Annotated in this window: 217 protein-coding genes and 1 tRNA gene (2 of these 218 cut by a window edge); 102 read left to right on the top strand and 116 right to left on the bottom strand. The window is 65.1% G+C overall.

Features of this window, described 5'->3' with window-relative positions; translation table 11 throughout:
- From IEI94_RS12910 to IEI94_RS12895, 4 genes are all read left to right on the top strand, one after another.
- Positions 1–406, top strand: the end of a protein-coding gene (locus IEI94_RS12910) for a D-amino acid dehydrogenase (protein WP_191167716.1). 830 nt of this gene lie to the left of the window's left edge; the window shows 406 of its 1236 coding nt (coding positions 831–1236); its start codon lies beyond the left edge, outside the window; it ends in the stop codon at positions 404–406.
- Positions 407–621: 215 nt separating this feature from the next.
- Positions 622–834 (top strand): hypothetical protein, encoded by a 213-nt coding sequence (locus IEI94_RS12905; RefSeq protein WP_191167715.1) that lies wholly within the window; start codon positions 622–624, stop codon positions 832–834.
- Entirely contained in the window at positions 827–2275 is a 1449-nt protein-coding gene (locus tag IEI94_RS12900; protein ID WP_191167714.1) for a sodium:solute symporter family protein, read from the top strand. The genes IEI94_RS12905 and IEI94_RS12900 overlap by 8 nt, the downstream gene beginning before the upstream one ends.
- A gap of 18 nt (positions 2276–2293) precedes the next feature.
- The gene (locus IEI94_RS12895) at positions 2294–3595 is read left to right on the top strand and encodes an amidohydrolase (protein ID WP_191167713.1); all 1302 of its coding nucleotides are present in this window, start codon (positions 2294–2296) and stop codon (positions 3593–3595) included.
- Between the two features lie 70 nt (positions 3596–3665).
- On the opposite strand, the gene gfa is transcribed toward IEI94_RS12895, so the two are convergent.
- The 8 genes from gfa to pqqA all read right to left on the bottom strand — a co-directional run bounded on the left by gfa (position 3666) and on the right by pqqA (position 11665).
- On the bottom strand, positions 3666–4397 hold the full coding sequence (gene gfa / locus IEI94_RS12890; protein WP_224750123.1) for an S-(hydroxymethyl)glutathione synthase: 732 nt from the start codon (positions 4395–4397) through the stop codon (positions 3666–3668).
- A 48-nt stretch (positions 4398–4445) separates the two neighbouring features.
- Positions 4446–5555, bottom strand: coding sequence for an S-(hydroxymethyl)glutathione dehydrogenase/class III alcohol dehydrogenase (locus IEI94_RS12885; RefSeq protein WP_191167712.1), 1110 nt, complete (start codon positions 5553–5555; stop codon positions 4446–4448).
- Between the two features lie 221 nt (positions 5556–5776).
- Positions 5777–8224: an insulinase family protein gene (locus IEI94_RS12880; protein ID WP_191167711.1), complete on the bottom strand. Its 2448-nt coding sequence runs from the start codon at positions 8222–8224 to the stop codon at positions 5777–5779.
- A 13-nt stretch (positions 8225–8237) separates the two neighbouring features.
- The gene (gene pqqE, locus IEI94_RS12875; protein ID WP_191167710.1) at positions 8238–9389 is read right to left on the bottom strand and encodes a pyrroloquinoline quinone biosynthesis protein PqqE; all 1152 of its coding nucleotides are present in this window, start codon (positions 9387–9389) and stop codon (positions 8238–8240) included.
- Positions 9382–9669, bottom strand: coding sequence for a pyrroloquinoline quinone biosynthesis peptide chaperone PqqD (gene pqqD, locus IEI94_RS12870; protein ID WP_191167709.1), 288 nt, complete (start codon positions 9667–9669; stop codon positions 9382–9384). The genes pqqE and pqqD overlap by 8 nt, the downstream gene beginning before the upstream one ends.
- Positions 9666–10448: a pyrroloquinoline-quinone synthase PqqC gene (gene pqqC, locus IEI94_RS12865; protein ID WP_191167708.1), complete on the bottom strand. Its 783-nt coding sequence runs from the start codon at positions 10446–10448 to the stop codon at positions 9666–9668. The genes pqqD and pqqC overlap by 4 nt, the downstream gene beginning before the upstream one ends.
- 62 nt (positions 10449–10510) lie before the next feature.
- On the bottom strand, positions 10511–11440 hold the full coding sequence (gene pqqB / locus IEI94_RS12860) for a pyrroloquinoline quinone biosynthesis protein PqqB (RefSeq protein ID WP_191167707.1): 930 nt from the start codon (positions 11438–11440) through the stop codon (positions 10511–10513).
- 153 nt (positions 11441–11593) lie between these two features.
- Positions 11594–11665 (bottom strand): pyrroloquinoline quinone precursor peptide PqqA, encoded by a 72-nt coding sequence (gene pqqA, locus IEI94_RS12855; RefSeq protein WP_076750166.1) that lies wholly within the window; start codon positions 11663–11665, stop codon positions 11594–11596.
- 387 nt (positions 11666–12052) lie between these two features.
- On the opposite strand from pqqA, the gene IEI94_RS12850 reads away from it, so the two are divergent.
- The 8 genes from IEI94_RS12850 to IEI94_RS12815 all read left to right on the top strand — a co-directional run bounded on the left by IEI94_RS12850 (position 12053) and on the right by IEI94_RS12815 (position 19987).
- Positions 12053–13885 carry a methanol/ethanol family PQQ-dependent dehydrogenase gene (locus IEI94_RS12850; RefSeq protein WP_318153395.1) on the top strand — a complete coding sequence of 611 codons (1833 nt, stop codon included), beginning with the start codon at positions 12053–12055 and terminating at the stop codon, positions 13883–13885.
- A gap of 154 nt (positions 13886–14039) precedes the next feature.
- Positions 14040–14582: a c-type cytochrome gene (locus IEI94_RS12845; RefSeq protein WP_191167706.1), complete on the top strand. Its 543-nt coding sequence runs from the start codon at positions 14040–14042 to the stop codon at positions 14580–14582.
- 64 nt (positions 14583–14646) lie between these two features.
- Positions 14647–15498 (top strand): quinoprotein dehydrogenase-associated putative ABC transporter substrate-binding protein, encoded by an 852-nt coding sequence (locus IEI94_RS12840; RefSeq protein WP_191167705.1) that lies wholly within the window; start codon positions 14647–14649, stop codon positions 15496–15498.
- Positions 15495–16145: a hypothetical protein gene (locus tag IEI94_RS12835; RefSeq protein WP_191167704.1), complete on the top strand. Its 651-nt coding sequence runs from the start codon at positions 15495–15497 to the stop codon at positions 16143–16145. The genes IEI94_RS12840 and IEI94_RS12835 overlap by 4 nt, the downstream gene beginning before the upstream one ends.
- 59 nt (positions 16146–16204) lie before the next feature.
- A complete protein-coding gene (locus IEI94_RS12830; RefSeq protein ID WP_191167703.1) occupies positions 16205–17434 on the top strand; it encodes an ABC transporter substrate-binding protein in 1230 nt (409 codons plus the stop codon).
- Complete coding sequence (locus IEI94_RS12825; RefSeq protein WP_191167702.1) at positions 17422–18426, top strand: PQQ-dependent catabolism-associated beta-propeller protein; 1005 nt, start codon at positions 17422–17424, stop codon at positions 18424–18426. The genes IEI94_RS12830 and IEI94_RS12825 overlap by 13 nt, the downstream gene beginning before the upstream one ends.
- The gene (locus IEI94_RS12820; RefSeq protein ID WP_191167701.1) at positions 18423–19187 is read left to right on the top strand and encodes an ABC transporter ATP-binding protein; all 765 of its coding nucleotides are present in this window, start codon (positions 18423–18425) and stop codon (positions 19185–19187) included. The genes IEI94_RS12825 and IEI94_RS12820 overlap by 4 nt, the downstream gene beginning before the upstream one ends.
- Positions 19184–19987, top strand: coding sequence for an ABC transporter permease (locus IEI94_RS12815; protein WP_191167700.1), 804 nt, complete (start codon positions 19184–19186; stop codon positions 19985–19987). Before IEI94_RS12820 ends, IEI94_RS12815 begins: the two co-directional genes overlap by 4 nt.
- Positions 19988–19998: 11 nt before the next feature.
- Here the strand turns inward: IEI94_RS12815 and IEI94_RS12810 are convergent, their stop codons facing one another.
- From IEI94_RS12810 to IEI94_RS12785, 6 genes are all read right to left on the bottom strand, one after another.
- On the bottom strand, positions 19999–20385 hold the full coding sequence (locus IEI94_RS12810; RefSeq protein ID WP_191167699.1) for a c-type cytochrome: 387 nt from the start codon (positions 20383–20385) through the stop codon (positions 19999–20001).
- Positions 20386–20413: 28 nt separating this feature from the next.
- On the bottom strand, positions 20414–20782 hold the full coding sequence (locus tag IEI94_RS12805) for a hypothetical protein (protein ID WP_224750122.1): 369 nt from the start codon (positions 20780–20782) through the stop codon (positions 20414–20416).
- Between the two features lie 102 nt (positions 20783–20884).
- Positions 20885–21229 carry a hypothetical protein gene (locus IEI94_RS12800; protein ID WP_191167698.1) on the bottom strand — a complete coding sequence of 115 codons (345 nt, stop codon included), beginning with the start codon at positions 21227–21229 and terminating at the stop codon, positions 20885–20887.
- A gap of 73 nt (positions 21230–21302) precedes the next feature.
- Positions 21303–21611 carry an AzlD family protein gene (locus tag IEI94_RS12795; RefSeq protein WP_191167697.1) on the bottom strand — a complete coding sequence of 103 codons (309 nt, stop codon included), beginning with the start codon at positions 21609–21611 and terminating at the stop codon, positions 21303–21305.
- Positions 21608–22318: an AzlC family ABC transporter permease gene (locus IEI94_RS12790; protein ID WP_191167696.1), complete on the bottom strand. Its 711-nt coding sequence runs from the start codon at positions 22316–22318 to the stop codon at positions 21608–21610. Before IEI94_RS12790 ends, IEI94_RS12795 begins: the two co-directional genes overlap by 4 nt.
- Positions 22315–23310, bottom strand: coding sequence for an LLM class flavin-dependent oxidoreductase (locus IEI94_RS12785; protein WP_191167695.1), 996 nt, complete (start codon positions 23308–23310; stop codon positions 22315–22317). Before IEI94_RS12785 ends, IEI94_RS12790 begins: the two co-directional genes overlap by 4 nt.
- A 219-nt stretch (positions 23311–23529) precedes the next feature.
- Between IEI94_RS12785 and IEI94_RS12780 the strand changes: the two genes are divergently transcribed.
- Complete coding sequence (locus tag IEI94_RS12780; protein ID WP_191167694.1) at positions 23530–25161, top strand: BCCT family transporter; 1632 nt, start codon at positions 23530–23532, stop codon at positions 25159–25161.
- 108 nt (positions 25162–25269) lie between these two features.
- Positions 25270–25449, top strand: a complete 180-nt coding sequence (locus IEI94_RS12775; protein ID WP_191167693.1) for a hypothetical protein — start codon at positions 25270–25272, stop codon at positions 25447–25449.
- 10 nt (positions 25450–25459) lie between these two features.
- Here the strand turns inward: IEI94_RS12775 and IEI94_RS12770 are convergent, their stop codons facing one another.
- Positions 25460–27433: an aconitate hydratase gene (locus IEI94_RS12770; protein ID WP_191167692.1), complete on the bottom strand. Its 1974-nt coding sequence runs from the start codon at positions 27431–27433 to the stop codon at positions 25460–25462.
- Between the two features lie 10 nt (positions 27434–27443).
- Entirely contained in the window at positions 27444–28115 is a 672-nt protein-coding gene (locus IEI94_RS12765) for a GntR family transcriptional regulator (RefSeq protein WP_191167691.1), read from the bottom strand.
- Between the two features lie 275 nt (positions 28116–28390).
- Between IEI94_RS12765 and IEI94_RS12760 the strand changes: the two genes are divergently transcribed.
- The 8 genes from IEI94_RS12760 (at position 28391) to IEI94_RS12725 (ending at position 36520) form a co-directional block, all read left to right on the top strand.
- Positions 28391–29122, top strand: coding sequence for a haloacid dehalogenase type II (locus IEI94_RS12760; RefSeq protein WP_191167690.1), 732 nt, complete (start codon positions 28391–28393; stop codon positions 29120–29122).
- 14 nt (positions 29123–29136) lie between these two features.
- Positions 29137–30057, top strand: a complete 921-nt coding sequence (locus IEI94_RS12755) for a LysR family transcriptional regulator (RefSeq protein WP_191167689.1) — start codon at positions 29137–29139, stop codon at positions 30055–30057.
- A 222-nt stretch (positions 30058–30279) separates the two neighbouring features.
- Positions 30280–31272 carry a TAXI family TRAP transporter solute-binding subunit gene (locus tag IEI94_RS12750; protein ID WP_191167688.1) on the top strand — a complete coding sequence of 331 codons (993 nt, stop codon included), beginning with the start codon at positions 30280–30282 and terminating at the stop codon, positions 31270–31272.
- Between the two features lie 103 nt (positions 31273–31375).
- Positions 31376–33334: a TRAP transporter permease gene (locus tag IEI94_RS12745; protein ID WP_191167687.1), complete on the top strand. Its 1959-nt coding sequence runs from the start codon at positions 31376–31378 to the stop codon at positions 33332–33334.
- Positions 33331–34254 (top strand): D-2-hydroxyacid dehydrogenase family protein, encoded by a 924-nt coding sequence (locus IEI94_RS12740; RefSeq protein ID WP_191167686.1) that lies wholly within the window; start codon positions 33331–33333, stop codon positions 34252–34254. Before IEI94_RS12745 ends, IEI94_RS12740 begins: the two co-directional genes overlap by 4 nt.
- Positions 34255–34265: 11 nt before the next feature.
- Complete coding sequence (locus IEI94_RS12735; protein WP_191167685.1) at positions 34266–34670, top strand: carboxymuconolactone decarboxylase family protein; 405 nt, start codon at positions 34266–34268, stop codon at positions 34668–34670.
- Between the two features lie 48 nt (positions 34671–34718).
- On the top strand, positions 34719–35699 hold the full coding sequence (locus tag IEI94_RS12730) for a TAXI family TRAP transporter solute-binding subunit (RefSeq protein ID WP_191167684.1): 981 nt from the start codon (positions 34719–34721) through the stop codon (positions 35697–35699).
- A 122-nt stretch (positions 35700–35821) separates the two neighbouring features.
- Positions 35822–36520, top strand: a complete 699-nt coding sequence (locus IEI94_RS12725; RefSeq protein WP_191167683.1) for an extensin family protein — start codon at positions 35822–35824, stop codon at positions 36518–36520.
- A gap of 3 nt (positions 36521–36523) precedes the next feature.
- Here IEI94_RS12725 and IEI94_RS12720 read toward each other — a convergent pair whose 3' ends face one another.
- The 7 genes from IEI94_RS12720 to IEI94_RS12690 form a co-directional block, all read right to left on the bottom strand.
- Positions 36524–36790 (bottom strand): hypothetical protein, encoded by a 267-nt coding sequence (locus IEI94_RS12720; RefSeq protein ID WP_191167682.1) that lies wholly within the window; start codon positions 36788–36790, stop codon positions 36524–36526.
- Between the two features lie 68 nt (positions 36791–36858).
- The gene (locus IEI94_RS12715) at positions 36859–37656 is read right to left on the bottom strand and encodes a helix-turn-helix transcriptional regulator (RefSeq protein WP_191167681.1); all 798 of its coding nucleotides are present in this window, start codon (positions 37654–37656) and stop codon (positions 36859–36861) included.
- Positions 37657–37688: 32 nt separating this feature from the next.
- Positions 37689–38792, bottom strand: a complete 1104-nt coding sequence (locus IEI94_RS12710) for a class II histone deacetylase (protein WP_191167680.1) — start codon at positions 38790–38792, stop codon at positions 37689–37691.
- Between the two features lie 10 nt (positions 38793–38802).
- Positions 38803–40260, bottom strand: a complete 1458-nt coding sequence (locus IEI94_RS12705; protein WP_191167679.1) for a Na+/H+ antiporter NhaC family protein — start codon at positions 40258–40260, stop codon at positions 38803–38805.
- 87 nt (positions 40261–40347) lie between these two features.
- Entirely contained in the window at positions 40348–41460 is a 1113-nt protein-coding gene (aguA, locus tag IEI94_RS12700; protein WP_191167678.1) for an agmatine deiminase, read from the bottom strand.
- A gap of 8 nt (positions 41461–41468) precedes the next feature.
- Entirely contained in the window at positions 41469–42818 is a 1350-nt protein-coding gene (locus tag IEI94_RS12695; protein ID WP_191167677.1) for a Na+/H+ antiporter NhaC family protein, read from the bottom strand.
- A gap of 207 nt (positions 42819–43025) precedes the next feature.
- Positions 43026–44456, bottom strand: a complete 1431-nt coding sequence (locus IEI94_RS12690; RefSeq protein WP_191169565.1) for an aminotransferase — start codon at positions 44454–44456, stop codon at positions 43026–43028.
- A gap of 155 nt (positions 44457–44611) precedes the next feature.
- On the opposite strand from IEI94_RS12690, the gene IEI94_RS12685 reads away from it, so the two are divergent.
- Entirely contained in the window at positions 44612–45844 is a 1233-nt protein-coding gene (locus tag IEI94_RS12685; protein ID WP_191167676.1) for a M20 family metallo-hydrolase, read from the top strand.
- Positions 45845–45848: 4 nt separating this feature from the next.
- Here the strand turns inward: IEI94_RS12685 and IEI94_RS12680 are convergent, their stop codons facing one another.
- A complete protein-coding gene (locus tag IEI94_RS12680) occupies positions 45849–46673 on the bottom strand; it encodes a helix-turn-helix transcriptional regulator (protein ID WP_191167675.1) in 825 nt (274 codons plus the stop codon).
- Between the two features lie 126 nt (positions 46674–46799).
- On the opposite strand from IEI94_RS12680, the gene IEI94_RS12675 reads away from it, so the two are divergent.
- Positions 46800–47741 carry a cobyrinic acid a,c-diamide synthase gene (locus tag IEI94_RS12675; protein WP_191167674.1) on the top strand — a complete coding sequence of 314 codons (942 nt, stop codon included), beginning with the start codon at positions 46800–46802 and terminating at the stop codon, positions 47739–47741.
- Here the strand turns inward: IEI94_RS12675 and IEI94_RS12670 are convergent.
- Positions 47720–48838, bottom strand: coding sequence for a hypothetical protein (locus IEI94_RS12670; protein WP_191167673.1), 1119 nt, complete (start codon positions 48836–48838; stop codon positions 47720–47722). The two genes, IEI94_RS12675 and IEI94_RS12670, sit on opposite strands and share 22 nt — an antisense overlap.
- Before the next feature lie 175 nt (positions 48839–49013).
- On the opposite strand from IEI94_RS12670, the gene IEI94_RS12665 reads away from it, so the two are divergent.
- On the top strand, positions 49014–50225 hold the full coding sequence (locus tag IEI94_RS12665) for a toxic anion resistance protein (protein ID WP_191167672.1): 1212 nt from the start codon (positions 49014–49016) through the stop codon (positions 50223–50225).
- Positions 50226–50228: 3 nt separating this feature from the next.
- Here IEI94_RS12665 and IEI94_RS12660 read toward each other — a convergent pair whose 3' ends face one another.
- The 3 genes from IEI94_RS12660 to IEI94_RS22630 form a co-directional block, all read right to left on the bottom strand.
- Positions 50229–50522 carry a hypothetical protein gene (locus tag IEI94_RS12660; RefSeq protein ID WP_191167671.1) on the bottom strand — a complete coding sequence of 98 codons (294 nt, stop codon included), beginning with the start codon at positions 50520–50522 and terminating at the stop codon, positions 50229–50231.
- Between the two features lie 73 nt (positions 50523–50595).
- Complete coding sequence (locus tag IEI94_RS12655; RefSeq protein ID WP_191167670.1) at positions 50596–51834, bottom strand: sensor domain-containing diguanylate cyclase; 1239 nt, start codon at positions 51832–51834, stop codon at positions 50596–50598.
- On the bottom strand, positions 51831–53234 hold the full coding sequence (locus IEI94_RS22630) for a substrate-binding periplasmic protein (RefSeq protein WP_224750121.1): 1404 nt from the start codon (positions 53232–53234) through the stop codon (positions 51831–51833). Before IEI94_RS22630 ends, IEI94_RS12655 begins: the two co-directional genes overlap by 4 nt.
- A gap of 235 nt (positions 53235–53469) precedes the next feature.
- Here IEI94_RS22630 and IEI94_RS12645 point away from each other — a divergent pair, with 235 nt between their 5' ends.
- Together IEI94_RS12645 and IEI94_RS12640 are read left to right on the top strand one after the other, a co-directional pair.
- On the top strand, positions 53470–54822 hold the full coding sequence (locus IEI94_RS12645; RefSeq protein ID WP_224750120.1) for an MFS transporter: 1353 nt from the start codon (positions 53470–53472) through the stop codon (positions 54820–54822).
- A 235-nt stretch (positions 54823–55057) separates the two neighbouring features.
- Positions 55058–56863, top strand: a complete 1806-nt coding sequence (locus IEI94_RS12640) for a putative bifunctional diguanylate cyclase/phosphodiesterase (protein WP_191167669.1) — start codon at positions 55058–55060, stop codon at positions 56861–56863.
- Here IEI94_RS12640 and IEI94_RS12635 read toward each other — a convergent pair.
- A complete protein-coding gene (locus IEI94_RS12635) occupies positions 56847–57461 on the bottom strand; it encodes a flavin reductase family protein (RefSeq protein ID WP_191167668.1) in 615 nt (204 codons plus the stop codon). The two genes, IEI94_RS12640 and IEI94_RS12635, sit on opposite strands and share 17 nt — an antisense overlap.
- A gap of 169 nt (positions 57462–57630) precedes the next feature.
- Here IEI94_RS12635 and IEI94_RS12630 point away from each other — a divergent pair, with 169 nt between their 5' ends.
- From IEI94_RS12630 to IEI94_RS12615, 4 genes are read left to right on the top strand one after another with little or no spacing between them, the layout of a single operon-like run.
- Positions 57631–58152, top strand: coding sequence for a TIGR02281 family clan AA aspartic protease (locus IEI94_RS12630; RefSeq protein WP_191167667.1), 522 nt, complete (start codon positions 57631–57633; stop codon positions 58150–58152).
- A 21-nt stretch (positions 58153–58173) separates the two neighbouring features.
- The gene (locus tag IEI94_RS12625; protein WP_318153394.1) at positions 58174–59151 is read left to right on the top strand and encodes a YihY/virulence factor BrkB family protein; all 978 of its coding nucleotides are present in this window, start codon (positions 58174–58176) and stop codon (positions 59149–59151) included.
- A gap of 56 nt (positions 59152–59207) precedes the next feature.
- Positions 59208–60905 (top strand): VRR-NUC domain-containing protein, encoded by a 1698-nt coding sequence (locus IEI94_RS12620; protein WP_191167666.1) that lies wholly within the window; start codon positions 59208–59210, stop codon positions 60903–60905.
- Entirely contained in the window at positions 60902–63295 is a 2394-nt protein-coding gene (locus tag IEI94_RS12615) for an ATP-dependent DNA helicase (RefSeq protein WP_191167665.1), read from the top strand. The genes IEI94_RS12620 and IEI94_RS12615 overlap by 4 nt, the downstream gene beginning before the upstream one ends.
- Here IEI94_RS12615 and IEI94_RS12610 read toward each other — a convergent pair.
- Both IEI94_RS12610 and IEI94_RS12605 read right to left on the bottom strand, forming a co-directional pair.
- Positions 63292–64623, bottom strand: a complete 1332-nt coding sequence (locus IEI94_RS12610; RefSeq protein WP_191167664.1) for a hypothetical protein — start codon at positions 64621–64623, stop codon at positions 63292–63294. The two genes, IEI94_RS12615 and IEI94_RS12610, sit on opposite strands and share 4 nt — an antisense overlap.
- Positions 64624–64722: 99 nt before the next feature.
- Positions 64723–66546 (bottom strand): monovalent cation:proton antiporter-2 (CPA2) family protein, encoded by a 1824-nt coding sequence (locus tag IEI94_RS12605; protein ID WP_191167663.1) that lies wholly within the window; start codon positions 66544–66546, stop codon positions 64723–64725.
- Between the two features lie 142 nt (positions 66547–66688).
- Here IEI94_RS12605 and IEI94_RS12600 point away from each other — a divergent pair, with 142 nt between their 5' ends.
- Positions 66689–66868 (top strand): PLDc N-terminal domain-containing protein, encoded by a 180-nt coding sequence (locus IEI94_RS12600; RefSeq protein ID WP_191167662.1) that lies wholly within the window; start codon positions 66689–66691, stop codon positions 66866–66868.
- Between the two features lies 1 nt (position 66869).
- On the opposite strand, the gene IEI94_RS12595 is transcribed toward IEI94_RS12600, so the two are convergent.
- Positions 66870–68327: a sensor domain-containing diguanylate cyclase gene (locus IEI94_RS12595; RefSeq protein ID WP_191167661.1), complete on the bottom strand. Its 1458-nt coding sequence runs from the start codon at positions 68325–68327 to the stop codon at positions 66870–66872.
- 111 nt (positions 68328–68438) lie between these two features.
- Between IEI94_RS12595 and IEI94_RS12590 the strand changes: the two genes are divergently transcribed.
- Complete coding sequence (locus tag IEI94_RS12590) at positions 68439–68912, top strand: transcriptional regulator (RefSeq protein WP_318153393.1); 474 nt, start codon at positions 68439–68441, stop codon at positions 68910–68912.
- A 222-nt stretch (positions 68913–69134) separates the two neighbouring features.
- Here the strand turns inward: IEI94_RS12590 and IEI94_RS12585 are convergent, their stop codons facing one another.
- The 4 genes from IEI94_RS12585 to IEI94_RS12570 form a co-directional block, all read right to left on the bottom strand.
- The gene (locus IEI94_RS12585) at positions 69135–69608 is read right to left on the bottom strand and encodes an NUDIX hydrolase (RefSeq protein ID WP_191167660.1); all 474 of its coding nucleotides are present in this window, start codon (positions 69606–69608) and stop codon (positions 69135–69137) included.
- A 20-nt stretch (positions 69609–69628) separates the two neighbouring features.
- Complete coding sequence (locus tag IEI94_RS12580) at positions 69629–69925, bottom strand: hypothetical protein (RefSeq protein WP_224750119.1); 297 nt, start codon at positions 69923–69925, stop codon at positions 69629–69631.
- Positions 69926–70009: 84 nt separating this feature from the next.
- Positions 70010–71269: a ribonucleotide-diphosphate reductase subunit beta gene (locus tag IEI94_RS12575; RefSeq protein WP_191167659.1), complete on the bottom strand. Its 1260-nt coding sequence runs from the start codon at positions 71267–71269 to the stop codon at positions 70010–70012.
- Between the two features lie 46 nt (positions 71270–71315).
- A complete protein-coding gene (locus IEI94_RS12570; protein ID WP_191167658.1) occupies positions 71316–74216 on the bottom strand; it encodes a ribonucleoside-diphosphate reductase subunit alpha in 2901 nt (966 codons plus the stop codon).
- Between the two features lie 485 nt (positions 74217–74701).
- Between IEI94_RS12570 and IEI94_RS12565 the strand changes: the two genes are divergently transcribed.
- Entirely contained in the window at positions 74702–75415 is a 714-nt protein-coding gene (locus IEI94_RS12565) for a winged helix-turn-helix domain-containing protein (RefSeq protein ID WP_191167657.1), read from the top strand.
- Positions 75415–77019, top strand: a complete 1605-nt coding sequence (locus IEI94_RS12560) for an ATP-binding protein (protein WP_191167656.1) — start codon at positions 75415–75417, stop codon at positions 77017–77019. Before IEI94_RS12565 ends, IEI94_RS12560 begins: the two co-directional genes overlap by 1 nt.
- A gap of 3 nt (positions 77020–77022) precedes the next feature.
- On the opposite strand, the gene IEI94_RS12555 is transcribed toward IEI94_RS12560, so the two are convergent.
- Positions 77023–77937 (bottom strand): LysR family transcriptional regulator, encoded by a 915-nt coding sequence (locus tag IEI94_RS12555; RefSeq protein WP_191167655.1) that lies wholly within the window; start codon positions 77935–77937, stop codon positions 77023–77025.
- Positions 77938–78066: 129 nt separating this feature from the next.
- On the opposite strand from IEI94_RS12555, the gene metE reads away from it, so the two are divergent.
- Complete coding sequence (metE, locus tag IEI94_RS12550; protein WP_191167654.1) at positions 78067–80367, top strand: 5-methyltetrahydropteroyltriglutamate--homocysteine S-methyltransferase; 2301 nt, start codon at positions 78067–78069, stop codon at positions 80365–80367.
- Positions 80368–80470: 103 nt separating this feature from the next.
- Positions 80471–81250 (top strand): MliC family protein, encoded by a 780-nt coding sequence (locus IEI94_RS12545; RefSeq protein WP_191167653.1) that lies wholly within the window; start codon positions 80471–80473, stop codon positions 81248–81250.
- Between the two features lie 6 nt (positions 81251–81256).
- Here the strand turns inward: IEI94_RS12545 and IEI94_RS12540 are convergent, their stop codons facing one another.
- Positions 81257–82321, bottom strand: a complete 1065-nt coding sequence (locus tag IEI94_RS12540; RefSeq protein WP_191167652.1) for a metal-dependent hydrolase — start codon at positions 82319–82321, stop codon at positions 81257–81259.
- A gap of 46 nt (positions 82322–82367) precedes the next feature.
- On the bottom strand, positions 82368–82931 hold the full coding sequence (locus tag IEI94_RS12535; RefSeq protein WP_191167651.1) for a DNA-3-methyladenine glycosylase I: 564 nt from the start codon (positions 82929–82931) through the stop codon (positions 82368–82370).
- A 53-nt stretch (positions 82932–82984) separates the two neighbouring features.
- Between IEI94_RS12535 and IEI94_RS12530 the strand changes: the two genes are divergently transcribed.
- A complete protein-coding gene (locus IEI94_RS12530; RefSeq protein WP_191167650.1) occupies positions 82985–83446 on the top strand; it encodes a DUF411 domain-containing protein in 462 nt (153 codons plus the stop codon).
- Positions 83447–83456: 10 nt separating this feature from the next.
- Positions 83457–83897 carry a VOC family protein gene (locus IEI94_RS12525; protein WP_191167649.1) on the top strand — a complete coding sequence of 147 codons (441 nt, stop codon included), beginning with the start codon at positions 83457–83459 and terminating at the stop codon, positions 83895–83897.
- 42 nt (positions 83898–83939) lie between these two features.
- Here the strand turns inward: IEI94_RS12525 and IEI94_RS12520 are convergent, their stop codons facing one another.
- On the bottom strand, positions 83940–85898 hold the full coding sequence (locus IEI94_RS12520) for a bifunctional 2',3'-cyclic-nucleotide 2'-phosphodiesterase/3'-nucleotidase (RefSeq protein ID WP_224750118.1): 1959 nt from the start codon (positions 85896–85898) through the stop codon (positions 83940–83942).
- Positions 85899–85989: 91 nt separating this feature from the next.
- Positions 85990–86394, bottom strand: coding sequence for a DoxX family protein (locus tag IEI94_RS12515; RefSeq protein WP_191167647.1), 405 nt, complete (start codon positions 86392–86394; stop codon positions 85990–85992).
- Between the two features lie 109 nt (positions 86395–86503).
- Between IEI94_RS12515 and IEI94_RS12510 the strand changes: the two genes are divergently transcribed.
- Positions 86504–86959: an META domain-containing protein gene (locus IEI94_RS12510; RefSeq protein ID WP_191167646.1), complete on the top strand. Its 456-nt coding sequence runs from the start codon at positions 86504–86506 to the stop codon at positions 86957–86959.
- Positions 86960–87222: 263 nt separating this feature from the next.
- On the opposite strand, the gene IEI94_RS12505 is transcribed toward IEI94_RS12510, so the two are convergent.
- From IEI94_RS12505 to IEI94_RS12455, 11 genes are all read right to left on the bottom strand, one after another.
- Positions 87223–87972: a phosphatase PAP2 family protein gene (locus IEI94_RS12505; RefSeq protein WP_224750117.1), complete on the bottom strand. Its 750-nt coding sequence runs from the start codon at positions 87970–87972 to the stop codon at positions 87223–87225.
- A 109-nt stretch (positions 87973–88081) separates the two neighbouring features.
- Positions 88082–90061 carry an acetoacetate--CoA ligase gene (locus tag IEI94_RS12500; RefSeq protein ID WP_191167644.1) on the bottom strand — a complete coding sequence of 660 codons (1980 nt, stop codon included), beginning with the start codon at positions 90059–90061 and terminating at the stop codon, positions 88082–88084.
- Positions 90062–90081: 20 nt separating this feature from the next.
- Positions 90082–90864 (bottom strand): 3-hydroxybutyrate dehydrogenase, encoded by a 783-nt coding sequence (locus IEI94_RS12495; protein WP_191167643.1) that lies wholly within the window; start codon positions 90862–90864, stop codon positions 90082–90084.
- Positions 90865–90892: 28 nt separating this feature from the next.
- On the bottom strand, positions 90893–92263 hold the full coding sequence (locus IEI94_RS12490) for a TRAP transporter large permease (RefSeq protein ID WP_191167642.1): 1371 nt from the start codon (positions 92261–92263) through the stop codon (positions 90893–90895).
- 15 nt (positions 92264–92278) lie between these two features.
- A complete protein-coding gene (locus IEI94_RS12485; protein WP_191167641.1) occupies positions 92279–92881 on the bottom strand; it encodes a TRAP transporter small permease subunit in 603 nt (200 codons plus the stop codon).
- A gap of 76 nt (positions 92882–92957) precedes the next feature.
- The gene (locus tag IEI94_RS12480; RefSeq protein WP_191167640.1) at positions 92958–94067 is read right to left on the bottom strand and encodes a TRAP transporter substrate-binding protein; all 1110 of its coding nucleotides are present in this window, start codon (positions 94065–94067) and stop codon (positions 92958–92960) included.
- 206 nt (positions 94068–94273) lie between these two features.
- Positions 94274–95740 (bottom strand): sigma-54 interaction domain-containing protein, encoded by a 1467-nt coding sequence (locus IEI94_RS12475; protein ID WP_191167639.1) that lies wholly within the window; start codon positions 95738–95740, stop codon positions 94274–94276.
- A 1-nt stretch (position 95741) separates the two neighbouring features.
- On the bottom strand, positions 95742–98591 hold the full coding sequence (locus IEI94_RS12470) for a valine--tRNA ligase (RefSeq protein WP_191167638.1): 2850 nt from the start codon (positions 98589–98591) through the stop codon (positions 95742–95744).
- A gap of 376 nt (positions 98592–98967) precedes the next feature.
- Complete coding sequence (locus IEI94_RS12465; protein WP_191167637.1) at positions 98968–99423, bottom strand: DNA polymerase III subunit chi; 456 nt, start codon at positions 99421–99423, stop codon at positions 98968–98970.
- Positions 99424–99579: 156 nt separating this feature from the next.
- On the bottom strand, positions 99580–100677 hold the full coding sequence (locus tag IEI94_RS12460) for a branched-chain amino acid aminotransferase (protein WP_191167636.1): 1098 nt from the start codon (positions 100675–100677) through the stop codon (positions 99580–99582).
- Positions 100678–100830: 153 nt separating this feature from the next.
- Complete coding sequence (locus tag IEI94_RS12455) at positions 100831–102351, bottom strand: leucyl aminopeptidase (protein WP_191167635.1); 1521 nt, start codon at positions 102349–102351, stop codon at positions 100831–100833.
- 147 nt (positions 102352–102498) lie between these two features.
- Here IEI94_RS12455 and lptF point away from each other — a divergent pair, with 147 nt between their 5' ends.
- The 8 genes from lptF to IEI94_RS12415 all read left to right on the top strand — a co-directional run bounded on the left by lptF (position 102499) and on the right by IEI94_RS12415 (position 108972).
- Entirely contained in the window at positions 102499–103578 is a 1080-nt protein-coding gene (gene lptF / locus IEI94_RS12450) for an LPS export ABC transporter permease LptF (protein ID WP_191167634.1), read from the top strand.
- Positions 103578–104642, top strand: a complete 1065-nt coding sequence (gene lptG / locus IEI94_RS12445) for an LPS export ABC transporter permease LptG (protein ID WP_191167633.1) — start codon at positions 103578–103580, stop codon at positions 104640–104642. The genes lptF and lptG overlap by 1 nt, the downstream gene beginning before the upstream one ends.
- A 12-nt stretch (positions 104643–104654) precedes the next feature.
- Positions 104655–105113, top strand: a complete 459-nt coding sequence (locus IEI94_RS12440; RefSeq protein ID WP_191167632.1) for an RDD family protein — start codon at positions 104655–104657, stop codon at positions 105111–105113.
- A gap of 74 nt (positions 105114–105187) precedes the next feature.
- Positions 105188–105394, top strand: coding sequence for a (2Fe-2S)-binding protein (locus IEI94_RS12435; RefSeq protein WP_191167631.1), 207 nt, complete (start codon positions 105188–105190; stop codon positions 105392–105394).
- A gap of 182 nt (positions 105395–105576) precedes the next feature.
- Positions 105577–106059: a bacterioferritin gene (bfr, locus tag IEI94_RS12430; protein WP_191167630.1), complete on the top strand. Its 483-nt coding sequence runs from the start codon at positions 105577–105579 to the stop codon at positions 106057–106059.
- A 273-nt stretch (positions 106060–106332) separates the two neighbouring features.
- Positions 106333–107364 (top strand): ABC transporter substrate-binding protein, encoded by a 1032-nt coding sequence (locus IEI94_RS12425; RefSeq protein WP_191167629.1) that lies wholly within the window; start codon positions 106333–106335, stop codon positions 107362–107364.
- Positions 107365–107377: 13 nt separating this feature from the next.
- Positions 107378–108211 (top strand): ABC transporter ATP-binding protein, encoded by an 834-nt coding sequence (locus IEI94_RS12420; RefSeq protein WP_191167628.1) that lies wholly within the window; start codon positions 107378–107380, stop codon positions 108209–108211.
- Positions 108208–108972 (top strand): ABC transporter permease, encoded by a 765-nt coding sequence (locus tag IEI94_RS12415; protein WP_191167627.1) that lies wholly within the window; start codon positions 108208–108210, stop codon positions 108970–108972. The genes IEI94_RS12420 and IEI94_RS12415 overlap by 4 nt, the downstream gene beginning before the upstream one ends.
- 5 nt (positions 108973–108977) lie before the next feature.
- On the opposite strand, the gene IEI94_RS12410 is transcribed toward IEI94_RS12415, so the two are convergent.
- The 3 genes from IEI94_RS12410 to IEI94_RS12400 are packed head-to-tail and all read right to left on the bottom strand — an operon-like array spanning position 108978 to position 110846.
- The gene (locus IEI94_RS12410; RefSeq protein WP_191167626.1) at positions 108978–109208 is read right to left on the bottom strand and encodes a DUF1653 domain-containing protein; all 231 of its coding nucleotides are present in this window, start codon (positions 109206–109208) and stop codon (positions 108978–108980) included.
- Complete coding sequence (tcdA, locus tag IEI94_RS12405; RefSeq protein ID WP_191167625.1) at positions 109201–110043, bottom strand: tRNA cyclic N6-threonylcarbamoyladenosine(37) synthase TcdA; 843 nt, start codon at positions 110041–110043, stop codon at positions 109201–109203. Before tcdA ends, IEI94_RS12410 begins: the two co-directional genes overlap by 8 nt.
- Before the next feature lie 8 nt (positions 110044–110051).
- On the bottom strand, positions 110052–110846 hold the full coding sequence (locus IEI94_RS12400) for a pseudouridine synthase (RefSeq protein WP_191167624.1): 795 nt from the start codon (positions 110844–110846) through the stop codon (positions 110052–110054).
- A gap of 124 nt (positions 110847–110970) precedes the next feature.
- Between IEI94_RS12400 and IEI94_RS12395 the strand changes: the two genes are divergently transcribed.
- The 3 genes from IEI94_RS12395 to IEI94_RS12385 all read left to right on the top strand — a co-directional run bounded on the left by IEI94_RS12395 (position 110971) and on the right by IEI94_RS12385 (position 113577).
- Positions 110971–111708 (top strand): SIR2 family NAD-dependent protein deacylase, encoded by a 738-nt coding sequence (locus IEI94_RS12395; protein WP_191167623.1) that lies wholly within the window; start codon positions 110971–110973, stop codon positions 111706–111708.
- 101 nt (positions 111709–111809) lie between these two features.
- Positions 111810–112754, top strand: coding sequence for a bile acid:sodium symporter family protein (locus IEI94_RS12390; protein WP_224750116.1), 945 nt, complete (start codon positions 111810–111812; stop codon positions 112752–112754).
- A 58-nt stretch (positions 112755–112812) separates the two neighbouring features.
- On the top strand, positions 112813–113577 hold the full coding sequence (locus IEI94_RS12385) for a tRNA-uridine aminocarboxypropyltransferase (protein WP_191167622.1): 765 nt from the start codon (positions 112813–112815) through the stop codon (positions 113575–113577).
- On the opposite strand, the gene IEI94_RS12380 is transcribed toward IEI94_RS12385, so the two are convergent.
- The 6 genes from IEI94_RS12380 to def form a co-directional block, all read right to left on the bottom strand.
- Entirely contained in the window at positions 113563–114804 is a 1242-nt protein-coding gene (locus IEI94_RS12380) for a TraB/GumN family protein (RefSeq protein WP_191167621.1), read from the bottom strand. The genes IEI94_RS12385 and IEI94_RS12380 overlap by 15 nt on opposite strands.
- Before the next feature lie 207 nt (positions 114805–115011).
- Complete coding sequence (locus IEI94_RS12375) at positions 115012–116460, bottom strand: TrkH family potassium uptake protein (RefSeq protein ID WP_191167620.1); 1449 nt, start codon at positions 116458–116460, stop codon at positions 115012–115014.
- Positions 116461–116503: 43 nt separating this feature from the next.
- Positions 116504–117877 carry a Trk system potassium transporter TrkA gene (gene trkA, locus IEI94_RS12370; protein ID WP_191167619.1) on the bottom strand — a complete coding sequence of 458 codons (1374 nt, stop codon included), beginning with the start codon at positions 117875–117877 and terminating at the stop codon, positions 116504–116506.
- 81 nt (positions 117878–117958) lie between these two features.
- A complete protein-coding gene (gene rsmB, locus IEI94_RS12365; protein WP_191167618.1) occupies positions 117959–119290 on the bottom strand; it encodes a 16S rRNA (cytosine(967)-C(5))-methyltransferase RsmB in 1332 nt (443 codons plus the stop codon).
- Positions 119287–120273 carry a methionyl-tRNA formyltransferase gene (fmt, locus tag IEI94_RS12360; RefSeq protein WP_191167617.1) on the bottom strand — a complete coding sequence of 329 codons (987 nt, stop codon included), beginning with the start codon at positions 120271–120273 and terminating at the stop codon, positions 119287–119289. Before fmt ends, rsmB begins: the two co-directional genes overlap by 4 nt.
- Positions 120274–120408: 135 nt before the next feature.
- The gene (gene def, locus IEI94_RS12355) at positions 120409–120921 is read right to left on the bottom strand and encodes a peptide deformylase (RefSeq protein ID WP_191167616.1); all 513 of its coding nucleotides are present in this window, start codon (positions 120919–120921) and stop codon (positions 120409–120411) included.
- A 149-nt stretch (positions 120922–121070) separates the two neighbouring features.
- On the opposite strand from def, the gene IEI94_RS12350 reads away from it, so the two are divergent.
- The 9 genes from IEI94_RS12350 to IEI94_RS12310 all read left to right on the top strand — a co-directional run bounded on the left by IEI94_RS12350 (position 121071) and on the right by IEI94_RS12310 (position 132670).
- Positions 121071–122165, top strand: coding sequence for a LysM peptidoglycan-binding domain-containing protein (locus IEI94_RS12350; protein WP_191167615.1), 1095 nt, complete (start codon positions 121071–121073; stop codon positions 122163–122165).
- A gap of 78 nt (positions 122166–122243) precedes the next feature.
- On the top strand, positions 122244–123320 hold the full coding sequence (gene dprA / locus IEI94_RS12345) for a DNA-processing protein DprA (protein WP_191167614.1): 1077 nt from the start codon (positions 122244–122246) through the stop codon (positions 123318–123320).
- Between the two features lie 66 nt (positions 123321–123386).
- Entirely contained in the window at positions 123387–123956 is a 570-nt protein-coding gene (locus IEI94_RS12340; RefSeq protein WP_191167613.1) for an L-threonylcarbamoyladenylate synthase, read from the top strand.
- 51 nt (positions 123957–124007) lie between these two features.
- A complete protein-coding gene (hemF, locus tag IEI94_RS12335) occupies positions 124008–124931 on the top strand; it encodes an oxygen-dependent coproporphyrinogen oxidase (protein WP_191167612.1) in 924 nt (307 codons plus the stop codon).
- Positions 124928–125740 carry a shikimate dehydrogenase gene (gene aroE, locus IEI94_RS12330; RefSeq protein ID WP_191167611.1) on the top strand — a complete coding sequence of 271 codons (813 nt, stop codon included), beginning with the start codon at positions 124928–124930 and terminating at the stop codon, positions 125738–125740. The genes hemF and aroE overlap by 4 nt, the downstream gene beginning before the upstream one ends.
- A 235-nt stretch (positions 125741–125975) precedes the next feature.
- Positions 125976–127544 (top strand): ABC transporter substrate-binding protein, encoded by a 1569-nt coding sequence (locus IEI94_RS12325; RefSeq protein ID WP_224750115.1) that lies wholly within the window; start codon positions 125976–125978, stop codon positions 127542–127544.
- Positions 127545–127641: 97 nt separating this feature from the next.
- Positions 127642–128622, top strand: a complete 981-nt coding sequence (locus IEI94_RS12320) for an ABC transporter permease (RefSeq protein ID WP_191167610.1) — start codon at positions 127642–127644, stop codon at positions 128620–128622.
- Positions 128619–130355 carry an ABC transporter permease subunit gene (locus tag IEI94_RS12315; RefSeq protein ID WP_191167609.1) on the top strand — a complete coding sequence of 579 codons (1737 nt, stop codon included), beginning with the start codon at positions 128619–128621 and terminating at the stop codon, positions 130353–130355. The genes IEI94_RS12320 and IEI94_RS12315 overlap by 4 nt, the downstream gene beginning before the upstream one ends.
- On the top strand, positions 130352–132670 hold the full coding sequence (locus IEI94_RS12310) for an ABC transporter ATP-binding protein (RefSeq protein ID WP_191167608.1): 2319 nt from the start codon (positions 130352–130354) through the stop codon (positions 132668–132670). Before IEI94_RS12315 ends, IEI94_RS12310 begins: the two co-directional genes overlap by 4 nt.
- Before the next feature lie 34 nt (positions 132671–132704).
- Here the strand turns inward: IEI94_RS12310 and IEI94_RS12305 are convergent, their stop codons facing one another.
- Together IEI94_RS12305 and IEI94_RS12300 are read right to left on the bottom strand one after the other, a co-directional pair.
- Positions 132705–132962, bottom strand: a complete 258-nt coding sequence (locus tag IEI94_RS12305) for a hypothetical protein (protein WP_076749196.1) — start codon at positions 132960–132962, stop codon at positions 132705–132707.
- A 15-nt stretch (positions 132963–132977) separates the two neighbouring features.
- Positions 132978–133781 (bottom strand): M48 family metallopeptidase, encoded by an 804-nt coding sequence (locus IEI94_RS12300; protein ID WP_191167607.1) that lies wholly within the window; start codon positions 133779–133781, stop codon positions 132978–132980.
- A gap of 105 nt (positions 133782–133886) precedes the next feature.
- On the opposite strand from IEI94_RS12300, the gene IEI94_RS12295 reads away from it, so the two are divergent.
- Positions 133887–134750 carry an ATP-binding protein gene (locus IEI94_RS12295; RefSeq protein WP_191167606.1) on the top strand — a complete coding sequence of 288 codons (864 nt, stop codon included), beginning with the start codon at positions 133887–133889 and terminating at the stop codon, positions 134748–134750.
- 8 nt (positions 134751–134758) lie between these two features.
- On the opposite strand, the gene IEI94_RS12290 is transcribed toward IEI94_RS12295, so the two are convergent.
- A complete protein-coding gene (locus IEI94_RS12290; protein WP_191167605.1) occupies positions 134759–135382 on the bottom strand; it encodes a hypothetical protein in 624 nt (207 codons plus the stop codon).
- 146 nt (positions 135383–135528) lie between these two features.
- Between IEI94_RS12290 and IEI94_RS12285 the strand changes: the two genes are divergently transcribed.
- Entirely contained in the window at positions 135529–135972 is a 444-nt protein-coding gene (locus IEI94_RS12285; protein ID WP_191167604.1) for a hypothetical protein, read from the top strand.
- Complete coding sequence (locus IEI94_RS12280) at positions 135969–137066, top strand: PQQ-dependent sugar dehydrogenase (RefSeq protein WP_191167603.1); 1098 nt, start codon at positions 135969–135971, stop codon at positions 137064–137066. The genes IEI94_RS12285 and IEI94_RS12280 overlap by 4 nt, the downstream gene beginning before the upstream one ends.
- Before the next feature lie 60 nt (positions 137067–137126).
- Here IEI94_RS12280 and der read toward each other — a convergent pair whose 3' ends face one another.
- The 14 genes from der to trmJ all read right to left on the bottom strand — a co-directional run bounded on the left by der (position 137127) and on the right by trmJ (position 150511).
- Positions 137127–138530, bottom strand: a complete 1404-nt coding sequence (gene der / locus IEI94_RS12275) for a ribosome biogenesis GTPase Der (RefSeq protein WP_191167602.1) — start codon at positions 138528–138530, stop codon at positions 137127–137129.
- Positions 138527–139678 (bottom strand): outer membrane protein assembly factor BamB, encoded by a 1152-nt coding sequence (gene bamB / locus IEI94_RS12270; RefSeq protein ID WP_191167601.1) that lies wholly within the window; start codon positions 139676–139678, stop codon positions 138527–138529. The genes der and bamB overlap by 4 nt, the downstream gene beginning before the upstream one ends.
- The gene (locus IEI94_RS12265; RefSeq protein WP_191167600.1) at positions 139675–140334 is read right to left on the bottom strand and encodes a YfgM family protein; all 660 of its coding nucleotides are present in this window, start codon (positions 140332–140334) and stop codon (positions 139675–139677) included. Before IEI94_RS12265 ends, bamB begins: the two co-directional genes overlap by 4 nt.
- A 55-nt stretch (positions 140335–140389) precedes the next feature.
- Positions 140390–141679 carry a histidine--tRNA ligase gene (gene hisS / locus IEI94_RS12260; RefSeq protein WP_191167599.1) on the bottom strand — a complete coding sequence of 430 codons (1290 nt, stop codon included), beginning with the start codon at positions 141677–141679 and terminating at the stop codon, positions 140390–140392.
- A 28-nt stretch (positions 141680–141707) separates the two neighbouring features.
- Positions 141708–142823, bottom strand: coding sequence for a flavodoxin-dependent (E)-4-hydroxy-3-methylbut-2-enyl-diphosphate synthase (gene ispG / locus IEI94_RS12255; protein WP_191167598.1), 1116 nt, complete (start codon positions 142821–142823; stop codon positions 141708–141710).
- Between the two features lie 10 nt (positions 142824–142833).
- Positions 142834–143883, bottom strand: a complete 1050-nt coding sequence (locus IEI94_RS12250) for a RodZ domain-containing protein (RefSeq protein ID WP_191167597.1) — start codon at positions 143881–143883, stop codon at positions 142834–142836.
- A 30-nt stretch (positions 143884–143913) separates the two neighbouring features.
- Complete coding sequence (gene pilW, locus IEI94_RS12245) at positions 143914–144660, bottom strand: type IV pilus biogenesis/stability protein PilW (RefSeq protein WP_191167596.1); 747 nt, start codon at positions 144658–144660, stop codon at positions 143914–143916.
- Between the two features lie 130 nt (positions 144661–144790).
- Positions 144791–145918, bottom strand: a complete 1128-nt coding sequence (rlmN, locus tag IEI94_RS12240; protein ID WP_191167595.1) for a 23S rRNA (adenine(2503)-C(2))-methyltransferase RlmN — start codon at positions 145916–145918, stop codon at positions 144791–144793.
- A gap of 68 nt (positions 145919–145986) precedes the next feature.
- Positions 145987–146412, bottom strand: a complete 426-nt coding sequence (gene ndk, locus IEI94_RS12235) for a nucleoside-diphosphate kinase (RefSeq protein WP_191167594.1) — start codon at positions 146410–146412, stop codon at positions 145987–145989.
- A 223-nt stretch (positions 146413–146635) separates the two neighbouring features.
- Positions 146636–146962 carry a HesB/IscA family protein gene (locus IEI94_RS12230; RefSeq protein WP_191167593.1) on the bottom strand — a complete coding sequence of 109 codons (327 nt, stop codon included), beginning with the start codon at positions 146960–146962 and terminating at the stop codon, positions 146636–146638.
- 71 nt (positions 146963–147033) lie between these two features.
- Complete coding sequence (locus IEI94_RS12225) at positions 147034–148182, bottom strand: aminotransferase class V-fold PLP-dependent enzyme (RefSeq protein ID WP_191167592.1); 1149 nt, start codon at positions 148180–148182, stop codon at positions 147034–147036.
- A 49-nt stretch (positions 148183–148231) separates the two neighbouring features.
- Positions 148232–148702, bottom strand: coding sequence for a Fe-S cluster assembly transcriptional regulator IscR (gene iscR / locus IEI94_RS12220; protein WP_191167591.1), 471 nt, complete (start codon positions 148700–148702; stop codon positions 148232–148234).
- A gap of 89 nt (positions 148703–148791) precedes the next feature.
- Complete coding sequence (gene cysE, locus IEI94_RS12215; RefSeq protein WP_191167590.1) at positions 148792–149631, bottom strand: serine O-acetyltransferase; 840 nt, start codon at positions 149629–149631, stop codon at positions 148792–148794.
- 103 nt (positions 149632–149734) lie between these two features.
- Positions 149735–150511, bottom strand: a complete 777-nt coding sequence (trmJ, locus tag IEI94_RS12210; RefSeq protein WP_191167589.1) for a tRNA (cytosine(32)/uridine(32)-2'-O)-methyltransferase TrmJ — start codon at positions 150509–150511, stop codon at positions 149735–149737.
- A gap of 186 nt (positions 150512–150697) precedes the next feature.
- On the opposite strand from trmJ, the gene IEI94_RS12205 reads away from it, so the two are divergent.
- On the top strand, positions 150698–151492 hold the full coding sequence (locus IEI94_RS12205) for an inositol monophosphatase family protein (protein WP_191167588.1): 795 nt from the start codon (positions 150698–150700) through the stop codon (positions 151490–151492).
- Between the two features lie 214 nt (positions 151493–151706).
- On the opposite strand, the gene IEI94_RS12200 is transcribed toward IEI94_RS12205, so the two are convergent.
- The 7 genes from IEI94_RS12200 to IEI94_RS12170 all read right to left on the bottom strand — a co-directional run bounded on the left by IEI94_RS12200 (position 151707) and on the right by IEI94_RS12170 (position 158414).
- On the bottom strand, positions 151707–152480 hold the full coding sequence (locus tag IEI94_RS12200) for a class II aldolase/adducin family protein (protein WP_191167587.1): 774 nt from the start codon (positions 152478–152480) through the stop codon (positions 151707–151709).
- 28 nt (positions 152481–152508) lie between these two features.
- Complete coding sequence (locus IEI94_RS12195) at positions 152509–153324, bottom strand: ABC transporter permease (RefSeq protein WP_191167586.1); 816 nt, start codon at positions 153322–153324, stop codon at positions 152509–152511.
- Positions 153325–153339: 15 nt separating this feature from the next.
- Entirely contained in the window at positions 153340–154173 is an 834-nt protein-coding gene (locus IEI94_RS12190; RefSeq protein WP_191167585.1) for an ABC transporter permease, read from the bottom strand.
- A 22-nt stretch (positions 154174–154195) separates the two neighbouring features.
- Positions 154196–155305 (bottom strand): ABC transporter substrate-binding protein, encoded by a 1110-nt coding sequence (locus tag IEI94_RS12185; protein ID WP_191167584.1) that lies wholly within the window; start codon positions 155303–155305, stop codon positions 154196–154198.
- 72 nt (positions 155306–155377) lie between these two features.
- Positions 155378–156514, bottom strand: coding sequence for an ABC transporter ATP-binding protein (locus tag IEI94_RS12180; RefSeq protein ID WP_191167583.1), 1137 nt, complete (start codon positions 156512–156514; stop codon positions 155378–155380).
- A gap of 32 nt (positions 156515–156546) precedes the next feature.
- Complete coding sequence (locus IEI94_RS12175) at positions 156547–157374, bottom strand: hypothetical protein (RefSeq protein ID WP_191167582.1); 828 nt, start codon at positions 157372–157374, stop codon at positions 156547–156549.
- Positions 157371–158414: an isopenicillin N synthase family dioxygenase gene (locus IEI94_RS12170; protein ID WP_191167581.1), complete on the bottom strand. Its 1044-nt coding sequence runs from the start codon at positions 158412–158414 to the stop codon at positions 157371–157373. The genes IEI94_RS12175 and IEI94_RS12170 overlap by 4 nt, the downstream gene beginning before the upstream one ends.
- Positions 158415–158526: 112 nt before the next feature.
- On the opposite strand from IEI94_RS12170, the gene IEI94_RS12165 reads away from it, so the two are divergent.
- Complete coding sequence (locus IEI94_RS12165; protein ID WP_191167580.1) at positions 158527–159432, top strand: LysR substrate-binding domain-containing protein; 906 nt, start codon at positions 158527–158529, stop codon at positions 159430–159432.
- Positions 159433–159492: 60 nt separating this feature from the next.
- Here the strand turns inward: IEI94_RS12165 and secF are convergent, their stop codons facing one another.
- The 5 genes from secF to queA form a co-directional block, all read right to left on the bottom strand.
- Positions 159493–160410: a protein translocase subunit SecF gene (gene secF / locus IEI94_RS12160; protein ID WP_224750114.1), complete on the bottom strand. Its 918-nt coding sequence runs from the start codon at positions 160408–160410 to the stop codon at positions 159493–159495.
- A gap of 11 nt (positions 160411–160421) precedes the next feature.
- The gene (gene secD, locus IEI94_RS12155; RefSeq protein ID WP_191167579.1) at positions 160422–162275 is read right to left on the bottom strand and encodes a protein translocase subunit SecD; all 1854 of its coding nucleotides are present in this window, start codon (positions 162273–162275) and stop codon (positions 160422–160424) included.
- 135 nt (positions 162276–162410) lie between these two features.
- Positions 162411–162743 (bottom strand): preprotein translocase subunit YajC, encoded by a 333-nt coding sequence (yajC, locus tag IEI94_RS12150; RefSeq protein ID WP_095622251.1) that lies wholly within the window; start codon positions 162741–162743, stop codon positions 162411–162413.
- Positions 162744–162796: 53 nt separating this feature from the next.
- Positions 162797–163936, bottom strand: a complete 1140-nt coding sequence (gene tgt / locus IEI94_RS12145; RefSeq protein WP_412030910.1) for a tRNA guanosine(34) transglycosylase Tgt — start codon at positions 163934–163936, stop codon at positions 162797–162799.
- Between the two features lie 26 nt (positions 163937–163962).
- The gene (queA, locus tag IEI94_RS12140; protein ID WP_191169547.1) at positions 163963–165003 is read right to left on the bottom strand and encodes a tRNA preQ1(34) S-adenosylmethionine ribosyltransferase-isomerase QueA; all 1041 of its coding nucleotides are present in this window, start codon (positions 165001–165003) and stop codon (positions 163963–163965) included.
- 156 nt (positions 165004–165159) lie between these two features.
- Between queA and IEI94_RS12135 the strand changes: the two genes are divergently transcribed.
- Positions 165160–165246, top strand: a tRNA-Leu gene (locus tag IEI94_RS12135).
- Between the two features lie 62 nt (positions 165247–165308).
- Here IEI94_RS12135 and IEI94_RS12130 read toward each other — a convergent pair.
- From IEI94_RS12130 to IEI94_RS12085, 10 genes are all read right to left on the bottom strand, one after another.
- The gene (locus IEI94_RS12130) at positions 165309–166313 is read right to left on the bottom strand and encodes a tyrosine-type recombinase/integrase (protein ID WP_191167578.1); all 1005 of its coding nucleotides are present in this window, start codon (positions 166311–166313) and stop codon (positions 165309–165311) included.
- The gene (locus IEI94_RS12125; protein ID WP_191167577.1) at positions 166313–167608 is read right to left on the bottom strand and encodes a hypothetical protein; all 1296 of its coding nucleotides are present in this window, start codon (positions 167606–167608) and stop codon (positions 166313–166315) included. Before IEI94_RS12125 ends, IEI94_RS12130 begins: the two co-directional genes overlap by 1 nt.
- Positions 167609–167779: 171 nt before the next feature.
- The gene (locus IEI94_RS12120; RefSeq protein WP_191167576.1) at positions 167780–168622 is read right to left on the bottom strand and encodes a zonular occludens toxin domain-containing protein; all 843 of its coding nucleotides are present in this window, start codon (positions 168620–168622) and stop codon (positions 167780–167782) included.
- A gap of 5 nt (positions 168623–168627) precedes the next feature.
- On the bottom strand, positions 168628–168915 hold the full coding sequence (locus IEI94_RS12115) for a DUF2523 domain-containing protein (RefSeq protein WP_191167575.1): 288 nt from the start codon (positions 168913–168915) through the stop codon (positions 168628–168630).
- A gap of 10 nt (positions 168916–168925) precedes the next feature.
- Positions 168926–170149, bottom strand: coding sequence for a virulence factor TspB C-terminal domain-related protein (locus IEI94_RS12110; RefSeq protein ID WP_191167574.1), 1224 nt, complete (start codon positions 170147–170149; stop codon positions 168926–168928).
- An 84-nt stretch (positions 170150–170233) separates the two neighbouring features.
- Positions 170234–170446, bottom strand: coding sequence for a major capsid protein (locus IEI94_RS12105; RefSeq protein ID WP_191167573.1), 213 nt, complete (start codon positions 170444–170446; stop codon positions 170234–170236).
- A 222-nt stretch (positions 170447–170668) separates the two neighbouring features.
- On the bottom strand, positions 170669–171022 hold the full coding sequence (locus tag IEI94_RS12100) for a hypothetical protein (protein ID WP_191167572.1): 354 nt from the start codon (positions 171020–171022) through the stop codon (positions 170669–170671).
- Between the two features lie 401 nt (positions 171023–171423).
- Complete coding sequence (locus IEI94_RS12095) at positions 171424–171669, bottom strand: hypothetical protein (RefSeq protein ID WP_191167571.1); 246 nt, start codon at positions 171667–171669, stop codon at positions 171424–171426.
- Positions 171666–172418: a hypothetical protein gene (locus IEI94_RS12090; protein WP_191167570.1), complete on the bottom strand. Its 753-nt coding sequence runs from the start codon at positions 172416–172418 to the stop codon at positions 171666–171668. The genes IEI94_RS12095 and IEI94_RS12090 overlap by 4 nt, the downstream gene beginning before the upstream one ends.
- A gap of 142 nt (positions 172419–172560) precedes the next feature.
- A complete protein-coding gene (locus IEI94_RS12085) occupies positions 172561–172767 on the bottom strand; it encodes a DNA-binding protein (protein ID WP_191167569.1) in 207 nt (68 codons plus the stop codon).
- A gap of 130 nt (positions 172768–172897) precedes the next feature.
- Between IEI94_RS12085 and IEI94_RS12080 the strand changes: the two genes are divergently transcribed.
- The 3 genes from IEI94_RS12080 to IEI94_RS12070 all read left to right on the top strand — a co-directional run bounded on the left by IEI94_RS12080 (position 172898) and on the right by IEI94_RS12070 (position 174875).
- Entirely contained in the window at positions 172898–173182 is a 285-nt protein-coding gene (locus tag IEI94_RS12080) for a transcriptional regulator (RefSeq protein ID WP_191167568.1), read from the top strand.
- 103 nt (positions 173183–173285) lie between these two features.
- Positions 173286–173645 carry a hypothetical protein gene (locus tag IEI94_RS12075; RefSeq protein WP_191167567.1) on the top strand — a complete coding sequence of 120 codons (360 nt, stop codon included), beginning with the start codon at positions 173286–173288 and terminating at the stop codon, positions 173643–173645.
- A gap of 18 nt (positions 173646–173663) precedes the next feature.
- Positions 173664–174875 carry a PIN-like domain-containing protein gene (locus tag IEI94_RS12070; protein ID WP_191167566.1) on the top strand — a complete coding sequence of 404 codons (1212 nt, stop codon included), beginning with the start codon at positions 173664–173666 and terminating at the stop codon, positions 174873–174875.
- 807 nt (positions 174876–175682) lie between these two features.
- Here IEI94_RS12070 and IEI94_RS12065 read toward each other — a convergent pair.
- Positions 175683–175925: a hypothetical protein gene (locus IEI94_RS12065; RefSeq protein ID WP_191167565.1), complete on the bottom strand. Its 243-nt coding sequence runs from the start codon at positions 175923–175925 to the stop codon at positions 175683–175685.
- A 182-nt stretch (positions 175926–176107) separates the two neighbouring features.
- On the bottom strand, positions 176108–176596 hold the full coding sequence (locus IEI94_RS22970; protein WP_191167564.1) for a DUF4124 domain-containing protein: 489 nt from the start codon (positions 176594–176596) through the stop codon (positions 176108–176110).
- A gap of 387 nt (positions 176597–176983) precedes the next feature.
- Between IEI94_RS22970 and IEI94_RS12055 the strand changes: the two genes are divergently transcribed.
- From IEI94_RS12055 to IEI94_RS12040, 4 genes are all read left to right on the top strand, one after another.
- The gene (locus tag IEI94_RS12055; protein ID WP_191167563.1) at positions 176984–177529 is read left to right on the top strand and encodes a cytochrome b; all 546 of its coding nucleotides are present in this window, start codon (positions 176984–176986) and stop codon (positions 177527–177529) included.
- A gap of 81 nt (positions 177530–177610) precedes the next feature.
- Positions 177611–178108 (top strand): hypothetical protein, encoded by a 498-nt coding sequence (locus tag IEI94_RS12050; protein WP_191167562.1) that lies wholly within the window; start codon positions 177611–177613, stop codon positions 178106–178108.
- Between the two features lie 191 nt (positions 178109–178299).
- On the top strand, positions 178300–178713 hold the full coding sequence (gene rnk / locus IEI94_RS12045; RefSeq protein ID WP_191167561.1) for a nucleoside diphosphate kinase regulator: 414 nt from the start codon (positions 178300–178302) through the stop codon (positions 178711–178713).
- A 46-nt stretch (positions 178714–178759) separates the two neighbouring features.
- Positions 178760–179368 carry a LysE family translocator gene (locus IEI94_RS12040; RefSeq protein WP_191167560.1) on the top strand — a complete coding sequence of 203 codons (609 nt, stop codon included), beginning with the start codon at positions 178760–178762 and terminating at the stop codon, positions 179366–179368.
- Between the two features lie 3 nt (positions 179369–179371).
- On the opposite strand, the gene IEI94_RS12035 is transcribed toward IEI94_RS12040, so the two are convergent.
- The gene (locus IEI94_RS12035; protein WP_191167559.1) at positions 179372–179881 is read right to left on the bottom strand and encodes a copper chaperone PCu(A)C; all 510 of its coding nucleotides are present in this window, start codon (positions 179879–179881) and stop codon (positions 179372–179374) included.
- 105 nt (positions 179882–179986) lie between these two features.
- Positions 179987–181636, bottom strand: a complete 1650-nt coding sequence (locus IEI94_RS12030) for an isovaleryl-CoA dehydrogenase (RefSeq protein WP_191167558.1) — start codon at positions 181634–181636, stop codon at positions 179987–179989.
- 133 nt (positions 181637–181769) lie between these two features.
- On the opposite strand from IEI94_RS12030, the gene IEI94_RS12025 reads away from it, so the two are divergent.
- The 5 genes from IEI94_RS12025 to IEI94_RS12005 all read left to right on the top strand — a co-directional run bounded on the left by IEI94_RS12025 (position 181770) and on the right by IEI94_RS12005 (position 186862).
- Positions 181770–182318: an NUDIX hydrolase gene (locus IEI94_RS12025; protein ID WP_191167557.1), complete on the top strand. Its 549-nt coding sequence runs from the start codon at positions 181770–181772 to the stop codon at positions 182316–182318.
- On the top strand, positions 182315–183247 hold the full coding sequence (locus IEI94_RS12020; RefSeq protein WP_191167556.1) for an AAA family ATPase: 933 nt from the start codon (positions 182315–182317) through the stop codon (positions 183245–183247). The genes IEI94_RS12025 and IEI94_RS12020 overlap by 4 nt, the downstream gene beginning before the upstream one ends.
- Positions 183248–183250: 3 nt before the next feature.
- Entirely contained in the window at positions 183251–184201 is a 951-nt protein-coding gene (locus IEI94_RS12015; RefSeq protein ID WP_191167555.1) for a DUF58 domain-containing protein, read from the top strand.
- Positions 184198–186261 (top strand): transglutaminaseTgpA domain-containing protein, encoded by a 2064-nt coding sequence (locus IEI94_RS12010; RefSeq protein WP_191167554.1) that lies wholly within the window; start codon positions 184198–184200, stop codon positions 186259–186261. The genes IEI94_RS12015 and IEI94_RS12010 overlap by 4 nt, the downstream gene beginning before the upstream one ends.
- 106 nt (positions 186262–186367) lie before the next feature.
- Positions 186368–186862 (top strand): glutathione peroxidase, encoded by a 495-nt coding sequence (locus IEI94_RS12005; protein ID WP_224750113.1) that lies wholly within the window; start codon positions 186368–186370, stop codon positions 186860–186862.
- Here the strand turns inward: IEI94_RS12005 and IEI94_RS12000 are convergent.
- Positions 186859–187245: a hypothetical protein gene (locus IEI94_RS12000; protein ID WP_191167552.1), complete on the bottom strand. Its 387-nt coding sequence runs from the start codon at positions 187243–187245 to the stop codon at positions 186859–186861. The two genes, IEI94_RS12005 and IEI94_RS12000, sit on opposite strands and share 4 nt — an antisense overlap.
- A 134-nt stretch (positions 187246–187379) precedes the next feature.
- On the opposite strand from IEI94_RS12000, the gene fabV reads away from it, so the two are divergent.
- The 4 genes from fabV to IEI94_RS11980 all read left to right on the top strand — a co-directional run bounded on the left by fabV (position 187380) and on the right by IEI94_RS11980 (position 190937).
- A complete protein-coding gene (fabV, locus tag IEI94_RS11995) occupies positions 187380–188588 on the top strand; it encodes an enoyl-ACP reductase FabV (protein ID WP_191167551.1) in 1209 nt (402 codons plus the stop codon).
- Positions 188589–188676: 88 nt separating this feature from the next.
- Complete coding sequence (locus IEI94_RS11990) at positions 188677–188877, top strand: hypothetical protein (protein WP_191167550.1); 201 nt, start codon at positions 188677–188679, stop codon at positions 188875–188877.
- A 157-nt stretch (positions 188878–189034) separates the two neighbouring features.
- Positions 189035–190012 carry a GlxA family transcriptional regulator gene (locus IEI94_RS11985; protein WP_191167549.1) on the top strand — a complete coding sequence of 326 codons (978 nt, stop codon included), beginning with the start codon at positions 189035–189037 and terminating at the stop codon, positions 190010–190012.
- 37 nt (positions 190013–190049) lie between these two features.
- Positions 190050–190937 carry a DMT family transporter gene (locus IEI94_RS11980; protein WP_318153438.1) on the top strand — a complete coding sequence of 296 codons (888 nt, stop codon included), beginning with the start codon at positions 190050–190052 and terminating at the stop codon, positions 190935–190937.
- 23 nt (positions 190938–190960) lie between these two features.
- On the opposite strand, the gene IEI94_RS11975 is transcribed toward IEI94_RS11980, so the two are convergent.
- A complete protein-coding gene (locus IEI94_RS11975) occupies positions 190961–191578 on the bottom strand; it encodes a class I SAM-dependent methyltransferase (protein WP_191169545.1) in 618 nt (205 codons plus the stop codon).
- 139 nt (positions 191579–191717) lie between these two features.
- Here IEI94_RS11975 and IEI94_RS11970 point away from each other — a divergent pair, with 139 nt between their 5' ends.
- From IEI94_RS11970 to astB, 5 genes are read left to right on the top strand one after another with little or no spacing between them, the layout of a single operon-like run.
- Positions 191718–192932 carry an aspartate aminotransferase family protein gene (locus IEI94_RS11970; protein ID WP_191167547.1) on the top strand — a complete coding sequence of 405 codons (1215 nt, stop codon included), beginning with the start codon at positions 191718–191720 and terminating at the stop codon, positions 192930–192932.
- Between the two features lie 50 nt (positions 192933–192982).
- On the top strand, positions 192983–194047 hold the full coding sequence (locus IEI94_RS11965) for an arginine N-succinyltransferase (protein WP_191167546.1): 1065 nt from the start codon (positions 192983–192985) through the stop codon (positions 194045–194047).
- On the top strand, positions 194047–195063 hold the full coding sequence (gene astA / locus IEI94_RS11960; RefSeq protein ID WP_191167545.1) for an arginine N-succinyltransferase: 1017 nt from the start codon (positions 194047–194049) through the stop codon (positions 195061–195063). Before IEI94_RS11965 ends, astA begins: the two co-directional genes overlap by 1 nt.
- 9 nt (positions 195064–195072) lie before the next feature.
- On the top strand, positions 195073–196542 hold the full coding sequence (astD, locus tag IEI94_RS11955; protein ID WP_191167544.1) for a succinylglutamate-semialdehyde dehydrogenase: 1470 nt from the start codon (positions 195073–195075) through the stop codon (positions 196540–196542).
- Complete coding sequence (gene astB / locus IEI94_RS11950; protein ID WP_191167543.1) at positions 196539–197900, top strand: N-succinylarginine dihydrolase; 1362 nt, start codon at positions 196539–196541, stop codon at positions 197898–197900. The genes astD and astB overlap by 4 nt, the downstream gene beginning before the upstream one ends.
- Before the next feature lie 45 nt (positions 197901–197945).
- Here the strand turns inward: astB and IEI94_RS11945 are convergent, their stop codons facing one another.
- Together IEI94_RS11945 and IEI94_RS11940 are read right to left on the bottom strand one after the other, a co-directional pair.
- On the bottom strand, positions 197946–198542 hold the full coding sequence (locus IEI94_RS11945) for a putative adenosine monophosphate-protein transferase Fic (RefSeq protein WP_224750112.1): 597 nt from the start codon (positions 198540–198542) through the stop codon (positions 197946–197948).
- Positions 198542–198703, bottom strand: a complete 162-nt coding sequence (locus IEI94_RS11940; protein ID WP_191167542.1) for a YhfG family protein — start codon at positions 198701–198703, stop codon at positions 198542–198544. Before IEI94_RS11940 ends, IEI94_RS11945 begins: the two co-directional genes overlap by 1 nt.
- A gap of 155 nt (positions 198704–198858) precedes the next feature.
- Between IEI94_RS11940 and IEI94_RS11935 the strand changes: the two genes are divergently transcribed.
- The 3 genes from IEI94_RS11935 (at position 198859) to IEI94_RS11925 (ending at position 201757) form a co-directional block, all read left to right on the top strand.
- Entirely contained in the window at positions 198859–199344 is a 486-nt protein-coding gene (locus IEI94_RS11935; RefSeq protein WP_191167541.1) for a GNAT family N-acetyltransferase, read from the top strand.
- Positions 199345–199353: 9 nt separating this feature from the next.
- Entirely contained in the window at positions 199354–200265 is a 912-nt protein-coding gene (locus IEI94_RS11930) for a LysR family transcriptional regulator (protein ID WP_224750111.1), read from the top strand.
- 103 nt (positions 200266–200368) lie between these two features.
- Positions 200369–201757, top strand: coding sequence for an amidase (locus IEI94_RS11925; RefSeq protein WP_191167540.1), 1389 nt, complete (start codon positions 200369–200371; stop codon positions 201755–201757).
- Positions 201758–201866: 109 nt separating this feature from the next.
- Here IEI94_RS11925 and IEI94_RS11920 read toward each other — a convergent pair whose 3' ends face one another.
- Positions 201867–202916 carry an SPFH domain-containing protein gene (locus IEI94_RS11920; RefSeq protein WP_191167539.1) on the bottom strand — a complete coding sequence of 350 codons (1050 nt, stop codon included), beginning with the start codon at positions 202914–202916 and terminating at the stop codon, positions 201867–201869.
- Between the two features lie 2 nt (positions 202917–202918).
- A complete protein-coding gene (locus IEI94_RS11915) occupies positions 202919–203377 on the bottom strand; it encodes a nodulation efficiency, NfeD-like protein (RefSeq protein WP_191167538.1) in 459 nt (152 codons plus the stop codon).
- Between the two features lie 118 nt (positions 203378–203495).
- On the opposite strand from IEI94_RS11915, the gene zapE reads away from it, so the two are divergent.
- On the top strand, positions 203496–204620 hold the full coding sequence (zapE, locus tag IEI94_RS11910; RefSeq protein ID WP_191167537.1) for a cell division protein ZapE: 1125 nt from the start codon (positions 203496–203498) through the stop codon (positions 204618–204620).
- On the opposite strand, the gene IEI94_RS11905 is transcribed toward zapE, so the two are convergent.
- Positions 204617–204832, bottom strand: a complete 216-nt coding sequence (locus IEI94_RS11905; RefSeq protein WP_191167536.1) for a hypothetical protein — start codon at positions 204830–204832, stop codon at positions 204617–204619. The two genes, zapE and IEI94_RS11905, sit on opposite strands and share 4 nt — an antisense overlap.
- A 186-nt stretch (positions 204833–205018) precedes the next feature.
- On the opposite strand from IEI94_RS11905, the gene IEI94_RS11900 reads away from it, so the two are divergent.
- From IEI94_RS11900 to IEI94_RS11890, 3 genes are all read left to right on the top strand, one after another.
- Positions 205019–205486: a DUF305 domain-containing protein gene (locus IEI94_RS11900; RefSeq protein WP_224750110.1), complete on the top strand. Its 468-nt coding sequence runs from the start codon at positions 205019–205021 to the stop codon at positions 205484–205486.
- Positions 205487–205606: 120 nt separating this feature from the next.
- Positions 205607–206353 (top strand): trimeric intracellular cation channel family protein, encoded by a 747-nt coding sequence (locus IEI94_RS11895; RefSeq protein WP_191167535.1) that lies wholly within the window; start codon positions 205607–205609, stop codon positions 206351–206353.
- Between the two features lie 66 nt (positions 206354–206419).
- Positions 206420–207478 (top strand): DUF3541 domain-containing protein, encoded by a 1059-nt coding sequence (locus IEI94_RS11890; protein ID WP_224750109.1) that lies wholly within the window; start codon positions 206420–206422, stop codon positions 207476–207478.
- A 13-nt stretch (positions 207479–207491) separates the two neighbouring features.
- Here the strand turns inward: IEI94_RS11890 and IEI94_RS11885 are convergent, their stop codons facing one another.
- Positions 207492–208337 carry an alpha/beta fold hydrolase gene (locus IEI94_RS11885; RefSeq protein WP_191167533.1) on the bottom strand — a complete coding sequence of 282 codons (846 nt, stop codon included), beginning with the start codon at positions 208335–208337 and terminating at the stop codon, positions 207492–207494.
- Positions 208338–208714: 377 nt separating this feature from the next.
- On the bottom strand, positions 208715–212140 hold the full coding sequence (locus IEI94_RS11880; RefSeq protein ID WP_191167532.1) for a hypothetical protein: 3426 nt from the start codon (positions 212138–212140) through the stop codon (positions 208715–208717).
- A gap of 167 nt (positions 212141–212307) precedes the next feature.
- Here IEI94_RS11880 and IEI94_RS11875 point away from each other — a divergent pair, with 167 nt between their 5' ends.
- Positions 212308–213024: a DUF3581 family protein gene (locus tag IEI94_RS11875; protein ID WP_191167531.1), complete on the top strand. Its 717-nt coding sequence runs from the start codon at positions 212308–212310 to the stop codon at positions 213022–213024.
- 4 nt (positions 213025–213028) lie between these two features.
- Here the strand turns inward: IEI94_RS11875 and IEI94_RS11870 are convergent, their stop codons facing one another.
- Positions 213029–213940: a universal stress protein gene (locus IEI94_RS11870; RefSeq protein ID WP_191167530.1), complete on the bottom strand. Its 912-nt coding sequence runs from the start codon at positions 213938–213940 to the stop codon at positions 213029–213031.
- Positions 213941–214014: 74 nt separating this feature from the next.
- Complete coding sequence (locus tag IEI94_RS11865) at positions 214015–215028, bottom strand: acyltransferase family protein (protein WP_191167529.1); 1014 nt, start codon at positions 215026–215028, stop codon at positions 214015–214017.
- A 146-nt stretch (positions 215029–215174) separates the two neighbouring features.
- Here IEI94_RS11865 and IEI94_RS11860 point away from each other — a divergent pair, with 146 nt between their 5' ends.
- The 5 genes from IEI94_RS11860 (at position 215175) to IEI94_RS11840 (ending at position 222142) form a co-directional block, all read left to right on the top strand.
- Positions 215175–216047: an alpha/beta hydrolase gene (locus IEI94_RS11860; protein ID WP_191167528.1), complete on the top strand. Its 873-nt coding sequence runs from the start codon at positions 215175–215177 to the stop codon at positions 216045–216047.
- Between the two features lie 167 nt (positions 216048–216214).
- A complete protein-coding gene (locus IEI94_RS11855) occupies positions 216215–217372 on the top strand; it encodes an ABC transporter substrate-binding protein (RefSeq protein WP_191167527.1) in 1158 nt (385 codons plus the stop codon).
- A gap of 47 nt (positions 217373–217419) precedes the next feature.
- Positions 217420–219540 (top strand): methyl-accepting chemotaxis protein, encoded by a 2121-nt coding sequence (locus IEI94_RS11850; protein WP_191167526.1) that lies wholly within the window; start codon positions 217420–217422, stop codon positions 219538–219540.
- A 73-nt stretch (positions 219541–219613) separates the two neighbouring features.
- Positions 219614–221011 (top strand): diguanylate cyclase domain-containing protein, encoded by a 1398-nt coding sequence (locus IEI94_RS11845; protein ID WP_191167525.1) that lies wholly within the window; start codon positions 219614–219616, stop codon positions 221009–221011.
- A gap of 159 nt (positions 221012–221170) precedes the next feature.
- Positions 221171–222142, top strand: a complete 972-nt coding sequence (locus IEI94_RS11840; protein WP_191167524.1) for a sensor domain-containing diguanylate cyclase — start codon at positions 221171–221173, stop codon at positions 222140–222142.
- Here IEI94_RS11840 and IEI94_RS11835 read toward each other — a convergent pair.
- Positions 222139–223314 carry an MFS transporter gene (locus IEI94_RS11835; RefSeq protein ID WP_191167523.1) on the bottom strand — a complete coding sequence of 392 codons (1176 nt, stop codon included), beginning with the start codon at positions 223312–223314 and terminating at the stop codon, positions 222139–222141. The genes IEI94_RS11840 and IEI94_RS11835 overlap by 4 nt on opposite strands.
- A gap of 167 nt (positions 223315–223481) precedes the next feature.
- On the opposite strand from IEI94_RS11835, the gene IEI94_RS11830 reads away from it, so the two are divergent.
- Both IEI94_RS11830 and IEI94_RS11825 read left to right on the top strand, forming a co-directional pair.
- Complete coding sequence (locus IEI94_RS11830) at positions 223482–224060, top strand: NnrU family protein (protein WP_191167522.1); 579 nt, start codon at positions 223482–223484, stop codon at positions 224058–224060.
- 10 nt (positions 224061–224070) lie between these two features.
- Positions 224071–224402, top strand: partial view of an SDR family oxidoreductase gene (locus IEI94_RS11825; protein ID WP_191167521.1) — the 5' portion only. 415 nt of this gene lie beyond the right edge of the window; 332 of the gene's 747 nt are visible here — the first part of the coding sequence; it begins with the start codon at positions 224071–224073; its stop codon lies off the right edge, out of view.

Here is a 224402-nt window from a genome sequence, read left to right as displayed (position 1 = left end):
CGACGAGGCCGCCTCCCAGCAAGCGGCGCCGATGATCAGCCTGCTCGACGACGAGGCCAAGCTGGTCACTAGTCGACTGGGCAAGGATCGCTTCCGCATCGCCGGCACCGCCGAGTTCAACGGCAACAATCGCGATATCCGCGACGACCGCATCCGTCCGCTCATCGACTGGGTCGAGCAGTGCTTCCCCGGCGTCAGCACCCGGCGGGTGGTGCCGTGGGCGGGGCTGCGTCCGATGCTGCCCAACATGCTGCCGCGGGTGGGAAGAGGGCGACTGTCCAGCGTCTTCTACAATACCGGTCACGGCCACCTGGGCTGGACCCTGTCGGCGATCACCGCCGAGATGGTGGCCGACTCGGTAACGGTGGCGCGCCCCGCTGGCGCTCGGCTCAGCGCGGCCCGCTAGGCGCGCTCCTCTCTTCACCCTCCACTTCCCTTTGCGGGCTCTTCCCTTCCCATCGGCTCCCGGCGTACGCGTCGGGAGCCTTTTCCATGGGGCATGCCCATGCCAGAAAAGTATGGATGATATCTAAAAGCCATATTTTTGCTATTGAAAGGCGTGCGCCATAGTCAAGGCACAACCCATAACAAGACTCGCCCTCGGCGAGCTGGACGACTGCCATGACCAAGACCTACCACCTGCTGACGGGGCTGCACTTCGCGCTGTGCACCCTGGCCATGATCTGGCCGGGGGCCCTGATCGCCAATCGCATCGAGCCCACCGTCATGGGCCTGCCGTTTCTGTTCTTCTGGTACATCCTGTGGATGCTGGTGCTGTTTCTCGGCATGTGGCTGGCCTACGTGATCCGTCACGGAGGTGGCCGCCATGAATGATTCGCTGATCGTCGTCGGCATCACCCTGACCTACCTCGCCCTGGTGCTGTGGGTGGGGCTGCGCGCCCGGGGGCAGGAGAACTCCAGCCTGGAGGGCTATGTCGCCGGTGGGCGGCACGTCGGCGTGGTGATCCTGTTCTTTATCCTCGGCGCCGAGATCTTCTCCGCCTTCGCCTTCCTGGGGGCACCGGGCTGGAGCTACCAGCACGGCGCGCCGGCCTTCTACATCCTCGCCTACCTGTCGCTGGTGCCGATCACCATCTGGGCCATGGGCCCGAGGGTGGCGGAACTGGGGCGCGAGAAGGGCTACCTGACCCAGGGCGACATGATCGCCGACCACTACCAGAGCAGGCCGCTGGGCATCCTCGCCGGGGTGATCGGCGTGCTGGCCCTGGTGCCCTACCTGACCATCCAGATCGCCGGCGCCGGGCTGCTGTTCCAGGCCGCCACCGATGGCCTGATTCCCTTCTGGCTCGGCGCGCTGCTGGCCTTTATCGTGGTCGCCGCCTACGTGTTCTGCAGCGGCCTGAACGGCATCGGCTGGACCAACCTGGTGCAGGGCATCATGATGATCGCCATCGCCTGGTTCCTCGGCCTGTCGATCTCCGAGCGCCTCTACGGCGGGGTCGGCGAGATGTTCAGCCAGATCCAGCTGACCATGCCCGAGTATCTGACCATGCCCGGGGCCAGCGGCATGAACTGGGGCTACTTCAGCACCGCGGTGCTGGTCAGCGCCTTCGGCGGCGCCATGTGGCCGCACCTGTTCATGAAGTTCTACTCCGCCGACAGCGGCAGGACCCTGCGCAAGGTCAGCGTCTTCTATCCGCTCTACGCCTACCTGCTGGTACCGCTGCTGTTTATCGGCTTCGCCGGCATCTTGATGTTCGCCGACGACCCGCTGGCGCGCGCCGATACCGTGCTGCTGCGCATGGTCATGGACGTCGCCAACTTCTCGCCCTGGGTGATCGGCCTGATGCTCTCCGGGGCGCTGGCGGCGGCCATGTCCACCGGTGCCAACCTGGCGCATACCGCGGCCATCGTGCTGGTCCGCGACGTGGTCGGCCCCACCGTGATGAAAGGCGCCAGCGAGAAGGCCGTGGTGCGCGCGACGCGCTGGAGCGTGCTCGGCCTGTCGCTGATCGCCTACCTGTTCGCCCTGGCCAACCCCGCCTCGCTGGTACTGCTGCTGTTAGGCGCCTACGGCCTGATCGTGCAGCTCTTCCCGATGGTGCTCGGCGCGCTGTTCCTGCCGCGGCTGCGTCGTGGCAGCGTCATGGCCGGCGCCCTGGTCGGCAGCCTAGCCTATCTGCTGATGGAGTTTGCCTTCAGCTCGCCGCTGGGCTGGCATGCCGGCGTCTGGGCGATGCTCCTCAACGTCGCTGTCGTGGCGGTCTGGCAGGGGTCCGCCCGCCGCGATGGCCACCCGGTTCCCAGCCACTAAGTTGCCATGGAGGCCAAGATGACCAATCCATCGACCACGCTGGATCTCAAGGACGCCGTCGGCGCCCAGGTGGAGGCGACCTTTGCCGAGGTTCAGGCGCTCTACCGCCAGCTACATCAGACCCCCGAGCTGCCCTTCCGGGAGCACAAGACCGGCGCACGACTCGCCGAGGCCCTGGAGGGGCTCGGCTATGAGGTGACCCGCGGCGTGGGCGGCACCGGCGTCGTGGCGCTGCTGCGCAACGGCGAGGGGCCCACGGTGATGCTGCGCGGCGACATGGATGCGCTGCCGATCAAGGAGCAGACCGGGCTCGACTTCGCCAGCCGCGAGACCGGCGTCGCCGAGGACGGCAACGAGGTGCCGCTGATGCACGCCTGCGGCCATGACCTGCACAGCAGCTGCGTGGTGGGCGCCGCCGGCGTGATGGCCGCATTGCGCGAGCAGTGGCGCGGCACCCTGATGCTGATCTGTCAGCCCGCCGAGGAGATCTTCGGCGGCGCCAGGGCGATGCTCGATGACGGCCTCTACGCGCGCTTCGGGCGGCCGGACGTGATCCTCGGTCAGCACAATATGCCGGCCCTGGCGGGCAGCCTGGGCCACCGCCCCGGCGGCACCATGGCCGCCTGCACCAACCTGGCGGTGACCATCCACGGCGCCGGCGGGCACGGCTCCATGCCCGCGCAGACGGTGGACCCGGTTGTGATCGCCGCCCACGCGGTGACCCGCCTGCAGACCATCGTCTCCCGCGAGGTGCCGCCGGAGGAGAGCGTGGTGGTCACCGTCGGCAAGCTGCATGCCGGTACCCAGGCCAACATTATTCCGCATTCGGCCGAGCTGGAGATCAATATCCGCAGCTTCGACGACGCCCTGCACCGCCAGGTGGTGGCGTCCATCGAGCGCATCGTGCGCGCCGAGTGCGAGGCGGGTCGCTCGCCGACGCCGCCGGAAATCCGCGTGCTCAACCAGACCATCGCCCTGCACAACGACCCCACTGCGGTGGAGCATGTGCGCCGCGCCCATGCCGAGCACTTCGGCACGGCGAGCCTCTATGCGATGCCGCGGCTCAACGGCAGCGAGGACTTCCCGCTGTTCGGCAACGCCGAGGCCGGCGGCTTCGGCGGTGAGGATATCCCCTGCGTCTACTGGTTTATCGGCGCCACCCCCGCGGAGCGCTGGGCGGACACGCCGGGAACCAGCGTCGCCGAGAAGATGCGCCATCTGGAGATGCCGCATTCGCCCTACTACTTCCCCGGCAATGACGTGACCCTGCGCACCGGCATCGAGGCGATGGCGGTGGGAGCGCTGGCCTACCTGGGCTGAACGTGACAGTTCCCGACAACGCAAACGGGCCACCCAGGAGGTGGCCCGTTGGCGTTGGTGCCAGGCAGGGTCAGAGCACGCCCTTGGCCTTGGCGGTGTGGGTGGCGATGGCGTCCATCAGCGGCGGCGACAGGCAGTCGTAGGGCTCCAGGCCGAGCTGCTTGAGGCGGCTGCGCACGTCGCCCATTGTGTCGGGGTGGGTGCCCCCCTCGATGATCGAGGAGACGAAGGCGGCGAATTCCGGGCCGGCCCAGCCGCTGTCGTGGGAGAGCTCGGTGTGGATGAAGTCCAGGCCGTGGAAGGGGTGGTCGGTGTTCTCGATACGCCCGTACATGTGCACGCCGCAGCCCTTGCAGGCGTGGCGCTGGATCGCCGCTGTGGCATCCACTACCTCGAGCTTGTCTTCGTTGGCGGCGACGCTGAGGCTGTCGCGGGGCACGACTGCGACCATGGAGAAGGTGGCGCCGCTGGGTTTCCAGCACTTGGTGCAGCCGCATACGTGGTTGTGGGCGCACTGCGCCTTGACGGTCACCTCGACCTTGTTGCTGTCGCAGTGGCAGTGCAGGGTGCCGCCGCTAAAGGCGTCGCTGCCGGCCTTCACGCCGCTGTCCACCGCGGGGTGAATCTTGGTATTGCTGGCGGGTGGTGCCTGGGTGGCGGCGGCAGCGCTGGGTGCGGCCTTGGCCTCATGGCGATGGCTGCTGGCGGCGGGGGTGGCGCTCTGGCCGCCGAACCAGCGTTTCAGGGTGTCCATCAGGCTCATGGGCTTGCGCTCCGGGTTTAGGCTCATTCGTGTCAGCATGGCAGTTAACCTCTCTTGGTCTTGTTGTTGTTACCTCGTGGTCCTCTCTTAAAAGTGCAGCACGGTCCGAATGCTCTTGCCGGCATGCAACAGCTCGAAGGCCTCGTTGATCTGTTCGAACGGCATGTCGTGGGTAACGAACTCGTCGATCTTCAGCTCGCCGTTCATGTAGCGCTCCACGTAGCCGGGCAGCTCCGAGCGCCCCTTGACCCCGCCGAACGCCGAGCCTTTCCAGACCCGCCCGGTGACCAGCTGGAACGGCCGTGTGGAGATCTCCTCGCCGGCCCCCGCCACGCCGATGATGATCGATTCGCCCCAGCCCTTGTGGCAGCACTCCAGCGCCGAGCGCATCACGTTGACGTTGCCGATGCACTCGAAGGAGTAGTCGACGCCGCCGTCGGTGAGATCGACGATCACTTCCTGAATCGGCGCGCTGTGGTCCTTGGGGTTGACGAACTCGGTGGCGCCGAACTGCTCGGCCAGCGTGAACTTGTCGGGGTTGACGTCGATGGCGATGATGCGGCTGGCCTTGGCCATCTGCGCGCCCTGGATCACCGCCAGGCCGATGGCGCCGAGGCCGAACACCGCCACCGTGGAGCCCGGCTCGACCTTGGCGGTGTTGAGTACCGCGCCGATGCCGGTGGTCACGCCGCAGCCGAGCAGGCAGATCTTGTCCAGCGGCGCCTGCTTGGAGACCTTGGCCAGCGACACCTCGGGCAGCACGGTGTACTCCGAGAAGGTCGAACAGCCCATGTAGTGGTGCAGCATCTTGCCGTCCAGCGAGAAACGGCTGGTGCCGTCGGGCATCAGGCCCTTGCCCTGGGTGGCGCGGACGCTGCCGCACAGGTTGGTCTTGCCGGAGAGGCAGAACTTGCACTTGCCGCACTCGGCGGTATACAGCGGAATGACGTGGTCGCCCACCGCCAGCGAGGTCACGCCCTCGCCGATCTCCTCGACGATCCCCGCGCCCTCGTGGCCGAGCACCGCCGGGAAGTTGCCCTCGGGGTCGGCGCCGGACAGGGTGTAGGCGTCGGTATGGCAGACGCTGGTGGCCTTGATGCGAACCAGTACCTCGCCGGCCTTGGGCCCCTCGACGTCGACCTCGGTGACCTCAAGCGGCTTGCCGGCTTGCAGTGCAACTGCGGCGCGTGACTTCATTGGCGGCCTCCCCTCAGTTGTTATGTCGGTGTTGTTATGTCAGTGCTGTTATGTCGGGTGCTGTTTACGACCCGCAAGGACCGGTCGTGGACCGGTAAGCGCTGATGACAGTCTAGGTGAGCTTCGGAAGGGGGATTATGCGGCAGTGGCATAACAGCGTTGCCCAGAGACAATATTGCCTGGCGGCAACAGTACCGCGGCGTCAGCCTTGCCACTCGGGATTAGTGGCCGGCCGGGCGGTGATACCACCAGCGCTGCGGCAGCACCTGCGCGGCCAGGGCGCGGGCGCTGTCTTGCAGGTCCTGGGGGGTCAGGTGCGCGAGCTTTTCCGCATCCTCCTGCCAGGGGCATAGCCAGCGCTCGGGCAAGGCCGACGGTAGGGTCGAGGGCGGTGCCTGGCGGAGTCGCTGCCACACCCGCTTGAGCGCATCGGGGTAGGTCTCCGGCGGCGCATGGCGTGCCAGCAGCCCGCGGCGCTGGGTGGCCAGCGCCGCGGAAGAGAGGTGCGATAGCGTCCTGGTCTCGGCGGCGATAAAGGCCTCGATGGCGCCGCGCAGGGCGTCGATGTCGGCATGTGGCGACTGCACCACATAGCCGAGCCGCGGCCAGCCCGCCGCCTCGCGGTAGCGCACCGCGGCGGCGTAGCCGAGCCCCTGGCGCTGGCGTAGCGCCTGCTGAAAGGCGGCGTCGTGGCACTGGCCGAGCAAGCGCAGCAGCCAGCGGCTGCGCGGGCTGGCGTCGGCGCCCATCACCTCGAGCATCACGGCATGGTCCGCGGCCTGGGGGGCGAGCCATAGCGTCGCTGACGGAGGCGTCGCCGCCTGGGCCGCGGCCGATGGCACCGGGCAGCGGCCCAGCAGCGGCGCCAGTTCGGCGTCGCCGAGGCGATCGCTTGACCAGCACAGGGCGGCTTGCGCCTTCGCCGCAGGGGGGTCGGAGGGCGGCGGCGCGGTTTCCAGCAGGTCGAGCAGGCGCTGGGCCACCAGTCCATTGGTGGCCGGGGCCTGGGCGGCAGCGGGGGTCGCCGGCCAGGCCATCAGGGCCTGCTCGGTCAGGGCAAGTACCTGGTCCGGCGTGCCGATAGCGAGCAGCCAGTCGCCGAGGCGATCGCCGCCGAGCTGCAGGGCGGCGCCCTCTGCTGTGGCCGTCTGGCCAAGGGCCAGGCAGCGCTGGCGCCAGCGTCCGAGGCGCGCCTTGTCGTGGACGGCCGGCCAGCCCAGGGCGCAGTGGCTGATAGCCTCGGACCCCGGCCAGGCGGGGTGCCCACGCACCCGCTGGGCGCCGGCAGAGGCCGCAAGCTCGCCCTCCATTGGCCCGGGTTGACGGGGCGGCAGCGTGAATGAGGCGCGCGGTTGCGGCAGCGCTACCCGCTTTACGGGGGTGCCGGTCTCCGCCAGGCGGCGCCAGTCGTGGCAGCTTGATGCCGCGCTGGGCTGCTGCCATAGCAGCCGGCACTGGTCGGGTGCCAGCCAGGCGGCCAGTGCCTCCTGGCCGTCGCCCAGCGCCGGCGCCGTCCCGCCGGGGGGCTGTCCGGCGAGGCGCCTGGCGTGATGCCTTGGCCAGCGGTCGAGGGTTTCCCGTTCAGCGCTGGCGAGGCCGGCCGGTGCCGCCAGGGGCCGGCGTCGGGCCTCGTTCAGGGCCGGGACGAGAATCGCCAGCAGATCGGAGAGCGGCGGCGGTGTAGCCGTCGTCGCGAGCCGCAGCGAGAGTGCCGGGCCGGCACCGGCAGGCCAAGGCGTGACCTGCATATCGGTGAGTGGCATCACCCGGCTGAGTGCCTCGGCCAGGGCGCCATCGGCGAGGCGTGCCGCCACGCCGTCGAGATAGGGCCGATAGGCGTTGGCCAGGGGAGTGGGCAGCGGCCACAGCAGCTCCACGCAGTGGTTCGAGTCCTGTGCTGCGTCGGGCAGTTGCCAGACGACGCCGCCGGGCTCGGCCCAGCGCCAGGTCCGCGACGCTGCAGGCTCAGCCGACACGCTGACGGGTGCCAGCAGGGCGGCATGGTGCGCCAGCAGGTCGAGCTGCTGCTCCAGTGGCTGCGGGCCGAGCATGGCCAGCGCCATGCGCGCGGGCCGGTAGTGGCGATGCAGCGCGCGCAGCTCGGCGGCCAGTGCGTCACCGCTGCCGGCCAGGCTGGTGGCATGGCCGGCGTGGCACTGCTGAGCGGGGTGCCCCGGGCGACACAGCTGGCCGAGGGCGGCGAGTCGGTGCAGTTCGGGGTCGGCGAGCCGGGCACGGAACTCGGCGTCAAGTACCCCGACTTCGTGCTCGATCAGTGCCGGGTCAAAGCAGGGACTGGCCAGCAGGTCGCAGAGCCGTTCGAGACCCGCCTCGGCGGCAGCGGGCGGTAGCTGCAGATGAACGTCAGTGGCGGTGTCGCCGGTGTAGGCGTTGTAGCGTCCGCCCTGCTCGCCGACCCAGCGGCTCAGGGCATCGACCTCAGGCCAGCGGCGGCTGCCGAGAAACAGGGCGTGCTCGAGGAGATGGGTGAGCCCCGGGCGCACGGCGGGCTCATCCAGATAGCCGAGATCGATGGCACCGGCCAGGCGCGTCAGGTGGGCGTCGGGCACTTCTGCGGCGACCAGCCACAACCCATTGGCGAGCCGCCGCGAGCGACAGCGGCCGCCCGGCGGCAGGCCCTGGCTCAGGTCGCTGTGGTTCGCGCGCATGCTGCGTCCTCGCCTAGGTGCGACAGAAGACCTGCGACTCCCGGGCGTTGCGTAGCGTCAGCGCCTGCGCCGAGCGGCTGTCGTCGGCGGCCTCGCGGCGTGCCGCCTCGATCAGGTGGTGATCCGGCGACAGGTCGCAGACCGGGTCGGTGGCCGCCGGGTCGCCGGTGAGCATATAGGCCTGGCAGCGGCAGCCGCCGACATCCTTGTGGCGCTCGTCGCAGCTGCGGCAGGGCTCCTGCATCCAGTCATCGCCGCGATAGCGGTTGAAGGCAGCGCTGTCGTACCAGATCTCCTGCAGCGGTCGCTCGCGGGCGTTGGGAAAGTCCATCGGCAGCATGCGGGCGCTGTGACAGGGCAGCACCGCGCCGTCGGGAGCCACGGTCATGAAGATCGAGCCCCAGCCGCCCATGCAGGCCTTGGGGCGGTCGGCATAGTAGTCGGGCACCACGAACAGCAGGCGCATGTCGCGGCCGCGCTCGGCCAGGCGCTGACGCCAGCGGTTGGTGGTGGCCTCGGCGGCCTCGAGCTGGGCCTGGCTCGGCAGCAGTCCGGCGCGATTCAGGTGGGCCCAGCCGTAGAGCTGGCAGTTGGCGAGCTCCACGGCGTCGGCGCCGAGGTCATCGCATAGCGCGATGATGGTATCCAACTGGTCGATATTGTGACGATGCAGCACCACGTTGAGCACCATCGGATAGCCGGCATCCTTGACCGCCCGGGCCATGGCCAGCTTCTTGGCGTGGGCCTTGGTTGATCCGGCCACCGCGGCGGCAACGTCGGGGTCGGAGGCCTGCAGGCTGATCTGGATATGGTCGAGGCCGGCGTCGCGCAGGGCGTGAATGCGCGCTTCATCGAGGCCCAGCGCCGAGGTGATCAGGTTGGTATAGAAGCCCAGCCGACGGGCTTCGGCGACCAGCGTTTCGAGGTCCTTGCGCACCAGCGGCTCGCCGCCGGAGAAGCCCAGTTGCACCGCGCCCATGGCGCGGGCCTGGGTCAGCACGTCGATCCACTCCGCGGTCGTCAGCTCCTGCTTGACCGCGGCGAAGTCGAGGGGATTCGAGCAGTAGGAGCACTGCAGCGGGCAGCGGTAGGTGAGCTCGGCGAGCAGCCACAGCGGCGCGCCGGTTTCACCGTTGGCGGTGGCGGTATCGGTGTGATCAGTCATGCTGGATCCAGCCCTGTTGTTGGGCGTCGACGAGAAAGGCGTGGACATCCTCGGCGATGGCCCCGTCGGGGGCCTCGGGAAACTTGGCCTGAAGCCGTTCGATCAGCGTAACGACATCGCGCTGGCCGTCGAGCTCGCCAAGAATCGCGCCGGCGCTCTCGTTGAGTTTGACCATGCCCTCGGGATACAGCAGCACGTGGCGCTGCTGTGCCTCCTCCCACTGTAGTCGCCAGCCGGGACGCAGGCGGTAAACGCGAGTGCCGATGACCTCCTGGTTCATGCTAGCCCCCGGTGGTAGACGCGCTGGTCGGTGACGGTGTGATAGGGCGGCCGGCCGAGCTGGTAGGCCAGGGTCATGGCGTCGAGCATGCTCCACAGTACGTCGAGCTTGAACTGCAGGATCTCCAGCGCGCGCTCCTGGGCGGCGCGGGTGGTGCACACGGCGAGGGCCACCTCGAGACCGTGGTCGACGTCGCGGCGCGCCTCCTTGAGGCGCTTGCGAAAGTAGCCATAGCCGGCCTCATCGATCCACGGATAGTGGGTTGGCCAGGTGTCCAGGCGGCTCTTGTGGGCCTCCGGCGCAAACAGTTCGGTGAGCGACGAGATCGCCGCCTCGCGCCAGTCGGCGCGGCGCACGAAGTTGACATAGGCGTCCACCGCGAAGCGCACCCCGGGCAGCACGTGCTCCTGGGACCACAGCTCGTCACGGGAGAGGCCGACCGCCTCACCGAGGGTCAGCCAGGCCTCGATACCGCCGCCGTCGTCATCGTGGCCGTCGTGATCGAGCAGCCGCTGTATCCAGCGCCGCCGGGTGGCGGCATCCGGGCAGTTGGCCAGCAGTGCGGCGTCCTTCTGGGGGATATTGATCTGGTAGTAGAAGCGGTTGGCGACCCAGCCGCGCAGCTGTTCGGGGGTGGCGCGCCCAGCGGCCATGTCGACCTGATAGGGGTGGTGGATATGGTAGTAGTCCCCCTTGGCCAGCAGCGCCCGACGAAAGGCGTCCGGGCTCATGGCCTCTCCCGAGGTGTCGCTTAGCGGTGATGCGATGGCTGCGGTCATGTAAGGCTCCCTGGCAAGCGCTTGAGGCGTTGTTATGTGTGACGCGGTTGGCGAGCGTGGGTTCACACCTCCAGGCGCATGCCGTCGAAGGCCACCTCGATTCCCCGCTCGGTGAGCGTGGCGCGCTGCTCGGAGCGCTCGTCGAGGATCGGGTTGGTGTTGTTGATATGGATCAGCACGCGCCGCGTGGTTTCGGGCAGGGCGTCGAGTTCGCTGAGCAGGCCATGCTCGCCGGACAGCGCCAGATGGCCCATATCGCGACCGGTGGCCCGGCCGACCCCGGCCTGCACCAGCTCGTCGTCCCGCCACAGGGTGCCGTCGACCATGATGCAGTCGGCCTGCTGCAGGTAGCCGCGGGTGCGGTCGTCGAGTTCGCCCAGCCCCGGGGCATAGAAGAGTCGCGCGCCACGGCTGGTGTCCTCGACCATCAGGCCAATATTGTCGCCGGGTGTCGGGGCCCCGCGGCGCGGCGAGTAGGGCGGGGCGTTGCTGGTCAAGGCCACCGCGGTAAAGGTCAACCCGGGGCAGGCCGGCACCTTGAACTCGGCCTCCCAGTGGCCGTCGTCGATGCCGATACGCTGCCAGTTCAGGCCGCCTTGCCAGTGCTCGAGCATGCGAAACAGCGGAAAGCCGGTACTCAGGTCCTGGTGCACGTTGGGCGTGCACCACACCTCGAACGGGCAGCCTTCACGCAGCGACAGCAGGCCGGTGGCGTGATCGATCTGGGCGTCCATCAGCACCACGCCGGAAATACCGCTATCGCGGGGGATACGCTTGGGGTGTAGCTCGGGATTGGCGGCTAGCTGGGCGCGAATATCGGGGGAAGCGTTACACAGCAGCCAGCTTTCGCCGTCGCTGCTGATGGCGATCGACGACTGGGTACGTGGCGTGGCCTGGACGCTGCCATCGCGCACGCCACGGCACATTCGGCAGTTGCAGTTCCACTGAGGGAAACCGCCGCCCGCCGCCGCCCCGAGTACCAGTATCTGCATGCCACCTCCTGGCGTATCACCGCATCCTTCACCGTGTTGCGAAGGGGGCGCTGTTGTATGAGTCTTTATAAGATAATCATCAAACGCCGGCGTTTAATACCCACCAAAAGCAAGACGCCCCGAAATTCGGAGCGTCTTACCAGTAGGCCATGATCAGCGATTGGCGATGTAGAGCGTGACTTCGAAGCCGAGACGCAGATCCTGATAGGTCGGTTTGGTCCACATAGGAACACTCCTGTCGACGGTGGGTTGGCACTTACAGTGACCAGTAAAGCACGTCGTGGGTTCCTCGCCTTGCTACCTAAGTCGCATCCAGTGTCAGAAGCCCCGCGCTGCTCGCTCAACAGATGTTGTGCTATCCCGGTACTGCTTATAAAGCATGGCCTTACGACGATTTTTCGGTGAGACGGGATACTTCGTGCCGATTATGCCGCCACAGCAAAAGTCTTTTGACCATTTCGTTAGTCGAAAACCCACTGCTTAAGACCGGTGCATGGCGGATTCTTGTGCTAGACCTTCAGTGTGCTGTTAGGAAAACCATAACAATGAAAGATGCATCCGTGGCCCAGTCCCGGGCGAGGGGATGCACCTTCAGTGCTAGGAGACAACGCCATGCATCTCAAGATGAGCTGCGCACTCGCAGCCGCGGGACTTCTGGCTGTCACAGCGGCGACTACCCACGCCAATGACAGCCTGATGGAATTACTCGAAAACGACGACCTATGGGCCACCCAGCTCGGTAACTACCAAGGTCACCGCTACAGCAAACTCAGCGATATCAACCGCGACAACGTCAATAACCTGCGACCCGCTTGGCAGTTCTCTACCGGCGTGCTGCGCGGCCATGAGGGCGGTCCGCTGTATGTCGGCGATGGGCGGCTCTACATTCACACTCCTTTCCCCAACAAGGTATTCGCCCTCGATCTGGAAGAAGATGGACGGGTGATCTGGTCCTATGAGCCGGATCAGGACTCCCGTGTCATCCCGGTGATGTGCTGCGATACCGTCAACCGCGGCGTGGCCTACGCCGACGGCAAGATCTTCCTCAACCAGGCCGACAACACCGTGGTGGCGCTCAACGCCGAGGATGGCGAGGTGCTATGGGAGGTCAGCAACGGTGACCACACCCAAGGCGAAACCATGACCATGTCGCCGCTGGTGGTGCATGACAAGGTCATCGTCGGCGTCAGCGGTGGCGAGTACGGCATCCGCGGCCACCTCACCGCCTACGACATCGAGACCGGCGAGATGGCCTGGCGCGGCTACTCCCAGGGGCCTGACTCCGAGGTGCTGATCGATCCCGAGACCACCCTGATGATGGGCGAACCCATCGGCGAGGCCGATCTCGGCGTGACCACCTGGCCCGACGGCGAGTGGGAGCGTGGCGGCGGGGCGCCCTGGGGCTGGGTAACCTACGACCCCGAACTCGACCTGATCTACTACGGCACCGGTAACCCGGGCACCTGGAACCCCGACCAGCGCGCCATCGACGGCGAGCCGGCGGATAACAAGTGGGGCATCACGGTATTCGCCCGCGACCCCAACACCGGTGAGACCAAGTGGGTCTACCAGAAGGTGCCGTTCGACGAGTGGGATTACGACGGCGTCAACGAGAACGTGCTGATCGACGTCGAGGTCGACGGTGAAAACCGCAAAGGCCTGGCGATCATCGACCGTACCGGTTTCGGTTTCCTGATGGATCGTGAGAACGGTGAACTGATCACCGTCGAGAAATTCGCTCCGGAAACCAACTGGGCCACTCACTACGATATGGAGACCGGACGTCCGGTACTCGACGAAGACTACAGCCCCTTCACCCAGGGCGTGGACGTCAATACCACCGATATCTGCCCCACTGCGATGGGCGCCAAGAACATGCAGCCGAGTTCGTTCTCGCCGGAAACCGGGCTGATGTATGCCGGTATCAACCGCATCTGCATGAACTATGAGCCCTTCGAGACCGACTACGTGGCGGGCCAGCCCTATGTGGGCGCGACCCTGACCATGATGCCGGCACCGGTGGAGAACGGCGGCATGGAAGGTCGCATGGGCAGCTTTATCGCCTGGGACCCGGTTGCCGGGGAAGTGGTGTGGGAAGTCGACGAGCGCTTCGCGGTCTGGAGTGGCGCGCTGACCACCGCCGGTGATCTGGCCTTCTACGGCACCCTCGAGGGCTACGTGAAGGCGGTCGACATCGAGAACGGCGAGGAGCTGTGGCGCTTCAAGACCCCGTCCGGAATCATCGGCAACGTCAACACCTTCCGCCATGAGGGCAAGCAGTATATCGCCGTGCTCTCCGGGGTCGGTGGCTGGGCCGGCATCGGTCTTGCGGCGGGGCTCGAGGATCCCGAGGAGGGTCTCGGTGCGGTAGGCGTGTTCTCTGCCCTGTCGGACTATACCGAACTGGGCGGCGTGCTGACCGTGTTCGAACTGCCCGACTCCTGAGTCGGACAGGCGCCATGACGCTGCGGCGTCATGGCGCCTTATGAGCGCAAATTCCTGACGGCAACATCATGACAATCAGCGCCGGGCGCTGCCCGGCGAGATAACGAGCGCCGCCACGAGGCTCGCATCAGCGCTCGAATATAAGGGCACGCACATGATTAGACGCTTCACGTCACGCCAGACGTCCCGTTTTGCCACACCCTCGCTGGTCGCCGTCCTGATGGCTGCCGGCTTGAGCATGTCCGCACTGGCCGTGGCCAGCAGCAACAGTGATAAGGACGACGACGCGGTCGATACCAGCGCCGCCGGCGAGTATCTGGTCGAGGATGGCAAGGTCGACCCCGACACCTACGAAGGCTATATCGCCTACACCCGCTCCTGTCAGGCCTGCCACGGCCCCGATGGGCTGGGCTCTTCGTTTGCCCCCAATCTGGTACGCGCCTCGGAGCGGCGTGATTTCGCCGAGTTCGCCCGGACCATTGCCGGCGGGCGAGAAGTGCAGCCGGGCCAGGTGATGCCAGCGTTTGCCGACGACCCCTATGTGCTCGGCAACCTGGAGAATATCTACAGTTACATGCGCGGCCGCGCGGCCGGCGATATCGGCCGGGGGCGGCCGCGGATCATCGAACATCTCGAAGAGGAGATCAGCGACGAGACACTGGAGGCCGAAGAGAAACTGGAAGACGAGGCGTCATGACGCAGCGGGCGCTGAGCCCGCCATCCATAGGTATCCCCCTCCCCCTTGGCAAGCGGAGAGCGTCATGAGGTTATGCGGTTCCCTGACATGTCTTACGGCGGCCGTCTGGCTGCTGACCCAGGGCATCGGCTCGGCCCACGCCGACCTGCCCGAGCTGTATGAGCGCGACCAGCTGCGGGTCTGCGCCGACGGCAACAACCTGCCTTTTACCAATAGCGCTGGCGAGGGCTTCGAGAACCGCATCGCCGAGCTGATGGCCGACGATCTGGACGTGCCGCTGCGCTATGTGTGGGCACCCCAGGTCATGGGCTTCGTGCGCAATACCCTGGAGCTGCGCGTCTGCGACGTGATGATCGGCGTGGTGGCGGGCTACGAGCACCTGCAGAACACCAACGAGTACTACCGCTCGGTCTATTCGCTGGTGGTGCCGGCGGACTTCGAGGCTGAGATCACCCGCCTCGACGATCCGGCGCTAGAGGGGCTCGATATCGGCGTGATTGCCGAGACGCCACCCATCGTGCCGCTGCGGCGCAGCGGCGCCACGGTGCGCAACTACCTGCTGCAGGTCGACACCCGAGAGCGTGCCCCGGTGCGCGACGCGGTGGATGACGTGGCCAACGGCACCCTGGATGGCGCGGTGATCTGGGGGCCGATGGCCGGTTACTTCGCCGCGCGTCACGATCCCCCCCTCAAGGTGCTGCCGCTGCATGAAAACGGCGGCGATGTGCGCCTGGACTTCCGCATCACCATGGGGATCCGCCGCGGCGAGCCGCAGTGGAAGGACTGGATCAACGACTTCATCGACCGCCATCAGGACCAGATCAACGCCATCCTGGTCGAGTACCAGGTGCCGCTGCTCGATCGCCGCGGCGTGCTGCTCGATCCGGCAACGTTCAATGGGGAGGCGTCCTCATGAAAACCTTCCGCACCCCCGCCCTGCTGTGGGGCCTGCCGCTGGGCCTGCTGCTGGCGCTGTCGTCACCTCCCCACGCCGAGGCCCAGCGTGCCGCCACTGGCCCCCCCGACTGGCCCTGCGTGCAGCGGCTGGTGCCGGAGCTGGCATGGGGCGCTATCTGGACCGGCCCGCCGCTGGATGAGGTCGAGGAGGCGTGGTGGGACGACCAGGAAGTGGGGCGCGTAGTGCGCTATGCGATGTCGCGGGAGACCCGCAGCGACGACGCCATGCAGCGGGTACGCGAGTTCGTCGAGAGTCTCGCCGACGACGACCCCGCCGAACGCGAGGAGCGCCTGACGCTGCTCTTCTCGGGCCTCTTCGAGCTCACTCAGCGCGAGCGTAGCCGCACCATCGAACGTATCCGGGGCGCCTCGCGGGCCCAGGTCGCGCGGCTCGAGAAGGTCGCCGAGATGGTCGACGAACTCGAGGCGCTGCGCGCCGAGGATGACATCGACCCACACCAGGAGGAGGAGCTCTCCAAGGCGCTGTTCTGGGAGCAGCGCACTTTCCAGACGCGCCAGCAGTCCCTGCCGGCGCTGTGCGAGCAGCCCTATCTGCTCGAGGAACGGCTCGGCCAGATGGTACGCATCATCGACGCCGGGATGTAGGCCGCCAAGAGGCGCTAACAACGACAATAGGCGCGGGTGATCCCCGCTAGGGAGTGCATATGTGGGCTGGTAACGTGGGTGTCCGTCCGCTGACGGGCTGGCTGGTGGCGGGCACGCTGGCCACTGCGGTGGCGCTGGCGAGTCCCGCGCTGGCGCAGGACGACGAGGTCGCCACCATTACCCTGGGCTACCTGGGCATGGAGCGACCCGACGATCTCGAGCCGCTCTCGGTGCTCGATCCGGTGATCGACGACGATGGCGTGCAGGGGGCGCGTCTGGCGGTCAACGACAACAACGCCACCGGCCAGTTTCTTGGCCAGGAGTTCGTGCTCGTCGAGGCCATGGTCGAGCCCGGCGGTGACGTGTCCGCCGGCCTCGAGCAGCTGATCGAGCAGGGCGCCGACTGGATCATCAGTGGGCTGAATGCCGATGACCTGAGTACGCTGCTCGAGCATCAGGCGCTTGGCGAGCGGGTGGTGTTCAACGCCGCGGCCCGCGACGACCATCTGCGCAGCGAGTCGTGCCACGCCCAGCTGTTCCACAGCGTCCCCAGCCGACGCATGTTGGCCGATGCCCTGTCGCAGTTCCTCGGCTACAAGCAGTGGGACCGCTGGGGGCTGGTCTACGGCAATACCGATCAGGATCGGCTGTTCGCCGAGGCCCTGCGCGAGTCCGCCGAGCGCTTTGGCCATGAGGTGGTCAGCGAAGAGATGTGGCCCTACGAGGCCATGGCGCGCCGCTCCGAGGGGGGCTTCCACGATATCCAGCGCGAGATCCCGGTGTTCCTCCAGGAGTTCGCCGAGCACGACGTGCTGGTGATCTCCGACGAGACCGACTACTTCGGCGAGTTCTTCCCCAATCAGACCTGGCTGCCGCGGCCGGTGGCCGGCACCCAGGGGCTGATGGCCACCGCCTGGCATCGCTCCCATGAATCCTGGGGGGCGGTGCAGCTGCAGCGGCGCTTCGAGCGGATCGCCGACCGCTGGATGACGCCCCAGGACTTCGGCGCCTGGCTGGCGGTGCGCTCGCTGGGCGAGGCCGCCGCGCGTACCGGCTCGGTGGAGCGCGACGACGTGGTCGAGTATATGCTCAGCGACGAGTTCGAACTGGCCGGCTATCTGGGCTTCCCGGTCAGCTACCGCACCTGGAACCATCAGCTGCGCCAGCCGATCCTGATCAGCGGGCCGCGCATGGTGGCCTCGGTCTCGCCCCAGGAGGGCTATCTGCATCCGCGTACGCCACTGGATGCCATGGGTGTCGACGAGGGGGAATCACAATGCCAATTCTAAGCCGCGAGACTGCCGCCATGTTCAAGCCGACGCTGCTCGGGCTGGCGCTGGGCGCCCTGGCCCTGACCCCGCTGGCCGCCAGCGCCGAACGCATTTTCGTCTCCAATGAGAAGGACAACACCATCTCGGTGATCGACGGCGCGAGCCTGGAGGTGGTCGAGACCATCGACGTCGGCCGTCGGCCACGCTCGATGGCCTTCAGCAGCGACGGCAGCGAGCTGTTCGTCGCCGTGGGCGACGACGAGGCGATCGACATGATCGACCTGGAGACGCTGCAGGTAGTGCGCAGCCAGGCCTCTGGCGAGGATCCCGAGGTGATTCGCGTCGACCCCAATCGACCCTATATCTACGTCTCCAACGAGGACGACAATATCGTCTCGGTGCTCGACTACGAACGGCGCACCCTGGTCACCGAAATCCCGGTAGGGGTCGAGCCGGAGGGGCTGGGTATCAGTCCCGACGGCCGTTGGCTGGTCTCTACCACCGAGACCTCCAATATGGCGCATATCATCGACACCGAGCTGATGGAGACCGTGTACCACCGGCTGGTGGGGGCGCGCCCGCGCCATGCCGAGTTCACCCACGACGGCCGCGAGGCGTGGGTCTCGGCGGAGATCGCCGCCACCGTCTCGATACTGGATATGGTCGACAGCTTCGACGTCGAGCACACCATTCGCTTCGATGTGCCCGGGGTGCCGCGGGAAACCGTGCAGGCGGTAGGCATCCAGCTCACCTCCGACGGCCGCTACGGCTTCGTGGCGCTGGGGCCCTCCAACCGCGTGGCGGTAGTCGACCAGCAGACCTACGAGGTGCTCGACTATATCTTGGTCGGCCAGCGGGTCTGGCATCTGGCGCTCAACGAGGACGAGACGCGGCTCTATACCACCAATGGCGTCAGCGGCGACGTCACGGTGATCGACGTCGAGAATCTCACCGCGCTGCAGTCGATCCCGGTAGGGCGCTTCCCGTGGGGGGTAATCGTCCAGCCATGACGTTGGGCGAGAACACAGAGGTCCCCGCGCTCGAGGTGGAAGGGCTGAGCTTCAGCTACAGCGGCAAGCCGGTGCTGCAGGAGGTCGGCTTGCGCCTCGAGGCGGGGCAGTTCACGGTCTTGCTGGGTCCCAACGGGGCCGGCAAGACCACCCTGTTTTCGCTGATCACGCGGCTCTATGACCGCCGCGTGGGCAGCATTCACGTCGGCGGCTATGAGCTGCGCCGGGATGCCGTGGCGGCCCACGCGCGGATGGGCGTGGTCTTCCAGCAGCCGACCCTGGATCTCGATCTCACGGTACGCCAGAACCTCACCTATCACGCCGCCCTGCATGGCATGGGCCCACGTGAGGCGCGTCGGCGTGCCGAGGAGCAGCTGCAGCGGGTCGGGCTGGGCGAGTCGCTAAAGACCCGGGTGCGCCAGCTCTCCGGCGGCCAGCGGCGGCGGGTGGAGATCGCCCGCGGCCTGCTGCATCGGCCGCGGCTGCTGCTGCTCGACGAGCCCACCGTGGGGCTGGATATTGCCGCGCGCCGCGACCTGGTCGAGCGGGTCCATCGGCTGTGCGTGGAGGAGGGCGTGGCGGTGCTTTGGGCCACCCACCTGATCGACGAGGTCTACCCCGAGGATCGCGTGGTGGTGCTCGATGCCGGGCGGGTGCGCGCCAGCGGCAGCGTCAGCGAGGTGCTCGCCGCCAGCGGCGCCACCTCCATCGGTGAGGCCTTCGACACCCTGACCCTGGGTCCCGCCGAGGTGACCATATGAACCGCTACCTGCACTGCCTGCGCGGCGTGGTAGGTCGCGAGCTGCTGCGCTTCCTGCACCAGCGCACGCGCTTCGTGGCGGCGCTGGTACGGCCGCTGATCTGGCTGTTCGTGTTCGCCGCCGGCTTTCGCATGGCGCTGGGCGTGGCGATGACCGACCCCTACAAGACCTACATCCTGTATGAGGTCTATATCATCCCCGGCCTGGTGGGGATGATTCAGCTGTTCAATGGCATGCAGAGTTCGCTGTCGATGGTCTATGACCGCGAGATGGGCAGCATGCGGGTGCTGCTGGTCAGCCCCTTCCCGCGCTGGTATCTGCTGATCTGCAAGCTGCTGGCGGGGACCATGGTGTCGATCGTGCAGGTCTACGTCTTCCTGACCATCGCCTGGTTCTACGGCATCCAGGCACCGGTGATGGGCTACCTGTGGATCCTGCCGGCGCTGATCGTCACCGGCTTTATGGTTGGCGCCCTGGGCATGCTGCTGTCGACCTTCGTCAAGCAGCTGGAGAACTTCGCCGGGGTGATGAACTTCGTGATCTTCCCGATGTTCTTTCTCTCTTCGGCGCTCTACCCGCTGTGGCGAATCCGCGAGGGCAGCTATCTGGTCTATCAGATCGCCGCGCTCAACCCCTTCACCTACGCCGTGGAGATGATCCGCTTCGCGCTCTATGAGCAGCTCAACCTTGAGGCGGTGATGATCGTGGTGGCCACCACCCTGGTGCTACTGGCGCTGGCGATCCTCGGCTACAATCCGGCGCGGGGCATGATGGCGCGCAAGGGCGGGGGCGGCGACTGAGGCCAAGAGCATCAATCGCTGGATTGCGCTTCTAGATAGTGGATCAGCGCCCGGCGCGGGGTGTCGTCCAGCCCCCACAGCACCATGCGGTTGCCCGGCAGCAGCGCCTCGGGGTCGGCCAGAAACGCATCCAGCGTCTCGGCATCCCAGCGGAAGTCCGCCGCGTCCAGCACCGTGGAGTAGTCGAAATCGTCCAGGCCGCCGACCGGGCGGCCGATCACCTCGAACAGACTGGGACCGGCGCGATGCACGCCTTCCTGTAGCGCATGGCAGCCGTAGCAGTGGTTGCGAAAGACCCGTTCGCCTTCGCGAACATCATCGGCCAGCGCCGGCAGTACTGCGCCAGCCAGTAGCACAGCGACCGGCAGCCTGGGGCCCGGCCAGCGGGAAAGGGGCATCGCGTCAGCGCTCCTGGAGACCGGCGATTCAGAAGCAGCGCAGATCGGCTTCGGCCTGGGCGCTGCGGAACTGGCGTACCTGATCCTGCAGGCCGCGCTCGGTGCGGAACAGCACCCCGAGTTCGCCGCGCTGGTCGTTCATGCGCATCACCGTCTCGACGGATTCGTACTCGTCATAGGGAATCAGATCGGCAATCACATCGATGCTGCAGGAACACTGCTGCAGCACCAGATGGTTCTGGCCGTTGGCGGCCATGCAGCCGAGCACATAGTCGACGCGGGTCGAAGTGGGGTAGTCATTGGCCATTGCCAGGGGCGCTGCGAACAGCAATCCGACCGCCAGGGAGGCTAGGACGGAGCGCGGGACGGCGTAGCGCATCTTATTATTATGGCGCATGTAGTACCTCAGTTGAGTCGGCGTGGTGACCCTTTAACGTTATGCCAGGCGCCGCACTTTCGCCAGTCTCTATCAGTCGCAGTCGGCGCCGCGGCAAATCCGCTAGTCCGGGCGCCGCGTATCAGGCTCATCCTTGACCACGTAGTCGCCCTCCAGCACCTGCTGACTATGATGCCGAGGGCCTTGGCCGCCGCCAATATCCTCAGCCTGCTCGGCGCGCATGCGCTCCATGCGCTTCTTCATACGGTGACGCATAAATGGCAGCATGGCCCAGCCGATCAGCAGGAAGAACAGCCCGATGACGGTGCCGACGATCATCAGGGTGCCGAACAGCAGCCAGGTGAAGAACAGGCGCAGGCCGCTGGGCCGCCCCTGACGAGTGCGCTCCCGCCACTGCTGTGCGGCCTGCCAGGCGGGATTGTCGCGTGGGTCTCGAGAATTGGGCATTAGGGGCTCCGAAAAAGCATTAAGTCGAGCATGTGGCCATTGGAAGCCACCCGCCGCGGATCGTTCCGTATGGCTATATTAGTCGCCAGCCGGCGGCGGTCGCGATACCGGCGGCAATCGCCAGCAGCGGCTTGCGGCTGGCGAGCATCACGCCAAAGGTGGCGACCAGCGCCAGGCGCGCGCCCCAGTCGCCGTAGACCGCCATCGGGGTAATCACCGCCACCAGCACCGAGCCGGCCATGGCGTTGATAAAGCGCTCGACCCGCGGGCCGATGGGCACTCGCGACATCACCAGCACGCCGCCGCTACGGGTCAGGTAGGTGACCAGCGCCATGATCAGGATAGCCAGTAGCGCGCCCAGGGGCGTCAGTGGCAAGCTCATGACGACCTCCCCTTGGGCGTGTTGCGCGGTGGCATCAGCAGGCCGGCGATGCCGCCGGCCAGGGCGCCGACGATCACATGGGAGTTCTCCGGCAGCCAGGCCAGGGCAGCGAGGGCGGCCAGCGCCGCGGCGGCCCAGGGCACCAGCACGCCGAAGTCGAGCTTGCCGCCGACCAGCATTGCCAGCAGAAAGCAGCCCATGATCACGTCGAGGCCAAAGCGTTCGGGCTCGCTGATACCGCTGCCAAACACCACTCCGAGCAGGGTGCCGAGCATCCACGATAGCCACAGCGCGATACCACCGCCTACCAGCATGCCGACGTTGGTCTCACCGCGGCGGTAGTCGGCGGCGGCCATGGCCCAGTTGGAGTCGCTCATTAGCGCCAGGCTGGCGTAGCGCTGGCGCACCGGTAGATGGCGCAGCCAGGGGTAGAGCGCGGCGCCCATCAGCAGGTGGCGGGCATTGATGGCGAAGGTCGAGGCGATCAGCGCAATCAGCGGAATCTGCGGCCCCCACAGCTCCAGGGCGGCGAACTGCGAGGCGCCGGCGAATACCAGCCCACTCATCAGCAGCGTCTCGAGCCCTGACAGCCCGCGCTGGATGGCCGCCACGCCAAACGCCAGCCCGAAGGCGATCACGAACAGCGACAGCGGCGCCATGCGCTTGAGGCCTTTTAAAGTACCCGGCCAGTCGAGCCGGGCGCTCATCTCTGCCAGGCCTCGGCGGTCAGCGACAGACTGCGCAAGCGATCTTCCTGAGCGTAGACGTCGGTGGTCATGATCAGCTCGTCGGCGCCGGTGCGGGCGACGAACTCGCTGAGCTGCTGGCGTACCGTCTCGGGCCCGCCGATCACCGCGGCGCCGAGGAATTGACCGACCTGGGCCTGCTCCATGGGCGACCAGTCGAGCTGCTCCTGAGGGGGCTGAGCGCGAGTACTGCGGCCACGGATCAGGTTGAGGAATTTCTGCTCGGCGGTGGTGGCCAGATAGTGAGCGTAGGCATCGCTGTCGGCGGCGATCACCGGCAGGCCGACCATCGCATAGGGGGCGTCGAGCAGCGCCGACGGGCGGAAGTTGTCGCGGTAGAGGCGCAGCGCCTCGTGCAGGTAGCCGGGCGCAAACTGTGCGGCGAAGGCGAACGGCAGCCCTAGCTTGGCGGCCAGTTGGGCGCTGTAGCCGCTGGAGCCGAGCAGCCACAGCGGTACCTGAGTGCCCTGGCCGGGAATCGCGCGCACCCGCTGGCCGGGTTTGGCGTCATCGAGGTAGCCGCGCAGCTCCTCGAGGCGCTCGGGAAAGTCGTCGACCCCGGCGTTGGGATGGCGGCGCAGCGCAGCCATGGTGGCGCCGTCGGAGCCCGGCGCGCGGCCCAGGCCCAGGTCGATGCGCCCGGGATAGAGCGTCTCCAGGGTGCCGAACTGCTCGGCGACCACCAGCGGCGGGTGGTTGGGGAGCATGATGCCGCCGCTGCCAACGCGGATACGCTGGGTCGCCCCGGCGATATGACCGATCAGCACCGAGGTCGCGGCGCTGGCGATGCCGTCGATGCTGTGGTGTTCGGCGAGCCAGTAGCGGGTGAAGCCCAGCGCTTCGGCGTGGCGAGCGGTAGCCACGCTATCCGCGAAGCTGTCGGCGATGCTGCCACCGTGGCGGATGGCCGCCAGGTCGAGCACCGAGAGGCGGGTAGTGGCGAGTTGGCCCATGGGTCCCCCGGAAAAGTCATTAGCGTGCTTTCTATCTGTCACTCCCTTATGGGGGTGGCCGCGATATTTTGCAAATGCTTTGTGTCTCGGCCCGCCCCCGGCGTCCCTTGCTTGAGTGGCCGGGAGTGACGTGTTGCGAGATCCCTGCAGCGGGTGTTACTGCTATTGGGGTATGTTAGGTTGTACAAAAATGTGACAAATCGATAGGGAGCGTCGTATATGGCCAACCCCGGAGGGCAACGGGTCTTCTCGGTGTCAGCGGTACTTATTATTGCGCTGGTGGCGGTGGGCGCCATCTTCCCCGAGCGCTTCGGTGCCGGTGCAGAGTCCGCCCTGGCCAGCGTCACCCAGCTGTTTGGCTGGTTCTACCTGTTTTCCATGTTCGGTTTCGTGGTGTTCCTGCTCTCCCTGGCGTTCAGCAAGTACGGCAAGATCCGCCTCGGTCCCCAGGACAGCTCGCCAAGCTACAGCTTCTTCTCCTGGGTCAGCATGCTGCTGGCCGCCGGCTTCGGCGTCGGGCTGGTGTTCTACGGCATGGCCGAGCCGATGTCTCACTACATCGAGCCGCCCTACGGCGACGTCGAGGCCGAAACCACCGCTGCGGCGCGCTACGCCATTCAGTACAGCTACTTCAATTGGGGCGTCCACCAGTGGGCGGCTTTCTCGCTGGTGGGGCTGATCATCGCCTACTTCCAGTTCCGCAAGGGCCAGGCCGGGCTGGTCTCCTCGGTGCTGTCGTCGGTGACCGCCAAATACCCCAAGGCGCGGCCCTATGCGCCGGCGCTGGACGTGTTCGCGGTGGTGGCCACGGTGATGGGGGTGGCCACCTCGCTGGGGCTTGGCGTGCTGCAGATGAACGGCGGACTGAATGCGGTTTTTGGCGTGCCCGAGAGCGTGCTGTGGCAGTTCATCATCCTGTTCGTGATGTTTCTGGCCTATATGGCCTCGACCTGGTCGGGGCTCGACAAGGGCATCAAGCGGCTCTCCAACCTCAATATGATCCTGTGCATCGGGCTGATGCTCTACGTGCTGATCACTGGCCCGACCCTGGCGATTCTCGAGACCGTCACCCTGGGGCTCGGCGACTACCTGCAGAACTTCATCGGCATGAGCCTGCGCATCTCGCCCTATAGCGACAATACCTGGGCCAGCACCTGGACGATCTTCTACTGGGCCTGGGTGATCGCCTGGTCGCCGTTCGTCGGTACCTTCGTGGCGCGGGTATCGCGGGGCCGCACCATCAAGGAGTACGTGTTTGGCGTGCTGCTGGTGCCGCCGCTGCTGGCCTGCCTGTGGATCGGCGTATTCGGCGGTGCGGCACTGCATATGGAGCTTGGCGGCGACGTCGGCCTGGCAGCGGCCACTGAGGCTAACATTACGGTGGCGCTGTTCGAGATGTTTGCGCTGATGCCGTTCACCCCGGTGCTGTCGTTGGTCGCCATCTGCCTGATCTTCATCTTCCTGGTGACCTCGGCCGACTCGGCGTCCTATATCGTCGCCCAGATGACCGATAACGGCTCGATCAACCCGCCGCTCTACAAGCGGGTGGTGTGGGGCGTGCTGATCGCCGCCATCTGCCTGACGCTGATCGCCGCCGGCGGACTCACCGGCCTGCAGTCGGCCGCGGTGCTCTCGGCACTGCCGTTTACCTTTATTCTCTACGGCATGGCCTATGTGCTGATCAATGAGCTGCGTGCCGACCGCAAGGCGATGCTGACCCAGCTCTACCGCCGCCACGGCGAGACCCCGGTAGGCGCCGACGTCTTCGAGGCTGAGTTGCTCAGCGAGGAGGAGCGTGTGCGTCGCGCACCCAATGTGATCAATCGCCGTATCAATACCCGCGATAATTGAGTGGAGCGTAATATGCACCGCGCCCGTGTCTGACATGGCAGACGCGGGCGCGGCGTTTTATGATGGTGCTCAGACCATGACGACAATAACAGGAGCACCGCGCTGACCATGCCGCTGTTCAGAAAGCGCCGCTTCGGGTCGCGTCGCTCCCATGGGGCAACGCCGCGGCTAATGCCGATGCGGAGTCATTCCCGCTTCGATGACTGGTTGAACCGCTGCGTCGACATCGCCGTTACCCTGGCGCTGTTGGTGGGGGGCGTCGCCCTGGCAGTGCACCTGTTTCTGTAAGGCTGCCTCTTCATCCGCTGAGCCTATCCGCGGGCCGCACCTTGAGATGGTTGATCACGCCGCCGGCGGCCAGCAGCGTGCGCTGACGCTGGCTGAGGCCGTGGTGCAGGCGCATCTCGCCCTTGCCGACGACCTCGGCGGCAAGCGTGGGACCGGCGGCTAGCTGGGCGTGTAGGTCGCGGATGATGAGGCGGTCGTCCTGTGCCAGGCGCTCGGCGTCGCTGTCATCGACAAAAGTGAGCGGCAGCGCTCCGAAGCACACCAGGTTCTGCCAGTGGATACGCGCGAAGCTCCTGGCCACTACCACCTGCAGTCCCAGATAGCGTGGCACCAGGGCGGCGTTTTCGCGGCTCGACCCCTGACCGTAGTTGTGACCGCCAACGATGGCGTGGCCGCCGCGTGTGCGGCTTGCCTCGGCGCGCGTAGCGTAGTCCGGGTCTACCGCCTCGAAGGTGAACGGTGCCGAGGCGTAGACGCTGCTCCAGTAGGGCATGACCCGCTGGCCCGCCGGCATGATGTCGTCGGTGGAGATGTTGTCCCCGGTGACCAGCAGCACCGGCACTTCCAGGGTGTCGGGCAGTGAGGCGAGCTCGGGCAGCGCCGGGGTGTTATCGGTCTTCTGCAGCGGCTTGAGGCGTGCCTCGGCCGGTGCCAGCGGCGCCGTGAAGAGGTCGCGGTTGATCACCATGCGCGCCGGTTCCTGGATCCGTGGATAGGCCATGTCGAGGCTACGCGGATCGGTGATCACACCACTCAGCGCCGAGGCGGTAGCGGTCTCGGGACTGCACAGGAAGACGCTGTCCTCGCGGGTGCCGGAGCGGCCCGGGAAGTTGCGCGGCACGGTGCGCAGGCTGTTGAGGCCCGCCGCCGGTGCCTGCCCCATGCCGATGCAGCCGTTGCAGCCGGTCTGGTGCAGTCGCGCACCGCAGGCGACCAGATCGGCCAGATAGCCCTCGTCGATCAAGTTGGTCAGCACCTGGCGCGACGACGGGTTGATGTCCAGCGAAACGCCCTCGGCCACGCGACGCCCGCGCACCATTTCGGCGACCACCGCAAAGTCGCGGTAGCCCGGATTGCCCGAGGAGCCGATATAGGCCTGATGCAGCGGCTCGCCGGCCACCTCGCGCACCGGCACCACCTTGTCGGGACTCGACGGCAGCGCGATCAGCGGCTCGAGACTCGACAGGTCGAGGGTCTCCTCGCGGTCGTAGGTGCAGCCCGGCTGCGCGGCGAGCGGCTGCCAGTCAGCCTCTCGGCCGCGGGCCGCCAGAAAGCGGCGGGTCTCCGCGTCGCTGGGAAATAGCGTGGCGGTGGCCCCCATTTCGGTGCCCATATTGGCCATCACGTGACGGTCCATGGCGGACAGGCCGTCGAGGCCTGGCCCGTGGTACTCGATAATGGTGTTCTTGCCGCCGGCCACGCCGTGTCGGCGCAGCAGCTCCAGCACCGCGTCCTTGGCCGAGACCCAGTCGGGCAGGCGCCCCTCGAGGCGGATGCCCCAGATCTCCGGCATGCTCAGGTAGAGCGGTTCGCCGGCCATGGCCATGGCCACCTCGATGCCGCCGGCGCCGATGGCCAGCATGCCCAGCGAGCCGGCCGCCGTGGTGTGGCTGTCGCAGCCGACGATCGACTGCCCCGGCACACCGAAGTGCTCCATATGCACCGGATGGCTGATGCCGTTACCGGGACCGGAGTACCAGACCCCGAAGCGCTCACAGGCACTCTTCAGGAACAGATAGGTCTCCGCATTGAGCTGGTCGGCCTGCACCAGGCCGTGGTCGATGTACTGCACGCTGGGTGAGGTGTGCACGCGGTCGAGGCCCATGGCCTCGAGCTCTAGCATCACCAGGGTGCCGAGCACGTCCTGCAGCAGAGCCTGGTCGATGCGCAGGGCGATCTCGCTGCCAGGGGTCAAGTCGCCTTCTAGAAGGTGGTTGCGGACCAGCTGCTGGGCAAGGTTGAGCGGGGCGCTGGAAGAAGTCATGGGGTGTGCCTCAGGCGTGTTGTTGTCGTGGTTCGTTGGTTTGGCGCGCGGGTGGGTGCATCTGCGCGGCACGCGCGGCAAGGATGTGCGCGCGCATCACCGACGCGGCCCATTCGCCGTCACCGGCCGCCAGCGCGCGGATGATCTCGCGGTGATGGCGCATGCTGCCGCGAAGCTCTTCGTCGCTGTAGTGGTGAAAGCTGCGGCGCGACACCGGCACCTGGACGATGGCCTCGAGAAGACGCTGTAGCCGCGGACTGTCGGCGGCAGTGATCAGCTCGGCGTGGAAACGGTTGTTGAGTCCCGCGATCTCGTCGATGGCCTGGTTGTCGCCGCGCTCGCACAGCTGCTCCATGTGGCAGGCCAGCTCGCCCAGCGAATCCAGCTGCGAGGCCTCGATGCGCGTGGCCGCGCGCCTCACCACCTGGGGCTCGAGCAGAACCCGCAGCTCGAAGACCTCCTCCACGTCGCGCTGGGTCCAGGAAACGACCCGCGCGCCGTGGTGAGGTATCACCTCGACCCAGCCGTCAGACACCAGACGGCGCAGGGCCTCACGGATCGGTGTGCGGCTGAGTTCCAGCTCCTGGCCGATGGTGGCCTCGCGTACATAGCTGCCGGCCGGATAGTGCCCGTCCAGGATGCGCTGCTTGATGATGGCGTAGACGCGGTCGGCGGCAATCATGAACTCACTCTCTTCAGGGCACGGCGCGACGAGGCATGACTAAGGTCGTAGCGCATATTGTGTACCATTGTTTGAAATATCGCACAATATGGGCCTATATTGGCGTCAAAACGAGAAGAGTTGTATACCATTTTAGATTAACCCCCATCTCTTACATAACGACACGCTGAGACCGCCATGCCTACGCGCCCCTATCGAATCGGCCAGATCGCGCTGAGTCCCCCTGCGACATTGGATATCGAGATGCTGTTCATGCGGCCTGGCGGGGAGCGGATATGAGCCTGTCTCCCACCGAACTGGCCGGCGTCAAGGCGCTGACCTTCGATGTCTTTGGCACCGTCGTCGACTGGCGCAGCAGTGTGATCCGTGAGTGCCAGGCATTGGGCGCGGCGCGGGGACTGAATGTCGACTGGCCGGCCTTCGCCGATGCCTGGCGCGGCGGTTATGCGCCGGCCATGGATCGCGTGCGCCGTGGCGAGCTGCCGTGGACGCGTCTCGATGAACTGCATCGCATGACGCTGGACAGGCTCCTCGACGAGTTCGCCATCCATTCGTTGAGTGAAGCCGACAAGCAGCATCTCAACCGGGTCTGGCACCGGCTGACGCCCTGGGACGATAGTGTCGAGGGGCTCCATCAGCTGCGCCAGGGGTTCATTCTGGCCACCCTCTCCAATGGCAATATGTCGCTGCTGGTCAATATGGCCAAGCACGCCGGTCTGCCCTGGGACTGCATTCTCTCGGCGGAACTGGCCGGGCACTATAAGCGCGATCCCGAGGTCTATCAGATGGCGGCTCGGTTACTCGACCTGCGCCCACAGCAGATCATGCTGGTTGCTGCCCATCAGGATGACCTGCAGGCCGCTCACCGCGAAGGCTTCCGTACCGCCTATGTGATGCGCCCGCTGGAGCATGGCCCCGATGCCGAGCCCGACCTGAGTCTCGATCCGGTATTCGACTACGTGGCGCATGACTTCCACGACCTGGCCGATCAACTGTTGCGGAGTTGAGGCGAAACGCTGCCATGAAGCTTGACACTACGTCACTCAAGTTGTTCGTCAGAGTCGCTGAAAAGGGCACGATTGCCGCTGCCGCGGAGGCCGAGTTTATCGCCACCTCGGCAGTTAGCAAGCGGATAAGCGAGCTGGAGGAGGTGTTCAATACGCCGCTTTTGACGCGTACCAACAAGGGCGTAGAGCTGACTGCAGCGGGCATCGCTTTACTCAATATGGCGCGGAGTGTGCTGCATAACCTCGACGATATTTTCGTTCAGATGCGTGAATATTCGAGCGGCCTGCGCGGCAATGTTCGTGTCTATGCCAATATGTCGGCCATTACGCAGTACCTGCCTGGAGAGATACAATCATTTTTCCTTAAACACCCGGAAATTAATATCCATCTTGAGGAAAAAGTCAGTCCTATCATTACCCGCGAGGTGGCGAGTAATGGGGCCGATGTTGGCGTGTGTGCCCTGCTGCCTCATGGCCATAGCCTGGAGACTTTTCCCTACCATACCGACGAGCTGGTAGTGGTGGCGCCCCGCGACCACCCGCTGGCGGTCAATGAGATTATTTGTTTCGATGAAACCCTAGGCTATGCCTATGTCGGGCTGCAGTCGGCGAGTGCCATCAACCTTGAGTTGATCAAGGCCTCCAGTCAGGCCAATCGCCCACTGAATATCCGTATTCAGGTGACCAGCTACGATGCCCTATGTGTGATGGTCGAGGCTGGATTGGGCATCGGCGTGGTACCTCGCGGTGCGCTGAGACCCTATGCTGGCGGGATCGGGATCAAGGTGATTGCACTGCGCGATGAGTGGGCAAGGCGCAAGCTTGCAATTTTCATTAATTCGTTCGAATCCCTGCCCATGGCAGCACGTCTTTTTGTCGAACATCTGGTGGAGTCTTCGCAGAAAAGCTCGCTTGAATCGACAGATAGTGGTTAAGAATTTTTGCCATCGTATTTCGCGATGGCGGGATCATGAATGACTATTGCCTGTTGCCGATATGCATCTACAACCCCGCGCAATACTCCACTATATTCTGTTCAAGGGCAGTCGTTGCCCAAGGAGGCCACTCACGCCGAACCGAACGGATGCCGAGATACAACTATTATATTGATCCGTTGCTAAAACGTTGCATATAACAACATAATCGAGGTAAACCCGATGAACGCTACGCTCAAGTCCTTCCGCAAGGCTCGCCAGCTGTTGCCGATCTCCCTGCTCGCGGTCGGCAGTATCGCTGCCGGTGTCGCCCAAGCCCAGGATTCACTGAATATTGGCGCCGTGCCGACGGGTACCGGCTGGTTTTTCGGTATCTCCGAAGGTGCCCGAGTGATCAGCGCCAATACCCCCTACGAGATCTCCGTTCGTGAGACAGGTGGCACCCGCGAGAACGCCATTCGCCTGGGCCGCGACGAACTGGACCTGGCCTTCACCGAGGCGCTTGTCGGCTACGAAATGTATAACGGCATTGGTCGCTTCGAGGACACGCCCAACGAGAATGCGCGCCTGCTCTACTGGATCGCCCCTTCGACCATGCACTGGGCGGTGCGTCAGGACTCCAATATCGAAACCTTCGAAGGTCTCAACGGCGAGCGCTTCAACCCCAGCAGCATCGGCGGCGGCGGCGAGTACATCACCGAACTGGTGTTCGACATCCTCGGCGTCGAGCCCGACTTCCAGCGCATGCGTATCGATGATGCCGCTGAAGGCGTGATCGACGGGCGTCTGGTGGGCTTCAGCTATAACGGCGTGCCTCCGATTCCGGCCTTTACCGAGGTGCACTCGTCGCGCCCGCTGCAGCTGCTGTCGCTCTCCGAGGAGCAGCTCGACCTGGTGACCGAGGAGCTGCCGTTCCTGGCCCCGTCGGTGATTCCGGCCGGTACCTACCGCGACATGGAAGAAGCCACGTCGTTGGGCATCTATATGGGCGTGGCCGCCAATGCCAGCCTCGACGACGATATGGTCTATGAGATCACCAAGGCCTATTGGGAGAACCATGAGCAGGTGGCGGCCTCCTTTGCACCGGCCGACGGCGTGACGCCCCAGGACGTGATCGACAACGCGACCTTCCCGCTTCACGCCGGCGCCCTGCGCTATTATCAGGAGCTTGAGCTGGAGATTCCTGACGAGGTGATTCCCCCCGAGGCGCAGTAACTACCGTCACTGCCCCGTCGTCGGCTCTGCCGTCGGCGGGGTATTGTTTGATTACGTCCATTCGTCGTCGGCGGCGTAGGCTTGCTGATGCGGGAGCTTGATAATGGATACGCCTCGAGAGCAACAGGTTGTCGAGAAATATGCCGAAGATGCCGGTAAGCGCAAGCTGACTGGCGTCTGGTTTCTGGTCATGCGCGCCACTGCCGTGTCCATGGCACTGTTCCACCTTTATGCGGCGATCACCGGTGCGGTCAACACTCAGAACGCGATCCACCTGATGTTCGCACTGCCGCTGATTTTCCTCGCTTATACCTGCCGGGTGCGGGACAGCGATCGACTGCCCTGGTACGACGTGATCCCGGTACTGATGGGGGTGGCGATCAGCGCCTACTATATCTACCACTTCGACCGCATTCTCTATGATCTCGGCTATCTGATGCCGACCACCGCGGATCTGATATTTGGCATCGCCGCCATCCTGCTGCTGCTGGAGGCGTGCCGCCGCGCCATCGGCCTGGCGTTTCCGGTGCTGGTGCTGGTGGCCTTGGCCTACGCCTATTTCGGGCGCTATCTGCCCGGAGTATGGGGCCACGGCGGCTACGGCTGGGCGGACCTGGTGGCGACCTTCTACATGAGTCCCACCGGTATCTACGGTAGCCTGATGCGCACTTCGTCGACGGTGATCGTGATCTTCATCATGTTCGGTGCGCTGCTGGTCACTACCGGCGGCGGTGATACCTTTATGCGCCTCTCCAATGCCGCCACCGGGCGCATGTCGGGGGGACCGGCGAAGGCGGCGACGCTGTGCAGCGCGCTGTTCGGCAGCATCAGCGGCAGCACCGCGGCCAACGTGGCCACCACCGGGGTGTTCACCATCCCGCTAATGAAGAACAACGGCTATAGCCCGCGCTTTGCGGCGGCCACCGAGGCGTCGGCGTCCACCGGCGGGCAGATCCTGCCGCCGATCATGGGCGCGGCGGCCTTCGTCATGGCCGACGTGATCTCCACCAGCTATCTCGAGATCATCGGCGCGGCGCTGATTCCGGCGCTGCTGTTCTATCTGGCGATCTGGATGAGCGTGCACTTCGAGGCCAAGCGGCTGGGCCTCACCCCGGTACCCAAGTCGCAGCGCCCGACGCTGCGCGAAGGGTTGTTCAATATCGAGACCCTGGTGGTGCCGATCGCGGTGCTGGTGACCATGCTGGTGCTGCGCTACACCCCGACCACCGCGGCGGTAGCCGCCTACTTCACTGCGGTGGCGATCTATCTGTTCTCGTGGCGCAGCCCGGGCACGCTGTGGGAGCGCATCAAGTCGCTGCCGGCTGCCCTCGAGGCCGGGGCCATGACCGCGGCGATGATCGCCGTGATCATCGGCAGCGTGGCCATTATCGCCTCGGTGATCAGCCTCACCGGCCTGGGCCTCAAGGTCTCCTCGGTGATCCTGGTGGTCAGCGGCGGCGATGTATTGATCACCCTGGTCCTGGCGATGGTGGTGGCGATCATTCTCGGCATGGGTCTGCCCACGGTGGCTGCCTATATGCTGGCGGCGTCGGTGGTGGCGGCGGCGTTTATCGAAGCCGGGCTACCGAGCCTCTCGTCCCACCTGTTCATCCTCTACTTCGCGATTCTCTCCGGGGTGACGCCGCCGGTGGCGCTGGCCGCCTATATCGGCGGGGCGATCGCCGGTTCGCACTGGTTCAAGACCGCCCTGACGGCGACCAAAATTTCGCTTGGAGGCTTCCTGATACCCTACATGTTCATCTACCACCCGCCGCTGCTGGGCAACGGCACGGCGCTGGAAATCGCGCTGGCGGTGGGGTCCGGGGTGCTGGGGATCATCGCCCTGGCGGGCTCGACCATCGGCTATTTCCTGCGGCCCTGCAGCTGGCTCGAGCGTGGGCTGCTGCTCGTCGCGGCGCTGATGCTGATCACCGGTCAACTGCTCACCGACGTGATCGGTATCGTGCTGATCGTCGGCATGTTCGGATGGCAATATCGTCACAACCGGGCGACGCTACCCCGCTCCTCCTCACCTGCAGCAGGCAAGGAACCCGCGCAATGAAGATCGTGATTCCCGACGACTATCAAGACGTAGTACGTACCTTGGATGCTTTCGCCAAGCTCGAGGGCCATGAGGTGACGATCCACCATGACACCTTGACCGATCTCGATGCCCTGGCCGAGCGCTTCAAGGACGCCGAGGCGCTGGTACTGATCCGTGAGCGGACCTGGATCACCGAGGCGCTGCTGGCCAGGCTGCCCAAGCTGCGCTATATCAGCCAGACCGGCGGCGGTGCGGCGCATATCGATCAAGACGCCTGCGCGCGCCACGGGGTCAAGGTGGTGACCGGGAGCGGCTCGCCGGTGGCCGCCGCCGAGCTGACCTGGGGCCTGGTGATGGCAGCGACAAGGCATATTCCTCAGGAAGTCGAAAACCTCAAGGCGGGGCGCTGGCAGCGTACCCTGGGCACCGGCCTCAAGGGCCGCACCCTGGGCATCTTCGGCTACGGCAAGATCGGCAAGCTGGTGGCCGGCTACGGCCAGGCATTTGGCATGCAACTGCTGGTATGGGGGCGCGAGGGTACCCGCCAGCGCGCCGCCGAGGATGGGCTCGAGGTGGCCACCAGCCAGGACGAGCTGTTCGCCCGCAGCGACGTGCTCAGCCTGCATTTGCGCCTCAACGACGAGACCCGCGGTATCGTCACGGCGGAGCATCTGGCACTGATGCAGCCCGAGGCGGTGTTGATCAACACCAGCCGCGCCGAGCTGATCGCCTCCGGGGCCCTGGAGGCGGCGCTGCGCGCGGGCCGCCCCGGGCGTGCCGGCATCGATGTCTTCGAGCAGGAACCGCTGTTCGAACATCCCATGCTGCAACTACCGGGGCTGGTGGCCACCCCGCATCTCGGCTACGTCGAGAAGGATAGCTACGAGCTCTACTTCGGCGATGCCTTCGATAACCTGCTGGCCGCCGCCAACGCCTGAGGAGAGTGGCCATGAGCCATCGTAACGACAGTCTCGATCCCCAGGGGATCGCCGTGCGCCGCGAGGTGCTCGGCGACGCCTACGTCGACCGCTCGCTGGACGGCGCCGACGACTTCAGCTGGCCGCTCCAGGAGCTGGTGACTCGCAACTGCTGGGGCGATATCTGGACCCGCGAGGGGCTGCCGCGGCAGACTCGCAGCCTGGTCAATCTGGGCATGATGGTGGCCCTCAACCGGCCCCATGAACTCAAGATTCACCTCAAGGGCGCGCTCAACAACGGCTGTACGCCGGCGGAAATCCGCGAGGTACTGCTGCAGAGCGCGGCCTACTGCGGCTTTCCGGCAGCCATCGACGGCTTCCGGGTGGCCCGCGAAGTGCTCGCCGAGGAGGGCATCGCGTTTCGCGACGGCGAGTGATACGGAGCGGTAATAACAACACGAGAAGCACAAGATAGGAGATCACTTATGCACGCCACAGCATTCCTGCGCCGTCACCTGAGTGCGGCGCTGATGTCCGCGACGCTGGTCGCCGCCACTCCGGCGCTGGCCGGTGAGTCACTGAGCATCGGCGTGGCCCCCAGCGCCAGCGGCTGGTACTTCGGCTACTCCGAGGTGTCGCGGATCGTCAGCGGTGCCACCGACCACGAGATATCGGTGCGCGAGACTGGCGGCTCGCGGGAGAACGCCATTCGCCTGCTCGGCGGCGAGATCGACCTGGCGCTGATCGATGCCATCGGCGCCTATGAGGGCTACCACGGCGAAGGCCAGCAGACCGACCACCACAACCCGGATATGCGGGTGATCACCTGGGTGGCGCCGTCGACCATGCACTGGGCGGTGCGCCAGGATCGCGATATCGAGACCTTCGAGGACCTCGAGGGCCAGCGCTTCAACCCCAGCAGCATTGGCGGCGGCGGCGAGTACATCACCGACATGGTGTTCGAGGTACTGGGCATCCAGCCGGATTTCCAGCGCATGCGCATGGATGATGCCGCCGAGGCGGTGGTCGACGGGCGCATTGTCGGCTTCAGCTATAACGGGGTGCCGCCGATCCCGGCCTTTACCGAGGTGCACTCGTCGCGGCCGCTGCATATCCTGTCGTTCAGCGATGAGCAGCTCGAGGCGGTGACCGAGGCGCTGCCGTTCCTGTCGCCGGCCACCATCCCCGCCGAGACCTACCGCGATATCCCCGAGGCCACTACCCTGGGCACCTTTATCGGCATCGTCGCCAACAGCAGCATGGACGAGGAGACCGCCTACGACCTGACCCGTGCCTACTGGGAGAACGTCGAGGCCATCGCCGAGAGCTTCGCCCCGGTGGAGGGCATGACCGCGCAGATCGCCCTCGACAACACCTCGACGCCACTGCATCCCGGCGCGCTGCGTTACTACCAGGAGGCCGGTCTGGAGATCCCCGAGGAGGCCCTGCCGCCTGAAGCCCAGTAGGCTTGATCACCATGCATCGACCTCGCCAGGCCGCCGTCGGGCGGCCTGCTGCTATCCGGGGTTATCGCATCGGTGGAGCCCAGCGCTTAGGCTGAGGGTGAATCTTTCGCCGGTGGCAGTGCATGGGCAAGTTTATCCTGTTGTTGATCGTTGCCGTCGCGGTGTCCGCGGTGCATCAGCGCGTCTGGGAAGCGGTACCTCAGCATTGGGCGCCTTGGGAACCGCTGGCAGTGGATGACCCGCTGACGCCGGTCAGCAAATGGAAGCTGCGCCAGTTGGCCGACGACCGCCAAGGCTGCCTGGCCGCGCTGGATACGGTGCCGGACGGTGAATTCGCCTATACCGCGCTGGACGATCATGAGCCGGTGGAGGGGTGCCCGCTGGAGAACGTGGTGCGGGTCCAGGGCAGCAGCGTCGATTTCAATGCCAGCTTCGTCGCCCACTGCCCGCTGGCGCTGGCTTGGGTGATCTACGAGCGGCAGCGGCTGCAGCCCGCCGCCGAGGCGGTGTTCGGCAGTCGTCTGACCAGCGTCGAGCACTACGGCAGCTACAGCTGCCGCAACGTCTACGGGCGTGAAACGGGGCGCTTGAGCGAGCATGCCACCGCAGAGGCATTCGACGTGGCAGGCTTCGGCTTCGCCGATGGACGGCGGGTGACGCTTCAGCGTGACTGGGACGATGACGGCGAGGCGGGGGCCTTTCTACGCGAGGCGCGGGACGGCGCCTGCGATATCTTCGGCAATGTGCTGGGGCCGGACTACAATGCCGCGCATGCCGACCACTTCCATTTCGGCATGCGCGGCTTCCGGCTGTGTCGCTAGGCGTTACTGGCTGAGGTCGATATCCTCCTCGTCGGTCAGCGCACCGGCGGCGGCACCTGCGCCAGCGCCGATCACGGCACCGCGGGTGGCGCTGCCGCCGGTGGCGGCGCCCGCCCCGGCGCCCACTGCGGCTCCAACACCGGCCCCGCTGGCGGCGCGTTCGCCGGTGGTGGCACCGCAGCCGGCCAGTATCAGCGCGGTCAAGGCGATGGCCGCCAAGCTCAGCAGACCGCGGGTCTTGTGACGCATCTTGGCTCCTTGCACGTGCATATCAGCGCTCCTTTTCCATGGTTTGCCTTCTTACCCTAGAAGCAGACCAGCGGGGCGACAATGGTGGATCACGCCGGCGGCTGCTGAAATAGCATGAACTGGCGGAATAGCTCTGCCTGGCTGCTGATGTTGAGGCGCGTATAGAGCCGCTTGCGGTGGTTCTTGACCGTGCCCTGGGTGATGCCCAGCTGGCGGGCAATTTCCGGTGAGCTGTGGCCACGCAGGATCAGCCAGGCCACCTCGCGCTCACGATCGCTCAGCACGTCGCGCCCGAAATCCTGCAGCTGGCTGGGGGCTTGGTCATCGTCGTTGGGCATGTGCAGGCTGCTCGCCAGCCAGAACTGGCCTATCAGCGATTCCAGCAGGGGGAAAAGATAGGTCAAGACCGCCAGCACCTCCTCTGGTGCCGGCGTGGGCGAAGGCCGATAGAAGCCGAACGACAGGGATAGACACTCCTGCTCGGTGAGGGGGAAGAAGGCTCCTGCTTCGTCATGCAGGCCGAGTTCGCGATAGTAAGTGGCGAAGTAGTCGCTGTCGCGAAAGCCGCTTGGCGCCAGCTCGTCCAGTGACCATACGCCGCTGGCGCGGTGCCGCTCCCAATGCTGGAAGATCGGGTCGAGCAGGTACATGCGCTCCACGTAAGGCACCAGGACGCGCTGATGACGCATAGCATCCAGGTTATGGGCCAGTATCGTTGGTCTACCCTGAGCGGAGAAGTGGAACACGGCATGGCTGATACCGGGAAAGTACGCTGCCAATACCTCCCCTAGCCCGTCGAGGAAGTCCGGCGAGCGCACCAGCCCTGCCAGCTTGGCGACTGGCGCCAGAGACAGGGGCGGCTTGGCAGGGTGACGGGGAGGTTGCATGGCGTGGCTGCCCGGGTGGTGATCTTCCTAGACTAACGAATGTCCGCCAGCAAGGCAGCCGCCTGGTCGATCCAGGGGCGCTGATGGTCCTGAAGCGATTGCTGGCCCCAGCGGGCGATTTCGTCATTCAACGGGTCTTGTGCCTCGGTCTGACTCTTGGCCAGGGTCTGGATGACCGCGTGGCCACAGAACGGCACATAGCCCGCCGAGTAGCCGCCTTCGTGCACCATGACCAGGCGACCCGAGCAGAGCCGATGGGCAGCGTCAAGCAGCTGTCTGGTCATCTCCGCATAGGTGCTGCTGTTGAGCATCATGCAGCCGAGTGGATCCATGGCGCTGGCATCGAAGCCGCACGCCACCACGATCAGCTCGGGACGATAGCGGTCAAGGGCCGGTACGACGACCTCGTCGATCGCCGTGAGGTAAGCGCCGATACCGCTGCCGGCGGGTAGTGGCAAGTTGAGGGTATAGCCGAAGCCCTGGCCGCTGCCCCGTTCGCTAGAGTGGCCGCTGTCCAGTGGGTAGTTGTTGTCGTGGTGCAGCGAGATCGCGAGCACGTCATCGCGATCCCAGAACGCTTGCTGGGTGCCGTTGCCGTGATGCACGTCCCAATCGATGACGGCGACCCGGCTCAGTGAATGTCGCGCCATCATCGCCATGATCGCCACTGGGATATTGCCGAGCAGGCAAAAGCCCCGGCCTCGGTCGCGCTCGGCATGGTGGCCAGGTGGCCGGCATAGCGCATAGGCGTTGTCGCACTGGCCGCTAAGCACGGCCTCCATGGCGATCATCGCTTGCCCGGTGGAGCGACGGGCGATGGTGTAGCTGTCCTTGCGTATGGGCGCAGACTCGCCGGCATCGCCGAAGCCGCGCTCGCTCATTTCCGCCAGTCTGTCCAGGTAAGGTGCGGTATGGAAGCGCAGCAGGTCCTCTTCGCTGGCCGGTTCCCCCTTGAGCGGCACCAGCTCATCGATCAGACCGCTCATTTCCAGCAGGTTGCGCAAGCGGCGCTTGGACTCGGGATGCTCCACCGCTGGAGCGGGCTGGACGAACTCTCCCGGTGCATCGAAGACCGAGCAGGGCCCCGTGTCGTGCCACATGCAGTGCTCATGAAAGGCGAAGCCGGTGCGGTGCATGGTCAGTTCCTCAGGCCAGGATAATGAATAGCAGGACGCTGAAAGCCGCGGCGATCAGCACATAGGGTAACTGCGTCAAGGCGTGCTGCAGCGGCGTGATACTGCATCCGCGGGCGCTGAGCACCGTGGCGTCACCAAAGAAGCAGGCATGCGAACCGAAGGCTCCTGCGGAGATCATGGCGCCGAGCGTGAGCGGCATCGAGGCATCGGTGGCCAGCGCGAGGGGCACCACGATGGGGAAGGCAATGGCATAGACTCCCCAGAACGAGCCGGTGGCAAAGGCGAGGCCGGCGAGTATCACGAAGGTGACGGCAGGCAGCCACTGGCCCGCCATCACTGGCATGACCCAGTCGATCAGGGTCTCGGCCAGGCTCAGCTGTTCGTTGACGTCCTGCAGGATGAAGGCGGCGAAGACGATCCCCAGGGGCACCAGCATGAATTGCAGTCCCTTGATGATCTCGTCGAACAGGCGATTGAGGGGCGCCATGTCTTGCGCCACATAGAGAGCAAGGGTGACCAGCAGGGCGAACGCCACGCCGATCAGCGCGTCGATCTCGAACCACCAGGTGGCGAAGACCAGCGTCGCGATGGGCAACAGGAAGTTGATAAGACGTGCGGGGCGGTGGGTGAACTGCTCTGGATTATCGTCCTCGTTACTCTCGGGCACGCGCTCCTCATCGCCCTGCTCGGCACGCTTCATCTTGCCCAGCGCGGGGATCACGCCGCCGGCGACCAGCACTACGATAACCAGCGCCACCCAAGGATAGAACAGGTAGGGAATCAGCGTCAGATAGTAGCCGAAGCCTTGGCCCGTTTCGGCGACATCGTGACTTTCGAGAAGCCCCGAGAGATAGATGGCCCAGGTCGAGAACGGAATCAGTAGGCAGATGGGCGCAGCCGTGGAGTCGACGATGTAGGCCAGCATCGAGCGCGAGATCTTGAGCTTGTCGGCCAGCCGCTTCATCGCTGCCGATACCGTCATGGCATTCAGGTAGTCGTCGATGAAGATCAGCACCCCGAGACCGACGCTACCCAGTAGGGCACTGCGACGGGTGGTCAAGTGGCGTCCGGCGGCGAGACTGAACGCCTCGGTGCCGCGAGCGAACTGCAGCAGGCCAATCAGGCTGCCGAGCAGGCCGCATACCAGGATGATCCACCCCATGGTGGGGTCCTGCATCACGGTCAAGCCGCTGACAGCCATGTCCTGTACTGCAGATGTCGGTGAGAGCATGACGAAACCGCTCAAGGCGCCCGCCAGCAAGGCTTCCAGCGTGCGTCGAGTCATCAGCGCCATGCTGATGACCACCGTGGTGGGAAGCAAACTGTAGAGGCCATAGTGGTCGCCATCGATCAGCAAGAAGCCGCTCAGGCTGGCGATGAGCACGGCACCAAGGAAGAGCAGGCCTCCCTTGGTGGCACCGCCATAGCGATAGGGTGAGGCCGCTAGGCCCTTGGAAGAGTGCGGCATAGCCGATGTCCTTTGTTGTTATACGATGCTCTATTGGTAGCACTGCGAGCGATCAGACTGCATTGTCCCCAAGGGGACAATGGCGGCTCAGACGCACGGCTGCTGCTGGGAAATGCAGTGGATATTGCCGCCGCCCAGCAGGATCTCCCGGGCCGGCACGCCGATCACCCGCTTGTCGGGGAATAGCTCCTGGATGATCGTCCGGGCCGCTTCGTCGTGGACGGGATCCAGGAAGGGCATCACCACCACCGAGTTGCCGATATAGAAGTTGACGTAGGAGCCGGCCATACGGTCGCCGGGCTGGCGCGGATGGGAGCTGTTGAGGCGATCCAGGCCGCTGGCCTCGTCCTCGGCGATATACAGCGGGCCGGGCTGGGGCAGCTTGTGCACGGTCAGCGGCCGGCCCCGGGCGTCGGTGGCCGCTTCCAGCACCGCCAGGGCCTCCCGGGAGATGGCAGCCTGGGGGTCTGCGTCGTCCTCGCACCAGGTCAGGGCCACCTGGCCCGGGGCGACGAAGCAGCAGAGGTTGTCGACGTGGCCGTCGGTCTCATCCAGGTGGCAGCCACGGGGCAGCCAGATCACCTTCTCCACGCCCAAGTACTCTCGGAGCACCTCTTCCATCGCCTCGCGGCTCATCTCCGGGTTACGGTTGGGATTGAGCAGGCACGCCTCGGTGGTGATCAGGGTGCCCTCGCCATCCACATGAATGGCGCCGCCCTCCAGCACCACCGGCGCCTCGAAGCGCGGGATGCCGAGCATCTCGGCGATCTTGGTGCGGATGCGCTTGTCCTTGTCCCAGGGGAAGTAGAGGCCCCCCTTGAGGCCGCCCCAGGCGTTGAACACCCAGTCGACCATGGCCAGGCGGCCGTCCGGGTGGGTCAGGAAGGTGGGGCCCATGTCGCGCATCCAGGCGTCGTTGCTGGAGAGCTCCACCACGCGGATATGGGCGGGCAGCTGGTTGCGGGCGTTCTCGTACTGCTCGTCGTTGACGCCGACGAACACCGTCTCGCTCTCGGCGATGGCGCAGGCTACCTCGGCGAAGGCCTGCTGGGCCGGCTTGGCGCCATAGCGCCAGGTGTCGGGGCGCTGGGGCCAGAGCATCCAGCAGGCGTCGTGGGGAGCGAACTCGGCGGGCATGGCGAAGCCCTGGGCCCGAGGCGTTGTTTGGGTGGTGACGGTATCGAGGATTGGCTGGTTCATCACGGGTCTCACAGGTGGCCGACCATCAGAAAGATCGCAGCGGCGATGGCGGCGGCGATCAGCACATAGGGCAACTGGGTCAGGGCGTGGGCCATGGGGGTGCAGCCGCTGCCCTGAGCGGAGAGCACCGTGGAGTCGCCGTAGAAGCAGGCGTGGCTGCCGAAGGCGCTGGCCGAGATCAGGGCGCCGATCACCAGCGGCATATGGCTGTCCATGCTGGCCGCCAGCGGCAGCACGATGGGCATGGCCACGGCGAAGATGCCCCAGAAGGAGCCGGTGGCGAAGGCCAGGAAGGCCATGGTGACGAAGACCACCGCCGGCAGCATGCCAGGGGTCATCAGCGGCTGGACGGTGGCGATCACGTAGTCGGTGAGCCCCAGCACATCGTTGACCTCCTTGAGGGTGAAGCCGGCCACCAGGGTGCCGAGTGGCATGATCATCGCCTTGAAACCGTCGAGGGCGGTGTCGAAGGTGTCGTGGAAGCTCAGCAGCCGCTGGGTAGCGATCAGTACCAGGGTCACGGCCAGGGCGACGATGACGCCGCGCAGGATGTCGATCTCGAAGTACCAGGTGAAGAAGATCAGGGTGGCGATGGGCAGCAAGAAGTTGAGCAGGTGAGGGCGCTGCTTGCCGCCGCTATCTTCCACCTCCAGGGCGTTGTCGTTGACGCCGTCCGGCATCAGCTGACCGGCGGCGGCGCGTTCCTCGGCGGCCTTCATGGGGCCGAGGTTGGGAATCCAGCCCAGCGCCACCAGCGGCACCACGGCGGCGGCCACCCAGGCGTAGAACATATAGGGAATCGCCTCGATATAGAGGCCCATGCCGTTGCCGGCCACGTCGTTCTCCTCCAGCAGGCCGGCGAAGAACACCGCCCAGGTGGAGAAGGGCACCAGAATGCAGATCGGTGCCGCCGTGGAGTCGACGATATAGGCGAGCTTCTCCCGAGAGACCTTGAAGCGATCGGTGATCTTCTTCATCGAGGCGCTGATGGTCAGCGCATTGAGGTAGTCGTCGACGAAGATCACCAGACCCAGCATCCAGGTGGCCAGCAGGCTCTGGCGGCGGCTATGGATGCGCTTGGTGACGGCGTCGCCGAAGCTGAGCACGCCGCCGGTCTTGACCAGCAGGGCGATCAGGCTGCCGAACAGCCCGCAGACCAGGATGATCCAGGTCACGGTGTCGTTGCCCAGCACGCTGAGCAGGATATCCGAGCCCTGGGTGACTACGGTGGTGGGGTCGATCATCAGCAGGCCCACCAGGGCCCCGGTCATCAGCGACTCGATGGTGCGGCGGGTGATAATGGCCATGCCCAGCACCACCAGTGTGGGGAGCAGGCTCCAGGCGCCAAAACTTTCCATACAACACTCTCTATTATCGTTGTGGTCGATGTCTCAAGAGCCGGTCAGCCGGCCTTGGAGTAGAGAGATGAGCGCCGGGGGCAAGACGAAGCGAGGGTCTTTTGCCAGGGACGGCAAAAGTAGCGCCCATGGAAGGGGGCACAGCGCCCTCGCGCAGGCTTGTCGCCGGAACAGCTCATCTCCCGTGCCGAGTGGTGAAAGCAGCTTTCACAGATAGCCGTCGGCGCGCAGGCTCGCCGTGGTGGCGGCGAAGGCCTCGTCGAGGATCGCCACCACCCGATCCACGGTGTCGCGGTCCCAGATCAGCGGCGGCGAGATGATATTGAGGTGCCCCACCGGGCGGATGATCAGGCCACGCTTCTGGGCCTCGGCGGCGACTCGGTCGCCGACCCGCGCCTCCACCGGCAGCAGCTCCTTGGTGGCCTTGTCGGCGACGTTCTCGATGGCCAGCATAAAGTGGCTGCCACGCACATCGCCCACCGTCTCGTGATTCGCCAGGGTCTTGAGCTTGTGTTCCAGGTAGGGGCCCACCTCGCGGACGTTCTCGCAGATACGCTCGCGCTCGATGATCTCGATATTCTTCAGCGCCGCCGCGCAGCTCACCGGATGGCCGGAGTAGGTGAAGCCGGTGCTCAGCACGCCGCCCTTGCCCTGGGGCGTGCTGAGCACCTTGAAGAGTTCGTCGGAGATCAGGGTGGCGCCGAGGGGCGCGTAGCCCGACGATAGGCCCTTGGCGCAGTTGATGATGTCCGGCTGGGTATCGAACACCGCTTCGGAGGCGAAGAAGTGGCCCAGACGGCCGAAAGCGGTGACCACCTCGTCTGCGATGAAGAGGATCTCATTGGCACGGCACACCGCCTGGATGCGGGCGTGGTAGCCCTGGGGCGGCATCAGCACGCCGCCGGCGCCCATGATCGGCTCGGCGATAAAGGCAGCGATATTGTCGGCGCCGATGTCGGCGATGGTGTCTTCGAGTTCGGCCACCAGGTGATCGCAGTAGTCCGCTTCGCTCATCCCCTCGGGGCGGCGGTAGAGGTTGGCCTCGCTGAGGTGAGTGACCAGGTGATCCAGGGTGTCGAAGTCCCAGTTGTTGCTCTCGATGCCGGTCAGGCTCGCCGCCAGGTAGGTAGTGCCGTGATAGGCGTTGTTGCGCGACAGGATGCGCTTCTTGTTGGGTTTGCCCAGGCGGTTGAAGTAGTAGTGCACCAGGCGAACGGTGGCGTCGTTGGCCGTCGAGCCGCCGCAGCTGAAGAAAACGTGATTGAGGTGGGCCGGGGCCAGCGCGGCGAGCTTGGCGGCCAGCTCCGCCGCCGGGGCATTGGAGAGGTTGTTGAAGGTGGAGAAGTAGGCCATGCGGGTGGCCTGCTCGGCCATGGCCTGGCCGATCTCGGCACGGCCGTGGCCGACGTTGACGCACCACAGGCCGGCGATGCCGTCGATGAAACGGTTGCCGTGGACGTCCTCGACGTAGATGCCGTCGCTCTCGGTGATCAGATCGCAGCCCTTGTCATGGAACAGGCTGTAGTCGGTGAAGGGGTGGATGAAGTGATCCTTGTCCTTCTGCCACAGCGCCTGGGCGTCGAGTTGCTGGCGGGTCTGTGAGATAGGCTGCGGTCCAGCGGGGCGGTTGGATGGCATCTTGAGTGACATGGTCGTGGCCTCGTCCGTTGTTATCGGTAGGGCCAGACTAGCCAGGGGCGACCTGGCGGGAATATATCCCGATTGGGGTATGGTGGCAGGTGAGGCCGCTTTCTAAGCTTATCTGACCGACAACCACAAACGACGAGGCACCCATGACGCTATCCATCGACGCGCAACGGCTGTGGGATTCCCTGATGGCCATGGCCGAGATCGGCCCCAGCCCCAACGGTGGTAGCCACCGGCTGGCACTGACCGAAGAGGATGCCGCCGGGCGGCAGCTGTTGATCGATTGGTGCCAGGCCTTGGGCTGCACGCTGCGGGTCGATGGCGTCGGCAATATGTTCCTGCGCCGCGCCGGCAAGCGTGACGACCTGGATCCGATCGGCATTGGCAGCCATCTGGATACCCAGCCCAAGGGGGGACGCTTCGATGGCGTGCTCGGTGTGCTGGCTGGCCTCGAGGCGTTGCGCACCCTCGACGATCACGGTGTCGTCACTGAGCGACCGCTGGAGCTGGTGGTGTGGAGCAACGAGGAGGGCAGCCGCTTCGCGCCGGCGATGGTGGCGTCAGGCACCTATGCCGGGGTGTTCAGCGTCGAGTCGACCCTGGCGCGGCGCGATCGCGACGGTGTGAGCCTCGGTGAGGCGCTCGCTGCGACCGGTTTCAAGGGCGATCTGGCGGTGGGCGAGCCGCGTCTCGCCGGCTTTCTTGAGCTACATATCGAGCAGGGCCCGGTGCTGGAGGAGAACCACGAGGCGATCGGCGTGGTGACTGGCGTGCAGGGCATGCGATGGTTCGACGTCACGCTGCGCGGGCAGTCGTCCCATGCCGGGCCCACGCCGATGCGCTACCGGCGCGATGCCCTGGCCGCCGCGGCGCGCTTTATCGACCGCCTCCAGGCCCACGCCCTGGCGGATCCCAGCGGCGACACCAAGGTCACCTGCGGGACCCTGGAGATCGATGCCGCGTCGCGTAATGTGGTGCCCGGTGAGGTGAGCCTCACCATCGACTTGCGGCATATCGACGAGGCCGAGCTCGACGCCCTGGAAGCGCGCTTCGAGAAGGAATTGGCTGCCGCCGGCGAGGCCTTCGGCGTCACGCCACATAGCGAACGCATCTGGGCCTCGCCGGTGGTGGCCTTCGATGCCGCCTGTATCGATGCCGTGGAAGCCGCCGCCAAGGCCCGGGAGCTGCCCTATCGGCGCATGCTGAGCGGCGCTGGCCACGACGCCGTCTATGTCTCGCGGGTCGCGCCTACGGCGATGATCTTCATTCCCTGCCGTGACGGTATCAGCCACAACGAGGCGGAGTATTCCTCCCCCGAGCAGTGCGCCGAGGGCGCCCAGGTACTGTGCGATGCGCTGATCGAGCTGGCCAACCGCTAGTCCTCTAGCGACTGCGCTGACGGGAGACCAGCGCCACGTGGTCGAGGAACAGCCGGAACAGCTGCGACTGGCTGGAGACTGCCAGGCGCTGGTAGATGTGCTTGCGATGCACCTTGACGGTGCCGTCGCTGATCTCCAGCGTGCGCGCCACCGATTTGGTCGAGTGGCCGGCCAGCAGTAGCCGAACGATCTCCTGCTCGCGGGCGGTGAGCGCCTCGCGGCCGAAGCTGGCGAAAGCCGCCTCCACTGGTTCGCGCTCGTCGAGGCGCTGCTGAAACTGTCCGCCCTGCCACTTCCAGTACTCCGCCAGCAGCGCCTCGATCAGCGGTGCCAGATGACGCAGCGCCTGCATGCTGCGACGCGTCAGCGGCGGCGCGTCGGCACCGAAGCCCAGCGATACCGCGATCACCTCGTCGCTGTCGACCCGTGCGAACAGCCCGACCTCGTCGTGCAGGCCCAAGGCGCGGTAATAGTGGTGGTAGTAGTCGCTCGACTCGAAACGATCCGGCGCCAGCTCGCGCAGGCGATGGGCGCCGTGGTCGAGGCCGTCGCTGACCGCGGTGAAAAACGGATCGAGTAGATAGGCCTCGCTGAGATAGCGTTCGATGCCCTGTTCGCGCTGAGCCTCGGGATAGTCGTCATGGATCAGCAGCGGCCGACGGCGCCCGCGATAGGCGTTGATCAGGATGGTGTCGTATGCCACCAGATCGCGCAGGCAGTGCTCCAGCGCCAACGGGAAGTCAGATGCTGCCGCGCCACGTAGCAGGCGCGCCAGTTGCTGATGCCAGGCGAAGCTTTCGGGGCGTGCGAGCAGGTCGGTGAAGGGCATGTCGGGTCCGAAGGAGCACTCATTGATGAACTTGGAGCTTACCACGGTGGTGCTGGCCTCTTATCCTGACGACACGCTTACTCTACACTCGAGACTGCTTGCCCGAGGTATAAGGACCACGAGCCGATGCTGGGATTTCTGCAGGGGTTTTCCTATGGACTGTTCATGACCTGCCTGCCATGGCTGCTGGTGGGGCTGGCCAATCCGCGTCTGGCGGTGCCGCTGGCCTCCCCCAACCGCTGGCAGGTCATCTCCCGCTACTGCCTGCTGTTCCCGTTTGTCAGCGTGCTGCTGTGGCTGACCTCGCTGTGGGGCGGTTTTTCACCGAGCCTGCTGGGGTGGTTGGCAGGGTTGGGGGCGATCGCCGTATCGCTGCCGCTGGAACGGCGGATGCGCGGCTGGTGGTCGCGTCGCAGCGAGCGTCGCCGCCAGGCGCAGATGGCCCATGATGCTGAGCGCCAGCGGGCCGAGCAGGAGCGCAACGCCTATGAGAGCGGGGTCGCGGTGCTCGATCCGGCGCGGCCGCCGGCCGACGCCGACGACCTGGTGCGCGCGCTATGCGTGGCCAAACAGCGCCTGCTCGATGTGCGGCGCCCGGACCTGGCGATTCAGGCCGACCGCCTCTACAGCCGTTACCGCCATGTGCTGGGCGTGCTCGGCAGCCGCTTCGAAAACGGCGAAATGGCCTTCGAGCGCTCTCGCGGCCTGGTCAGGGAGGTATGCCTGGGGGCGGTGGACACGCTTACCTCGATGGCCTCCCAGGCCAGCGGCGTGGTGGGCGTCGACGAAGCCTTCGTACGGCGGCGGCTGGCCAAGGAGGCGCAGCTCAGTGTCGAGGAGCGGGTGGCACTCAAGCGACGCCTGGAGCTGCTCGAGAGCACCGAGCGGCGGCTCAAGCAGCTCGCCGCCCGCAATGAGTCGGCGCTGACCGTGCTCGACGATACCGCGGTGGCCATGGCGCGCATCGAGACCAATCGCCCTCAGGCATCCCGCGGCACCGACCAGGCCCTGGAAGAGCTGCGCCGCTTCGTCGATCGTGCCGAGCGCTACGGCCGCAGCATCGACTGAAGCGCATTGTCGCCACCCTCATCCGTTACCGCCGAGGTGCGTGTCGAGAGGCTAAAGCGGCCGCTACCCGAACCGAAACTGCCGGCCCGGATGGTGTATTGGCCCGGTTCGAGTAGCGCTTCAATTCGCGCATCGAGACCATCACCACCGTCATCGTCGCTCAGCATTATGTCGTCACCCACCAGGGTCAGATAGCTGTCGAAGTCCGCCGACTGCATGTCGATCACCACTTCCAGGCGCTCACTCAGCGTGATCTGATAGTCGATCTCCTTGCCGTGGAACCAGCCGCTGACCCGCGTATCCAGGGCCAACGGACCGCCGTTGTGCATGTCGTTATCGTCCGGCATGGCCTGGGCCGAGATATCCAGCGAGTAGACGCCCTGACCGTAACCATGTGAGGCGCGAGCCACCAGGGTGTACTCGCCGGCATCGAGCAGGGTGGTCAGCCGTGCATCGAGGCCGTGGCCGCTGTCGTCATCGCTGAGAGCGAAGCCCTCTGGGCCGGTCAGCTCCAGAAAAGCGTCCAAGTCCTGGGAGCGCATATTGATGATATACAGGCCGGCCTCCTCGATCTGCAGCTGATAGCGGTTGTCGATGCCATCCAGCCAGCCGGTCAGCTCTACAGGCGCGGTGATAGTGCCGCCATCCAGCATCTCCAGTTGGCGGCTGTCGAGGAAGTAGGGCCCGAAACTGCGCGCGTCCCGGCCGCTGACGACCACGAGATAGTCGCCGTCTTCGCCGATGCGCTGGCGGAGTCGCACCGGCGCCTCCTCGGGATCGTCGTGGGTGGCCGTCAGCCACTGGCCGCTGGGGCCGAACAGTGACAGGCTGCCGCGTAGCGCACCACCGAGCTCGAATTCGACTAGGCTGCCGGCCTCGAGGGCCAGGTGATGGCGCTGATAGAAGCTGCCGTCATTGCCGTTCAGCTCGTCAGCGCTGGTGATTTCGCCGAGCAGGCGCTCGCCCAAGGTTGCTGCGTTGTGGGCTGGGGCTGGCGATGTCTCAGCGGCATGGCTAGTAGTGAACGAGGCAGTGATTGAGGCCACGGCAAGCATGAGGCCGATGAATAGCGGTCGTGCGGGTAGAAGTGAGGCCACGGGATCTTCCTTGTGAAGTGGACTGAGGGATACGAACGGAGACCGGTACGTAGATGGATCATAGAACCTCTCACGGCGGCTGGCTGTAATGCCTTGCTATTTATTGACGGAATTATGGGCGCTGCATCAGGTGAGGTAATCTAGGCTGATAGCCGAGACGCAAGGAGTGTCCGCCATGAGCGAGCAAGACCCACAGCGTTCACCGCTTTCCCTGCCGCCGCTGGCCGAGATCGAGCGGCAGCTCGATGAGGCAGGCGCCCAAGATGCGTCCCCAGAGGAGGAGGCATCCGCCGATCCCGAGCTCGAGGCCATGGCCGCCGCCTTCGTCGACGATGTGCTGGCCGACGGCGAGCAGGCTGACCTGGCGCGCAAGCGGCATGCGGTGGATGAGATGGGGCGCGAGCTGCAGCAGCAGGCCTCGCACCAGAGCGCCATGCTGCAGACCCCATTGCGCAAGCTGGCTCATCAGGGCGACGACGGCGGGCCGGTGGCCCAGGCGCTGGTTGACCTGCGTGGCCGCATGCAACGCCTCGACCCGTCCCAGCACCGCTTGACGGCGAGCCCGCTGGACCGCGTGCTGGCGCTGGTGCCGGGAGCCGGCAGCCGGCTGCAGCGCTACTTCCGCAAGTTCGAGAATGCCCAAGAGGCGCTGGATGCGATCATTGCCGAGCTGGAAGGCGGGCGCGATATGCTGTATCGCGACAACCTGACGCTGGGCGACGATCAGGAAGCGCTACGTGCCTCCCTTGACCAGCTCAACCGCCAGGTCGAGTTGGGACGACTGATCGACGTGCGGCTGCAGCGGGCCGTTGCCCGTCGCGATGAGCAGGACGAGCAGCGGCGCTTCGTCGAAGAGGAGCTGCTGTTTCCGCTACGCCAACGCATCGTCGATCTGCAGCAGCAGCAGGCGGTGTGCCAGCAGGGCGTGCTGGCGCTGGAAGTGATCATCCGCAACAACCGCGAGCTGATGCGCGGTGTCGACCGGGCGATCAACGTTACCGTGTCGGCGCTCACGGTAGCGGTCACCGTCGCCCTGGCGATGGCCAACCAGCGGCTGGTGCTGGACCGCGTCGAGGCGCTCAATTCGACCACCTCTCAGATGATCGGCGGCACCGCCAAGGCACTGCGACAGCAGGGCGTGGATATTCAGACCCGGGCGTCGTCGTCGATGCTCGATATGCAGACGTTGGAGGAGGCGTTTGGGGATGTGATGGGCGCCATCGATGACCTGTCGCGCTATCGCCGCGAGGCGCTACCGGCCCTCGATGCCCAGATCGACCGCCTGGCGCAGCTGGCCGAAAAGGGCGGGGCGGCGGTGTCGCGCTATCAGCGCGGCAACCGCGCCCAGCCCGGTGACGAGGCGAGTCCAGGCTCCGATGGGCCCTGAGCGTCAGCCCTGACGGAAGCGCGCACTGGCGTCGCGAAATGCCTTGCGCGCCAATCCGGCACCGTCTTCCAGTCCGCGGGCGAGGGAGCTGAACGCCGCCTCGCTGGCCCAGCGCAGGGCATCCAGGCGCACCTCCAGTTCGACCCGACGTCGCTTGAGCCGCTCGAGGTCATCGGCGTATCGGCTGCGCGCCTCGTCACCGGCCTGGCGCGCCTTGGCGGCCAGCGCATCAATCTCGGCATCGAGCCGTTTCAGCGCCGCCTTGAGGCGGGCAAAGAGATCATCTTCAGGTTGCATGATGGCGCTCCTCTCGTGGGTGCCGTTACCCTGAGTCTAGCGTGTCTCACCGCCTGTCGGCCATCGCGCCGCCTTATCCCGGCGCCTCGCTGGTGACGATGCGGTCGCGACCGGCGTGTTTGGCGTGATAGAGGCGCTGATCAGCCAGGGCCAGCAACTGCTCGCGGTCCAGGCTGTCGTCGGCTGGCGTGGCGCTGGCGATGCCGATGCTGGCGGTGACTCGGTCGGCGTCGGGATGTGGCAGGTCGAGGGCGTTGATTGCCTGGCGAATGCGCTCGGCGACACGTTGTGCCGCATCGAGGTCGGTATTGGCCAGTACGCACACGAACTCCTCACCGCCGTAGCGCGCCACCAGGTCCCCCGGCCGCGTCACCACGCCGGCCAGGGCAGTGGCCAGTGCGCGCAGGGTGTCGTCGCCGAGGGCGTGGCCGAAGTGGTCGTTGTAGGCCTTGAAGTGATCGACATCGAGGAAGATCACCGCCAGCGGCGTGCCGTCACGGAGGCTTTTCTCCCAGCTCGCGGCGTAGACGTCATCGAAACAGCGCCGGTTGGCGATTCCGGTGAGGCCGTCGAGGGTCGATATCTGGTGCAGCTGGTCGCGCTGCTCGAGCCCGTGCTGGAAGGCGTTTAGCAGCTCGTCGAGACTCTCCACCAGTTCCCCCAGTTCGTCGTTATCATGGTTGCCCAGCGCCGGCTTTGGCCAGTCTCCAGGGCGCCGAGGGTCGGTGGCGGCGATCGCCGTGTGCACCTTGAGCAGCGGGCGAGTGATGAAAGCGTGAAACACTGCCACCACCAGCGCGGCGATGGCAAAGGCCTTGAGCACGCTGAGCAGAAACACGATCCGACTGCGTTCGACGAAGGCATTGCCCAGGCTGTCCAGCGCCAGACTCAGCTCGATTTCCCCCACGCTACTCGTCGGACTGCCCGGGCCGAGGTCGTAGTCGAGGTTGGCATGGTAGTGCAGGATATCGCCGAACAGCCGCTCGATCAGCCAGCCCGCCTGGCTGTCGCGGCCCAGTTCGCGGCTGGCCATGACACGCTGGAAGTCGTCGCGGATGACCACCTGTTGCACGTTGCCGGCGGCGAACAGGCCGTCGATGACCTGTTCGGCTAGGTCAGGGTTTAACTGGAAAGCGGCCTCGGTGGCGGTACCGTTGACCAGACGCAGCGTGTGCTCGGTCTGTTCGCGGACTTCGGCGCGCAGGGTGCGCACGTCCGAGGCCAGTTCCAGGGCGCCGGCAACGATGCTCAACACGATTGCGATGAGCAGGGTCAGCCCTGCCTGTTTGGCGGTGAGGCTGCGCCGCATCATGGTGTGACTCCCAGGGCGTCGAGCACCTCGGCCTCAATCTGAGCGCTGCCCCCCGTGGCATGCTGCTCATCCAGCGCGTGCTGCAGGTCGGCAAGAAAGCTTGCCGAGACCGAGGGGTGGCAGGCCAGGTAGAGATCGACTTCATGGAAGTCGAACAGCTTGCGCAGCTCGACGCCGGCTTCGGCGGAGAGCACACGGGCCGGCAGCTCGCCGGTGACCCAGACGTCGATCAGTCCAGCGGCGAGGCGCTGGACGTTGTCGCGCTCCTGGCTGGCCATGGTGACGGGAATACCACGGGCCTCGACGTGTTGACCCACCGCATCCTCGCGGAAGCTGCCAACGGTCAGCCCCGACAAGTCATCCAGATCATCGGCAAGCAGTGGGCTGCCGATACTCACGAAGGCTGCCCAACGGTTGCTGGCCAGCGGGCCGACCCACTGGAACTGGGCTTCGCGAGCGGCGGTAAGGCTGGTGGAATAGGCGCAGTGGTTATCGCGCAGGCTCGCCTCGGCAAGGGCTCGCGCCCAGGGCATCAGCCTGAAACTGGCGCTGTGGCCGGCATCATCGAGAGCGCGCTGCAGGATGCGGGTGGCCAGGCCGTCGACCTGGCGCTCTTCGCCGAGGTAGTTGAAAGGCGGATACTCTTCGGTGGTAAAGGTCACGCCACTGCCGGTGAGTCGTGCCAGCTGACCGCGCTTCTCAAGGTCGTCGAGCGTCGCCTGCATGGTCTCGACCAGGACCGGGTCGGTGTCGCGATGGACAGCGAAGTAAAGGTCTGACTCGCTGAGGGTGTGTACCGGTTCGAACTGCCGGGTATCGATATCGTGCTGCTCCATCAGCCAGAAGGCGACGTTCTGGCTGTAGGCCCACAGGTCGACACGCGCATGCTTGAGCATCTTGAGGGCGCTGAGGTTGGAGATCGCCGGGCGCAGTTGGTCATCGTTGACGCCGCCCTCGAGAAGACGTTGGGCACCGATATCCTCGCGTATCACGGCAATGCGATAGTCGCGTTCAGCCAGCGCGTCGAGGGAGTCCAGGCGAATGTTGCTGTCGCGCCGGGCCAGCAGGGTCACGCTGTCGCGGGCGATAGGGCCGACCCACTGGAACAGCGCCTCGCGCTGTTCGGTACGGGTCGTCGAAAATAGCACCGTGCCGGGTTCGGTGAGGGCAAGATCGTAGCCGCGAGCCCAAGGATAGTAGTGCACAGCGTGTCGGTCGAGCGGCGTGTCGCTGGCCTCGAACAGCGCTTCGAGCACCTCGATGGCGATCCCCTCCAGACGCCCGTCTTGGCGATAGTTATAGGGCGGATACTCTTCAGTGATGAAGGTCAGCCGCTCCAGGGCCAGTGCCGAGGGGAGCGATAGCATCAAGCACAGTGCCAGTATCAACCTTGCTATCATGGGCGCAGTACTCCCTGTCCGAGACGCATCCCGGGGGATGATGGCGCTCGTCTGTTATAGCCGGGCCGTCAAGCAAAGCCGACCACCTGCAATCAATATCGGCAGTTCGACTCAAAGCTAGAGGAAAATCGTCCGTATGTCATTCAACGCGGTAGTGTGGGGCACGGCTATCCCGTGGTGGTAGACGCGGCGGTGCTGCTAGTCTTGTCGAGCCACGCTCACAAAGGAATGTCCCATGAGTCATACCGGCGTCGCGCCCCGTAGCCGGGCCTCGCGCAAGGAAATACTGGGCTGGGCGATGTTCGACTTCGCCAACCAGGCCTACACCCTGCTGATCATCACGGTGGTGTTCGGTGAGCTGTTCACTACGGTAATCGTCGGCGACCGCGGCGATGACTATCGCCTGGCCAACCTGCTATGGAGCCTGGCGCTGGCACTCAGCTATCTGATGGTGGTGGTCAGCGGTCCGCTGTGTGGCGCAGTGATGGATTACTCGGCGAGCAAGAAGCGCTTTCTCTTCGTCAGCTATCTGGCCACCATCGCCACCACCGCGATGCTCTACTTCGTGGCGCCGGGCTATGTGCTGCTGGGGTTCATGCTGATCACGCTGTCCAACTACGCCTACTCGATGGGTGAGTCGTTCATCGCCGCCTTTCTACCCGACCTCGGTCCGCCGCAAGACCTGGGCAAGATATCCGGTTTCGGCTGGGCGCTGGGCTATATCGGCGGTCTGTTCGCCGCTGGCTTCACGCTGGTAGCGCTGGGCGAGGCCACCGCCGAGAACTTCGAGCGTATCCGCTGGGTCGGGCCCTTTGCCGCGGGCTTCTTCCTGATCACGGCGATTCCCACTTTCCTGTGGCTCAAGGAGCGCGGCTCGCCCCAGACGCTACCCGCTGGCATGAGCTACTACCGCATCGCCCGCCAGCGGGTCACCCAGACCCTCGAGGACCTGCGCCGCTTCCGTGACCTGGGCGTGTTCCTGGTGTCGCTGCTGTTCTCCATGGCAGGGGTCTACATCATCATCGCCTTCGCCTTTATCTACGGCGCTCAGGTGATTGGCTGGGATGAGTCGATTCGCAATATCATGTTCATCATCGTGCAGATCACGGCTGCTGCCGGGGCGCTAGGGTTTGGCATGATTCAGGACCGCATCGGGGCCAAGGTCACCTATATCGGCACGCTGCTGCTTTGGGTGGCGGCGATCTTCGCCATCTGGGCGACCCCTGAGCTGACCGCCTGGCTCAATGCGCAGTGGGGCCTCGACTGGGAGGCGCAACATCTGTTTCTGGTGGTTGGCTGCCTGGCGGGGCTCAGCCTGGGCTCGAGCCAGTCGGCTAGCCGTGCCCTGGTGGGACTGTTTTCGCCGCTGGAGAAGTCGGCGGAGTTCTTCGGCTTCTGGGGGCTGGCCAACAAGCTCGCCGGGGTGTTTGGCATCATCTGCCTGGGACTGCTGCAGTCGGTGGTCGGCCTGCAGGCCTCGATCCTGCTGTGCGCGGGGCTGTTCATCGTCGCCATTCTGATCTGCCTGGCGGTCAATCAGGCCCGCGGCCAGCGGGTGGCCGAGCAGTGGCAGGCCTCGGCCGCGTGAATGAGCCGCTGACGCTGCTGCTGGACGGCTATTGGCTGTTCAGCTAAAGCAATCCTGGGAAGTGCCGATAACAGTTCCAAGCAACTTCACTTCCGAAGTCTGTGATCGGCCAGCGGCGAGAAATTGCCCGTCTCGGTGCAGACGGAAACGCAGGTCACTAGCATTCCGTTTGCCGTGGAGATTCTCTTTGACTCGTCCTAGTTATACTCCTTCATCTGAAGATACCCCGACACCAATGCTCGGTGAGCCGGCGTCGGTGCAGGAAACATCGGTATTTGAGCTGGTTGATACCAGTGCAGAAAGCCGTTTCGATCGTCTGACACGTCTTGTCGCCGATCTTTTTGACATGCCTATCTGCCTGGTCACCCTATTCGACGCTCAACGCGGCTGGATCAAGTCCGCAGTGGGAGTTCAGTCTGGTGGGGAGCATCACTTTGTAAGTGAATCGTGTCACTTGACGCTTCAGAAAGGCTACTACGAGGTGAGTCGGCAGGGAAATGAAGCCTTTTTTGAGAATGTGTCGCAAACGCTGAGCCATCGGCGGTTAAGCTTTTACGCAGGCCAAGCGCTGCGTGGTGCCGAAGGAGAGCCTGTCGGAACACTATGTGTGCTGGGCCCGGAAGAGCGACAGTTCAATGCCATTGAACGGCGCCGCTTTGCACAGCTGGCAGCGCTGGTGGAGCATGAGGTCGCGCTCACCGACCGCTTGAAACTCACCCAGGCCGATCTTGCTGAGAACGCCTTGTTTGATTCCGCAACGTCACTTCCTCGACAGCTCATTGGGCACGATTGCCTGGTATCGGTGATCGAATCGGCCAACCGGCGTCACGCCAAGGTGGCGCTGGCCGTGGTGCATTTTACCCAGTATGAGGAATTGGCCAGTGCCTATGGTGAAAGGGCGCGGGATAAGGTGATGAACCTGTTCGGTACAAGGCTAAGAAAGATAAGCGGTCGCCATGGCATGGTGTCGCGCCCCTATCCTGATCGTATGCTGGTAGCGCGCGGGGATATTGTGTCAGACGCTAACGCACGTCAGTGGGCCGAACGAATCTATAATGAAGTGATTCGTCCTTACGGTAATGCGGAGGGGATGCGCAGTGCCCAGGTGGCGGTTGGGGCGTGCCTATATCCTGATCAAGCAGCTGGCGCGGAGGAGCTGTCGCGTCGTGCCAACATTGCCAAGCCGAGTCAGGCAGGGTTTGGTTTCTATGATAACGGCGATGAATCGAGATTGCTGCGTCGCGATCAGATGACCCAGGCCTTTATTGAAGCGCTTTCTCAATGCCGACTGAGTCTGGCTTTCCAGCCGATTGTCCACCACAGTTCAGGGCGGATCCAGGCCTGTGAGGCCCTGGCGAGATGGGACGACGCTACCCTGGGCACCGTCAGTCCCGGTGATTTCATACCCATTGTCGAAGATAATCCGCTGCTGTGCCGAGACTTTACTCGCTGGGTATTATTGAGCGCCTGCCAAGCGGCCCGCGCATGGAACGATGCGCTGGATGAGCCGGTGAAGGTCAATGTCAATATCTCAGCATCAGAGCTCTACCGTGAGGGCTTTATCAGCGATGTTGAGTCTGCGTTGGCTTCAGCCGGGCTGGCGCCTGAGCTATTGGTGATCGAGGTGACCGAACAAGCCCTGATTCAGCACATCGACATCGCGATAAGGTCGCTTGAAAACCTCAGGTCGCGTGGAGTCATGACCGCACTGGACGATTTCGGTACAGGCTACTCCTCGCTCAGCTATCTGCGCCAACTACCACTAGATACCCTCAAGATCGATCGTAGCTTTATCATTGACCTGGCCACCGATAGCACCGCTCGGGAAGTGACGCGTGGGATCGTCAATATCGGCGGTGCCCTGAACATGAATGTCGTGGCTGAAGGGGTCGAAACGGACGCTCAGCAGGCGGTGCTGAGTGCCATCGGGATTGAAACGGTGCAAGGATATCTCTGGCACCGTCCAATGGCTTGCGAAGCGCTGGGAGACATCCTTGCACGAGCCAGTGACGGCAGGGGGCTGCTCAGGTCGGGCGGCTGAGGGCGAAGCGGTCGCTGGCGCGTAGATAGTCGCTGCCCGCCAGACGGCCGATCGGCTTGAGTACGTCGAGATCGACGTGACGACCGTTCCATACCGCCGGATCGGCGTGGATCGCCACCACCTCGGCGATTACCAGATTGCCGGCCATGGGGCCTTCGCCGAAGCGCATGATATCGCGTACCCGGCAGCCGAAGGCTACCGGCGCTTCGGCGATCCGCGGCACCTGCAATGGCGGCATGGCGACCTTGGCCAGCCCGGCATGCTCGAATTCGTCCTGCTCCGGGGCCAGGCTGGCGCTGGTGACATTGAGCGCCTCGGCCAGTACCTCACCGCCGATATGGATCACGCACTCGGGCACCGCGGTGAGGTTGTTCAGGGTATCCTTGGCCTCGGCCTGGCCATTGAGCAGCGGCGAGAACACCAGTACCGGCGGCGCTACGCTTGCCACGTTGAAAAACGAAAAGGGTGCCAGGTTGGCGGTGCTGGCGGCGTCCGCGCTCGAGACCCAGGCGATGGGGCGCGGCGCGATGCTGCCGGTGAAGAGCCGGTAGAGCGTGCCGGCGTCCCAGGCATCGGCCGACAGGGCGTTATCGTTCATGGTGGTCTCTCCAGACAAGGCGAATAAGGGGCTATCCCACCACTGAATCGTGGCGTGGTAAAGGTGCTTGGGGAACCGCTTGGGCCAAGTTGTTGGTAGGCTGGAGGGAACCGATCGCCGTTCGAGGCGACTATGTAAGGTAGAGGCGGCGGCCGGCGGAGGTGAGTCAATGGATGATCAGGACAGAGGCGTGCGACGCACCGGGCTCGGCATGATGCTGCTGTTCTGGCTGCTGGTGCTGGCGATAGGCAGCTGGTGGTTCCAGGGTGTGCTCGATGAGCGGCGTAATCCCAACGCCGGCCTGGTGCACATGACCGAAGGCGACGATCCGGTGTCGTTGACTCGCAACGCTTCAGGGCATTTTGTCGCCACCGGGCGTATCAACGGCGAACCGGTGGAATTCCTTCTCGATACCGGGGCCACCTATATCGCGGTCTCCAGCGACCTGGCCGATCAGCTTGGTCTCGAGGCCGGTCGCACCGCCAGCTTCCAGACCGCCAACGGCCGCGTTGACGGCTTTATCACCGAGCTCGAGCGGGTCAGCCTCGGCGGTCTCACCGCCCGCCAGGTCCGCGGCTCGATCAACCCCGGTCTGGAGGGGGAGCGAGCGCTGCTGGGGATGAGCTTTCTCAACCGCTTCGATATCCAGATCAGCGGTGACCAAATGGTGCTCAGCCGACCCGAGCGCTGACATCACATCAAGGAGCAGTATGTGACCGAGGAGAGGCCGAACAGCCCCCGAGGCCGTCGCGCCGAACAGCCGAGCCAGATTGGCGGCCTCGGCTGGCTGGATATCGCCTGGCGAGTCAAGCGCGAGATGAGCGACGACAACATCACCATGCTCGCTGCAGGCGTCGCTTTCTATGCGCTGCTGTCGCTGTTTCCAGCACTGGCAGCGGTCATCTCGATCTGGGCGCTGGTACTAGACCCCCACGATATCGCGCGCCAGATCGCCGAACTGAGTCGTTTCATCCCGCCCGGCGCGGCGGCGATCATCGAACACCAGGCCAACGAGATCAGCGAGAATACCGACGCCGGACTCAGCGTGACGGCGCTGGTCAGCCTGGTGATCGCGATATTCGTCGCCTCCAAGGGGGTGCGAGGGTTGATCCTCGGCCTCAACATCGTCTACGGCGAGCAGGAGCGGCGACGCTTTGTGCATAGGATCACGGTGGTATCGGCCCTGACGGTGGGGCTGATCGTCTTGACCCTGGTGACCATTGTATTTATCGCCGGGTTGCCGCTGGTCATCGGCATGCTGGGTCTCGACAGCACCCTGGTGACACTGATCAATTTGCTGCGCTGGCCGATCCTGGTACTGGTGATGATGCTGGTGATCGCGGTGCTGTATCGCTTTGCTCCCTACCGTCGTGCGCCACGCTGGGAGTGGCTCAGCGTGGGCACGGTGACGGCGACCCTGCTGTGGCTGCTGGGCTCGTTGGGGCTGTCGCTCTACGCGCGCTATTTCGCCAATTTCAATGAGCTCTATGGTTCCCTGGGCGCCGTGGTGGTGCTGCTGTTGTGGTTCTGGCTATCGGCCTTCATGGTGCTGGTCGGCGCCGAGCTCAACGGTGAAATGGAGCGCCAGACCGGCCGCGACACCACGATTGGCGAGCCGCGGCCGATGGGCGAACGCGGTGCCCACGTCGCCGATACCCTGGGTAAGGCGCACTCATGGCGTAAGCGCTAAGCCGGCGAATAAGATCGATCTGGTCGGCGCCCCGCAGGTGCTGCTAACATGGATAAATGAACAGTATATCGCTCGCCGCCCCGGCGGCGGCCTCCCTCGACGATCCGCGCTACTATCTGGCGAACTTTCGCTGCCTGCTGGACTGGGTAGCGGTGTGCTATGACGATCTCTTGAGCGACGCCGAGCGCGCCTTCGTCAAGGCGGTGGCCGACCTGCCGATACCCTCACAGGCGTTGCTGGTGCGCATGGTGATGCGCCGCGGCGAGCATTTTCGCGTCGCACGGCTGACTTATACGGAGATCGGTGATAGCGGTGCTGCGCTGGCACCGCTGGTCGATGCGGGCTGGGTCGAGGAGGATCCGCTGCTCTCCCTCGATGAGCTGTTTCGCCACTGGCGCCTGGCCGAGCTGCGCACTGCGCTGGCCGACGAGATGCGTGCCGCAGGCTTGCCCACTTCCACCGCCAAGGCGACGCTGCGTGAGGCGCTGGCGGCGCGGCTGAGTGAGCCACGCCGACTCACCGAGTGGTGGCCCGAGGCGCCGGATCGCATCGTTCGCCTTACCTGCATGGAGCACTGCGAACGGCTGCGGCTGATGTTCTTCGGCAATTTTCGCCAGGACTGGGCCGACTTCGTGCTCGCCGAACTCGGCGTCCAGCGCTATGAGCGGGTGCCACTGGACCCTGCCTCGCGGGCCTTCCAGCGGCGTGCCGAGGTCGACGCCTATCTGCAACTGCAGCGCTTGCGCGAGCGTCTCGACGCGGGAGAGGCGCCTGAGGCGCTGTGGTCGGAGCTCGCAGACTCTGGCGGGGACAGCCCCTGGTTAGCGACCCGGCGTGCGCGGCTGGTGTTCCAGCTAGGCCGTGAGGCCGAGCGTAACGCCAACCCTGAACTGGCCCTCGAGGCCTATGCCGAAGCGGGTCGCGATCCGGGCGGTGGTGGCGAGGCGCGCATTCGACGCCTGCGGCTGCTGGAGCGGCGAGGAGAGCACCTCTCGGCATTACGCCTGGCCGAGACGCAGACGCCGCTAAGCGAGGCCGAACGTCAGGCGCTGACAAGGCTGCTGCCGCGACTGCGTCGGCGGTTGGGGATAGCGGTGGAAGCGGCGGCACCGGAGCCTGACATCCAACGCTGGGCGCTGACGCTGCCGAGGCCTGCTGGTAGCGTTGAAGGCGCGGTGCGAGATCACCTGCAGCGCGACGATGCCCCGGTCCACTACGTCGAGAACGCCCTGATCGGAGGGCTGTTCGGGCTGCTCTGCTGGGAGGCGATCTTCGCCCCGCTGCCCGGCGCCTTCTTCCACCCTTTCCAGCGTGGCCCGGCGGATCTGCGTCGCGAGGACTTCGTCAGCCGGCGACGCGAGCGTTTTGCTGCCTGCCTGGCCCAGCTAGAAGACGGCCGCTATGCCGATACCGTGCGTCGCCATTGGCACGCCAAACAGGGCCTGGCATCGCCTTTCGTCGACTGGCAGGTGCTCGACCAGACGCTACTGGAACGTGCCCTTGAGTGCCTGCCGGCAGCACACCTCCAGCGACTGTTCGCGCGCCTGCTGGAGGATATCGGCAGCAATCGCGCTGGTTTGCCGGACCTGATCCAGTTCCTGCCCGATGCAGCCCGCGGTCCGCGCTACCGGCTGATCGAGGTCAAGGGCCCCGGTGATCGCCTACAGGACAATCAGCGCCGTTGGATGGCCTATTTCCACACTCACGATATCCCCGTCTCGGTGTGCCAGGTGTGCTGGCAGGAGGCCCCGTGAGCGAGGCGTCGGCGGACCGCCCCTGCTACCGGGTAGCGGTCAGGGCGCTGTGCGATGTCACCGCCCGGAGTGGCGACCTGGATCACCGCTTCACGCCGTCGCCCACCGCCCAGCAGGGCATCGCGGGACACCAGCTCATCGCCGAGCGGCGCGGGGTGGGCTACGAAAGCGAGCTGAGCCTGCACGGCGAGGTGGAGGTGGCGGGCGCGCGGCTGCTGGTCAGTGGGCGCGCCGACGGTTTCGACCCGGAAGCTCGACGCCTCGAGGAGGTCAAGACCCACCGCGGCAGCCTGGCGCGGATGGGCGCCAATCAGCGCGCCCTGCACTGGGCCCAGGTCAAGGTCTATGGCGCGCTGCTGTGTCGGACCCGCCAGCTCGAGCGGCTCGAGCTGGCGCTGGTCTATCTGGAGGTGGGTTCGGGGCAGGAGACCCGGCTCACCGAGCCGGCGACGGCCGATGAGCTGGAGGCCTTCTTCGTCGCCCAGTGCCAGCACTATCTGGCCTGGGCCGAGCAGGAGGCTGCTCACCGCCGCCGTCGCGACAGTGCCCTGACCGCGCTGCGTTTTCCCCATCCGGCGTTTCGCCAGGGCCAGCGCGAGCTGGCCGAAGTGGTATACAAGGCTGCCGGTACTGGTCGCCAGCTGCTGCTGCAGGCCCCTACCGGGATCGGCAAGACTCTGGGCACGCTGTTTCCGATGCTTGCCGCCATGCCGCGTCAGGGACTCGATCGTGTGTTCTTCCTGACCATGAAGACCCCCGGCAGGCGCTTGGCCCTGGAGGCGCTGCGCACGCTGGGCGTGGGGGAGGACTCCGAAACGACTGCCGAGCCGCTGCCCTTGAGGGTGCTGGAGCTTGTCGCCCGCGACACCGCCTGCGAGCATCCTGACAAGGCGTGCCACGGCGATGCCTGTCCGCTGGCGCGGGGCTTCTACGATCGTCTGCCAGCGGCGCGTCAGGCGGCGGTGGCACGGGGCGGAGTGCTCGATCGGGCGGCGCTGCGTGAGCTGGCACTGGCGCACAGCATCTGCCCCTACTACCTCGGCCAGGAGCTGGTGCGCTGGTGTGATCTGACGGTGGGTGACGTCAACCACTACTTCGATACCAGCGCACTGCTCTTTGCTGCTACCCAGGCCCAGGAGTGGCGAGTGGCGGTGCTGGTCGACGAGGCCCACAACCTGGTGGAGCGAGCGCGGGGCATGTACAGCGCCGGCCTCGACCAGCAGCGCTGCAACGCCGTTCAGCGGCGTGCGCCACCGGCCCTGGCGCGTCCGCTGGGGCGGGTGGTCCGGCAGTGGCGCGAACTGCTTGCCCTCAATACGGCGGAGAACGCCGCGGAGACGCCACACCTTCTGGAGACACTGCCTGTGGGGCTGATCCAGGCGTTGCAGCAGGCGGTCTCGGCGGTGGGCGACTATCTTGCCGAACACCCCAGCGGCGAGGTCGACGAGCTGCAGGCGTTCATGTTCGAAGCGCTGGCACTGTGCCGGCTAGCAGAGTCGTTCGGCGATCACTCTATCTGCAGCCTGACCCGACACGGACGCGGTCGGGCGACTCTGGCCCTGCGCAACCTGATCCCCGCCGACTTCCTGGCGCCGCGGCTGGCTGCCAGCCAAACCACGGTGCTGTTCTCGGCGACCCTGAGCCCCGCCGACTACTACCGCGATCTGCTGGGGCTTGCCGAGGATGCCGTGTGGTGGGAGGTGGGCTCGCCGTTCAGCGGCGCGCAGCTCGAGGTGCGCCTGGCGCGCCACCTCTCGACCCGCTGGCGAGATCGCGAGAGCTCGCTGGATGCCCTGGTCGCAGTGATCGCCGACCAGTACCACCGCACACCGGGCAACTACCTGGCGTTCTTCAGCAGCTTCGCCTACCTCGAGGCGGCCGTGTCGCACCTGTCGCGTGACTATCCCGAGATTCCCAGTCGTTGTCAGCGTCGCGGCATGGACGAAACGGCGCGTCAGGCCTTTGTCGACGACTTCGTCGCTGGCGGCCGCGGGATCGGCTTCGCAGTGCTCGGCGGCGCCTTCGCCGAAGGCATCGATCTTCCCGGAGAACGCCTGGTCGGTGCCTTTATCGCCACCCTCGGCATGCCGCCGATCAGTGCGGAGAACGAGATCCTCAAGGCTCGCCTGGAGGAGCGCTTCGGCCGTGGCTTCGACTACGCCTATCGTTATCCGGGGCTGACCAAGGTGGTACAGGCCGCCGGTCGGGTGATTCGCGGCCCCGAGGATCGCGGCGTGGTGGTGCTGCTCGACGACCGCTTCGGCGAGGCCCGCAACCAGGCGCTGCTGCCGGCCTGGTGGCGGCGGCCGGAAACGGCGCCAGCGTCTCCCGCTGACCGCCAGCCTGGGGCTGCGGATGACTTGCCGGGCACATTGCCGTCGAGCGTCTAGCCGGCCTGGGGGGAGACCTTCGTCTGCAGGCGTTCGAGCACGTTCACGCCGATGAACCCGCTCAGGGCGCCGGTCAGAAAGGCGCCGGCTTCGGTGGCAACCACGGCCATCGGCAAGGCCAGATAGCCGACTCCCAGGACCCCGGCCACGTAGGCAATCAGGGCCACAATGACGCCCTCGAGGAGGCGTAGCGGTGTCGATGCCTGGGGCGCACCCTTGACGAAGCGACGGCCGAACCCACCCAGGGCGCCACCCAACAGGGCGGCGAGCAGTGGCCCCCAGGGCATGCGCTGCTGGATGGTCGCTTCCCCCCTCAGGCTGCCGGCCACTGCACTAACGGTAAGGGGGGCGAGACCGGATGAGCGCAGTTCCAGCGAGGCCGTGGACTGATCCGGTTCGAGCTGCAGTTCGCTGGGGTCGGGCGTTGCGGGTCCGTCGACCGTAAGGGCGATGCGGGTAGGGTGAGTGGCGCGCAGCGGCTCACCGTAGGGCGTCACCTGCTCGACGTTGATGACCATTCTGGCCAGCCCGAGCCCGACCATGCTGGTCGACTGCGGCCGGACCTCCAGCCGCGGCAGCGCCTCGAGCTCCAGGTTGACGTCGGAGAGGGTAGACCGGATCTCCAGGGTGGGGGTCGGTGTGGAGGGCATGAAGTCGAGCACCAGGGATTGTTCGTTAGCCAGCCCCGGCGCCTCGATCAACAGCGGAGGCAGCGCCTCGCGCGTGGAGAGGCCGCGCAGCTGCACCCTGATTTCGATGGGATGCTCGAATGTCTGGTCAGACGCGAAACGCGCTTCATCCGAGGGGTGAACGCCGAAACTTAGCTGGGTGTGGTAGCTGCCGCTCAGGGGATCCCAGGTGGCGGGTATCGGGCTCGCGGCTGCGGTGAGACGCAGCCAGGTGGACGGCCTGGGTGGCAGGGATGGTAGCGGCGTGATGCCCAGCCCCGGTGGCAAGATAACCTCGTCGATCTCGGTGGTGGAGGGAAGAAAGAGCCCGCCAGGTAGCATCTGTCGCTCTTCCGTGGTGAGCCGACGGGTCTCGACCTCGTCACCCTTGACCACGAAGGGGGCCTGTGTCGGGACGCTGAGGCTGATCCGCCCCGGTTCCTGCCGAGGCTCGACCTCGGCGTCGATCTCCCGGCCGTCAAGATCCAGCACTCTCAGGCTTTCTAGGCTCTGCTCCCAATCGAACGCGACCCGCTCAACGGGGGTGAGTGGCGGTTCAGTGTCGTCAGAGAGTGCGGACTCCTGAGCCGAGGCATCGGCGACAGTGAGGCCGATCACAATAAGCAGCGTGGGCCATAAGCGGTGAGCATATCGTGGCATGAGGGCTCCGCCGGTCAGGTCGGGCAGAGTCTCAGTATAGTCGAGCCCGGTACGGGCGATGCCTGCCTGGCGCGGCTGCCTGGTTAGCGGCGGGCCGCGTCAACGCTGGTTGTGTTGGGAGGGAGCGCTGCGTGGCGGCGTGGCGATATCCTCGTCGGCTTCGTAGAGCGCTTCCAGCTCGCGGGCGGCCTCCTGTACGGTCTGAATCTGCTGTTTTTCATTGCCGAACACCTCGAGCTGACGCATCAGGGTGCGCTCGTCGTGTTCGCGGAAGGTATCGACGGTGTGCTGGGCCTGATCAGAGGGCAGGCCCAGTTCGATCAGCAGCTCGCGTGTCAGTTCGAGGCTGGAGGGCAGCATTTCGCGAATCAGCCGATGGATGCCGGCGCGCATCAGTCGGTGAGCGTGATAGCGATTGCGTGCTCGTGCATAGAGCCGCAGATGCGGGAATTGCCGCCGCACCCGTTCGGCAATCCGCAATGAAGCCTCGATATCGCCCACCGCGATCACCAGGATACGCGCCTTGTCGGCGCCGGCGGCGCGCAGCAGGTCGCTGCGCGAGGCGTCGCCGAAATAGACCTTGTTGCCGTAGCGCCTTACGAAATCGACCTGGTCGGCGTTGATGTCGAGCACGGTATAGGGGATCTTCAGGCCCTGCAGCACGCGGCCCATGATCTGGCCGAAGCGCCCGAAGCCGGCGATGATCACCCGCGGCGAGTCGTCCCGGGGGCTATCGTAGCCCGGTCGTGGTTTGGGGGCGTCAAAGCGTGGGCGTACCCAGCGCACATGGCCCAGAAACAGTAGCGGCGTAGTGGCCATCGATAGCGAGATCACCAGGATCAGCAGCTGGACCAGTCCAGTATCGAGCAGCGCAGCAGCAGCGGCGGCGGTCAGCAGCACGAAGGCGAACTCACCGCCCTGGGAGAGCAGCACGCCGAGACTGGTCGCCTCCTTCCAGGTGGTGCCGTAGAGCCGTGCGGCGATGATCACGCTCGTGCCCTTGAGCAGCAGCAGACCCAGGGTCAGACCCAGGATGGTCAGCGGCTGCTCGGCGAGCAGGCCGATCTGCGCCATCATCCCCACTGCCATGAAGAACAGCCCCAGCAGCAGGCCGCGGTAGGGCTCGATATCGGCCTCGATATTATGCCGATACTCGGAATCGGCGAGCAGCACCCCGGCGATAAAGGCGCCCAGCGCCATGGACAGCCCGGCCAGCTCCATCAGCAGGGCGGCACCGATCACCACCAGCAGGGTGGTGCCGGCAAATACCTCGCGGCTGCCGGTGCCGGCGGCCATGCGAAACAGCGGCCGCAGCAGCAGGCGGCCGCCAATGATCAGCACCGCAAAGGCCGCGATGGCCAGCGCCACCTCGCGCAGCAGTGGGGCGGCGCCGTCGGCCAGCAGCGATCCGGCGGCAAGGATCGGTATCGCCGCCAGCACGGGAATGGCCGCCAGATCCTGAAACAGCAGCAGGGCGAAGGCATTGCGGCCGTGGCGGGTCTGCAGCTCCTTGCGCTCGCCAAGCAGCTGCAGCACCAGTGGCGTGGAGCATAGCCCCAGGCTGAACCCCACGACCAGGGCGGCCGTCGGCGCCAGCCCCAGCCACCAGCCGCCGAGTGACAGCAACAGGCTGGTCACCGCGACCTGCAGGCTGCCGAAGCCGAATACCGCGCGTCGCATCACCTTGAGGCGTGCCGGCTTGAGCTCCAGGCCGATCACGAACAGCAGCAGGACGATTCCCACCTGAGAAAACTGCAGCACGCCCTCGGCGTCCGGTACCAGCGCCAGTACCGAAGGACCGATTACCACCCCGGCGGCCAGATAACCCAGCACCTCGCCGAGGCCGATCCGTTTGAATAACGGCACGATCAGCACCGCGGCGGCGAGAAAGATCAGCGCGTTGTAGAGCAGGTCGGTGGCCAAGGTAAGATCCGTTCAGCAGCAAGCAGGCAAGGTCTGCCATGATAACCCGTCAGCGTCGTGTCCACAGGACGGCTGTGCAATCCGCGTCGACTATGCTTACCATGCAGGGGGACGCCCGTTTAACCGCAAAGGAGAGTGCATTATGGGAATTGAAGTCGGTGGTCTGTTGGGCCTGATCTGGCTGATCATTGTGATATGGGCCGTCGTCAAGGTGGCCAAGAGTTCGGCGGGGCCGGTGGCCAAGCTGCTGTGGATCCTGATTCTGCTGTTCTTCCCGCTGGTAGGGTTGATCTTCTGGCTGCTGTTGGGGCCCAAGGGGTAACTTATGCGGTCGGATTGACCCCGCCCCCACGCGCCTCGGTGGCGGCGCGCTCTTCGGCCGATTCCACACGATTTTTACCGCTACGTTTGGCCCGATACATGGCATCGTCAGCGCGTTCGATCAGTTGACGGTGCCCCAATCCAGGCTGCCAGCGCGCTACGCCAATACTGATCGTGACGCCTTGCACCGGCGCGGGGCAGGGCGACTGAGCGATTGCGTCGCACAAACGCTCGGCCATCTTCAGCGCACGGGCGTGAGTGACTCTCGGAATGATGACCATGAACTCCTCGCCGCCCCAGCGCCCCCAGCCATCCTGATGACGTAGCTGCTTTCTTATCAGGGCGGCAACATGGGCGATGATTTCGTCTCCTACCATGTGACCATGCTGGTCGTTGATCGATTTGAAGTCATCAATGTCGATCAACAGCAAGAACAGCGAGTCGCCATTGCAGGTACTTTGCGCAATGACCTCGGTAAGTGCCAAATCCAGGCGATAGCGGTTCCAGCAGCCCGTCAGTGGGTCGCGATGGGCGAGTCGCTTCAACTGATCGTTGCTGCTTATCAGCTTGCGGTTAGCGTGCATGATATCGATGACCGATAGCGCCACCGCGATGTCATCGGCGAGATCCTGTGCGATCTGCACATCGCTCGCCAGCCACCCTGAAGGTAGGTAAACATCGACGCCACCATCCTGGTGCTCAGGCTCATGAAGCCTGAACAGCACCATCCACCCCAGCGTCAGGTCGGCGACGGTCATGCGTATGGCAAGCGCGCCGCCATGCCGTGCGCTTGGCAATGCCGCTGAGGCATGATCCGGCAGGTCGCTGAGGGTAACGATGTGTTGCGACGCCTGCATGGTGGACAGGGCCGTTTTCAGCTGCGACAAGGCGCTTGCCGTCGGTGTCATCCCCCGAACCACGTGCCTGTCGTTGAGCATTAGGGCGACACCCTGGGCATGCAGTAGCGATAGCCAGTGATCGCCGTGGCGCGCGACTAGCGTATCGGCATCCTGCATCTGGCGTATCTCGCTGACGATAAGACGCCGCTTGGCCTTTAGCTGTTGGCGATGATGCTCGTAGCGGAGCGATGTCAGGTAGCGCAGACGTTGACCGCTGATGTCGAGCCACAACCTCAGCAGCGGCAGCGTTTCAGTTGTCAGGTTCTCCGTGCGGCAGCTGGCGTATCCCCAGTGAGGCGGGTCTTGCGGGATCAGGATGGTTTGATCATTGCCGTCCGCGCGGCTTGCCGAGGGGGGCTGCTGGCATACGAGGCGGGTATTGCCGCCCGGGTAGCGCCGATAGAGGGTCACGGGATGCTGCCGAGTAAGCCAGAAGAGCCGCTCGGCTAAGCGCTGGACAATGGCATCCTGGTCATTTGCCAGGCTGACCCATGACAGTTCCTGCACGAGAGTGGCCAGCTCAAGCGGGCGAGGCTGAGGGAACGGAGGGTCTATACTCATGTTTATCCCCTTGGCGCTGGAGTTGTCCCAGAACTTCCCGCGCTCGCCGACGTTTCGTACACAACCTGGGCCTGCACGGCTACCGCATATGCATTGGATACGACTAGTGGATTGAACCATGAGTTTAATCAGAAATTGAATTTCAGTTCAACCCGAGTTGAACCAATGCTTCACATTTGCGGCATGGATGAAAAACGACTATTTGCCGAGCGGTTGAAGCACGCCATGCGAGAAGCAGGGTATGACCCCAGGCCTTCGATACTGGAGCGCGAGTTCAATCTGCGCTTTTGGGGAAAACCCATTACTTTCCAGGGGGTGCGCCGCTGGCTGCGCGGCGAGTCCATGCCTAGCCAGGACAAGCTGATGGTGCTGGCCCAATGGCTGCAAGTGGAGCCGCAGCGGTTACGCTACGGGGCAGCGGATATGCAAGGGGTAGGTGAGTCCCCGGCCACTTGGAGAGCCGAAATGAGCGCCGAGGAACAAGAAGTGTTGGACGCTTACCGCGCGCTGCCCGCAGAGCAGCGCAAGACGCTGCGTGAAGTCATGTTTGCGTTGGTCGCGGCGTCGAAGGTCAAGCCGCGCTGAACGCATCGCTCGGCGAGATTCATGCGGCGCGGCGGTAACGATCAATCGGTTGTGGGCTTTCTGTAATGCCCGGGAATCTTGACCCGCTCGCCGTTGGGGAGCTGACGAACGTGAGTGGGGACGTAGACGCGTTCGATGATGCTCTTGCTCATGGCAACGTACCTCTGGGTAGCGAAGCACTGTCGCAGGCCGAGTAAGCCTGCATGCTGGTGAAGTCACCGACTAGTCTGCATCTAAATGCGAGTCACTTTCAATCCCCCCGGTGGCCGGACCGGGACATATCTTGTCGGCCTCGCTAACCAGTGGCAGCACATACTGTCGGGTGAGCGCTGCCAGAGGCAGTGCCTGGGCTTCCTGGCAGGTGACCCAGCGCAACTCCGCGATTTCGGCGGCAGGTTTTACGTCGGGAGCGATGTCGACCCTGAACAGCTGGGCACGGACATGCAGGCCTGGCTCGTTCGCCGCAGGAGCTTGGTACTCACCCAGGTAGACGAGACGCTTCGGTCGCTGCGCCAACTCCTCGTAAAGCTCGCGGGTTAGTGCTGCGGCTGCTGTCTCGCCGGGTTCGATCTTGCCGCCCGCTTGCATGAAGGCCTGAGTGCCGCGCTTACGCACCAGCAGCAGACGTCCTGCATCGTCGACAATGATCGCGGCGGCGATGTGTAGGGTTGTGACAGAGCTGGCCGGATAGTGCACGAAATACTCCCCGGCGATGCTCAGTGCAGCGACGTCGCTTGGCGCTGAAAGTGCACCGGGGGGCGATATTTATCGCTGGGCGACGCCTGACGTGACGGCAACACTCGCCAACCACGTTCGCCGGCCCAGGTCTTGAGGGCGCGAAAATCGATCAACGGGTTGGTGGTGCTGGTGTAGGGCGTATCGGCGGGGAAGGCCAGTGCAATATAGGTGTAGTAGGCGGTCGCGCTTTCCCGTTCGTGGGCCGCCAGGGCGCGGTCCAGCGCGTGTTGCCACTGTCGGGAAACGTCCTGCTCGATTGCCAGAGATGCGCTCATGGCAGTGCCCTCCATTGGGGTGGTCGGCATCCGTTGGTGTCCGAACTCGCCCTCCCATGAGGAGGGCGAAGGTCTTGGATCGGTCTAGTCCCAGCTCAGCGCTCCACCCACCTGGTACTCGGTGACGCGGGTCTCGAAGAAGTTCTTCTCCTTGCGCAGGTCGATGATCTCGCTCATCCATGGGAAGGGGTTCTTGGCGCCGGGGTACTGCTCCTTCAAGCCGATCTGGGCCAGGCGGCGGTTGCAGATGAAGTGCAGATACTCCTCCATGATCGCCGCGTTCATGCCCAGCACGCCGCGGGGCATGGTGTCCCGGGCGTAGGCGATCTCCAGTTCGGTGCCCTCGATGATCATCTGGGTCACCTCGTCCTGGAACTCGGCGGTCCACAGGTGCGGGTTCTCGATCTTGATCTGGTTGATCATGTCGATGCCGAAGTTCAGATGCATCGACTCGTCGCGCAGGATGTACTGGAACTGCTCGGCGACGCCGGTCATCTTGTTGCGCCGGCCCATGGAGAGGATCTGGCTGAAGCCGCAGTAGAAGAAGATGCCTTCGGTGACGCAGTAGAAGGCCACCAGATTGCGCAGCAGCTCCTGGTCGGTCTCCGGGGTGCCGGTCTGGAAGTCGGCGCGGGACAGCGACTGGGTGTGCTTGAGGCTCCAGGCCGACTTGGCTGCCACCGAGGGCACTTCGCGGTACATGTTGAAGACCGCGCCCTCATCCATGCTCAACGACTCCACGCAGTACTGGTAGGCGTGGGTGTGGATGGCTTCCTCGAAGGCCTGGCGCAGCAGATACTGGCGGCATTCGGGGTTGGTGATCAGGCGATAGAGCGCCAGCACCAGGTTGTTGGCGACCAGCGAGTCGGCGGTGGAGAAGTAGCCGAGGCTGCGCTCGACGATGCGCCGCTCGTCCGGGGTCAGGCCGTCCTGGCTCTTCCACAGTGCGATATCGGCGTTCATGTTCACTTCCTGGGGCATCCAGTGGTTGGCGCTGCCGTCCAGGTACTTCTGCCAGGCCCACTCATACTTGAACGGCACCAGCTGGTTCAAGTCGGCACGGGCGTTGATCATCTGCTTGTCGTCGACTTCGATACGCGCCGCGCCCATCTCGAGCTCTTCGAGGCCGGCGGCCACGTCGAGCTCCTCGAGGGACTTGCGCGCCCGCGCCAGACGCTCCTCGTCGGCGGTCTGGTAGCGGTTGCCGGTACCGCCCTCGGGCGCCTCTTCGGCACTCGGCGCCGCGGCTGGCTTGGCCGCCGGCGGGGTAGATGCGGCGGCGTACTTGGGGCTCGCTTCGGCGACGCCGCTATCGTCCTCGTGGAATTCGTCCCAGTTCAGCATCTATCTCTCTCCCGGTTAAGGTTCCGGTTACATTCGGTATGGGCGCTTACTGACACGCCTCGCAGCCCAGTTCGTCGATATCGCCGGCCGAGGGCGCGCGCTGGCCGCCCTTGCCCGCGAGGAAATCACTCTGCAGGTAGTCGTCGATGCCGCGCGGCTCGGGAGCGCCTGCGACGCTGGGTGCCGGCGCCGGTGCGCCACTGCCCACGGCGTTGTGGTTACCGCGCTCGACGGTGGACTTCTCCACCGAGGTGGCGCCCAGGGCACGCAGGTAATAGGTGGTCTTGAGCCCCAGGTACCAGGCCATGCGGTAGGTCACGTCGAGTTTCTTGCCCGAGACGCCCTTGATATAGAGGTTCAGCGACTGCGCCTGATCGATCCACTTCTGGCGCCGCGAGGCGGCTTCGACCAGCCACTTGGGCTCGACCTCGAAGGCGGTGGCGTACTTGGCCTTGAGGTCCTCGGGGACCCGTTCGATGGGCTGCACGCTGCCGTCGTAGTACTTGAGATCGTTGATCATCACCTCGTCCCACAGGCCACGCTCCTTGAGGTCGTTGACCATATAGGCGTTGACCACCGTGAACTCGCCGGACAGGTTCGATTTCACGTAGAGGTTCTGGTAGGTGGGTTCGATCGACTGCGAGACCCCGCAGATATTGGAGATCGTCGCCGTGGGCGCGATCGCCATCACGTTTGAGTTGCGCATGCCCTGCTCGGCAATCTTGCGGCGCAGAGGCGCCCAGTCCTGGGTCGCAGAGGTGTCCACGGCGATGTATTTCTCGCCGCGCTCGACCTTGAGCTTGTCGATGGAGTCGATCGGCAGCACGCCCTGGCTCCACAGCGAGCCGTCGAAGCTCTGGTAGCGTCCGCGCTCGGCGGCCAGGTCCGAGGAGGCCTCGATGGCGTGGTAGCTGACCAGCTCCATGGAGCGGTCGGCAAAGGCCACGGCTTCCTGGCTGGCGTAGGCGATGCCGTGAGCGTAGAGCGCGTCCTGGAAGCCCATGATGCCGAGCCCCACCGGGCGATGCTTGATGTTCGAGTTGCGCGCCTGGGGCACCGCGTAGTAGTTGATGTCGATAACGTTATCGAGCATGCGTACCGCGGTGCGCACGGTGCGCCTGAGCTTGGCGTCGTCGAGCTGGCCGTCGACCACGTGCTGGGCCAGGTTCACCGAGCCCAGGTTGCAGACCGCGATCTCCTCGGGGCTGGTATTGAGGGTGATCTCGGTACACAGATTGGACGAGTGAACGACACCGGTGTGCTGCTGCGGGCTGCGCAGGTTGCAGGGATCCTTGAAGGTGATCCAGGGGTGGCCCGTCTCGAACAGCATCGAGAGCATCTTGCGCCACAGGTCCTTGGCCTTGATCCGCTTGTAGAGCTTGAGCTGACCGGTGCGGGTCATCTCTTCATACTCCTCGTAGCGCTGCTCGAAGGCGGCACCGTAGAGGTCGTGGAGGTCCGGGCAGGTGGACGGTGAGAACAGCGTCCACTCCTTGTCGTCGAAAACGCGCTTCATGAACAGATCCGGCACCCAGTTGGCGGTGTTCATGTCGTGGGTACGACGGCGATCGTCGCCGGTGTTCTTGCGCAGCTCGAGGAACTCCTCGATATCGAGGTGCCAGGATTCGAGGTAGGCGCATACCGCGCCCTTGCGCTTGCCGCCCTGATTGACCGCCACGGCGGTGTCGTTGACCACCTTGAGGAAGGGCACCACCCCTTGGCTCTTGCCGTTGGTACCCTTGATGTAGGAGCCCAGCGCGCGCACCGGTGTCCAGTCGTTGCCCAGGCCGCCGGCCCACTTGGAGAGCATGGCATTGTCCCGAATCGCGCTGTAAATGCTGTCCAGGTCGTCGGACACGGTAGTCAGATAGCAGCTGGAGAGCTGGCTACGCTGGGTGCCGGAGTTGAACAGGGTTGGCGTAGAGGCCATGTAATCGAAGCTCGAGAGCAGCTCGTAGAACTCGACGGCACGCGCTTCGCGGTCGTCTTCGTCGAGTGCCAGGCCCATGGCCACGCGCATGAACATCACCTGGGGCAGTTCGTAGCGCACATCGTCCTGGTGGATGAAGTAACGGTCATAGAGGGTCTGCAGGCCGAGATAGGTGAAAGCCATGTCGCGGGTGTGGTCCAGCGCATCGCCGAGGCGCTCGAGGTCGAACTCGGCGAGTCTCTCGTCGAGCTGCTCGAAGCCGATGCCACGCTCGATGTAGGCCTTGAAGGCCGGCTTGTAGAGCTCAGCCATCTCCTGGTAGGTGGCCTCTTCGGCGACGCCCAGAAACGACAGCGCTTCGCGGCGCAGGTTGTCCTGCAGCAGGCGGGCGGTGACGTAGGTGTAGTTGGGGTCCTTCTCGACCAGGGTGCGTGCGGTCATCATCAGCGCCTGGGAGACCCCGTCGACGGTCACACCGTCGTAGAGGTTCTTCAGCGAGTCCTCGACGATCTTGTTGGGATCGACGTTGGCGAGTCCCTCACAGGCGTCGAATACCAGCGTCTCGACCCGGCCCAGATCGAGTGGACGGCGGCTGCCGTCGAGGGCGGTGACGTTGAGGGTCGGGTGCGGCTTCTCGATATCATCGCCGGCGGCGGCGCGCGCCCGGGCATGCTCTTCGCGGTAGAGGACATAGGCGCGGGCAACCTTCTGCTCGCCGGCGCGCATCAGCGCCAGTTCCACCTGGTCCTGGATGTCCTCGATGTGCAGCGTCCCACCATCGGGCATGCGGCGCAGGAAGGCTTCACTGATGGCGGTCGAGGCCTGGGCCACGAAGTCGCGCACCCGCGACGAGGCACCGGCGTTGTCGCCTTCCACGGCGATGAAGGCTTTGGTCATCGCCACCGATATCTTGCTGGCATCGAAAGAGACGACATCGCCGCCTCGCTTGATCACCCGCAGCTGGTTGGGGGCGGTCACGTTCACCGGCGTCTTGCCGGGAGTCAGAGTGGTATCCATGGCGCCGTGTCGTCCTAGCGGTGGTGGTTGGAAAGCAGCAGCGCGAGGGCGCGCCTCGCCGCCCTGTAAATCGGGCTTGATTCAGTGCACCAGACGCAATGTGGGTGCAGGTTGACAGTTGTAGGGTGGCTTGCTAGGAACACACCATCTTGTGTTCCTTGAGGTCACGAGCACAAGATAGTGTGGCATCTAGCTTTCATCAAGTGGATAAGCTGTGTATATCATGTGTCTCTCCTGGGGGGGAATCGGGGCCTCTTGGCAGGCCGCATGCTAGAGCGTTTCTTGACCTGGCGCAGTGGCTAAAAAGGTCAATGGTGGTAGACGCTCGCTGCAAATTCGGTTATTTCGGGTATCCTTGGGTATCATTCGCAAACAACAATGCGGCCCTTTAGTGACGTGGGTAAGTTAGCGTTGCAGGATGTCGCAAGAACGGCGCAGCGGTAACCGCCAGTGGCTGCTTCCCCAACAACGGACGGATATACGGGATGGAAGAACGCGTGGAGCGCAACGACCAGGATCATGTACTGATCATCGAGGATGACGAACGGCTGGCCGACCTCACCCGGGACTACCTCGAGGCCAACGGCTTTCAGGTCACGGTTGAGGCCGATGGAGCGCGCGGGGTGGAGCGAATCGTCTCGCTGCAGCCAGACTTGGTAATACTCGACCTGATGCTGCCGGGAGAGGATGGGTTGTCGATCTGCCGCCGGGCGCGCACCGACTATGCCGGGCCGATCCTGATGCTGACCGCCCGCACTGATGACATGGATCAGGTGCTGGGGCTGGAGATGGGGGCCGACGACTATGTGCCCAAACCGGTTCAACCGCGGGTGCTGCTGGCGCGCATGCGTGCCCTGATGCGGCGCACCGACAGCGGCGAAAGCAGCGGCGATGCCCGCCTGACCTTCAACAATCTGGTGGTCGACAGCGCGACGCGCGAAGCTTGGCTGGAGGGGAATCGCATCGACCTGACCAGCGCCGAGTTCGACCTGCTGTGGCTGCTGGCCAGCCACGCCGGCCGGGTACTGACCCGCGAAGAGATATTCTCTGAACTGCGCGGTATCAAGTACGACGGCCAGGATCGCTCCATCGACGTGCGGGTATCGCGTATCCGGCCCAAGATCGGCGACGATCCAAACCATCCGCACCGCATCAAGACGGTGCGCAGTAAAGGCTATCTGTTCGTCAAGGACAGCTGATGCTGCGCCCGCTATCGGGTAGCACCTTCCTGCGCGTTTACGTGCTGCTGGCCCTGGCCCTGGTACTGGCTTTCGGGCTGGCCCTGGGCGGTTTCACGCTGGTCGATCAGGTTCGCCGTGAGCAGTATCGCGAACAGCTCGCCGAGGCGCCGATGCAGCTGCTGGCGCGCCAGCTGAGCGCCGAGCCGCTGGAGCAGCGTAGCCGATGGCTGGCGCAGCACGGCACCGAACTCAGCGTTGAGCTCCATCTGCATGACATCGAGAGCGGCGAATTCGGCTACTTCCAGCGCGCCCGCCTCGACGCCGGCCGGGTGCTGATCGAGGCTGAGGGCGCCACCGACTGGCGACTGTTCACGCGACTGCCGGGAGAGGATGCCATCCTCGAAGCGCGCCTCGATGGCATCGGCGAGTCGCAGCTGCGGGCCATGAAAACGGTGCTTGGTGAATGGCTGACCGACCCGCTGCTGCGCGACCAGCGTGTTGCGGAACTGTCCAGCGACGCGCTGCCGATCACTCTCAACGATGCGCCGCCTAGCCGGCTCGACAGCGCCCAGCTGGCGAGGCTGGGCGCCGGCGAAGTGGTGTTGCACCTGGCACCAGAGGCCTGGGGCCTGACCCTGTTCCTGCAGCTCGACAGCGGTACGCCACTGGAGTCGATACAGTGGCTGCAGGTGGGGCCGGTCCACGCCTTCGAGCCGATGCCGCTGTCGCTATCGCTACTCCTGCTGGTGGTAATGCTCGGTGTGCTGGCTGGCATCATCTACTTGATCGTGCGCGGCGTCGAGGCGCGCATGGCGCGGCTCGAGCTGGCCGCCACGCGTATCGCCGGCGGCCATCTGGATACTCGGGTCAAGGTCGAGAGTAGTGACTTTCTGGGGCGCCTGGGGATGGCCTTCAATGGCATGGCCGCTCAGGTGCAGGCGCTGTTGCGTGCCCAGCAGGAGATGATCCGCGCGGTCTCCCACGAGCTGCGCACGCCGGTGGCAAGGATTCGCTTCGCGGTACAGATGGTCGAGGACATGACCGACGATGACGCCGTGCGTCGCCAGCTATCGGGCGTGGACGGTGATATCGAGGAGCTCGATGGGCTGATCGACGAGATTCTCACCTATGCACGGCTGGGCAGCGATCAGGCCCACGGCGTCGAGCTGGCCGCCGAACCGCTGGAGTGCCGGGCCATGGCCCAGCGCGTCATCGATGCTCTCGCCGGGCTTCACAGCCATCTGCAGCTTGAGCTGGCGCCGGGGGAGGAGTTCGAGCTCGAGGCCGAGCCGCGCTACCTGCAGCGGGCGCTGCAGAACCTGGTGGCCAACGCCTGCCGACACGCCGAGGGGCGTGTCCTGATTAGCCTGCATAACGACTTGCGAGCGGTGCGCATCGACGTCGAGGATGACGGTCCCGGGGTGCCGGAGAAGGATCGCCAGGAGATATTCAAGCCCTTCGCACGTCTCGACGATAGCCGCACCCGGCGTTCGGGCGGCTACGGCCTGGGGCTGTCGATCGTGCACAAGGTCATGGCCTGGCACGGTGGCAGCGTGATGGTCGATGAGAGTCCGACGCTGGGTGGCGCGCGCTTTAGCCTGCTGCTTCCCGGCCGCGCCTGAGCGTCAGGCCGGCTTGACCCCCTCCAGTACCGCAAACGAGGTCTCCCGCGCGGTGCGCAGAAAGTCTTCCATCCACGGTGCATCGCGGGTCTCTTCACGGATCGCCGCGAACAGCGTGCTCCACATGCCATCTTCGCCCAGCATCACGGCACGCACGTAGTCGCGCTCGAGGTACTCGGTGAGCGCCCAGTTGGGCAGCGCACAGACGCCACGCCCGCTGGCCACCAGCTGCATCATCATGATCGTCAGCTCGGCGGTGCGGATCTCCCGCGGCTCGACACCGGCGGGGTCGAGAAACTGGCTGAACACATCGAGGCGGGCGTGCTCCACCGGATAGGTGATCAGGGTTTCGTCGGCCAGATCCTCGGGGGTGATCCAGGCGCGGTCGGCCAGGCGGTGTTGCTTGGCCACCGCCAGCAGGCCCTGATAGCGGAACAGCGGCTCGTAGTGCACGCCGCTCAGCGGCTGGGGGTCGGCGGTGATCACCAGGTCGAGCTGTTCACGGGCCAGTGCCGGCAGCGGATCGAAGTGGTGGCCGCCGGGAATGTCGACCTCCACTTCCGGCCAGTGGTCGCGAAAGTAGTCGATGGTCGGCATCAGCCACTGAAAGCAGCTATGGCACTCGATGGCCATGTGCAGCCGGCCCTGCTCGTTGCCGGCCAGTCTCGCCAGATCGCGCTCGGCCATGCGCACCTGGGGCAGGATCTGTTCGGCCAGGGCCAGCAGTCGCTGGCCGGCGCGGGTAAATTCCACCGGCCGGGTCTTGCGCAGGAACAGTGGGCTGCCCAGCCGCTCCTCGAGATCCTTGAGCTGGTGGGAGAGCGCCGACTGGGTGAGGTGCACCCGCTCGGCGGCTTCCACCAGCGAGCCGGCGTCGCGCAGGGCGATCAGGGTGCGAAGATGGCGTAGCTCGAGCATGATGAGTAACTTTCACGTTGATGATTAATTAATCTAGTTTGATTCACTCAGAGGCGCCAGCCAAACTGCCTTCACTCGATGGCGACGTCGCCATAAAGCATATCGGTTTATCACCTGAAGGGTTAGCACATGGCACTGGCACATATTCTGGGTTACCCACGCATCGGCGCCGACCGCGAGCTCAAGCGCGCCACCGAGGCCTACTGGAAGGGCGAGCTGGATCGCAACGCTCTGGAATCGGCAGGTCGCGAACTGCGCGCTCGCCACTGGCAGGCGCAGCGCGACGCCGGTCTCGACCTGGTCACGGTGGGCGACTTCGCTTTCTATGACCAGGTGCTCAACGTCTCACTGCTGCTCGGGGCGGTACCGCCGCGCTTCCGGGCCGAACAGGAAGTGGCCGACGGCGATATCGATCTCGACACCGCCTTTCGCATGGCCCGCGGCCGCGCCCCCAGCGGCGAGCCGGCAGCCGCTTGCGAGATGACCAAGTATTTCGACACCAACTACCACTATCTGGTCCCCGAGCTGCACGCCGATCAGGAGCTCCGGCTGGCCAGCCAGCGGCTGTTCGCTGAGGTCGACGAGGCCCAGGCCGCAGGTCATGCCGTCAAGGTCAGCCTGCTCGGGCCGCTCAGCTGGCTGTGGCTGGGCAAGGTCAAGGGCGGCGACGACCTCGACCGCCTGAGTCTGCTCGACGGCGTGCTGGCGGTCTACGCCGAGGCGTTGGCAAAGTTGGCGGCTCAGGGCGTCGAGTGGGTACAGCTCGATGAGCCGGCGCTGGTCCAGGACTTGCCGCAAGCGTGGCGGCAGGCCTTTGAATCGGCCTACAGCCGCTTGTCCCGCACCCCGGTCAAGGTGCTGCTGGCGACCTACTTCGGCGGCCTGGGCGATAACCTCACGCTGGCCACCGGCCTGGCGGTGGACGGCCTGCATATCGATGCGGTGCGCGCTCCCGAGCAGCTCACCGCGGTGATCGACAACCTGCCGGGCTACAAGGTGCTGTCGGTAGGCGCCATCGACGGGCGCAACATCTGGCGCGCCGACCTGGCGCTGCTGCGCGAGCGCCTGGCCGCCGCGCGCATGCGCCTCGGCGAGCGGCTGTGGATCGCCCCTTCCTGCTCGCTGTTGCACGTGCCCGTGGATCTCGAGGCCGAGAGCGAACTCGACAGCGAGCTCAAGAGCTGGTTGGCCTTCGCCCGCCAGAAGCTCGACGAGACCGTCACGCTGGCGAGACTGCTGGATAACCGGGCCACCCCGGACGATCGGGCGCGCCTCGCGGCGGCCACTGCGGCCCTCGATGCGCGGCGCAGCTCGACGCGTATCCACCGCCCGGCGGTGGCCGAGCGCCTGGCGACGGTGAGCGCTGCCGATGCCGAGCGCGCCAGCCCCTATCCCGAGCGGGCGCACCTCCAGCGCCGGGCCTTCGACCTGCCGCTATTCCCCACCACCACCATCGGCTCCTTCCCGCAGACCGCCGAGATTCGCGCCGCGCGGCGCGCGTTCAAGGCCGGCGAGCTGAGTGAGGCCGACTACAGTGCGCAGATGCAGCAGGAGATCGCCTATGCGGTGGCGCGACAGGACGCGCTGGGCATCGACGTGCCGGTGCATGGCGAGCCCGAGCGCAACGACATGGTCGAGTACTTCGGCGAACAGCTGGACGGCTTTGCCTTTACCCGCTTCGGCTGGGTGCAGAGCTACGGGTCGCGCTGCGTCAAGCCGCCGGTCATCTACGGCGACGTGGCGCGCCCGCAGCCGATGACGGTGCGCTGGAGCGAGTATGCCCAGTCGCTGACCGACAAGCCGATGAAGGGCATGCTTACCGGCCCGGTGACCATCCTGCAGTGGTCTTTCGTGCGCGACGACCAGCCGCGTGAGACCACTTGCCGGCAGATCGCCCTGGCGCTGCGTGACGAGGTCGCCGACCTCGAGCGCGCCGGTATCCGTATCATCCAGATCGATGAGCCGGCGCTTCGCGAGGGCCTGCCGCTGCGCCAGGCCGAGTGGCAGGGCTATCTCGACTGGGCGGTGGCGTGCTTCAAGCTGACGGCGGCAGTGGCCGAGGATGCGACCCAGATCCACACCCATATGTGCTATTCGGAGTTCAACGACATCATCGCCTCCATCGCCGCGCTGGATGCCGACGTGATCACCATCGAGACCTCGCGCTCGGACATGGAGCTGCTCGACGCCTTCCAGGACTTCGCCTACCCCAACGAGATCGGCCCGGGAGTCTACGATATCCACTCGCCGAATATTCCCGAGGTAGCCTGGATGGTCCAACTGATGGAGAAGGCGCTCGACAAGATTCCTGCCGAGCGGCTGTGGGTCAACCCGGACTGCGGCCTCAAGACACGCGGCTGGGCCGAGGTCGAGCCGGCCCTGGCCAATATGGTCGAGGCGGCCCGCGAGCTACGCCGTCGGCACGCTTGATGCTGCGCTGACGCTGGCCTGACAGGCGCCGGAGCGATTCGCCCCGGCGCCTGGTATGCTGGGCGTCTAACCAGGCTAAGATGGTCTTGCAAGGAGCCCGCTGATGACCCCTCCCTCTTCCTTTCTGCGCGCTGCCGGTATGGCGTGCGGCGCGCTATGGCTGGCCGGCTGTGCCGCTCCCCAGAGTAGCGACGAACCGTCACCGGCGGTGGTCGACAGCACCGCTGCCACGGCCCTGGCCGGTGACCAGACAGCTGCCGAGGTGGCGGCCAGCGATCCGGCACCGCTGCTGCCGTCGCTGTTCTTTCCCGGGAGCGCGGAACAGTTCGTTGCCTGGCGCTGCCAGCCGGCCCAGGATCTTATCTCGGCGCATGGCGATGACGAGCTGCGGCTATGGTCGCGACAGGGTGCCTATCGCCTGGCGCCGGCGGTGGTGGCCAGCGGCGCACGCTACACGGTCGATGACCTGAGCTTCTGGAGCAAGGGCGACGAGGCGCTGGTGGAGAGCGATAACGGCCGCCTGGATTGCCAGCAAGACATGCCCCGGGGGGCCATGACCCGCGACGACCGGCCCGGCGTGATGTTTCACGGGCGCGGCAACGAGCCGGGCTGGGTGGTCAGCCTCGACCACGATGCGCCACAGCTATCGCTGCTGCTCGACTACGGCGAGCGGGAGCTAAGGCTGCCCTACCGCGTCACCGAGATGGATAACGCCAACGGCCGAGTGCAGCTGGCCAGCGGTGACGCCGACCAGCCCTTCAGCCTCGAGCTAGAGGCCCGGGCCTGCTTCGACGACATGAAGGGCGACCCCTTCCCGGTGCGCGTAACGCTGACCCTCGACGGCCAGACGTATAGGGGCTGTGGGCAGGGCATCGCACCCTAAGCGTTGTCAGCAGGCCACCTCCTCACGCCAGCGCTCGTCGACCAGCTCGCCGAGGCACAGCGGTGCCTCAGGGTCGAGGATGCGCTGGCCGAGCAGCGCCAGCGCCTCGCCGTTGGCGCGGGCCGGCGTCTCACGCTGCTCGCTGGCCAGCGGGTGCCACTGGCCAGCGTCGAGGTCGGCTTCGAGCAGGGTGAAGGTGAAGGGGTGAAAGCCGGGGAAGCCCAGCCGCAGGTCGGTGGCGGTGAGGGTCGGTACGTCGTCGATCAGCTCGACGTCGTAGCGCAGATAGGGGCCCGCGAACCAGTCGAGCCGCGCGCCGTTGGCGCTGGCCAAGGCCGCTGGCTCCCACTGCGCACCCCGCGAAAAGCGTTCGAACTGGATGGGCGACGCGCCGTCGAAGACGCTCACCAGGGCTTCGTGCTGGTCGTCGCCGTCGATCACCGTGACCCGCCATAGCAGGGTATTGAACGGGGTCGGCTGCACCAGCCGCGGCGCCTCCTGCAGCCCCCGCTCGGCCAGCTCCGGCGCCAGACGGTACTCCACCAGGCTCTTGGCGCCGAAGGCGAACACCAGATAGAGGCTCGATAGCGCCAACCCCCAGGCCGGGCCGCGGCGGCCGTTGCCGCTGACCAGCGCGACGATGATGCCGATCAGTAGCGGCAGGGTGTAGAGCGGGTCGATGATAAACACGATTGGCCAGGCGCTTGGGCGCACGTCCAGTGGCCACCACAGCTGGGTGCCGTAGGTAGTCAGCGCATCCAGCAGCGGGTGGGTGGTCAGGCACAGCACGAAGAACAGCCACCAGTGGCGCAGCGAAATATCCCGCGCCGGGGCAAAGCGCGCGGCGAGCAGTGCCATCAGCGTGCCCAGGCCGGTGAGTACGAACAGCGAATGGCTAAAGCCGCGGTGCTCGGTGTAGTTGGCCACGGCGTCGCCGTAGTCGAGCACCACGTCGAGGTCCGGCAAGGTGCCCAGCGCCGCGCCGATCAGGATCGACTTGCGCCCCAGCCGGCGGCCGAGCACGGCTCCGCCGACGGCGGCGCCCAGCGCCGCCTGTGTTATCGAATCCATGTTGCTTGTGTCTCCCTGCGCCGCGATTGGCGTAAATGATCCGCAGTTAAGAGTGGCGATCCACGGCAGGGTTCCCGGCCGTCGCCCACGGTGGCTGTGCCGCCAGGATGCGCGCCTGCACCGGGCAGTCGTCACGGTGGGCGCCGGGTAGGTAGCCGGTGCTCATCAGGAACTCATTGACGATCTCGGGGCCGGTAAAGCGGAAGGTACGACGGAACAGCTTGACCCAGTCAGCGTGGGCCAGCGGGTGGTGGTGATCGAGCCACGCCTTGAAGCTGCCGTGGTCGGCCTGCAGGCGCTGCACCACCTGGGCGTTATGGATGGTGGCATCGACCTTGAGGCGGTTGCGGATGATCCCGGCGTCACCCAGCAGGCGTTCGCGGTCGCGGTCGCCATAGGCGGCGACACGCTCGATATCGAAACCCTCGAAGGCGACCGCGAAGGCGGCTCGCTTCTTGAGCACGGTGAGCCACGACAGCCCGGCCTGGTTGATCTCCAGGATCAGACGCTCGAACAGGGTGTCGTCGTCGTGGACTGGGAAGCCATATTCGTGGTCGTGGTAGGGGCCGTGGAATTCGTGGCCCGGGGCTTGGTCACAGTAGGCGGACATGCTGGTGTATCCTGAGTGTCTATGGTCGCTATCGTTAGCATTGAGGAGTCGTCATGTCGAGTCTGTTTCCCGCCACTGCACGCCGCCTGGTCGGCATTGGTCTGCTGAGCGCCTTCTCCACGGCGGCCTGGGCCGGCCCGCTGGTGGAGATGTGGAAAGATCCCAACTGTGGCTGCTGCACGGCCTGGGCGGAGCACCTCGAGGCAGCCGGTTTCGAGGTCGAGATGCACGACACCCGCGAGATGCGCGAGGTCAAGATCGAGCACGGTGTCCCCCAGGAGCTGGCTTCCTGCCACACCGCGACCGTCGATGGCTACGTGATCGAAGGCCACGTACCGGCGGCAGATATCCAGCGTCTGCTCGAGGAGTCGCCGGAGGTCGCTGGCCTGGCGGTACCCGGCATGCCCCACGGCTCGCCGGGCATGGAGACCGGTCGCGTCGACGACTATGCGGTGCTGGCGTTCGGCGGGCAGCACGAGGCGCCGCAGATCTTCCAAGAATATATCCACGACTAGGAGGCTATCCATGCAATACCTGCACACCATGGTTCGCGTCAGCGATCTCGACGCCTCGCTGCACTTCTACTGCGATCTGCTCGGCCTCACGGAGGTACGCCGCAAGGAGAACGACAAGGGGCGCTTCACCCTGGTGTTCCTCGCCGCCCCCGAGGACGAGTCGCGCTCTGCCGAACTCAAGGCGCCGGAGCTGGAGCTGACCTACAACTGGGACCCGGAGGAGTACACCGGCGGGCGTAACTTCGGCCACCTGGCCTATCGCGTCGAGGATATCTACGCGCTCTGCCAGCATCTTCAGGACAACGGCGTCACCATCAACCGCCCGCCGCGTGACGGCCATATGGCGTTCGTCAAATCGCCGGACGGCATCTCGGTGGAGCTGCTGCAGAAGGGCGACGCCCTGGAGCCCCGCGAGCCCTGGGCGTCGATGGAGAACAGCGGCAGCTGGTGAGAGGAGCCGCGTGCCCCTGCCGGAGCACGCGGGACTGATGGTTCAGCGCTGCAGGTCGATACGGTAGAGCGCGAAGCCGACCTCGTCTTCACCGATCCGCTCCACCGGATAGTCGGCGTAGGTGTCGATGAAAGCCGCGGCAGTGTCGCTGGGTGAGGTCTCGAACACCACCTCGAGCGGGGTGTCGCTGTCGATGGGCGCCAGCTGCCAGTTGCCGTCGGCACGGGGCTCGACCTGGCCCTCTTCGGCACTGACGCGAGCGATATAGTCGGCCAGTACCGCGCGGTTTTCATTCGGCGAGACGAAGGCGACATTCTCTTCACCGGTGCCGGGAAAGCTGCCACCGTAGGCGCGGTAGTCGTTAGTGGCGACCAGGAAATGCTGTTCCGGGTCGACCGGCTCGCCGTCATATGACAGCCCTTGGATACGCTCGACGTCGGCATCGACCAGCGCGCAATCGCCGTCATAACGCGCTGGCTGGGTCACATCGATGCGATACTCCACGCCATCGAAGACGTCGAAATTGTAGGTGCGAAAACCCTCCCAGTTGAGCAGTGCCTGGGTCTCCTGGCTGTCAGGGTCGATGCGCTTGAACTGTCCGGCGGAGCACTCCAGCCACTCCTTGAGCTCTGCTCCGCTGATCTTCAGTGCCGCCAGGTTGTTGTTGTAGAGATAGAGGTCGGCGGCATTACGGTAGCTAAGCTCACCGGCCTCGACCTGAGTGTACTCGTTGGGGCCATCCTTGCGGCCTCCGGCGCGAAAGGGGGCCGCGGCCGAGAGCACCGGCAGGTCCTCGAGATCGGGGTCGCCCTGAATGAAGCGCTCTACGTAATCCCGCTGGGCGCGATTGACGATCTGTACGGTGGGGTCGTCCTGGACCAGTGCCAGATAGCTGTACATCGGCGCGCTGGCGTTGCCGATAGGCTGGTTGACGAAGTCTCGGGTGGCCTCATGATCCTGCGCCACGGCGGCGGCGATCTCCTCGTCGGCCTCGACCAGGGCACGCCGTTCGCTGGCATCATAGATCGGTCGCGCTTCGGAGCGCGACTCGGCGACGCGCCAGCCATCGCCGTCGGCGGTGAGGGTCAGGTCGATGACGCCGACGTGGCTGCCCCAGCGTCCCGGCATCACGGCGACCACGTCATTGATGGTGCCGCGTTCTACGTCGACGCCGGGGATGTCGGCGAAGTCGTCGCTGGGAAATACGGCGTGGGCGTGCCCAAAGGCGATAGCATCGATGCCTTCGACCTCGGAGAGGTAGTAGACCGAGTTTTCGGCCATGGCACGATAGGGATCGCTCGACAGTCCTGAATGTGGAATGGCGACGATGATATCGGCACCCTCGGCTTTCATCTGTGGAACCAGCTCCCGGGCGGTCTCGGTGATATCGGCGGCCGTCACCTTGCCCTCGAGATGCTGGCGATCCCACTCCATGATCTGCGGTGGAACGAAGCCGATATAGCCGACGTTAATCGTCCGTTGTTCGCCCTCGTTGTCGATCAGCTCGTAGGGGGCGATCAGGTAGGGATCGAAATAGTGTTCGCCGCTCTCCGCATCGAACAGGTTGGCGCTGATATAGGGAAAGTCGGCGCCGCCGATGGCGCGCTCGAGGTAGTCGAGGCCGTAGTTGAATTCGTGGTTGCCGACATTGCCAACCTCGTAGTCGAGCAGGTTCATGGCCTTGTAGACTGGATGAATCGCGCCTTGGGCGAGGCCCTCATCGGCCATGTAGTCGGCCATGGGGCTACCTTGAATCGCGTCACCGTTGTCGACCAGCAGGCTATTGGCGACCTCGTCGCGCGCTTGGCGGATCAGGCTGGCGGCGCGCACCAGCCCAAGATCCTCGGTTCCGGCGTCACGATAGTAGTCGAAGTCCATGACGTGGCTATGGATGTCGGAAGTCTCGATGATCCTTAATTCTACGTCGGCGGCCAGGGCAGTCGATGAATATGCCAGTAACAGGCCGCCTACCCATCCGCTGGGTTGAGACAGATAACGCATGCTGATCCTCTTGCTTGGTCGTGTCATTACATTAGTTAGAACAGAAGTATTAGCATCGTGAGTCTGCTGTGTGCGGTCAAGCGCAAGTCGCTCAATCCGGCCGGTAGGCGGTGCGCCCGCTGCCCAGGAACATGATCGCGGCGGCGCCGAACAGGAACAGCCCCTGTAGCTCCAGCGCCCAGGCGCCGTTGGCCTGGAAGTCGAGCAGCTCGTGGCGGTGCACCAGGAAGATCGCCACCAGCATATTGAGTGTCATCAGCAGGCCGGCGAGGCGCGTCTGCAGGCCGATGATCGCCATTAGTGGGGCGACGATCTCGCCAATTAACACCCCGTAGGCGAGAAAGCTCGGCAGCCCCTGGGCACTGAGGGCGTTGCCTATCCAGGTCAGGCTGCCGGGGTTGGTGAGCTTGGCGATGCCGTGCAGCAGCATCAGGCCGCCTACCGAAAGGCGTAGCAGCAGTTTCCCCAGATCGTCGTTGTGCAGCGCGTGAAGCATGGTCTCTCCATGAGCAGTGTTGTCCAGCCGCTTATGATACAGGCTGGACTGGCCAAGCGGAGGAGCTTGCGGCACTCTTGTCGCCGGAGTCATTTACTGAGGAACCACGATGGGCAAGAGATGGATTCCCGTGCTGCTGGCGATGGCGGTCATGGCGGGCTGTGCCCGTTCGCCGGCACCTGATCCCGAGCGGGCGCCGGAGCCGGAGAGGCAAGCGCAGCAGTCACCGATGGTGGGTGAGCGTTGGCAACTGATCCTGCTGGGCACTGCCGAGCGCTGGTCCGGCGAGCAGCGCCCCTATATTGAGGTAGAACGTGATAATGGCCAGCTTCGCCTACGCGGCCACAATGGCTGTAATCAGCTCAACGGGCGGGTGCAGTTCGACGACGGCAATCGCATTCAGATCCGCGATCTGGCCTCGACGCGCATGGCCTGTCCCGATATGGGCGACGCCCAGCGCGTCGATGCACTACTGGAAAACGCCTATCGCTATCTGATCGATCACGACCGCCTGGTCTTCTTCGGCAGCGACAGTCGCGTGTTGGGGGGCTTTCAGCGCCGCTGATTCGTTGGACTCAACGCCGCTCGAACTGATCCGTCGACAGGCCTTCGAGGAGGCGCTGTAAACCCTTCCCTGGGCGCTACCTACGCCCTGCTGCGCTCTCGCATCCTGCTTCGCTTGCAGGACCGGTGCTGGCCATCCATGGCCAGCCCGTTCGGAGCAGTGCTCCTCACCCATGGCGTAGAACCTCCTCTTCGGCCTGTCCCCGGCGTTCTTCGCTTAGGCAGCTGTGATGACTCTGCGCTGCGCCGTTCAGGCGTTGGTGGCTAGAACAGTCGAGTCTTCACCGCCACCATGCCGCGGGTAATGCCGCGCGCCGCGGCTGGCGCTACCGGCGTGCACAGCACCCAGGGTAGCGTAACCAAGCAGATCGCCAACGCCCCGATAAAGATATCGCTGAACCAGTGGGCGCCGCCGAGGATCCTCGGGAAGCTCAGCACCACAGCCATCAGCGCACTGGCCAGCCCCACTGTGCGGCCAGAGAAGCGCCACATGAAGGCGGTGTAGAGCATCAACATCATGCCGTGGTCGCCGGGGAAACTGGTGGCCGAGACGTCCTTGGTATCGAAGCCGACCATCTGAGTGATCAGGTTGACGTCGGCGTAGACCAGGGTCGGGCTGTGGCGTTCCCAGGGGATGGCATAGCGTACCGCCTGGCTGAGGACGCCGGCGGTGAGCAGCATGGTGATGCCGATCCCGCCCCAGCGCAGCAGGCGATGCTCGAGCACCGGGTCACGCCGAATGGCCCATAGATAGAGCACCAGCAGGATCAGAAAACTGACCACATCGAAGAACCGGTTGTTGACCGCGGCGACGAAGGTCACCCACAGCATGTTGTCGTCATGCAGCCAGGCGTTGGTGATGAAGAACACCGCGTCGTCGAGCTCTTCCCAGATCAGCAGGTTGGGGGACCACCAGCTGAGGACCAGGGCGATGCCGAGCAGGTTGTAGAAGAGGATGCGCAGGGGGTGGAAGGTCGATGCCGGCTGGGTCATGAAAACGTCACGTCGTTGCAAGATTTCCGCCATTCTAGCAGCCACGCTCACGGATGTGATGAGGCCCCGCGTCGCGGGGCCTCATCGTTTGCCGAGTCTTGCCACTTGGCTTTTCACATAGCATCCGTGGTCAGGCCGGCAGCAGCTTGGCCTCGTCGAGCGCCTCACGGATTGCGTCCAGCGACTCGGGATTGCTCAGCGCGCTACGGTTCTCGGCCTTGGCATCGCCCTGGAGCATGCGTGCCACCGCCAGTTCGACTTTCTTGCCGCTGCGGGTATAAGGCACCGCCGGGACGGCGACGATATGTGCCGGTACGTGGCGCGGACTGGCGTGCTGGCGGATACGCTGGCGCAGCTGCTTGATCAGCGCCTCGTCGAGCGCCTGGCCGGGGGCCAGGGTCACCAGCAGCACCACTTCCACGTCGCCATCGATGGGGCGGCCCACCACCAGGCTGTCGGCCACTGCCTCGACGGTCTCCACCTGGCGGTAGATCTCAGCGGTGCCGATTCGCACGCCGCCGGGGTTCAGGGTGGCATCGGAACGGCCATAGATCACCGCGCCGCCTTCAGGGGTAAAGCGCACGAAGTCGCCGTGGGCCCAGATGCCGGGGAAGCTGTCGAAGTAGGCGTCGTGGTAGCGTTGCCCGTCGGCGTCGTCCCAGAAGCTGACCGGCATCGACGGCAGCGGCTGGCGGCACACCAGCTCGCCGCGGGCGTTGTCGAGGGCCTCGCCGTCGGGGGAGTAGGCCACCGCATCGACGCCCAGAAAGCGGCACTGGATCTCGCCGCGGCGCACCGGCAGCAGCGGGGTGCTGCCGACGAAGCAGCCACAGATATCGGTGCCACCGGCGATCGAGCCGAGCAGCAGATCGCCGGAGACATCGCCGTAGACCCAGTCGTAGTCTTCGGGCAGCAGCGGCGAGCCGGTGGAGAAGATCACCCGCAGCGCGTCGAGGTCGTGATCGCGGCCCGGCGTCAGCTGCTGTTTGCGGCACTCGGCCAGGAAGCGCGCGCTGGTACCGAAGTGGGTCAGCCGCTCGGCGGCGGCGGTGCGCCACATCAGGTCCATGTCCGGGTAGCCCGGCGAGCCGTCGTAGGTGACCAGGGTGGCGCCGGTGAGCAGCCCAGAGGCCTGCCAGTTCCACATCATCCAGCCACAGGTGGTGAAGTAGAGCAGGCGGTCGCCGGGGCCCAGGTCGCCGTGCAGCATCAGCTCCTTGGCGTGGTTGAGCAGGATGCCGCCGGCGCCGTGGACGATGCACTTGGGTTTGCCGGTGGTACCTGACGAGTAGAGGATGTAGAGCGGATGGTCCGCGGGCAGCGGCGTGAACGACGGCGCGCTACCGCGGTGGCGGGCCAACGCCTCGTCCCAGGCGCTGAAGCGCGCGCCCGGCGGCAGGCCGGCGCCGGGCAGCTGGTCGACCACGACCACCTGGCGCACGCTGGGCAGCTGTTCGGCAAGCTGACTGACCTGCTCGACCCGAGGGAAGGTCTTGCCGCCGTAGCCGTAGCCGTTGACCGCCACCAGCAGGGTCGGCTCGATCTGACCGAAGCGGTCGACGGTGGCGTCGACACCGAAGTCTGGCGAAGCCGACGACCAGACTGCGCCGAGACTTGCAGCGCCGAGCATGGCGACCAGCGCTTCATAGCCGTTGGCCACCAGGCCGGCGACACGATCGCCCACCTGCACGCCGTGCTCGCGCAGCACGCCTTCGAAAGCGCCCACATCCTCGTAGAGCTCGGCGAAGGTCACGCGCCGGGTCTCGCGGCACTCGGCCATGGCCACCACGGCCTCCTGCTCGGCGCGTTCGCCCCAGGCGTGGCGCAGCAGGTTGGCGGCGACGTTGAGTCGCGCACCGGGCAGCCACTCGGCGCCGGGCATCTCGCGGCGGCCGAGCATGGCCGTTGGCGGTGTCGCAGCCTCGAGGCCGCAGAACTCCCATACCGAGCGCCAGAAGGCCTCCAGGTCGCTGATCGACCAGGCGTGCAGCGCGTGGTAGTCGGCGAACTCGCCGTAGCCGGCCTCGGCCAGCCAGCCCAGGTAGTGCGCCATCTGGCTCTGCTCGCGCTGAGCCGGGCCCGGCTCCCAGAGGATCTCTGCCGTATCCATGTGCGGGGTCTCTCCTGCTGTCATTGCATGTACCAGCCGTGGCTGACCACGATGGACTGCCCGGTCAGCGCCGCCGTGGGGAAGGCCGCCAGGTTGACCGCCACCTCGCTGATATCTTCAAGGGTAGTAAATTCCTGGTCTACGGTGTCCTTGAGCATCACGTCGCGGATCACTTCTTCCTCGCTGATGCCCAGCTCGCGGGCCTGCTCGGGGATCTGTTTCTCCACCAGCGGGGTGCGTACAAAGCCGGGGCAGATGACGTTGGCGCTGACGCCGTGGGCGGCGCCCTCCTTGGCCACTGCGCGACACAGCCCGAGCAGGCCGTGCTTGGCGGCGACATAGGGCGCCTTGAGCGGTGAGGCCAGCTTGCTGTGCACCGAACCGATGTAGAGAATGCTGCCGCGGCCCTGCTGCTGATACATCTGGCGCAGGCTGGCGCGGGTGGTGAGGAAGGCGCCGTCGAGGTGAACGCCGGTGACCTTGCGCCAGTTGGCGAAGCTCAGCTTGTCCAGCGACTCGATATGCTGAATGCCCGCATTGGCCACCGCCACGTCGATGCGCCCCCAGGCCTCTACTACCTTGGCGAAGCCGGCGTCCACGGCGGCCTCGTCGGTGACGTCGATGGCCACGGCCATGGCCTCTCCGCCAGCCTCGCGGATGCCGGCGGCGGCGCGCTCGGCGGCGTCGAGGTCGAGGTCGCTCACGGCGACCTTGGCGCCCTCGCGGGCGAAGCCCTGGGCAATCGCCAGGCCGATGCCACCGGCGGCGCCGGTGATCAGGGCAATCTTGTCAGTCATGCGCATGCGGTTGTCTCCAAAGGTGATGGGGTGGTCAGCGGCCACCGTAAACTTCACCGGGTAGCCAGGTGGCCAGGCCCGAGAACCAGAACACCAGCAGCAGCCCGAGTACTTGAATGGCGACGAAGGGGGCCACGCCAATATAGATATCGCGGGTGGTGATGCCCGGCGGACAGACGCCCTTGATGTAGAACAGCGCGAAGCCCACCGGTGGCGTCAGGAACGAGGTCTGCAGGCAGATCGCAAACAGGATCGCAAACCATACCGGGTCGACGCCTAGGCTGAAGACCACCGGTGCCACCAGCGGCAGAATGATCAGGGTGATCTCTACCCAGTCGAGGAAGAAGCCGAGCAGGAACACCACCGCCAATACGGTCAGCACGATACCGGTCTCGCCGAACGGTAGTCCGGTAAGCGCCATGCGCACCACGTCGTCGCCGCCCAGCCCGCGCAATACCGAGGCAAAGATCGTCGCACCGATAAAGATCGCGAAGATAAAGGCGGTGGTGCGGCTGGTCTGGTAGAGCGCCTTGCGCACTGCGGTCAGGGTCAGGCGGCGGTTGAACAGGGCCAGCAGCATGGCGCCCAGTGCGCCCACTGCCGAGGCCTCGGTGGTGGTGGCGAAGCCGGTGAAGATCGAGCCCAGCACCGCCAGGATCAGCGCCATCGGCGGCAGTACCGCCCAGAACACCTGCACGAAGGCGCGGGCATTCAGCGGCTCGCGATCCTTGGGCGCCGGGGCCAGGTCCTTGTTGATATAGGCGGCAATCAGGATATAGGCGATATACATCAGCCCGAGCATGATACCGGGCACCAGGGCGCCCATGAACAGCCGGCCCACCGAGGCTTCCGAGGTGCCCAGGCGGTCGGCCATCAGCACCAGCATGATGCTTGGCGGCACCAGGATGCCCAGGGTCCCCACCGAACAGGCTGTCCCGACCGCCAGCGACTTGTTGTACTGGGCGCGCATCATCGGCCCCAGCGACAGCATGCCGAGCAGCACCACCGAGGCGCCGACGATACCGGTGGAGGCGGCCAGCAGCACGCCGACGATGACCACGGTGACGGCATAGCCGCCGCGCAGGCCGCCGAGCACCTTGACCAGCGAGTTCATCAGGCGCTCGGCGATGCCCGAGCGGTCGAGCATGATGCCCATGAAGATGAACAGTGGCAGCGCCACCATCAACTCATTGGCGACGATGCCGTAGATGCGCCGGTCGAGCACGCCGATGGTGCCGCCCCAGCTGAACCACAGGTCGGCGTCGAAGAACTCGACCAGCACATGGCCGAGCACGGCAAAGGCGAAGCCGATACCGGCCAGCGCCCAGGCCACCGGGAAGCCCAGCAGCAGCAGGCTCATGAAACTGGCGAACATCGCCAGTACGAGAGTTTCTTCCAATCCCATGATCAACCTCGTGATTCAGTCAGTAGGGCGCTGGTCGCGCTCGGCGGGGCTCAGGAAGCGTCGCGGATAGCCGAACAGTAGCGTGCTGCAGCGCAGCGCGCGGGATACGATGGCGATGGCCACCAGACTCAGGCCGATGGGGATCACGGTCTTGATGATAAAGCGATAGGGCAGGCCGCTGGGGGCCTGGGAGCGCTCACCGCGCTCGAAGGAGCGATAGCCGTACTGGTAGAGCTCGACCAGCACGATATACAGAATCGGCAGCAGCAGGATCACGATGGCCAGCATCTCGATCCATGCCTGGGTACGCAGCGTGAATTTTTCGCGGATCACGTCGACCCGCACGTGGTCGTTGGTGACCACCGCGTAGGCCAGGGTCAGCACCATGGCCGCACCGAAGAAGTGCCAGGAGAGCTCTTCCAGGGCAATCGAGCCACGGCCGAGAATAAAACGGTTGACCACATTGCTGATCACCACCGCTAGGGTGGCCAGCCATAGCCAGGAGGCAGCCTTGCCGAGCCGCAGTACGACGGTGTCGAGCAGGTGGCTGATGCGGTTGGTGGGCAGGTCGAGGCAGGCGTGTTCGCCGTCGCCTGACCCCTGTTCACGAACGCTCATCGGGTCACTCCGTGGCGAAAGGGGCAAGCACAAACCACCGGCCGCGAACGGCCGGTGGCACCATCATGAGCGCAGATCAATCGCGCTCGAGTGCTTCGGGGTCGTAGTAGGAGCGCGGCAGGTGGCCCTTGACGTGCCAAGTGCCGTGCAGCTTCATGAAGTCCTGCTGACTTTCCAGCACGCGGCCGAACATCTCATCCTCGGCGGCGATCTCGTCCTGGACCTCGTTGGTCACCCGACGCAGTTCCTGGAGGATGTCATCCGAGAGGACCTGAGCGTTGACGCCCTCCTCTTCGAAGTCGCGCAGTGCCTTGGGGTTCTCCATCTCGCTCTCGGAGTAACCGAACAGCGTGGCGGCGCGGCAGCCCATGTCGATCTGCGCGCGGGTCTGCGGCTCCAGTTCTTCCCAGCTGTCCTTGTTGACCAGCAGGTGAGCGGTGGTGAAGGTCTGGTGCCAACCCGGCAGCACGTAGTTCTGTACGATCTCCTGCATGCCCAGAATACGGTCGACCGCCGGTGCCGAGAACTCCATGGCGTCGATAGTACCGCGCTCCATGGCCTGATAGAGCTCGCCGCCCGGAATCATGGTCACCGAGGCGCCGAGGCGCTCCATGACCTGGCCGCCGATACCGGCGAAGCGGATACGCAGGCCGTCGATCTGGTCGAGGTCTTCGAGAGGCTCGGCGAACCAGCCAGCGGCTTCGGGGCCGATCATGCTGCACAGCAGCGGGTGGACGTTGTAGTCGTCGTAGATCTCTTCGAGCAGCTCGCGGCCGCCGCCGAAATAGTGCCAGGCCAGGTAGGCAGGCGGCTCCATGCCAAACGGCGCGCCGGCAAACAGCGGTAGCGACGGAATGCTGCCCTGGTCGTAGCCGACCCAGGTGAAACCGGCGTCGTAGCGGCCTTCGGAGACCGCATCGAGAATCTCGAAGGGCGGAATCAGCTCACCCGGCTCGTAGTAGCGCAGATTGATGTTACCGCCGGAGACTTCGTCGAGGGATTCGCTGAGATAGCGCACCGGCGTACTCAGACCCACCAGGTGGGATGGGAAGGCGATAGGCACCTGCCAGCGCACGCGTTCCTGGGCCTGGGCGCTGCTCAGCCCGGCACCCACCAGCACGGCGGCGGTGGTGACGCCGAGAGCGATGGGACGGACCACTGAAGTGAGAGGGCGATTGAACGGCATGATAGCTCCTGATTGGCATCTTTATTCTTGGTCAACAACGCCGCAGGGCGGCGCTTGTCTAGAGTGTTGCAGACTTCATGCCAATAATCAGAAACAGCAGATAAACAAGGAGTTACGAGATCTCGTCAGGTGCCTGGCATAGGCAGCTGTCTGGATATCAGGACGCTTTTTGCCTTTAGTAGTAGTTTAAGTGTTCGGATTTTCGGTCACATGTCCGCGTCGTCGGACATGCTGGCCAGTCTGGCGAGCTTTTCATAGAGCACCGAGCGGGGGATGCCGAGCAGTCGGGCTGCCTGGGCCTTGTTGCCGCCGCTGACGGTGAGGGCATTATGGATGGCGCTGCGCTCGGCGTCGCGTACCGCCTCCTGGAGTGGGCGCACCGGTGCGCTGGGTACCCCGGGCCGCCGACCGCGCCGGGCCGGCGCCGGCAGCGCGGTAAGCAGCTGCGGCACGTCGATGACGCTGCACTCCTCGTTGAGCGCCAGGGTCTGCTCCAGGGTGTTGCGCAGCTCGCGTATATTGCCGGGCCAGTCGTGCTGGCGCAGCAAGGCGATGGCCTCTGCGGTGATCTCGGCACGCGGTTCACCGCTCTCGGCGGCCAGCTTCTCGAGGATGGTGTCACACAGGATACCGAGGTCGACCAGCCGTTCACGCAGGGTCGGCACGCGGATGCTGAGCACGTTGAGGCGATAGTAGAGGTCGGCGCGAAAGCTGCCGTCGGCGACCATCTCCTCGAGGTTGCGGCTGGTCGCGGCGATCACTCGCACATCCACCGCCGCCACGTCGTTGGAGCCCAGCGGCTCCACCTCGCCCTCCTGCAGGGCACGCAGCAGCTTGGCCTGCAGGTGCCCCGGCATGTCACCGACTTCATCGAGGAACAGGGTGCCGCCGTCGGCGAGTTGGAACTTGCCCTGGCGCAGGCGCTTGTCGGCGCCGGTATAGGCCCCCGGGGCCACGCCGAAGAACTCGGCCTCGAGCAGGTTGTCGGGAATGGCGGCGACGTTGACCGCCACGAAGGGGCGGTCCGCGCGGGGCGAGCTGGCGTGGACGGCCTGGGCCAGCACCTCCTTACCGGTGCCGGTCTCGCCGAGCAGCAGCACCGGCGTATTGCGCGCCGCAGCCAGGCGGGCGCGACGCTTGACCTCCAGCACCGCCGCGCTGGCGCCGACGAAGTCGGCCATCTCATAACGCGCGCCGCGCTTGGCCAGGGCGCGCTTGGCGGCGGCCAGGTCGCTCTGCAGACGACGATACTTGCTGACCAGCGGCGTCAGCGGCTGCAGATCGTCGTAGAGCACGAAGGCCACCGCGCCCTCCACCTCGGTGCCGGCATCGTTGTAGACCGGCAGGCGCATTACCACCAGCTGCTGGCCGCGGTACTCCATGATATCGAGCAGCAACGGCCGCCCCGAGCGCACCACCTCGGGCATACGGGTGGTGGGGATCACCTCGGCCACCGGCCGTCCGATCACCGTCTCGGGGTCCTCGATACCCAGCAGCCGGCAGTAGCTGTCATTGATCCAGGTCAGGCGGCTCTCGGCGTCCACCGAGATCGCCCCGGCGCTGGCCTGCTCGAAGACCGGGAACAGCGCGCTGATCGACTCCAGCGTCAGGCCACGGTCGACCCCGCCGGGAAAGGGCGAGCGACCGAAGCCTTTGCTGCCCGAGGTGGCCATATCAGAGCGCGGCGATCTTGTCGCGCTGCTCGACCAGCAGCCGGCGAGCGGCCTGGAAGTCGGCCAGCTTGCCGCGCTCCTTGTCGACCACCGCCTCCGGGGCCTTGGCGACGAAGCTCTCGTTGCCGAGTTTCTTCTCGATGCCGCCGATCAGCTTGTCCTGCTTGTCGATCTCCTTGGTCAGGCGCGCCAGCTCGGCATCCTTGTCGATCAGGTCGGCCATGGGCACCAGCACTTCCATCTCGCCCACCAGCTGGGTGGCCGAGAGCGGCGCCTCGTCCGGGTTATCCAGCCAGGTGATGCTCTCCAGCTTGGCCAGCTTGGCCAGGAACAGGCGGTTGGCCGTCAGGCGTGCCTGGTCGGCAGCGCCGCCCTTGGTCAGCAGCACATCGAGGGGCTTGCCCGGGGCGATGTTCATCTCGGCGCGGATATTACGCACCGCCACGATCACTCCCTTGAGCCACTCGATATCGTGGGTCGCCTGCTCGTCGATCTTGTCCTGCTCGGCCACCGGCCATGGCTGGTTCATGATCGACTCTGCGCCATCGCCGCTCGCCTTGCCCGCCAGGGGCGCCACCCGCTGCCAGATCTCCTCGGAGATATACGGCATCATCGGGTGGGCCAGGCGCAGGATCGCCTCCAGCACCCGCACCAGGGTGCGCCGGGTGCCGCGCTTGGCGTCGGCGGCGGCGGACTCGTCCCACAGCACCGGCTTGGAGAGCTCCAGGTACCAGTCGCAGTACTCGTTCCAGACGAAGTCGTAGAGCGCCTGGGAGGCGTGGTCGAAGCGGAACTCCTCCATCGCGCGGGTGACCTGGGTCTCGGTCTGCTGCAGCCGCGAGACGATCCAGCGGTCGGCCAGCGACAGCTCGACGTCGCCACCATCTGCGCCGCAATCCTCGCCCTCGGCATTCATCAGCACGTAGCGCGAGGCGTTCCACAGCTTGTTGCAGAAGTTGCGGTAGCCGTCCAGGCGGCCCATGTCGAACTTGATGTCGCGCCCAGTGGTGGCTTGTGAAAGGAAAGTGAAGCGCAGCGCATCGGTGCCGTGGGGCTCGATGCCCTCGGCGAACTCGGCGCGGGTCGCCTTGGCGATCGCCTTGGCCTTCTGCGGCTGCATCAGGCTGCCGGTACGCTTCTCCAGCAGGTCATCCAGGGTGATGCCATCGATCAGGTCGATGGGGTCGAGCACGTTGCCCTTGGACTTGGACATCTTCTGGCCCTGACCGTCGCGCACCAGGCCGTGGACGTAGACCTGCTTGAACGGCACCTCGCCGGTGAACTTGAGGGTCAGCATGATCATTCGCGCGACCCAGAAGAAGATGATATCGAAGCCGGTGACCAGCACGCTGGAGGGGTGGAAGGTCTTGAGCTCCGGGGTCTGCTCCGGCCAGCCGAGGGTGCCGAAGGTCCACAGGCCCGAGCTGAACCAGGTGTCGAGCACGTCGTCATCCTGGGTCAGCGCCACATCGGCGGCCAGGCCGTGCTTCTCGCGGGCCTCGGCTTCGCTGCGGGCCACGTAGATATTGCCCTCGGCGTCGTACCAGGCGGGGATGCGGTGGCCCCACCACAGCTGACGGGAGATGCACCAGTCCTGCAGGTCGCGCATCCAGGCGAAGTACATGTTCTCGTAGTTCTTGGGCACGAACTGGATATCGCCGTTCTCCACCGCCTCGATGGCCGGCTTGGCGAGGCTCTCCACGGCGACGAACCACTGGTCCGTCAGCAGCGGCTCGATGACGTCGCCGGAGCGGTCGCCGTAGGGCAGGGTGTTGTTGACCGTCTCGATCTGCTCGAGCAGGCCGGCGGCCTCCATATCGGCGACGATGCGCGCTCGCGCTTCGAAGCGGTCGAGGCCGGCATAGGCCGGCGGCAGGCTCGGGTCGATATCGGGCAGCGGGCGGCCCTGGATGTCGAAGGCCTCGGCCTGGGCGAGGATCGCGGCATCCTGAGTGAAGACGTTGATCAGCGGCAGCCCCTGGCGGCGGCCCACCTCGTAGTCGTTGAAGTCGTGGGCCGGGGTGATCTTCACGCAGCCGGAGCCTTTCTCCATATCGGCGTGCTCGTCGGCGACGATGGGAATGCGCCGGCCGACCAGCGGCAGCTCGACGAACTTGCCGATCAGCGAGGCGTAGCGCGGATCTTCCGGATTGACCGCCACGCCGGTATCGCCGAGCAGGGTCTCGGGGCGGGTGGTGGCGACCACCAGGTGGTCGAGGCCGGCATCGGTGGTGACACCGTCGGCCAGCGGGTAGCGGAAGTGCCAGAACTGGCCCTGCTGATCGCGGTTCTCCACCTCCAGATCGGAGATGGCGGTGTGCAGGGTGGGGTCCCAGTTGACCAGCCGCTTGCCGCGGTAGATCAGGTCCTCTTCATAGAGACGCACGAAGGTCTCCTGCACCGCCTTGTAGAAGCCGTCGTCCATGGTGAAGCGCTCGCGGCTCCAGTCGACGCTGGCGCCCATGCGGCGCAGCTGGCGGGTGATATGCCCGCCGGACTCGTGCTTCCACTCCCACACCTTGTCGATAAAGGCGTCGCGGCCCAGATCGTGGCGGGTCTTGCCCTCTTCGGCGGCGACCTTGCGCTCCACCAGCATCTGGGTGGCGATACCGGCGTGGTCGGTGCCCACCTGCCACAGGGTGTTGTGGCCCTGCATCCGCCGCCAGCGGATCAGGGTGTCCATGATGGTGTCCTGGAAGGCGTGCCCCATGTGCAGGCTGCCGGTGACGTTGGGCGGCGGGATCATGATGGCGTAGGGCTCACCACTGCCCGACGGCGCGAAGCGGCCGTCGGCTTCCCAGCGCTGGTACCAGCGGGATTCGATCTGCTCGGGTTGGTAGGTCTTGTCCATGGGGCGTTCCGGGTCCAGAAATGGTCGCCGCCGGTGTGTGGCGCCGGGCGGCAGGAAATCGTCTAGGCGTGCGAAAAATGGCCACGATTATAGCGCGATGAGGTGCTAGGCGTCAGCCTGGTAACCGAGGGGCAAGGTCACGGCGCTGCGCGAGGGGGCTTGGCGCTAGCCTAGTGGCCTTAGGGTAATGCGGCTGCGCTGCGCGAGGGGCGCCGGGGACAGGTCGTAGCGGAGGTTTCGATGCCAGGGATGGCATCGGTAGCGCCCATGGATGGTTTACAGCGCCTCCGCGAAGACCTGTCGACGGATCAGCCCCGAGCTCCTGCTACGTCAGGGTTAACGGCGCCAGTAACTAGACCAGGGCTAACCGTGAACGTTAGCCGCGGCCCTCTTGCCCCGCCAGTTGGTGCGCCTTGACCGGGTAGCCGCGGTCCTTGTAGGTCTTCCAGCAGGCGCGCTTGGCCATCAGCACCTCCTGGTGCTGGTTGATGATCTCGGCGACCCGCTCGAAGCGCGAGAACCACTCGGGAATCTCGGGGTGCAGGTTGAGCATCGCCTGGGGGTGCTCTTCGGCGGGGTCCGGCGGCCCCTGCCAGCCGATCACCACCGGCACCTGGCTGGCCATCTCGCTGCCGGCCAGGGCATGGGGTACATAGGCGTCGGGGCGGAAGGTCCAGAGCAGCTCGTCGAGCTGACGGGCCATGGCCTCATCCTCGGCGTGGAGGTGCAGGCGGTAGCCCTTGCGCTGGATGGTCTCGGTCAGCCGGCAGGCGAAGGCCAGGCGGGCATCCAGGGTGGTGTCGGGTAGGACGTAGAAATCGACTTGAGTCATCTGGGGTCTGCCTGGGGGCTGTTCCGCCGGGCAGGCCTTCGCGGAGGCGCTATGAATACTTCCCTGTACGCTACCTTGCGCCATCCATGGCGCAAACCTCCGCTACGACCTGCCCGGCGGCGCCCCGCCACGTCGGTGGAGAGGCGTAACTGCTTATTACACCAGCCGGGTTAGCCAGCCGTGAGTGTCCTCGGCGCGGCCGTACTGCAGGTCGAGCAGGGTGCGGCGGATCTGCTTGGCCACCGGGTTGTCGCTGGGCTGGCAGCGGATGCGCTCCTCCTCGCCGACCAGCTCGCCCACCGGGGTGATCACCGCGGCGGTGCCGCAGGCGAAGACCTCGGTGATCTCGCCGGAGGCGGCGCCGTCGCGCCACTCATCGATGCTGATATGGCGCTCTTCCGGCTGCAGGCCGGCGTCGCGGGCCAGGGTCAGCACCGAGTCGCGGGTCACGCCCTCGAGGATGGTGCCGGTCAGCTGGGGGGTGACGATGCGGCCGTCCTTGAACACGAAGAACAGGTTCATGCCGCCCAGCTCTTCGATCCACTTGTTCTCGGCGGCGTCGAGGAAGGCGACCTGGCCGCAGCCGTGGGCTTCGGCCTCCTTCTGCGCGGCCAGCGAGGCGGCGTAGTTGCCGCCGCACTTGGCGAAGCCGGTACCGCCGGCGGCGGCGCGCTTGTAGTTCGCCGACAGCCAGATCGACACCGGCTCGACGCCGCCCTTGAAGTAGGCCGCCGCCGGCGAGGCGATCACGTAGTAGTCGACCTCATGGGAGGGGCGCACGCCGAGGAAGGTCTCGCTGGCGATCATGAACGGGCGCAGGTAGAGGCTGCACTCGTCGGCTTCGCTGGCCGGCGTCGGCACCCAGCCATGGTCGTGGGCGAGCAGCGCCTTGAGCGAGCCGATGAAATCCTCGTCGGAGAGCTCCGGCAGGGCCAGGCGGCGTGCGCTACGGCGGAAGCGCTCGGCGTTCTTCTCGGGGCGGAAGGTCCACACCGAGCCGTCGGCGTGGCGGTAGGCCTTGATGCCCTCGAAGATCTCCTGGCCGTAGTGCAGCACCGCGGCGGCGGGGTCGAGGGTCAGCGGACCATAGGGGCGTACCTCGTGGCCGTGCCAGTCGGCGTCGAGGGTCCAGCGGATATGTACCATATGGTCGCTGAAGTAGCGGCCGAAACCGGGGTTGGCAAGGATGTCCTTGCGGATGATGTCCGCCGTGGGTTGGGCGTTGGGCAGTTGGGCAAAGCTTGCAGTGGGCACGGCAAAGAGTCTCCGCTACACCTGAGACGCGTGATGGGCCTCAGGGCGATACAGGAACACCGAGTCGCTGGGCGACTCGGTGCGTGAACAGTCGTCAGGCCTACCATGAGAAAGTCGCCGCGGGAAAAAGGCAACCCCCCTGGCGATTCTCCCTCACTCGTCGCCGGTTTCGACCACCGCATCGTCGGCGCGATCGAGGAGGTACTGGGTCAGCAGGCCCACCGGGCGGCCGCTGGCGCCTTTCTGCTTGCCGGAGCTCCAGGCGGTGCCGGCGATATCCAGGTGCGCCCAGGGAAACTTGTCGGCGAAGCGTGACAGGAAGCAGGCCGCGGTGATGGTGCCGGCCGGGCGCCCGCCGATATTGGCCAGGTCGGCGAAGTTGGAGTCGAGCTGCTCCTGGTACTCGTCCCATAGCGGCATGTGCCAGGCGCGGTCCCAGGCGGTCTCTCCGGCTTCCAGCAGGTCCAGCGCGAGGTCGTCGTCGTTGGACAGCAGGCCGGTGGCGTGGTGGCCGAGTGCGATGATGGCCGCCCCGGTGAGGGTGGCGATATCCACCACGCTGGCCGGTTCGAAGCGCTCGGCGTAGGTCAGGGCGTCGCACAGCACCAGGCGCCCTTCGGCGTCGGTGTTGAGCACTTCGACGGTCAGCCCCTTGAGGGTCTTGATGATATCACCGGGCTTGGTGGCCAGGCCGTCGGGCATGTTCTCGGCGGCGGCAACGATCGCCACCAGGTTGATCTTGGGCCGCAGCGCCAGTACCGCGTTGACGGTGCCGAACACGCTGGCCGCACCGCACATGTCGAACTTCATCTCGTCCATCGATTCGCCGGGCTTGAGCGAGATGCCGCCGGTATCGAAGGTGATGCCCTTGCCGACCAGCACGTGGGGGGCATCGTTGGGATCGTCGGCGCCCTGGTACTGCATGACGATCAGCCGCGTCGGCTCGGCGCTGCCGCGACCCACCGACAGCAGCGACCCGGCGCCCAGCGCTTCCAGCGCCTCCTCGTCGAGGATCTCGACCTTGAGCGCGCCGCCGGAGCCCTTGCCGAGCTGCTCGGCCTGCTCGGCCAGGTAGCGCGGGGTGCACACATTGCCCGGCAGGTTGCCCAGGGTGCGGGTGACGTTGATGCCGGTGCCGATGGCTGCGCCGATACGCGCGCCCTGCTTGACCGCGGCGGCCTGGTCGCTGTCGCTGACCAGCAGCGTGACGCGTTCGAGCTTGGCGGCGGGGGGCGGATCGGACTTGAACTCGACGAAGCGATAGACGGCGCGCTCGGCGGCTTCCAGCGTCATGCGCGCCTTCCAGGCGCTGTCGTGGTCGCCCACCGGCACGTCGGTGAAGGCCGCGGCGGCGTCGCTCACCGGCAGCTTGGCCAGTGCCCCGAAGGCGGCGTCCAGCGCCTTGCGGAAGGCCGCTTCCTGGCACTTGTCGCGTTCGCCGAGGCCGACCAGCAGCAGGCGTTCGCCGCTGACCCCGGGGGCGAAGGGAATCATCTGCACATTACCGAGGCTCGCGGTGAAGTCACCGCGCTCGATCAGCTGTCCAATCAGCCGCTCGCTGGCATCGTCGAGCTTGGCGGCGGCCGGCAGCAGGTCGCCATCCTTGAACACCGGTACCACGAGACAGGCCGTTTCGACCTTGGCCGGGTTGGCGGTCTGAACAGTGAATTCCATGACGTCTCCACAAGACAAGCGAAAGGGGATTCTGGATAATGCCGGCACGACGCCTTGCCGCAGCCGAATGTCGTCCAGTGTACGCAATGCGCTGCGCCATTGCATGGGGAGCGGTACCTGCCCTGCATGGAGCACCGGGAGAGTTACTTGATCATATTTCGCTACCTGACCCGCGAGATCCTGCTGACCATGGCCGCCGTTGCCGGGGTGCTGTTGCTGGTGATCATGGGCAGTCGCTTCATTCGCTATTTTACCGATGCCGCCGAGGGCGATATCCCGGCCAGCATCCTCGGCAACCTGATGCTCTTCCATCTGCCGGGCTTTCTCGAGCTGATCCTGCCGCTGGCCTTCTTTCTGGGCATTCTTCTGGCCTATGGACAGCTCTACCTCAACAGTGAAATCACCGTGCTGGTGGCCTGCGGGACCAGCCCGCGGCGACTGCTGACCATCAGCCTGGTGCCGGCGACCCTGGTGGCGATCCTGGTGGCACTGTGCAGCCTATGGCTAACGCCGGCCGGTGCGCTCAACAATGCGGTAACCCTCGAGGAGCAGCGTAGCCAGCTCGACTTTTCGGCGCTGGCGCCGGGGCGTTTCCAGGACCTGGGCGCAGGGCGCACGGTTTACGTCGAGGGCTTCACCGACAATCAGACGCGCATGCAGAACGTCTTTATCAGTGAGCGCCAGCGGCGCACCGACGATACCCCGGAAGATAGCGTGACCCGCGCCCAGAGTGGCTATCAGACCGTCGACGATGAGACCGGCAGCCGTTTTCTGGTGCTGGCCGACGGCGAGCGATACAGCGTCGACCCTGGGCGCTTCGAGGCCGAGCGCCTCGAGTTCGCCACCTATGCGGTGCGTCTGTCGCGGGCCGATGAAGTGGTCGAGGTCGACTCCCCGGAATACGCCACCACGCTGGCCTTGATGGGCAGCGACGACAGCCGCGCCCATGCCCAGCTACATTGGCGCTTCGGTCTGCCGCTGATGGTCTTCATTCTGACCCTGATGGCGATGCCGCTGTCCAAGGTCAATCCGCGTCAGGGCCGCTTCGCCAAGCTGCTGCCGGCGATCTTCCTGCATATCAGCTATCTGAGCCTGCTACTCGCCGCCCAGGACGCCATCGGTCGTGGCACGCTACCGGCGGCGGTGGGCATGTGGCCGATTCATGCGGCCTATCTGGCGCTCGGGCTGGTGATGATGCAGCGGGCACAGCATAAGGGGATGCGCTGATGATTGCCGATCGTCTCGACCGCTATATCGCCCGCAACGTGCTGGGCGCGATCATCGTGGTGCAGCTGGTGCTGCTGGGTCTCGACCTGGTGATCTCCTATATCAACGACCTCGACGACGTCGAGGGCGACTACGGCGCCTTTCAGGTGCTGGCTTACCTGATCATGCGTCTGCCCTGGCGTTTCTATCAGTACGCGCCGGTGGGCGTGCTGATCGGTGCCTTGATCGGCCTCGGCAGCATGGCCTCGAGCAATGAGTTGACGGTGATGCGCGCCGCCGGGCGCTCGCTGTCGCGGATCCTGTGGGGGGTGATGAAGCCGATCATCCTGGTGGTGGTGGTGGTGCTGCTGGTCGCCGAATACGTCAGCCCGCGCACCGAGCAGTACGCCAGCGCCTGGCGCATCGAACAGATGCAGGGCGAGGGCGCAGTGCTCACCCAGCGCGGCGGGTGGCAGCGCGAGGGTGATGTGGTCTACCGCTTCGGCGCGATCCGTGGCGACAATACCGTGCTCGACCTGACCCGCTACGAATTCGAAGGTGAAACCCTGCGCTCGGCGACCACCGCCGAGCGCGCGGTATGGGATGACGATCATTGGGTGCTGGAAGAGGTGTCGATCACGCGTTTCGAGGAGGATCGCACCGCGGCCGAGTCCCGTGATCGGCTCGACTGGCAGACCAGCTTGACCCCCGACCAGCTCGGGCGCCTGCTGCGCCCGGTCAACAGTCAGGCCCCCAGCGAGCTGTGGGCCTACGCGCGTTACCTGCAGGACCAGGGGTTGCAGGCCACTCAGCCGCTGCTCTACTTCTGGCAGAAGATGCTGATGCCGCTGACCATGGGGTCGCTGGTACTGGTGGCGGCCTCGTTCGTGTTTGGTCCGCTGCGCACCGTGGCGGCGGGTACCCGGGTGTTCTACGGGGTCATCACCGGGCTCTGCTTCAAGTACCTGCAGGACCTGCTGGCGCCGGCCTCGACGGTATTCGGCTTTTCGCCGGTGTGGGCGGTACTCGGGCCGACGCTGATCTGCGCCGGGCTTGGTTTTTATCTGTTACGACGCTCGGGCTGATACGAGGACGCTATGCGACGACGTTTTACCGATCTCGACCGTGTATGGCCGGCCGGTCTCGGCCGCCGGCTGGGGGCGATGATTTACGACAGCTTCCTGGTCATGGCGATCTGGGTGTCAATGGCCTTGATTGCAGTGGCGCTCAACCAGGGCGAAGCCAATGAGTCGAGGCTGTTTCAAGGTTTGCTGTTCGCGATGACCTTTGCCTTCTTTGCCTTCTGCTGGATGCGTGCCGGCATGACCCTGGGCATGCAGGCCTGGCGACTGCGCGTGCAGACCCTGGATGGCGCCAGTATCACCCTGGTGCAGAGTCTGATCCGCTTCCTCGTCGCCTGCCTGTCGCTGGCGCTGCTGGGCCTGGGCTACTGGTGGGTGCTGTTCGACGGTCAGCGACGCAGCTGGCCGGATATCGCCTCCAGCACCGAAGTGGTGGTGCTGCCCAAGCCGGAAAAGACTTTATCTAAACAATAGGTCGTAGTTGCACTTGCAATAGGCTCTGCGAATCATTTACATTCGACATGTAGATGATCAGCGAGGTGATGGGCATGTACGTATGTCTGTGCAACGGGGTAACCGACAAGGCGATTCGCGAGGCCGTTGATGGCGGCGCGCGCTGCTGGCGTGAAGTTCGCGAGGCCACCGGCTGTGCCACCCAGTGCGGCAAGTGCGCCTGCGTCGGCAAGGTGATCACTCGTGAAGCCGTGGTTGGCGCCATGGCCGAGGCCGACTGCGATCTCGCTTACGCCGTGTGAGGCTGGCTGGCGCCCGTCATTCATTGCCAACCGCAACTTTTTGCAAATGCGAGGACGTCTCGCTAACTTATTGTCCTGATTGGTTTTTTTGCCTTTTCTCGGTTTTTTGTCGATACTGGTGACATGACGTCGCGGCCTGCGGCGACTCTAGCGTTTAGTGTCATGCACTTAGGAGATAATCGATGAAAGGCGACGCCAAGGTCATCAAGCACCTCAACAAGGCCCTCGGTAACGAGCTGGTGGCCATCAACCAGTATTTCCTGCATGCCAAGATGTACAAGGACTGGGGCCTCAAGGCGCTGGCCAAGTGGGAGTACGATGAGTCGATCGAGGAGATGCAGCACGCCGATCGTCTGATCGAGCGGATCCTGTTCCTCGAGGGTGTGCCCAACCTCCAGGATCTCGGCAAGCTGCATATCGGTGAGAACGTGCGCGAAATGCTCGAGTCCGACCTCAAGATCGAGCACGACGGCCGCAAGGATTACATCGAAGCCATTACCCACTGCGAACAGGTCAAGGACTACGTGACCCGCGATATCTTCCGCGAGATTCTCGCCGACGAAGAGGATCACATCGACCATATCGAAACCGAGCTTGGCCTGATCGACAAGGTCGGCATCGAGAACTACATGCAGCGGCAGATGCAGATGGCCGGCGACGAGTGAGTCGTTAGACGCTCAGATGCCCTGCAGCTATTCCGACACCGGCCCAAGGGCCGGTGTCTTGCGTTGAGGGGTGCGCGCTGCCGGCGTTGCCAAATGTTCTATGCTGGGGCATAAGCGGCTGGCGGCTGCACCGGAGAGGCGCCGCCGTAGCCGTCGCGCCATGCGACAGGTGCGCCGATCTCTTGCTGCGAGGGGCTGTAAGCGATAGGCCTGATATGGCAAGAAACCTGCATACTCAAAGATGACCATCTTGTATACCCGAGGCCCTTTGCCATGCATCGAACTACGTCACGCTGTCTGTTTCTCGGCACTACGCTGGGTGCGGCCCTGCTGAGTGCGACCGTCAGTGCCGCGACCGATATTCGCTTCCAGCTCGACTGGCGCTTCGAAGGGCCCTCGGCGCCCTTTCTGATGGCGGCGGAGCGCGGCTACTTCGAGGAGGAGGGGCTCAACGTCGAGATCGACTCCGGCAGCGGTTCGGCGGGGGCCATCAACCGGGTCGCCAGCGGCGCCTACCAGATGGGCTTCGGCGATCTCAATGCGCTGGTCGAATTCCTGGCCGAGAATCCCGACGGCCCGGGTATCCAGGGCGTCTATGTGGTCTATGACGGCTCGCCGGCGGCAGTCTTTGCGCGCAAGGACCGCGATATCGAGACGCCCGCCGACCTGGCCGGCAAGACCCTGGCCGCGCCGGCCTTCGATACCGGCTATCGCGCCTGGGGCATCTTCGCCAATGCCAATGACCTCGACGCCGACGCCGTGACCTGGCAAAACGTCGACCCGGCGCTGCGCGAGACGCTGCTCGAACGCGGCGACGTCGACGCCATCACCGGCTTCTACTTCACCAGCCTGCTCAATCTCGAGTCCCGCGGCATGAGCGAAGACGAGCTCACCATCATGCCGTTCCCCGAGTACGGCGTGCCCCTCTACGGTAATGCGATCATCGCCAGCGAGACCTTCGCCGAGGAGAGTCCCGAGGCGGTGGAGGGCTTCCTGCGCGCCTTCAACCGTGCCCTGGGCGAGACCCTGGCCGACCCCGAAGGGGCCATCGACTATGTGCGCAACCGCGATGGCCTGATCGACGTCGAGCTCGAGACCCGGCGCCTCAAGCTGGCCATCGAGGGCGCCATCGATACCGAAGACGCCCGCGCCCACGGCGCCGGTGCCATCGACGAGGCGCGCCTGACCGAGTCGATCCGGCTGGTCGCCGAAGCCTATGACCTGCCCGAGGTGCCGGACGCCGAACGAGTCTTCACCTCACGCTACCTGCCGGATCAGGACGCACGCATGATCTTCCCCGAGTGAAGCAAAGGTTCCCATGACCGTCACCTCCACCGAGACGCCCGCCGCTCAGGCGGCGGGCGACGAGCGCGGCTTCGTCGAGTTCGACGGCGTCAGCCTCGCCTATGACGATAGCGGCAACGCCATCGAGGATATCAACCTCTCCATTCGCGACGGCGAGTTCGTCGCCATCGTCGGACCCTCGGGCTGCGGCAAGTCGACCTTCATGAAACTGTGCACCGGCCTGCACGGGCCGACCCAGGGCAGCGTGCGGGTCGCCGGTGAGCCGGTCACCGGGCCGCTGAAGATCTCCGGCATGGCGTTTCAGAATGCCAACCTGCTGCCCTGGCGTACCACCCTGGACAACGTGCTGCTGCCGCTGGAGATCGTCAAACCCTATCGTCATCAGTTCCGCAAGCGGCGCGCGGAGTTCGTCGGCTGGGCGCGAGAGCTGCTGCGCACCGTGGGGCTGGAGGGTTATGAGGATCAGTTCCCCTGGCAGCTTTCCGGGGGCATGCAGCAGCGCGCCTCGATCTGCCGGGCGCTGATTCACCAACCCAAGCTGCTGATGCTCGACGAGCCCTTCGCGGCCCTCGACGCCTTCACCCGTGAGGAGCTGTGGTGCGTGCTGCGCGATCTGTGGGAGAAGCAGCGCTTTACCGTGGTACTGGTGACCCACGACCTGCGCGAGGCGGCCTTCCTGGCCGATACCGTGTATGTGATGAGCAAGCGTCCGGGGCATATCGTCGAGCGTCGTGAGATCGACCTGCCACGTCCGCGGGAACTCGAGACGACCTATCGCGAGCCCTTTACCACCCTGGTGCATGAACTGCGTGCCCAGATCGGCGAGATACGCGGAGGTGCGGCATGAAGGCGACCACCAAGGAGCGACTGGCGCCGTGGCTGGCGGTGATCGCGCTGCTGCTGATCTGGGAGGGTACGGTGCGGGTGCTGGACGTGCCGCCGTTCCTGTTTCCCGGCGCCTGGGCCACCTTCCAGGCCATGATCACCTTCGCCGGGCCGATCAGCATGCACTCCTGGCAGACCCTGTGGACCACCATGGTCGGCTTTGGCCTGGGGGTGGCGGTAGGGCTGGTGCTGGGCTTTATCATCGGCTCGTCGCGTTTCATGTACCGCGCCTGCTATCCGCTGCTGGTGGGCTTCAACGCCATCCCCAAGGTCGCATTCGTGCCGATTCTGGTGGTGTGGTTCGGGATCGGCTCGGTGCCGGCGATCCTCACCGCCTTCCTGATCTGCTTCTTCCCCATCGTGGTCAACGTGGCCACCGGCCTGGCGACCCTGGAGCCGGAGCTGGAGGACGTGCTGCGGGTACTGGGCGCCAAGCGCCTCGATGTGCTGCTCAAGGTCGGCCTGCCGCGTTCGCTGCCGTACTTCTTCGCCTCGCTCAAGGTCGCCATCACCCTGGCCTTCGTCGGCACCGTGGTCTCCGAGACCGTGGCCTCCAACCAGGGCATCGGCTATCTGATGATGAGCGCCGGTTCGCAGATGCGCATGCCGCTGGTGTTTGCCGGGCTGATCGTGATCAGCGCCATGGCCATGGTGATGTACGAGCTGTTTGCCGTGCTCGAGAAGCGCATGACCCGCTGGGCGCACCGCGGCCAGGATCGCTGAGGGCCTCAGTCGAAGGCTTTGACCAAGGCGAAGCGCGGCAGCGTCTCGCCCTGAATTTCCACCGTCTCGCAGAACATTGCCAGCGGCCTGACCCACAGGCCGTAGTTGCCGTAGAGCGCCCGATAGACCACCAGCGTCTCTTCGCTTTCACTGTGCTGGGCCACGCCCAGCACCTCGTAGTCGGCGCCCTTGTAGTGGCGGTAGATGCCCGGTACGGGACGGTTGCTCTCATGCATCCTGACTCTCCTGTGAATTGGCTTCGGGCGTGGTCGAGCGCTTGGCCAGGCGCGCCATCACCCGCGCCGCGGCGGCGAAGCCAAAGGCGCCGGTGACGAAGGTGGCGGCGCCGAAGCCCGAGGCGCAGTCGAGGCGGGTGGCGTCTCCCGTGCCGGGCTTGGTCAGGCACACCTCGCCGTCGGCCCCCGGGTAGACCAGCTGCTCATCGGAGTAGACGCACTCCACCGAGAAGCGCCGCTTGGGGTTGCGCGAAAAACCGAAATCGCGGCGCAGCTGGGCGCGCACCTTGGCCAGCAGCGGGTCGTGCTCGGTGCGCGTCAGGTCGGCGACCCGGATGCGCGTCGGATCGGTCTGGCCGCCGGCGGCACCGGTCACGGTGAGGGGGATCTTGCGCCGCTTGCACCAGGCGATCAGCGCGGCCTTGGCGACCACGCTGTCGATGGCATCCAGCACATGGTCGGCGTCCTCGGGGATCCGCTCGGCGAGATTGCTCGGGGTCACGAATGCCGCGTCGGCGACCACCTCGATGCCGGGGTGGATCGCCCGACAGCGCTCCGCCAGCACCTCGACCTTGGGGCGGCCGATAGTGCCGTCCAGGGCGTGAAGCTGGCGATTTACGTTGGAGACACAGACGTCGTCGAGGTCGATCAGCGTCAGCTTGCCGATCCCGGCCCGGGCCAGCGCCTCGACGGCCCAGCTGCCCACGCCGCCGACCCCGACCACCACCACATGGGCGTGGCGAAAGGCGGCGGCGGCACGGCTGCCGTAGAGCCGGCGGATGCCGCCGAAGCGCAACTCGTAGTCATCGGAAGAAGGGGATTGGTTAGCGTTCATGGCGTCGATCATAGCGTTAGAGAGGCGGCGTCGTGCCAGGCAATATCGTGCTGGGGCAGATGGGCGGCCCAGCCGAAGCGTTCGAACAGCTGCTGCATGTCCTCCTGCAGCGGCGCGCTGACCTGCAGCTGCCTCTCCTCCAGCGGGTGCGGGAAGCGCAGATCGACGGCGGCCAGCAGCAGCCGCGGGCAGTCGAGCTGCGCCTTGAAGAAACGGTTGTGATTGCCCTTGCCGTGCTTGGCATCGCCGATGATCGGATAGCCGCGCTGCGACAGGTGGCGGCGGATCTGATGGCGGCGGCCGCTGAGCGGGCGCGCCTCGATCAGCGAGTAGCGGCTGCTGGGGTAGCGGTCGACCTGTACCGGCAGCTCGACGCTGTCGAGGCGGCGGATCTCGGTGACCGCCGGCATGGCCGGCATCTGCGCCTTGGGGCGGCTGCCGTCCTCCTCGCGTAGCGCATAGTCGAGCCGGTCGGCCTCGGGGCCTACGCCGCGCACCACCGCCAGGTAGCGCTTGGCGACCTGCTGCTGAGTAAAGGCTTGCGCCAGCACTGCGGCGATCTCGGCGCTGAGCGCGAAGACCATCACCCCCGAGGTGGGGCGGTCGAGGCGGTGCACCGGGTAGACCCGCTGTCCGAGCTGGTCGCGCAGGGTCTGCACCATGAAGCGCGTCTCGCCGCGCGCCAGCGCGCTGCGGTGAACCAGCAGCCCCGACGGCTTGGCCACGACTACCAGCGCCGTATCGCGATACAGGATCGGCAGCGTAGCGTTATCGGGCTTCAGGGCGGAGGAGGGTGCGGGCATGGCGGCGGCGTCTCGAAATGGGCGGCCATTGTCGCCGCTAGGCGCGCCGCTGTCATCCGCCGGCCGTTTGTCAGCCGTATAGGGCCGGTGCTATGTTGCGGCAACATGACATCTAGTGAAGGCCATGACTGAGACTCGAGCACCCCACCTGGTGGTCTTCACCGGGGCCGGCATCAGCGCCGAGAGTGGCATTCAGACGTTCCGCGCCAGCGACGGCCTGTGGGCCGACCACGCCATCGAGGACGTGGCCACGCCTCAGGCCTGGCGCCGCGACCCCGAGGGTGTACTGCGTTTCTACGATGAGCGCCGCACCCAGGTGCGCCGTGCGCGGCCCAATGCGGCGCACCAGGCCCTGGCCTCACTCGAGAAGCAGGGCTTCCGGGTCAGCGTCATCACCCAGAACATCGATGATCTGCACGAGCGCGCGGGCTCCCGCGACGTGCTGCATCTTCACGGTGAGATCCTCAAGGCGCGTTCCAGCGTCGATGAGCGCATGCGCTACCCCTTGCCCCGCGGCGGCATCAAACTCGGTGATATCTGCGACAAGGGCAGCCAGTTGCGCCCCGACGTGGTGTGGTTCGGCGAGCCGGTACCGCGCTACCTGGAAGCGTGCGAGATCGTCGAACAGGCCGACCTGCTGCTGGTGGTGGGCACCTCGCTGGCAGTGATGCCGGCCGCGGCGCTGCTCGAACGGGCGCCACTGGACGCCGAGGTGATCCTGGTCGACCCGGCCGCCGAGCAGCTGGCGCCGCCGGGGGTCGCCCGTCTGGCCCAGCCCGCTGGTCGCGGCGTGACCGGGCTGGTTCGCCACTGGTCGCGGGAGGGGCGGCTATGGCTGCCGGAGACGCTGCTCGAGGCGTGACGATTTTCCCTGATCGACGCTTTAGGGCACTATTAGCGGTCTAATCAACATTGCGGTAGGGCTGCGTCGGCTGATGCGCTACACCGCAAGGACGCGCCAACATGCTGATATTCGAACGACTCAACCGCCTCTTCCCGCTGTGGGCCATCCTGTTTGCCTCCCTGGCCATCATCATGCCGCCGCTGTTTACCGGCTATGCCGGGCGGATTCAGGTGCTGCTGGCGATCATCATGTTCTCCATGGGCCTGACGCTGTCCAAGGAGGACTTCCTCAATGTGGTCAAGGCGCCGTTGCCGGTGGGCATCGGCGTGCTGCTGCAATTCGTGGTGATGCCGCTGGCCGCGCTGGGTGTCTCCCTGGCGCTGGGGCTGTCGCCGGAGCTGACCACCGGCATGGTGCTGGTCGGTGCCACCGCCGGCGGCACCGCCTCCAATGTCATGACCTGGCTGGCCGGTGGGCGCGTGGCGCTGTCGGTGTCGATGACCTTGGTCTCGACCCTGGCCTCGGTGGTGATGACGCCGTTGATCGCCTGGCTGCTGGTTGGCCAGATGGTCGAGGTGCCGGTGTGGGGCATGCTCTCGAGCATCGCCCAGCTGGTGATCGCGCCGGTAGCGGCGGGGGTGGTGGTGCACCACTTTGTCGGCCGCCATATCGCGCGCATCGAGCCGGCGTTGGCCACCCTGGCCATGGCGGCCATCGTGATGATCATTGCCATTGTGGTGGCACTCAACGCCGGTCGCCTGGCCAGCCTCGGCCCCGTGGTAGCGCTGGCGGTGATCGCCCACAACGGCATCGGCCTGGCCGCTGGCTACTTCGTCAGCCGGCTGTGCGGCCTCGACCAGCGCACCGCGCGCACCGTCTCTATCGAGGTAGGGATGCAGAACTCGGGCCTTGCCGTGTCGCTGGCCAACCAGTTCTTCAGCGCCGGCGCGGCATTGCCCGGGGCGCTGTTCTCGGTGTGGCACAACGTCTCCGGCTCGCTACTGGCCGGCTACTGGAAGCGCCGCCCGGTGGTGGCGGCTGAGGGCAGCGCGGAAAGCGCCTGACACGCCTCGGCGGGCGGGCATGTTAGAATGCCCGCCCGTTTTCCTCTGCAGGCGCGCTATGCTCGACGACTCCACCACCGCTTCCCCGCAGGCCGAAGGCGCTGCTGCGCGTCCGCCGCGGCGCGAATTCAAGGCCCGCGGCAGCTTCGTCGAGCGCTGCGAGGGCTGCAACCTGCCGACCCTCAACTGCCTGTGCCCCTTTCGTGTCGAGGCCCAGAGTCATGCCCAGGTGTGGCTGTTGACCCATCCCCTGGAGCATCACAAGCCGACCAACACCGGTCGTCTGATTGGCGACGTGCTGCCCGCTACGCGAGTCTTTACCTGGCAACGCACCGCCCCCGATGAAGCGCTGCTGGCACTGCTCGACGACCCGCGCTACGCGCCCTTCGTGATCTTTCCCGACGACCAGCCGGACTACGCCGAGCGGGTGGTGGGCATGCAGGCAGTGACGACGGTCACGCAGCAGGCGCGGATTCCGGTCTTTATCATTATCGACGGCACCTGGCGTCAGGCGCGGCGTATCTTCCGCAAGAGTCCCTACCTCGACAGGCTGCCGGTACTGCCGCTGCGGACTCAGCGCCAGACCCGCTATCGGCTGCGCAAGCCGGCCTCTCAAGCCCATCTGTGCACCGCCGAAGTGGCCATCGAGCTGCTGCGCCAGGCCGGCGACGGGGATGCCGCTGCGGTGCTCGACGACTACTTCGACGCCTTCAACGACAGCTACGCCTCGAGCCGCACCTACCACAAGATCGAGCAGCCGACGGCGGCCATGCGGCGACTGCTGGCGCGGCAGGGCCGGCTATCCGCCTCAGCTACCGAATAGTGCCCCGGCGATGCGGAAGCCGGCCACCCAGGTGCCCGCTGCCGAACCGAGGGTAGCGAGCAGGAACACCAGCAGGGTGCGCGACACTCGGTTACGCCACCACCCCCTGAGCTGGGTGACGTCGTGGCGCAGGTGGGCGAAGTCGCCGACCTTGGGCTTGCGCATGAACAGCTCCACCCCGGCGGCGACGAACCCGGCGCCGATGGTGGGGTTGAGCGACGTCAGCGGTGCGGCGAAGAAGGTCGCGATAATGGTCACCGGGTGGGCCAGGGCGATGGTGGTGGCCGCCGCCGAGAGCACGCCGTTGATCAGGAACCACTCGCCGACCAGCTGCCAGCCGAGATCGGTGTTGCGCGAGAAGCCGATGGCAAAGCCGGTCAGCACCAGGGCGGTGATCGCCCACGGCAGCAGTCGCCAGATGCGCGAGCGCGGCGGGGTAGCCTCCAGCGCCTCGCGCTCGTAACGCGGCTCGGCAGGCAGCGCCTGGCTCAAGTGCTCGGCCATGCCCTTGAGGTGGCCGGCGCCGATCACCACCAGCACATGGCGGTAGCGTCCGGGCGGGCTCTCCTCGCCGATACGCAGGGCCATGTAGCGGTCGCGTTCACTGATCAGCGGCGTATACAGCGCCTCGGACTGCTCGGCGAATTCGTTGAAGGTCGACTCCAGCACGTCGCCCTCCTTGAGCCGTTCGATATCCGCGGCGGAGACTTCCTGGCGCGACATGACGCTGCCCAGCAGGCCCGAGAACAGCGAGAAGCGCTGCCACCAGGGCACATTGGCGTAGATGCGCTTGAGGGTGATGCCGACGTCGCGGTCGATCAGCAGCAGCGGCAGGTCGTGCTGCTGAGTCTCCTCCAGCGCGGCGCGCATCTCGGCGCCGGGCTCGATGCCCGACTGTTCGGCGACACGCTGCTGAAAGGCGCCTAGCGCCAGGCTGGCAGCGACCATGCCAGCCTTGCCCTGGCGGAATATCTCGAACAGGTCCTGACCGGCCAGGGCATCGGGCTCCACCAGGCTGTGGTGGCGCGAGGCGCACAGCTCGATGGCCACGGCGTCGTAATCGCCGGAGCGGATCAGCTCGCGCACCTCGTCGGCACTCTCCTTGGAGACGTGGGCGGTACCCAGCAGGGTGTAGCGCGTGTCGCCCAGCTGCAGGGTCTGGCGAGGCCCGCCGCTGGGCGCAACGGCGGGCTCGGCGCTGGCGGTGAGATCCTGAGGGTCAGTCATGAAGGCTCGCTGTGACGAGAAAAGGGTGTGCCGATTATCCACGAAAGCCGCTGCGTGCGCCAAACTAGGCGCTGTCTGAAAAGTCGGCGAGCGAAGGCCAGACAAGGCAAAAATCGGCGAAAAGACGGAGTTTACGGGTTGTAAATGAGTACTTTGAGCCGATTTTTAACGCCGTATGGCCGAGCGCAGCCAGTTTTCGGACAGAGCCTAGCGGCGCCAGAAGGCCGGGGTGAACAGCACCAGCACGGTGAAGATCTCCAGGCGGCCGAGAATCATTGCCACCACCAGAATCCACTTGGCCAGGTCGGGCAGGTCACCGTAGTGGCTGGCGGCGTCGCCCAGCGCCGGGCCGAGGTTGTTGAGGGTCGAGGCCACGCTCGACCAGGCGGTGACCTGGTCGACGCCGGTGGCCATGACCCCGATCAGCATCAGGAAGAACAGCATCACGTAGACCGAGAAGAAGCCCCATACCGCCTGGGCGATGCTGTCGGGCACGCTGACCTTGCCGACCTTGACCGCGATCACCGCGTTGGGGTGGATCAGGCGCATCACCTCGCGCATGCCCTGCTTGAGGATCAGGATGATGCGGATCACCTTCATGCCGCCGCCGGTGGAGCCCGAGCAGCCACCGACGAAGGCGGCAACGAACAGCAGGAACGGCAGCGCACCGGGCCAGGCCGAGAACTCGGCGACGCTGAAGCCGGCGGTGGTGGCGATGGACAGCGCCTGGAAGACCCCGTTGCGCAACCCCTCGCTGCCAGCGTAGGTATTGGTCAGCCACAGCGTGATCACGGCGATGATGCTCAGGCCGAGCAGGAACAGCAGCAGGAAGTGGGCTTCCGGGTCGCGCAGATACTGAGACAGGCGCTTTTCGCGCCAGGCGGCGAAGTGCAGGCTATAGCTCATCGCCGAGACGACCATGAACAGCATGCAGATCATCTCGATGGTGGCGCTATTGAAGTGGCCGATACTGGCATCGTGGGTCGAGAAGCCGCCCAGCGCCACCGTCGAGAAACCGTGGCCGATGGCGTTGAACCAGTCCATGCCGGCGGCCCAGTAGGCGAGGATGCAGGTCAGCGTCAGGCTGGCGTAGATATACCACAGCGCCTTGGCGGTCTCGGTGATGCGCGGGGTCAGCTTGGAGTCCTTGAGCGGCCCGGGAATCTCGGTGCGGTAGAGTGCCATGCCGCCGACACCCAAGGTGGGCAGGATCGCCACCGCCAGCACCACGATGCCCATGCCGCCCAGCCACTGCAGCTGCTGGCGATAGTAGCGCACTGCCTCGGGCAGGAACTCGATGCCGGTGATCACCGTGGCGCCTGTGGTGGTGAGTCCCGAGAAGGACTCGAACACCGCGTCGGTCACCGACAGGGCATAGGGACCGTCGAGCATCAGCGGCAGCGAACCGAAGGTTCCCAGCACCGTCCAGAACAGCGCCGCGATAAGGAAGCCGTCACGGGTGCGCAGCTCCTTGCGGGCGTCGCGGTTAGGCAGATAGAGCAGGGCACCGGTGGCCACGGTAATCGCCATGGCGATGGCGAACGCATCCCACACGCCGTCGTTGAACAGCAGCGAGATCAGAATCGGCGGCACCAGGGTCAGGCTGAACAGCATCAGCAGCAGTCCCAGGATGCGCAGAATCACGCGCAGGCTCATGCCGTCACGCTCCTTGTCCGGGCGTCCACGCGTTGCTCCCTCATCAGAAGAATGTCAGGCCGACCTGGAACAGCCGCTCGACGTCGCGGATGCGGCGCTTGTCGACCACGAACAGGATCACGTGGTCGCCGGACTCCACCACCACGTCATCGTGGGCGATCAGTACCTCCTTGCCGCGCACGATGGCGCCGATCGTAGTGCCGCTGGGCAGGTCGATCTCGTCGATGGTGCGTCCGACCACCTTGGACGAGCGCGAGTCGCCATGGGCAATCGCCTCGATGGCCTCGGCGGCACCGCGGCGCAGCGAGTGTACGTTGACGATATCGCCGCGCCGCACGTGGGTCAGCAGGCTGCCGATGGTGGCCTGCTGGGGCGAGATGGCGATATCGATCTCGCCGCCCTGTACCAGGTCGACGTAGGCGGCGTTGTTGATCAGCGTCAGCACCTTCTTGGCCCCCAGCCGCTTGGCCAGCATCGACGACATGATATTGACCTCATCGTCGTTGGTCAGCGCGCAGAAGATATCGCAGTCCTCGATATTCTCCTCCAGCAGCAGGCGTTTGCTGGTGGCGCTGCCGTGCAGCACCACGGTGCGGTCGAGGCGCTCGGAGAGGGTGGTGCAGCGCTCCAGGTCGTGCTCGATGATCTTGACCTGATGGCTGTGCTCGAGGTTTTCCGCCAGCCGCTCGCCGATATGGCCGCCGCCGGCGATTACCACCCGGCGGAAGTCGCGGTCGAGGCGGCGCAGCTCGCTCATCACCGCGCGGATATCGCGGCGCGCGGCGATGAAGAACACCTCATCGTCGGCCTCGATGACGGTATCGCCGCGCGGGATGATCGGCCGGTTGCGGCGGTAGATGGCGGCCACGCGAGTGTCGACGTTGGGCATGTGGCGGCGCAGGAAGCCCAGCTCCTGGCCCACCAGTGGGCCGCCGTAGAAGGCCTTGACCGCCACCAGCTGCGCCTGACCGCCGGCGAACTCCAGCACCTGCAGGGCGCCGGGATACTCGATCAGGCGGCGAATATGGTCGGTCACCACCTGTTCGGGGCTGATCAGCACGTCGATGGGTACCGCTTCGTGGGCGAACAGGCCCTTGCGTGTGAGATAGGCGGTGGCGCGGACCCGGGCGATCTTGGTGGGGGTGCGAAACAGGGTATGGGCGACCTGGCAGGCGATCATGTTGACTTCGTCGGAGTTGGTCACCGCGATCAGCATGTCGGCGTCCTCGCAGCCGGCCTGGCGCAGCACCATCGGGTACGAGGCGGGCCCGGAAACGGTGCGAATGTCGAGGCGGTTATGCAGGTCACGCAGGCGTCCACCGTCGGTGTCGACCACGGTGATGTCGTTCTCTTCGTGGGCGAGGTGCTCCGCCAGGGTGCCACCCACCTGACCGGCACCGAGAATGATGATCTTCATGCCTCGCCTGTTCCCCCGTAATGCGTCGGCACAGCATAAACCAGCCGCCCGGGGAAGGACAGGCGGCGGGTCAGCAGGGTGTCAGGGGCGCGCTTTTTCGAGCCGCGCATAGAAGAAGCCGTCGTGGCCGGCTTCGCGGGGCAGCAGTTGGCGGCCGTCGCCGGCCGGGCGTCCCCAGGAAACGTCAGCGGGCGTGGTGACGCGGGCATCCGCGGTGCGGGCCAGAAACGCCTTGATCTGATCGGCATTCTCTTCGGGAAACACCGAACAGGTGGCGTAGACCAGGCTGCCGCCGGGGGCGAGGACCTGCCACAGGCGGTCGAGCAGGCGTCCCTGCAGCGCCGCCAGTTGAGGGATGTCGTCGGCGCGGCGCAGGCGCTTGATATCGGGGTGGCGGCGAATCACGCCGCTACCGGAGCAGGGGGCATCGAGCAGGATGGCATCGAAGCGATCCGCCTCCCAGCCCTCCAGGCGGCTGGCGTCGGCCTGTTCGACGCGTGCCCTGAGTCCCAGCCGATCCAGCGTCTCGGTGACTCGGGTCAGGCGCTGGGCGTCGCTATCCAGTGCGGTCAGGTCGATCTCGAAGGCTTCGAGAAGATGGGCGGTCTTGCCGCCGGGGGCGCAGCAGGCGTCGAGCACTTGTGCCCCGGGGCGCGGCGCCAGGACCGGGCCGAGCAGCTCCACGGCGAGCTGGGCGGCCTCGTCTTGCACGCTGACCTCCCCCTCGGCGAACCCGGGCAGCGCCCTGACGTCGCAGGGGGTCTCCAGGGTCAAACCGTCGGGGGCGAACTCGCAGGGACGGCTTTCCAGACCGCACTCCAGCAAGCGCTCGCGATACACCTCGCGGCTGATCCGGCGACGATTGATACGCAGCGTCATGGGGCCGGGGGTATTGTTGGCAATGGCGATCTCGCGCCAGTCATCCGGCCATGCCTGGCGCAGTGCCTTGAGCAGCCAGGCCGGATGCAGCAGGGCGACGCACGGATCGCGGTCGACCTTGGCTTGCAGGGCGCTCTGTTCACGCTGCAGGCGTCGCAGGCAGCCGTTGATCACCCGGGTGGCCCACGCCTTGCCCAGCAGCCGCGCGGCGCCGGCGGTCTCGCCTACCGCGGCGTGGGCCGGGATGCGCAGGTAGAGCAATTGATAGATGCCCACCAGCAGCAGCGCCTGGACATCGCGGTCGCGGGCCTTGAAGGGGCTGCGCAGCAGCTCGTCGGCGAGCGCCTCGAGGCGTGGCAGGCTGCGGCAGACGCCATAGCAGAGGGCGCGGAACAGGGCGCGGTCGCGGGGGTGAACATCGCCGTCGTCGAGGGCAGAAAGCGACCCCTTGGCATCGATAACCGGCAGCAGGGCGCGGGCAGCGGCGGCGCGCAGTGCCTGACCGCTGCCTTGGGACGTGGACGCGTCGTTCATCGGGTCGTCTCCTGGTGTGACAGCCGGGTACCGGCGGTGAAACGCTCGCCGCGGGCCTTGAGCAGTTCGCGCATCGGCAGCGCCTTGCCGCCGGGTAGCTGTGCCTGGGTGACGCACAGCACCTCGTCGCCGTGGGGACCGCAGGCGATGCGCAGGGCATCTTCATCGTGCTGCAGTAACGTGCCTGGAGCCACCTGCCGGGGATCGTCGTGGCGGACCTCGCCGGGGATGGCCAGCCATAGCCGCAGGCGCTCTTCACCCAGGGTGCACCAGGCGACTGGCCACGGGTTGAACGCGCGCACCTTGTCGGCGAGGCGGGCAGCAGGCTGGGAGAAGTCGAGCTCGGCCTCGGCCTTGGAGAGCTTGGCGGCGTAGGTCACGCCTGCCTCGGGCTGCGACCTGGCGGTCAGCCCCTCGCTGGCCAGGGCATCCAGCGCGGTGACGATCGCTTCGCCACCCAGCTCGGCGAGGGTATCGTGCAGCTCACCGCCAGTGGTGGTGGCGGTGATCGGCGTGCGCCGCTCAAGCAGCATGGCGCCGGTGTCGAGACCGGCGTCCATCTGCATGATGGTGACGCCGCTCTCGCTGTCGCCGGCTTCGATGGCGCGCTGGATCGGCGCCGCACCCCGCCAGCGCGGCAGCAGCGAGGCGTGGACATTGAGGCAGCCGAGCGCTGGCGTATCGAGCACCGCCTGGGGCAGGAGCAGGCCGTAGGCAACCACGACCATGATGTCGGCGTCGATGGCGGCCAGCTCGGCCTGGGCGTCGCCGTCCTTGAGCGAGGCCGGCTGAAACACCGGCAGGTCGTGGGACAGGGCCAACGCCTTGACCGGGCTGGGGGTGAGCTTACGGCCGCGACCGGCGGGGCGATCAGGCTGGGTATAGACGGCCACCACCCGGTGCTGGCTGTCGAGCAGCGCTGCCAGGTTGGTAGCGGCGAAGTCGGGGGTGCCGGCAAAGATGACGCGTAGTGCTTGGGTCATGACGTCGGGCCTTGAGGGATCGGAAAACGGTGCGCTCATGATAGCCGATCGACCCGCTGCGGGGGCAGGCGTTGGGCCATAAGCAAAGCGGCCCGCAGCGCTGCTGCGGGCCGGCTCGGGGATGATGAGATGGCGCTAGGCGTCCTGCATCAGCTTGTGACGCTTCTGCATCTTCTTGAGAATCCGCTGGCGCTTGAGCGGCGACAGGTAGTCGACGAACAGCACGCCTTCGAGGTGGTCGTGCTCGTGCTGAATGCAGTGCGCCAGCAGGCCGTCGGCCTCGAGCTCGTAGGGCTGGCCGTCGCGATCCAGCGCCTTGAGCTTGACGCGCAGGGCGCGGGGCACTTCAGCATAGTACTCAGGGATCGACAGGCACCCCTCCTGGAGTGGCTCGCGCTCGTCACCAAGGGGCGTGTACTCGGGGTTGATCAGCACCCGTGGGTCGCTCTGATCGTCGCTGACGTCCATCACGATGACGCGGCGGTGCACGTCTACCTGGGTCGCCGCCAGGCCGATGCCACGTGCGTGGTACATGGTCTCGAGCATGTCGTCGACCAGTTGGCGTACCTCGTCGTCGACTGCGGCCACCGGCTCAGCCTTGGTGCGCAGGCGCTCGTCGGGATATTCGAGGATGGGTAACTTGGCCATGGCGTTGAAATCACCGTTATGCTGTTATCAAGGGATATGGCCATATTGTAGTGGGCGGCTGCGCGCAGTGAAACCGCCGGTTGTGTCATGCGCCATCGATAAAAGCGATAAACCCGTTGAGCGGGACCGTACCAAGGGGAAGCGACAGGATGAAGACGAGTGAGGCGAGGCAGGGGGCATGGCATGGCTGGCTCGCGGCTTGGGCACTGCTGGCCATGCTGCTACTGTGCTTGCCGGCCATGGGCCAGGGGCTCGGCGATGCCGGCCTGCGTGGCGATGCACCTGATCGCTACACGGTGGTGCGAGGCGACACTCTATGGGATATCTCCGGGCGTTTTCTGCGCCACCCCTGGCAGTGGCCCGACGTGTGGGAAGTCAATCCGCAGATTCGCAATCCGCACCTTATCTACCCCGGCGACACCGTCTACCTCTATTATCAGAATGGCCAGCCGCGGCTTGGTCTGGAGCGCGGGCGCGGCGAAGTCAGGCTGTCGCCGGAGGTGCGGCGCACCCCGCGGCGTGAGGCGGTACCGCCGCTGCCGCTGGAGCGTATCGAAAACTTCCTCACCGAGTACCGCGTGCTCGACGACCCGGCGCTGGCCGACGAGCAGGCCTACGTGGTGGGCGGCGACGACCGCCGCCTGATCAGTGGCGCCGGCGACCGCATCTATGCCCGCGGCGATCTGCCCGAGGGGGGGCGTTTAGGTATCTATCGCCTCGGCGAGACCTATGAAGATAGCGTCACCGGCGAGTCCCTGGGACTCGAGTTGGTCGGCGTCGGCCAGGCGCGCTGGATGCGCCGCGAGGGTGATATCGCCACCCTCGACGTGCTGAGCGCCACCCAGGAGGTGCGCAACGGCGATCTGGTACTGCCGCTGGAGAGCGGTGAATTGGTCACCGAGTTTCTGCCGCGGGCGCCGGAGCGGGCGGTGGAGGGGCGGCTGCTGGCGGTACCGGGGGGCGTCCAGTTTATCGGCCGGCTGCAGGTGGTGGCGCTGGACCGTGGACGTCGCGACGGCCTGACCCCGGGGAATGTGCTGAGCGTCGAGCAGCGCGGTGAGCTGGTCACCGATCCTGTCACCAACGAGTCGCTGCGCCTACCTGGCGAAGAGTCAGGCCTGGTGATGGTGTTCAAGAGCTATGACAGGATGAGCTATGCGTTGGTGATGCGCGCCAGCCGCAGTCTGGCGATCGGCGATCGAATCTTTAATCCCAGCAGCAGTGAATCCGTGGCACGTCGCTAGTAGGCTTTACACGAAACGTCGGCGAGCGCAGGCAGTTGTCGTACGACACCTCGCGATATCCATCAGGGAGGAACATGCATGACGGCCAGGGAGTGGCTGGTACTCGCGGGACTACCCGGGCTCGGCCCCAGGCGCCTGGCCCAACTGATCAGCACCACTCCGCACTGGCCCGATGGCTGGCTGGCGGCGATGCCCGAACCGGCGCGCAGCCATCTGCGGCTGTGGCTCGAGCATCCCGCTCGTAGCCCGCTGCAGGCACAGGTCGATGCCGCCCTGGCATGGGAGGCCGCGGCCGACCACCATCATCTGCTGACCCCCGCGCATGACCAGTGGCCGGCACTGCTTGATCAGATTGCCGACCCGCCGCCGGTCCTGTGGGCCAGCGGCGATCTGGCCGCCCTGGCGCTGCCGGGCCTGGCAGTGGTCGGCTCGCGACGGCCGAGCCGCGATGGCCTGCACAACGCCCAGCGCTTTGGCCGTGAACTTGCCGAACAGGGCTGGTGCGTGATCAGCGGCATGGCCCTGGGCGTCGACGGCGCCGCCCAGCAGGCCGCGCTGGATGCCAGCGGCCGCAGCGTTGCGGTGCTCGGCTGCGGGGTGGATGTGATCTATCCCCAGCGCCACCGTCAGCTCTATACCCGTCTGCGTGACGAAGGCGGGCTGCTGCTCTCCGAGCATCCCCCCGGCACCACCGCGCATCCGGCGTTCTTCCCGCGTCGTAACCGTATCGTAACCGGGCTGTCCCTCGGCGTGCTGGTGGTGGAGGCCGCCGAAAAGAGCGGCTCGCTGGTCAGCGCGCGGCTGGCCATCGAGCAGAATCGCGAGGTGTTTGCGGTCCCAGGCTCGATCCACAACCCCCAGGCACGCGGCTGCCTCGGCCTGATTCGCGACGGCGCGGCAATGGCCACTTGTCTGGCCGATATCCTCGCCGAGCTGGGGCACTGGACGCCGCCCAGCCAGGCGCTGTCGCCTGCTGCCGCAGCTGGCGATCAGGATCCGCTGCTGGCCTTGCTCAGTGACCGTCCAACGCCGCTGGATGCCCTGGTAGCGCTGAGTGGACAAGACGTCAGCGACTGCCAGCTGCGGCTGCTCGAGCTCGAGCTGGAAGGGCTTGCCACTCAGGCGGTGGGGGGCTGGATCAGGCTGCCGCAATAGCGGTTTATCAACGCTCAGGCCGGCCATGCTAGACTCTGTGCCCTGTCATTTGGCGAGGAGTCTGTCATGCCTGAATCCGCGACGCCGCGCCTGTCGGCTGCCTTGGCCGCCAAGGCCCTGAGCCGTGGCGAGCTGATCGCCTACCCCACCGAAGCGGTCTGGGGGCTGGGCTGCGATCCTGCCAGCGGCGAGGCGCTCACCGCCCTGCTGCGACTCAAACAGCGCGATCCGGCCAAGGGCCTGATCCTGGTGGCGGGAAATATCGGCCAGTTCGCGCCCTGGCTGGCAGGCCTGCCAGCAGAACTGCATGCGCCGCTGGTGAGTAGTTGGCCGGGTCCCAACACCTGGCTGGTGCCGGACAACGGCCATAGTCATCCGCTAGTGCGCGGCGGACACGCCTGCGTGGCGCTCAGGGTCAGCGATCATCCCCTGGTGCGTGAGCTGTGCGACGCCTTCGGGGGGCCACTGGTTTCGACCTCGGCCAACCCGACCGGCGAGCCCGAGGCGCGTTCGGCGGAGCAGGTCGAGGCCTATTTCGGCGCCGCCCTGGCGGGCCTCGTCGATGGCCCGCTGGGCGGACGCGATGCGCCCAGTACTATCCGCGACCTGGTCACTGGGCGCGTGCTGCGCGCCTGACGGCACTATGTCATGCGTTATTTTTTTAACCGATGAGTCTAGGGAGGTAGCGTGGCCCACGCGCATCTCGATGAGGTCAAGCACTACCTGCTCGATCTACAGGATCGGCTATGCCAAGCGCTGGCCGCGGAAGACGGCCAGGCCGACTTCTGTGAAGACAGTTGGACCCGGGAGGAGGGCGGTGGCGGCCGCTCGCGGGTGATCGAGAATGGCGCCGTGTTCGAGAAGGGCGGCGTCAACTTCTCCCACGTCTACGGCGCACAGCTGCCGCCCTCGGCGACCGCGGCTCGCCCCGAGCTCACCGGCCGCAGCTTCCACGCCGTAGGGGTATCCTGGGTGCTGCACCCGAGAAACCCCCATGTGCCCACCAGCCATGGCAACGTGCGTTTCTTTATCGCCGAGAAGGCCGGTGAGACGCCGGTATGGTGGTTCGGCGGCGGCTACGATCTGACCCCCTTCTATCCGGTGCTCGACGACGTACGCCACTGGCACCGCGTCGCTCGCGACGCCTGTGCGCCCTTCGGCGATGACGTCTACCCCCGCTACAAGGCGTGGTGCGACGACTACTTCTATCTCAAGCATCGCGACGAGACTCGCGGCGTTGGCGGGCTATTCTTCGACGATCTCAACGAAGGCGGTTTCGAGCACTGCTTCGCCTTCCAGCGCGCCGTGGGCGACAGCTTTATCGAGGCCTATGTACCGATCGTGCAGCGCCGCCGCGGCGATGAATATAGCCAACAGCAGCGTGACTTTCAGCTCTATCGCCGCGGTCGCTATGTAGAGTTCAACCTGGTGTGGGATCGTGGCACCCTGTTTGGCCTGCAGAGTGGCGGGCGCACCGAATCGATCCTGATGTCGCTACCGCCGCTGGCCGCCTGGGAGTACGGCTATACCCCGGCGCCCGGCAGCCCTGAGGAGGCGCTCTACCGGGACTATTTACGGCCCCGCGACTGGTTGGGAGAAGAGGCCTTATGACTGACCGCTACTGCGTATTCGGCCATCCGGTGGCGCACTCCAAGTCGCCGGCGATTCATGCCGCCTTCGCCGCCGCGCTGGGCGACGATATCGACTACACCGCCATCGAGGCGCCGCTGGATGACTTCGCCGGCGCCTGGCAGAGATTTATCTCCGAAGGGGGGCGCGGCGCCAACGTCACCGTGCCGTTCAAGGAGCAGGCTTACCGGCTGTGCGACAGTCTCAGCGAGCGCGCTCGCCGCGCCGGGGCTGTGAATACCCTGGTGCTGGGCGCCGAGGGCGTCACCCATGGCGATACCACCGACGGCGTGGGCCTGGTCGGCGACCTCGAGGCTAATGGTGTTAGGCTGGCTGGCGCCCGGGTGCTGGTGCTGGGTGCCGGTGGCGCGGTGCGTGGGGTGCTCGAGCCGCTGCTGGCGTCCCGGCCGACCAGTGTATTGGTGGCCAACCGCACCGCCGAGAAGGCCATGGCACTGGCCGCCGACTTCCAGGACCTGGGAGTGATCTCGGGGGGCGGCTTCGCTGATGTGGCAGGGACATACGACCTGGTGATCAATGGCACCAGCGCCAGCCTCGCTGGCGATCTGCCGCCGCTGCCGGACGACCTCTTCGCGGACGGTGCCAGCGCCTACGATATGATGTATGGCGCCGAGCCCACGGTATTCCTGCGCTGGGCCAGCGAGCGCGGCGCGCGCCCGATTGATGGCCTCGGCATGCTGGTCGGCCAGGCCGCCGAGTCCTACCGCCTGTGGCGTGGCCAGACCCCCGATACCGGCCCGGTACTGGCCGAGCTGCGCCGCGCGCTCTAGTTGTTCACTGTATCAAACGCATGCCCCCGCCGGCCCCGGACCGGCGGGGCGCGTGCGTGTGTCCATGGCCTTTGCGTTTAATCGAGCGTTTGACGGCGGTGGCGAGCTTTCCTAGCCTGGCCAGAAGTCTTTGTTGTAAAGACGCCAAATCTCCTAATAACAACTCACGATGAGGCAGATAACAGTGAAAAATGTTGCAGTGACGCGTTTCAAGAGAACGCTCCTGGCGAGCGCCATGGGCCTGACCGCGGCCTCGCTTAGCGCTCAGGCGCTGGCCCAGGAGGCGGTGCCCTCGATCGACCTGATGACCACCACCGAGTCCTATGATCCGATTCGCTACGAAGCGGCTTTCATGATCGCCGAGCGCTGGGAGGAGCTGGGCTTCGAGGTCAATGTCCAGCCCACCGAGTTCAGTACCGCCCTGGAGCGCTTCTACGATCAGCAGGACTTTGACGCTACCATCCTCGGCTGGAGCGGCCGTACCGACCGACTCGATCCGCAGTTCTTCCTCAGCACCCTCGACTCCCGCCAGGCCAACCCCGGCGGCAATAATCCCGGCGGCTACGAAAATCCCGAGTTCGATGCGCTGTTCGACCAGCAGTCACAGGCCTTCGATCCGGATGAGCGACAGCGGCTGGTGATGGAGATGCAGGAGCTCTACAAGCCCGACGCGCCGCTGGTGGTGCTGTTCCACCGCGATGAGGTGGTGGCCTTCAACCACGACGCCTTCGAGGGCTTCGAGCCGATGGCGGGCGAGGGGCTCTACAGCGAGTGGGGTCCGATGGAGGCGACGCCGGTGGGGGATCGCAGCACCCTGCGCATCGGCGGCCCCCAGGAGCCCGACAACCTCAATCCGCTGGCTTCCACCTCGGTATGGGGATGGAAGTGGATGCGTCTCTACTATGATCGCCTGGTGCGCCTGTCGGCCGATGTCGAGCCGCTGCCCTGGGCCGCCGAGGAGGTCGAGCAGGTCGACGACACTACCGTGGCGGTGACCCTGCGCGAGGGCATGACCTTCCACGACGGCGAGTCGCTCACCGCCAGTGATGTGGCCTTTACCTGGAACTACTACCTCGACCAGGACTACAGCTACTTCAACTCCTACCTGGCGGCGCTGGATAACGCCGAGGTCGTGGACGAGCATACCGTCCACTTCCATCTCAGCGAGCCCTCGGCGTCGTTTGCCAGCATCTCGCTGTCGCAGATCCCGATCCTGCCCGAGCATATCTGGTCGGAGATCGACGACGCCTCGACACTGAGTCCCGAGGAGGTGCCCACCGTGGGCTCCGGGCCCTTCCAGTACGAGCGCTTCGATCGCGGCGAATTCATGGCCATCAGCAAGTTCGACGACCACTTCCATGCCGACGAGATTGCCGTCGACGGCGTCGAGTTCATCATCTATGCCGACATGGAAGGGGTCTATACCGGCCTGCAGACCGGCGAGATCGATGTCACCGCCTGGCGCATGGAGCCCGGTCAGATTGCCCTGGCCGAGAGCGAGGACCACCTCACCGTGGTCAACGTGCCTGACTTCGGCTACTTCCACATGACCTACAATCTGCGTCGCGAGCCTCTGGACGACCGCGCCGTGCGCCGTGCGCTGACCATGGCCAGCGACCGTGAGCGGATGGTCAACGTGCTGCTCGACGGCCGCGGCGAGGTGGGCTCCAGTGTGATCGCGCCGGTCAACACCTTCTGGCACGAAGCCTTTATCGAGCGCTTCGACTTCGACATGGACGCGGCCCGCGCCGAGCTGGAAGAGGCGGGTTACAGCTGGGATGAGGATGGTCGCCTGATGCGCTGAGCGCATCCCCGAGACCATCGCCTTCCTTAGAGGTGCCGCCACCCCGCTATGCTCACGAGGCTGAGCGGGGTGGACGGCCGTTTACAGCGAGTCCGTCATGTCGTCACGCAGAAGCTATCTGATACGCCGTGTGCTGCACGGCTTCATGGCGCTGTTCATCATCGCCACCCTGCTGTTCTTCCTGTTTCGTCTGGGGCTGCCCGACCCCACTGCCGCGCTGATCACCGAGGGGCTGAACCCTGAGGAGCGTGAGCGCATACGCGCCAGCTTCGGCCTCGACCGGCCGATCTGGGAGCAGTATTTCATCTACCTGGCGAATATCGTCCAGGGCGATTTTGGCTACTCCTTCCACTACCGCGCGCCGGTGGCGGACATCATCTGGGAGCGGCTCGGCAATACCATGATCCTGATGCTGCCGGCCATCGTGCTGGCCTATGGGGTTGGCGCACCCCTGGGTGCCTGGCTGTCTTGGCGGCGTGGCAGCCGCGCCGACACCAGTGGCATCTTCGTCGGCCTGATGTTTCGCTCCGCGCCGATGTTCTGGACCGGCATGATCGCCATCCTGATCTTCGGCATCGGGCTCGGCTGGCTACCCACCAGCGGCATGCGCACGCTGCCCTACGAGGCCTCCGGCTTTCTCGACAAGATATTCACTCTCGACTTCCTGCATCACCTGATTCTGCCGGCCCTGGTGGTGGCGCTCTACTACCTCGGCTCGCCGCTGCTGATCATGCGCAACACCATGCTCGAGGTGTACGGCGAGGACTTTATCGAGATGGCCCGCGCCAAGGGGCTGCCGGAACGCCGCATCCTCTATGCTCACGCCGCGCGCAATGCGCTGCTGCCGGTGGTCACCCAGCTGGCGGTCACCATCGGCCTGGCCGCCGGCGGCCAGGTGGTGGTCGAGGTGGTGTTCTCGTGGCCGGGGCTGGGGCGTGAAATCCTCAACTCGGTGCGCACCTCCGACTTCCCCCTCGCCCAGGCCAGCTTCCTGGTAATGGCGGCCTTCGTCATTACCCTCAACCTGCTGGTCGACATCCTTTACACCATGCTGGACCCGAGGGTGAGCTTCAAATGAACCGATCACGACTGATGAAAAGCGCCCAGGAGCCGATCAGGGCGATCCTCGGGGACCGGCTGGCGCTGGTGGGGCTGGCGGTGCTGCTGTCGATCATTGCCATGGCGCTGTTTGCCCCGGTGCTCTCGACTCACGCCCCGCTGGCGGTCAATGAGCGCGAGGAGGGCTCGCTGTTCACGCGCAGCGTCGACGCCGGGCAGGTGCGCTGGCTGGCCTCGCCGCCGCTGGGCGACGCCACCCTGAATGCCGCCGACTACCGTGACGGTCTGGGCATGGCGGTGGGCCGCGACGGCGTGGTATGGCGCTATGCGGGGGGCGACTGGTCGCCCCTCGAGACGCCGCTGTCGACCACCCTGCACGCGGTCAATATTCGCCAGGACGGCGCCACCCTGGTGGCCGGCGCCCAGGGCACGGTAGCGCTGTGGACCCCCGACGATACCTGGCAGACCTTCGACATGCCCGAACCACTGGGGATCAACGGTATCGCCTGGCGCGATGATGACACCGCGCTGCTGGTGGGCGGCGGCGAGACCATCTGGCGGCTGGATCTGACCAGCGGCGACGTTGAGTCGCTTGAGAGTCCGGTTGGGCGTGGCTTCGACCTCAACGCCGTAGCGCTGGACGCCGACGGCAGCGCCTGGTTGGTGGGCGACCGAGGGCTGGCGCTGCGCCTCGATCCCGACGACGACGCCCCGACCCTGGAGCGGCTGCCCGGCAACCGTGAGCTCAATCATATCCATATCGCCGACAGCGGGGCCGGCCTGATCGTCGGCGAGCGCGGTACCCTGCTGGTCCGTGATGACGCCGAGGCCAGCTGGCAGAGCCAGGATGCTCCGGACTCCCGGGCCATGCGCGCCGGCTGGATCACCGACGAGGGCCACGCCTTTGCGGTGGGCCGCAGCGGCATCGTCTTCGAGCGTGAGCCGGGCGGTGACTGGCAGCTGATACCCAGCGACGAGGAGCGCCACCTGCGCGCATTGATGGTTACCGAAGAGCACTACTTCGCGCTGGGCTCGGATCGCTTCGTCAATCGCCTGGCGCCGCCCTCCGGCGAGCACTGGTTCGGCACCGACCATCTCGGCCGCGATCTCTTCAGCCAGAACGTCCACGGCTCGCAGATCGCCCTGCTGGTGGGCTTTCTCGGCGCCGCCCTGGTGGTGCTGATCGGCGCCAACGTGGGTCTGGTGGCCGGTTACTTCCGCGGCCGCACCGAGACCGTGCTGATGCGTACCGTCGACGTCATGTACGGGATTCCCTTCGAGCCCTTTGCGCTGATCCTGGTACTGCTCTTCCAGCCCAGTCTGTTCATCGTCATTCTTGCCGTGTCGCTGCTCACTTGGCGCACCGTGGCGCGACTGATTCGCTCCCAGGTGCTGAGCCTGCGCGAGCGGCCCTTCGTCAAGGCGGCGCGGGTCGCTGGGGCGTCGGACCTGCGCATCATGTATCTGCATATCTTCCCCAATGTGATGCCGCTGGTGTTCCTGGAGCTGGCCATCATCGTCGGGGTGTCGATCATCGCCGAGGCGACGCTGTCGTTCCTCGGCCTGGGGCCGCCGCAGTCGATCTCCTGGGGCGGCATCCTGCATAACGCACGGCTCTCCGGGGCCTGGCGCGAGGCCTGGTGGTGGAACCTGCCACCCGGGCTGCTGATCATGATCACGGTGCTCTCCGTGTTCTTCATCTCCCGCTCGCTCGAGCTGGTGGCCAATCCGCGACTGAGGGCACGTCGATGAGCACATCTCCACTATTGACCGTCGATGACCTGGCCATTCACTACCAGACTGGCGCCGGCCCGGTGCAGGCCGTGGACGGGGTGAGCTTCGCCCTCAAGCCCGGCGAGGCGCTGGGCCTGGTCGGGGAGTCCGGCTGCGGCAAGACCACTGCGGCCAAGGCCATGCTGCGGCTGCTGCCGCCGAATGGCCTGGTGCCCCGGGGGCGCATCGATTTCGCTGGCCGCGATCTGCTCGGCCTCGACCCGGAGGCGATGCGCCGCGTGCGCTGGGACGAGATCGCCTGGATCTCCCAGGCGGCGATGAACGCCCTGGATCCGGTGTATACCGTCGGCGATCAGATCCTCGAGGCGATGAGTGCGCACCGCAAGATCAACCGCAAGGCCGCCTGGGCCCACGCCGAGCAGCTGTTTCGCGATGTGGGCATCGATCCCGGACGGCTCTCCGCCTATCCTCATGAGATGAGTGGCGGCATGAAACAGCGCGCGGTGATCGCCATGGCGCTGGCCCTCGACCCGCAGCTGATCGTCGCCGACGAGCCGACCACCGCCCTCGACGTGGTGACCCAGGCGCAGATCCTCTCGCGGCTGACCAAGCTGCGCCGCGAGCGCGGCCTGGCGCTGATGTTCATCACCCACGATATCTCGGTGGTGGTGCAGACCTGCGATCGGGTAGCGGTGATGTACGGCGGCCAGCTGATGGAGACCGGGCCGGTGCGTGAGGTGTTCGCCAGCCCCTTCCACCCCTACACCATGGGTCTGACCAACGCCTTCCCGACCCTGGAGGGAGCCCAGCGCGAGCTGATCTCGATTCCCGGCAGCCCGCCGGATCTGCTCAACCCGCCGTCGGGCTGCCGCTTCGCCGAGCGCTGTCCGTTTGCTACCCAGCGCTGCACCAGCGAGACGCCGCCGCTGACCGCGGTGGGCGAGGGCCGCCATGCGGCCTGCCACTACCCCGAGCAAGCGGTGGATTTCCGTCAGCGGGCGGCGCAGAACGCCACCTGGCAGATCGCCGGCGAGCGCCTTGGTGAGCAGGTACAGGGCGCGGGCAGCCTGGAGCGGCGCATGAGTGAGACGCCGATTCTCGAGGTCGAGGGGCTGAAGAAGTACTTCCCGGTGGAGCAGGGCTTTCTCGATGGCCTGCGCGGCAAGCACAAGTCTCGCCAGGTTCACGCCGTCGACGATATCGACTTCGATCTGCGCGAGGGGGAAATCCTTGGCCTGGCCGGAGAGTCGGGCTCGGGCAAGACCACCACCGGCGAGCTGCTGGTGCGACTGCAGGACGTCACCGCCGGCGAGATTCGCTTCGACGGCGTCAATATCGCCGCGCTCAAGGGGCCGGCGCTCAAGGCGTTCAGGCGCAGCGCGCAGATGATCTTCCAGGACCCGTACCAGACCCTCAATCCGCGCTTCACCATCCACGATATCGTCGCCGAGCCGCTGATCATTCACGGTCTGGCCGAGGGCGATGCGCTGGAGCAGCGCGTGGTCGAGTCGCTGGAGCGGGCCGGGCTCAAGCCGGCCAGCGCCTATCAGGATCGTTTCCCCCACGAGCTCTCGGGGGGCCAGCGGCAGCGGGTGGCGATCGCCCGCGGGATCATTCTCGAGCCGCGCTTCATGGTCGCCGACGAGCCGGTGTCGATGCTCGATGTGTCGATCCGCGCCGGGGTGCTCAACCTGATGCGGCGTTTCCGCAACGAGCTGGGCATCTCCTTCGTCTACGTCAGCCATGACCTGCCGACCATTCGCTATGTCGCCGACCGCACCGCGATCATGTACCTCGGCGAGATCGTCGAGGTGGGGCCCACCGATACCCTGATTCAGGAGCGCAAGCACCCCTACACGCAGCTGCTGCTCGATGCCAGCCCCGAGCCGGACCCGGCGGTGGTCAAGGCGCCGCTGGAGAGCGCCGGGGAGATTCCCAGCGCCGTAGAGCCGCCCAACGGCTGCCACTTCCATACCCGCTGCCCCAAGGCCATGGCCCACTGCGGCTGGGAGGGGCGCGACGTGGCCACGGCGCTCAGCGAATGGCGGATTCACGGCGGCGAGATACGTCATCTGGGTGGCGTCAGCGTGACTGGCCTGAACGCGCAGCTGGCGCTGGCGGAAGGCGCCGACTCAGCGGCGGCGAGTCAGGAGCTCGAGGCGATTCTCTCGGCCAAGCATCCGTCGCTATGGCAGGCGGCCCAGGTCGAAGTTCGGGAGGGGAGTCTAGGCGTGGCGTTCACCGCCCAGGCATCGCCCAAGCGGCGGCTGATTGCCCGCGAGCACTCGGTGGCTTGCTACCTGTATGAGGAGCGCGCCGACGCCACGTCGTAATACCAGCCCCCGCGCTTGCCGCGGGGGCTGGCCTTCAGCGCTGCTTGACGTAAAACCCTACCATGCAGAGCACCAGGCCCAGCACCGACAGCAGCATGCCGCCGTTGACCAGTAGCGGGTAGCGTTCCAGCCAAGAGACGAACGGCTGGGGAGTGTCGCGGCACACGCCGTCGAGGTAGTCCCAGTAGCCGCCGGAGAGGGTGCACTCGCGTACGTCGCCGAGTTCCCAGAAGTAGACGCCCATCAACACGATGACGGGCACGATCAGCAGCAGTAGTCCAAGTCGTAGCATCGGCTCAGTAATGTCTTAGCCAGGGCGCTGGCAGTTGGGTTGGCGGCCGGCGCTTCGCGCCTGCTCGTAGCGTGACAGGGCGTCGTCCATATTGGCCTCCAACCCCGCCATGCGCTGGCCTTGGCTGGGGTGGGTCGACATCCACACCGGCGGCTCGCCGCCGCTGGCCGATTGCATGTTTTCCCATAGCGTGACGCTGGCGCGGGGGTCGAAGCCGGCCTCGGCCATCAGCCGCAGGCCAATCACGTCGGCCTCGCTCTCGTGGCGGCGCGAGAAGGGCAGCATGATGCCGTACTGGGCGCCGGCGCCAAGCAGGCCAAGCATCTGTTCGCCCTGGGGGCCCTGCAGGCCGGCCACCGAAGAGAGGATCGACATGCCGACCTGGGTCGCCGACTGGGTCGAAACCCGCTCGTTGGCGTGGTTGGCCATCACATGGCCCATCTCGTGGCCGACCACCGCGGCGACCTGATCCTGATTGGTGGCGATGTCGAGTAGACCGGTATGAATGCCCATGTAGCCGCCGGGCAGGGCGAAGGCGTTGGCGGAGTCATCCTGGAAGACGCGAATCTGCCAGTTGTAGTCGCGGTCGCGACCGGATAGCTCTGCCACCAGGGCATCGGCGATGCACTCGGCATAGCGGGCGTGGGCGCCGCCGACCACGGTCAGGTCCTCCTGATACTGTTCGAAGGCCTGCTGGCCCATCTGATTGAGCTGCTCATCCGAGTAGAGGGTGAACTGCTGACGCCCGGTGGGCGAGCTGGCGCAGGCGGCGAGCGATATACACAGCGCGCCAATGGCAATTCGGGGGATCCAGCGCATGGTCAAGCGTCCTCGTAGTCCGTCCATAGGCAGTGGACGAAAGCCACTGACCTGCCACAAGATACCCGGATACCCACCAAGGTCAACCAGAGGGAGAATCCGTTCATGGATGCCGAGCTGTCCGCGCGACTCGCCAACCTGCTCGACCGCGTCGAGGCCTTTCTGCCGCCCCCGTCGCGACGCATCGACTGGTCCCATGACGTGGCCGCGCTATGGCAGCGCCACCCACTAGGTGGACAACTTCTCCCGGTGCCAGTTCGCGATGCCGCTACCCTGGACGATCTGCTCGGGGTCGAACGTCAGAAACGCGCCCTGCTGGCCAACACCCGGGCTTTCCTGCAGGGGCTGCCGGCCAATCACGCTCTGCTGTGGGGCTCACGGGGCAGCGGCAAGTCGTCGATGGTGCGGGCGCTGCTGAACACCCTGGCCGGCGAGGGACTGCGCCTGATCCAGGTCGACCGCCATGATCTGGCCGGGCTGCCGGGCTTGGTCCAGCAGCTGCGCGATCAGCCGCAGCGCTTCGTGGTCTACTGTGACGATCTGTCGTTCGAGGCCAACGACGATGCCTACAAGGCGCTCAAGAGCGTGCTGGATGGCACTCTGACCGGGCCCCCCGACAACGTGCTGCTCTACGCCACCTCCAACCGTCGCCACCTGCTGCCGGAGTCGCTGGCCGACAACCAGCAGACTCAACTGGTGGGCGACGAGCTGCATCACGGCGATGCGGTGGAGGAGAAGATCTCGCTGTCGGATCGTTTCGGCCTGTGGCTGGCGTTTTACCCCTTCAACCAGGCCACCTACCTTGAGGTCTGCGAGCACTGGGTGGTACGGCTGGGCGGCCCGGAAGACTGGCACGCCGAGGCCCGCGAGGCGGCGATCCGCTTCGCTACCCTGCGTGGCGGCCGCAGCGGGCGAGCCGCCTGGCAGTTCGCCTGCCAGTGGATTGGGGAGCAGCGCCTGGACGCGTAGCGCTAGGCCTAGGATTGTGGTGTCAGACTGCCATCCGGATTGACGCTAAAGCGCACCGTGGGCATCCACAGGCCGGGTGGTAGACTGACTCCGAGCCCGCGTACCCCGCCTGGGGTGATGGCAAGCTCACTGCCCGGCGGCAGCTCGCCGCGGTTGGCCAACTGACTGGCCAGCTGCACCATCGGCGCGAAGCGCTGACGGTCGCCGAGCACGTCGAAGCTCACCGGCAGGCGCAGGTCGGCGTCGTCGCCCGGAGTCAGCGCCACGCGCTCCTCGTAGTTGCCACTGATCGGCTCGGCGTCGGGGACGTCGAGGGTCCAGCGAAAGCCGTTGAGTTCCACTGGCGGCATGCCCCGGGGCAGCCCCAGGCCCATCGCCAGGGTAGCCTGTACCGGCAGGCTGCCGGTGCCGAGGCTGGAGGCGATCAGGGAGGTGATGTCGGAGGTGTCGAGACCGGCACGGATGGCATAGGGGCCGATCCGCACGTCTTCCACTCCCAGCGAGGTCACCGCCAGTCGCATGGCGAACAGGCTGGTCTGGGGCATCGCCAGGCAGCCGGCAAGCAGCAGCGCGAGTCCGGTGGGCAGCAGCAGCCGCCAGCGGCGGCGCAGACGAAAGGCGAGAAACGACATGATCATGAACTCCTGGGCATGGGATAATAGCCGGGTGCACCCGGGAGCGGCCGCGGGGCGCGCGCATTCTAGGGCCAGTGTAGCGGGTTGCCAAGATATTTCGCGCCGCGTGGTCACCGCCAACCAATGACCAAGGAATGTCGATGATGGCGAGATGGAGAGCGAGACTGCTGGGTTTCGTGCTGGCGCTGCTGGTCGCCACCCTGAGCGGCTCACTGATCCAGACTCAGTTCAACCTGGCGGCACTCGCCGCACTGGGGGCCGAGATCAGCCTGGCCACGCGGCTGAGCACGAGTTTCCACGACCTGCTCGGGTTCGCTCCCCTCTATGCTGGCCTGATGGCGGCCGCACTAAGTGCTTCGCTGCCGCTGGCGGCGCTCGGCCGCCGCTGGCTGCCGCTCCCCGCCGGCCTGGTGTACGCCGCGGCCGCTGCGCTGGGCGTGTGGCTGGCGTTCATGGTGGTGGACGCCATGGCGCCGATGCCGACCCTGATCGCCGCCACGCGTAGCCTGACCGGCACCCTGGCGATGCTCGCCGGCGCCGCGCTAGGCGGCTTGGTCTACGCCCGTTGTGTGGGGAGACGCTCATGATATGCCGATATATGCAGGGCATGATGGTGACGCTGCTGCTGACGGGCCTGGCCCACGCCGACTATCGCCTCGAAACCGTGACCGAGGGCCTCGAACACCCCTGGTCGCTGGCGTTCTTGCCCGATGGCCGCATGCTGGTCACCGAGCGCCCGGGGCGGCTGCGCCTTGTCGAGGCCGACGGGCGCTTGCGCGAGGAACCGCTGAGCGGAGTGCCCGAGGTCTTCGCCGAGGCGCAGGCGGGGCTGTTCGAGGTGATGTTGGCGCCAGACTTCGACGACAGCGGGCTGCTCTACCTGAGCTATGCCTATGGCGACCTGAGCGCCAACAATACCTGTCTGGGGCGGGCGCGCTTCAACGGCGAGGGCCTCAGCGGCGGAGAGGTACTGTTCTGCGCCTCACCGGCCAAGCGTGGCGCGGCGCACTATGGTGGTCGCATGGCGCTGCTGCCCGATGAGACGCTGGTATTGACCCTCGGTGACGGTTTCGACTATCGCGAGGAGGCACAGAATGCCGCCAACCATCTGGGCAGCCTGGTGCGGCTGACTCTTGATGGCCAGGTGCCCGACGATAACCCCTTCCTCGGCGACGACACGGCACGCCCGGAGCTCTATAGCATCGGTCATCGCAACGTCCAGGGCATCGTCTTCGATGCCGAGCGAGACGAGCTGCTGATCAACGAGCACGGTCCTCGCGGCGGCGATGAACTCAACCGCATTCAGCCCGGCGCCAATTACGGTTGGCCGCTGACCACCCATGGTGTCGACTATACCGGGGCGCGGATTACGCCGTTTCGCGAGCTGCCAGCCTTCACCCCGCCGTTGCTGCACTGGACGCCGTCGATTGCGCCCTCTGGCATGGCGCTCTATCGCGGCGCAGCCTTCCCGGATTGGCAGGGCGACCTGTTCGTCTCTGCATTGGCCGGTCAGCAGGTGCGGCGTCTGGTCCGCGAGGAGGGCCGCGTGGTCGAGCAGCAGGTCCTCTTCGAGGAACTCGAGGCGCGTATCCGTGACGTGCGGGTGGGGCCCGACGGCTATCTCTACCTGCTCACCGATCACGCTGAGGGAGCGCTGGTGCGGGTCGTGCCGGCATCCTGAGAAACGCCGAGGGGCGCCTGATTCAGGCGCCCCTCGGCAATCAAAGCATACCAGTGGCCGTCAGCGACGATTCTTGCGCGCTTCCTTGGTGCGGCCCAGTTCACGCTTCTTGGCCTTCTCGCGGTCGCTGGCGCCGGCGTCGCTGTCGAAGGGATTGCTGCCGGAGCGGAACTCGAAGCGAATCGGCGTGCCGCGCACCTTGAGCACCTTGCGGAAGGTGTTGGTCAGGTAGCGCTTGTAGGCATCCGGCAGCGCCGCGGTCTGGTTGCCGTGGACCACGATGATCGGCGGGTTGCTGCCGCCCTGGTGGGCCATGCGCAGCTTGATGCGGCGGCCGTGGACCAGCGGTGGCTGATGATCGCTGACCGCGTCCTGCAGGATAGTGGTCAGGCGATTGGTCGACCAGTGGCTATTGGCCGAGGAGAAGGCGCGATCGATGGAGGGGTAGAGGTCGCCCACCGCGGTGCCGTGCAGCGCCGAGATAAAGTGCATCTCGGCGTAGTCGGCGAAGCCCAGACGGCGCTTGATCTCGGCGCGCATCTTGTCCTTGGCTTCCGCCTCCAGACCGTCCCACTTGTTGACCGCCAGTACCAGGGCACGACCGCTGCTCAGTACATAGTCGAGCAGATGCAGGTCCTGCTCGACCAGGCCGCTGCGGGCGTCGAGCACCATGATCGCCACGTGGCACTCCTTGATGGCGTCGAGGGTCTTGATAATCGAGAACTTCTCGGCGATCTCGCGGACGTTCTTGCGGCGCCGTACCCCGGCGGTATCCACCAGCACATAGGGCTTGCCGCGGCGCTCGAAAGGGATCTCGATGGCATCGCGGGTGGTGCCGGCCTCGTCGAAGACTACCACTCGCTCTTCACCGAGCAGGCGATTGACCAGGGTCGACTTGCCGACGTTGGGTCGCCCGATCACCCCGATGCGAATGCCGTTGCTGATATCCGTCGGGGCGGCGTTCTCTTCCCGCTCGGGGAAGGGCGCCAGCACCGCGTCGATCAGCGAGGTGACATTGCGGCCGTGGGCGGCGGCGATGGCGTGCGGGTCGCCGAGTCCCAACTGCCAGAAATCGGCCATTGCGGAGTGCTCTTCGAGGCCGTCGGTCTTGTTGACCACCAACCAGGTCTTCTTCTGGTTGACCCGCAGGTGGTTGGCGATCGCTTCGTCGGCGGCGATCAGGCCGGCGCGGGCGTCGACCATGAACAGCACGATGTCGGCTTCGTCGATGGCCAGCAGCGACTGTTCGGCCATGGCCGCGTCGATGCCATCTTCGTCGCCGCTGATGCCGCCGGTGTCGATCACCGTATAGGTCTTGTCGCCGAGCGCCCCGTTACCGTACTTGCGATCGCGGGTGAGGCCCGGGAAGTCGGCCACCAGGGCGTCCCGCGAGCGGGTCAGGCGGTTGAAGAGCGTGGACTTGCCGACATTGGGTCGGCCGACCAGAGCGATGACTGGGTTCATTGTGTCTCGCGAATCTGCAGAGCTTCGAGGCGCCCGTCGTTGGCCAGGGCGTAGACCCAGCGGCCGTCGGTCAGCGGGCGCAGGCTGATACCCGAGCGGTTGACCCGGGTGCGGCCAATGACGTCGCCACTGTTGCGGTCGAGCAGGTGAACGTAGCCCTCGAAGTCACCGAACACCAGCTTGTTGTCGGCCAGCGCCGGGGCGGTGATCCAGCGGCCTTCGAAGTCTTCGGAACGCCACAGCAGGCGTCCGGAGAGGGCATCGAGGGCCAGGATGTGGCTCGCTTCATTGACCGTGTAGAGGGTATCGCCAACCAGCAGCGGCGAGAGATAGCTGGAGTGCTCGCGCTCCCACAGGATCTCGCCGGAGGTGGCCTCCATGGCCAGCAGGCGGCCGTTGTAGCTGGTCACGTAGAGACGCCCGTCGGGGGTCAGCAGTGGCTGACCGTCGAGATCCACCAGGCGGTCGACCTCGGTACGGCCCTGGGGTACGGCAACGCGCATCTCCATCAGCGGCTGGCCGCTGCGGTTGTCGAGGGTGGCCAGGCGGCCGTTGGCGAAGCCGACGAAAGTTACCGGGTCGATGACCTGGGGCGTGCCGGTGCCGCGCAGGGTCAGCGCCGGCTGGGAGCTGGAGTGCACCCACACCTCATTGCCGCTGCTGCGATCCAGGGCGGTGACGTTGCCGTCAACGCTCTGTACCACCAGCAGCTGCTGGTTGGCCTGGGGCGCGGCCAGCACCTCGCTGGAGACCCGGGTACGCCACACGATCTCGCCATCGTTCTGGTTCAGCGCCAACACTTCGCCGTTGCGGGTACCCAGGTAGACCTGGCCGGCCACCGCGTTGAGACCGCTGGAGACCGGCGTATCGAGGTCCTTGCGCCATAGGGTGTCGCCGCTCTCGGCGTCCAGCGCATAGACCTCACCGCGCTCGTCGGCGGCGAAGATCACGCCGTCTTCACGTGACGGGCCGATGGGGTAGGTGGCACGGCCCAGGCCGCGACCGACGCGCTGGCTCCAGGCAGTATTCAGGTTGGCCTGCTCATCGAAGCTGGTCAGCTCCTTGGGCGGATACTGCGGTTCCACCTTGCCGGCACAGCCGGCCAGCAGGGCCAGCGCCGCGGCGGCGATCACGAGAGTCGGTTTCATAGGGTGGCATCCTCCGCACCGAGGTTGTCGAGCTTGAGTTGTACGCCGTACAGCGACTGGCCGTATTCCACGGCCAGCGCCATGGCTTGGCGGTAGGCGTTGCGGGCGTCGTCGTCGCGCTCCAGCGCGACGAAGGCATCGCCGCGAATATCCTCGCGCTGGGCCGCTAGCGAATCGGGGATGCCGCTGTCGAGCACCTCGAGGGCCGCCTCGGGATTGCCGTCGGCGATCTGTACCCGGGCCAGGCGCAGCCGCGCCAGGGCCTGGACGTAGTCGCGGGCATTGCCGTCGACGACGTCGCCGAGGGCGGCACGCGCCGAGGCCAGATCGCCCTCGGCGACTGCCAGGCGCGCCTCGATCAACTGCGCCAGATCGGCGTAGAGCGTGCGGCCGTGGTTATCGGTGATTTCGTCGATCAGCCCGCGCGCTTCGGCGCGGCCGCCCTCATCGAGGTCGGGATCGGCGGCCAGGCTGAGCAGCTGCTGATAGCGCAGCGAGGCCGCTTCAGCTTGATTCTCCTGATAGTTCTGCCAGGCGTTCCAGCCCAGCACACCGGAAATGGCGATCACCACCCCGGCAATCAGCGAGGTGCCATTGTTCTTCCACCAGGCCTTGATGGCATCAAGCTGCTCTTCTTCGCTTCTCAGCTCCGCCACGGGCGGTCTCCTCTGAATTCGGAATGCATGCCGCAGCGCTCGTGCGCCGCGGCGGTCAAGCGACGCTCAGCAGTTCGGACAGCGCCGCGGCCAGGCCGTCGCGCGGCAGGCTGCACTGTTCGCGATCGTCGCGCAGAAACTTCACGGTTACCGTGCCTGCGGCGAGCTCATCTTCGCCCAGCAGTAGCGCCAGCCGTGCGCCACTCTTGTCGGCTTTCTTGATCTGGCTCTTGAAGCTGCCGCCACCGCAGTGCACCTGCACGCGCAGCGCGGGCAGCGCCTCGCGCAGTGTCTCGCCGAGCAGCAGGGCCTCGCGGCTGGCAGCAGCATCCATGCCCAGCAGGTAGAGATCGAGGGCCGGCGTGGCCTCCTCGGGCACCAGCTCGAGGGTCTCCAGCAGCAGGATCAGTCTCTCGATACCCATGGCGAAGCCCACCGCCGGGGTGGGTTTGCCGCCCAGCTGCTCGACCAGGCCGTCGTAGCGGCCGCCGGCACATACCGTGCCCTGGCTGCCCAGCGCGCTGGTCGTCCACTCGAACACGCTGCGCGAGTAGTAGTCGAGGCCGCGCACCAGGCGGGGGTTGATCACATAGTCGATGCCGGCGGCGTCGAGGATCGCGGTGAGCTGTTGGAAGTGCTCGCGGGACTCGGCGTCGAGGTGATCCATCAACTGGGGCGCGGCGTCGAGCATGGCCGCCATGTCGGGATTCTTGGAGTCGAGGATGCGCAGCGGGTTGCTGGAAAGCCGCCGCCGGGAATCCTCGTCGAGCAGTTCGTGATGCTGCTCGAAATAGGCCACCAGGGTGTCGCGGTAGGCGGCACGGGCGTCCAGCGAGCCCAACGAGTTGAGCTCCAGGGTGACGTGATCGAGCAGGCCGAGCTGCTTCCACAGCCGCGCCGAGAGCAGGATCAGTTCGGCGTCGATATCCGGCCCTTCGAGACCGAAGGTCTCCACGCCGACCTGGTGGAACTGCCTATAGCGGCCCTTCTGGGGGCGCTCGTGGCGGAACATCGGGCCCTGATACCAGAGCCGTTGGGTCTGGTTGTGCAGCAACCCGTGCTGCATGGCGGCGCGCACGCAGCTGGCAGTGCCTTCCGGGCGCAGGGTGAGGCTGTCGCCGTTGCGGTCCTCGAAGGTGTACATTTCCTTCTCGACGATGTCGGTGACCTCGCCGATGGAGCGCGCGAACAGTGCCGTCTGCTCGACGATCGGCATGCGCACCTCGGCATAGCCGTAGCGCTGCATCAGGGTCTGCACCTGGGCCTCGAAATACTGCCAGTACGGTGACTGGTCGGGCAGCAGGTCATTCATGCCACGAATGGCCTGGATCTTCTTCTGGCTCAACACTAGCTCCTTACATATCGCCGGGCCTTCAGAGGTCCCGGGCGATCACGTCCTGTTCGGCCTGCTCTTTGAGGCGTACGCGCTCCCGGATCAGACGCTCGAGGTCGTCGACCAGGTGATCGTTGCGCAGCTTGCTGGCGGGTTTGCCGTCGATATACACCAGGTTGGCGGGGCTGCCGCCGGTCAGGCCGACATCGACTTCCTTGGCCTCACCGGGGCCGTTGACCACGCAGCCGATCACCGACACGTCGAGCGGTGTCATGATGTCTTCGAGGCGTTCCTCGAGAGCATTCATGGTGCCGATCACGTCGAAGTTCTGCCGCGAGCAACTGGGGCAGGCGATGAAGTTGATGCCCTTGCTGCGCAACCGCAGGCTCTTGAGCATATCGAAGCCGACCTTGATCTCCTCGACGGGATCGGCGGCCAGCGATACGCGGATGGTATCGCCGATACCGTCCATCAGCAGCATGCCGAGGCCGATCGACGATTTGACGGTGCCCGAGCGCAGTCCGCCGGCCTCGGTGATACCCAGGTGCAGTGGCTGTTCGATACGGCTCGCCAGGTCGCGGTAGGCGGCCACCGCCATGAACACGTCGGAGGCCTTGACGCTGACCTTGAAGTCGGGGAAGTCGAGGCGTTCGAGATGGTCGATATGACGCATCGCCGACTCCACCAGCGCTGCCGGCGTCGGCTCGCCGTACTTCTTCTGCAGATCCTTCTCCAGCGAGCCGGCGTTGACGCCGATGCGGATCGGGATGCCGTTGTCGCGGGCCGCGGAAACTACCGCTCGTACCCGCTCTTCGCGGCCGATGTTGCCGGGGTTGATGCGCAGGCAGTCGACGCCGAGTTCGGCGACGCGCAGGGCGATCTTGTAGTCGAAGTGAATATCGGCGACCAGCGGCACCTCGACTTCGCGCTTGATCTTGCCGAAGGCCTCGGCGGCGTCCATATCGGGCACCGAGACGCGCACGATATCGGCGCCGGCGGTCTCGAGCTGGCGAATCTGCGCCACGGTGGCAGCCACGTCGAGGGTGTCGGTATTGGTCATGCTCTGCACCGAGATCGGCGCACCGCCGCCGACGGCGACCGAGCCGACGTGGATCTGGCGTGACTGGCGACGTGTGATTGGAGACTGAGCGTGCATGGTGACTAGGTCATTCTCCCAGGGTGAAGCGGGCAACGTTGTTGCTGCCGGCATAGCCGACCAGGTCGACCTCTTCGCCGAGATAGCGCAGCTCGACGCCGGTGACGTTGCCTACGGTAAGGCGGAAGGGCGGTTCGCCCTCTACGGTAGCTTGGGTGCCGGGCTCCTGCAGGCCGACGAATACGCGCTGGTTGCCGGCATCGAAGATCTCGGTCCAGGACTGCTCGTTGAAGGTCAGCTGCAGTACGCCGGGGCCGGTGGCGGCATCGTCATCGGCGGCGGCGCTCTCTTCGACCTCGGCAGTGGCGGCTTCGGCCAGGTCGCCTACCGCCTGATCGTCGTCGCTTGCCGCGTCCTCTTCTGCGGGCGCCTCGGTCAGTGCTGGATCTTCGACCAGAGGAGCATCGCTCGGTTCGTCGACGGGAGCACCGGTTTGTGGATCATCGGCCAGCAAGGCGTCATCGGCGACGGGGTCGTTGAGGACGGCGTCGTCGACCAGGCCCAGGTCGCTCTCGTCGTCCGGCAGCGGGGGCAGCGGCTCGCTCTCGGCAGCGGCGTCCTCTTCGCCCTCGGTAATGGTGGTGCCGTCGAGCGTATCGACGGCTACCGGCTCGCCGCCGCCCATGCCCAGCAGATCGGTGCCCTCGCGGCTCTGCCACCACAGCAGGGTCAGGGCGATCAGTGCGGCTATCACCAGCAAGGTGACCAGCTTGAATAACCAGGCGCCGAGTTTGGAGGGTGGCTTGGTGACGTGGACCGGAGTCACCTTGCGCTCGGTCTCGGCGCCGCCGAAGTGATTGTTGTAGGCAGCGATGACCGGCTTGTCGTCGATACCCAACAGCCGTGAGTAGGCGCGCAGGTAGCCGCGGCGATAGGCGGCCACCGGTACCTCGTCGTAGCTGTCGCTCTCCAGTCCGCGGACTACCGCAGGGCGAAGATTGAGGGCGGTAGCCACCTCGTCGAGCGGCATGCCCTGGCGCTCGCGTTCGCGCTTCAGCAGGTCGCCGGGTGACGACTGGGGGGCAAAGTCCGCTACGTCGTTATCGTGAGTGTCGCTCATGGCTGAGCATCCTTCGTCAAGATTCGGTGATCAGGGTGCATTACCCAGGGCATTTAGCTGCTCGGTGAAGAAACGCCGGTTCTCTGTGTCGCCGCGCGCATCGGCGATGTCGCGGGCGAGTTCGAGACTGTCCGGCGTAGAGCCGGCCAGGCGCATGAACGATTGCAGCTGCTCCCAGGCCTGTGAATGATTGCCCTGGGCGTATTCGATCTCGGCCAGCGTGAAATAGCTACGTGGGTTGCGTGAATCGATGGCCTGGGCGCGCTCGAGACTGGTTACTGCCGCCCCGAGGTTGCCCATTTCCCGCTGGCACTGGCCCAGGTTGGCAAATAGCTGGGCGCGGTTGTCGTACTGAGTGTCTTGGGTGGCCTGCTCGAGCTGAGTGCAGGCCTCTGTGAGGCGGCCCTGGTCATACAGGAAGGCCGCGTAGTTGTTGCGTGCCCGGGTAAAGCCGGCGTTGGCTGATAGGGCGCGCTGGAAGTGTTCGTCGGCGAGCTCGCTCTCGCCTTGGCGCTGATAGACCATGGCCAGCGCCTGGAGTGTCTCGGCATCGTTGGGAGCCGCTTCGAGGGCGCGATTCAAGGCGCCCTGGGCGCGTGGCAGGTTGTCGCGTTCGAGGTACGCCATGCCCAGTTGTGTGTAAGCCTCGGCGGGGTTGGTGCCGCTCTCCGTTTGCACTGCTTGGCTGCTGCAGCCGGCCAGCCATGCGGCACCGATCAGGCCGATCAGCAGCGGCCGTATCGAGCAGCGTCCTGGCGTGGCATGGCGACGGATCATCGAGTCCTCTCGGCGCATGGGAAAGAAGCGGCATCTAGCAGCCGCGCGGTGGCTGCAGGATACAACAACAGCTTGAAAAACCTACCCATCAAAGCGCTGTGTCTGGTTGAAGTCAAGGTCGCCACCCGCCTCAGTCGGCGTCGAGCTGAATCGATTGAATATAGCGGGCATGGCGCTTGGTGCGATCCTTGACGCGTCCCACCAACTGACCGCAGGCGGCGTCGATGTCGTCGCCACGGGTGGTGCGGATCGGCGCATTGTAGCCCAGCTCGTAGAGCCACTGCTGGAAACGCATCACCTGATTACGCGACGGCTTCTCATACCCCGAGTGTGGGAAGGGGTTGAACGGGATCAGGTTGATCTTGCACGGCAGCTCGCGCAGCAGTTCGGCCAACTGGGTGGCGTGCTGCTGCTGATCGTTGACGTCCTTGATCAGGGTATACTCGATGGTCACCACCCGGGCGCTATCACACTTGGCCAGGTAACGCTGGCAGGCGTCGAGTAGGGCGCGGATGTTGTACTTGCGATTGATCGGTACTAGTTCGCTGCGCAGCTCGTCGGTAGCGGCATGCAGCGAGATCGCCAGGCTCACGTCGATATCGTCGCCGAGCTTGTCGATCATCGGCACTACGCCGGAGGTGGACAGGGTGACGCGACGCTTGGACAGGCCATAGGCACTGTCGTCGAGCATCAGCTTCATCGCCGGCACCACGTTGTCGTAATTCATCAGCGGCTCGCCCATGCCCATCATCACCACGTTGGTGACGGCGCGTTGAGCGGTGTCCTTCTGCGGCCCGGCACTGCGGCTGGCCACCCATACCTGGCCGATGATCTCGGCGGCGGTAAGGTTACGCTGAAATCCCTGCTTGCCGGTGGAGCAGAAACTGCAGTCCAGCGAGCAGCCGACCTGAGATGACACGCACAGGGTGCGGCGTGAGCCGCTGTCGGCCGGAATCAGCACGGTCTCCACGTAGCTGCCGTCCTCCACCTCGAGCACCCACTTGCGGGTGCCGTCGCTGGACGTGCCTTCATAGATCACCCCTGGCCCGCGTATCTCGGCGACCTCGGAAAGACGCGCACGGAGTGCCTTGGACAGGTTGGTCATGGCCTCGAAGTCGTCGCAGCCTTCGTGGTGGATCCACTTCATGACCTGGGCAGCGCGGAACTTCTTCTCGCCGATAGAGAGAAAGAAGGCCTCCATCTGCTCACGGGACAGGCCCAGCAGGTTGGTGCGTTCGGGAGCGGTAGTGGCAGTCATGGGCGGTCAGCGGGTCGGTGGGGCGGGGGCGCGAAGCGCCCCCGCGGGGTGGCAAGCGAGGCGTTTCCTCAGCGCGGGCAGATCTCGTCGGCGCTGAAGAAATAGGCGATCTCACGCTCTGCTGATTCGGCAGAATCGGAGCCGTGCACGGCGTTGGCGTCGATGGACTGGGCGAAGTCGGCGCGGATAGTGCCTGCGGCGGCTTCCTTGGGGTTGGTGGCGCCCATCAGCTCACGGTTCTTGGCGATGGCGCCGTCCCCTTCGAGTACCTGCACGACCACCGGACCGGAGGTCATGAAGCCCACCAGATCGCCGAAGAAGGGGCGTTCCTTGTGCTCGGCATAGAAACCGCCGGCCTTGGCTTCATCGAGGTGCAGCATCTTGGCGGCGACGACCTGCAGGCCAGCCTTCTCGAAGCGCGCGATGATTTCGCCAATGGCGTTCTTGGCGACGGCATCTGGCTTGATGATGGACAGGGTGCGTTCGGTAGCCATGGGGGCGTGTCTCCGTTGGTCAGGTGGAATCGTTGGGTGAAATCGGATCATCGCGGATAACATCGCGCCGCCCGCATGGCGCCATGCAGCGCATGGGCTTCGGGCGGCGCGACGTGAATCAGGATCGGCGTGAGGACTGGCGGCGCAAGCGCCGCCGAGCCGATTGGCCGCGCATTATAGCGCTTTCCCACGGCATCGAACAATCATCGCGGCGGTAGTGCACCTATACGGTAAAGCTCTCGCCGCAACCACACTGGTCCTTGACGTTGGGATTGTTGAAGCGGAAGAAGCGATTGAGGCCTTCCGACACATAGTCGACTTCGCTGCCATCGAGCATCTCCAGGGCTTCGGGCGCGACGAACACGCGCGCACCGTGCTCCTCGAAGGCCACGTCGTTGGCGGCGGCCTCGTCGGCGAAGTCGAGAACATAGCTATAGCCCGAGCAGCCGCTGGGCTTGACCGTGACGCGCAGGCCAAGGCCCTGACCACGCTCATCCAGCACCTGCTGGATCTGCTGGGCGGCGGCGGTAGTGATCGACAGATGGGCCATGATGGTGCCTCCTTGAGAAACGCTGCCTGATGACAGCCACTCTAGCATAAAGGGTGTCGGCGAGATGCCGCTCAGCGGCGCAACGCGGTGATCGCGTGGCGCAGCTCGTGGATTGCAGTCTCGATATCGTCTTGCTGAGTGAAGCGGCCGAAACTGAAGCGTAGCGAGGCGAGCGCACGTGCGCGCGGTACGCCGATCCCCTTCAGTACATATGACGGCTCGACGCTCGCCGAGTTGCAGGCCGAGCCGGTGGATATTGCCAGATGGCGTAGCGCCATCAGTAGTGACTCGCCGTCGACGCCGTCGAAGGCGAGGTTGAGAATGTTGGGCACTGCCACGCTGATATCGGTATTGCGATGAATGCCGTCGAGATCGGCCAGTCCGGCCAGGAACTGCTGCTGCAGCGCATGAATATGGCGCTGGTCGGCCTCGCCCTCGTCCGCGGCCAGGGCAAAGGCTTCGCCCATCCCGACGATTTGATGAGTGGCCAGGGTGCCGGAACGCATGCCGCGCTCGTGACCGCCGCCGTGGATTAGTGCTTCAAGGCGGATATCTGGGCTGCGGCGGACGTACAGTGCGCCGATGCCCTTGGGGCCATAGAGCTTGTGCGCTGACAGCGACAGCAGGTCGATGCCCATGGCGCCGACGTCCAGCGGCAGCTTACCGGCGGCCTGGGCGGCGTCGACGTGGAAAACGGCACCGCGGGCGCGGCACACCTCGCTCAGCGCGGCCAGGTCGTTGATCACGCCGAGCTCGTTGTGGACCGCCATCAGCGACACCAGCACGGTGTCGTCACGCAGCGCCTCGGCCAGCTGTGTCGGCGTGATGCGGCCATCGGGCTGCGGGTCGAGCCAGGTCACCTCGAAGCCTTCGGCCTCTAGCGCCCTGGCGGTATCGACCACCGCCTTGTGCTCGATGCGCGACGTCACCAGGTGGCGGCCGCGGGCGCGGTTGGCGCGCATGAAACCGATCAGTGCCAGGTTGTCGGCCTCGGTGGCGCCACTGGTCCAGACGATCTCGCGCGAGTCGGCGCTGAGCAGGTCGGCGACCTGGCGCCGCGCGCCCTCCACGGCTTGCTCCGCCAGCCAGCCGAGCATATGGCTGCGCGAGGCGGGATTGGCAAAGGTGCCGTCCAGCGTCAGATGGCGGGCCATGACCTCGGCGACACGGGGGTCGACCGGGGTGGTGGCGGCGTAATCGAGATAGACCGGAGCGCTCATGACAGGATGACTTCACTGATAACGTTAGCGGAGCGGCGTGATACGCCGCTCAAGAGGGTGACACTGCGATGGTGGCGTTGTCGGTGCGGCGCCGTTGACGCTCGGCAATATGCTGCACTTCGTGGCGCTCGACCAGGGTGCCGAGGGTGATGCCGTCGAGAAAGCCGTGAATCTCCTGGGACAGCTCGCACCACAGGTGGTGCGTCAGGCAGACGTCACCGCGCTGACAGTCGGAGAGGCCCTGGCAGCGGGTGGCATCCACCGACTCGTTGACCGCATCGATGACTCGCGCCACCGAGATGCTGGCCGGCGGCTGGGCCAACTGGTAGCCACCGCCGGGGCCGCGCACGCTCTTGACCAGCTCGGCTCGGCGCAGGCGGGCGAAGAGCTGCTCCAGGTAGGAGAGCGATATCTCCTGGCGTTTGGAAATATCGGCCAGACAGGAGGGGCCCTGCCTGGCATTGAGCGCCAGGTCGAGCATCGCGGTGACGGCGTAGCGTCCTTTGGTGGTCAAGCGCATAGGGTTATCGCAGCCTGCAGGCGTGTCGCAAAGACGCCATTATGGGAAAAACCCAGCGCCCCGGTCAACTTTAGGGCGCAGCGCCAGCCTTAGCGACTGTCGCCGCCCTCCTTGGGCGGCGCCTCGTCCTGCGGCGGGCAGCAGCTGTCGACGTCGTCGAGGATCTCGGCGAAGTCCTCATCGCGTAGCTCGGGCAGGCGACCGTCGCGGTAGCTGGCGTCGAGCTTGCGCAGGGTGCCGCACATCTGCTCGATGCGTTCGTCGACGGCGTGCATATGGTCGAGCATCGCCTGCATCGAACGCGCCACCGGATCGGGCATATCCTGGCTCACGCCGTAGGCGTCGAAGCCGAACTTCTGGCAGATCGCTTCGCGCCGTGCCGGGTCGACGTCGAGCACGGCTTCGACATCGGGGTCGGCGCGCTTGACGATCTTGCCCGGGATGCCGACCACCGTGGCGCCGGCCGGCACCTCCTTGGTGACCACCGCGTTGGAGCCCACCTTGGCCCCGGCGCCGACGGTGAAGGGGCCGAGGATCTTGGCGCCGGCGCCGACGATCACGCCATCGCCAAGGGTCGGGTGACGCTTGCCCTTGCTCCAGCTGGTGCCGCCCAGGGTAACGCCCTGGTAGAGGGTGACGTCGTCGCCGACCAGTGCGGTCTCACCGATCACCACCCCCATGCCGTGATCGATGAAAAACCGTCGGCCGATTGTCGCGCCGGGATGGATCTCGATACCGGTCAACCAGCGCGAGAAGGTCGACAGGGTGCGGGCCAGCCACTTGAGATTCTTGCGCCACAGCCAGTGGCCGCAGCGGTGCAGCAGCAGGGCGTGCAGGCCGGGGTAGTTGGTCAGTACTTCGAGGAAGTTGCGCGCCGCGGGATCGCGGGCGAATACGCTGTTGATGTCTTCACGCAGTCGGGCAAACATGCGGCAATCCTTGAATGACGGTGAGCCGGTCGCTCAGGCGCGGCCGTTGGCAGCTGGTTTCATTATTGGGGTGGGGTCGGCCCCCTGCAAGGCAGCGCGCGGGCTAGCCTCGCGGGGGCTCGCTACAGCGCTTCTCCACTGCGCTGAGCATGCCGCGCAGGATATTGACTTCCATCTGGTCTGGGCGGGCGCGCAGATAGAGACGACGCAGCCGCGCCATCAGGTGGCGCGGCTTGGCCGGGTCGTGAAAGTCGACGTCGATCAATACCCGTTCGAGATGCTCGAAGAAGCGCTCGAGATCGGCGTGACTGGCCGGGGGATTGTCCCAGGCCACGCCGAACGGCTGCTCCTGCTCGATGACCTCGGGCGCCTCGCCGTGCTCGGCGGCAAGCCACGCCAGGCGGCACTCATAGGCCAGCACCTGTACCGCGGTGGCCAGGTTGAGCGAGCTGAAGTCGGGATTGGAGGGAATATGCACGTGGGCGTGGCAGCGCTGCAGCTCGGCGTTGGTCAGGCCGCTGTCCTCGCGACCGAAGACCAGCGCTACCCGCGTACTCTCAGCGGCCAGCTCGCTCGGCAAGCGCTCGCCGAGCTGGCGCGGGGTCAGCATCGGCCAAGGCAGGGTGCGCGAGCGGGCGCTGGCGCCCACCACCAGGCTGCAGTCGGCGACCGCCTCTTCCAGGGTCTCGACGCGGCGTGCCGCAGCAAGAATGGTATCGGCACCGGAGGCGCGCGAGATCGCCTCCGCCGAGCGATGTTCGCTACGCGGCGCCACCAGCGCCAGGTCGCCAAGCCCCATGTTCTTCATGGCGCGCGCAGTGCCGCCGAGATTGCCGGGGTGGCTGGTGCCGATCAGCACAATGCGGATGGAGTCGAGCATGAGAAGCCTTGGGTGGTTAGCGAGCGCGCCGTAATTTGGCCGGATAGTCTAGCACGAGTGCATCGCGCTGCAGAGGCCTGGGGCGTTGGCGATGGCCCTCGGCGGGGCTTTCTGCTAGCATGCCCGGCGTCGCCGTCAGCCATGCGACACGTTCTTTAACAGCTACCGACTCCTCAAGGCCCGATCATGCATCCGATGGTCCAATTCGGGTTGCGCGCTGCGCGCAGCGCCGCCGAACAGTTTCTGCGTATTCGCGAGCGTATCGAAAACGCTCACGAAGAACACAATCTCGAGCGTCTGCTGGAAGATACTGCCCGCAACGCCGAGACCCTGATTGCCCGTCAGCTGGTGCGGGGCTACCCGCAGCACGGCATTTCAGGCCGCTATACCCCCTACCGCGAAGGCGAGGGTGAAGGCCGCGATATGCACTGGCATATTGAACCCTTCCACGGCTACTCCAACCTCAGCGTGGCCAGCGCCGGCTTCGCGCTGTCGCTGGTGTGCATGGTCAAGGGGCGTCCCGAGCACGCGGTGGTGATCTGCCCGTTCAGCGATGACGAATACCTGGCCAGCCGCGGTCGCGGCGCCCAGTACAACGGCAAGCGTATCCGCGTGCCCAAGACCACCGCGATCAGCGGTGCGCGCATCGCCATGAGTCTGCCCGAGAGCTGGCTGCGGCCGCGCCAGCTGCCGGCCTATCTAACGCTGATCCAGCAACTCGGCCCGCAGATCGAGGTGCAGCGCGCCACCGGCAGCGGCCTGCTGGACATCGCCGAACTGGCCTCTGGCCGCGCCGACGCCGCCTTCGTGCTGGGCCTCGAGGAGCAGGACAAGCAGGTTGGTACGCTGCTGCTCAAGGAGGCCGGCGCGCTGATGGGCAGCCTCGACGGCCGTCCCAGCGTCGAAACCGAAGGCCAGTTGATGGCCGCCAGCCCGCGCCTTTATAAGGCGCTGGTGCAGCAGTTGGCGCCGCACTTCTAAGGAAACACTGCACAAATGCCTGCACGAGCGAATCGCTGCGTTGCGCGGTGCTCGGAATCCTCACATATACCCCATATGCTCCGGTTCCTGTGCTCCGTGCGCCTTGCGCTTCATCTCGCTCGGCGATTTGTTCAGTGCTCCCCACGCACTCCTGCATGACACAAACGCCCCCGCTGACGCACTGTCAGCGGGGGCGTTTTGCGTTACGGCAGGCTCAGCGGCAATAGTCTGAGCGCTGCTCTTCGATCAAGCGCAGCGCCGCGCGCCAGGCAAGCTCGACGATCTCGCGTTCACTCTCGGCATCGAACTGGGCCGCGGTATGTCGCTGTACCGCTTCACTGGGCAGATGGAGCTCGCGGCCGCCGGCCAGGGCTTGCACCTGAGCCTGGCAGGCGCGTTCGAGGAAGTAGATCTCCATAAACGCCTCGGCGACGCTTTCTCCCGCCGCGAGTAGGCCGTGATTGCGCAGAATCATCGCCTTGTGGGGGCCGAGATCGGCCACCAGCCGTTCGCGCTCGGCGACGTCCAATGCGACGCCCTCATACTCGTGGTAGGCGAGCTTGCCGTGAAACTTCATCGCATGCTGCGTCAGCGGCAGCAGCCCCTCGGCCTGGGCCGAGACCGCCATCCCTGCGGCGGTATGGGTATGAATCACGCAGCCGAGCTCGGGCCGTGCGGCATGAATCGCCGAGTGGATCACGAAGCCCGCGACGTTGACTCGCCCATCAGGATTGAGCGGGTCATCGACCCGACCGTCATGGTCGATACGCACCAGGTCCGAGGCGCGCATCTGCTCGAAGGGTACCCCGTAGTGGTTGATCAGAAAGTGCTCGGCAGCCCCGGGGACGCGCAGCGTCAGGTGAGTGTCGATCAGGTCGGTCATGCGGTAGTAGGCGATCAGGCGGTAGAGCGCGGCAAGCTCGCAGCGTGCCCGCCACTCTTCGCGACTGCAGCCGTGGGGTGCTGGGGCTGATATAGATGCCGTCATGGTGCTCCTCGTAAGTGCTCATATAGGTTTAGCCAGGGCGGCGGGCATCGCGCCAGCTGTTGACTGCCATGCGCGTCAGCAGCAAGAGCAGGACGATGCCGATCAGCAGCGTGGAAATGGCCGCCACCACCGGGTCGACGTTATCACGCAGGCCGCCCCATATCTGGCGTGGCAGGGTGACGACTTCCCAACTGGTGATAAACAGCGTGACGGCAATCTCCTCCCAGGAGAGCACGAAGCAGAGCAGGAAGGTGGTCACCATCGCCAGTCGCAGGTTGGGCAGGATCACCATCCAGGTGGTCTGCCACATGCTGGCGCCGAGGTTGCGCGAGGCCAGTTCGATGCGTCTGTCGATGCGGCTGATGGCGACCAGCATATTGATCACGCCGAACGGCACGATCAGTAGCGTGTGGGCCAGAATCACCCCGGGCAGCGAGTCATAGCCGAGCCCGGGGGCGATGCGCGAGATCCGGGTGGTCATAAAGTAGAGCACCATCGCCGAGACCACCGGCGGCACGATCAGCGGCAGCATGCACAGCCCGATCAGCCAGCGCGTCCAGGCGCTGCTGCGATACCAGATGGCGATCACGAAGGCGGTGGCCAGCAGCGTCGCCAGCAGCGCTGCGCACACCGCCACCACGCTGCTGTGCAGCAGGCTGCCGAGCCACTCGGGGGAGCTCAGCAGGGTCGCATAGTGGCGCAGCGACCAGTCCCCCTCGGGCATCGAGAGATAGCGCTTGCCGGTAAACGAGACCGGTATAACGGCGATCAGCGGCAGCATCAGGAAGCCCATGGTGACAAGGGCGAGCAGCTTGGCCAGCCAGCCGGCGCGATAGATATTCATGGTTTGGTTTGCCCCTTAGCCGACCAGGCGCTCTACGCGGGAGAAGCGCAGCAGGATCCACACCAGGCCGGAGACCAGCACCAGCATCAGCATGCAGATCGCCGCGCCGATGCCCCAGTTGTAGGTCTGGAACATCTGCAGGAAGACGTACTCGGCGGCCATCACGGTCTGCCCGCCGCCGAGGATCGCCGGAATCACGAAGAACCCCAGGCAGAACACGAACACCATGATAAAGGCGCCGAGCAGGCCGGGCAGCGTCTGCGGCAGGAAGATGGATACGAACACTCTCAATCGCGAGGCCCCCAGGCCACGCGCCGCCAGCAGCACGCGGTCATCGATCTGACGCATCGACGAGACCAGCGGAAAGAAGGCGAAAGGCACCATGAAGTGGACCATGGCGATCACCACGCCGAGGGAGTTGCGGGTCAAAGCGAGGGGCGAGTCGATTACCCCCAGCGCCTCCAGCCAGCCGTTGACCAGCCCGTTGCTGCGCAGCGCGATCAGCCAGCCGAAGGTGCGCACCAGCACCGAGATCCAGAATGGCAGGAACACGCAGAGCTCCACCCAGCGCTGCCAGCCGGGGGAGCTGTAGAGCCAGCAGTAGGCCATCAGGAACGCCAGCAGCAGGGCGAGGACGCCGACCGTGGCGCACAGGTAGAGCGTGCGCCACAGCACGGCATGGATGGCGCCGTCGGTCGCCAGACGCGCATAGTTGGCCATCCCTGGCTCGGGCAGGGTGACGCTCCAGACGGCGATGCCGGCGAACGGCAGCACGTAGCAGAGCAGCAGCACGGCCGGCAGCGGCCACAGCAGTAAGCGGTGCTGCCAGCGCTCGGACATTCTCGTCATGCTCGCCCTCCTCTGGTAGCGCTCAAGCCCCGGTGCGGGTCAGGAAGTCGTCGAGCACGCTGCCGTAATGGTCGGCATACCACTCGATATCCAGCTTGAACTGCTTGGCGAGATTCTCCTCGGAGCCGCAGTTGAGCTCGACGAGCTCCTCGGGAATCATCGCCGCGGCGGCCGGGTTGGAGGGGCCGTTGCCGAGCAGCTTGAGCAGTTCGACCTGCCCCTCGGGTTCGAGGGCGTGGTCGATAAAGCGCATGGTGGAGTCGGCCCCGGCGGGGTTGTCGTTGAGTACCGCCCAGCTGCTGGGGGTGACGCAGGCGTTATCGTAGTGCCAGCCGACCCGGCCCTCGGTATCGCGATCGAGCACGATGGCACGGGTATTCCAGATCTGGCCCATGCTCACCTCGCCGTCCAGAAACAGCTGCTGGCTCTCGGCGCCGGAGCCCCAGTAGGCGAGGATATGCGGGCGCAGTTCATCCAGCTTGTCCATGGCGCGGGCGATATCCAGCGGGTAGAGGTCGGCGACGGCCACGCCATCGGCCAGCAGGGCAGCCTCGAGCACGCCGTTCATCCACTTGTACATGGTGCGCTTGCCGGGGAAGCGCTCGACGTCCCAGAAGTCTGCCCAGGTGCGCGGTGTCTCCTCGAAGCGCTCCTTGTCCCAGGCGATGACGTAACTGTAGAGATAGCTGGCCACGCCGTAGTCGGTGGCGAACTCCTCGTTGACCTTGGCGCGTTCGATGAGCGAGTAGTCGAGGGGGCGCATCATGCCCTCACGCCCCAGGGTCAGCGAGGTGAAGGGCTCGGCATCGACCACGTCCCAGCTCGGTCGGCCCGAGGCGATCTGCGCGCGAATGGCGCCTTCGGTGGGGCCGCTGCCATCGATCTGCACCGCGATCCCGGTCTCGCGGCTGAACTGCTCGGTCCAGGCCCGGCGGTAGGCGTCGATGGCGTCGCCGCCCCAGTTGACGATCACGATCGGGCGATCCTGGGCCCAGCCGATGCCGCTGCGCGCGGCCAGCGGCAGCGCCGCCAGCATGCCGGCAGCCTTGAGGAAGCTGCGCCGGTCGATCTGGCCGCGGCGGGCCTTTTCGACCAGCAGTTCGAGACAGTCTTGCTGATGGGACTGATGCATGGCTATGGATCCTTGTTGGTGTTGTGACAAGCCGACATCGGCGGTAGTGATTCGCGTGTTTCGGGGCGTCGCTCAGGCCTCCAGCACGATGCCCTCATCGATCCCCCAGTGCAGCCACAGCCGTTCACCCAGCGGTGCCGAGGCGGCGGGGTGGGTCATGGCGATGCTGGTGGTCAGTACGCTGTGGTCCGCGCCGGCAAACTTAAGGTCGAGGCTATGGCCCTGGTAGGTGCGTTCGAGGAGGGTCACCTCCAGCCAGTTGCGCGCGCTGGCGTCGTCGCGCTCAAGCGCGACCTCAAGCTGCTCGGGGCGAATGCCAATCAGCAGCGCGTCGTGGGCGAAGTGGCGCTCGCCCAGCGCCGACAGCGGCGCCGCGCCGAACTGCCCCGTCACGCGCCGACCGCTGCGCTGTACGTCGGTCAGCGGCAGCAGGTTCATGCGCCCCAGGAACTCGGCGACGAAGCGGTTATGGGGGGAGGTATAGAGCCGCTCCGGCGTATCGATTTGAGCGAGACGGCCGTGGTCGAAGATGGCGATGCGCGAGGAGAGGGCCAGCGCCTCACTCTGATCGTGGGTGACGAAGACGAAGGTGGTGCCCATCTCGCGGTGGATACGCTTGAGCTCGTCCTGGAGCTGACCGCGTAGGTTCTTGTCCAGCGCCGAGAACGGTTCGTCGAGCAGCAGCATCTCAGGCTCGAAGACCAGCGCCCGGGCCAGGGCGACCCGCTGCTGCTGGCCGCCTGAAAGGGCGCTGGGCTTTTTCCCGGCGTGCTCGGTCAGCCCCACCGTGTCCAGCATGCGTGCCACGTGCTGGCGGCGTGTGGCGCGATCCACGCCGCGCACGCGCAGCGGGAAGTCGACGTTCTCGGCCACGCTCATATGCGGAAAGAGCGCATAGCCCTGAAAGACCATGCCGTAGTGGCGCTGCTCCGCGGGGCGCAGCGTGATGTCCTGGCCGGCGCTCTTGAGTCGTCCCGCACTCGGCGTGACGAAACCGGCGAGAATCATCAGCAGCGTGGTCTTGCCCGAGCCCGAGGGGCCAAGCAGGGTCAGGAATTCGCCGCGGCGAATATCGATAAAGACATCATCGAGCGCCAGGAAATTGCCGTAGCGCTGCTGGATCCCCTCAATGCTGAGCTGCACGCCGCCGGCTTGGAGCGGCGCCTTGACCGGGGGCACGTCGCGCAGCGGCGAGGGAGGGCTTGTCATGGTGGTTCCTGGCGGTGGAAGGAGGGTGTCGATCATCGTTTCACCTGCAAGGCGCATACCATATTCGCGTCTTTGGACGCTACCTCGGAGCTTTCCGTGGAGGCGTTACCGGGATAGCCAGCGGCGGGACGACTGGAATAGTCAGCCGCGAGGCTACCCGAGTGGTCCTCCTCCAGCTGCCAGCCGCTGTCGGTGATCTCGCCGCGGCCATTGCATAGCGTAAGACGCTGCTGCTCGCGCCACGGCAGGGTCGACAGCTGTATCACGAAGGAGGCCCCTGGGGTGGCGCGCAGCGCACAGGAGATCTCGCAGTCGAGCAGCTGGTGCGCGGAGGCCGTGCCGGCCGCGAGCAGGGATGGCAGGGGGCGCGGTGGCAGCTCCAGTGAGCGACGCGTGATCAGCATGGCGTAGGCATCGATGACCAGCAGCCGGGCACCGTGGTCATCGCGTCGCCACACCCGGATGCTGGGGTCGGGCGGCGTCAGCCGATGCCACTCCTCCTCGTAGGCCCCTGAGGGGGCGCGCTCGATCACCACCGCCGCGCCGCGCGGCTCGAGGTCACCCGGTTCGGGGAAGTCGACCACCGGCTGGTAGCCCCATTCGCGCTGCCAGATGGCTTGATGGTCAGGGCAGTAGCAGCGTCCGGTGGCACCCTGCTGGTGCGCCAGGGCCATGTCGGCGGAGTGAGAAGCACCAAGTTGGCCAACCTGCGGGCGCGAGGCCGCGATACGCAGGTCGGCGTAGCGGCTCAGGCCCTGAAACCAGAACACCCGCGTGCTGGTGTCCTGCCGGCCGTCGGCGTGGTCGATGCGTACCCGTTGCCATACCCCGCGCAGCCAATCGGGAACCGTGGCGCTCATGCTGGCGTACCGTTCGGCGGCTGGCGATGGGCATTGGTGGCGTCGAGCCGTGCCACCAGATGTTCACCCGCCACCGTGTCGGGATAGTGTGGCGGCTCGCTGTCGCTAGAGCAGTTGGGCAGGCAGCTGACCACGGTGTGGTAATTACAGCCGCAGAAGAACGGCATCGAGTAGCGCTCGCGCTGCGAGCGGTTGAACACCCGATGCACCGTCGAGGCGAAGCGGTCGTTGGTCCAGCGCGCCATCATGTCGCCGATATTGACCACGAAGGTGCCGGCGATGGGCGGTACCGCAATCCACTCGCCCTTGGCATTGCGCGCTTCCAGTCCGCCGGCGTCGTCCTGGGCCAGCAGGGTCAGGCACTCGTAGTCGCTGTGGGCACCGATGCCGACCCGCGGTTCGCCCTCGTGGGCTGGATAGCGGATCAGGTTGAGCTGCGCCATGGGCTTGTCGATCTTGTCATCGAAAAAGCGCTCATCGATACCGATGGCCAGGGCGAAGAGGCGAAACAGCTCCCGTGAGAGGGCGAACACCTGCTGGTAGTAGGCATAGACGTCTTCGCGAAAGCCGGGCAGGTCGCGTGGCCAGGTGTTGGGGCCATACATGATGATGCCGTTCTGGAAGTCGGGGTCGTCTGCGGGCAGCTCGAGCCCCACCTTGAAGACTTCTTTGCTGTCGGCGGCGTAGGGGTCGAGGGTCTCCTCGCCGATCCCCAGGTAGCCGCGATGGTTGGGCAGCTTGCTGATATGTATTTCCTGCTTGTGCGCCAACGGCAGGGCGAAGAAGCGCCGCGAGGCGGCCCAGGCGGCGACGATGATGCCGTCGGCGATGCCGTGGTTGGCGACATAGAAGAAGCCGATCTGTTCGCAGGCCTTGCCGATCTCGTCGGCGACCGCCTGGCGCGTCCCGGCCGTGGCCTCGGGGCCGAGCGCCGGGGCCAAGTCGATCACCGGCACCTCAGAGAAGTCGCGCCCCTTGTCGCGGGCCAGTCGATCGGGATTACGTGGCCGGTGGGTGGCGGCTGTGTCGGGTGCCTTCATCACAGAGTCCTCGGGAAAGTGGCGCAGGTGGCGTGTAGCCGCTTTCAGGTTGGCAACAATGTGGTGATAATAAAATTCATATTTTTTGTCCCAACATGTGAGAAAAACTACCGTGAGGCGACCTTTGCCACCGCTCAATGCCCTGCGTGCCTTCGAGGCCGTGGCGCGCCTGCAAAGCGTCAAGCAGGCGGCCGAGGAGCTGCACGTCACCCACGGCGCGGTGAGCCATCACATCAAGTCGCTGGAAGAGGCGCTGGGCGTCAGCCTGTTTCATCGTGATCGACGCCAGCTGCGGCTCAATCAGACGGGACTGGTCTACTCGCGCCAGGTGCGTGAGGCGCTGCGGCTGCTGGCCGAGAGTACCCTCAAGCTGGGGTTGCCCTCGGTGGAGGGGCGCTTGCATATCGCCTGCCCACCGACCCTGGCGACCAAGTGGCTGGCGTATCAGCTGAGCGACTTCCGCGCCGCCTTTCCCGATATCGACCTCAGCGTGGTGCCGCACAATCTCGACGATGAGGAGGTGGCCACCGGCGACTACGACCTGGCGGTGGTCTACGGTGACGGCGAGTGGGAGCGCAAGCACGTCAGGCTGCTGGCCAATTTCGACATGACACCGGTGTGTCATCCGCGCTTCTTCGCCGCCAGCGATCAGCCGCGGCAGGTGAGCGAACTGCGCGGCGGCTGGCTGCTGCACGAGGATGCCGGTGGTAACTGGAAGCGCTGGCTCGCCTCGGCGGGGGCCGATATCAGTGATCTGGGGCATGGCACCCATCTGTGGGGTGCCCATCTGACGCTGGAGGCGGCGGCGGCGGGATTTGGTGTGGCCCTGGGGGATCGCATCGTCTGTGCCCAGGACTTCGCGCGGGGCAATCTGGTGAGGCTGTTCGACGCTGAGGTGCCAGCCCCCCAGGCCTACTATCTGGTATGTGCTGCCCATCGTGTCGATGAGCCGCGTATTCTGCTGTTCTGTGACTGGATACAGGCGCGTATCGAGCGCACGCTGCGATCCAATCGCTAGATGCCAAAAGGCCCCGCCAAGTGGCAGGGCCTAATGTACCGTGCGGGGAGAACTCTGCCGCTAGGGCAGCTGCTCTTCGCCCTCTTCCTCTGGATCTTCCTTCTTGGCCGGGATCAGATCCTGACGCTGTAGCTTGACCAGCAGCAGCAGGGCAGCGGCGACGTAGATGGACGAGAAGGTACCCGCTACCACGCCAATGATCAGGGCGATGGAGAAGTAGTGGATCATGTCGCCGCCGAGCAGCAGCAGCGCGATCAACACCAGCAAGGTGGTACCAGACGTCGCCAGCGTGCGCGACAGGGTCATGTTGATCGCTTCGTTAAAGATCGCCGGCATATCGTCGATACGCGATTTGCGTATCGTCTCGCGGATCCGGTCGTAGACCACGATGGTATCGTTCAGCGAGTAGCCAATCACCGCCAGCAGCGCGGCAAGCACGGTGAGGTCGAAGTCGAGCTGGAACAGCGAGAAGATCCCGACCACGATGATCACGTCATGGATCAGTGCCAGCAGTGCGCCGATGGCGAACTTGTACTGGAAGCGAAAGGCGACGTAGAGCATCACGATGCCGAGTGCTACCAGCATGCCCATGCCGCTCTGGTCGCGCAGCTGCTCACCGACCTGGGCGCCGACGAACTCGGCGCGGATCAGCTCGACCTCGGCGCCGTCGCCGCGCAGCAGGCTAACCACCTGCTGGCCGACGTCGGGGTCGAAGTCCTGCTGCAGGCGGATCAGGATCTCGTTGGAGGCCCCGAAGGTCTGCACCGAGACGTCGCGGAAGCCTTCACCTTCCAGTGCCTGGCGAACTGCATCCAGCGCCGGTGCGGTAGAGTAGCGTACCTCCACCAGGGTGCCGCCGGTGAAGTCGAGGCCCAGGTTGAGCTGCTGTACCACCAGGGAGCCGATCGACACCAGCAGCAGCATCGCCGAAACGATAAAGGCCAGGCGGCGCTTGCCCATAAAATCGAACTGTCGCATCGCGGCGCTCCTCATATCCATATCTTCTTCACCGGCTTGCCGCCGTAGATCAGGTTGACCATGGCGCGGGTGACCAGCAGGGCGGTGAACATCGAGGTCATGATGCCTAGTGACAGAGTGACGGCGAAGCCCTTGACCGGCCCGGTGCCGATCGAGAACAGAATCACTGCCACCAGCAGGGTGGTGATATTGGCATCGATGATCGAGGTGAAGGCGCGCTCATAGCCGGCATGAATGGCCTGCTGTACCGACATGCCGCCACGCAGCTCTTCGCGTATTCGCTCGAATATCAGTACGTTGGCATCCACGGCCATGCCCAGCGTCAAGACCATGCCGGCGATGCCGGGCAGGGTCAGGGTGGCGCCGAGCATCGACATCGCCGCCACCAGCAGGGTCAGGTTGATGGTCAGGGCGATATTGGCGATCACCCCGAACACCTTGTAGCGCACCAGCATGAACAGCACCACCAGCGCCAGACCGACCATGATCGAGGTTACGCCGCGGTCGATATTGTCCTGGCCGAGGCTTGGCCCGATGGTGCGCTCCTGGACGAAGTAGATGGGCGCGGCCAGTGAGCCGGAGCGCAGCAGCAGGGCCAGATCGGCGGCTTCGGTGGGCGAGTCGAGCCCGGTGATGCGGAAGCTGTTGCCTAGCGCGCTCTGGATGGTGGCCAGGCTGATCAGGCCGCGCTCGGTGTAGGGCTCGCGCACCTCCACCTCTTCACCGTCCTCGATCACCGTGGTGGTACGGGTGTTGTGCTCGATGAACAGCACCGCCATATTGCGACCGATATTGGTGCGCGTGGCGCGGTTCATCAGGGTGCCACCGGTGCCGTCGAGGTTGATATTGACCTGTGGGCGGCCGTTCTCGTCGAAGCTGCGGTTGGCGTTGGAGACGCTGTCGCCGGTGAGGATCACATCGCGCATCAGATCGGCGGTGCGCGACTCATCGTTGCGGAAACTGAACGTCTCGGTCTCGTTGTCCGGGGTGTCGGGGCGCGCCTCGAGGCGGAACTCGAGGTTGGCGGTGGCACCTACCACACGCTTGGCGGCGGCGGTGTCCTGGACGCCCGGTAGCTCGACCACGATGCGATCCGGCCCCTGGCGCTGGACCATGGGTTCGGCTACGCCGAGTTCGTCGACGCGGTTGCGCAGGGTGGTCAGGTTCTGGTTGACCGCGTAGTCCTGCAGCTCGTTGACTGCCTGGTCGGTCATGGTCATCACCAGGCTGGCGCCGCGACCGTCGCCCTGGTTGCTGTAGTCGAAGTCGGGAAACTCGCGACTGATCAGGGTACGTGCCTGATCACGATCTTCATCATTGATAAAGGTCAGCGTCAGGTCGCGGCCGTCGATCTCGGTATTGCGATAGCGGATGCGCTCGCCGCGCAGCATCTCGCGCATGGCGCTGGCGTTGACCTCGAGACGCTGCTCCACGGCGGCGTCCATGTCGACCTCGAGCAGGAAGTGCACCCCGCCACGCAGGTCGAGGCCCAGCGTCATCGGCGACGCCGCCAGGCTCTGCAGCCACTGGGGTGTGGCCTCGGCGAGATTGATGGCGATCACATAGTCGTCATCATCGAGGAGGTCGCCGATCAGTTCGCGGGCAGCGAGCTGGTCATCGGAGTTGGCGAGGCGAAACAGCACGCCGTCGTCAGCGACGTCGGTGGCGCTGACGCTGATGCCGGCGTCATCGAGAGCGGACTGGATCTGTTCCAGCTGTTGCTCGCTGAGCGGGGCTTCGCTGCGGGCGCTGCTGATCTGCACGGCGGGGTCCGCCTGGAACAGATTGGGCAGCGAGTAGATCAGGCCCACGACGAGCACGAGAAGTATGAGCAGATACTTCCACAGGGGATATCGGTTAAGCATGCAGGCCCTGCCTTGTAGCTGACTGACGGCGACGCTGACGCAGTGACGTGGCGTTTACCAGAGGGGTTCGGCGCTTGGACAGGCGCCGCGCCCAAGGGTTCGCCCGGGCACGGTGCACTGATGTTGCGCCGCAAATCAGATGGACTTGAGGGTGCCCTTGGGCAGCACGGCGGCCACGGCGTTCTTCTGCACGTTGATCTCGGTGCCTTCGGCGATTTCCATGGTGAAGAACTCGCTGTCGTCGCTGACCTTGGTGATACGGCCCAGTACACCGCCGCCGATCACCACTTCGTCACCCTTGGAGAGGCTCGATACCAGCTGCTTGTGCTGCTTGGCTCGCTTGGCCTGCGGGCGCCACAGCAGGAAGTAGAAGATGGCCACGAAACCGACCAGCATGATGATCTGGGCCATACCGCCACCGGCGGCGCCGCCTTCGGCATAGGCCGGCGAGATGAAGAAGTCCAGCATGAGACGTTATCTCCTGAGAAACGAAAGGTTACGGCAAGGGTCAGCGCGCCGCGTCACTGCTCGGGGGCCGGAGGCACGGGCAGGCCGCGTCGCGCATAGAACATTTCCACGAAGTTCGCCAATGTACCCGCTTCGATAGCCCCGCGCAAACCAGCCATCAGTCGCTGGTAGTAGCGCAGGTTGTGGATAGTGTTGAGCATCGAGCCGAGCATCTCGCCGCAGCGGTCGAGGTGGTGCAGGTAGCCGCGGGAGAAGTGCTGGCAGGTATAGCAGTCACAGTCGGCCTCCAGCGGGCTTGTGTCGTGGCGGTGCTTGGCATTGCGAATCTTGACCGTGCCCTCGGCAGTGAACAGATGGCCGTTGCGGGCATTACGGGTCGGCATCACGCAGTCGAACATATCCACGCCGCGGCGGACGCCTTCGACCAGATCCTCGGGCTTGCCGACCCCCATCAGGTAGCGGGGCTTCTCCGCCGGCATCCAGCTCGGCAGGTAGTCGAGGACCTTGATCATCTCCTCCTTGGGCTCGCCTACCGAGAGGCCGCCGATGGCCAGGCCGTCGAAGCCGATATCGAGCAAACCCTTTAGTGAGCGCTCGCGAAGCGCCGGGTACATGCCGCCCTGAATGATGCCGAACAGCGCCGACGGTGAGTCGCCGTGGGCGTCGAGGGAGCGCTTGGCCCAGCGCAGCGAGCGCTGCATGGAGAACTCGGCCTCCTGTTCGGTGGCCGGGTAGGGCGTGCACTCGTCGAAGATCATCACCACGTCAGAGCCTAGCGTGCGCTGCATGGCGATCGACTCTTCCGGCCCCATGAATACCTTGCTGCCGTCTACCGGCGAGCGGAAGTGCACGCCCTGCTCGGTAATCTTGCGCATCTTGCCCAGCGAAAACACCTGGAAGCCGCCGGAATCGGTGAGGATCGGCTTCTGCCACTGAGAGAAACCGTGCAGATCGCCATGCTCGGCAATCACCTCGGCCCCCGGGCGCAGCCACAGATGGAAGGTATTGCCGAGAATGATCTCGGCGCCGATCTCCTCCACCGAGGCCGGGGTCATGCCCTTGACGGTGCCGTAGGTGCCCACCGGCATGAAGGCGGGGGTTTCCACCGTGCCGCGGGGAAAGCTCAGGCGGCCGCGGCGGGCACGGCCGTCGCTGGCCAGCTGTTCGAAGGTCATGAAGCAGTCGTTACGCATGAAAATCTCGTTATCGGCCTGGGCGCTCAAGAGGTCTTGCGGGTTAAAAACATCGCATCGCCGTAACTGAAGAACGCATAGTGCTCGGCCACGGCCTCGCGGTAGGCGGCCAGGGTGGTATCGAAACCGGCGAAGGACGACACCAGCATCAGCAGCGTCGACTCCGGCAGATGGAAGTTGGTGACCAGGGCATCCACGCACTGCCATGCATAGCCAGGGTAGATGAAAATATCGGTCTCGCCCCGGTAGGGAGCGATCGCGCCGCTGGTGCTCTTCTGGCATGCTGACTCCAGGCAGCGCACGCTAGTGGTGCCCACCGCGATGACCCGCTTGCCGGCGGCGCGAGCGGCCTCGACCTTGTCGCAGGCCTGCTCGTCGACCTCAATCCACTCGCTGTGCATATGGTGGTCGCGAATGTCGTCGGCGCGCACCGGCTGGAAGGTGCCGGCACCGACGTGCAGGGTCACGAAGGCGCTCTCTATGCCTTTCTCTGCCAGCGCCGCCAGCAGCGGCTCGTCGAAGTGCAGCCCGGCGGTGGGCGCGGCCACGGCGCCATCGCGGCGGGCATAGACGGTCTGGTAGCGCTCGCGGTCGGTGAGCTCGTCCTCGCGGGTAATATAAGGCGGCAGCGGCATATGGCCGTGGCGCTCGAGCAGCGCGATCATCGGCGTCTCGCCGAGGAAGCGCAGCTCGAACAGTGCGTCGCGGCGGCCCTCGACCACGGCGTGCACGTCGCCCTCGAAGATCAGTTCGGTGCCTGGCTTAGGCGACTTGCTAGAGCGGATGTGCGCCAGGCCACGGTGGGCATCCAGCGGCCGCTCGAGCAGCATCTCCACCTTGCCGCCGCTGGCCTTGTGGCCATGCAGGCGCGCCGGAATGACCCGGGTGTCGTTGAACACCAGCAGATCGCCGGGCTCGAGCAGTTCGAGCAGATCGGGAAAGCGGCGATGGCTCAGCTCGCCGCTGGGGCCGTCGACGCACAGCAGGCGACAGTCGCTGCGCTGCTCGGAGGGATAGCGAGCGATCAGCTCCTCGGGGAGGTCGTAATGGAAATCGGCACGCAGCATGAAGGCCATGACTCGCAGTAATAGTGGCATCGACACCTTGCCCACAGCCGCCGACTCGACCGCCTGGACAAGCGGCACAGGATACCCGTTTCGTGATGCAAAGTCAGGCCGCGCGATTGACCTGCCCAGCGGCCCACGTATAATGCACCGCGCGTTGCCGGCGTGGCGGAATTGGTAGACGCAGCGGATTCAAAATCCGCCGGGTGCAAGCCCTTGTCGGTTCGAGTCCGACCGCCGGTACCAGCAAAATCAAGCCTTTAGCGGTTCCTTCCAAGGTTTGATCATTTCTGATTTTTTCTCGTTGTCTACAAGTTGCCTACGCTGCTTTTCGGTGCGTACTTGATCGCGTCGGCCAGATGGTCGGGGGACAGGTGTGCATAGCGCATGGTCATGGTGATCGTTTGATGGCCAAGGATGCGTTGCAGGGTGAGCACGTCGCCACCGTTCATCATGAAGTGACTGGCGAAGGTGTGTCGGAGCACGTGGGTGCATTGCCCAGGGGGTAGCTGGATGCCCGCAGCTTTGATGCCTTTGGCAAAGGGCTGATACGCGTCTGTGGGGAACACGCGACCGAACTTAGGGGCATGCTCGACCAGGGCGTCAAAGAGTGGCTGAGGGAGAGGAATGGTGCGATTACGGCGGTTCTTGGTGCCGGAGTAGGTCACACGACAATTTCTGAGCATCTCAACGCGTAGGTATTGGGCTTCGCTCCAGCGGGCACCGGTAGCGAGGCAGAGTCGCGTGACCAGGTGAACATCACGATTGGGCGATTGCTCGAGTACCTCGAGTAAGGCGTCGATCTGTGGCTCGGTGAGGTAGGCGAGTTCCTTCTCATCGAGCCGCAGGGGCTGGATGATGGCGAAGGGGTTCTGACCTTGCCACTCCCCTAGCTTGATGACCTTGTTGAAGACAGCACGCAGATGGGCCTGGTCGTGGTTGGCGGTGTTGGGGGTGATGCCTTCGGCGAGACGCTGCTGGCGGAAGCGCGAGGCGCCTATAGGCGTGATGGTCGACGCAATGGGGTTGCCCATTTTTACGGCCAGGGCCTGGAGCTGGGAGAAACGGCGCTTACCGTCCTTGAGCGTGACGCCGTGGAAGTCGTACCAGATCTGGATCAGATCCAGCAGGCGGCGATGGTCGCGTTTCTTGGGCGCGTAGGGTTCGCCGGCAGCAGCTTTGCCCATGACGTAGGATTCGAAGCGCTTGGCTTCGGCCTTGGTCTTGAAGCCACGCTTGCGAACGCGGGGGCCGTAGCGACCCTCGGGCCAACAGTCGACCTTCCAACCATTGCCTTGCCTGGTAATTGCCATCAGGCAGCCTTGCCGATCAGTCGTCGCTCGATCAGCTTTTGCTCGACCAGTTGGCGGAAGCCGGCCGAGTCGATGCCGCGGCGTCGGTAGTACTCGGCGAGGTCTTCCCACATGCCGGAGCGCTGGAGGTAGCGAACCGCTTCATGGGTGCGAAAGCCTTGCCGGGCGTAGATCGAGACGAGGTTGCCGAAGGCGAGGCAGACGTTCTTTTCGTTTCCCAGGCCAGGGGCCTTGCGAGCGCGTTTGTAGAGGCCGTGGGGCTCACTGGCGTAGAAGCGGGCGTCGTCCTGGAGTAGCTGCCAGGCGGGGTCAATGAGGTTGCGGCAGAGGTCGAGGCGGTAGGTTTGCAGGGCGGTACGCCATAGGCCGGTGAGGTGGGGCACGGTGTCGGTGAAGCGGTGGAAGCCGTGAGCGTCGTCGATCACTTCGCCGGTGTCGACGTTGCAGGGGATGCCCTGGGCAAACTCGCGCAACACGGACTGGTGAAAGCGCATCTCAATACGCCACACGTCACGCTCGGGATCGTAGGCGCTGGTAAAGGGTTCGTCGCCGGGGGCTTGCTGCCAGATGCCTTCCCAGAAGTGGAGCTTGTCGGTGGCTTTGGCCTGCAAGGTCTTGTTGTAAATACAGCATTGAAGCGCGCCGGCAGTGCCAAACATCAAGGTTTCGTTACGACCGTAGGTAGTGGCGATGTTGCCATGGTCGAAGGTGAGGTTATCGATACCGTTGATGCGCATGACTTTTTTGGAGCGAGTGACGAAGCGGTCCATGAAGTCGTTAGGGGGCTCCCAGCCCTGGACGTCGAGGGCGAGGTGGATCGCGCAGCCGGCGAATTGGACGTAGGCCAGCATGTGCTTGGCGATGTTGTCCATGAAGGCTTGGCAGGCCTCAGGGGTACGTTCCTGGATGAAGTGGGGCGATAGCTCGATCTTGACGTGGGTACCCAGGGTGTCGACTTTCTGGTGCCGGGCGTAGAACAGCACGATCACGCCCAGGTCGTTGTTCTGCAGACGGTACCGAAAGCCGGAGCTGGCAGAGCCAGCGGCCACGATCCAGGTGGTATCGAACAGCTCGATAGTGGCACCACGGCCTTGCTGGTAGGCCTCAATGATCATGTCGAATTGGTACATGCAGGGCATGCCGATGTAGAGCTGACGCACAGTGTCGACGCCGGCATTGAGCAATTTGATGCCCTGGAGCTCGCGCTGGCCCTTGGGACTGAGAAAGATCGGGCCGCGTGCGTCTTGCTCGCCACGTGCCAGTGACTCTATCGAATAACGTTCCCAACGCTTCATTTTTCTAATACCCCGTATTGGCATTTATTGGCGTGTTACCACCTATAACGTTGTCAGTCTGCGAGACGTGTTACAGGGAGGGTCTCGCGCCGCGCCGCCGGTGCGGCGCGGGGATGCGGGCGCAAGCGTCCTCTCCCGCGCCGCACCGGCGGGCGGTTTCCACCATTGCTGTCATAGGTCCAGCACCTCGACCTCGTACGGCAGGCCCATGTCCATCGCTTCGAGGCACATCGGTCGGGAGACGAGCAGAAGACGGCTCTCCTGGTCGTATAAGCGGCAGATGTCACCGAAAATGACGCCGGCGTAAGCGGTGACCGGCTCGGGTAGATCGCCGGTGATGTCGATGGTGAGTAGCTCCTGATCAGCGTCTGAGAGATCGGAGCCAGAGCCGAAGTAGCCGGAAACCTGTGCGACGGCAAAGGTAATAGAGGCGGCGGCGACGAGGAGAACGACGGGAGCGATTACCAGGATACGCGGCAGGCGCTTTTTGCCGGTGTGCATGCTGGCGGACGTGTACTGTTCGAAGACCCATTTGGGGTACCTCCAGACGGTGACTTCACAGTCGGCATCTTTGGCATGGGACGCCGGATTAGTGTGGCAATTACCTTCCCAGCGCCAGACGATGGCGCCGTTGAGCTTGCCCTTACGCATCAGATGTTCGTGGGTGTCGACCAGAGCGCGCACGTCGCTGGTGAGCTGGCTGGGGTTTTGGCAGGTGATGATGAAGTCGATGCCGCGGTGGCGATGTGTCTCCAGGGCGGCGATTTCGGCGGGGGGCTCTCCGGTGTTGCGGTAGCGGCGCCAACGCTGCTGGGCTTCGTCGATCAGGATCAGCGAGCCATCAGGGCAGTCCATCCACTGATCGGGAATATCGGCCTGGTTGCGTAGGCCGTTGACGTTGCCGAAGAAGGGGCGATCTGCGCCATCTTCGGTGCGCAGCAGGTTGATCATGCTGTAGACGGCGCGCAGGGTCTTACCGGCACCGGGCACGCCTGAGATCAGGTGAATGGCCATGGTTATTAGCCTCCGGTGATAATGGCGGAAGGGCCGACACTCCAGGCTCGGAAAGCAGCACGAAGCAGAAAAGCAGAGCCAATGGCGGAAAGGGCCACGTCGATACCAGCAAGTTGCGCGAACCAGAGGAATTCCCCAACAGAACCAAGATGGTTCATGGCGGCATCCATGAGGTTACGGATAAGCACCGTGCTAATGGTGGTAAAGACAAGGAATGTAGCAATCTTTGCAACCATAACGGCAATAAAAAACTTAGCGAAGGCGGCTAGAATAGTCACAATAACAGCAGGCATGGCAGTCTCCTTACTTTCTTCCAAGGACAATAAACAAGCCCATGAGTAAGCCGAGTGCCTTAACAGCACCGGATATCATGGAGGCAAAATCACATATCGGGTACCATTCAATGGTAATAGATCCATAGAGAGGAACATTAACCACTGTAGGAGCTGGGCAGTGACCACCAGATAGGCCAGAATCGTAATCTGGTAGGTCTTCAATCACTTCAACATTCCAGACAGGATCATCTACGCCAGGGAAGTCGGGAGGGGGTTCATCCCAGCGATCAAGCATTTCATCTTCAGGCGGTAGGCCACCACCGGAAGAGCCAGGGAAGGGCTTATCTTCCCCTTTGGTTTGGGCATCGATATTGGCAGCACGCTTGGCGACTTCTCGAGATACCTCGGGCGGCGCGTTGCCAGACGATGAGGGTTTAGGCTGGCCGGACAGCGCAGGATCGTTGGCCCAGAAGTCCTCGATGATCTGTTCCCACTCTTCAGACGCGGTGTTGTCAGACCATAGATCGTCGACGATGGATTCGGGGAGGTGACCATCGAGATGTTCTAGGTCAGATTCAGTTGCAGGAACAAAGCCATTGGAGGGGCCAGTATAATCAGTTGGCGTATTCGGGGAATTGGTAGATAAATCGGCGTAGCGACGATTGCTTGAGTTGATCCAGCCATTTGAGCCAAGCATATGATAGCGACATTCGTAAGAATTATTGCCTAAGTAATTAATTGCTCTAGTTCTAAATTCATGTGAGTCGCCGAACTGTTTGATAGCAGCATGGCAAACGGCGCCAGTAGAGGGAAAGCGTTGGCTTGTGTTTCTTAATATAAAAGATTGGCCTTCTGGCGCATCAATAGACTCGTAAATTGGAGCATCATCGTCAGGAACCTGAACACCCTCTTCTTGTGACCATATATAACCAGCAGCAAAGATGGCGAGCTGTAACCCCGGATGCATGACACCACGTCGCATCGCGGCAAGCGCACCCACTCTTAACGTTTCACGAGAGACGGGGACTTGTTGGGTCCAGTAGATCCGAGAGCCGATCGCTTGTGGCTGAGTGTTGGCGGTGACGCGGGCGAGGATATCCGAGCCACTGGTTCCCGCTGAGGCGACACGCGTGATCGTGGTGGCGGCAGGGCCTGTTGAGGATTGCTGCGCTAGTGATGAAACAGGAGCCAGAAGGCCGGCAACAAGGCCAACAAGACAAGCATACCGGGTGACAGTTCGAGCATGGTTCATGGCCTCATTCCCTGGTGCGGTGGTGAATGAAAACGGCCCCTGCCTGAGTGATCGGGTAGGGGCCGACGTTCGCCTGCTGGGCGATCAGCGCATAACGCGCCGGATGAGGGTGAAGACCATGATGCCCGCCAGCACACCGAGCACGGCGAGGCCTACGGCACCGACAGGCCCCATGGCGCTTTCGATGGTGCTAACAAGGCCGGTGGTGTCGACGGCTTCCTGAGCCATGGCCGCGCCTGAGGCCAGGTAGGCGGCAGGTGCGAGGACGACGACTTTGGCTTTCTTGATGAGACGCATATCAGTTACCTCTGCTGAAGTAGTGGAGTTGTTGCGCAATAGCGCGAAGTGCCCAGGCAGTAGCCCAGACGGCACCTATGGCCCCGGCGACCAGGAGGGCACCGGGGACATCTAGCCAGGGCTGGTTTCCCGCCTGGACTAGCTCGGCTGCCTCGACCCAGTGGAGAGGACCGGAACAGGTGTCCAGGTCGTCATCCCAGTCGAGGCAGGCTTGTACGTACATCAGCTGGCCGCGCCTTTGGCGGTAGTGGCGTTGCTGGAAGCGGCCGGGGTGGCAGCAGCGTTGCTGTTACCGCTGGCAGCGGGTTTGCGCACGGCGATGGCGTGCATGGTGATCTTGCCGCCGGTGGTGCGCATTTCGGCGTCAATCTCGAGGTTGCAGGGCATGTGGGCGGCGTGGGGCCGGATCTGGTCGAGGATCTCGTAGGGGGCGGAGATCGTGGCGACTTCGTGACCGACCCGGTTGTCATTGTTGGGGTCGGCTTCGTTCATGATGGTGAGCTTTGCGCCTTTAACGCCGTTGTCCATGGAGTAGCGCATGGCACCGATGACGCGGGCTTGAATGGTGTTGATCATGAGTCGTTCCTTCCTTCGTTGGCTTGGGTTCTGGCTGCTGGGTGTCCAGCTGCTTGGCTTTCACAGTGGCGAGCGAGAACGGCTAGCTCGGTGGTGGTTGGTGACGAGCCTTCCGTCACCTGGTGGTGATACTCGGCGAGGGCATAGAGCAGCGCGGCCTGGCCGTAGTCGCGACCGTGGAGGCAGCGGCTGGCCCGCTCCCTCAAGGCTCGGGGCTCCGGGCAGGCGTGTGCCTTCCCTACCCGGCTGCCCATCGGTCGGTCAGCACGGCAGTCGACTCCCTGCCCCCCGTCAAGGGCGCTCGCTGCGCTCGCACCCTCGCCCTTGACGGGTGACCGTCCGCCGACTCGGGGAGCCGTGCGACCGATGGGCGACGGGTGACGGGCAGGCACATACATCTTTTAAGCCTCCGAGGCCGGGTCGCGGCCTGGGGTGGTGGTGGCATCAGCGCTGGCGTCAGTGCCATCAGAGGCCAGACCCAGGGCGGTGTAGTCGCCGCGCTGGAGACGCTGGAGGCCGTCCTGGATGAGTAGCTGGCCCAGGGCGGAGGGGGTGGCTTGGTGCGTGCCAGCCTGGATCAGCAGGGATGAATACTCGCCGCTGTCCAGGAACACGCGAACGGGACGTTTGCCGTTGGCGGTGGTCATTGGGTGTTCCTCGGGTAGGTGTGGATACCAGTTGCAGGGGGTGCATCCATGGCCGGTGGATAAAAAGTGACCCACTCGGGCGTTGAGCAAAACGCGATACGATGGGCGGCGCCGTCATGGGTCAAAGGGGCAGGGACGCTACGGGGTGAAACGGTGAGCACGACGTAGAGCTTCGTGCGAAGACGCTCAATGATGGCGTCACGATCACGCTGGACACATGCAGGGCAACCAACCGTGATCGGTGATCCGTCAGGCTTGAAAGTCTCGACCTCACCACAGCCATCACAGAGCCAGCATTCTTCCTCTAGAGCAGATTCAGAAACGGCGTCAGCGGCGTTGTCGGTAGGGTCGCTGGGCTCAGCGTCGTAGGTGTCAACGCGGTAGAAGGCGTCGTAGAAGCGCTTGTAGAGGTAGCGCACGAAGGTCTTGGCGGCTTCCAGGGTGGAGAAGTCGCGGGCGTAGATCAGGCCAGAGCCATGAATGGTGCTGTCGACCCGGTTGATGCCGAGGGTGACGCCGGGGATTTCCAGGCCGTCGATCAGGTCGGCGGTGATACGGGGGCCAAAGGTGATATCCCAGCCGAGCACGTCACTACCGCAGATGATGGAAACGTCTTCACCTGGGAGCGTAATGGGGCGCTGGCCGTCGGGGGTGATGGTTAGCTGCTGATAGGGCAGGCGGGCGAACACGTCGACGAAGGTGCAGCCGTCGGTGGTGCGCTGGTTGGCAAATTCGATGTGGTAGCTCATGACCCTTCCTCCTGGTCGTGAAGGTCCTTGTCATGAACGTCGTCGCAAGGATTCGCCGACTCGTCGGAACAGTCGCTCAGAGCAATGAGAGTGAAGGCGAGCGTGCTAGCCAGGAGGAAAGCAAAAAGCAGAATGGAGTAGCTCATGACCAGTCCTCGTTGGAGAGGCACTGGGCCTGGAGCAATGCGACGTTGATCAGGCGGTATTTGCCCATCTTGATAGACGGCAGGTAGCCACGGCGGATATGGCCGTAGATGACGCCTTCGTCGAGGCCTGAAAGCTCTGAGAAACGCTCGAGGGTCATCAGGGGCACGTTGGCCGGGACCTGGGGCGCTTTGTTTTCTTCCATGTCGTCACCTGTCTATGGTGGGCTGTGCTAGGCTTCGGTAAACATCTGCCAACGCTTATGTGATGTGTGGCGGCAGGCGTGTACCAAGAAATTGGTATACTAATTATTCAGTGTACTAAGAAGATGGGATATGTCAAGCGAGCTCACAAGGAAAATTCGCGAGATAAGGGAGGTGGAGACATCAGGCCGCCACGAATTCTCGCAACTTATTGGAATTAATAAGAAAACTCTTGAAAGCTTGGAGCAGTCAGGTCGTGCACCGAAAGGGGATATGCTAGAAGCGGTTTGCCAGCAGTGGCCGAAGTACACGCTTTGGCTGATGACAGGGCAGGTAAATGAAGAAGCTGGGCAAGTGAGCCCGGAGATAGAGAAAGCGCGCCAGACGCTCAAGCAAACAGGGACGGATACCGACTAGCCAAAGCGGCAGCAGCAAGGTGGTACCAGGGGGGAAAGGCTCCAAGATAAGGAGTGTCAGCCTTGAGCGATGAGGTTGTGGATAAAAACAGTGGAGGTTGGATATGGGGATCCAAGATAGGGAATACTTTCAGCGCGATAGTCAACGACGGGCAGAAAAGTACGGCTGGGATTTTTCAGGTAAACCAAACAAAAATAGTAGGGATAATGCTCCTGGCCCATCTGCTAGTAGTAAAAAAAATCTTAATGACTGGGAAAAAGAAAGCAGGAAGGCTTTTGTAAGAAAAGTGTACGCAAGGCCTGAAAGGAAAGGTTTTGTTAAAGGAATGATTGTTGGTTTAGTGTTGTCTAGTTGTGTGACATTCATTTCCATTATGATTGTTTTGAATCTAGCTCCAGACCTTCTATATGGCCCATTCAATAAAGTGGGCGATATTATTAATGCTATAGGCTTAGGTAAATAAATAAGATTGGGAGTGGTTATGAAGGATCTTTTTCCAGGCTATTTTATTGAGGAAGATAAAGTTGAGAATTTATGGGAAACATGCACGTTTGTGTTTGATGCTAACGTTATATGCAATCTTTATAGATATTCGGATGAAACGAAAGACCTCCTTGTTAAAGTCCTTGATGAACTTAAGGATCGGGTGTGGATGCCAAACCGGGCAGCAGAAGAATTTCTAAGAAATAGGCCTGTTATAATAAGCACACAGAAGCAGTATTACTCTTCGGTTAGTACGGACATTAATAACTTGATGCAAGAGTTAAATCAAAAAAGAAAGCACCCTTTTGTAAGTGAGGAGTTGCTGGAAAAATTTAAAAATATTTCTGAGGAAGTTAAAAATGAACTTAAAGAAAATAAAGAAAAATATGCATCAAAGATAAGCAGTGATGATCTAAAGTGGAAGGTCGCTAGTATTTTCGAAGGATCGGTTGGAAGAGGGGTTAGCAATGAAGAATTAGAAGATATATTTAAAGAAGGAGAGCGTAGGTATAGAGAAAAAATACCTCCTGGCTATGCTGATGATGTGAAAAATGATGGATCATTAAGGGGTAAATGGAGAGTTTATGGCGACCTTATAATATGGAAACAAACAATAAAAAAAGCCCAGGAGGATGGCTGTAATGTAATATTTGTCACCGGCGATGAAAAACCTGATTGGTGGCTGAAAGAAGAGAATATTACGTTAGGCCCAAGACCTGAGCTTATAGAAGAGTTTAAAGAGGAAACTGGAAAAGATGTTATGTTATATAAGCCAGATAGGTTTCTAGAGCTCGCTTTAAAGTACCTTGGGCTTAAGGTAGATGAAGAAGCTGTAAATGAAATAAAGGAGGTCAAGGGGGATGAGGAGGAAGTAAAACATTATTATAGCAATATCAATAGCTTTAGTGGCATTGATAGCGAAAAATATAATGTTGTAAAAGATAAAATACGAAGTATGGAAGAAGAAATAAATACTAATATTACAGTTAATAAGCAGATAGAAGATGTGCTTTCAAAGCTAAGAAAGAAACGTGATGCATATTTATATAATGCTGAAGTTGATGATGAGATTGAAGAAATAGTTAAGAATAAAAAAATGCGTGAAATGGATGCTGAAATAGATGATTATCTTTCTTTGATAGAACACTTTAATGTGGAAATAGCTGGACTGAAAAATAGGATATCGTCAGAATACCAAAAGCTTCTTTGATCTATCACAATCATAGAGTTACAGGCTTAAAGAGTGTCCACATGGTGTCGGCAAGGGTGAGCGGAAAAGGCAAGTAAAGGCGGGGTTGTGTGCTTTAAATATATGATTTTAAATGTATTGGCATTTTTTGGCACGCATAGTCACGGCTTCAAAATCCGCCGGGTGCAAGCCCTTGTCGGTTCGAGTCCGACCGCCGGTACCACCTCAAAAACAGTCGCTTATGAGCGGCTGTTTGCGTTTTACTTTCCTCGATGCTATCCCCTTCACCTCGCCATGCCCCGATTAGGAGGCGTGCGAACGTTGGTGGCTGTGGTCTGGGCTAATTATGGTTTCCGGCTACAGTTGGTGACGAAGCTGATGTACCAGAGTGCAGTGACAGCCATGTTTCCTTTCCGGGCAACTGAAAATGAGCGCTGAGATACAAAGCCTAGCCAAAGCGGCAGCGGCAAGGTGGTACCAGGGGGGAAGGCTCCAGGATAAGGAGTGTCAGTCTTGAGCATCTTGTTTTTCTTGGAATTTTGTTTGTTTTTCGATGGAAGATAATCTAAGTGTTTTAAAAATTCTTTATATGCTGGAGGGGAGAGTGAGCGATCCTAGATGGAGCTATTGGACTTAACAGTAAAGCTTAGTCTCCAGGGGCGGGATGACTGATATCTTGCAAGTTTTACATTGTTCAGAATAACCACGTGATAGCGTGGGTTATTCCAATGCATGGTTTCAGGTCTTGTCGCCAGAGCGATGTTATTTCCAGTTCCCAGGGTAGCCTAGAGTTAAGGTGGTGTTATTCTCGGTCAGGACCGTAGGAGTTTATAGCAAAGATGAAAGCTTGGTCCAGTCTGATGCTAAAGTTTCTCCAGCCCAAACCTGTGCAGCTTCCCAAGCCTCATCCTCAGTATTTTCAGTGGGTGGAGATGGCATACTTTTGACGATGGGGGCTGGGTGCTCATCAAGGTGCCAACGTGTCATGGCTAGCCAGTCCTGCGTTTCAGGATCTCGTGTCATCACCAGTTCAACCTGGTGGCTACATAGCATGAAGGTACAGCGCTTCATTTTGCCCACTCCTTTGGGATTCAAAACAGCTTAGAGGAAATCGCCCATAAAATATGTGCGATAATTCCGACGGCTTGCGTAAGAGATAGCCTACAGAGGTCGAAAGTTAGCTACTGGAATAGAGGTTTGCAATAGGATTGATTTAATTATCTCTTTGGTTTTTCTAATCCTTGGCCTGGTAATTAAGTACTAGGCTTTTTATACCGCACGACTAAACCATCGCACAGCGTAGCTTCATGATAACCCCGAGAAAATCGAGGGTTGCTCCAATAAAGCACTTTGCATGTCTTGTCGCTAAAGCGTTGGGATTTCCAGTTGTCTGGATGCCCTAAAACCGAGATGGTGTGATTCTCGGTCATGCCCAGGGCGAGGTGCCCACGAGATCGAGCGCGAGCCAAGCCGTTACGCAATTCGGTATGACTGACGTGGGTGAGGGTAGGTGCCCTGGGCAGGTTCGATTGCTGCTGCCGCTGTGCTCGAGGAGCTGGGGGGCGATGCTGACGATGGTCGGGTGAAGACTGATAGGTGTTAAAATTGTCCTGAAGGATCTGCCTCGAGTTCTCGCCGCAGGGGCTGTCCCGATAGTGGGCCTTACCGTCGATGTCGCACCGATAGACCTGGGCGTGAGCCACGAGGGGTAGCAGCAGCAAGGCTGCCAGTAGTCGTTTCATTATCCCTGATACCGTCTGTTACGTTTTTATTGTTCTAATATAGCCGAACCTGAGAAGGTGTCCACATGGCGTCGGCGGGTGTGGTCGAATAAGGCAAGTAAAGGCGCGATGGACGATCACAAGTGACTGATTTTTAGTCTATCGGCATTTTTGGGCACACGTTGTTACGGGGTCAATGTCCACTATGCGACAGCAAATTTTCAACCTCCAGTTGAATCCTGGCATCCCAGGAACCCTGGTTCTCTGGAACAGAACCTCTGCCACGGCACGCTAGCTATTTTTACGGTCATCGCTGCGCCGTAGTCGCCAGGAAACCATTCCCTTGCGACGAGAGTCCCACAAGGCTTTCATAGAAGCCTTGCGAAACGCATTCGAGGGAGTAGGACGATGGCACTATCGCTGCGCGATACTCATACCCATTACGGCCGTATCAGCCGCGCCTTTCACTGGGCGATGGCGCTGCTGTTTGCCTGGCAGTTCACCAGCGTGGCGGCGCGGGTGCTGTTCGAGGATTCCGCCTTCGATGACTTCATGTGGGCGTGGCACCGCGATGTCGGGGTGCTGCTGTTCACGCTACTGCTGCTGCGCGGCGCCTGGGGGCTGCTCAATCTGTCGCGACGCCCGCCCTCGGTGAGCGTGATGGCCAAGCTCGGTCATCTGGTGCTGTATGCGTTGATGCTGGTGGTGCCGCTGGTGGCCCTGCTGCGCCAGTACGGCTCTGGTCGCTCGCTGTCGGCCTTCGGTATCCCGCTAATGCCGGGCTTCGAGGGGCCCGAGATCGAGTGGATGGTGGCGCTGGGCAGTATCTTCCATGGCTTCCTGGGCTGGACGCTGCTGGTGCTGATCCTCGGCCATGTGGCGATGGTGGCGATCCACCGCCGCTACGCACATCACGATGTGTTGATGCGCATGGCGGGCACTCCCTCGCGTTGAGCGCCTGGTGACGCTGCAGTGGGTGCCAAGCGCATCGTGCTGGCGTAGTCTTGGGTTACTGATATAACGAGGAACCCATGCATGCCACGCAAGAACAAGCGTCCCAAGGCCGCGCCATCGAAGCCATCCTCCCGGCCAGCAGCGCGCAAGCGTCCTTTCAGCCCCAAGCGTTTGATTCGCGGCCTGCTGGTCGCGGTGGCGATTATTGCCGTACCGGCAGCGTGGTTCGCCATGGAGGCCCGCCAGGCGCGGGAGGTCAGCGACTTGAGCGTGATCGGCGGCGGTGAGCCGGTGGTGGTACAGGTTCACGAACCGGGCTGCACTAGCTGCGAGCAGCTGCTTGAGCAGGCCCAGGAGGCGCGCAGCCGGCTGGACGAGGAGCTGATCCTGCGGCGTGCCAATATCGCCAGCAGCAGCGGGCGGCGGTTCGCCTATGAGTACGGTGTGTCGCAGAGTACGCTGGTGCTGTTCGACGCCCGTGGCGAGGTAGTAGAGGTCAAGCGTGGCGTGGTCGCGGCCGATGAGCTGGAGGCCGATTTCGTAGCGTTGCAGAGTCTGCCCCGGCCACGGCGCCGCTAGGCGCCGCCGCAAAACCGGCTGTGCTCGCCGACTTTTCAGTCAGAGCCTGACCCGCGGCGGGGGCTGTCAAAGCCGCGGTGAAAGTCTTATAGTGAAATGATACACAGTCCTTTGCTCCTTGCGGGTGAAGGGCTGTTTTCGTTGTCAGGCCGCGTTTACGTTATTTCAGCGTTTGCGGCTCAGGAGGCCAGATGTCATCACGTCCCACCATCATCATCAATCGGCTGGACGCCGAACGGCTGCAGCGGCTGATCGACGCTGCCAGCGACAAGGACCTGGCGGTGGCCGAGTCGCTGGAAGCCGAGCTGGAGCGCGGCGAGGTGGTCGATCCCGAGCAGATTCCCGCCGACGTGGTCAGCATGAACAGCCAGGTGCAGTTCACCGATCTGGGGCGTAGCCGCCAACTGGTGCGTACGCTGGTCTATCCACGTTCACTGGCGGAGAGCGCCGACGGCCTGTCGGTAATGGCGCCGATCGGCGCGGCGCTGCTGGGGCTCAAGGTCGGCGACGTGATCGACTGGCCGCTGCCGGATGGCAGCGAGACCCGGCTGCGCATCGATGCCATCCTCTGGCAGCCGGAGAGTGCAGGCCAGTTTCACCGCTGAGCCCGGCATGTGTCGCGCCGCTCCAGACCCTGATTGAGGAGAGTCGATGCCGTTGTCGCTGTGGTTGTCGCTGGTAGCGATCTGCGCGGTGGGTGCCATGTCGCCGGGCCCCAGCCTGGCGCTGGTGCTGCGCCATACCCTGGGCGGCGGTCGCCTGCCGGGGGTGGTGGCGGCGCTGTCCCATGCCCTCGGTGTGGGGCTCTATGCGCTGCTCACGGTGTGGGGGCTGGGCGCGCTGATCGCCCGCCAGCCGCTGCTGTTCCAGTTTATTACCTGGGCGGGGGCGGCCTATCTGGCCTGGCTCGGTATCAAGGCGCTGCGCGCCGGGCGGGCGGCAGCCTTCGAGCCCAATGCGGTACTCACCACCGGCCCCCAGGCGGCCCGCGAGGGCATGCTGGTGGCGCTGGGCAATCCCAAGCTGATCCTGTTCTTCGTGGCGCTGCTCAGCCAGTTCGTCAGTCCCGAGATGAGCGTGGCGGCCAAGGCGGTGATCGTGCTTACCGCCATGGTCATTGACGGTGGATGGTACGTGATCGTGGCGGTGGCGCTGTCTCATTCGCGGGTGCTGCCCTGGCTCCAGGCCAGGGCGCACTGGGTCAATCGCATCACCGGCGTGCTGCTGATCGCCATCGCACTGCGTGTGGTGGTCGGCTAACCTTCAGTGGTCGTGTTCGTGTTCGTGGTCGTGGTGGCCATCGGCCGCCTCACCGCCCGCATTGGCCTCCTGTACCCCTACCTCGATCTCGACCTCCCCCTGTTCGGCGAACTCCAGAGTCAGCGGGAAGGTCTCGCCTTCGACGAGGGTCTCTTCCAGGCCCAGCAGCATCAGGTGGTAGCCGCCGCCGGGACGCATGGTCAGCGTCTCACCGGCCTCGATCTCGATGGCGTCGAGTTTGCGCATCTGCATGTTGCCGTCGTCCATGATCATATCGTGAAGCTCCACTACTCCGCTGATCGGGCTGCTGGCGCCGACCAGGGTGGCGGGCTCGTCGCCAGCGGTGATGTCCAGGTAGGCGGCGCCGTTGGGGGCCCCCGGCGGCGTCGGCGTGGCGAAGGGGTGGGCGATGCGAATATCGTCGAGGGTGACGTCGTGGGCGCTGGCCAGTGACGGCAGCAGCGCGACGCCGAGCGTCAGAGCGGAGGCAAGTGAGGCGGCGCGGGCAATCATCGGTAATCCTTTTCGTGATGGATGGAACCCTTGGGTCACCCAAAGCTTACGACAGCCTGGCCGGCTGCCAAGCGGCGTTTTGTCGCAACCGCCAGCATAGGGGCATCAGGCGCCAGGTGTCACCCGCGCGAGTATCTCCGCCAGAGGAGCATCGGCCGGCAGCACGCCATAGGCGGGGCTGGCTTCGCCCAGCCGCGCCCGGCAGAAGGTTGCGGCAACCGCGGCGGGCGTGTGGCGTAGCAGCAGCGCCGCCTGCAGGCACTGGGCGAGACGCTGGGTCAGCCAGCGCGCACGGGGCACCAGCGCCTCTGAGGGCATGCCCAGGGTGCGTTCGAGCTCGCCCAGCGCCCGGTCGAAGAGGGCATTCTGGCCGCGCGCTGCGTCGAGCTCGTTGCGTAGCGCATCCACCGCCTCGGGGTGCCTGCCCAGCACGCGCAGCACGTCGAGGCAGATCACGTTTCCCGAGCCCTCCCAGATCGAATTGACCGGTGCCTCGCGATATAGCCTGGCCAGCGGTGTCTCTTCGACGTAGCCGATGCCGCCCAGGCACTCCATGGCCTCGGCCATAAAGCCCGGCCCGCGCTTGTTGTGCCAGTACTTGGCCAGCGCCGGGGCGATGCGTGCCAGGCCTTGCTCATGCTCGCTATGCGGCGTGTCGAAGGCGCGGGCGATACGCAGCGCCAGCGCCACGCCGGCCTCGACCTCGAGAGCCAGGTCGGCGATCACTGCGCGCATCAGCGGCTGCTCGGCCAGCGGTTGGCCGAAGGCGTGGCGGGCCTGAACGTGCTGCCAGGCCAGCAGCAGCGCCTGGCGCATCATGCCCACCGGTGCGGTGGCGGCGTCGAGGCGGGTCTGCTGGACCATCTCGAGGATAGTGGCAATGCCGCGTCCCGGCTCGCCGATCGGCTGCGCCCAGGCGTGGCGGAACTCGATCTCGGCGGAGGCGTTGGCGCGATTGCCGCACTTCTCCTTGAGGCGCTGCAGTTCGATGGCGTTGCGCTGGCCGTCGGGGGTGAAGCGCGGTACCAGAAAACAGCCGAGGCCGTCATCGGTCTGGGCCAGGGTCAGAAAGGCGTCCGACATCGGTGCACTGCAGAACCACTTGTGGCCCAGCAGGCGCACGCCGTCTTCGCTGGCCTCGGCGCGGGTGGTATTGGCACGCACGTCGCTGCCGCCCTGTTTCTCGGTCATCGCCATGCCCATCGTCACCGCCGGTTTGTCGCTGGCCGGCAGGGCGCGGGGATCATAGTCCCAGGCCAGCAGCCGCGGTGCCCACTGGGCCAGCACCTCGGGGGCATGGCGCAGAGCCGGCATGGCGGCGTGGGTCATGGTCACCGGGCAGCACACGCCCGGCTCGGCCTGGGTCAGCAGATAGAGGGCGGCGACGTGGGCCTGGTGGCCGCCGCGGGCCTCCTCCTGCCAGGCCACGGCGTGCCAGCCCTGGTCGCAGGCCAGGTGCATCAGCTCATGGTAGGCGGGGTGATAGCTGACCTCGTCGAGGCGTCGGCCGTGACGGTCGAACAGTCGCAGCGTTGGCGGATGGCGATTGGCCTGCTCGCCCAGCGCCTGCACGCGGCGGCTGCCAACCTGCTCGCCCAGCGGCGCCAGGCGCCGGGCGACCCACTCCGGGGCCTCGCGGGCCAGTGCCTCTTGGAGTGGAAGGTCCAGGGTGAACAGGTCGAGGTCGCTGTCAGCAGGCGGCTGGTTGAGCACCTCGTGGGTGGCGAGCCGCTGGCGTGGGGCATGGTCGTGCATGGCGTGTCTCCTGCTGCACTGCTATGGATCGAGCATGGTCAGCGCCCAGCGTGGGGTCAACGTCGAGAGCTGTGCTGGCCGCGGTGGATGCGACTGGTTACGCTGAGCACTGTTCTGCCCATGGGAGTCCGTCATGCCCACCGAGGTTTCCGCGTCGGTCCCTTTGCCGGCGCCGTTGATCGCCGATGAGCGCATCCAACTGGTCGATGCTTGTAATCGCCCCTGCGGTAGCGCGCCGCGGGCGCTGATGCGACGCTTCCACTTCTGGCACCGTGCCACCTATGTGGTGGTGCTCAATGCTGCCGGCGAGCTCTGCGTGCAGCGCCGCACCCTGACCAAGGAGGTGTTCCCCGGTGGTATCGACCTGGCCGCAGGCGGCGTGGTCGGCGCCGGCGAGGCGGTGCACGTGGCGGCGCGCCGCGAGCTGGCGGAGGAGCTCGGCATTCGCGGCGTGGCGCTGCGCTACTGCCTGGCCTTCCGCTACGCCGCCGACGGCAACCATATTTTCGGCAGCGTCTATCTGGTGCACTACGACGGGCCGCTCGCGCTGCAGGCTGAGGAGGTAGCCGATGCCTTCTGGCTGCCGCTGGACGAGGCACTGGCCCTCGACGAGGTGACCCCGGATACCCGCACCGCCGTGGTCAGCCTGCAGCGCGCCGGGCATTTGGCGGCGAGCGCATGAACCGCCGTGAGCCGCTGACCGCGGCGCGCCTCGATGACCTGCTGGCGGCCCTCGAAGGGGTGGTGCGGGGCAAGTCGCAGCAGGTGCGGCTCGCGCTATGTTGCCTGCTGTGTCGCGGCCATCTGCTGATCGAAGACCTGCCGGGGCTGGGCAAGACCACCCTTGCCCAGGCGCTGGCGCGGGTGACCGGGCTCGATATGCAGCGCCTGCAGTTCACCAGCGATCTGCTGCCGGCCGATGTGCTGGGGGTCTCGGTGTTCGACCCGCGTCAGGCCAGCTTCCACTTCCACCCGGGGCCGATCTTCCATCAGCTGGTGCTGGCCGACGAGATCAATCGCGCTACCCCCAAGACCCAGAGCGCACTGCTCGAAGCGATGGAGGAGGGGCAGGTCACGGTGGAGGGCGAGACCCGCCGCCTGCCTGAGCCGTTCTTCGTGATCGCCACTCAGAACCCCCAGGAGCAGGCTGGCACCTTTGCGCTGCCGGAGTCGCAGCTCGACCGCTTCCTGATGCGCCTCTCACTGGGCTACCCCGACGCCCGCGCCGAACGCGAGATCCTGCGCGGTGAGGCTGGTCGGATCCAGCTGGATAGCCTGGGCCGGTGGCTGGATGCCGAGACGCTGCGCGGCTGGCAGGCGCGCATCGCCGAGGTACACGTGGCCGATGCGCTGCTCGATTACCTGCAGGCGCTGGCGGCGGCGAGCCGCACCCACCCTGAGCTGGCCTGGGGGCTGTCGACCCGCGCCGTACTGGCACTGCTGCACGCCGCCCGCGGCTGGGCGCTGCTGGCGGGGCGCGACCATGTACTGCCGGAGGACGTCCAGGCGGTGTGGGTGCCGGTGGTCGGCCATCGGCTCAGTGACGGGCGCCGCGAGGAGGGGGAGGCGCTGGCCCACCACCTGCTGGCCAGCGTGCCGGTCACGGTCTAGTCCATGGCCGACCTGTCCCCGATGCAGCGGCTGCGTGACTGGTGGCAGCGGCGCCGGCTGAGCGCGGCCGGGCAGCCACTCGGTGCCCAGCGGCTCTTTTTGCTGCCGACCCGCTTCGGGGTGATCTGGGCGGTGCTGATCCCGGTGCTGCTGCTGTTCGGCATCAACTATCAGAACAATCTCGCTTACGGCCTGGCCTTCTGGCTGTTTGCCGTGGCGCTGGTGTCGCTGTGGCGTGGCTGGCGCAACCTGTACGGCGTTCGGCTCACGGCGAGTGCCTCGGGTGAGGTGTTTGCCGGCGACATGGCGCGTCTGAACGTTCGCCTCAGCGCGGCGCGGCGTCGCCACGCCCTGCGCGTGGTGCTGGTGGCGGGCCCCGGCCAGGTGGCCGCCGCCGAGGGGGAGATAGACGGTGGCGAGCTGCTGCTGCCGCTGGCGATACCGACCCTGCATCGCGGCCTGTGGCGGCTGCCGGCGCTGCGCCTGGAGAGCGCCTGGCCGCTGGGCCTGGTACGGCTGGTCGCCTGGGTCGATAGCGGGGTCGAGCTGCTGATCTATCCTGCGCCGGGCGAGCCGGAGGAGGGCGCAGCACGGCGCCGCGGGCCGGGGTTGGCGCCCCAGGACTTCGCCGGCCTGCGCCGTTTCGAGCCCGGCGATGGCCCGGCACGGTTGGCCTGGAAGCAGTGGAGCCGCACCGGTGTACTGAGTACCAAGGTCTTCAGCCTGCCCCCGCGGCGTCAGCGCTGGCTTGACTACGCCGCCTGTTCCGGCGCGCCTGAGGTGCGTCTGTCGCAACTATGTGCCCAACTGCTCGACTACCACCGTGCCGGTGATCTCTACGGGCTGCGCCTGCCCGGCGTGGAGCTAGCGCCGGCCAGCGGCCCGGCGCAGCGCCGCCGCGCGCTGCGGGCGCTGGCGCGCTGGCCAGCGACAACCGGCGGGAGCGACCTATGAGTGCCCCCTCGGCGCTGCTGGCCGACGGCCGCAGCCTGTCGGCCCGGCTACTGGTACAGCTGTTCATCGGTCAGTGCCTGGTGCTGGCGCTGCACCTGCCGTTCATGCCGCCGTGGCTACTGGGGGTGGCGCTGGCCGCCGCCGGCTGGCGTTTCCTGCAGCTGCGTCGCCGCTTGCCCCGAGCCGGGGTAGTGCTGCGCCTGACCGCGGTGGTCGGGGTGCTTGGCGGACTCTGGCTGCAGTACGGCGGACTGATGGGCATGCAGGCGCTGATGGGCGTACTGCTGGGAATCTATCTGCTCAAGCTGCTCGAGACCCACGACCGGCGCGACGGCCGGGTGGTGGTGATCATCGGCTTCGTGACGCTGACCGCGGCCTTCCTACACGACCAGAGTCTGCTGATGAGCGGCGCGGCACTGTTGGCCGCGGCCTGGCTGCTCCAGTCACTGGTGGTGCTGGCCGGTGGCCGGGCGGGTCGCGACGCCTGGCGCGAAGCACTGTGGCTACTGGCGTTGTCGGCGCCGCTGATGGTGCTGCTGTTCGTGGTGGTGCCGCGAATCGGCCCGCTGTGGACCCTGCCCCAGGCCGATCAGGCCGCCACCGGTCTCAGTGATGAGATCGCGCCGGGGGATATTGCCCAGCTGTCGCGCAGCGACGCACGGGCCTTCAGGGCACGTTTCGACGGCGCCGAGCCGTCGCCCGCCGAGCGTTACTGGCGTGTCTATACCCTGTCGCAGTTCGACGGCGAGCGCTGGACGCGGCTGCGCCCCGAGCAGCATGCGGCCAGCGCCAATCAGCCGGTATCGCGTTTCGTTCAGGAGGCCGACCGCTCACCCTTCGACGACCGCACGCCGCGCTATGTCGCCGAGCTGCTGCTGGAGCCGGACAGCCGTCCCTGGCGGCCGAGCCTGGGCACGCCGCTGGCCAGCGACGCCCGCCAGCGCTACCTCGCTGACGGCACCCTGGAAGGCCTGGTGCCGCTCTCCTCGCGGGGCCTGCTGCAGGTGGCCAGCAGTGCCGCGGCGCCGAGCTACCCGGATCCCGCCGGGCCGGCCTGGCATCGGCTGCTGCCGCAGGACGCCAATCCGCGCAGTCGCGACCTCGCCGAGCGGCTATGGCATGAGGCCGAGGGCGACCCGCGGCGTTACCTGACAGCGCTCATGGCGCGCTTCGGCGAGGCGCCATTTCGCTATACATTGAGTCCGCCGACGCTGAGCGGTCGTGACCGCATCGACGACTTCCTGTTCGATACCCGTGCCGGCTACTGCACCCACTACGCTTCGGCGGCGGCGGTGATGGCGCGGATGGTGGGCATTCCGGCGCGGGTCGTGGTGGGCTTCCAGGGCGGCGAGCGCCACCCCGACGGCCACTTCACGCTGCGCGACTACGACGCCCACGCCTGGATCGAGGTGTGGCTGGAGGGTGCCTGGGAGCGTCTCGACCCCACCGCTGCGATCGCCCCCGAGCGCATCGAGCAGGGCGCCGAGGCGTTTCTCGGCGGCAGCGACGACTTCCTGGCCGATGCACCCTTTTCGCCGCTACGGCTGCGCGAGCTGGGCTGGGCCAACCGCCTGCGGCTCGGCGTCGAGCGCGCCGAGTATCGCTGGCAGCGTGGCGTTATCGGTTACCAGCGCGAACGCCGGGAGGCGCTGCTGGCGGGGGTCACCGAACGCCTCGCCACGCTATGGTCGCGACTGGGTCAGCTGACCCTCGGCGACGCGCTGCGCCTGGTCGCGGCCGCCGCCGGGTTACTGCTGCTGGGCTGGCTCGGGCGCACCTGGCGAGTGCGCCGAGCAGGCGGTGAGGGGCATCAGGTGCGGCGGCTCCAGACCTGGCTCGAACGGCGCGGCCACGGCCCCCTCGGCGGCGAGTCGCCAGCGGCTCATCTGCGCCGGCTGGCGCCCAGCGCGGGGCCGGCGCAGGGCGTCCTGGAAGGCGTGGCCAAAGATCTCGAGCGGCTGCTCTATGCGCCGCTCTCGGAGGCCGAGCGGCGGCTGCGTCGTCGCCGGTTAGTGCGACAGCTGACCGAGATCAAGCGGCGCTGGCCGCGGCGCAGATGATGCCCCGGACTGGCGCCGCGCCGCCGGTCGTGGCATCGTGGAGTCCATGGTTTGCGTCTCTCATCCAGCGCTAGCGGTGGCTATGGCACCTCGACCCTCATCCCCCTTGCACGAATTCGATTGCCGTACCCATCGCGGCGAGCCATTCAACCTGCGCGCGTTGCGCGGCCAGGTGCTGCTGGTGGTCAACGTCGCCAGCCGCTGCGGCTTCACGCCGCAGCTCAAGGAGCTGGAGGCGCTCTACCGGCACTACCATCGCCAGGGCTTCACGGTGCTGGCCTTTCCCTGCAATCAGTTTGCCCGTCAGTCGCCGGAATCGGCCAAGGCCTTTTGCAGCTTCAGCGAGCGCGAGTATTCAGTGACCTTTCCAGTAATGGAGAAAGTGCGCGTCAACGGCCCGCGTGCCCATCCGCTGTTCGTGGCGCTGCGCCGTGAGGCGCCCGGGGTGCTGGGCAGCACCCTGATCAAATGGAATTTCACCAAGTTTCTGGTTGGCCGCGACGGCCGGGTGCTGCAACGCTTCGGGCCGCGCGCCGGCGAGCGACAGATACGCGAAGCGCTGGAAGAGGCCCTCGACCAGCCCTATGAACCGCGAGGTTAGGGTATCTCGCCGCGGGCGATCATGACCCGCGTCATCAACTCATTCCAGCGATGGCGGGTCATCATGGTGATCAGCCCCGAGAACAGTGCCCAGCTCTTGCGCCGCCAGCCGGTAAGCCGCAGGTTGTGCGCCACCAAGCGCTTCATCAACTGATAATCGTCGAAGCGTCGCCATTCACTGGCCACCGACATCTGGGTGCGTGACAGCACCGGGGCCAGCTCGATGCGAAAGATCCACTCGAGTTCGGTGAGGGTCAGCTCGTGGCGCTGGATGACCTCGACCATGCGCGCATAGTCGCGCTCGCGGGGTTCGCGATCCAACCACAGCGGGGCCAGTGCCAGCCACAGCTCGCCGCGTTCATCGACCAGAGTCTGGGCATCCATTGTTCTCTCCTGCCGGGTTCGTCGCATCTGAGCCGGCAATCTTGTCCCACCCGGCGGCTTACCTCAAGGGCGGACAGCGTCGACCGGTGTGGGTAGAATGGCGCCCACTGTCCACTGTTGTGTCGAGGTCTGACGTGATCATCAAACCCAAGGTTCGCGGTTTCATCTGTACCACCACTCATCCGGTCGGCTGCGAGAAGAACGTGCTCGAGCAGATCGAAGCGACCCGCGCCCGCGGGCTCGACAAGAGTGCCGGGCCGAAGAAGGTGCTGGTGATCGGTGCCTCCAGCGGCTACGGGCTGGCGGCACGCATCACCGCTGCCTTCGGCTACGGTGCCGACACCCTAGGGGTGTTCTTCGAGAAGCCGGGCAGCGAGAAGCGTACCGGCACCGCCGGCTGGTACAACAGCGCGGCGTTCGACAAGTTCGCCAAGGCCGAGGGCCTCTACAGCAAGTCGATCAACGGCGACGCCTTCTCCCATGAAGCACGAGAAAAAGCCATCGAGATGATCAAGGCCGACCTGGGTCAGGTCGATCTGGTGGTCTACTCGCTGGCCTCGCCGGTGCGCAAGCTGCCCGATAGCGGCGAGCTCAAGCGTTCGGCGCTCAAGCCGATCGGCGAGACCTACCGCGCCACCGCCATCGATACCAATAAAGACGCCATCATCGAGGCCGAGGTCGAGCCCGCCACCCAGCAGGAGATCGACGACACCATCACGGTGATGGGCGGCGAGGACTGGGAGCTGTGGATGAGCGCCCTCGACCAGGCCGGAGTGCTGGCGCCGGGCGCACGCAGCGTGGCGTTCAGCTATATCGGCACCGAGATCACCTGGCCGATCTACTGGCACGGCGCCCTGGGCAAGGCCAAGGAGGATCTCGACCGCGCCGCCGGTGAGATCGATGCCAAGCTCAAGGCCAGCGGCGGCGGCGCCAACGTGGCGGTGCTCAAGTCGGTGGTGACTCAGGCCAGTGCGGCGATCCCGGTGATGCCGCTGTATATCGCCATGGTCTATCGGGTGATGAAGGAGCAGGGCCTGCACGAAGGCACTATCGATCAGCTCAATCGGCTGTTCGGCGAACAGCTCTACTCCCCCAAGGGCCAGGCTGCCTTGGCCACCGACGAGGCCGGCCGTCTGCGCCTCGACGACTGGGAGCTGCGCGACGACGTGCAGCAGGCCTGCAAGGCCCTGTGGCCGCGGGTGACCAGCGACAATCTGTTCGAGATCACCGACTACGCCGGCTACAAGCACGAGTTCCTGAAGCTGTTCGGCTTCGAGCGCGACGACGTGGACTACGATGCCGATGTCGACCCGGTGGCCGACTTCGACGTGGTCGAACTGTGAGTCGAGCTGAAAGCAAGTGGTGAACGCCTGTGATGCGGGGTAGTCTCAAAGGGTAGCGGTATTTCCCCCTGGGTAGCGAGGAGGTCCTATGGACACCAAGGAAAGCAAGACCCCGGAAGAAGAGAAAGAGCATGTGATGGGCCAGCGGATCCCCGAGGATTACGATGAGGCCGAGCCTCAGAAGCAACCCGAGGCGCAGAAGCCACCCACAGGCATGCACAAGCTGCTGCCGGTGGCGGTGATTCTGGTACTGGTCGCGGGCTTGGCGTTCCACTTCCTGGGCCGCTGACCGCACGGCGACACCCTGGACGCCGGGCCCGTAGGGCTCGGCGTTTGCGTATCTGCGACCCAGGCTTGTATCGAGTGTCGCCCGACCGACCGCGTGGCACTGCCGGTGACGCGGCAATTGGGTAAGATGTGACTCCCAGCCCATCACGGCGATAGCGATGCCAGCACTCCGACCCGTCAGCGCTCAGCCAAGCACTAGCCGCCAGATCGCCTTCCTGCTGTTGCCGGGGTTCTCGCTGCTGGCGCAGGCCTGTGCCCTGGAGCCGCTGCAGGTAGCCAATCAGCTCGCCGGCGAGCGGCTCTACGTACCGCTGACCTACGGCCTGGAGGCGCGCGAGACACGCAGCGCCAGTGAGCTGTCGCTGACCCCACGCCATACGGTGGGGGAGGACGACGGCGGTCTCGATATGCTGCTGGTGTGCGCGCCAAGCCCGCTGCCGCTGAGCTTGCCGGCCAGCCTATGCGGTTGGCTCAAGCGCCTCGCCGGACGCGGCGTGGTGCTGGGCGGTGTGGCCGGCGGCACCGAGGTGCTGGCCCGTGCCGGGGTGCTTGACGGCTACCGTGCGACCCTGCCGTGGCAGCGCTTCGACGCCTTCGCCCGCGACTACCCGCGGGTCAACCTCTCCCAGCAGCTGTTCGAGATCGACCGCGACCGCCTGACCTGCGGTGGCGGCACCGCGGCGATGGACATGATGATGACGCTGATCGGTCAGCATCACGGCCAGCGGCTTGCCGAACGGGTCTCGGAGCACTTCGTTTGCGAGCGCATCCGCCCCGGCGATGAGCCCCAGCACGTGCCGCTGCGCTCGCGGCTGGGCCATGCGCCGCAGAGCCTGGTGGAGGCAGTCACGTTGATGGAGGCCAATATCGAGGAGCCGCTGACCACCCATGAGCTGGCCGAGCACCTGGGCATCTCGCGCCGCCAGCTCGAGCGGCTGTTCAAGAAGTATCTGCAGGCGGTGCCCAGCCGCTACTATCTCGACCTGCGCCTGCAGGAGGCGCGCAAGCTGCTGCGCGAGTCCGACCGCGCGGTGGGTGATATCGCGCTGCTGACCGGCTTCTCGTCGGGGGCGCACTTCTCCACTGCCTACCGCAACCATTTCGGCATGACCCCGCGCGAAGAGCGTCTGGTCTGACTTAGGCTGCCCTGCGGGGCGTGACAAGGAGGCGCCTATTCGCGCGCTACGCCCCCATCTATTTCTACTGCTGGTCGCGGCGATCTTCGCCGGCAATATCCTGGTCGGCAAGGCGCTGGCGGGCCTGCCGCCGTTCACCATCTCGCTGGGCCGGGTCTTTATCGCGCTTTTGATCATGCTGCCGCTGGGCTGGCATCAGGCGCGCCGCGGCTGGCCGCTGTTCCGCGAGCACTGGCGGCCGTTGGTGGGCCTGGCGCTGACCGGGGTGGCGTTCTTCAATGCGCTGATCTATGCCGCGCTCAACTTCACCAGCGCTACCAATGTGGCGATTCTCGAGAGCATGATCCCGGTGGTGACCTTGCTGTTCAGCGTGGCACTGCTGGGTGAGCGCTTCCGGGTTGTGCAGTGGCTGGGGGTGGCGCTGTCGCTGGGCGGTGCGGTAACGGTTATCACCGCCGGCCAGCAGGGGCCGGCCATCGCCGGTGGGGTCAATCCCGGCGATGCGATCATGCTGCTGGCGGTGCTGGTGTGGGTGGGTTACTCGCTGCTGGTCAAGGCGCATATGGCGCGTTTTCCGCGCTACGGCGGCCTGCTGGTGATGCTGGTGATCGCCAATCTGGCGCTGGCGCCGATCGCCTTGTTCGAAGGCGCCGCCCAGCAGCTGCCGCAGTTGAGCGGGAACCAACTGCTGGGCCTGGCCTACCTGGGCATTTTCCCCTCGGTGGTGGCGCTGCTGCTTTATAACAGCGCGCTGGCCGATATCGGCCCGACCCGGGCAGCGATCTATCTCAATCTGCTGCCGGTGTTCACCATGCTCGGCGCCTGGCTGTGGCTCGATGAGCAGATCGTGGCGCTGCAGGTGCTGGCCAGCGCGGTGGTCATCGTCGGGGTGTGGTTGACCATCGCCCCGCGGAGAGTGTCTTGAGGTAGGCAGCTTTCGTACAAGGCCTAGCGCTTGCTGGCCAGCAGGGCGCGAAACAGCTCGCCCATCATCACCGGGGTGTCATGCTCGATGACGAAACCGGCGTCCTCCAGCAGCGGCCGCGCTTGGCGGGTGATATCGGTGGCCAGCGCCGTGGTCACCAGATTCAGCGCGCGGCGCGCGATCCCGGCAGGGTGCGAGTCGGGCTGGAACTTGTCCATCACGCACAGCTGGCCGTCGTGCGCCAAGACGCGGTGCGCCTCGGCCAGGCCCTGCGTCGGGGCCGGCATCACCGCCACGATCAGATGCATCACCACCACGTCGAAGTGGCCGTCAGGGTAGTCGAGGTCGCCGGCATCCATGCTGCGCGCGGTGACGTCGAGATGCAGCGCCTCGGCGCGCCGCGCGATGCGCTTGACCATTGCCGGGGCCAGATCGGTGGCGTGGATTTCGACGTTGCGCGGCAGAAAGGGCAGGTCGAGGCCGGTGCCGGCGCCCACCAGCAGCACCCGCATCCCAGGGGTCCAGGTCACCTGGCCCAGGGCCTGGCGTCGGGCGCGACGGAAGGCGCGCGCAGCGACCAGGTCGTAGATCGGCGCATAGAGGCTGTAGCGCAGCCGGTTCCAGGCGGTGGTGTTGAGCATGATGGCGCCCTCGCGCATGGGGACTCTGAGCGTTAGTCTAACCGCTTTTCATAATTCGCCGTCCCATTGCTGAAAGCCCGGCATGACGACGGCACCGTATACTCGTTTGATCAATCGATCCCCGTGGATGGAGACCCTCATGAGCCACACCCCGACCCGCAGCGACTTCGACCGTTATATGACGCCCAACTATGCACCGCAGCAGGTGATCCCGGTGCGCGGCGAAGGCAGCCGCCTGTGGGATCAGGAGGGTCGTGAGTATATCGACTTCGCCGGGGGTATCGCGGTCAACTCGCTGGGCCACTGCCATCCGGTGCTGGTCAACGCCCTCAAGGCCCAGGCCGACAAGCTCTGGCACCTCTCCAACGTCTACACCAACGAGCCGGCGCTGAAGCTGGCCCGCGCGCTGGTCGAGCGTACCTTCGCCGACAAGGTGTTCATGTGCTCCTCCGGGGGCGAAGCCAACGAGGCGGCGCTCAAGCTGGCGCGGCGCTGGGCGGTGGAGCACCACGGTGAGCACAAGGACAAGATCATCTCCTTCTCGCAGTCCTTCCACGGGCGCACCTTCTTTACCGTCAGCGTCGGCGGCCAGCCCAAGTACTCCCAGGGCTTCGGCCCGGTGCCCGGCGGCATCCTGCACGCCACCTACAATGACCTCGACAGCGTGCGCGCGCTGGTCGGCGACGATACCTGCGCGATCATGGTCGAGCCGATGCAGGGCGAGGGCGGTATCGTGCCGGCGACGCCGGACTTCCTGCAGGGCCTGCGCGATCTCTGCGATGCCCACAACGCCCTGCTGGTGTTCGACGAAGTGCAGACCGGCGCTGGCCGCTGCGGCGAGCTCTACGCCTACAAGAACTACGGCGTGGTCCCCGATATTCTGACCAGCGCCAAGTCACTGGGCGGCGGCATTCCGGTGGGCGCCATGCTGACCACCGAGGCGATCGCCACGTCGCTGGCCATCGGCACCCACGGCTCTACCTACGGTGGCAACCCGCTGGCCTCGGCGGTGGCCCTGGCGGCGGTCGAGTATATCGACACGCCCGAGGTGCTGGCGGGGGTGAAAAAGCGCCACGAGCTGTTCCGCGAGCACCTCGAGACCATCAACCGCAAGCACGGCGTGTTCCAGGAGATCCGCGGCATGGGCCTGCTGATCGGCGCGCAGATGGCGCCGGCCTACCAGGACCAGGCCAAGGATATCCTGCCGCTGGCCATCGACGAGGGGCTGATGGCGCTGATCGCCGGGCCCAATGTGCTGCGCATGGCGCCGTCGCTGGTGATCCCCGAAGCCGATATCGAAGAGGGCATGGCGCGTCTCGAGCGCGCCATCGCCAAGCTGGTGGCCAAGGCGTGAGTCGAGTGCCAGCCAGCGATGCTCAATCGTTCCGCTCAGGAGGACACGCCATGCTGGTCGTTCGTCCCGCCCGTCCGGCGGACCTGCCGGCCCTGGAGCGCCTGGCCGGCAGCGCCACGCCGCGGCTGACCAACCTGCCGGCGCATCGCGACCGCCTCGAGGAGCGCATCACCCGCTCCCAGCGCGCCTTCAGTCGCGAGGTGGAGTTCCCCGGCGATGAGCACTACACCTTCGTGCTCGAGGATCGCGAGCGCGGCGAGGTGGTGGGTACCGCCACCATCCGCGCTCAGGCTGGCGCCAATGAGGCCTACTACACCTATCGCCAGGAGACCCTGATCCACGCCTCGCAGCAGCTCAACGTGCGCCGCGAGGTGCAGACCCTGTCGCTGTCCCACGAGGTCTCCGAGGCGACCCTGCTGTGCGCGCTGTCGCTGGATCCTCGCTACCAGGGCACCAGCGCGATGAGCCTGCTGCGCCGAGCGCGACTGATGTTCATTGCCCAGTATCCGGAACGCTTCGCCGAGATTCTCGCCGTGGCCTTCCCCGGCTATCTCGATGCCGACGGTGAATCGCCGTTCTGGAACAGCGTCGGGCGCCACTTCTTTGCGCGGGGCTATCAGGAGATGAATCATATCGCCGGGGTGCGCTCGAAGAGCTTTATCGCCGAGGTGATGCCGCAGTTTCCCCTCTATCTGCCGCTGCTCACGCCCCAGGCGCGGGCCGCCATCGGCCGTGAACATCCGGATCATGAACCGGCGCTGGAGGAGATGCTGGCCGAGGGCTTCGTACGCTCGCGGCACGTCGATATCTTCGACGCCGGGCCCGTGGTCAAGGCCGAGCGCTCGCGCCTCGAGTCGTTCCGGCGTGCCGCCTGGCACCCGGTGCGAGTGCGCCCGGCGCACACCCTGCCCGACGCCGAGCCGGCGATGATCGCCAACCAGCAGCTGGCGGACTTCCGCTGCGTGGTGGCGCGCTATGCACTGTCGCCCACCGGTCAACTGATGCTGTCGCCGGAGCACGCCGAGATTCTTGGCGTCGAGGAGGGGCGTGCGGTACTGGCCGCCCCCTTGGCGCTGCCCGCCGCCATCGATGCACTCGACGAGGGAGAACTGTGATGCGCATTCGTCCGATCGCCCGCGGTGACCTCGATGGCCTCCAGGCGCTGGCCCAGCAGACCGGGGTGGGCTTCACCTCGCTGCCCGACAATCGCGATTTCCTGGCCAGCAAGATCGAGCTGGCGGTCCGCGCCTTCGAGGAGCGCACGCCGGCGGATGAGCGGCTCTACTTCTTCGTGCTCGAGGACGACGCCAGCGGCGAGCTGGCCGGCTGCTGCGCCATCGAGGGCCAGGTTGGCCGCGAGGTGCCGTTCTACAATTACCGGCTCGGTACCCTGGCGCACTCCTCGGTGCAGCTCGACCTGCATCGCACCATCGATACGCTGTTCCTCAGCTCCGATCACACCGGTGATGCCGAGGTCTGCTCGCTCTACCTGCGCCCGGAGTATCGTCGCCACCGCAACGGTGCACTGCTCTCCAAGGCGCGCTGGCTGTTCATGGCGCAGTTCCGCGACCGTTTCCCGGCCAAGGTATTGGCGGAGATGCGTGGTGTCTTCAATGAAGCGGGGATCAGCCCGTTCTGGGAGTGCCTGGGCAGTCACTTCTTTCCCATGGACTTCAACGAGGCCGACCGCCTGACCGGGCTGGGGCAGAAGAGCTTTATCGGCGAGCTGATGCCCAAGTTCCCGATCTACACCACCTTCATGAGCGAGGAGGCGCGGGCCTGTATCGGCGAGGTCCACGAGCACACCCGCCCGGCGCTGGAGATGCTCAAGAAGGAGGGCCTGCGCTGGGAGGGTTATATCGACATCTTCGACGGCGGCCCCACGGTGGAGGCCTATATCGACGATGTGCGCGCGGTACGCGACTCGCGACTGTGCCAGGTCGAGGTCACCTCACAAGCCCTCGACAGTGAGCGCCCCACCTGGCTGGTGGCGACCACCGCGATGCTCGACTTCCGCGCCGCCTGGATAGGCCGCGGCCCCAACGAGGACGGGGTAATCGTCCTCACTGAGGAGGAGGCGCACCGACTTGAGGTCGGGGCGGGCGATTCCCTCCGTCTACTCGAAACCTAGGAGATGACTATGCAAGCCAAGCAGCAACTGCTGATCGGCGGCGCCTGGGTCGACGGCGACGCGGAGCGGTTCGCCAAGCTCGACCCGGTGTCCCACCAGGAACTGTGGCAGGGCGCCAGCGCCAGCGCTACTCAGGTCGAGGCCGCCGTGGCGGTGGCACGGCAGGCGTTCCCCGGCTGGGCACGCACCCCGTTCGCCGAGCGCCAGGCGCTGGTCGAGCGCTTCCGCGGCGTGCTCGAGAGCCACCGCGAGGACCTGGCCACTGCGATTGCCGGTGAGACCGGCAAGCCGCTATGGGAGGCGCGTACCGAGGTCGGCGCCATGATCGGCAAGGTGGCCCTGTCGATCAGCGCCTACCACGAGCGCACCGGCGAGCGGGAGCGCGACCTGGGCGACACCCGCGCCGTGCTGCGCCACCGCCCCCACGGCGTGATGGCGGTGTTCGGCCCCTACAACTTCCCCGGCCATCTGCCCAACGGGCACATGGTGCCGGCGCTGCTGGCCGGCAATACGGTGGTCTTCAAACCCAGTGAACAGACCCCGCTGACCGCCGATCTGGCGCTGCAGTGCTGGCGTGAGGCGGGCCTGCCCGAGGGCGTGATCAATCTGGTGCAGGGCGCCGCACCGGTGGGTCAGGCGCTGGCCGCCTGTCGCGATATCGATGGCCTGCTGTTTACCGGCAGCGCCAAGGTCGGTGGCATGCTGCACCAGCAGTTCGCCGGCCAACTGGACAAGATCCTGGCCCTGGAGCTGGGCGGCAACAATGCGCTGGTGGTCAGGGATGTGCCCGACCAGGACGCCGCGGTGCTGACCATCCTGCAGTCGGCCTATCTCTCCGGCGGCCAGCGCTGCACCTGCGCGCGGCGGCTGATGGTGCCCCAGGGCGAGGTCGGCGACCGCCTGCTCGAGGCGCTGGTAACGGCTATCGACAAGCTCAGGGTCGGCGGCCAGTTCAGCGAGCCGGCGCCGTTCTACGGTGGGCTGGTCAGCGTGGCTGCCGCCGATGGCCTGCTCAAGGCCCAGGATGAGCTGGAGGCGCTGGGCGGCACGGTGCTGTCGCGGATGCGGCGGGTAGAGGAGAACACCAGCCTGCTGAGCCCGGCGCTGATCGACGTTACTGGTCTTGAGGTGCCCGACGAGGAGCACTTTGGGCCGTTGCTCAAGGTGCACCGCTACCGCGACTGGGACGAGGCCATCGCCCTGGCCAATGATACTCGCTACGGCCTCTCCGCTGGCCTGATCGGCGGTAACCGCGAAGAGTGGGACGACTTCCTGCTGCGCATTCGCGCCGGCATCAGCAACTGGAACCGCCAGACCACCGGCGCCTCCGGCGATGCGCCCTTCGGCGGCGTCGGCGACAGCGGCAACCATCGCCCCAGTGCCTACTATGCCGCCGACTACTGCGCCTATCCGGTGGCCTCGATGGAGAGCGAGGATCTACAGCTGCCTGACCAGTTGCCGCCGGGGGTGGTGCTATGAGCGATGCTGCGAACCTGGACGTCCGCGAGGTCAACTTCGACGGCCTGGTGGGGCCCACCCACAACTACTCCGGCCTGGCGCTGGGCAACGTGGCGTCGATGAGCCACGGCGGGTTGGTCTCCAACCCCCGCGAGGGGGCGCTGCAGGGGCTGGCCAAGATGAAGTCGCTGCTCGATGCGGGCTTCGCCCAGGGCGTACTGCCGCCCCAGCAGCGCCCTGACCTGGGCGCGCTGCGTGCGCTGGGCTTCAGCGGCACAGCGCATGAGGTGCTGACCCGCGCCGCCCGCGAGGCGCCGCAGCTGCTGCGCGCGGTGTGTTCGGCGTCGAGCATGTGGACGGCCAATGCCGGCACCGTGACGCCGAGCGTCGATGCCGTGGATGGCCGGGTGCATTTCACCCCGGCCAACCTGCAGTCGAGCTTCCACCGCTTTCTGGAGCCGGAAACCACTGGCCGCGTGCTGGCGGCGATCTTCCACGACCCGCACCACTTCGCCCACCACCCGGTGCTGCCGGCGACCCCGGCCTTCTCCGACGAGGGCGCGGCCAACCACACCCGCTTGAGCGCCTCCCACGGCGAGCCGGGGGTACATCTGTTCGTCTACGGCCGTCAGGCCTTCGGCGGCGATCCCGCCCATGAGCCCCGGCACTTCCCGGCGCGCCAAACGCTGGAGGCCAGCCAGGCGGTGGCTCGCCAGCATGGCCTCAGCGATGCCCAGGCGGTGTTTGCCCAGCAGCACCCCGAGGCCATCGACGCCGGCGTCTTTCACAACGACGTGATCGCGGTGGGCAACGGCCCGGTGCTGCTCTACCACGAGATGGCCTTCCGCGACGAGCAGGGCACCCTCGATGCGCTGCGCGCCAGGATGGCCACGCCGCTGATTCCCGTGCGCGTGCCGGTCGAGGCGGTGAGCCTGCAGGACGCGGTGACCTCCTACCTGTTCAACTCCCAGCTGCTCTCCCAGCCCGACGGCTCGATGACCCTGGTGGTCCCCGGCGAATGCCAGGAGAACGAGGCGGTATGGCGCACCATTCAGGATCTGCTGCTGGCGGGCCATAACCCTATCGGCGAGGTGCTGGTCAAGGACGTCAAACAGAGCATGCGCAACGGCGGCGGCCCCGCCTGCCTGCGCCTGCGGGTGGCGCTCAGCGCCGCCGAGCGCCAGGCCCTCTCCGGCCGGGTGCTGCTCGACGAGGCGCTCTACGCCGAACTCACCGCCTGGGTCGAGCGCCACTACCGCGACCGCCTGGCGCCGGACGACCTCGCCGACCCGCAGCTCGCCGAGGAGACCCTCAGTGCGCTGGACGAACTGACGCAGATCCTGCAGATCGGCTCGGTGTATCCGTTTCAGTTGGGGTAGGACTCGCTGTCTGTTGGAATAGTCGTCATGAACCGTCCACTGGTGCTATTCCGTCAGCGCTTTGCCGATGCACCGGCCAAAGAGTTTTATCATCGGCTGGTAATCGCAGTGATAGGCGGCGATGTTGGCGTGCAGCCACTCGTCGCGCTCTAGCCCCTGCCATGAAATCTCGTAGCCGCAGTTGATGACGATATGCTCGAACAGTAGACGCTGTGCTCTACCGTTGCCTTCGCGGAAGGGGTGGAGCACATTCAGGTCGCCATAAAACTCGGCAACGGCCTCTATCAGTGCTTCGCGGGGCAGGCCTGTGAAATAGTGCCGTTGGGCGAGAGAGTCGAAGAGTTTATGCGCCTCAGGTTCGATGCGAGCGGCATGGCAGAAGCGTGTCTCACCCTTGGCGATGTCAATGCTGCGAAGCTCTCCAGCCCAAGGGTAGAGATCGCCGAATAACTGATGGTGCAGGCTCTGTAGGTAGGCGAGATCATAGGGAGGCGGCGAGAACTGAATCGCATTGGTGGCCAGTAAGGTCAGTTCCCTCTCGGCGCTGATCAGCTCGTTCTCATCGTGGATATTTAGGCAATTACGCAGCGTTGTACTGCCCGGATAGCAGTATGGATCCTGCCCCGTGCCGTATTTATCCATCAGAGGCGAGAGTGGCGGTACTTGGCCAGGATGGCTTCTCGGGTGAGCGTGTTATCGGCTGCTGGGAGAGTGAAGCCTTCCAGATGCATGCTGGCCTTATAGTTAGCTCTCTTGACCTTGGCAAAATACGCTTGCTTGGCTTTCAGTGATATGTCCGGCATGAAAGTGGACTCGCTGAGGTTTCCATCATTCTAACGTATCGCCTAGCCCAGGCAATGGGTCGGCCCGCGTTGTTGCCTAGTCGTCCTCTGGCGGGCCGGGGCCTTTGTGGTTACCGTATAGTCCTTATGCAGTGGATGGCCTGAGGAGCGCCGAGATGGCGGAAGCACCAACGATTGAACGGCTGCACGCCGAGTCCCCCTATCTCGCCACAGTGGCGGGGTGGACCCATGCCGCCTGGGGGCATCTCCACCCCGGTAAAACGCTCGCCGATGCCATCCAGCAGCTGCGCGGTGAGTGCGGTGCGGGTGGCGTGCCCTCGGTGTTCGTCGCCATGCACGACGGCGTGCCGGTGGGCACGGCCAGCCTGGTGGTCGACGATATGAGCGACCGCCGCGATCTATCGCCTTGGCTGGCCTCGGTCTTCGTGCTGCCCGAGTGGCGCGGCCGGGGCATTGCCTCGTCGCTGGTGCGGCGGGTCGAGGCCGAGGCGCGGGATGCGGGCATTGCGCTTTTCTATCTCTACACGCCGGATCAGCAGGCGCTCTATGCCCGACTCGGCTGGCAGCCCGTGGAGGAGCGTGACTATCGTGGCGAGGCGGTGACGATCATGCGCCGCCGGCTCGATGCAGACACTCCCTGAGCGGGCACGATGATGCACTGGCGAGCGCTACGCTACTTCGACACCGTGGCCCGCTGCCGTTCGCTGAGGCAGGCGGCGGCACAGTTACATATCGCCCCCACCGCCATCAGCCGGCAGATCGATCTGCTCGAGCATCAGCTCGGTGCTCCGCTGATCGAGCGAGGGCCCAACGGCATCAGCCTTACCGCCGCCGGCGAACTGCTGGCGGCCCAGGCCCAGCGCACGCTGCGCGATCTCGAGCGGGTTCAGGAGCATATCCACGATCTCAAGGGGTTGCGCACCGGACGCGTCAGTCTGCAGGTGGCAGAAGGCGTGGTCGCCGGGATGCTGACACCGGCGCTGGCGCAGCTGAGCCGCCAGCATCCGCGGCTCGATTTCGATATCCATATCGCCAGCGCTGGCCAGGTCGTCGAGGCGTTGCGATGCGGTGATGCCGACATCGGCCTGGCCTTCTTCATGCCGCGGCACGACGATATCCTGACCCTCGCCAGCGGCATCCTGGAGCACCATGTAGTGATGGCGCCGGACCACCCCCTGGCAGCGGCTCGCACGCTGCGCCTGGCCGATCTCGTCGAGCAGCCGCTGACGCTGCCCGATGCGCGCTATGGCGTGCGCCAGGCCGTCGACGCGGCGGCCCGCCAGCAAGGCGTGAGGCTGACGCTGACCTTCCATGCCGCCTCCCTCGAGACTCAGAAGGCACTCGCCATGGCCGGCGTGGCGGTGCTGATTCTGCCCCCCATGGCGGTGGCCCGGGAGTGTCGTGCTGGGCAACTGGTGGGAATTCCCTTGCAGCACGGAGAGCTGCCGGGAGCGCGGGTCGACCTGTGTCTCTATCGGCACCGTCAGCGCAGTTTTGCCACCGAGGCGTGTCTGTCACTGCTGGCGGAACAGGTCAATCGCCTCAATACCCCACCAGCGTAGAGTGCACATAAAACGTGGACACACTGGCATCGCAATTGTAATAGCAGTGGGCACCGCCCCGCGCCATGCTGAAGGCATCGTTCACCATGCCGAGAGAGACTGCATGCACTCGCCCCATCGGATGACCGCCACCCAGCTGCTTTCCGCCTACCGCGACAAGTCGCTGTCGCCGCTCGACTACGCCGAGTCGTTGATCGCCCACATCGAGCGCTGGGAGCCCCATCTCAACGCCCTCTATGCTTATCGCCCCGAGGCCTTTGTGGCCGCGGCGCGCGCCTCCAGCGAGCGCTGGGCGCGGGGCGAGCCCTGCGGCAACCTGGATGGCGTGCCGGTGACGCTCAAGGAGCTGATCGCCACCTGCGGCCTGCCGGTGCCCGGGGGCACGGGGCTCGGCGAGCAGCCCAAGGCCAGCGAGGATGCGCCCCCCGCGGCGCGCCTGGCCGAAGACCATGCACTGCTGCTGGCCAAGACCACCTGTCCGGACTACGGCATGCTCTCCTCGGGGCTCTCCTCCTTTCACGGCCTGACCCGCAATCCCTGGAACCTGGCGTGCAATACCGGCGGCTCTAGCTCCGGGGCAGGCGCGGCGGCGGCGGCAGGCTATGGCCCGCTGCATCTGGGCACCGATATCGGCGGCTCGATTCGCCTGCCGGCGGCATGGTGTGGGGTGGTGGGCTTCAAACCGACCCTGGGGCGGATTCCCATCGACCCGTATTACGTGGGGCGTTGCGCCGGCCCCATGACGCGCAGCGTCGACGACGCCGCACTGATGATGACGAGCCTGTCGCGCACCGATCGTCGCGATGCGATGCGGCTGCCGCCGGAGAGCGTCGACTGGACGGATCTGCGCCTGGAGGTGAAGGGACTGCGGCTAGGGGTGATGCTGGAGGCGGGGTGCGGCCTGCCGCTGGAAGCGCCGCTTCGCCAAGCCGTGGAGTTGGCGGCGCAGCGCCTGGAGGCCGCCGGGGCGACCCTGGTGCCGCTGGCGCCCGTCATGAACCGGGAGATGCTCGATGGCCTGGATCGCTTCTGGCGGGCGCGGCAGTGGAGCGAACTGGAGGCGCTGACGCCGACACAGCGTGAGCGGGTTTTGCCGGCGATTCTTGCCTGGGCCGAGGATGGCGCACGCTTGAGCGGCGTCGAGGTGGTGCGCGGTTTCCAGCAGACCCTGAACATGCGCCGGGCGACCGAAGCGGTGTTCGAGCAGGTGGATGCGGTGATCTCGCCGACCACCCCCAACGTGGCGTTTCCTGCCGACTGGGTCTCGCCTACCAACGATCCGCAGCGTCCTTTCGAGCATATCGTCTATACGCTGCCGTGGAACATGGGCGAGCAGCCGGCGATATCCCTCAATGGCGGTTTCAGCGACGCGGGTATGCCGCTGGGGGTGCAGCTGATCGGGCCGCGTTTCGCCGATCACCTGGTGCTCAAGCTGGCCAAGGCGCTCGAAGCGCGGCTGGAGCTGGCGCCGCGCTGGCCATCGCCACCTTGACCGGAGGTCTCGCTGGGGGCCAGCGGACCGCCCGAGGCAGCGAGTGCTAGAAACAGCGCGGCCGGGCAATGGCCCGGCCGCGTCGTCGTTCGTACCTTAGTGCGGAGGATCAGCTGCCACTGGCGGCACCGCCCACCACGCCGCCACGCAGCCCATCGGTCTGGCCACTGCCGCGCAGGTGCTTGCCTACGGCGTCTTCCGGGGAGCCGGCCAGGTCGCGGAACATGCCCATCGAGCCGAGCAGGGCGCTGGACTCGTAGGGCACGAAGACCCGCTCACCGTCCTTGGCCATGGTCGGCAGGGCCTTGATATAGCTCTGGCCGAGCAGGTAGCCGACGACGGTCTGCTTGTTCTCCTCGCTGTCGCCGATGGCATTGAGTACCAGTTTGATCGACTCCTGCTCACCCTGGGCGCGCAGAATCGCCGACTCCTTGTCGCCCTGGGCGTTGAGGATCGAGGACTCCCGCTGGCCCTGGGCCTTGGCGATCGCCGCGGACTTCTCGCCCTCGGCTTCTGTCACGGTGGCGCGGCGCTTACGCTCGGCGGCCATCTGCAGGCGCATGGCGGTCTCCACCTCTTCGGGCATGGCGATATCCTGCACCTCGACCCGCGACAGCTTGACGCCCCACTTGGAGGCGGGTTCTTCCATGGCGGTCTGGATTTCGTTGTTGACCTCGGCGCGGGACTCGAACAGCTTGTCGAGCTCCATCTTGCCGACCACCGAACGCAGGGTGGTCTTGGCCAGTACTTCCACCGCCTGGCTCATGTTCTCGACTTCGTAGACGGCGCGCTTGGGATCGATGATCTGGTAGTAGAGGGCGCCATTGATGCGCACCGTGACGTTATCGGTGGTCACCACCGGCTGGCCGGGGAAGTCCATCACCGTTTCGCGGCGGTCGATGCGGATCTCATCGCTGGTGATGGCGTGGTAGTCGTCGCCCATCTTGCGGTAGCGGATCATGGTGATCGCGCGCGGCTGATCGATAAACGGGATGATGATGTTGATGCCGCTTTCCAGCACACGGTGAAACGAACCGAGACGCTCGATCACCATGACTTCCGATTGGCGAACGATCACCAACCCCTTGACGACGATCAGGATGCCGATGAAGACGACAATCAGGGCCAATATCAAGCCCGGGCTTACGGGGAGATCCATGTTCAATGCTCCTTGGGTGGTGCGATGGTGACGATGGCGGTAGTGCCATCGAATTCCTTGAAGACCACGGCGGTACCCAGCGGCAGTTCGGTGGCGGCAGTTTCCTGCACGCGCAGGCGATAGAAGTCGCCGTTGACCTTGATGCCGGTGGCGCCGTCGTAGTCGCGAATCAGTGTGCGGTAGACGCGGCCCTTCTCGACCCCGGTGCCGGTGGTGCCGTAGGCCACGCCGCGGGGTGAGAACCACGGGCGGATAAACTTGATGGCTACCGGGACCATGACGCCGGTGGCCAGTGCCAGGCCGATCAGCTGCCAGGCTAGCGGCAGGCCGAGCCAGGCCAAGAGGGCCGCGAACAGCGCCGCTATGCCGAGGGCCAGCAGCACCATGGCGCCCGAGGTGAGCTCCGCCAGCGCCAGCAGCAGGCTGAGTGCCAGCCACAGCAGGGCCGGGTTCCAGTCCATTGGGGTCTCCTTGAGGCCAGAAGCGGCCACCATGGTACTGCATTGAAGCGCGGTGGGGGCATTTGTCTGCCCGCGGCGATCGTGGCAAGGTCTGACTCCCGATTCGAGGAGCTCCGCGATGCCCCAGCGACTCTCACCCCGCCAGGCCTATGACGATGCCGTGGCGCGTCTGGACTTTGTCGCCGACGATGCTCAGGCGCAGGCCGCGGATGTGCTCGAGGCCTGCTACCGGGCGCTGCATGAAAACGGCGCGCGACCCCAAGGCGTCTATCTCTGGGGGCCGGTGGGGCGTGGCAAGACCTGGCTGATGGATCGCTTTCACGCCTCACTGGCGGTGTCCGCCCGTCGTCAGCACTTCCACCACTTCATGCGCTGGGTGCACCGTCGCCAGTTCCAGCTCAGCGGCACACCGGACCCGCTGTCGGTCATGGCCGGCGAGCTGCGCGCCGAGGTCGAGGTGCTGTGCCTGGATGAGCTGTTCGTCAGCGACATCGCCGATGCCATGCTGCTCGGTCGGCTGATGCAGACGATGTTCGACGCCGGGGTGGTGCTGGTCACCACCTCTAACCAACCGCCGGACCAGCTGTATGCCGAGGGCTATAACCGCGAGCGTTTCCTGCCAGCGATTGCCGCCCTTCAGCGCCATCTGCAGGTGGTAGCGATGGACGGCGGCTGCGATCACCGCGAGCATCCGGGCCGCGCCGAGCAACGCTACTGGGTGCGGGCGCCGCAGCGGCTGGCGCGCGCTTTTACCGAGCTTAGCGATGGCCAGCCGACCAGCAGCGAGCCCCTCGATCTGGGTGGGCGCAGCATCGAGGTGGAAGGGCGCAGCGAGACAGTGCTGTGGTGCCGCTATACGGCGCTCTGCGAGCAGCCGCTCGGGGCGCTGGATTTCATCAGTCTATGCGACCGTTTTCGACATATCCTGGTCGGCGGAGTGCCGGCAATGGGCGGCCAGACTGGCGAGCCGCTCGAGGAGGCCAAGATCGAGGACCTGGGGCCGGATACCGCCGGTGGCGGTGCGCGGCGTGGCTTCTCGCAGCAGGACGACGGCGCAAGGCGCTTTATCGCCCTGGTAGACGAGTGCTACGACCGCGGCGTGCCGCTCTATATCGAGGCACAGGTGCCGATCGAGGCGCTCTATGCCCACGGCGAGCTGAGCTTCGCCTTCCGCCGCGTGGTCAGCCGCCTAGGGGAGATGCAGCTGGCCCGTTTCGGCCAATGCTCCGAGACCAGCGCCTAGCGCTCAGGTACCTGGGTTTGGCCGCGAATTTCACCGGTTTCGTCGCGGTAGGTGCCAGGGCGTTGCTGATCGCCGGGGCCATCTTCCTGGGGTACGCCCCACTGCTGTTCGCGACTGCCGTCGGGGAAGGTGTTCACGGTGCAGCCGGCCAGCATGACCAGACTCAATGTCAGGCCGCACAGCGGGAATAGGGGTGAGGTCAGGCGGCTCATGGTGGGGCTCCGGATGTATGATGCTATGCCGCTAGCATGCGGCCGCGGGGGCGCGAATTTCAAGCCCGCTGCTGTATTGCCGAGCGCCTGATGACACCACTTGACCTGTGGGTGGCCCACAGCTTTTACATTGGCGGTCTGACACTATTCGTCTCAAGACCCCGTTTCAGACATCAGGAGTTTGCCATGATGCGATCTACCAAGACCGATACCCGCGCCGCCGTGGTTGAGACCGATGCTTCCCGCGGCCCGCTGGCGCTTCTGCTCGGCAGCCTGGGGGTGGCCGCGGTGCTGGCACTGAGTCCTCTGGCCGAGGCCAGCAGCCACGACCATGATCATGACCACGGCGATCAGCACGCTCATGATGATCATCAGATGGACGATCAAGAGCATGCCGACGACCCGGCGGTGCAGGCCTATCGCGAAGCCAATGACCGCATGCACGAGGGCATGATGGTGGGCTTTACCGGTGATGCCGACGTCGACTTCGCCCGTGGCATGATCCCCCACCATCAGGGTGCCATCGACATGGCCAATATCGTGCTCGAGTACGGCGAGGACGAAGCGCTTCAGCAGCTAGCCCGGGAGATCATCGAGGCCCAGGAGGAGGAGATCGCCTTCCTCGAAGACTGGCTGGAAGAGCACGGCCACTGATTCTTTCGCTTTCGTTTCACCATGTTCACGACGCCCGCAGCAGCGGGCGTTGTCATTAGCGGATGAGGCCTAAGAGCCCCTCGGCTATGCTGTCGCCAAACACTTGGAGGAGAAGGCGGCGTGACGGGATGGGTCTATTGGCTGGATATGGCCGGAGTGATCGTGTTTGCACTGTCGGGGGTGATACTCGCCTGCCGCTCGCGGATGGATCCCTTCGGCATGCTGGTGCTGGCCGCGGTGACCGGCATCGGTGGCGGCACCCTGCGCGACCTGGTGCTTGGAGTGCGGCCGGTGTTCTGGGTCAGCGATCCGACCTATTTATGGGTGATTCTGGCCACCGTGGCGGTGTCGATTCTCGGCTTTCACTATATCCACCGTCTGACGCGGACCTTCCTGCCGGTGACCGACGCCTTCGGCCTGGCGCTGTTTACGGTGATCGGTGCCCACAAGGCGCTGCTGCTCGGTAGCCCCGGCGTGGTGGCGGTGCTGATGGGCCTGATGACCGGCGTGGCCGGCGGCATGATCCGCGACCTACTGGCGCGCCGGGTGCCGATGGTGCTGCGCCAGGAGGTCTACGCCACGGCGTCGATTGCCGGTGGCACTGTGTTCGTCGTGCTCAGCACCCTGCAGGCGCCCACCGCCATGGCCATTGGCCTGGGATTGGCGGTCACCCTCGGCCTGCGCCTGGCAGCGATTCGCTGGCATCTTGCGCTGCCGACCTTCGCCTGGGTGGTCACCGAACCCGCGCCTCCCGCGCCTGAACCGCCGCTTACACCTGGACCCAATGATACGCCGCCGACCACGCGGCGCCGAACCAAGGCGCGGGTCAAGCTGATCCGCCCCGGCCGACGGCAGGGGCGCCGCTAGCCAGCGGCTATACTGATGCCCAGAGAGAGACTCTCTCGCTCAGGTACCAACAGGGAGGTGTCCACTATGCGCCATGCGCATCCGCGCAGCTGGCTGGTAGTGTGGTTGGCAATGCTGTGGCTGGCGGGCTGCGCCACGCTGGCGCCTTCCACGTCCCAGGATGAGGTCGCCGAGGCGATTCAGGCCCGCTACGAGGCGGAGCTGTTCACGCTGCCGCTGGACAAGCAGCGCCACTATGCTCAGCGGCTCTATCGAATCAGCGGTGACGTGCGCTATGTACCGCTCACTGAAAGCCACGCCAAGCGGCTGATGCTGCGTCTTGGGGAGGAGCTCGACGGCCTGGTCGCCCATCACGACCATGCCGAGCGGCGCAGCCAGGCACTGCTCGATGCCTACCCGACACGCACCGAGAAACAGCGTGCTCGGCGCCAGATGTTCGCTGACTGGGGGGAGATGATCTACGCTCGCAGCTTGCTGTTCTCGCTGGTGCAGCTCGACTACTACGGGCTGCTGGGAACGCCGCGGCTGGCTGGGCACGAACGTGCCCTCGACTATCTGGCAGAGGTCGATTTTGCTGCGTTTCTGACCGACCCGCAGGTGCTGTCGGTGTATGCCGCCCAGGTCGCCAATATCGTTCACTACTTGCATCAACTCGAGATCGTCGACCTGCGTGACGATGTGGTCAGCGCCTTTCGCGAGCACTACTCACCGGCTCGAGTCGCAGCCCTGGACGTCGACGAATACCGTAATCGCATCTACGGCATGACCCACTTCGTGATCGCCGACAGCCGCTACTATCAGCGCCAGGTGAGTGCCACCGAACACGCCTGGATTCTCGAAGCCTTTGCTGCGGAGCTGCCGCGCATCCTGCACGATACCACCGAGGACATCATGGCCGAGGTGGGGATCAGTTTCCTGCTTGCCGGCAAGCATGACCACCCGGCCGTGGCGAGTCTGCGAGCGGCAATCATCGACGCCTTCGATCCGCAGGCGAGGATGATTCCCGCCACCGACGGCAGCGTTGACCTCGTCCGCGGCGAACATCGCAACGTGCTGGCGATCATGCTGCTGCGCTGGCCGGCACAGCTGTACCCTGGGCCTGACCTGAGCGAGATTGGCGACTGATACATGGGAGGCGTTATGCCACCTGTGTTTTTTGCTCAGCAGGGATCAGGAAGTCGCGGAGTACTCTTTCCATTGTCTGCCGTGCGTCAGCATGCTCAAGGTCAAGGAAGTGTCCCGTGTTCGGCACTACCTCAAAGGTACACTGCTGCATATGGTCTTTGGCAATGACAATATCTTCCGGAGTCGTGTATTCATCCAGTGCCCCATTGACGAAGAGGGTCGGTATATTGATGTTGCCCAGTAGCCGCTCATAGTCGGTGTCGTCAAGGGATAGTATTTGCTCAATATGAAAGCAGACCTGTTGAAGCTCATGCTGGTCTAGTCGTGAGAGATGCCTGTAATTTATATGTTTCAGCAGGCGCGGCAGATATTTCCCTACTTCTTCATTAAGTAGATTGGCGGCGGTTTTAGTGTCGCCTTGCTGGATATAATGCCGAGCACCGTGAACATAGCGAAGCATCGCATCGTTGAGCTGGATCGAGAATGATGCCAAAACGGCTTTCTTGATAGAGTTGGGAGATTGGGACAAGGCCATCATGGCGGCATAGCCGCCCCAGGAGACAGATAGTAATGATGTGGGTTTGAAACGTTCGATGAGTGCAAGCAGGATATTGACTTCATCCTCTTTGTCGATGATGCCGCCCGACGGGTTATAGGCTTTTGACTGCCCCGCAAATGGCAAATCGAAGAGGATGACGTTCATGCCCTCGCGCAGGTATTTGACGCAGTTGGTAAAAGAAGCGGTGGTGGCAAGGGCTCCATTTACCATGATGATGCTTTCAGTGTTGTGTGGCTGCTGATAGAGTTCTACATGGATGCGGTATTTATCTATCGATACGATGTCGGTGTCGGCTCTCATTTCTCTTCCCCTGCGGTATATACACATCGGTTGATGTGAGTTGTAGCGTGCTAGATGAGTGGTTTAACTTAAATGCCAGACTCATAAGCGGTTACGGATATCGCAAGCGAAGCTTATTTATAAGTTTTCTTTATTTTAGATAATTCTTTATGATTGCCGATGGTAAGTATGTAGGTTGATGCTTAAACTTTTGTAGGAAATTTGCCACACTTGTGTAAGATCACCTTGCAGGTGATTGTTCGTATGGTAGTGCTGCTATATGTAATTTCAGGTAGTTGGTTTTGTTGTATAACGTGTTCTTTTGTGGAGTGAGGCGCATGGTGGAGTGCGTCAGGGCCGGGTTGTAATGCCAGAGGGTAGTCAAGACGTCGATTGGATCAGGGCGACTCGATGTCGAGGGACTCCAGCCAGTGGCTGGCGGAAGGGGCGTCGGCAGTGAATACCGGCTGGCGCTCGAACCAGCCTCGCGCGCCGGGCCACTGCCAGCGGCGCTGACCGTCGGCCAGCGCCACGCCCAACGCCAGGGCGCCATAGCGGGCGTAGAACACGCCGCGCGGTGAGTCCTCGCCGAGGCGCAGGTTGGCGCGCAGTTCGCGGCCCTGGCCACTGAGCTCCAGGTCGCGGATGTCCAGGCGCTGCTGGCGCATGTCGAGCCGCGCAGAGCCGCGGATATCGCGCACGGTGAGCAGGTTGCGCAGCCAGCGGCGCTCGTGAGCGGCGCTGACGAAAAGCTCCACCAGCGGGCCGCTGTCGCGCATCGCCAGGCGCAGCTCGCTGTTGAGTGCCAGCGGCTGCTGCCAGGTCAGGCGCCCCTCGGCGAGCTCCAGGTCGGCCCACCAACCGTCGCTGAGAGGGGTATCTTCCTCGGCCAGCTGCACGTTGCTCAGCGAGACCCGCGACCCACTGCTGTCGAAGGTCATGTTGCGCAGGTCGCCGTCGTTGAGGCGGGCGTCGATCATCAGGCTGCCGGCAAGCTCGCGCTCATGGAAGGCCAGGCGGGCGTCTGGCGCATCCAGACGCAGCATGCCGTGGGCCTGGTAGCCGTCGAGGCGGAGGTCGCTGGCCAGGATGGCGTGCCCGCCTAGCAGCGTCAGCGGTGAATTCTCCGGCAGGTAGGCGTTGAAGACCGTCAGGTCCTGCGCCTCGATATGCGGCAGGGCGATATGCGTATCCAGGGCTTGAAGCCCGGCGGCGAGATCGAGCCGCCGGGCTTCGGCGGTGAGCTGCATATGCCGCCCTTCGATCAGCGCTGCGCCGGCCTCGCCGCGTCGCAGTGCCAACTGCGGCATGCTCAACGTCAGGGCCGCGCTCAACGCCTCGTGGCTGCCGGTGGCGGTCGCCACCAGTTGGCCGTCACCGCGGGCCTCGAAATCGAGGAAGCCCAGCGCGAAAGGCGTGGCATCCAGGCGCAGCTCGCTGCCTGGCACCAGCCGGCCGGCGTCCAGTTCGATATCGGCGCGCAGCTGGGCGTTGCCGTCCACCGCCAAGGCGTGTTCGCTGCTCAGCAGGGCATTGAACAGTGCCATGTCAGCAAGCAGGCCATCGAGGCGCAGCCGCCCGCTGGGGCTACGCGCGCCGCCTTGCTGCCAGCCGCTGCCACCGGTAAGCACGGCCTCACGGGCGATCACCACGCTGCGCGTTTCGGCGTCCTCGGCGCTAGCCTGAAGGGCCAGGCGTGAGCCACTGATGTCCAGCCGTCCACTAGCGAAGTGCGCCTGGTTGATGATCAGCTCGAGGTCGGCGCCACCGCTCAGGGTCTGGCCCAGCAGCTGGCCGCGAATCGCCGAGCCGTCGAGGGTGATCCGGCCGCGGGCACTATCGCCGTTGACCACCAGCACGCCGCTGGTGGAGGCGGTGCCGGCATCCAGCTGCCAGGCCGGGGACTCGGGCAGATAGAGGTTCAGCGCGGCGACGTCGGGTACTGCGGCACTCTGCCAGGAGAGCTGTGCCTCGGGATTATCCAGGCGCCGCCCGCTGTCGGGCAGCTCGCCGCTGGCGCTCAGCGTCAGGCGCGGCGCGTCGAAGAGGCGGCGTCCATCCGCCAGACGACGCACACCGACGTCGCTCAGGTCCAGGGTCAGCAGCCCCCGCTGCGGGATGTCATCGACGATGCTGGCGACCAGGGTGCCCTGGCCTAGGGTGTCGAGACCCAGAAAGCGGCCACCGATCATCGGCGAGTCGATCTGCAGTCGGCTACCGGGAAGCGGGCGGCCCTGGTGAATATCGATTTCAGCGTTCAGTCGGCCGCCGCCGCGCAGCCCCAGCGACTGGTCGACGAACAGCTCGTTTAGCAGGCCGTCGAGAACCCCGAGCTGGTCGATCTCGCCGGAGACACTGAGCGCGGCATCAAACGGGACAGCGGCGAGCAGCGGCGGGGTCACCACCGGGGTGTCGCGCGGTTCGTCGCCGCTGGCAAGAAACGGGTCCAGCGGCAGCAGTGGCCAGGCGTTGGCAAGTTCGGCACGAGAGAAGACCAGCGAGGTGGTCAGCGGTTGGCCGTCGTCATCGCCCAACGCCTGTAGGGTGAAGTGGCTGCCGGAGAGGTCGAGCCGACCGCTGCGCGGGTCGAGCAGCGGCAGTGCCAGGGTGACGCCCAGGCGCCCGCGCATGGGAGTGTCGCCGAGGCGCAGGGCGACCTCGTCGCCGTCGAGGCGGAAGGTGCCCTTGAGGGCGTCGTCGGCGTAGTCGAGAAAGCCGCGCAGGCGCCCCCGGCCGCTCTCCAGCTGGAGCGGAAAGGTGGCGGGCAGGTAGGGCCTGAGCGCGGCGATATTGCTGAGTTCGGTGTCTTCCCAGCGCAGCCCGGCGCGATGCAGCCGCTCGGGGGGCTGGTCGAGGCGCAGCCGGTCGCCGGCCAGCGCGATGCGAAAGCCGTCGCCGCGCATCACTTCCGTACCGTCCTGCTGCCACATGCGCATGTCGTCCAGGGTCAGGCCCAGCCGAGTTTCCGGCTCGCCCTGGTCGTCGCTGATGGTGGCGCGGATGCGACCGTCGCCGAGCAGCTGGTAGCGCTGCCCGCCAGCGGTCAGCCGGGTGCTGTCGAGGGTCACGCCGAGATCGGGGGAATCGAGCTGCAGTTCGCTGCCGGGTAGCAGCTCGCCGGCCTCGAGCAGTAGGCGACCGGTGAGGTCGCCGTGGCCGCTGACCTCCAGCCACTCAAGGCCCAGCAGGTAGTCGCTGAACACCGCGTAGGCATCGCTGGCGCCGGCCAGGTCAAGCTCACCGTCGACGGCGTGAACGATATCGCCGCCGCGCTGGTCGGCAAAGTCGAAGGGGGCAAGCCGCAGTCGGGCGGCAAGCCGAATGTCCTCGACCAGGGTAACGGCATCGCGGGTGATTCTGCCGTCGTCGAGGTCGAGTGCCATGCCCTGAATGGAGAGCTCGCGCTGCTGCCAGACAAGTTCGCTGAGCCTGAGTCGACCGCTGCCAGCCACCCGCAGTCGCCCCACGGCGACCTCGTGGATGCGCCGGGCATCGAGTTGGTCGACCTCGATGCGGCCCTCGAGTAGCGGCCGCAGCGCAACGCGCAGGTTGACCTGCTCGATGTCGAGACCCAGCCAGCGCGGTGCCTGCTGAATCAGCTCCAGGCGGGCAGCGCTGAACTGACCGGGATACCAGCTCCAGGCGCGCTCCCAGCGCAGGTCGAGCTGGGCACGGTCCAGCGGCTCCTCAAGCAGGGCAGTGCGCAACCGCTCACTGTTGATCAGGGTGTTGGCCAGTGCCAGATACACAAGCCACAGCCCCAGCAGAGTCAGCAGCGAGATCTTGGCGGCGCGGCGCACCGTACCCGAAAAGTACCACGCCATCAGCGCTGCCGCAGGGCAAGGCAAGGATTAGAAGAGGCATCGGCGCGGTTCCCGCAGTGCGATGTCGCTAGACAACTCATGAGGCTATGGGTCAACCTGCGTCTCCCATGCCGTACGTAATATGGCATCATCCACCAATACAATCCTTATGCGCAGGCACATAACGCATGTTTCTCGATGATTTTCATACGGTCAGGGACGGCCGCATCGGCATCTCCGCGGATCAGGCCAGTCACTTCGCCAAACGCGTGGCGGGAGACTATAACCCGATCCACAATCCCGATGCGCGGCGCTTCTGTGTCCCCGGTGACCTGCTGTTCTCGCTGGTGCTGATGCGTTTCGGGCTGTCGCAGCATATGAATTTTCGCTTCCTGAGCATGGTGGGAGCGGACGTGCCACTGGACTTTCTCGAGCACGATGATGGCTTCCTGCGTGTGACCGACGAGGCGGGCAAGGTCTATCTCGAGGTCGACCGGCGCGGCGAACTGACCCGCGACGAGTCGGTGGTCGAGGCCTTTGCGCGGCGCTACGTGGCATTTTCCGGCAAGAATTTCCCCCACTATCTGAAGCCGCTGATGGAAGCCGAGGGGGTGATGTTCAACCCCCAGCGGCCGCTGGTCATCTACGACAGCATGGGGTTCTCGCTGACTCGTCTGGATGCAGTAGCGCCGGGCCTGGAGTTGTCCGGCTCGGCACTCGAGGTGGCCGGCAAGCGTGGCGATGCGCTGCTCGAGTTCGACATGACCTGCGCTGGAGAAACCATCGGGCACGGGTCCAAGAAACTCGTCGTCAGTGGCCTGCGTGACTACGACGCCAGTGCCATGGATGCCATCGTCGACGAGTTCTATCGGCTCAAGCATGCTTATGAGTCCTCGACAGCCTGAAGGCTTAGCGAGTGACGACGGTGATCGGGCACGGCGAGCGGTCGATCACCTTGTGGCTGACACCGCCGAGTAGCTGCTCTCGCCACTGACTCATGCCGCGTCGGCCCATGATCAGCATTGGCTTGCCGCCCGCTTGTCGGGCGTGATCGAGAATCGCCTCCGCCGGTGACCGGCCAATCAGGCACTGTTCGATGATGGGCGACTCGACGCCGTCCAGATGCTTCCTGGCATGGGAGAAGATCCACTCGCACTCACGCCGTTCGGTATCGCGCTGGCGTGACGGGGTCGCCGGGTCGTCGGGATCGCGCGGCACGCAGTACATCAGCTCCACCGGTAGCTGGCCGGAGATGGCCAGGCCGGCGGCCAGCTCGGCGGCCGCGGCGCTGTGCGATGACCCATCCACCGGTAGCAGGATGCGATCGATATGCTCGGCGTCATCGATCGACATCTGGTCGTGAACCACGCATACCGGACCTCGCGCCTTGTGGATCACGGCATTGCTGAGGTTGCCACGCAGCAGCTTGCCCAGCCGGTCGAGCCCCTGGGCGCCCATTACCAGCATGCTGTCGGGAATCTCGCTGGCGTGTTCGATGATCTCGCGGGCCAGGTGGCGCACGAAGTCGTGCTCGCGCAGGGTCACCTCTTCCACCTCTACGTCGAGGTCGTCACCCAGCGCTTGACGCGCCTGAGTGAAGGCGCGGGTCACCGACCCCTGGATCACCTCATGGTCATAGTCGACTTCATCGAGGCGATTTGCCGGGATATCGCTGAGCTCGGCGGGGTACAGCGGCTGCACGTGCAGCAACTGCAGAGGGGCCTGCCACAGGCGCGCCAACTGGGCGGCGTGACGCACCGCGGCGAGGGTAGCCCGTGAGCCATCCACCGGCACCACGATCTGTGAGATTGGCCTGCTCATCTATCTACCGCTCCTTTTATTATCGAAACCTCTTAACTGCCAATAGCCTAGCGCAGAGTGGCGGGTCTTGTCGGCTAGCGGATCGCCAAACGCTTGCCGAACATCATCCCGCCCCAGTTGAACCGGTTGACCAGATCATTGAGCAAGATCGATCCGGCCATGCCGACCACCAGCAGCAGCGCGCAGTAGACCATCAGCGGAAAGTGCAGATAGCCGTCGAGGAAATCGACGACGGCAAAGAACAGCGGGTGCGCGAGATAGATGCCAAACGAGTACTCGTTGATCTTCTTGACCAGCGGCGGCGCCGGGCGATCCTTGAGGGTGCGCATCAGCCAAAGCGTGAACAGGATGAAGAAGGGGATCACCCAACTCTCCTTGGATGAGTACTCGAGCTGGCCGGCGAAGGTCAGCGCCACGATGATGGCCACCCAGCCGGCCAGCCACCAAGGGCTGGCCAGGTAACGCAGCGCGTTGACACGCGACAGATCAGGATAGTGGCGCACCATCACCAGTGCCAGGAAGAACAGATAGATCCAGCCGACCGGAACGATCCAGTGCAGGTAGCCAGGGGGCGAGACATCGAACCAGCGGGTCATGCCCCAGTAGCCGGCACTGATCAGACTGCCGATGACCAGCCAGGGGGCGGCGGGCAGGTAGCGGCTGAGGTGGTAGCGGTTGTAGACCCAGTAGAAGACATAGAACTGCATGGCGATGATCAGGAAGTAGCCGTGCCAGCCAGCGTAGATCATGTACTCGACGAAATTGTCGACGAAGCCCAGCTCGCCGCCGTCGGCGGTCACGCTCAGGTAGTTGGTGGTGGAGTAGATCAGCCCATAGATGACATAGGGCACCATCACGTACTTGACGCGGTTGGCCAGGAAGCCGTCGGGGATATGACTGCCGTAGCGCGCCGAGAACAGAAAGATCGAGATGAAAATGAAAACTGGCGTGCCGAGCACGGTGGGAATACGGGCGAGGTCGATATAGAGGTTGTCGAAGCGCTCGTTGAGGCGGTCGAGGAAGTGGAAGCAGAACACCGCCAGGCAACCATAGAAGCGCAGCCAGTAGATTTCCTCGATTCGTTTCATGGGCCCCCCAGCCGGTTCGATAGTGATGATCGTTAGCAGTTGAACGACCTCGCGCCGCGTGATGTCCGACTGCGGTATGCTTCAGTAATTCCCTGATCAGGCATATTTCATGGCGTTTTATTTCATGGATAGGGAGACACCCAGATATGAAGCTACGCTTGCATGCACTGCTGCTGGGGGTGGTGGCGCTACTGTTGGGGGGGCCGGCAGTGGCGGGGCAGGTCAGCCATCAACGCTTTGCCTCCGAGACCCTTGGACATGACTATCCCTACACCATCTATCTCCCCGATGGCTATGCGGTGTCCAATCAGCGCTACCCGGTGATCTATCTGCTGCATGGCTCGTTTGGCAGCGACCGCGACTGGGCCAGCAGCGGCAATTTGCGTACGGTGGCCGACCGCCTGATCCAGCAAGGTCGTATCCCGCCGGCGGTGATCGTGATGCCGGGAAGCCTGAGCTGGTGGGTGGATGGTCATAACGAGGCAGCGCGCACCGCCTTCTTCGACGACCTGATGCCGCACATCGAGGCCTCCTGGCATGTGCATGAGCACCGCGAAGGACGCGCCGTCGGTGGCCTATCGGCGGGCGGGTACGGCACCCTCAATTTCATCATGGAGCGCCCCGAACTGTTCGCCGCCGCCGCTGCGCTGAGCCCAGCCAGCTACAGTCCAATGCCACCGGGCAACTCATCGGCGCGTCGCCACCCGGCCTTCGTGGATGATGAAGGGCGTTTCGACCCAGTGCTGTGGTCGCAGCTCAACTATACCGCCTACCTCGACGACTACCTGGCCCAGTCGCAGGTCGTGCCGCTATACCTAAGTGCCGGTAACCGAGACCCCCTGGATGCCGAGACGCATGCGCGGCGCATTTATCGCGAGCTGGTCGACCACCAGCCAGAGCAGCTGATGCTGGAAATTCTGCGCGGTGGCCATACCTGGCGGGTGTGGCGCACCAGCCTGCCCAGTGCGCTGATGTTCATGGGTGACTACCTCGACCCGCCGCGGCCGCTGGAGGAGTGATAGGGGCAATCCTGTATTATGCTTTACAGTAATAAGCTTGGGTGAAAATGCTCCTGACGCGTTGCAGTATTCGCTCAACTATATGAGATGAGTGCCGATATCTGTGGCAGAAGGCCATCGCAAAGTACGGTGGCTACCCCTGTCGATAGATACCCGGGAGTCGGTCCATGCGACGTCGATTAGCACTGCTGCTGGGGGCGCTATGGTTGATGGCCCCGCAAGCTCAAGCGGAACTCAAGTTTGGTCTGGTGGCCCCGTTCAGCGGCCCCGCCGCCTCCCTCGGTAATGGTATGCGCCAGGGTATCGAGGCGCACTTTGCCGAGGTCAATGCCGCTGGCGGCGTGCACGGCGCCGAGCTTGCCCTGCTGGCCCGCGATGATCAGTACGAGCCGCTGCGTGCAGCTCCCGAGACCCGTCGCTTGATCGAGGAGGATGAGGTGCTGGCCGCCATCGGTAACGTTGGCACTCCCACTGCAATTGTCACCATCCCGCTGCATAACCAGTACCAGACGCTGCTCTACGGCGCCTTCACCGGTGCCGGCGTGCTGCGCCGCGACCCGCCCGATCGCCACGTCATCAACTACCGCGCCAGCTATGTCCAGGAGACTGCAGCGATGGTAGAGGGTCTGCTGGAGGCGGGTATCGGGCCGGAAGAGATCGCCTTCTTTACCCAGAACGATGGCTTCGGTGACGCTGGCTATATCGGCGGTGTCCGGGCCCTGGAGTCTCACGGCTTCGACGCTGCTGGAGAGCTTGCCCACGGCCGCTTCACCCGTAATACCCGCAATGTTCACCAGGCGCTGGCAACCATCCTGCAGGCGCCGGTAACACCCCGGGCGATCATCATGGTCGGCACCTACGGCCCGGTGGCCGATTTTATTCGCGAAGCGCGTCAGGACCTCCCCGATACCCTGTTTCTAAACGTCTCTTTCGTCGGCAGCCAGGCGCTGGTCGACGAGTTGGGCGAGCTGGCCGAGGACGTCATCATCACCCAGGTGGTGCCGCCGCTGGATGCCGGCCTGCCTGGCGTGGCGGCCTACCGTGATGCCCTCGAAGCGCACGGCAACGGTGCCAGCCCCGACTTTATCTCGCTGGAGGGCTATTTGGCCGCTGCGCTGTTTGTGAAGGGGGTGGAAGCCGCCGGTCCCGATCCGGATCGGGAAGCGCTGGTCGATGCCCTGCTGGGGCTCGGCGAGGTCGACCTTGGTCTTGGCGAGCCGCTGCGGCTGGGACGTGGCGACCACCAGGCCAGTGACGCGGTGTGGCCGACCATCATCCGCGATGGCGGCTTCGAGCCGGTGGACTGGTCCACCCTCGCACGCTGATTCCCGCTGCACGGGCGGAACCGTTCCGAATACCCAAGGGGCACGACATGAAACGTACTCTCAGTCTGCGCGCGATGCTGATCGGCCTGTTCCTGGCCGCCGTCATCGGCGCGGTGGTGCTGGCCGCGACGGGGTTGATGTCGAATCAGCGGCTGGTCGACTCACAGCGCTTCATTCTTGGCGAGGTGCTGCCACAGCAAGAGGCCAGTCGCGGCATGGTCGATGCCATGGTGGCGTTCGGCGAGCGTCATGCCGACTTGCTCGCCGCTGGCAGCGACGAGGCGATGGCCGAGGCGGTACCTCAGGACGTGCTAGATGAGCGCTTCCTGGCCGCGCGTCAGGGGCTGGTCGAGCGCGAAGAAGTGGCTCAGCGCGATCGTCTGGAGAGGCTAGATGCCGACCATGCGGCGCTGCTCGAGGCGGATAGCGCTCTCGAGGCAGTGCGCCGCGAGGATCTTGCCCTCAGAGAGACCATGGACGAGCGTATCACCGCCATGCAGCAGCGCATTGTCGAGGTCATGGTCAGCGCCGAGGACATGGCCGGTCGAGCTACCCTGGCGGATGTCCGTGAGCGGCGTCAGCAGCGTGAGCAGGTCGAAGCCTGGCTGGAGGAGGGCATGACCACGCTGCCTACGGCGCTGGTCGAAGGTTTGTTCGACGACGGCGGCAATATCGCCGACATCAGTAGCGGCGTGCGTACCGCAGTAGCGCTGCTGGCTGACCTTGGCCGTCAGCTGACGCAGGTCGAGAGCAGCGACCGGCTGGTAAATCTGCGCTATAACGAGATTGCCCAGCAGCTCAACCTGGCACGCCAGTCGCTGGCCACCATCGCCGGTTCGCCAAGTGCCAGCGTCGAACAGAGCGAGCGTGCCGAGGCGCTGACCGAGATCATTGGTGAGCTGGACGGCCTGATGGTGGGCGGCGATCAGTCGGTCTACGCGCTGCGCCATGAACAGCTGGAGTTGCGCCAGCGCGAGGCGCAGGCGCTGAGTGACGTCACCACCGCAATGCACGGCATGCGCGACACGCTCGGCGAGCTGGAGGCTGACGGTGTGGCTCAGGCCGACCTGGCCGCCGGTCAGGCAGAGGAGTTGGCCAACGCCGGGCGCGTGCTGCAGATCGGTGTGACCCTGGCGGTGATCCTGGTGCTGGCGATCTTCGGCTGGCGGACCCTGGTACGTGTGCTGGGACCACTCGGGCAGATGCGTCGCCAGATGGAGAGCATCAGCGGCGCGGGCGGTGAGAATGCCGACCTGTCGCTACGCCTGGCGCTGCAGCGTGACGACGAGATCGGCCGTACCGCGCAAGCCTTCAATCGCATGATGGATACCTTCGAAAGCATCGTGGCGCAGATCCGCGACGGCGCCGGGGCGATAGCCGCCAGCAGTCGTGACATCGCCTCGGGCAATGACGACCTGTCGCAGCGTACCGAAGAGCAGTCGTCGTCGCTGGCCGAAACCGCCTCGAGCCTCGAGCAGATTACCGCCACCGTCAAGCAGACCGCGGACTACGCCAACCAGGCGCGGGATGCCAGTCAGGAGGTCGATCGGCGCGCCCACTCGGCCGGCGATGTGGCCGGACGCACCAACGATGCCATGCAGGCGATCCGCCACTCGAGCGAGAAGATTACCAGCATCATCACCGCCATCGACGATATCGCCTTCCAGACCAATCTGCTGGCGCTCAACGCCTCGGTAGAGGCGGCGCGGGCCGGCGAGCAGGGGCGTGGCTTTGCGGTGGTGGCTCAGGAAGTGCGCAAGCTGGCCAGCCGCAGTGCCGAAGAAGCATCGCAGATCCGCCATCTGGTCGACGACAGCGTCAACAAGGTGGGCGAGGGCGCCAGCCTGGTACGCGCCACCAGCGAGCATCTGCAGGAAATCATCGACAGCCTCAAGCACGTCAGCGGTTACGTCACGGAGATCGCCGGTGCTACCCACGAACAGTCGGCAGGCATCGAGCAGATCAACCAGGCCATTGCCCAGCTCGATCAAGTCACCCACCAGAACGCTCAGCTGGTGCAGGAGGCCTCGAGTGCCAGCCATGTGCTCGACCAGCAGGCTGCCGATATGCATGCGCTGGTAGGTCGCTTCCAGGTAGCTGCCGTCAGCGCCGACCATGGCGCGGCGCGGCTCGAACCGCCGCAGGAGGAACACACGACTTGGCGCTGAACGATGCGCTCAAGCAAGGTCACTCGGTAACCGTTATGCTGGGGTAGATGAATAGCGCAACGAGAGAGAGGCGATGAGCAACTACCCGATACCCGCGGATGAGCAGGCCCGGCTCGCAGCGCTGCATGAGCTCAAGTTGCTCGATTGCAGTGCTGAGCCTGCTTTCGATCGGGTCACGCGGTTGGTCTCTCGGCTGCTGGAGGTGCCGATTGCGCTGGTGACCTTGATCGATGCGCATCGCCAGTGGCTCAAGTCGCGGGTTGGGCTGGACGTCGAGCACACGCCGCGCAGCGAGTCGGTATGCAACTGGACCATCAACCAGCGCTCGCCGCTGGTGATCGAAGACCTGAGCCGGGACCCACGCTTCTCCCACTTCTCCGGGGTAGATCGCCCGGATGGTCTGCGTTTCTATGTGGGGATTCCACTCTACAACTCGGCCGGGGTAGCACTCGGCTCGCTGTGCGCGGTGGACCATCAGCCGCGGCAGATCGATGCCATCCAACTGGCCACGCTGCAGGACCTGGCGGCGATCATCAATCAGGATATCCAGCTGCGTGAGGCCAATCGCCGCTTGGCGATTACCCTTGCCGGTCACGCCGAGACGCATCGTGCGCTGCATGAGCGCGAGACTGAGCTGCGTCTGGTCATCGACACCGCCTATGATGCCTATATCGGGCTTGATGGTCAGGCTCGGGTGACTGCCTGGAATCGCGCGGCAAAGCAGATGTTCGGCATGGCTCGCGGGGCGGCCCTGGGCAAGTCAATCGATCAGTTGATCGGCTCACTCACACTGCCGCATGCGGGCGAGCGTAGCATCAGCGAAGCATTGGCCAATCGTCGTGACGGTCGTGAACTGCCGGTTGAGGTCCGCATGCGTGCCTTCTTCGTCGACGCAGACACCCACTACAGCATCTTCGTTCACGATATCACCGAGCGCCGCCAGCTCGACGCCCTACGCGACAAGGAAGCGCGGCAGGACGTACTCACCGGCCTGCCCAATCGCCGTGCGCTGGATGAGCGGTTGCCCGAGGCCATGGCGCGGGTGGCCCGCAGCGGTCAGCCGCTGGCGCTGTTGTTCCTGGACCTCGATGGGTTCAAGGCGGTCAACGACGACCATGGTCACGACGCCGGCGACACGCTGCTGCGCGAAATCGCCAGCCGTCTGCTTGGCTCGGTGCGTCAGACCGATTACGTGGCGCGTCTGGCGGGCGATGAATTCGTGGTGCTGCTGGAGGGCATCGACGAGGCCGCGGCGCAGGCTTTCGTACAGAAACTGGTGGCATGCATCAATGCACCGGTGGCGCTGGGAGATGCCCACGCCGAGATCAGTGCCAGCATCGGCGTGGCCCTGCATGGCCCGGGGGATGTCGGCAGCGCTGCTCAACTGCTCAAGATGGCCGATGTGGCGATGTACGCCACTAAGCGTGCCGGCAAGCCACCGCTGCGCCAGACCACGGATATCGACGCGTAATGATCTGCGTTCTGACAGCCGATGGCCGCGGCCACTGGCAGCAGGGCGGTGAGGAACTGCTCGACAGTTGGCGCCAGGTCAGTGCGTGTCAGTGGCACCAGCTATCTTGATCAAGGGGTGCCAACACGTTTTGTAACATTGCCGCGTGGGGATACCACCATGAGTGAGATACCGCCCAGAGACACAGGGTTGCTCGAGTTGCCGCTGAGTGACGAGACGCTGGATCATAGCGTCTACAAGACCCTGCTGGAGTCGACCAAGGCGATCCCCTGGAAGATCGACTGGAAGACCCTGCAGTTTGCGTATATCGGCCCGCAGATCGAAGCGCTACTGGGCTGGACGCCGGAGAGTTGGGTCAGCGTCGACGACTGGGCGACGCGCATGCACCCCGAGGATCGCGACTGGGTGGTCAACTTCTGCGTTTCTCAATCGCGCCAGGGTACCGACCACGAAGCCGATTACCGAGCCCTGACCCGCGACGGCGACTATGTGTGGATTCGCGATGTGGTGCACGTAGTGCGTGACGCCGAAGGCGAGGTCGAAGCGCTGGTCGGTTTCATGTTCGATATCAGCGAGCGCAAGGCTTATGAAGAGGAGCTGACGCGGCTACAGCGTGAGCTGGAGGCCTACTCTTACCAGGATGGCCTGACCGGCGTTGCCAACCGCCGACGCCTCGACGACAACCTGTCACAGGCCTGGGAGGAGGCGCGCCGCAACACCCAGCCGCTATCGTTGATCATGATCGATATTGATCACTTCAAGGAGTACAACGATCACTATGGTCATCTGGCCGGCGATGAAGCGCTCAAGCGCGTCGCCGAGGCGCTGAGCCGGGTAGCGACCCGGCCACGCGACTCCTTCGCCCGTTTTGGCGGCGAGGAGTTCATGTGGGTGCTGCCGGAAACCCCGGCGGAGGCTGCCCAGCAGTTGGCCGAGCGCTGTCGGCGCGAAATTTTCAAGCTGCAGCTGCCTCATGCCGCCTCGCCGGTGGGCTGCGTCACTGTCAGCCAGGGGGTGGCGACGCGCATTCCCGCCTTCGGCGATACGCTGCCAAGCCTGCTCGAGCAGGTCGACCGACAGCTCTATCTTGCCAAGCAAGGCGGCCGTAACCGCTTCAGTGCCGTGGGCTAGGCCATGATCTGGCGATTCAGCCGCGCTAACCGTAGATGCAAGGCGACGAGACCCATTCCAAGCACGACCACCATGCCGCCGAGCAGCGGGGGAAAGGCACCGGCGCCCGCCCAGTCGAGCAGCGGACCGGTCAGCGATGGCACCAGCAGTGCGCCACTCCCGGCGGCGGTGAAGATCAGTCCTGTGGTGCGCCCGTTCATGTCCATCACCTGGTTGCCGAGGCTGAATAGCGTAGGAAAGATCGCCGAGGCCGCCAGGCCGAACAGCAGGGCGCCCATCCACAGCGGGAGCCATACCGCATGCAGCGCCAGGGTCGTCCCCCCGCCGAGCAATAGACAGCCGATCAGGATCGCCCAGGGAGAGCTCCAGCGCAGCAGCGGGATCGCTAGCAGACGGCCGGCCGACAGCGCCAGCCAGAACAGCGTTACCAGCAGCGCGGCGCGCTCGGCGCTCTGCCCGGTAAGCACGCCGTAAGCGGTGATCCAGCCGGCAAAGGTGATCTCGGCCCCGACATAGAGCGCGAACAGCAGCATGAACAACGCCAGCAGAAGCGGGTCACGGTGCTTGGGCGCACGCGGTGTGGCATCCTCCTCGGTCGTCCGCTTTACTGGACTGCTGAGCCGCGACAGCGGCCACAGCATGGCCAGCAGGTAGACCGCCACCACCCAGAAAGCCCACTGAAACAGGCCGGTGATGGCCAACACCGCCACCATCACCAGCGGCACCAGCATATTGCCGAGTCCGAAGCAGAAGTGCAGAGCGCTGACGTGTGGCCCTGCGGCGTCGCGGTGACGCCACAGCAGCAGGGTGTTGGTACCGGCGTTGAGTGACACTTCGGAGAAGCCGAGCAGCAGGAACAGCCCGGTCAGCAACCATAGCGTCGGGCTCAGCGGTGCTACCGCGAGGCCTGCTGCGGTCAGCAGCAGCATGCCGATCAGCACCCGATGGCCGTTGAGCCGGTCCATCAGCAGGCCGGTAACGAAGGCGCCGCTCATGTTGCCCAGCGCCCTGGCGGTGAAAAGAATTGCGATCTGGCTCATGCTCGAGTCGGTCATTGCCGCGAGGTGCGGCAGCGCAGGCCCGAGCAGGCCGCCGGTCATGCCGACGCCGATGAACAGCAGGAAGTAGCAGAGGGTCACCTGACGGTGATGAGGGCTGGGAAAGTGCAGCATGACCGGTCCTTGGCGAGCGCAGGGGCATGGGCTGCCCGGCGCTGAAGGCCGCTATGGTGACCGATTCCTTGAGTCGCCTTCAAGCGCGCGACGATAGATGCCATGCCCCGGGCAGCGCAATATGGCATGCTTGCCCACCTGACATTCTCTGCTGGAGCACTACCCCCATGTTGATCATGATTCTTGGCCTGCTGATCTTTCTCGGCAGCCACTCGTTGCGCATTGTCGCCGACGACTGGCGTCAGGCGCAGGTGCAGCGGCTCGGCGAGACACCCTGGAAACTCGCCCACTCGGCCGTTTCGGTGGTGGGCCTGGCGATCGCCATCTGGGGCTACGGCCAGATGCGCCTCGACCCGATCTTCGTGTGGTTCCCGCCCACTGGACTGCGCCACCTGGTGCTGCTGCTGATGGTACCGGCCTTTATCATGCTGGTGGCTACCTTCGTGCCGCACAATGCCATCAAGGCCAAGCTTGGCCATCCAATGCTGCTGGCGGTGAAGATCTGGGCCCTGGCCCACCTGCTGGCCAACGGCCGTCTCGGCGACATCGTGTTCTTCGGCGCCTTCCTGGTATGGGCGATCCTGGCGTTCCGTGCCGCCAAACAGCGCGACCGCGCCCACCCGCCTGCTCCACGTGAGAGCCGCACCGTCGCCACCGTGCTGACCGTGGTGATCGGTCTGGTGGCCTACTACCTGTTCGCCTTCCACCTGCACGTGCTGGTCACCGGCATGCCGGTGATGGGCTGAGGAGTACCGCATGCGCAAGGTGATGATCATCACCGGTGGCAGCCGCGGGATCGGCGCCGCTACCGCTCGGCTGGCCGCAGCGGCCGGCTATCGAGTATGCGTGAGCTATCGCGACAATCGTGAGGCGGCGGATGAAGTGGCCGCCGCGATCGCCCGGGAGGGGGGCGAAGCCATCGCGGTGGCCGCGGATGTTGGCGTCGAGCGCGACGTGGTGCGGCTATTCGATACCGTCGACCACGCCCTGGGACCTGTGGAGGTGCTGGTCAACAATGCGGGTATGCTTGAGCACCAATGCCGGGTCGAGGCGATGGACGCCGCGCGCCTGGCGCGGGTGCTGGCGGT

The organism is Halomonas sp. ML-15 (assembly GCF_014779595.1).
Taxonomy (GTDB): domain Bacteria; phylum Pseudomonadota; class Gammaproteobacteria; order Pseudomonadales; family Halomonadaceae; genus Franzmannia.
This window is presented reverse-complemented; position numbering and strand designations above follow the sequence as displayed.

Coding starts and splice junctions, on each gene's coding strand:
- IEI94_RS11830 (WP_191167522.1), top strand. CDS start 223,482: ATGTTGATCATGATTCTTGGCCTGCTGATCTTTCTCGGCAGCCACTCG.
- IEI94_RS12835 (WP_191167704.1), top strand. CDS start 15,495: ATGAAAACCTTCCGCACCCCCGCCCTGCTGTGGGGCCTGCCGCTGGGC.
- IEI94_RS12620 (WP_191167666.1), top strand. CDS start 59,208: ATGAACAGTATATCGCTCGCCGCCCCGGCGGCGGCCTCCCTCGACGAT.
- IEI94_RS12200 (WP_191167587.1), bottom strand. CDS start 152,480: ATGACGGCATCTATATCAGCCCCAGCACCCCACGGCTGCAGTCGCGAA.
- IEI94_RS12190 (WP_191167585.1), bottom strand. CDS start 154,173: ATGACGAGAATGTCCGAGCGCTGGCAGCACCGCTTACTGCTGTGGCCG.
- IEI94_RS12895 (WP_191167713.1), top strand. CDS start 2,294: ATGACCAATCCATCGACCACGCTGGATCTCAAGGACGCCGTCGGCGCC.
- aguA (WP_191167678.1), bottom strand. CDS start 41,460: ATGAACCAGCCAATCCTCGATACCGTCACCACCCAAACAACGCCTCGG.
- IEI94_RS11930 (WP_224750111.1), top strand. CDS start 199,354: ATGATGCACTGGCGAGCGCTACGCTACTTCGACACCGTGGCCCGCTGC.
- IEI94_RS12385 (WP_191167622.1), top strand. CDS start 112,813: ATGCTCGACGACTCCACCACCGCTTCCCCGCAGGCCGAAGGCGCTGCT.
- IEI94_RS12680 (WP_191167675.1), bottom strand. CDS start 46,673: ATGCCCTTCACCGACCTGCTCGCACGCCCCGAAAGCTTCGCCTGGCAT.
- IEI94_RS12295 (WP_191167606.1), top strand. CDS start 133,887: ATGGATGCCGAGCTGTCCGCGCGACTCGCCAACCTGCTCGACCGCGTC.
- tgt (WP_412030910.1), bottom strand. CDS start 163,936: ATGCGTAACGACTGCTTCATGACCTTCGAACAGCTGGCCAGCGACGGC.
- IEI94_RS12830 (WP_191167703.1), top strand. CDS start 16,205: ATGTGGGCTGGTAACGTGGGTGTCCGTCCGCTGACGGGCTGGCTGGTG.
- IEI94_RS12075 (WP_191167567.1), top strand. CDS start 173,286: ATGGGGATCCAAGATAGGGAATACTTTCAGCGCGATAGTCAACGACGG.
- IEI94_RS12655 (WP_191167670.1), bottom strand. CDS start 51,834: ATGATGCGGCGCAGCCTCACCGCCAAACAGGCAGGGCTGACCCTGCTC.
- ndk (WP_191167594.1), bottom strand. CDS start 146,412: ATGGCTACCGAACGCACCCTGTCCATCATCAAGCCAGATGCCGTCGCC.
- IEI94_RS11855 (WP_191167527.1), top strand. CDS start 216,215: ATGCGACGTCGATTAGCACTGCTGCTGGGGGCGCTATGGTTGATGGCC.
- IEI94_RS12595 (WP_191167661.1), bottom strand. CDS start 68,327: ATGAGTATAGACCCTCCGTTCCCTCAGCCTCGCCCGCTTGAGCTGGCC.
- IEI94_RS12065 (WP_191167565.1), bottom strand. CDS start 175,925: ATGAAGCGCTGTACCTTCATGCTATGTAGCCACCAGGTTGAACTGGTG.
- IEI94_RS11965 (WP_191167546.1), top strand. CDS start 192,983: ATGCTGGTCGTTCGTCCCGCCCGTCCGGCGGACCTGCCGGCCCTGGAG.
- IEI94_RS12715 (WP_191167681.1), bottom strand. CDS start 37,656: ATGCAACCTCCCCGTCACCCTGCCAAGCCGCCCCTGTCTCTGGCGCCA.
- IEI94_RS12545 (WP_191167653.1), top strand. CDS start 80,471: ATGACCCCTCCCTCTTCCTTTCTGCGCGCTGCCGGTATGGCGTGCGGC.
- bamB (WP_191167601.1), bottom strand. CDS start 139,678: ATGAAACCGACTCTCGTGATCGCCGCCGCGGCGCTGGCCCTGCTGGCC.
- IEI94_RS12510 (WP_191167646.1), top strand. CDS start 86,504: ATGGGCAAGAGATGGATTCCCGTGCTGCTGGCGATGGCGGTCATGGCG.
- zapE (WP_191167537.1), top strand. CDS start 203,496: ATGCCCCAGCGACTCTCACCCCGCCAGGCCTATGACGATGCCGTGGCG.
- IEI94_RS12095 (WP_191167571.1), bottom strand. CDS start 171,669: ATGACCACCGCCAACGGCAAACGTCCCGTTCGCGTGTTCCTGGACAGC.
- IEI94_RS12110 (WP_191167574.1), bottom strand. CDS start 170,149: ATGAACCATGCTCGAACTGTCACCCGGTATGCTTGTCTTGTTGGCCTT.
- IEI94_RS12530 (WP_191167650.1), top strand. CDS start 82,985: ATGTCGAGTCTGTTTCCCGCCACTGCACGCCGCCTGGTCGGCATTGGT.
- IEI94_RS12420 (WP_191167628.1), top strand. CDS start 107,378: ATGACCGTCACCTCCACCGAGACGCCCGCCGCTCAGGCGGCGGGCGAC.
- IEI94_RS12485 (WP_191167641.1), bottom strand. CDS start 92,881: ATGAGCGTTCGTGAACAGGGGTCAGGCGACGGCGAACACGCCTGCCTC.
- IEI94_RS12635 (WP_191167668.1), bottom strand. CDS start 57,461: ATGAACGATAACGCCCTGTCGGCCGATGCCTGGGACGCCGGCACGCTC.
- secF (WP_224750114.1), bottom strand. CDS start 160,410: ATGCGACAGTTCGATTTTATGGGCAAGCGCCGCCTGGCCTTTATCGTT.
- IEI94_RS11845 (WP_191167525.1), top strand. CDS start 219,614: ATGAGCAACTACCCGATACCCGCGGATGAGCAGGCCCGGCTCGCAGCG.
- IEI94_RS11915 (WP_191167538.1), bottom strand. CDS start 203,377: ATGGACTGGAACCCGGCCCTGCTGTGGCTGGCACTCAGCCTGCTGCTG.
- def (WP_191167616.1), bottom strand. CDS start 120,921: ATGGCCAAGTTACCCATCCTCGAATATCCCGACGAGCGCCTGCGCACC.
- IEI94_RS11985 (WP_191167549.1), top strand. CDS start 189,035: ATGCCAGCACTCCGACCCGTCAGCGCTCAGCCAAGCACTAGCCGCCAG.
- IEI94_RS11925 (WP_191167540.1), top strand. CDS start 200,369: ATGCACTCGCCCCATCGGATGACCGCCACCCAGCTGCTTTCCGCCTAC.
- IEI94_RS12035 (WP_191167559.1), bottom strand. CDS start 179,881: ATGATTGCCCGCGCCGCCTCACTTGCCTCCGCTCTGACGCTCGGCGTC.
- yajC (WP_095622251.1), bottom strand. CDS start 162,743: ATGCTGGACTTCTTCATCTCGCCGGCCTATGCCGAAGGCGGCGCCGCC.
- IEI94_RS12105 (WP_191167573.1), bottom strand. CDS start 170,446: ATGCGTCTCATCAAGAAAGCCAAAGTCGTCGTCCTCGCACCTGCCGCC.
- IEI94_RS12415 (WP_191167627.1), top strand. CDS start 108,208: ATGAAGGCGACCACCAAGGAGCGACTGGCGCCGTGGCTGGCGGTGATC.
- IEI94_RS12170 (WP_191167581.1), bottom strand. CDS start 158,414: ATGAAGGCACCCGACACAGCCGCCACCCACCGGCCACGTAATCCCGAT.
- IEI94_RS12130 (WP_191167578.1), bottom strand. CDS start 166,313: ATGGCAATTACCAGGCAAGGCAATGGTTGGAAGGTCGACTGTTGGCCC.
- IEI94_RS11860 (WP_191167528.1), top strand. CDS start 215,175: ATGAAGCTACGCTTGCATGCACTGCTGCTGGGGGTGGTGGCGCTACTG.
- IEI94_RS11880 (WP_191167532.1), bottom strand. CDS start 212,140: ATGGCGTGGTACTTTTCGGGTACGGTGCGCCGCGCCGCCAAGATCTCG.
- IEI94_RS12825 (WP_191167702.1), top strand. CDS start 17,422: ATGCCAATTCTAAGCCGCGAGACTGCCGCCATGTTCAAGCCGACGCTG.
- astB (WP_191167543.1), top strand. CDS start 196,539: ATGAGCGATGCTGCGAACCTGGACGTCCGCGAGGTCAACTTCGACGGC.
- der (WP_191167602.1), bottom strand. CDS start 138,530: ATGAACCCAGTCATCGCTCTGGTCGGCCGACCCAATGTCGGCAAGTCC.
- IEI94_RS12570 (WP_191167658.1), bottom strand. CDS start 74,216: ATGGATACCACTCTGACTCCCGGCAAGACGCCGGTGAACGTGACCGCC.
- IEI94_RS12820 (WP_191167701.1), top strand. CDS start 18,423: ATGACGTTGGGCGAGAACACAGAGGTCCCCGCGCTCGAGGTGGAAGGG.
- IEI94_RS12760 (WP_191167690.1), top strand. CDS start 28,391: ATGAGCCTGTCTCCCACCGAACTGGCCGGCGTCAAGGCGCTGACCTTC.
- IEI94_RS12435 (WP_191167631.1), top strand. CDS start 105,188: ATGTACGTATGTCTGTGCAACGGGGTAACCGACAAGGCGATTCGCGAG.
- IEI94_RS12395 (WP_191167623.1), top strand. CDS start 110,971: ATGACTGAGACTCGAGCACCCCACCTGGTGGTCTTCACCGGGGCCGGC.
- gfa (WP_224750123.1), bottom strand. CDS start 4,397: ATGCTGACACGAATGAGCCTAAACCCGGAGCGCAAGCCCATGAGCCTG.
- IEI94_RS11875 (WP_191167531.1), top strand. CDS start 212,308: ATGTTTCTCGATGATTTTCATACGGTCAGGGACGGCCGCATCGGCATC.
- IEI94_RS12025 (WP_191167557.1), top strand. CDS start 181,770: ATGCCCACCGAGGTTTCCGCGTCGGTCCCTTTGCCGGCGCCGTTGATC.
- IEI94_RS12375 (WP_191167620.1), bottom strand. CDS start 116,460: ATGAGCCTGCGCGTGATTCTGCGCATCCTGGGACTGCTGCTGATGCTG.
- IEI94_RS11835 (WP_191167523.1), bottom strand. CDS start 223,314: ATGCTGCACTTTCCCAGCCCTCATCACCGTCAGGTGACCCTCTGCTAC.
- IEI94_RS12810 (WP_191167699.1), bottom strand. CDS start 20,385: ATGCCCCTTTCCCGCTGGCCGGGCCCCAGGCTGCCGGTCGCTGTGCTA.
- IEI94_RS12665 (WP_191167672.1), top strand. CDS start 49,014: ATGAGCGAGCAAGACCCACAGCGTTCACCGCTTTCCCTGCCGCCGCTG.
- pqqD (WP_191167709.1), bottom strand. CDS start 9,669: ATGAACCAGGAGGTCATCGGCACTCGCGTTTACCGCCTGCGTCCCGGC.
- IEI94_RS12350 (WP_191167615.1), top strand. CDS start 121,071: ATGAAGACGAGTGAGGCGAGGCAGGGGGCATGGCATGGCTGGCTCGCG.
- IEI94_RS12030 (WP_191167558.1), bottom strand. CDS start 181,636: ATGCACGACCATGCCCCACGCCAGCGGCTCGCCACCCACGAGGTGCTC.
- aroE (WP_191167611.1), top strand. CDS start 124,928: ATGACTGACCGCTACTGCGTATTCGGCCATCCGGTGGCGCACTCCAAG.
- IEI94_RS12250 (WP_191167597.1), bottom strand. CDS start 143,883: ATGAGCGACACTCACGATAACGACGTAGCGGACTTTGCCCCCCAGTCG.
- rlmN (WP_191167595.1), bottom strand. CDS start 145,918: ATGACTGCCACTACCGCTCCCGAACGCACCAACCTGCTGGGCCTGTCC.
- IEI94_RS12205 (WP_191167588.1), top strand. CDS start 150,698: ATGCATCCGATGGTCCAATTCGGGTTGCGCGCTGCGCGCAGCGCCGCC.
- IEI94_RS12440 (WP_191167632.1), top strand. CDS start 104,655: ATGCGACGACGTTTTACCGATCTCGACCGTGTATGGCCGGCCGGTCTC.
- IEI94_RS12685 (WP_191167676.1), top strand. CDS start 44,612: ATGACGCTATCCATCGACGCGCAACGGCTGTGGGATTCCCTGATGGCC.
- IEI94_RS12390 (WP_224750116.1), top strand. CDS start 111,810: ATGCTGATATTCGAACGACTCAACCGCCTCTTCCCGCTGTGGGCCATC.
- IEI94_RS12710 (WP_191167680.1), bottom strand. CDS start 38,792: ATGCACCGCACCGGCTTCGCCTTTCATGAGCACTGCATGTGGCACGAC.
- IEI94_RS11850 (WP_191167526.1), top strand. CDS start 217,420: ATGAAACGTACTCTCAGTCTGCGCGCGATGCTGATCGGCCTGTTCCTG.
- IEI94_RS12015 (WP_191167555.1), top strand. CDS start 183,251: ATGGCCGACCTGTCCCCGATGCAGCGGCTGCGTGACTGGTGGCAGCGG.
- pqqB (WP_191167707.1), bottom strand. CDS start 11,440: ATGCAGATACTGGTACTCGGGGCGGCGGCGGGCGGCGGTTTCCCTCAG.
- IEI94_RS12500 (WP_191167644.1), bottom strand. CDS start 90,061: ATGGATACGGCAGAGATCCTCTGGGAGCCGGGCCCGGCTCAGCGCGAG.
- IEI94_RS12305 (WP_076749196.1), bottom strand. CDS start 132,962: ATGCTACGACTTGGACTACTGCTGCTGATCGTGCCCGTCATCGTGTTG.
- lptG (WP_191167633.1), top strand. CDS start 103,578: ATGATTGCCGATCGTCTCGACCGCTATATCGCCCGCAACGTGCTGGGC.
- fmt (WP_191167617.1), bottom strand. CDS start 120,273: ATGACCCAAGCACTACGCGTCATCTTTGCCGGCACCCCCGACTTCGCC.
- IEI94_RS11885 (WP_191167533.1), bottom strand. CDS start 208,337: ATGAGAGCCGACACCGACATCGTATCGATAGATAAATACCGCATCCAT.
- IEI94_RS12740 (WP_191167686.1), top strand. CDS start 33,331: ATGAAGATCGTGATTCCCGACGACTATCAAGACGTAGTACGTACCTTG.
- IEI94_RS12310 (WP_191167608.1), top strand. CDS start 130,352: ATGAGCACATCTCCACTATTGACCGTCGATGACCTGGCCATTCACTAC.
- IEI94_RS12540 (WP_191167652.1), bottom strand. CDS start 82,321: ATGGATTCGATAACACAGGCGGCGCTGGGCGCCGCCGTCGGCGGAGCC.
- IEI94_RS12340 (WP_191167613.1), top strand. CDS start 123,387: ATGCCTGAATCCGCGACGCCGCGCCTGTCGGCTGCCTTGGCCGCCAAG.
- IEI94_RS12230 (WP_191167593.1), bottom strand. CDS start 146,962: ATGGCCCATCTGTCGATCACTACCGCCGCCGCCCAGCAGATCCAGCAG.
- IEI94_RS12640 (WP_191167669.1), top strand. CDS start 55,058: ATGCTCGGTGAGCCGGCGTCGGTGCAGGAAACATCGGTATTTGAGCTG.
- IEI94_RS12120 (WP_191167576.1), bottom strand. CDS start 168,622: ATGGCCATTCACCTGATCTCAGGCGTGCCCGGTGCCGGTAAGACCCTG.
- IEI94_RS12790 (WP_191167696.1), bottom strand. CDS start 22,318: ATGAGCGCCCGGCTCGACTGGCCGGGTACTTTAAAAGGCCTCAAGCGC.
- IEI94_RS12325 (WP_224750115.1), top strand. CDS start 125,976: ATGGGCCTGACCGCGGCCTCGCTTAGCGCTCAGGCGCTGGCCCAGGAG.
- IEI94_RS12520 (WP_224750118.1), bottom strand. CDS start 85,898: ATGCGTTATCTGTCTCAACCCAGCGGATGGGTAGGCGGCCTGTTACTG.
- IEI94_RS11870 (WP_191167530.1), bottom strand. CDS start 213,940: ATGAGCAGGCCAATCTCACAGATCGTGGTGCCGGTGGATGGCTCACGG.
- secD (WP_191167579.1), bottom strand. CDS start 162,275: ATGCTTAACCGATATCCCCTGTGGAAGTATCTGCTCATACTTCTCGTG.
- IEI94_RS12840 (WP_191167705.1), top strand. CDS start 14,647: ATGAGGTTATGCGGTTCCCTGACATGTCTTACGGCGGCCGTCTGGCTG.
- IEI94_RS11890 (WP_224750109.1), top strand. CDS start 206,420: ATGCGCCATGCGCATCCGCGCAGCTGGCTGGTAGTGTGGTTGGCAATG.
- IEI94_RS12455 (WP_191167635.1), bottom strand. CDS start 102,351: ATGGAATTCACTGTTCAGACCGCCAACCCGGCCAAGGTCGAAACGGCC.
- IEI94_RS12315 (WP_191167609.1), top strand. CDS start 128,619: ATGAACCGATCACGACTGATGAAAAGCGCCCAGGAGCCGATCAGGGCG.
- IEI94_RS12100 (WP_191167572.1), bottom strand. CDS start 171,022: ATGATCAACACCATTCAAGCCCGCGTCATCGGTGCCATGCGCTACTCC.
- IEI94_RS11920 (WP_191167539.1), bottom strand. CDS start 202,916: ATGGATCTCCCCGTAAGCCCGGGCTTGATATTGGCCCTGATTGTCGTC.
- IEI94_RS12475 (WP_191167639.1), bottom strand. CDS start 95,740: ATGGCCACCTCGGGCAGCAAAGGCTTCGGTCGCTCGCCCTTTCCCGGC.
- IEI94_RS12470 (WP_191167638.1), bottom strand. CDS start 98,591: ATGGACAAGACCTACCAACCCGAGCAGATCGAATCCCGCTGGTACCAG.
- IEI94_RS12525 (WP_191167649.1), top strand. CDS start 83,457: ATGCAATACCTGCACACCATGGTTCGCGTCAGCGATCTCGACGCCTCG.
- IEI94_RS12800 (WP_191167698.1), bottom strand. CDS start 21,229: ATGCCCAATTCTCGAGACCCACGCGACAATCCCGCCTGGCAGGCCGCA.
- IEI94_RS12645 (WP_224750120.1), top strand. CDS start 53,470: ATGAGTCATACCGGCGTCGCGCCCCGTAGCCGGGCCTCGCGCAAGGAA.
- IEI94_RS12085 (WP_191167569.1), bottom strand. CDS start 172,767: ATGGAAGAAAACAAAGCGCCCCAGGTCCCGGCCAACGTGCCCCTGATG.
- pqqC (WP_191167708.1), bottom strand. CDS start 10,448: ATGACCGCAGCCATCGCATCACCGCTAAGCGACACCTCGGGAGAGGCC.
- IEI94_RS12575 (WP_191167659.1), bottom strand. CDS start 71,269: ATGCTGAACTGGGACGAATTCCACGAGGACGATAGCGGCGTCGCCGAA.
- IEI94_RS11900 (WP_224750110.1), top strand. CDS start 205,019: ATGATGCGATCTACCAAGACCGATACCCGCGCCGCCGTGGTTGAGACC.
- IEI94_RS11935 (WP_191167541.1), top strand. CDS start 198,859: ATGGCGGAAGCACCAACGATTGAACGGCTGCACGCCGAGTCCCCCTAT.
- dprA (WP_191167614.1), top strand. CDS start 122,244: ATGACGGCCAGGGAGTGGCTGGTACTCGCGGGACTACCCGGGCTCGGC.
- IEI94_RS12780 (WP_191167694.1), top strand. CDS start 23,530: ATGGCCAACCCCGGAGGGCAACGGGTCTTCTCGGTGTCAGCGGTACTT.
- IEI94_RS11945 (WP_224750112.1), bottom strand. CDS start 198,542: ATGGATAAATACGGCACGGGGCAGGATCCATACTGCTATCCGGGCAGT.
- IEI94_RS12610 (WP_191167664.1), bottom strand. CDS start 64,623: ATGCCACGATATGCTCACCGCTTATGGCCCACGCTGCTTATTGTGATC.
- IEI94_RS12750 (WP_191167688.1), top strand. CDS start 30,280: ATGAACGCTACGCTCAAGTCCTTCCGCAAGGCTCGCCAGCTGTTGCCG.
- metE (WP_191167654.1), top strand. CDS start 78,067: ATGGCACTGGCACATATTCTGGGTTACCCACGCATCGGCGCCGACCGC.
- trkA (WP_191167619.1), bottom strand. CDS start 117,877: ATGAAGATCATCATTCTCGGTGCCGGTCAGGTGGGTGGCACCCTGGCG.
- IEI94_RS12300 (WP_191167607.1), bottom strand. CDS start 133,781: ATGCGCTGGATCCCCCGAATTGCCATTGGCGCGCTGTGTATATCGCTC.
- IEI94_RS11975 (WP_191169545.1), bottom strand. CDS start 191,578: ATGCTCAACACCACCGCCTGGAACCGGCTGCGCTACAGCCTCTATGCG.
- IEI94_RS12535 (WP_191167651.1), bottom strand. CDS start 82,931: ATGTCCGCCTACTGTGACCAAGCCCCGGGCCACGAATTCCACGGCCCC.
- IEI94_RS12745 (WP_191167687.1), top strand. CDS start 31,376: ATGGATACGCCTCGAGAGCAACAGGTTGTCGAGAAATATGCCGAAGAT.
- IEI94_RS22630 (WP_224750121.1), bottom strand. CDS start 53,234: ATGATAGCAAGGTTGATACTGGCACTGTGCTTGATGCTATCGCTCCCC.
- IEI94_RS12180 (WP_191167583.1), bottom strand. CDS start 156,514: ATGACAAGCCCTCCCTCGCCGCTGCGCGACGTGCCCCCGGTCAAGGCG.
- IEI94_RS12080 (WP_191167568.1), top strand. CDS start 172,898: ATGTCAAGCGAGCTCACAAGGAAAATTCGCGAGATAAGGGAGGTGGAG.
- IEI94_RS12380 (WP_191167621.1), bottom strand. CDS start 114,804: ATGACTGACCCTCAGGATCTCACCGCCAGCGCCGAGCCCGCCGTTGCG.
- IEI94_RS12010 (WP_191167554.1), top strand. CDS start 184,198: ATGAGTGCCCCCTCGGCGCTGCTGGCCGACGGCCGCAGCCTGTCGGCC.
- IEI94_RS12175 (WP_191167582.1), bottom strand. CDS start 157,374: ATGAGCGCCACGGTTCCCGATTGGCTGCGCGGGGTATGGCAACGGGTA.
- IEI94_RS12735 (WP_191167685.1), top strand. CDS start 34,266: ATGAGCCATCGTAACGACAGTCTCGATCCCCAGGGGATCGCCGTGCGC.
- cysE (WP_191167590.1), bottom strand. CDS start 149,631: ATGTTTGCCCGACTGCGTGAAGACATCAACAGCGTATTCGCCCGCGAT.
- IEI94_RS11970 (WP_191167547.1), top strand. CDS start 191,718: ATGAGCCACACCCCGACCCGCAGCGACTTCGACCGTTATATGACGCCC.
- IEI94_RS12285 (WP_191167604.1), top strand. CDS start 135,529: ATGGCGAGATGGAGAGCGAGACTGCTGGGTTTCGTGCTGGCGCTGCTG.
- IEI94_RS12660 (WP_191167671.1), bottom strand. CDS start 50,522: ATGCAACCTGAAGATGATCTCTTTGCCCGCCTCAAGGCGGCGCTGAAA.
- IEI94_RS12400 (WP_191167624.1), bottom strand. CDS start 110,846: ATGCCCGCACCCTCCTCCGCCCTGAAGCCCGATAACGCTACGCTGCCG.
- IEI94_RS12675 (WP_191167674.1), top strand. CDS start 46,800: ATGCTGGGATTTCTGCAGGGGTTTTCCTATGGACTGTTCATGACCTGC.
- IEI94_RS12695 (WP_191167677.1), bottom strand. CDS start 42,818: ATGGAAAGTTTTGGCGCCTGGAGCCTGCTCCCCACACTGGTGGTGCTG.
- rnk (WP_191167561.1), top strand. CDS start 178,300: ATGTCATCACGTCCCACCATCATCATCAATCGGCTGGACGCCGAACGG.
- IEI94_RS12805 (WP_224750122.1), bottom strand. CDS start 20,782: ATGCGCCATAATAATAAGATGCGCTACGCCGTCCCGCGCTCCGTCCTA.
- IEI94_RS12900 (WP_191167714.1), top strand. CDS start 827: ATGAATGATTCGCTGATCGTCGTCGGCATCACCCTGACCTACCTCGCC.
- IEI94_RS12320 (WP_191167610.1), top strand. CDS start 127,642: ATGTCGTCACGCAGAAGCTATCTGATACGCCGTGTGCTGCACGGCTTC.
- pilW (WP_191167596.1), bottom strand. CDS start 144,660: ATGATCCGTCGCCATGCCACGCCAGGACGCTGCTCGATACGGCCGCTG.
- IEI94_RS12880 (WP_191167711.1), bottom strand. CDS start 8,224: ATGCGCGCGAACCACAGCGACCTGAGCCAGGGCCTGCCGCCGGGCGGC.
- bfr (WP_191167630.1), top strand. CDS start 105,577: ATGAAAGGCGACGCCAAGGTCATCAAGCACCTCAACAAGGCCCTCGGT.
- IEI94_RS12705 (WP_191167679.1), bottom strand. CDS start 40,260: ATGCCGCACTCTTCCAAGGGCCTAGCGGCCTCACCCTATCGCTATGGC.
- IEI94_RS12000 (WP_191167552.1), bottom strand. CDS start 187,245: ATGGATGCCCAGACTCTGGTCGATGAACGCGGCGAGCTGTGGCTGGCA.
- IEI94_RS12850 (WP_318153395.1), top strand. CDS start 12,053: ATGCATCTCAAGATGAGCTGCGCACTCGCAGCCGCGGGACTTCTGGCT.
- IEI94_RS11990 (WP_191167550.1), top strand. CDS start 188,677: ATGGACACCAAGGAAAGCAAGACCCCGGAAGAAGAGAAAGAGCATGTG.
- IEI94_RS12020 (WP_191167556.1), top strand. CDS start 182,315: ATGAACCGCCGTGAGCCGCTGACCGCGGCGCGCCTCGATGACCTGCTG.
- astA (WP_191167545.1), top strand. CDS start 194,047: ATGCGCATTCGTCCGATCGCCCGCGGTGACCTCGATGGCCTCCAGGCG.
- iscR (WP_191167591.1), bottom strand. CDS start 148,702: ATGCGCTTGACCACCAAAGGACGCTACGCCGTCACCGCGATGCTCGAC.
- IEI94_RS11865 (WP_191167529.1), bottom strand. CDS start 215,028: ATGAAACGAATCGAGGAAATCTACTGGCTGCGCTTCTATGGTTGCCTG.
- IEI94_RS12845 (WP_191167706.1), top strand. CDS start 14,040: ATGATTAGACGCTTCACGTCACGCCAGACGTCCCGTTTTGCCACACCC.
- queA (WP_191169547.1), bottom strand. CDS start 165,003: ATGCTGCGTGCCGATTTCCATTACGACCTCCCCGAGGAGCTGATCGCT.
- IEI94_RS12225 (WP_191167592.1), bottom strand. CDS start 148,182: ATGAGCGCTCCGGTCTATCTCGATTACGCCGCCACCACCCCGGTCGAC.
- IEI94_RS12560 (WP_191167656.1), top strand. CDS start 75,415: ATGCTGCGCCCGCTATCGGGTAGCACCTTCCTGCGCGTTTACGTGCTG.
- IEI94_RS12775 (WP_191167693.1), top strand. CDS start 25,270: ATGCCGCTGTTCAGAAAGCGCCGCTTCGGGTCGCGTCGCTCCCATGGG.
- IEI94_RS12480 (WP_191167640.1), bottom strand. CDS start 94,067: ATGCCGTTCAATCGCCCTCTCACTTCAGTGGTCCGTCCCATCGCTCTC.
- IEI94_RS12565 (WP_191167657.1), top strand. CDS start 74,702: ATGGAAGAACGCGTGGAGCGCAACGACCAGGATCATGTACTGATCATC.
- IEI94_RS12770 (WP_191167692.1), bottom strand. CDS start 27,433: ATGACTTCTTCCAGCGCCCCGCTCAACCTTGCCCAGCAGCTGGTCCGC.
- IEI94_RS12885 (WP_191167712.1), bottom strand. CDS start 5,555: ATGAAGTCACGCGCCGCAGTTGCACTGCAAGCCGGCAAGCCGCTTGAG.
- IEI94_RS12580 (WP_224750119.1), bottom strand. CDS start 69,925: ATGAGCGCATCTCTGGCAATCGAGCAGGACGTTTCCCGACAGTGGCAA.
- IEI94_RS12815 (WP_191167700.1), top strand. CDS start 19,184: ATGAACCGCTACCTGCACTGCCTGCGCGGCGTGGTAGGTCGCGAGCTG.
- IEI94_RS12055 (WP_191167563.1), top strand. CDS start 176,984: ATGGCACTATCGCTGCGCGATACTCATACCCATTACGGCCGTATCAGC.
- IEI94_RS12040 (WP_191167560.1), top strand. CDS start 178,760: ATGCCGTTGTCGCTGTGGTTGTCGCTGGTAGCGATCTGCGCGGTGGGT.
- IEI94_RS12630 (WP_191167667.1), top strand. CDS start 57,631: ATGGATGATCAGGACAGAGGCGTGCGACGCACCGGGCTCGGCATGATG.
- IEI94_RS12515 (WP_191167647.1), bottom strand. CDS start 86,394: ATGCTTCACGCGCTGCACAACGACGATCTGGGGAAACTGCTGCTACGC.
- IEI94_RS11940 (WP_191167542.1), bottom strand. CDS start 198,703: ATGCCGGACATATCACTGAAAGCCAAGCAAGCGTATTTTGCCAAGGTC.
- IEI94_RS12115 (WP_191167575.1), bottom strand. CDS start 168,915: ATGCCTGCTGTTATTGTGACTATTCTAGCCGCCTTCGCTAAGTTTTTT.
- IEI94_RS12730 (WP_191167684.1), top strand. CDS start 34,719: ATGCACGCCACAGCATTCCTGCGCCGTCACCTGAGTGCGGCGCTGATG.
- IEI94_RS12290 (WP_191167605.1), bottom strand. CDS start 135,382: ATGTCGTTTCTCGCCTTTCGTCTGCGCCGCCGCTGGCGGCTGCTGCTG.
- IEI94_RS12555 (WP_191167655.1), bottom strand. CDS start 77,937: ATGCTCGAGCTACGCCATCTTCGCACCCTGATCGCCCTGCGCGACGCC.
- astD (WP_191167544.1), top strand. CDS start 195,073: ATGCAAGCCAAGCAGCAACTGCTGATCGGCGGCGCCTGGGTCGACGGC.
- IEI94_RS11905 (WP_191167536.1), bottom strand. CDS start 204,832: ATGAGCCGCCTGACCTCACCCCTATTCCCGCTGTGCGGCCTGACATTG.
- IEI94_RS12765 (WP_191167691.1), bottom strand. CDS start 28,115: ATGATTGCCGCCGACCGCGTCTACGCCATCATCAAGCAGCGCATCCTG.
- rsmB (WP_191167618.1), bottom strand. CDS start 119,290: ATGAACGACGCGTCCACGTCCCAAGGCAGCGGTCAGGCACTGCGCGCC.
- IEI94_RS12600 (WP_191167662.1), top strand. CDS start 66,689: ATGGGAATTGAAGTCGGTGGTCTGTTGGGCCTGATCTGGCTGATCATT.
- IEI94_RS12090 (WP_191167570.1), bottom strand. CDS start 172,418: ATGAGCTACCACATCGAATTTGCCAACCAGCGCACCACCGACGGCTGC.
- IEI94_RS12410 (WP_191167626.1), bottom strand. CDS start 109,208: ATGCATGAGAGCAACCGTCCCGTACCGGGCATCTACCGCCACTACAAG.
- IEI94_RS12720 (WP_191167682.1), bottom strand. CDS start 36,790: ATGCACGTGCAAGGAGCCAAGATGCGTCACAAGACCCGCGGTCTGCTG.
- tcdA (WP_191167625.1), bottom strand. CDS start 110,043: ATGAACGCTAACCAATCCCCTTCTTCCGATGACTACGAGTTGCGCTTC.
- pqqE (WP_191167710.1), bottom strand. CDS start 9,389: ATGACTGATCACACCGATACCGCCACCGCCAACGGTGAAACCGGCGCG.
- IEI94_RS12280 (WP_191167603.1), top strand. CDS start 135,969: ATGATATGCCGATATATGCAGGGCATGATGGTGACGCTGCTGCTGACG.
- ispG (WP_191167598.1), bottom strand. CDS start 142,823: ATGCACGCTCAGTCTCCAATCACACGTCGCCAGTCACGCCAGATCCAC.
- IEI94_RS12495 (WP_191167643.1), bottom strand. CDS start 90,864: ATGCGCATGACTGACAAGATTGCCCTGATCACCGGCGCCGCCGGTGGC.
- IEI94_RS12755 (WP_191167689.1), top strand. CDS start 29,137: ATGAAGCTTGACACTACGTCACTCAAGTTGTTCGTCAGAGTCGCTGAA.
- IEI94_RS12725 (WP_191167683.1), top strand. CDS start 35,822: ATGGGCAAGTTTATCCTGTTGTTGATCGTTGCCGTCGCGGTGTCCGCG.
- IEI94_RS12785 (WP_191167695.1), bottom strand. CDS start 23,310: ATGGGCCAACTCGCCACTACCCGCCTCTCGGTGCTCGACCTGGCGGCC.
- IEI94_RS12905 (WP_191167715.1), top strand. CDS start 622: ATGACCAAGACCTACCACCTGCTGACGGGGCTGCACTTCGCGCTGTGC.
- IEI94_RS12125 (WP_191167577.1), bottom strand. CDS start 167,608: ATGAAGCGTTGGGAACGTTATTCGATAGAGTCACTGGCACGTGGCGAG.
- trmJ (WP_191167589.1), bottom strand. CDS start 150,511: ATGCTCGACTCCATCCGCATTGTGCTGATCGGCACCAGCCACCCCGGC.
- IEI94_RS12195 (WP_191167586.1), bottom strand. CDS start 153,324: ATGAATATCTATCGCGCCGGCTGGCTGGCCAAGCTGCTCGCCCTTGTC.
- IEI94_RS22970 (WP_191167564.1), bottom strand. CDS start 176,596: ATGAAACGACTACTGGCAGCCTTGCTGCTGCTACCCCTCGTGGCTCAC.
- IEI94_RS12490 (WP_191167642.1), bottom strand. CDS start 92,263: ATGGGATTGGAAGAAACTCTCGTACTGGCGATGTTCGCCAGTTTCATG.
- IEI94_RS12465 (WP_191167637.1), bottom strand. CDS start 99,423: ATGACTCAAGTCGATTTCTACGTCCTACCCGACACCACCCTGGATGCC.
- IEI94_RS12185 (WP_191167584.1), bottom strand. CDS start 155,305: ATGCATCAGTCCCATCAGCAAGACTGTCTCGAACTGCTGGTCGAAAAG.
- IEI94_RS12070 (WP_191167566.1), top strand. CDS start 173,664: ATGAAGGATCTTTTTCCAGGCTATTTTATTGAGGAAGATAAAGTTGAG.
- IEI94_RS12050 (WP_191167562.1), top strand. CDS start 177,611: ATGCCACGCAAGAACAAGCGTCCCAAGGCCGCGCCATCGAAGCCATCC.
- IEI94_RS11840 (WP_191167524.1), top strand. CDS start 221,171: ATGAGTGAGATACCGCCCAGAGACACAGGGTTGCTCGAGTTGCCGCTG.
- IEI94_RS12425 (WP_191167629.1), top strand. CDS start 106,333: ATGCATCGAACTACGTCACGCTGTCTGTTTCTCGGCACTACGCTGGGT.
- IEI94_RS12795 (WP_191167697.1), bottom strand. CDS start 21,611: ATGAGCTTGCCACTGACGCCCCTGGGCGCGCTACTGGCTATCCTGATC.
- IEI94_RS12690 (WP_191169565.1), bottom strand. CDS start 44,456: ATGCCATCCAACCGCCCCGCTGGACCGCAGCCTATCTCACAGACCCGC.